224 protein-coding genes, 12 tRNA genes, 1 other RNA gene, 2 pseudogenes and 1 riboswitch (1 of these 240 running past the window's edge) are annotated in these 230,686 nt (G+C 34.1%); of the genes and pseudogenes, 67 read left to right on the forward strand and 172 right to left on the reverse strand.

The features are described 5' to 3' along the window. The 26 genes from U5L76_02610 to rpsB all read right to left on the reverse strand — a co-directional run. Positions 1 to 1,182, reverse strand: the 5' portion of a protein-coding gene (locus U5L76_02610) for an ATP-binding protein (GenBank protein MDZ7798489.1). 1,035 nt of this gene lie to the left of the window's left edge; 1,182 of the gene's 2,217 nt are visible here — the first part of the coding sequence; its start codon is at positions 1,180 to 1,182; the stop codon falls past the left edge of the window. After that, a complete protein-coding gene (locus U5L76_02615; protein ID MDZ7798490.1) occupies positions 1,179 to 2,141 on the reverse strand; it encodes a class I SAM-dependent methyltransferase in 963 nt (320 codons plus the stop codon). The genes U5L76_02610 and U5L76_02615 overlap by 4 nt, the downstream gene beginning before the upstream one ends. A gap of 42 nt (positions 2,142 to 2,183) precedes the next feature. After that, a complete protein-coding gene (locus U5L76_02620) occupies positions 2,184 to 2,876 on the reverse strand; it encodes a GNAT family N-acyltransferase (protein ID MDZ7798491.1) in 693 nt (230 codons plus the stop codon). A 94-nt stretch (positions 2,877 to 2,970) separates the two neighbouring features. Next, the gene (locus U5L76_02625; GenBank protein ID MDZ7798492.1) at positions 2,971 to 3,816 is read right to left on the reverse strand and encodes a GAF domain-containing protein; all 846 of its coding nucleotides are present in this window, start codon (positions 3,814 to 3,816) and stop codon (positions 2,971 to 2,973) included. Between the two features lie 617 nt (positions 3,817 to 4,433). Next, positions 4,434 to 5,165, reverse strand: a complete 732-nt coding sequence (locus tag U5L76_02630; protein MDZ7798493.1) for a methyltransferase domain-containing protein — start codon at positions 5,163 to 5,165, stop codon at positions 4,434 to 4,436. Beyond that, a complete protein-coding gene (locus tag U5L76_02635; protein MDZ7798494.1) occupies positions 5,158 to 6,681 on the reverse strand; it encodes a hypothetical protein in 1,524 nt (507 codons plus the stop codon). The genes U5L76_02630 and U5L76_02635 overlap by 8 nt, the downstream gene beginning before the upstream one ends. A 4-nt stretch (positions 6,682 to 6,685) precedes the next feature. Then, complete coding sequence (locus tag U5L76_02640; GenBank protein ID MDZ7798495.1) at positions 6,686 to 7,384, reverse strand: GNAT family N-acyltransferase; 699 nt, start codon at positions 7,382 to 7,384, stop codon at positions 6,686 to 6,688. Between the two features lie 125 nt (positions 7,385 to 7,509). Then, complete coding sequence (locus U5L76_02645) at positions 7,510 to 8,958, reverse strand: histidine kinase N-terminal 7TM domain-containing protein (protein ID MDZ7798496.1); 1,449 nt, start codon at positions 8,956 to 8,958, stop codon at positions 7,510 to 7,512. A gap of 4 nt (positions 8,959 to 8,962) precedes the next feature. Then, positions 8,963 to 9,661, reverse strand: a complete 699-nt coding sequence (locus U5L76_02650; protein ID MDZ7798497.1) for a class I SAM-dependent methyltransferase — start codon at positions 9,659 to 9,661, stop codon at positions 8,963 to 8,965. Between the two features lie 81 nt (positions 9,662 to 9,742). Next, the gene (locus U5L76_02655; GenBank protein ID MDZ7798498.1) at positions 9,743 to 10,477 is read right to left on the reverse strand and encodes a ThiF family adenylyltransferase; all 735 of its coding nucleotides are present in this window, start codon (positions 10,475 to 10,477) and stop codon (positions 9,743 to 9,745) included. A gap of 44 nt (positions 10,478 to 10,521) precedes the next feature. Beyond that, entirely contained in the window at positions 10,522 to 11,229 is a 708-nt protein-coding gene (locus U5L76_02660) for a GNAT family N-acyltransferase (protein ID MDZ7798499.1), read from the reverse strand. A gap of 391 nt (positions 11,230 to 11,620) precedes the next feature. Continuing rightward, a complete protein-coding gene (locus tag U5L76_02665; protein MDZ7798500.1) occupies positions 11,621 to 11,806 on the reverse strand; it encodes a hypothetical protein in 186 nt (61 codons plus the stop codon). Positions 11,807 to 11,813: 7 nt separating this feature from the next. Beyond that, positions 11,814 to 12,812, reverse strand: coding sequence for a histidine kinase N-terminal 7TM domain-containing protein (locus U5L76_02670; GenBank protein ID MDZ7798501.1), 999 nt, complete (start codon positions 12,810 to 12,812; stop codon positions 11,814 to 11,816). 8 nt (positions 12,813 to 12,820) lie between these two features. Then, positions 12,821 to 13,591: a ThiF family adenylyltransferase gene (locus U5L76_02675; GenBank protein MDZ7798502.1), complete on the reverse strand. Its 771-nt coding sequence runs from the start codon at positions 13,589 to 13,591 to the stop codon at positions 12,821 to 12,823. Positions 13,592 to 13,714: 123 nt separating this feature from the next. Further along, positions 13,715 to 14,407, reverse strand: a complete 693-nt coding sequence (locus U5L76_02680; GenBank protein MDZ7798503.1) for a GNAT family N-acyltransferase — start codon at positions 14,405 to 14,407, stop codon at positions 13,715 to 13,717. Between the two features lie 328 nt (positions 14,408 to 14,735). Further along, positions 14,736 to 14,810, reverse strand: a tRNA-Trp gene (locus U5L76_02685). A 314-nt stretch (positions 14,811 to 15,124) separates the two neighbouring features. Then, positions 15,125 to 15,280: a 50S ribosomal protein L33 gene (gene rpmG, locus U5L76_02690; GenBank protein ID MDZ7798504.1), complete on the reverse strand. Its 156-nt coding sequence runs from the start codon at positions 15,278 to 15,280 to the stop codon at positions 15,125 to 15,127. A gap of 37 nt (positions 15,281 to 15,317) precedes the next feature. Next, positions 15,318 to 15,689: a four helix bundle protein gene (locus U5L76_02695; protein MDZ7798505.1), complete on the reverse strand. Its 372-nt coding sequence runs from the start codon at positions 15,687 to 15,689 to the stop codon at positions 15,318 to 15,320. A gap of 216 nt (positions 15,690 to 15,905) precedes the next feature. Continuing rightward, positions 15,906 to 15,981, reverse strand: a tRNA-Thr gene (locus U5L76_02700). Positions 15,982 to 16,118: 137 nt separating this feature from the next. Beyond that, a tRNA-Tyr gene (locus tag U5L76_02705) sits at positions 16,119 to 16,204 on the reverse strand. A 17-nt stretch (positions 16,205 to 16,221) separates the two neighbouring features. Further along, the gene (locus tag U5L76_02710; protein ID MDZ7798506.1) at positions 16,222 to 16,473 is read right to left on the reverse strand and encodes a GIY-YIG nuclease family protein; all 252 of its coding nucleotides are present in this window, start codon (positions 16,471 to 16,473) and stop codon (positions 16,222 to 16,224) included. A 225-nt stretch (positions 16,474 to 16,698) separates the two neighbouring features. Next, positions 16,699 to 16,774 (reverse strand) — tRNA-Thr (locus U5L76_02715). 291 nt (positions 16,775 to 17,065) lie between these two features. Next, a complete protein-coding gene (locus U5L76_02720; protein ID MDZ7798507.1) occupies positions 17,066 to 17,959 on the reverse strand; it encodes a tetratricopeptide repeat protein in 894 nt (297 codons plus the stop codon). 19 nt (positions 17,960 to 17,978) lie between these two features. Further along, a complete protein-coding gene (ricT, locus tag U5L76_02725; protein MDZ7798508.1) occupies positions 17,979 to 18,767 on the reverse strand; it encodes a regulatory iron-sulfur-containing complex subunit RicT in 789 nt (262 codons plus the stop codon). Between the two features lie 4 nt (positions 18,768 to 18,771). Next, a complete protein-coding gene (locus tag U5L76_02730; GenBank protein MDZ7798509.1) occupies positions 18,772 to 19,359 on the reverse strand; it encodes a translation elongation factor Ts in 588 nt (195 codons plus the stop codon). A 1-nt stretch (position 19,360) separates the two neighbouring features. Further along, positions 19,361 to 20,101, reverse strand: coding sequence for a 30S ribosomal protein S2 (gene rpsB / locus U5L76_02735; protein ID MDZ7798510.1), 741 nt, complete (start codon positions 20,099 to 20,101; stop codon positions 19,361 to 19,363). Between the two features lie 249 nt (positions 20,102 to 20,350). On the opposite strand from rpsB, the gene rpmE reads away from it, so the two are divergent. From rpmE to prmC, 3 genes are all read left to right on the forward strand, one after another. Beyond that, positions 20,351 to 20,632 carry a 50S ribosomal protein L31 gene (rpmE, locus tag U5L76_02740; protein ID MDZ7798511.1) on the forward strand — a complete coding sequence of 94 codons (282 nt, stop codon included), beginning with the start codon at positions 20,351 to 20,353 and terminating at the stop codon, positions 20,630 to 20,632. A 63-nt stretch (positions 20,633 to 20,695) separates the two neighbouring features. After that, entirely contained in the window at positions 20,696 to 21,742 is a 1,047-nt protein-coding gene (gene prfA, locus U5L76_02745) for a peptide chain release factor 1 (protein ID MDZ7798512.1), read from the forward strand. Next, on the forward strand, positions 21,729 to 22,559 hold the full coding sequence (gene prmC, locus U5L76_02750) for a peptide chain release factor N(5)-glutamine methyltransferase (GenBank protein MDZ7798513.1): 831 nt from the start codon (positions 21,729 to 21,731) through the stop codon (positions 22,557 to 22,559). The genes prfA and prmC overlap by 14 nt, the downstream gene beginning before the upstream one ends. Before the next feature lie 112 nt (positions 22,560 to 22,671). On the opposite strand, the gene U5L76_02755 is transcribed toward prmC, so the two are convergent. The 7 genes from U5L76_02755 to U5L76_02785 all read right to left on the reverse strand — a co-directional run bounded on the left by U5L76_02755 (position 22,672) and on the right by U5L76_02785 (position 29,147). Then, positions 22,672 to 23,493: a hypothetical protein gene (locus U5L76_02755; GenBank protein MDZ7798514.1), complete on the reverse strand. Its 822-nt coding sequence runs from the start codon at positions 23,491 to 23,493 to the stop codon at positions 22,672 to 22,674. 313 nt (positions 23,494 to 23,806) lie between these two features. Beyond that, positions 23,807 to 24,910 (reverse strand): DUF3048 domain-containing protein, encoded by a 1,104-nt coding sequence (locus tag U5L76_02760; protein MDZ7798515.1) that lies wholly within the window; start codon positions 24,908 to 24,910, stop codon positions 23,807 to 23,809. Positions 24,911 to 24,937: 27 nt separating this feature from the next. Next, positions 24,938 to 26,020 carry a DUF3048 domain-containing protein gene (locus U5L76_02765; GenBank protein MDZ7798516.1) on the reverse strand — a complete coding sequence of 361 codons (1,083 nt, stop codon included), beginning with the start codon at positions 26,018 to 26,020 and terminating at the stop codon, positions 24,938 to 24,940. After that, positions 26,017 to 26,769 (reverse strand): 50S ribosomal protein L25, encoded by a 753-nt coding sequence (locus U5L76_02770; protein ID MDZ7798517.1) that lies wholly within the window; start codon positions 26,767 to 26,769, stop codon positions 26,017 to 26,019. The genes U5L76_02765 and U5L76_02770 overlap by 4 nt, the downstream gene beginning before the upstream one ends. A gap of 19 nt (positions 26,770 to 26,788) precedes the next feature. Next, positions 26,789 to 27,142, reverse strand: a complete 354-nt coding sequence (locus tag U5L76_02775) for a hypothetical protein (GenBank protein ID MDZ7798518.1) — start codon at positions 27,140 to 27,142, stop codon at positions 26,789 to 26,791. A 56-nt stretch (positions 27,143 to 27,198) separates the two neighbouring features. Continuing rightward, positions 27,199 to 28,299 (reverse strand): rod shape-determining protein RodA, encoded by a 1,101-nt coding sequence (gene rodA, locus U5L76_02780; protein ID MDZ7798519.1) that lies wholly within the window; start codon positions 28,297 to 28,299, stop codon positions 27,199 to 27,201. A gap of 5 nt (positions 28,300 to 28,304) precedes the next feature. Further along, complete coding sequence (locus tag U5L76_02785) at positions 28,305 to 29,147, reverse strand: hypothetical protein (protein ID MDZ7798520.1); 843 nt, start codon at positions 29,145 to 29,147, stop codon at positions 28,305 to 28,307. Positions 29,148 to 29,270: 123 nt separating this feature from the next. On the opposite strand from U5L76_02785, the gene U5L76_02790 reads away from it, so the two are divergent. The 5 genes from U5L76_02790 (at position 29,271) to U5L76_02810 (ending at position 39,321) form a co-directional block, all read left to right on the forward strand. After that, complete coding sequence (locus U5L76_02790; protein MDZ7798521.1) at positions 29,271 to 29,564, forward strand: hypothetical protein; 294 nt, start codon at positions 29,271 to 29,273, stop codon at positions 29,562 to 29,564. Positions 29,565 to 29,674: 110 nt separating this feature from the next. Beyond that, complete coding sequence (locus tag U5L76_02795; protein MDZ7798522.1) at positions 29,675 to 33,142, forward strand: DNA polymerase III subunit alpha; 3,468 nt, start codon at positions 29,675 to 29,677, stop codon at positions 33,140 to 33,142. Then, complete coding sequence (locus tag U5L76_02800; GenBank protein ID MDZ7798523.1) at positions 33,142 to 34,302, forward strand: hypothetical protein; 1,161 nt, start codon at positions 33,142 to 33,144, stop codon at positions 34,300 to 34,302. The genes U5L76_02795 and U5L76_02800 overlap by 1 nt, the downstream gene beginning before the upstream one ends. Before the next feature lie 299 nt (positions 34,303 to 34,601). Continuing rightward, the gene (gene thrS / locus U5L76_02805; GenBank protein MDZ7798524.1) at positions 34,602 to 36,332 is read left to right on the forward strand and encodes a threonine--tRNA ligase; all 1,731 of its coding nucleotides are present in this window, start codon (positions 34,602 to 34,604) and stop codon (positions 36,330 to 36,332) included. 4 nt (positions 36,333 to 36,336) lie between these two features. Beyond that, positions 36,337 to 39,321, forward strand: a complete 2,985-nt coding sequence (locus U5L76_02810) for a C1 family peptidase (protein MDZ7798525.1) — start codon at positions 36,337 to 36,339, stop codon at positions 39,319 to 39,321. A gap of 77 nt (positions 39,322 to 39,398) precedes the next feature. On the opposite strand, the gene U5L76_02815 is transcribed toward U5L76_02810, so the two are convergent. Beyond that, complete coding sequence (locus tag U5L76_02815; protein MDZ7798526.1) at positions 39,399 to 39,917, reverse strand: hypothetical protein; 519 nt, start codon at positions 39,915 to 39,917, stop codon at positions 39,399 to 39,401. Positions 39,918 to 39,989: 72 nt separating this feature from the next. Here U5L76_02815 and miaB point away from each other — a divergent pair, with 72 nt between their 5' ends. Continuing rightward, positions 39,990 to 41,276 carry a tRNA (N6-isopentenyl adenosine(37)-C2)-methylthiotransferase MiaB gene (miaB, locus tag U5L76_02820; GenBank protein ID MDZ7798527.1) on the forward strand — a complete coding sequence of 429 codons (1,287 nt, stop codon included), beginning with the start codon at positions 39,990 to 39,992 and terminating at the stop codon, positions 41,274 to 41,276. Between the two features lie 25 nt (positions 41,277 to 41,301). On the opposite strand, the gene U5L76_02825 is transcribed toward miaB, so the two are convergent. Then, a complete protein-coding gene (locus U5L76_02825; protein ID MDZ7798528.1) occupies positions 41,302 to 41,943 on the reverse strand; it encodes a hypothetical protein in 642 nt (213 codons plus the stop codon). 64 nt (positions 41,944 to 42,007) lie between these two features. Between U5L76_02825 and miaA the strand changes: the two genes are divergently transcribed. After that, entirely contained in the window at positions 42,008 to 42,892 is an 885-nt protein-coding gene (gene miaA, locus U5L76_02830) for a tRNA (adenosine(37)-N6)-dimethylallyltransferase MiaA (GenBank protein MDZ7798529.1), read from the forward strand. A 41-nt stretch (positions 42,893 to 42,933) separates the two neighbouring features. On the opposite strand, the gene U5L76_02835 is transcribed toward miaA, so the two are convergent. From U5L76_02835 to U5L76_02965, 27 genes are all read right to left on the reverse strand, one after another. Continuing rightward, complete coding sequence (locus U5L76_02835) at positions 42,934 to 43,098, reverse strand: hypothetical protein (protein MDZ7798530.1); 165 nt, start codon at positions 43,096 to 43,098, stop codon at positions 42,934 to 42,936. A 520-nt stretch (positions 43,099 to 43,618) separates the two neighbouring features. Beyond that, positions 43,619 to 45,139, reverse strand: coding sequence for an aspartate carbamoyltransferase regulatory subunit (locus U5L76_02840; protein MDZ7798531.1), 1,521 nt, complete (start codon positions 45,137 to 45,139; stop codon positions 43,619 to 43,621). A 257-nt stretch (positions 45,140 to 45,396) separates the two neighbouring features. Beyond that, the gene (gene gatB, locus U5L76_02845) at positions 45,397 to 46,890 is read right to left on the reverse strand and encodes an Asp-tRNA(Asn)/Glu-tRNA(Gln) amidotransferase subunit GatB (protein MDZ7798532.1); all 1,494 of its coding nucleotides are present in this window, start codon (positions 46,888 to 46,890) and stop codon (positions 45,397 to 45,399) included. 5 nt (positions 46,891 to 46,895) lie between these two features. Then, a complete protein-coding gene (tmk, locus tag U5L76_02850; GenBank protein MDZ7798533.1) occupies positions 46,896 to 47,552 on the reverse strand; it encodes a dTMP kinase in 657 nt (218 codons plus the stop codon). A 67-nt stretch (positions 47,553 to 47,619) separates the two neighbouring features. After that, positions 47,620 to 48,459, reverse strand: a complete 840-nt coding sequence (locus tag U5L76_02855; GenBank protein MDZ7798534.1) for an RNA polymerase sigma factor RpoD/SigA — start codon at positions 48,457 to 48,459, stop codon at positions 47,620 to 47,622. A 133-nt stretch (positions 48,460 to 48,592) separates the two neighbouring features. Next, on the reverse strand, positions 48,593 to 49,426 hold the full coding sequence (locus tag U5L76_02860; GenBank protein ID MDZ7798535.1) for an RNA polymerase sigma factor RpoD/SigA: 834 nt from the start codon (positions 49,424 to 49,426) through the stop codon (positions 48,593 to 48,595). A gap of 144 nt (positions 49,427 to 49,570) precedes the next feature. Further along, entirely contained in the window at positions 49,571 to 50,428 is an 858-nt protein-coding gene (locus tag U5L76_02865) for an RNA polymerase sigma factor RpoD/SigA (GenBank protein MDZ7798536.1), read from the reverse strand. A gap of 126 nt (positions 50,429 to 50,554) precedes the next feature. After that, on the reverse strand, positions 50,555 to 51,931 hold the full coding sequence (locus U5L76_02870; GenBank protein MDZ7798537.1) for an FAD-dependent thymidylate synthase: 1,377 nt from the start codon (positions 51,929 to 51,931) through the stop codon (positions 50,555 to 50,557). 6 nt (positions 51,932 to 51,937) lie between these two features. After that, on the reverse strand, positions 51,938 to 52,357 hold the full coding sequence (gene dut / locus U5L76_02875) for a dUTP diphosphatase (GenBank protein ID MDZ7798538.1): 420 nt from the start codon (positions 52,355 to 52,357) through the stop codon (positions 51,938 to 51,940). Next, positions 52,347 to 52,913: an AAA family ATPase gene (locus tag U5L76_02880; protein ID MDZ7798539.1), complete on the reverse strand. Its 567-nt coding sequence runs from the start codon at positions 52,911 to 52,913 to the stop codon at positions 52,347 to 52,349. Before U5L76_02880 ends, dut begins: the two co-directional genes overlap by 11 nt. After that, entirely contained in the window at positions 52,913 to 53,392 is a 480-nt protein-coding gene (locus U5L76_02885) for a dCMP deaminase family protein (protein MDZ7798540.1), read from the reverse strand. Before U5L76_02885 ends, U5L76_02880 begins: the two co-directional genes overlap by 1 nt. Positions 53,393 to 53,404: 12 nt before the next feature. Further along, on the reverse strand, positions 53,405 to 54,085 hold the full coding sequence (gene rplA / locus U5L76_02890) for a 50S ribosomal protein L1 (GenBank protein ID MDZ7798541.1): 681 nt from the start codon (positions 54,083 to 54,085) through the stop codon (positions 53,405 to 53,407). A gap of 89 nt (positions 54,086 to 54,174) precedes the next feature. Next, positions 54,175 to 54,483 carry a hypothetical protein gene (locus tag U5L76_02895; GenBank protein ID MDZ7798542.1) on the reverse strand — a complete coding sequence of 103 codons (309 nt, stop codon included), beginning with the start codon at positions 54,481 to 54,483 and terminating at the stop codon, positions 54,175 to 54,177. 9 nt (positions 54,484 to 54,492) lie between these two features. Next, the gene (locus tag U5L76_02900; GenBank protein MDZ7798543.1) at positions 54,493 to 55,464 is read right to left on the reverse strand and encodes a hypothetical protein; all 972 of its coding nucleotides are present in this window, start codon (positions 55,462 to 55,464) and stop codon (positions 54,493 to 54,495) included. A gap of 10 nt (positions 55,465 to 55,474) precedes the next feature. Continuing rightward, entirely contained in the window at positions 55,475 to 55,897 is a 423-nt protein-coding gene (rplK, locus tag U5L76_02905; protein MDZ7798544.1) for a 50S ribosomal protein L11, read from the reverse strand. Positions 55,898 to 56,223: 326 nt separating this feature from the next. Further along, a complete protein-coding gene (nusG, locus tag U5L76_02910; GenBank protein MDZ7798545.1) occupies positions 56,224 to 56,769 on the reverse strand; it encodes a transcription termination/antitermination protein NusG in 546 nt (181 codons plus the stop codon). Between the two features lie 5 nt (positions 56,770 to 56,774). Beyond that, positions 56,775 to 56,966, reverse strand: coding sequence for a preprotein translocase subunit SecE (gene secE, locus U5L76_02915; protein ID MDZ7798546.1), 192 nt, complete (start codon positions 56,964 to 56,966; stop codon positions 56,775 to 56,777). Between the two features lie 95 nt (positions 56,967 to 57,061). Continuing rightward, entirely contained in the window at positions 57,062 to 58,459 is a 1,398-nt protein-coding gene (locus U5L76_02920) for a hypothetical protein (protein ID MDZ7798547.1), read from the reverse strand. A 115-nt stretch (positions 58,460 to 58,574) separates the two neighbouring features. After that, entirely contained in the window at positions 58,575 to 59,129 is a 555-nt protein-coding gene (locus U5L76_02925) for a CDP-archaeol synthase (protein MDZ7798548.1), read from the reverse strand. Between the two features lie 5 nt (positions 59,130 to 59,134). Next, positions 59,135 to 59,581, reverse strand: coding sequence for a CDP-alcohol phosphatidyltransferase family protein (locus tag U5L76_02930; protein ID MDZ7798549.1), 447 nt, complete (start codon positions 59,579 to 59,581; stop codon positions 59,135 to 59,137). A 14-nt stretch (positions 59,582 to 59,595) separates the two neighbouring features. Continuing rightward, entirely contained in the window at positions 59,596 to 61,626 is a 2,031-nt protein-coding gene (gene gyrB, locus U5L76_02935) for a DNA topoisomerase (ATP-hydrolyzing) subunit B (GenBank protein ID MDZ7798550.1), read from the reverse strand. A 7-nt stretch (positions 61,627 to 61,633) separates the two neighbouring features. Continuing rightward, on the reverse strand, positions 61,634 to 63,979 hold the full coding sequence (pheT, locus tag U5L76_02940) for a phenylalanine--tRNA ligase subunit beta (protein ID MDZ7798551.1): 2,346 nt from the start codon (positions 63,977 to 63,979) through the stop codon (positions 61,634 to 61,636). A gap of 11 nt (positions 63,980 to 63,990) precedes the next feature. Next, positions 63,991 to 65,067: a phenylalanine--tRNA ligase subunit alpha gene (pheS, locus tag U5L76_02945; protein MDZ7798552.1), complete on the reverse strand. Its 1,077-nt coding sequence runs from the start codon at positions 65,065 to 65,067 to the stop codon at positions 63,991 to 63,993. Next, the gene (locus U5L76_02950) at positions 65,057 to 65,440 is read right to left on the reverse strand and encodes a hypothetical protein (GenBank protein ID MDZ7798553.1); all 384 of its coding nucleotides are present in this window, start codon (positions 65,438 to 65,440) and stop codon (positions 65,057 to 65,059) included. The genes pheS and U5L76_02950 overlap by 11 nt, the downstream gene beginning before the upstream one ends. Before the next feature lie 399 nt (positions 65,441 to 65,839). Further along, positions 65,840 to 66,877 carry a CNNM domain-containing protein gene (locus U5L76_02955; GenBank protein MDZ7798554.1) on the reverse strand — a complete coding sequence of 346 codons (1,038 nt, stop codon included), beginning with the start codon at positions 66,875 to 66,877 and terminating at the stop codon, positions 65,840 to 65,842. 6 nt (positions 66,878 to 66,883) lie between these two features. Next, positions 66,884 to 69,787: a UvrD-helicase domain-containing protein gene (locus U5L76_02960; GenBank protein MDZ7798555.1), complete on the reverse strand. Its 2,904-nt coding sequence runs from the start codon at positions 69,785 to 69,787 to the stop codon at positions 66,884 to 66,886. Between the two features lie 149 nt (positions 69,788 to 69,936). Beyond that, positions 69,937 to 70,305: a hypothetical protein gene (locus tag U5L76_02965; GenBank protein ID MDZ7798556.1), complete on the reverse strand. Its 369-nt coding sequence runs from the start codon at positions 70,303 to 70,305 to the stop codon at positions 69,937 to 69,939. A gap of 94 nt (positions 70,306 to 70,399) precedes the next feature. On the opposite strand from U5L76_02965, the gene U5L76_02970 reads away from it, so the two are divergent. Further along, a complete protein-coding gene (locus tag U5L76_02970) occupies positions 70,400 to 70,675 on the forward strand; it encodes a hypothetical protein (GenBank protein MDZ7798557.1) in 276 nt (91 codons plus the stop codon). 107 nt (positions 70,676 to 70,782) lie between these two features. On the opposite strand, the gene U5L76_02975 is transcribed toward U5L76_02970, so the two are convergent. Further along, complete coding sequence (locus tag U5L76_02975; protein MDZ7798558.1) at positions 70,783 to 71,064, reverse strand: hypothetical protein; 282 nt, start codon at positions 71,062 to 71,064, stop codon at positions 70,783 to 70,785. Positions 71,065 to 71,179: 115 nt separating this feature from the next. After that, on the reverse strand, positions 71,180 to 71,851 hold the full coding sequence (locus U5L76_02980; protein MDZ7798559.1) for an endonuclease III domain-containing protein: 672 nt from the start codon (positions 71,849 to 71,851) through the stop codon (positions 71,180 to 71,182). Between the two features lie 188 nt (positions 71,852 to 72,039). Here U5L76_02980 and U5L76_02985 point away from each other — a divergent pair, with 188 nt between their 5' ends. The 9 genes from U5L76_02985 to U5L76_03025 all read left to right on the forward strand — a co-directional run bounded on the left by U5L76_02985 (position 72,040) and on the right by U5L76_03025 (position 80,851). Beyond that, positions 72,040 to 72,351, forward strand: a complete 312-nt coding sequence (locus U5L76_02985; GenBank protein MDZ7798560.1) for a hypothetical protein — start codon at positions 72,040 to 72,042, stop codon at positions 72,349 to 72,351. Positions 72,352 to 72,355: 4 nt separating this feature from the next. Continuing rightward, complete coding sequence (locus tag U5L76_02990) at positions 72,356 to 74,323, forward strand: V-type ATP synthase subunit I (GenBank protein MDZ7798561.1); 1,968 nt, start codon at positions 72,356 to 72,358, stop codon at positions 74,321 to 74,323. Between the two features lie 59 nt (positions 74,324 to 74,382). Further along, positions 74,383 to 74,859, forward strand: a complete 477-nt coding sequence (locus U5L76_02995) for a V-type ATP synthase subunit K (protein MDZ7798562.1) — start codon at positions 74,383 to 74,385, stop codon at positions 74,857 to 74,859. Between the two features lie 20 nt (positions 74,860 to 74,879). Next, entirely contained in the window at positions 74,880 to 75,446 is a 567-nt protein-coding gene (locus U5L76_03000) for a V-type ATP synthase subunit E (GenBank protein MDZ7798563.1), read from the forward strand. A 33-nt stretch (positions 75,447 to 75,479) separates the two neighbouring features. Further along, positions 75,480 to 76,466 (forward strand): V-type ATPase subunit, encoded by a 987-nt coding sequence (locus U5L76_03005; GenBank protein ID MDZ7798564.1) that lies wholly within the window; start codon positions 75,480 to 75,482, stop codon positions 76,464 to 76,466. Beyond that, positions 76,460 to 76,798 (forward strand): V-type ATP synthase subunit F, encoded by a 339-nt coding sequence (locus U5L76_03010; GenBank protein ID MDZ7798565.1) that lies wholly within the window; start codon positions 76,460 to 76,462, stop codon positions 76,796 to 76,798. The genes U5L76_03005 and U5L76_03010 overlap by 7 nt, the downstream gene beginning before the upstream one ends. A 97-nt stretch (positions 76,799 to 76,895) precedes the next feature. After that, positions 76,896 to 78,686, forward strand: a complete 1,791-nt coding sequence (locus tag U5L76_03015) for a V-type ATP synthase subunit A (protein MDZ7798566.1) — start codon at positions 76,896 to 76,898, stop codon at positions 78,684 to 78,686. 34 nt (positions 78,687 to 78,720) lie between these two features. Next, a complete protein-coding gene (locus U5L76_03020) occupies positions 78,721 to 80,133 on the forward strand; it encodes a V-type ATP synthase subunit B (protein MDZ7798567.1) in 1,413 nt (470 codons plus the stop codon). 88 nt (positions 80,134 to 80,221) lie between these two features. Next, positions 80,222 to 80,851, forward strand: coding sequence for a V-type ATP synthase subunit D (locus U5L76_03025; protein MDZ7798568.1), 630 nt, complete (start codon positions 80,222 to 80,224; stop codon positions 80,849 to 80,851). A 165-nt stretch (positions 80,852 to 81,016) separates the two neighbouring features. Here the strand turns inward: U5L76_03025 and U5L76_03030 are convergent, their stop codons facing one another. The 14 genes from U5L76_03030 to U5L76_03095 all read right to left on the reverse strand — a co-directional run bounded on the left by U5L76_03030 (position 81,017) and on the right by U5L76_03095 (position 92,578). Continuing rightward, entirely contained in the window at positions 81,017 to 81,310 is a 294-nt protein-coding gene (locus tag U5L76_03030; GenBank protein MDZ7798569.1) for a hypothetical protein, read from the reverse strand. Positions 81,311 to 81,369: 59 nt separating this feature from the next. Then, positions 81,370 to 81,792 (reverse strand): hypothetical protein, encoded by a 423-nt coding sequence (locus U5L76_03035; protein ID MDZ7798570.1) that lies wholly within the window; start codon positions 81,790 to 81,792, stop codon positions 81,370 to 81,372. Between the two features lie 172 nt (positions 81,793 to 81,964). Then, complete coding sequence (locus U5L76_03040) at positions 81,965 to 82,660, reverse strand: GIDE domain-containing protein (protein MDZ7798571.1); 696 nt, start codon at positions 82,658 to 82,660, stop codon at positions 81,965 to 81,967. A 65-nt stretch (positions 82,661 to 82,725) separates the two neighbouring features. Further along, positions 82,726 to 83,322 carry an HD domain-containing protein gene (locus U5L76_03045; GenBank protein MDZ7798572.1) on the reverse strand — a complete coding sequence of 199 codons (597 nt, stop codon included), beginning with the start codon at positions 83,320 to 83,322 and terminating at the stop codon, positions 82,726 to 82,728. A 95-nt stretch (positions 83,323 to 83,417) separates the two neighbouring features. Continuing rightward, entirely contained in the window at positions 83,418 to 84,923 is a 1,506-nt protein-coding gene (locus U5L76_03050; protein ID MDZ7798573.1) for an adenylosuccinate synthetase, read from the reverse strand. Beyond that, positions 84,920 to 86,446 carry an IMP dehydrogenase gene (gene guaB / locus U5L76_03055; protein MDZ7798574.1) on the reverse strand — a complete coding sequence of 509 codons (1,527 nt, stop codon included), beginning with the start codon at positions 86,444 to 86,446 and terminating at the stop codon, positions 84,920 to 84,922. Before guaB ends, U5L76_03050 begins: the two co-directional genes overlap by 4 nt. Before the next feature lie 194 nt (positions 86,447 to 86,640). Further along, a complete protein-coding gene (locus U5L76_03060; GenBank protein MDZ7798575.1) occupies positions 86,641 to 86,838 on the reverse strand; it encodes a hypothetical protein in 198 nt (65 codons plus the stop codon). A 20-nt stretch (positions 86,839 to 86,858) separates the two neighbouring features. Next, a complete protein-coding gene (locus U5L76_03065) occupies positions 86,859 to 87,134 on the reverse strand; it encodes a hypothetical protein (protein ID MDZ7798576.1) in 276 nt (91 codons plus the stop codon). 71 nt (positions 87,135 to 87,205) lie between these two features. Next, on the reverse strand, positions 87,206 to 87,940 hold the full coding sequence (locus tag U5L76_03070) for a protein kinase (protein ID MDZ7798577.1): 735 nt from the start codon (positions 87,938 to 87,940) through the stop codon (positions 87,206 to 87,208). A 3-nt stretch (positions 87,941 to 87,943) separates the two neighbouring features. Next, complete coding sequence (locus U5L76_03075; GenBank protein MDZ7798578.1) at positions 87,944 to 88,996, reverse strand: DNA recombination protein RmuC; 1,053 nt, start codon at positions 88,994 to 88,996, stop codon at positions 87,944 to 87,946. A gap of 123 nt (positions 88,997 to 89,119) precedes the next feature. Then, positions 89,120 to 89,896: a TatD family hydrolase gene (locus tag U5L76_03080; protein ID MDZ7798579.1), complete on the reverse strand. Its 777-nt coding sequence runs from the start codon at positions 89,894 to 89,896 to the stop codon at positions 89,120 to 89,122. A 4-nt stretch (positions 89,897 to 89,900) separates the two neighbouring features. Further along, on the reverse strand, positions 89,901 to 90,404 hold the full coding sequence (locus U5L76_03085; protein ID MDZ7798580.1) for a CvpA family protein: 504 nt from the start codon (positions 90,402 to 90,404) through the stop codon (positions 89,901 to 89,903). 5 nt (positions 90,405 to 90,409) lie between these two features. After that, positions 90,410 to 91,864 carry a methionine--tRNA ligase gene (metG, locus tag U5L76_03090; protein MDZ7798581.1) on the reverse strand — a complete coding sequence of 485 codons (1,455 nt, stop codon included), beginning with the start codon at positions 91,862 to 91,864 and terminating at the stop codon, positions 90,410 to 90,412. 327 nt (positions 91,865 to 92,191) lie between these two features. Then, entirely contained in the window at positions 92,192 to 92,578 is a 387-nt protein-coding gene (locus U5L76_03095; protein ID MDZ7798582.1) for a hypothetical protein, read from the reverse strand. 107 nt (positions 92,579 to 92,685) lie between these two features. Between U5L76_03095 and U5L76_03100 the strand changes: the two genes are divergently transcribed. After that, positions 92,686 to 93,075, forward strand: coding sequence for a hypothetical protein (locus tag U5L76_03100; GenBank protein ID MDZ7798583.1), 390 nt, complete (start codon positions 92,686 to 92,688; stop codon positions 93,073 to 93,075). A 53-nt stretch (positions 93,076 to 93,128) separates the two neighbouring features. Here the strand turns inward: U5L76_03100 and rsmI are convergent, their stop codons facing one another. The 4 genes from rsmI to U5L76_03120 all read right to left on the reverse strand — a co-directional run bounded on the left by rsmI (position 93,129) and on the right by U5L76_03120 (position 97,563). Continuing rightward, the gene (gene rsmI, locus U5L76_03105) at positions 93,129 to 93,809 is read right to left on the reverse strand and encodes a 16S rRNA (cytidine(1402)-2'-O)-methyltransferase (protein ID MDZ7798584.1); all 681 of its coding nucleotides are present in this window, start codon (positions 93,807 to 93,809) and stop codon (positions 93,129 to 93,131) included. A 65-nt stretch (positions 93,810 to 93,874) separates the two neighbouring features. Beyond that, positions 93,875 to 94,933 carry an AI-2E family transporter gene (locus U5L76_03110; protein ID MDZ7798585.1) on the reverse strand — a complete coding sequence of 353 codons (1,059 nt, stop codon included), beginning with the start codon at positions 94,931 to 94,933 and terminating at the stop codon, positions 93,875 to 93,877. 21 nt (positions 94,934 to 94,954) lie between these two features. Next, positions 94,955 to 96,229: a pitrilysin family protein gene (locus tag U5L76_03115; GenBank protein MDZ7798586.1), complete on the reverse strand. Its 1,275-nt coding sequence runs from the start codon at positions 96,227 to 96,229 to the stop codon at positions 94,955 to 94,957. Positions 96,230 to 96,231: 2 nt separating this feature from the next. Beyond that, positions 96,232 to 97,563: a glycine--tRNA ligase gene (locus U5L76_03120; GenBank protein MDZ7798587.1), complete on the reverse strand. Its 1,332-nt coding sequence runs from the start codon at positions 97,561 to 97,563 to the stop codon at positions 96,232 to 96,234. 87 nt (positions 97,564 to 97,650) lie between these two features. On the opposite strand from U5L76_03120, the gene U5L76_03125 reads away from it, so the two are divergent. Then, positions 97,651 to 97,983: a hypothetical protein gene (locus U5L76_03125; protein ID MDZ7798588.1), complete on the forward strand. Its 333-nt coding sequence runs from the start codon at positions 97,651 to 97,653 to the stop codon at positions 97,981 to 97,983. Between the two features lie 133 nt (positions 97,984 to 98,116). On the opposite strand, the gene U5L76_03130 is transcribed toward U5L76_03125, so the two are convergent. The 6 genes from U5L76_03130 to tgt form a co-directional block, all read right to left on the reverse strand. Further along, a complete protein-coding gene (locus U5L76_03130) occupies positions 98,117 to 98,284 on the reverse strand; it encodes a hypothetical protein (protein ID MDZ7798589.1) in 168 nt (55 codons plus the stop codon). A 114-nt stretch (positions 98,285 to 98,398) separates the two neighbouring features. Further along, on the reverse strand, positions 98,399 to 99,553 hold the full coding sequence (locus tag U5L76_03135) for a hypothetical protein (GenBank protein ID MDZ7798590.1): 1,155 nt from the start codon (positions 99,551 to 99,553) through the stop codon (positions 98,399 to 98,401). A 91-nt stretch (positions 99,554 to 99,644) separates the two neighbouring features. Then, positions 99,645 to 102,428 (reverse strand): ATP-dependent Clp protease ATP-binding subunit, encoded by a 2,784-nt coding sequence (locus tag U5L76_03140; protein ID MDZ7798591.1) that lies wholly within the window; start codon positions 102,426 to 102,428, stop codon positions 99,645 to 99,647. Positions 102,429 to 102,430: 2 nt separating this feature from the next. After that, on the reverse strand, positions 102,431 to 102,823 hold the full coding sequence (locus tag U5L76_03145; protein MDZ7798592.1) for a hypothetical protein: 393 nt from the start codon (positions 102,821 to 102,823) through the stop codon (positions 102,431 to 102,433). Positions 102,824 to 102,959: 136 nt separating this feature from the next. Further along, positions 102,960 to 103,265, reverse strand: a complete 306-nt coding sequence (locus U5L76_03150; protein MDZ7798593.1) for a hypothetical protein — start codon at positions 103,263 to 103,265, stop codon at positions 102,960 to 102,962. A 340-nt stretch (positions 103,266 to 103,605) separates the two neighbouring features. Continuing rightward, positions 103,606 to 104,700: a tRNA guanosine(34) transglycosylase Tgt gene (tgt, locus tag U5L76_03155; GenBank protein MDZ7798594.1), complete on the reverse strand. Its 1,095-nt coding sequence runs from the start codon at positions 104,698 to 104,700 to the stop codon at positions 103,606 to 103,608. Between the two features lie 95 nt (positions 104,701 to 104,795). Between tgt and U5L76_03160 the strand changes: the two genes are divergently transcribed. Continuing rightward, the gene (locus U5L76_03160; protein MDZ7798595.1) at positions 104,796 to 105,464 is read left to right on the forward strand and encodes a CDP-alcohol phosphatidyltransferase family protein; all 669 of its coding nucleotides are present in this window, start codon (positions 104,796 to 104,798) and stop codon (positions 105,462 to 105,464) included. A gap of 69 nt (positions 105,465 to 105,533) precedes the next feature. On the opposite strand, the gene U5L76_03165 is transcribed toward U5L76_03160, so the two are convergent. The 9 genes from U5L76_03165 to U5L76_03205 form a co-directional block, all read right to left on the reverse strand. Further along, positions 105,534 to 107,468 carry a hypothetical protein gene (locus tag U5L76_03165; GenBank protein MDZ7798596.1) on the reverse strand — a complete coding sequence of 645 codons (1,935 nt, stop codon included), beginning with the start codon at positions 107,466 to 107,468 and terminating at the stop codon, positions 105,534 to 105,536. Positions 107,469 to 107,496: 28 nt separating this feature from the next. Then, positions 107,497 to 108,246 carry a DNA repair protein RecO gene (recO, locus tag U5L76_03170; protein MDZ7798597.1) on the reverse strand — a complete coding sequence of 250 codons (750 nt, stop codon included), beginning with the start codon at positions 108,244 to 108,246 and terminating at the stop codon, positions 107,497 to 107,499. Between the two features lie 6 nt (positions 108,247 to 108,252). Next, on the reverse strand, positions 108,253 to 111,120 hold the full coding sequence (gene ileS / locus U5L76_03175; protein MDZ7798598.1) for an isoleucine--tRNA ligase: 2,868 nt from the start codon (positions 111,118 to 111,120) through the stop codon (positions 108,253 to 108,255). 356 nt (positions 111,121 to 111,476) lie between these two features. Further along, the gene (locus tag U5L76_03180) at positions 111,477 to 112,196 is read right to left on the reverse strand and encodes a hypothetical protein (GenBank protein MDZ7798599.1); all 720 of its coding nucleotides are present in this window, start codon (positions 112,194 to 112,196) and stop codon (positions 111,477 to 111,479) included. Between the two features lie 457 nt (positions 112,197 to 112,653). Then, positions 112,654 to 113,439, reverse strand: coding sequence for a hypothetical protein (locus U5L76_03185; GenBank protein MDZ7798600.1), 786 nt, complete (start codon positions 113,437 to 113,439; stop codon positions 112,654 to 112,656). A 114-nt stretch (positions 113,440 to 113,553) separates the two neighbouring features. Beyond that, on the reverse strand, positions 113,554 to 113,775 hold the full coding sequence (locus tag U5L76_03190) for a DUF167 domain-containing protein (protein MDZ7798601.1): 222 nt from the start codon (positions 113,773 to 113,775) through the stop codon (positions 113,554 to 113,556). Further along, positions 113,772 to 115,040, reverse strand: a complete 1,269-nt coding sequence (locus tag U5L76_03195) for a glycosyltransferase family 1 protein (protein MDZ7798602.1) — start codon at positions 115,038 to 115,040, stop codon at positions 113,772 to 113,774. The genes U5L76_03190 and U5L76_03195 overlap by 4 nt, the downstream gene beginning before the upstream one ends. 9 nt (positions 115,041 to 115,049) lie before the next feature. After that, on the reverse strand, positions 115,050 to 116,690 hold the full coding sequence (argS, locus tag U5L76_03200) for an arginine--tRNA ligase (protein MDZ7798603.1): 1,641 nt from the start codon (positions 116,688 to 116,690) through the stop codon (positions 115,050 to 115,052). A 75-nt stretch (positions 116,691 to 116,765) separates the two neighbouring features. After that, a complete protein-coding gene (locus tag U5L76_03205; protein MDZ7798604.1) occupies positions 116,766 to 116,951 on the reverse strand; it encodes a hypothetical protein in 186 nt (61 codons plus the stop codon). Between the two features lie 216 nt (positions 116,952 to 117,167). Between U5L76_03205 and smpB the strand changes: the two genes are divergently transcribed. The 5 genes from smpB to rplT all read left to right on the forward strand — a co-directional run bounded on the left by smpB (position 117,168) and on the right by rplT (position 119,369). Continuing rightward, a complete protein-coding gene (gene smpB / locus U5L76_03210; GenBank protein ID MDZ7798605.1) occupies positions 117,168 to 117,674 on the forward strand; it encodes an SsrA-binding protein SmpB in 507 nt (168 codons plus the stop codon). 40 nt (positions 117,675 to 117,714) lie between these two features. Beyond that, positions 117,715 to 118,114, forward strand: a transfer-messenger RNA (tmRNA) gene (gene ssrA / locus U5L76_03215). A gap of 152 nt (positions 118,115 to 118,266) precedes the next feature. Beyond that, complete coding sequence (infC, locus tag U5L76_03220) at positions 118,267 to 118,761, forward strand: translation initiation factor IF-3 (GenBank protein MDZ7798606.1); 495 nt, start codon at positions 118,267 to 118,269, stop codon at positions 118,759 to 118,761. A 13-nt stretch (positions 118,762 to 118,774) separates the two neighbouring features. Then, positions 118,775 to 118,993: a 50S ribosomal protein L35 gene (locus U5L76_03225; protein ID MDZ7798607.1), complete on the forward strand. Its 219-nt coding sequence runs from the start codon at positions 118,775 to 118,777 to the stop codon at positions 118,991 to 118,993. After that, positions 118,983 to 119,369, forward strand: a complete 387-nt coding sequence (gene rplT, locus U5L76_03230) for a 50S ribosomal protein L20 (GenBank protein MDZ7798608.1) — start codon at positions 118,983 to 118,985, stop codon at positions 119,367 to 119,369. Before U5L76_03225 ends, rplT begins: the two co-directional genes overlap by 11 nt. An 18-nt stretch (positions 119,370 to 119,387) precedes the next feature. On the opposite strand, the gene U5L76_03235 is transcribed toward rplT, so the two are convergent. From U5L76_03235 to U5L76_03245, 3 genes are all read right to left on the reverse strand, one after another. Continuing rightward, positions 119,388 to 119,762 carry an endonuclease domain-containing protein gene (locus tag U5L76_03235; GenBank protein MDZ7798609.1) on the reverse strand — a complete coding sequence of 125 codons (375 nt, stop codon included), beginning with the start codon at positions 119,760 to 119,762 and terminating at the stop codon, positions 119,388 to 119,390. A 142-nt stretch (positions 119,763 to 119,904) separates the two neighbouring features. Continuing rightward, positions 119,905 to 120,279 (reverse strand): VanZ family protein, encoded by a 375-nt coding sequence (locus U5L76_03240; protein MDZ7798610.1) that lies wholly within the window; start codon positions 120,277 to 120,279, stop codon positions 119,905 to 119,907. A 15-nt stretch (positions 120,280 to 120,294) separates the two neighbouring features. Beyond that, complete coding sequence (locus U5L76_03245) at positions 120,295 to 122,472, reverse strand: bifunctional alpha,alpha-trehalose-phosphate synthase (UDP-forming)/trehalose-phosphatase (protein ID MDZ7798611.1); 2,178 nt, start codon at positions 122,470 to 122,472, stop codon at positions 120,295 to 120,297. Positions 122,473 to 122,618: 146 nt separating this feature from the next. Here U5L76_03245 and U5L76_03250 point away from each other — a divergent pair, with 146 nt between their 5' ends. Further along, the gene (locus U5L76_03250; GenBank protein ID MDZ7798612.1) at positions 122,619 to 123,104 is read left to right on the forward strand and encodes a hypothetical protein; all 486 of its coding nucleotides are present in this window, start codon (positions 122,619 to 122,621) and stop codon (positions 123,102 to 123,104) included. Between the two features lie 303 nt (positions 123,105 to 123,407). Here U5L76_03250 and U5L76_03255 read toward each other — a convergent pair. From U5L76_03255 to U5L76_03415, 33 genes are all read right to left on the reverse strand, one after another. Next, positions 123,408 to 123,482, reverse strand: a tRNA-Asp gene (locus tag U5L76_03255). A gap of 147 nt (positions 123,483 to 123,629) precedes the next feature. Continuing rightward, positions 123,630 to 126,869, reverse strand: a complete 3,240-nt coding sequence (locus U5L76_03260; GenBank protein MDZ7798613.1) for a hypothetical protein — start codon at positions 126,867 to 126,869, stop codon at positions 123,630 to 123,632. 108 nt (positions 126,870 to 126,977) lie between these two features. Continuing rightward, complete coding sequence (locus U5L76_03265; GenBank protein ID MDZ7798614.1) at positions 126,978 to 128,381, reverse strand: hypothetical protein; 1,404 nt, start codon at positions 128,379 to 128,381, stop codon at positions 126,978 to 126,980. 170 nt (positions 128,382 to 128,551) lie between these two features. Further along, positions 128,552 to 130,480, reverse strand: coding sequence for a hypothetical protein (locus U5L76_03270; GenBank protein ID MDZ7798615.1), 1,929 nt, complete (start codon positions 130,478 to 130,480; stop codon positions 128,552 to 128,554). A 549-nt stretch (positions 130,481 to 131,029) separates the two neighbouring features. Beyond that, positions 131,030 to 131,902, reverse strand: coding sequence for a ComEC/Rec2 family competence protein (locus tag U5L76_03275; GenBank protein ID MDZ7798616.1), 873 nt, complete (start codon positions 131,900 to 131,902; stop codon positions 131,030 to 131,032). A gap of 2 nt (positions 131,903 to 131,904) precedes the next feature. Further along, positions 131,905 to 133,365 (reverse strand): ComEC/Rec2 family competence protein, encoded by a 1,461-nt coding sequence (locus U5L76_03280; protein ID MDZ7798617.1) that lies wholly within the window; start codon positions 133,363 to 133,365, stop codon positions 131,905 to 131,907. Then, on the reverse strand, positions 133,349 to 133,906 hold the full coding sequence (locus U5L76_03285; protein ID MDZ7798618.1) for a transposase: 558 nt from the start codon (positions 133,904 to 133,906) through the stop codon (positions 133,349 to 133,351). The genes U5L76_03280 and U5L76_03285 overlap by 17 nt, the downstream gene beginning before the upstream one ends. 68 nt (positions 133,907 to 133,974) lie before the next feature. After that, positions 133,975 to 135,807 carry a glutamine--fructose-6-phosphate transaminase (isomerizing) gene (glmS, locus tag U5L76_03290; protein MDZ7798619.1) on the reverse strand — a complete coding sequence of 611 codons (1,833 nt, stop codon included), beginning with the start codon at positions 135,805 to 135,807 and terminating at the stop codon, positions 133,975 to 133,977. Positions 135,808 to 135,820: 13 nt separating this feature from the next. Continuing rightward, a protein-coding gene (gene prfB / locus U5L76_03295; protein ID MDZ7798620.1) for a peptide chain release factor 2 occupies positions 135,821 to 136,910 on the reverse strand; the annotation gives its coding sequence in 2 pieces (ribosomal slippage) (positions 135,821 to 136,861 and positions 136,863 to 136,910; 1,089 coding nt in all). 18 nt (positions 136,911 to 136,928) lie between these two features. Next, entirely contained in the window at positions 136,929 to 138,167 is a 1,239-nt protein-coding gene (locus tag U5L76_03300; GenBank protein ID MDZ7798621.1) for a trypsin-like peptidase domain-containing protein, read from the reverse strand. A gap of 127 nt (positions 138,168 to 138,294) precedes the next feature. Further along, complete coding sequence (locus tag U5L76_03305; GenBank protein ID MDZ7798622.1) at positions 138,295 to 138,552, reverse strand: hypothetical protein; 258 nt, start codon at positions 138,550 to 138,552, stop codon at positions 138,295 to 138,297. A gap of 175 nt (positions 138,553 to 138,727) precedes the next feature. Continuing rightward, positions 138,728 to 138,967, reverse strand: coding sequence for an MGMT family protein (locus U5L76_03310; GenBank protein MDZ7798623.1), 240 nt, complete (start codon positions 138,965 to 138,967; stop codon positions 138,728 to 138,730). 4 nt (positions 138,968 to 138,971) lie between these two features. Then, entirely contained in the window at positions 138,972 to 139,856 is an 885-nt protein-coding gene (locus tag U5L76_03315) for a polysaccharide deacetylase family protein (protein ID MDZ7798624.1), read from the reverse strand. A 4-nt stretch (positions 139,857 to 139,860) separates the two neighbouring features. Further along, positions 139,861 to 140,409 carry a DUF6580 family putative transport protein gene (locus tag U5L76_03320; GenBank protein ID MDZ7798625.1) on the reverse strand — a complete coding sequence of 183 codons (549 nt, stop codon included), beginning with the start codon at positions 140,407 to 140,409 and terminating at the stop codon, positions 139,861 to 139,863. A 22-nt stretch (positions 140,410 to 140,431) separates the two neighbouring features. Then, positions 140,432 to 140,887 (reverse strand): DUF4430 domain-containing protein, encoded by a 456-nt coding sequence (locus U5L76_03325; protein ID MDZ7798626.1) that lies wholly within the window; start codon positions 140,885 to 140,887, stop codon positions 140,432 to 140,434. A gap of 74 nt (positions 140,888 to 140,961) precedes the next feature. Further along, positions 140,962 to 141,162: riboswitch (cobalamin riboswitch) on the reverse strand. Positions 141,163 to 141,168: 6 nt separating this feature from the next. After that, positions 141,169 to 141,675, reverse strand: coding sequence for a cob(I)yrinic acid a,c-diamide adenosyltransferase (locus U5L76_03330; protein ID MDZ7798627.1), 507 nt, complete (start codon positions 141,673 to 141,675; stop codon positions 141,169 to 141,171). Positions 141,676 to 141,677: 2 nt separating this feature from the next. Continuing rightward, complete coding sequence (locus U5L76_03335; GenBank protein MDZ7798628.1) at positions 141,678 to 143,924, reverse strand: vitamin B12-dependent ribonucleotide reductase; 2,247 nt, start codon at positions 143,922 to 143,924, stop codon at positions 141,678 to 141,680. Between the two features lie 126 nt (positions 143,925 to 144,050). After that, on the reverse strand, positions 144,051 to 145,262 hold the full coding sequence (gene ftsZ, locus U5L76_03340) for a cell division protein FtsZ (GenBank protein ID MDZ7798629.1): 1,212 nt from the start codon (positions 145,260 to 145,262) through the stop codon (positions 144,051 to 144,053). Between the two features lie 23 nt (positions 145,263 to 145,285). After that, positions 145,286 to 146,530: a cell division protein FtsA gene (ftsA, locus tag U5L76_03345; GenBank protein ID MDZ7798630.1), complete on the reverse strand. Its 1,245-nt coding sequence runs from the start codon at positions 146,528 to 146,530 to the stop codon at positions 145,286 to 145,288. Between the two features lie 76 nt (positions 146,531 to 146,606). Then, positions 146,607 to 146,972: a diacylglycerol kinase family protein gene (locus U5L76_03350; GenBank protein ID MDZ7798631.1), complete on the reverse strand. Its 366-nt coding sequence runs from the start codon at positions 146,970 to 146,972 to the stop codon at positions 146,607 to 146,609. 8 nt (positions 146,973 to 146,980) lie between these two features. Continuing rightward, positions 146,981 to 147,430 carry an rRNA maturation RNase YbeY gene (gene ybeY, locus U5L76_03355; protein MDZ7798632.1) on the reverse strand — a complete coding sequence of 150 codons (450 nt, stop codon included), beginning with the start codon at positions 147,428 to 147,430 and terminating at the stop codon, positions 146,981 to 146,983. Continuing rightward, positions 147,420 to 148,994, reverse strand: coding sequence for a hypothetical protein (locus U5L76_03360; protein ID MDZ7798633.1), 1,575 nt, complete (start codon positions 148,992 to 148,994; stop codon positions 147,420 to 147,422). The genes ybeY and U5L76_03360 overlap by 11 nt, the downstream gene beginning before the upstream one ends. Before the next feature lie 25 nt (positions 148,995 to 149,019). Further along, on the reverse strand, positions 149,020 to 149,550 hold the full coding sequence (locus U5L76_03365) for a hypothetical protein (protein MDZ7798634.1): 531 nt from the start codon (positions 149,548 to 149,550) through the stop codon (positions 149,020 to 149,022). Between the two features lie 25 nt (positions 149,551 to 149,575). Then, positions 149,576 to 155,923 (reverse strand): Ig-like domain-containing protein, encoded by a 6,348-nt coding sequence (locus tag U5L76_03370; GenBank protein MDZ7798635.1) that lies wholly within the window; start codon positions 155,921 to 155,923, stop codon positions 149,576 to 149,578. 14 nt (positions 155,924 to 155,937) lie between these two features. After that, positions 155,938 to 156,429 (reverse strand): GatB/YqeY domain-containing protein, encoded by a 492-nt coding sequence (locus U5L76_03375; GenBank protein ID MDZ7798636.1) that lies wholly within the window; start codon positions 156,427 to 156,429, stop codon positions 155,938 to 155,940. Further along, positions 156,426 to 156,677: a hypothetical protein gene (locus U5L76_03380; protein ID MDZ7798637.1), complete on the reverse strand. Its 252-nt coding sequence runs from the start codon at positions 156,675 to 156,677 to the stop codon at positions 156,426 to 156,428. The genes U5L76_03375 and U5L76_03380 overlap by 4 nt, the downstream gene beginning before the upstream one ends. A gap of 122 nt (positions 156,678 to 156,799) precedes the next feature. After that, positions 156,800 to 157,135 (reverse strand): histidine triad nucleotide-binding protein, encoded by a 336-nt coding sequence (locus U5L76_03385; protein ID MDZ7798638.1) that lies wholly within the window; start codon positions 157,133 to 157,135, stop codon positions 156,800 to 156,802. Beyond that, positions 157,128 to 158,453 (reverse strand): histidine--tRNA ligase, encoded by a 1,326-nt coding sequence (hisS, locus tag U5L76_03390; protein MDZ7798639.1) that lies wholly within the window; start codon positions 158,451 to 158,453, stop codon positions 157,128 to 157,130. The genes U5L76_03385 and hisS overlap by 8 nt, the downstream gene beginning before the upstream one ends. Before the next feature lie 5 nt (positions 158,454 to 158,458). Next, complete coding sequence (gene lepB, locus U5L76_03395; protein ID MDZ7798640.1) at positions 158,459 to 159,172, reverse strand: signal peptidase I; 714 nt, start codon at positions 159,170 to 159,172, stop codon at positions 158,459 to 158,461. Positions 159,173 to 159,402: 230 nt separating this feature from the next. Continuing rightward, positions 159,403 to 159,540 (reverse strand) — tRNA-Val (locus tag U5L76_03400). Positions 159,541 to 159,593: 53 nt separating this feature from the next. Then, positions 159,594 to 159,836: a GIY-YIG nuclease family protein gene (locus tag U5L76_03405; GenBank protein MDZ7798641.1), complete on the reverse strand. Its 243-nt coding sequence runs from the start codon at positions 159,834 to 159,836 to the stop codon at positions 159,594 to 159,596. A 9-nt stretch (positions 159,837 to 159,845) separates the two neighbouring features. Continuing rightward, a tRNA-Val gene (locus U5L76_03410) sits at positions 159,846 to 159,919 on the reverse strand. Positions 159,920 to 160,720: 801 nt separating this feature from the next. Next, positions 160,721 to 161,419, reverse strand: coding sequence for a polyprenol monophosphomannose synthase (locus U5L76_03415; GenBank protein ID MDZ7798642.1), 699 nt, complete (start codon positions 161,417 to 161,419; stop codon positions 160,721 to 160,723). A 130-nt stretch (positions 161,420 to 161,549) separates the two neighbouring features. Between U5L76_03415 and U5L76_03420 the strand changes: the two genes are divergently transcribed. From U5L76_03420 to mfd, 3 genes are all read left to right on the forward strand, one after another. Then, a complete protein-coding gene (locus U5L76_03420) occupies positions 161,550 to 162,704 on the forward strand; it encodes an LCP family protein (GenBank protein ID MDZ7798643.1) in 1,155 nt (384 codons plus the stop codon). 30 nt (positions 162,705 to 162,734) lie between these two features. Next, positions 162,735 to 163,262, forward strand: a complete 528-nt coding sequence (pth, locus tag U5L76_03425) for an aminoacyl-tRNA hydrolase (GenBank protein ID MDZ7798644.1) — start codon at positions 162,735 to 162,737, stop codon at positions 163,260 to 163,262. A gap of 275 nt (positions 163,263 to 163,537) precedes the next feature. Continuing rightward, a complete protein-coding gene (gene mfd, locus U5L76_03430) occupies positions 163,538 to 166,642 on the forward strand; it encodes a transcription-repair coupling factor (GenBank protein MDZ7798645.1) in 3,105 nt (1,034 codons plus the stop codon). 72 nt (positions 166,643 to 166,714) lie between these two features. Here the strand turns inward: mfd and U5L76_03435 are convergent, their stop codons facing one another. Next, a complete protein-coding gene (locus U5L76_03435) occupies positions 166,715 to 166,978 on the reverse strand; it encodes a hypothetical protein (GenBank protein ID MDZ7798646.1) in 264 nt (87 codons plus the stop codon). Between the two features lie 62 nt (positions 166,979 to 167,040). Between U5L76_03435 and dprA the strand changes: the two genes are divergently transcribed. Together dprA and topA are read left to right on the forward strand one after the other, a co-directional pair. Continuing rightward, positions 167,041 to 168,141: a DNA-processing protein DprA gene (gene dprA / locus U5L76_03440; GenBank protein ID MDZ7798647.1), complete on the forward strand. Its 1,101-nt coding sequence runs from the start codon at positions 167,041 to 167,043 to the stop codon at positions 168,139 to 168,141. A 4-nt stretch (positions 168,142 to 168,145) separates the two neighbouring features. Beyond that, entirely contained in the window at positions 168,146 to 170,386 is a 2,241-nt protein-coding gene (gene topA, locus U5L76_03445; GenBank protein ID MDZ7798648.1) for a type I DNA topoisomerase, read from the forward strand. 66 nt (positions 170,387 to 170,452) lie between these two features. Here topA and U5L76_03450 read toward each other — a convergent pair whose 3' ends face one another. From U5L76_03450 to U5L76_03465, 4 genes are all read right to left on the reverse strand, one after another. Next, the gene (locus U5L76_03450) at positions 170,453 to 170,578 is read right to left on the reverse strand and encodes a hypothetical protein (GenBank protein MDZ7798649.1); all 126 of its coding nucleotides are present in this window, start codon (positions 170,576 to 170,578) and stop codon (positions 170,453 to 170,455) included. A 138-nt stretch (positions 170,579 to 170,716) separates the two neighbouring features. Further along, positions 170,717 to 173,005, reverse strand: a complete 2,289-nt coding sequence (locus tag U5L76_03455; GenBank protein MDZ7798650.1) for a tetratricopeptide repeat protein — start codon at positions 173,003 to 173,005, stop codon at positions 170,717 to 170,719. Between the two features lie 4 nt (positions 173,006 to 173,009). Then, positions 173,010 to 173,867: a ParB/RepB/Spo0J family partition protein gene (locus tag U5L76_03460; protein ID MDZ7798651.1), complete on the reverse strand. Its 858-nt coding sequence runs from the start codon at positions 173,865 to 173,867 to the stop codon at positions 173,010 to 173,012. 4 nt (positions 173,868 to 173,871) lie between these two features. Beyond that, positions 173,872 to 174,627: an AAA family ATPase gene (locus U5L76_03465; GenBank protein MDZ7798652.1), complete on the reverse strand. Its 756-nt coding sequence runs from the start codon at positions 174,625 to 174,627 to the stop codon at positions 173,872 to 173,874. A 96-nt stretch (positions 174,628 to 174,723) separates the two neighbouring features. Between U5L76_03465 and U5L76_03470 the strand changes: the two genes are divergently transcribed. The 4 genes from U5L76_03470 (at position 174,724) to U5L76_03485 (ending at position 176,477) form a co-directional block, all read left to right on the forward strand. Next, positions 174,724 to 174,807: transfer RNA gene (locus U5L76_03470), tRNA-Leu, on the forward strand. A 14-nt stretch (positions 174,808 to 174,821) separates the two neighbouring features. Then, entirely contained in the window at positions 174,822 to 175,577 is a 756-nt protein-coding gene (locus U5L76_03475; GenBank protein ID MDZ7798653.1) for a class I SAM-dependent methyltransferase, read from the forward strand. A 279-nt stretch (positions 175,578 to 175,856) separates the two neighbouring features. Continuing rightward, a tRNA-Met gene (locus U5L76_03480) sits at positions 175,857 to 175,931 on the forward strand. 469 nt (positions 175,932 to 176,400) lie between these two features. After that, a tRNA-Met gene (locus U5L76_03485) sits at positions 176,401 to 176,477 on the forward strand. An 81-nt stretch (positions 176,478 to 176,558) separates the two neighbouring features. Here U5L76_03485 and U5L76_03490 read toward each other — a convergent pair. From U5L76_03490 to U5L76_03555, 14 genes are all read right to left on the reverse strand, one after another. Continuing rightward, a complete protein-coding gene (locus tag U5L76_03490; GenBank protein ID MDZ7798654.1) occupies positions 176,559 to 177,356 on the reverse strand; it encodes a thioredoxin domain-containing protein in 798 nt (265 codons plus the stop codon). A 278-nt stretch (positions 177,357 to 177,634) separates the two neighbouring features. After that, positions 177,635 to 178,846 (reverse strand): CAP domain-containing protein, encoded by a 1,212-nt coding sequence (locus U5L76_03495; GenBank protein ID MDZ7798655.1) that lies wholly within the window; start codon positions 178,844 to 178,846, stop codon positions 177,635 to 177,637. Positions 178,847 to 178,988: 142 nt separating this feature from the next. Further along, complete coding sequence (locus tag U5L76_03500; GenBank protein MDZ7798656.1) at positions 178,989 to 179,174, reverse strand: ferredoxin; 186 nt, start codon at positions 179,172 to 179,174, stop codon at positions 178,989 to 178,991. A gap of 102 nt (positions 179,175 to 179,276) precedes the next feature. Next, positions 179,277 to 180,008: a hypothetical protein gene (locus tag U5L76_03505; GenBank protein MDZ7798657.1), complete on the reverse strand. Its 732-nt coding sequence runs from the start codon at positions 180,006 to 180,008 to the stop codon at positions 179,277 to 179,279. Between the two features lie 110 nt (positions 180,009 to 180,118). Beyond that, the gene (locus tag U5L76_03510; protein MDZ7798658.1) at positions 180,119 to 180,262 is read right to left on the reverse strand and encodes a hypothetical protein; all 144 of its coding nucleotides are present in this window, start codon (positions 180,260 to 180,262) and stop codon (positions 180,119 to 180,121) included. 139 nt (positions 180,263 to 180,401) lie between these two features. Then, positions 180,402 to 181,880, reverse strand: coding sequence for a B12-binding domain-containing radical SAM protein (locus tag U5L76_03515; protein MDZ7798659.1), 1,479 nt, complete (start codon positions 181,878 to 181,880; stop codon positions 180,402 to 180,404). A 267-nt stretch (positions 181,881 to 182,147) separates the two neighbouring features. After that, positions 182,148 to 182,621 carry a hypothetical protein gene (locus U5L76_03520; protein MDZ7798660.1) on the reverse strand — a complete coding sequence of 158 codons (474 nt, stop codon included), beginning with the start codon at positions 182,619 to 182,621 and terminating at the stop codon, positions 182,148 to 182,150. A gap of 6 nt (positions 182,622 to 182,627) precedes the next feature. After that, complete coding sequence (locus U5L76_03525; GenBank protein MDZ7798661.1) at positions 182,628 to 183,176, reverse strand: GNAT family N-acetyltransferase; 549 nt, start codon at positions 183,174 to 183,176, stop codon at positions 182,628 to 182,630. Then, positions 183,173 to 183,721 carry a GNAT family N-acetyltransferase gene (locus U5L76_03530; protein MDZ7798662.1) on the reverse strand — a complete coding sequence of 183 codons (549 nt, stop codon included), beginning with the start codon at positions 183,719 to 183,721 and terminating at the stop codon, positions 183,173 to 183,175. The genes U5L76_03525 and U5L76_03530 overlap by 4 nt, the downstream gene beginning before the upstream one ends. Positions 183,722 to 183,788: 67 nt before the next feature. After that, entirely contained in the window at positions 183,789 to 184,298 is a 510-nt protein-coding gene (locus tag U5L76_03535; GenBank protein MDZ7798663.1) for a hypothetical protein, read from the reverse strand. Positions 184,299 to 184,335: 37 nt separating this feature from the next. After that, on the reverse strand, positions 184,336 to 185,208 hold the full coding sequence (amrB, locus tag U5L76_03540) for an AmmeMemoRadiSam system protein B (protein MDZ7798664.1): 873 nt from the start codon (positions 185,206 to 185,208) through the stop codon (positions 184,336 to 184,338). A gap of 1 nt (position 185,209) precedes the next feature. Next, positions 185,210 to 190,501: an Ig-like domain-containing protein gene (locus tag U5L76_03545; GenBank protein MDZ7798665.1), complete on the reverse strand. Its 5,292-nt coding sequence runs from the start codon at positions 190,499 to 190,501 to the stop codon at positions 185,210 to 185,212. A 111-nt stretch (positions 190,502 to 190,612) separates the two neighbouring features. Beyond that, positions 190,613 to 191,371: a hypothetical protein gene (locus U5L76_03550; protein ID MDZ7798666.1), complete on the reverse strand. Its 759-nt coding sequence runs from the start codon at positions 191,369 to 191,371 to the stop codon at positions 190,613 to 190,615. Positions 191,372 to 191,537: 166 nt separating this feature from the next. Further along, complete coding sequence (locus U5L76_03555) at positions 191,538 to 194,198, reverse strand: cation-transporting P-type ATPase (protein MDZ7798667.1); 2,661 nt, start codon at positions 194,196 to 194,198, stop codon at positions 191,538 to 191,540. A 488-nt stretch (positions 194,199 to 194,686) separates the two neighbouring features. Here U5L76_03555 and U5L76_03560 point away from each other — a divergent pair, with 488 nt between their 5' ends. Further along, positions 194,687 to 195,586 (forward strand): reverse transcriptase domain-containing protein, encoded by a 900-nt coding sequence (locus U5L76_03560; protein ID MDZ7798668.1) that lies wholly within the window; start codon positions 194,687 to 194,689, stop codon positions 195,584 to 195,586. A gap of 273 nt (positions 195,587 to 195,859) precedes the next feature. On the opposite strand, the gene U5L76_03565 is transcribed toward U5L76_03560, so the two are convergent. From U5L76_03565 to U5L76_03605, 9 genes and pseudogenes are all read right to left on the reverse strand, one after another. Further along, positions 195,860 to 196,591 (reverse strand): winged helix-turn-helix domain-containing protein, encoded by a 732-nt coding sequence (locus U5L76_03565; GenBank protein MDZ7798669.1) that lies wholly within the window; start codon positions 196,589 to 196,591, stop codon positions 195,860 to 195,862. A 2-nt stretch (positions 196,592 to 196,593) separates the two neighbouring features. Further along, a complete protein-coding gene (locus tag U5L76_03570) occupies positions 196,594 to 197,640 on the reverse strand; it encodes an ATP-binding protein (GenBank protein ID MDZ7798670.1) in 1,047 nt (348 codons plus the stop codon). An 11-nt stretch (positions 197,641 to 197,651) separates the two neighbouring features. Beyond that, positions 197,652 to 197,768 (reverse strand): annotated as a pseudogene (locus tag U5L76_03575) (DUF3387 domain-containing protein). A gap of 150 nt (positions 197,769 to 197,918) precedes the next feature. Beyond that, the gene (locus U5L76_03580) at positions 197,919 to 200,186 is read right to left on the reverse strand and encodes a hypothetical protein (GenBank protein ID MDZ7798671.1); all 2,268 of its coding nucleotides are present in this window, start codon (positions 200,184 to 200,186) and stop codon (positions 197,919 to 197,921) included. A gap of 4 nt (positions 200,187 to 200,190) precedes the next feature. Further along, a complete protein-coding gene (locus tag U5L76_03585) occupies positions 200,191 to 200,472 on the reverse strand; it encodes a hypothetical protein (GenBank protein ID MDZ7798672.1) in 282 nt (93 codons plus the stop codon). A 37-nt stretch (positions 200,473 to 200,509) separates the two neighbouring features. Next, entirely contained in the window at positions 200,510 to 201,670 is a 1,161-nt protein-coding gene (locus U5L76_03590) for a DUF262 domain-containing protein (protein ID MDZ7798673.1), read from the reverse strand. A 1-nt stretch (position 201,671) separates the two neighbouring features. After that, positions 201,672 to 202,787, reverse strand: a complete 1,116-nt coding sequence (locus U5L76_03595; GenBank protein MDZ7798674.1) for an adenine-specific methyltransferase EcoRI family protein — start codon at positions 202,785 to 202,787, stop codon at positions 201,672 to 201,674. A gap of 62 nt (positions 202,788 to 202,849) precedes the next feature. Beyond that, positions 202,850 to 203,062: a helix-turn-helix transcriptional regulator gene (locus tag U5L76_03600; protein MDZ7798675.1), complete on the reverse strand. Its 213-nt coding sequence runs from the start codon at positions 203,060 to 203,062 to the stop codon at positions 202,850 to 202,852. Between the two features lie 402 nt (positions 203,063 to 203,464). Continuing rightward, complete coding sequence (locus U5L76_03605) at positions 203,465 to 204,121, reverse strand: S24 family peptidase (protein ID MDZ7798676.1); 657 nt, start codon at positions 204,119 to 204,121, stop codon at positions 203,465 to 203,467. Between the two features lie 213 nt (positions 204,122 to 204,334). Between U5L76_03605 and U5L76_03610 the strand changes: the two genes are divergently transcribed. After that, positions 204,335 to 204,637 (forward strand): polyhydroxyalkanoic acid system family protein, encoded by a 303-nt coding sequence (locus tag U5L76_03610; protein ID MDZ7798677.1) that lies wholly within the window; start codon positions 204,335 to 204,337, stop codon positions 204,635 to 204,637. 189 nt (positions 204,638 to 204,826) lie between these two features. On the opposite strand, the gene U5L76_03615 is transcribed toward U5L76_03610, so the two are convergent. From U5L76_03615 to U5L76_03665, 11 genes and pseudogenes are all read right to left on the reverse strand, one after another. After that, positions 204,827 to 204,899 (reverse strand) — tRNA-Asn (locus tag U5L76_03615). A gap of 302 nt (positions 204,900 to 205,201) precedes the next feature. Next, positions 205,202 to 205,273: transfer RNA gene (locus U5L76_03620), tRNA-Asn, on the reverse strand. A gap of 230 nt (positions 205,274 to 205,503) precedes the next feature. Beyond that, complete coding sequence (gene rpoD, locus U5L76_03625) at positions 205,504 to 206,748, reverse strand: RNA polymerase sigma factor RpoD (GenBank protein ID MDZ7798678.1); 1,245 nt, start codon at positions 206,746 to 206,748, stop codon at positions 205,504 to 205,506. A gap of 52 nt (positions 206,749 to 206,800) precedes the next feature. Beyond that, on the reverse strand, positions 206,801 to 208,594 hold the full coding sequence (gene dnaG, locus U5L76_03630; GenBank protein ID MDZ7798679.1) for a DNA primase: 1,794 nt from the start codon (positions 208,592 to 208,594) through the stop codon (positions 206,801 to 206,803). A 73-nt stretch (positions 208,595 to 208,667) separates the two neighbouring features. Continuing rightward, positions 208,668 to 209,048, reverse strand: coding sequence for a desulfoferrodoxin (locus U5L76_03635; GenBank protein MDZ7798680.1), 381 nt, complete (start codon positions 209,046 to 209,048; stop codon positions 208,668 to 208,670). 65 nt (positions 209,049 to 209,113) lie between these two features. Further along, entirely contained in the window at positions 209,114 to 209,284 is a 171-nt protein-coding gene (locus U5L76_03640) for a hypothetical protein (protein MDZ7798681.1), read from the reverse strand. Between the two features lie 10 nt (positions 209,285 to 209,294). Then, entirely contained in the window at positions 209,295 to 209,633 is a 339-nt protein-coding gene (locus tag U5L76_03645; protein ID MDZ7798682.1) for a hypothetical protein, read from the reverse strand. A gap of 422 nt (positions 209,634 to 210,055) precedes the next feature. Then, positions 210,056 to 210,640, reverse strand: a complete 585-nt coding sequence (locus U5L76_03650; GenBank protein ID MDZ7798683.1) for a ferritin family protein — start codon at positions 210,638 to 210,640, stop codon at positions 210,056 to 210,058. Between the two features lie 416 nt (positions 210,641 to 211,056). Continuing rightward, positions 211,057 to 211,125: pseudogene (locus U5L76_03655) on the reverse strand (rubrerythrin family protein). Between the two features lie 215 nt (positions 211,126 to 211,340). After that, complete coding sequence (locus U5L76_03660; protein MDZ7798684.1) at positions 211,341 to 211,673, reverse strand: hypothetical protein; 333 nt, start codon at positions 211,671 to 211,673, stop codon at positions 211,341 to 211,343. Between the two features lie 38 nt (positions 211,674 to 211,711). Beyond that, on the reverse strand, positions 211,712 to 211,885 hold the full coding sequence (locus tag U5L76_03665) for a hypothetical protein (GenBank protein ID MDZ7798685.1): 174 nt from the start codon (positions 211,883 to 211,885) through the stop codon (positions 211,712 to 211,714). A gap of 474 nt (positions 211,886 to 212,359) precedes the next feature. On the opposite strand from U5L76_03665, the gene U5L76_03670 reads away from it, so the two are divergent. The 27 genes from U5L76_03670 to U5L76_03800 all read left to right on the forward strand — a co-directional run bounded on the left by U5L76_03670 (position 212,360) and on the right by U5L76_03800 (position 230,549). Beyond that, on the forward strand, positions 212,360 to 212,668 hold the full coding sequence (locus U5L76_03670; GenBank protein MDZ7798686.1) for a metalloregulator ArsR/SmtB family transcription factor: 309 nt from the start codon (positions 212,360 to 212,362) through the stop codon (positions 212,666 to 212,668). Between the two features lie 8 nt (positions 212,669 to 212,676). Then, positions 212,677 to 212,910, forward strand: a complete 234-nt coding sequence (locus U5L76_03675) for a thioredoxin family protein (GenBank protein ID MDZ7798687.1) — start codon at positions 212,677 to 212,679, stop codon at positions 212,908 to 212,910. Positions 212,911 to 212,993: 83 nt separating this feature from the next. Then, positions 212,994 to 214,106 (forward strand): permease, encoded by a 1,113-nt coding sequence (locus tag U5L76_03680; GenBank protein ID MDZ7798688.1) that lies wholly within the window; start codon positions 212,994 to 212,996, stop codon positions 214,104 to 214,106. A 2-nt stretch (positions 214,107 to 214,108) separates the two neighbouring features. Next, a complete protein-coding gene (locus U5L76_03685; protein MDZ7798689.1) occupies positions 214,109 to 214,576 on the forward strand; it encodes a nitrophenyl compound nitroreductase subunit ArsF family protein in 468 nt (155 codons plus the stop codon). After that, positions 214,573 to 214,797 (forward strand): 4Fe-4S binding protein, encoded by a 225-nt coding sequence (locus U5L76_03690; protein ID MDZ7798690.1) that lies wholly within the window; start codon positions 214,573 to 214,575, stop codon positions 214,795 to 214,797. Before U5L76_03685 ends, U5L76_03690 begins: the two co-directional genes overlap by 4 nt. Before the next feature lie 61 nt (positions 214,798 to 214,858). Next, positions 214,859 to 215,575: an aromatic aminobenezylarsenical efflux permease ArsG family transporter gene (locus U5L76_03695; protein MDZ7798691.1), complete on the forward strand. Its 717-nt coding sequence runs from the start codon at positions 214,859 to 214,861 to the stop codon at positions 215,573 to 215,575. Then, positions 215,572 to 216,063 carry a permease gene (locus U5L76_03700; protein ID MDZ7798692.1) on the forward strand — a complete coding sequence of 164 codons (492 nt, stop codon included), beginning with the start codon at positions 215,572 to 215,574 and terminating at the stop codon, positions 216,061 to 216,063. The genes U5L76_03695 and U5L76_03700 overlap by 4 nt, the downstream gene beginning before the upstream one ends. After that, a complete protein-coding gene (locus U5L76_03705) occupies positions 216,060 to 216,587 on the forward strand; it encodes a permease (protein ID MDZ7798693.1) in 528 nt (175 codons plus the stop codon). The genes U5L76_03700 and U5L76_03705 overlap by 4 nt, the downstream gene beginning before the upstream one ends. A 238-nt stretch (positions 216,588 to 216,825) precedes the next feature. Beyond that, the gene (locus U5L76_03710) at positions 216,826 to 217,203 is read left to right on the forward strand and encodes a hypothetical protein (protein MDZ7798694.1); all 378 of its coding nucleotides are present in this window, start codon (positions 216,826 to 216,828) and stop codon (positions 217,201 to 217,203) included. Between the two features lie 198 nt (positions 217,204 to 217,401). Then, positions 217,402 to 218,079, forward strand: a complete 678-nt coding sequence (locus U5L76_03715) for a response regulator transcription factor (protein MDZ7798695.1) — start codon at positions 217,402 to 217,404, stop codon at positions 218,077 to 218,079. Continuing rightward, on the forward strand, positions 218,076 to 219,176 hold the full coding sequence (locus tag U5L76_03720) for a HAMP domain-containing sensor histidine kinase (protein MDZ7798696.1): 1,101 nt from the start codon (positions 218,076 to 218,078) through the stop codon (positions 219,174 to 219,176). The genes U5L76_03715 and U5L76_03720 overlap by 4 nt, the downstream gene beginning before the upstream one ends. Positions 219,177 to 219,215: 39 nt before the next feature. Beyond that, positions 219,216 to 219,527, forward strand: coding sequence for a hypothetical protein (locus U5L76_03725; GenBank protein MDZ7798697.1), 312 nt, complete (start codon positions 219,216 to 219,218; stop codon positions 219,525 to 219,527). Between the two features lie 52 nt (positions 219,528 to 219,579). Continuing rightward, on the forward strand, positions 219,580 to 219,936 hold the full coding sequence (locus tag U5L76_03730) for a metalloregulator ArsR/SmtB family transcription factor (GenBank protein MDZ7798698.1): 357 nt from the start codon (positions 219,580 to 219,582) through the stop codon (positions 219,934 to 219,936). Between the two features lie 12 nt (positions 219,937 to 219,948). Next, positions 219,949 to 221,034: an ACR3 family arsenite efflux transporter gene (gene arsB / locus U5L76_03735; protein MDZ7798699.1), complete on the forward strand. Its 1,086-nt coding sequence runs from the start codon at positions 219,949 to 219,951 to the stop codon at positions 221,032 to 221,034. A gap of 23 nt (positions 221,035 to 221,057) precedes the next feature. Further along, positions 221,058 to 221,369, forward strand: coding sequence for a cupin domain-containing protein (locus U5L76_03740; protein ID MDZ7798700.1), 312 nt, complete (start codon positions 221,058 to 221,060; stop codon positions 221,367 to 221,369). A gap of 10 nt (positions 221,370 to 221,379) precedes the next feature. Next, positions 221,380 to 221,859 (forward strand): thioredoxin, encoded by a 480-nt coding sequence (gene trxA / locus U5L76_03745; protein ID MDZ7798701.1) that lies wholly within the window; start codon positions 221,380 to 221,382, stop codon positions 221,857 to 221,859. Between the two features lie 32 nt (positions 221,860 to 221,891). Continuing rightward, positions 221,892 to 222,251, forward strand: a complete 360-nt coding sequence (locus tag U5L76_03750) for a 4Fe-4S binding protein (GenBank protein MDZ7798702.1) — start codon at positions 221,892 to 221,894, stop codon at positions 222,249 to 222,251. Positions 222,252 to 222,259: 8 nt separating this feature from the next. After that, positions 222,260 to 223,162 (forward strand): cation diffusion facilitator family transporter, encoded by a 903-nt coding sequence (locus tag U5L76_03755; GenBank protein MDZ7798703.1) that lies wholly within the window; start codon positions 222,260 to 222,262, stop codon positions 223,160 to 223,162. A gap of 318 nt (positions 223,163 to 223,480) precedes the next feature. Next, the gene (locus tag U5L76_03760; protein ID MDZ7798704.1) at positions 223,481 to 223,846 is read left to right on the forward strand and encodes a YlbF family regulator; all 366 of its coding nucleotides are present in this window, start codon (positions 223,481 to 223,483) and stop codon (positions 223,844 to 223,846) included. A 21-nt stretch (positions 223,847 to 223,867) separates the two neighbouring features. After that, positions 223,868 to 224,530 carry a hypothetical protein gene (locus U5L76_03765; protein MDZ7798705.1) on the forward strand — a complete coding sequence of 221 codons (663 nt, stop codon included), beginning with the start codon at positions 223,868 to 223,870 and terminating at the stop codon, positions 224,528 to 224,530. 70 nt (positions 224,531 to 224,600) lie between these two features. Then, the gene (gene traF, locus U5L76_03770; GenBank protein MDZ7798706.1) at positions 224,601 to 226,415 is read left to right on the forward strand and encodes a conjugal transfer protein TraF; all 1,815 of its coding nucleotides are present in this window, start codon (positions 224,601 to 224,603) and stop codon (positions 226,413 to 226,415) included. A 3-nt stretch (positions 226,416 to 226,418) separates the two neighbouring features. After that, complete coding sequence (gene gcvH, locus U5L76_03775; GenBank protein ID MDZ7798707.1) at positions 226,419 to 226,826, forward strand: glycine cleavage system protein GcvH; 408 nt, start codon at positions 226,419 to 226,421, stop codon at positions 226,824 to 226,826. Positions 226,827 to 226,845: 19 nt separating this feature from the next. Further along, positions 226,846 to 227,292, forward strand: coding sequence for a thioredoxin family protein (locus U5L76_03780; protein MDZ7798708.1), 447 nt, complete (start codon positions 226,846 to 226,848; stop codon positions 227,290 to 227,292). A gap of 46 nt (positions 227,293 to 227,338) precedes the next feature. Beyond that, positions 227,339 to 228,676: an FAD-dependent oxidoreductase gene (locus tag U5L76_03785; protein ID MDZ7798709.1), complete on the forward strand. Its 1,338-nt coding sequence runs from the start codon at positions 227,339 to 227,341 to the stop codon at positions 228,674 to 228,676. Further along, a complete protein-coding gene (gene lipA, locus U5L76_03790) occupies positions 228,673 to 229,515 on the forward strand; it encodes a lipoyl synthase (GenBank protein MDZ7798710.1) in 843 nt (280 codons plus the stop codon). Before U5L76_03785 ends, lipA begins: the two co-directional genes overlap by 4 nt. Before the next feature lie 4 nt (positions 229,516 to 229,519). Continuing rightward, on the forward strand, positions 229,520 to 230,275 hold the full coding sequence (locus tag U5L76_03795) for a biotin/lipoate A/B protein ligase family protein (protein MDZ7798711.1): 756 nt from the start codon (positions 229,520 to 229,522) through the stop codon (positions 230,273 to 230,275). 1 nt (position 230,276) lies between these two features. Beyond that, the gene (locus U5L76_03800; GenBank protein MDZ7798712.1) at positions 230,277 to 230,549 is read left to right on the forward strand and encodes a lipoate protein ligase C-terminal domain-containing protein; all 273 of its coding nucleotides are present in this window, start codon (positions 230,277 to 230,279) and stop codon (positions 230,547 to 230,549) included. The last annotated feature ends 137 nt before the right edge of the window (positions 230,550 to 230,686 follow it).

The following is a 230,686-nucleotide window of genomic DNA, read 5'->3' on the forward strand; positions in this document are numbered from 1 at the left end:
TTCTTCTTTTTGATGAGACAGAATTTCTTCAATCACGGCCGGGGACTTGGTCTGCTTTAAATAATGACAAAAATGTCGACCAGCGCAGATATTTTTCAGCTTTTCCTGATTAAACCCAGCCACTTGACGCAAAATAAATTCATCTCGGTGATTATTTCGAGGCAAAGCCACCGCCAGATTATCCAATCGCATGGTATTTTGAATAGTGCCAACAATAACCTTAACTACTTCATCAAGATTGATGGTCTGAGTTATTTTTCTGGCAAAGGTTTCCAGAGTTTCCTGGTAATCATAAAGCCCGGAAAAGAAGTATTTATTAGTGAACCTTTTAAGAAATTTGTTTAAATAATTAAAGCTTAGGAGAAATAAGGGGACAATTAAAAGAGCTGCAAGATAAGCGCCTGGGGTATAGGGGCTTTGAAAAAAGAAACGGTCAATCCAGAGAGTGAGGTAATAGGCAAGGAAGACAAAAAGGGCCAAACCGACATAGATGAAAGATTTTCGGAGGACAAAGCGGATGTCTAAAAGACGATGTTTAATTATGGCATAACTAATAAATGATATCAAGATTAATAATGAAAAAGGTCCTACGGAAGCATAATTTTTAGTGCCAAATAATGGTAATAACAAATTAGTTAGTATACCGAATATCAATGTAATAAATATTCCCCAAAAAACATATCTTATTTGATTTTTTTCTATTCCTAAGGCATTTTTGTAACTAATCATAAGATTTCTAAATCCAGCAGCAAAAAATATTATAAAATAAATTAACAGAAACCAATATAATGGTCCGGCTGTTGTTTCCCATGTATTGTTTATAAAATTCACTCTTGGAACATTATAACTTGTTGGAATAAAAAATAAAAAAATTAAAGGTACTAAAAATAATAACCATTTAATTTTTACTTTATTTTTTTGAGGAAAATAATTAGTAAATAACAAAAATAATGCCGGTATAAATATTGGTCCCAAAATAGTCATTCTGCTCCAAAAAAGAGCGGAATTATTCGAAGTTGACTCATCTACCATTAAATTAGTAAATATCCATATTAAACCTGCTAAGGTTATTAACGAGAGCGTAATATTAGCAGGATTTTTTCTACGACGAAAATATATTATTAAAGCTAAAATTAACAAAAAAACTGAGATAATAATAGAAATTAATGAAATAATCTTCATAATAATTTTTTAGCTTTAATTAAAATATTTTGATTTTCATATGTTTCGCTAATATCTAATATCTTGTATTTATTTAACATTTTAGTAAGCTCATTTTTGGTGTAAAAATGTGTATAATTCTTATCAGATTCCTGTATAACTATTATTATATTACATAACCATAGTAATAATAATGGAAAAAAATATAAAATATAGAAAAATATATTCTTCCTTTTTTTATAGTCACTTAAAAATAATTTAAATAAACTCGAATTTCTTTTTGGCTCAGATATTAAAAAAAATCCATCGTTTTTTAAAAATCGTGATATACTATCCAAAATAAATTGTGGCTTTTCGGTTGTGTATAGTGTATTGTTTATTACTATTAAATCAAATTCTTCGGTAAATATTTTGTCAAAATTTTCAATATCTATATTAATAAGTTTGGTATTGGGAAATTTTATTAATTTTTTTTCTGCTTTTTTTATCATTATCTCCGAAAAATCTATTCCAATTATTTCATAATTGTTATATTGAGCCAATTGTTTTATCAGATTACCTGTACCACATCCAAGATCTAAAATTTTTCCTCGCTTCTTTAATTTTCTAATTTCTTCTACTAGTTGGGTAATAAGAATTTTGTAAGGATAGAATTTGTTCAATACATCATAAATATTAGCATAAATATTCCAAAAATATTTTTTTTTGTTTTCAATAATAATAAATCTTAATAATAACAGTAATGGAATTCCGATAATTACTGACTTTAATTGCCAATTAATTGAATCTAGGATTATAAATAAGTAAATAAACGGTAATAAATATATAAAAATAAAAATTGGTAATAAAAAAAATAATCTTTTATATCTTTTTTTTATTACTGCTAAGATAATAAACAATAACAATATCCAACATGGAATAAATGTTATTATATATAAAAAACTAAAAAATGTTATACCTTTATAAATGTCTAAAGACACAAGATTAGTAAATTAATTTTTATCATGAGGATTTTTTAATATTTAATGTATTGTATAACTATTCCCTTCACCATTATACTTAATGAGTCCTTTTTTTAAGTACTTCCATAAGTTTACATTTTCATTTTTAAGGTTTTCTTCCATTTCTGAAATATCTAAAATAAAAGGCGTGGTAATCCCCTGATATAATGTCGGCGGACCAATTTTTTTAAAAGGAAAACCAAGTTTAATTAATATGGGGTATAAATTATCATCCATAACGGCAAAAACGTGAGTAATATTCTTTTCTTTCACAAAAGTGTACATGCCTTTAATCAGGGCCAGAAGGAGAAAATGCTTCCGGTATTTTTTAGCGACAATCAGACGGGATATTTCAGCCAATTTGCTTCTGTTCTTTTGAAGGATATCAACTTCAATTTTCATGTTTTTCTCTATCGGAAATCCCATTTCTGAGTTTAAAATTAATCTGACCGTGGCGGCTAAATTTCTAGTTTGTTTTTCTCTTAATATAAAATGAACTGATTTATCATCATAATTGTCTTTTTCTTTTTTCCCTGGATGTTTATCCTTGTCAATATAACTAAATTCCTCGCAAAATACTTCGTAGCGAAGCTTAAAAATTTTTTCTAGTTCAGATTTAGAGTCAGTAGTGTAAAAAATAAACTTATCAGAAAAGCTTCTTTGGAACTGCCAAAATTCATAGGTTCTTTTCAATTTTTTTATTATTTTTATCATTTTCTATAACTAGTGCTCACTTCCCTTCTTGTTTTCATTATACCTAAAAAATCAAAAAAGCTCCAATTTCTCTGGAAGCTAAAAAAGCCCTAATCTAAAAGGCTAAAGCCGGTTGATTTAAATTAATTCGTGAAAATAAATTAGTGGTAAAATCCGGCACCCGCTGATACAATCTGGCGTTTTCTAAAGCTACCGCCGCTTGATTAGAAAGTGTAGAAAGTAGCTCAATATCTTCTTTGGTGTAAGCATCTTTAGAAATTTTATGACCTAAGATGAAAAGACCGTTGATTTGATCCTTAACCACAAAAGGTAGAACTATGGATACACCCATTTTTTTTAAAACTTGGACCTGAGCTAAAAGCTCCTGGTTTTCTTTTTGCTTTGATCTGGATAATATTTCGCCTATCACGGCCGGTTTTTTAGTTTCCTCTAAATAGCGACCGAAATGCTGATAAGCGCAGACCTCTTCCAATTTATTCTTATCAAAACCAAGAATTTTATACAAAGAAAAAGGTTTTTGGCTGTTTCGGTTAGCAATGGCCACAGCTAGATTATCTAGGCGCATGGCATTTTGAATGGTTTTAATCACAACCTTAACCACCTCATCCAAATTAATAGTTTTAGAAATATTTTTTCCAAATTTTTCTAGAACTTCTTGATAATCATAAAGACCAGAAAAGAAGTATTTATTGGCAAATCTTTTTAAAAATTTACTTGAATAATTAAAGCTTATTAAAAATAAAGGGGCAAAAATCAGAGCTGAGAGATAGGCGCCAAGAGTATATGGACTTTCAAAGAAAAAATTGTCTGTCCAAAGAATAAAGTAATAAACCAAGAAAACAAAGATAGTCAAGCTGATAAAAATGAAAGATTTACGGAGAACCAGGCGTATATCCATTAGACGGTGTTTTATTATGGCGTAGGTAATAATACCTATCATAAGAAATGAAAAACTAGGTCCTATATTACCAAAATTAACTTTAAAAAAAAGAGGTATAATAAAATTTGTTAATATTGCAAGAAATAAAAAAGTAGATATTCCAATAAATGTATAAATAACTTGGATCTTTTGTATACCTGTTGTTTTAAATATTTTTTTTAAAAATAGGAAAAACGTATAAATAAAATAACAAAGAGAATATATCAAGAATAAAAACACACCAATACCAAAATACTGATTTGGATTTTCAATACTTGTAAAAATGCTAAAACTTACTGAGCTTAAAAGAAAGCCTGGGATAAAAAATAAAAACAATAATAAAATTCCCAAATAAAGAATTATATGATAGCCACTACGAAAATATCTTTTATTTGGATCAGGAAATTTATCTAAAAATATTAAGAAAAATATCATCCCAACCAAACCGGAAAAATAAGATAGGAATATCCAGAAAAAATTTGAATAATTATTTGCTAAAAATACTGAAATATTCCATAAAATGATAAAAAATATTGACGATAAAAACCTCTGGGTTAATTTATTAGCCCTACCTTTTAAAAATAATAAGATAAAAAATGTAAAATTAAATACTGCGGAAATAAATAATATTATTTGAATCATTTATTTTTAATCACTATTAATTTAATAGTAGAATAGAACAAATCAAATTCTTTATTAATATGAAAATTATGTTGTATAAAATTAAATAAATCATTAAATTTAAAAGAAATTAATTTTTTACCTATTAAATTCTTCTGATAGTGTAATAATTTTAAAAAATAAGTAAAATTAATAATTATTTTAAAAAATAAATATAAATCTAATTCTTTTATAAAAATTACTATAGAATTCTTAACTTTACAGGGAATAGTTAAAAAAATAATGCCGTCAGTAACTATATTTTTTTTCATTTTTTCCAATGTAAAAATAGGCCTGTCAAGCGCCCATAATGTATTAAAACACAAAATTAAATCAATATTATTAATATTGGGGAAATTATTATTTAAATTAATATTAAGTGTTTCTATTTTCAAAAAAACACTATTTTTCCGATAATTATCCTTTAAAGATTCGTTACTATTATCAACAGCATAGACATATAATTTTGATAAATCAAAATTATTATTTTTTAAATTTATTATGATTTTATTTAATAGTGAACCATTTCCAGAGCCCAAATCCATAATTTTTATTTTCTTCTTTTTAATTCCACTAATTACATTGGTTGCTTCATTTATAACCTCATTAATATATAATTTATACTTACCGTGATTGTAAAATAACTTCTCTTGATACTTTAGATAAGAATACCAATTATCAATTTTATGGGGTTGTGTTTTTTTAAACATATTGTAACTTAATAGATTTTTTATTTAATCTTTTTCTATCCATATTCTTAACACAAACCGGATAATAGTCTGCTTTTTTTGAGGCATCAGCAAATTCTTTGTTTTTATTTTTTAAAACATCAAAAATTGTATTTGCAATTAATAAATTAAGCTTATCCTCTTTTACAACACTACCTAAATTATCTTTTAAATCTATTTCTATTGTAAGTACAGGAGACATCTTATCATTTTTTGAAATATACATAAAAAATACGTTATTGTGTAAATCAGCAATTCTTTTATCTAACAATGCAGACTTAATATTCTCTGTATAAACATTTGCTCCTCTAAAAAAAACAGTGCCGTCACTTCTACCAGCAATATAAATAAAAGGAAGTCTACATAATAATTGGGTATTTTTCGGCAACTTATTCAAATATTCATTAATATTAAACCCGTAATTATCGAGTAAATTAAACATCTTATCAAAACTTATTACTCCTCCCAAATCATGAATATTATACCTGATAAGAGGAGAAATGGAACTTGTTGTGGCGATAATCTCATTATTAATTTCCTCAACAAAGAAAAAAAGCGGATTATATTGCAATAGCATAGGTCCTGCGTTTTTTAAATTCCCAAAAATATCTTTTGCCAATTTGCCATCTTCCATGCACATTCTTCTTATTTTTATTGATAAAAATGTTTCAGAAGCAGTCCCCGTCCCAAGTTCTGTTACCCCATAGTTAGAAAATATTTTGGGTATGTTAAAATTCTCTAAATTTATTCCTAGTTTTGAAGCAATATAGTCGCGCCAATTTTCCGGGAATCCCTCACCCCCAACAACTAAGGAAATAGGCACGCAATTATGAAATCCATTGCTATTTATTTTATCAGCCAAATCTTTAATATATGGTGGATAACCAGAAATAATTATATGGTCAAATATTTTCTTAAAATTACTTATCACATCTAATGTAATTTCTATATCTGGCCCGGGATTTATTACAGTTAATTTATATTTATCCGAGTAAGCAATTTCACGCATCAATCTTGATAATCTTTCACCACTTGGCCATATTCCATAGGCAAAACAATTAATAAATAATGTTTTGTGTTTTTTTAATTCGGCCAAATTTAATAATGCAAATTCAAATTGTGATCTAGTCCGATAATCTTCTTCTGGTAATCTAAACCAGTAAGTTGGCTTACCGGAAAATCCTGAGGTACCCTCGATAGAATGAGATTCACTTATTCTTGGATTAATTGATCTATCAACTAAAGAATATTTATTAATATAATTATGTTTATCTATAATTGGTAATTTTTTAAATTCTTGGAAACTGTTTATAGAATATTTTAAATAATCATTTTTTTTTAAAAAGGATCTATAAGCTTTTACATTTTTTATTGCATAATTAGCAATCCTAATCGCCCTATTTTCCGATCTTTTATTTATATTTGAAGTTGAAAGAAATTTAATAAATAGATTGCTTACAAGGGGTAAATTATTCAATTTTGCTATTATGCTCATCATAACATTATATTTTTATCTCTGGAGTTTTTTTTGTCAAATATTTCGAAAAAGCAGGATTCATTTTATTCATATTCTCCGCCGCTTTATTAATATTTAAACACATAGTAAAAGAGGGGCATTGATGATTAATCTTGCTATAAAAATAAGGACCACTAACTTTTTTAAAACCGAATATAAGATAACGATCAGTAAAAAGGGTGGATACTGAGATACAAAAATTATTTATTCCGCATTTTTTTGCATAAAGCATAGCCCCCTTAACCAAACCAAAATAAATTCTGATATTTTTTCTATAAGTTTTAGATATAATAAATCTACTTAATTCTGCAATATTTTTATTATATTTTCTATATTCTTTCAATGAATAATAACTTTCCGAAGGAAGTTCTGGATTATATAAATCATTTGGCACAATTCTCATCATACCTATTATTATATTATTTCTATCAATAGCAATAATACTCGCAGTTCCACTTCGTTTATCAAATTCATCAATTTCTTGTTTTTCTGAATAGTTCTCAGGATTTAAATACCCTTTTTCTAGGCAATAAACTTCGTAACGCAATCTATAAGTTTTTTTTAATTCATCATCACTACTTGCAATTCTAAACTCTATTATTTCAGTAGAGTTGGATTGAAAAATATACTTAAATAATAAAATCCATTTTATGAAAATTGCCTTTAGTTTTTTTCTAAAATTCATTTATTTACTATAAATATTTTACTCACTTCCGACACCTTTCAATTATACCACTATACCACCAAAATCAAAAAAACTCCAATTTCTCTGGAAGCTAAAAAAGCCCTAATCTAAAAGACTAAAGCCGGTTAATTTAAATTAATTCGTGAAAATAAATTAGTGGTAAAGTCCTGCACCTGCTGGTACAGCCGGGCGTTTTCTAAAGCTACCGCGGCTTGATTAGAAAGTGTAGAAAGTAGCTCAATATCTTCTTTGGTGTAAGCATCTTTAGAAATTTTATGACCTAAGATGAAAAGACCGTTGATTTGATCCTTAACCACAAAAGGTAGAACTATGGATACACCCATTTTTTTTAAAACTTGGGCCTGAGCTAAAAGCTCCTGGTTTTCTTTTTGCTTTGATCTGGATAATATTTCACCAATCACGACCGGTTTTTTAGTTTCCTCTAAATAGCGACAGAAATGCTGATAAGCACAGACCTCTTCCAATTTATTCTTATCAAAACCAAGAATTTTATACAAAGAAAAAGGTTTTTGGCTGTTTCGGTTAGCAATGGCTACGGCTAGATTATCTAGGCGCATGGCATTTTGAATGGTTTTAATCACAACCTTAACCACCTCATCCAAATTAATAGTTTTAGAAATATTTTTTCCAAATTTTTCTAGAACTTCTTGATAATCATAAAGACCAGAAAAGAAGTATTTATTGGCAAATCTTTTTAAAAATTTACTTAAATAATTAAAGCTTAGGAGAAATAAGGGAACAATAATAAGAGCCGAGAGATAAGAGCCTAAGGCAAAAGGACTTTTGAAGAAAAAATTATCAAACCAAAGAACAAAATAATAAGCGGAAAAAATAAAAAGAGCTAGTCCGACATAAATAAATGATTTACGGAGAACAAAGCGGATGTCCATAAGACGGTGCTTAATAATGGAGTATGAAGTAACCCCAATAAAAATTAACATAAATAATGGCGCATAAACACTAAAATTAATAATTCCAAACAAAGGTAATATCGCATTAGTTATAATACTAAGAAATGCCGAAATTGATATTCCCCAAAATAAATATTTTATTTGTTCCCTGAATATACCGCTACTGTTTCTAAACTTTATTAATAGATTTTTAAGAGACAGTCCTACATATATTAAAAAATACGCAATAAAAAAATAATACATCACGCCTGGAATAGTTTCAGCACCCCAATCATGAATAATGGTTTCTTTAATATTTAATCTTGTCGGAGTTAATATTATAAAAATAAAAACTGGAATTGCTAAAATAATAAAATCTTTTTTTGTATATTTTCTTGTTAAATATGGAAAATAATTAGTAAATATCAATAGCAGATAAACTATAAAAATTGGACCAATAATGGTTAATTTTCCAAAAAATGTTGCAATATCAATATTTTTCGTAGTATCAGCAATAAGCAAAGTAGCTATCCATAAAGAAAGACTAAAAACTAATAATGAGAATAATACATTAATAGGATTATTAGATTTTTTCTTATAAATAATAAAACCCAATATAATTGAAATTATTAAACTCGGTAGATATGTAATATATTTTATCATTAGTTTAATCCTTTATAGCTATTAACATAATATTTTGACCCGCATAAACAATCTGACTATTAATTACCCTAAAATTATTTTTACTAAATAAACTTATATAATCTTTAACGGAAAAAAAATTATAAAATCCCCCTTTTGCTTTTCTATCTATAATTTTATTAAAATACAGCAATATAATATATATTTTTATATTTTTTATAATAAAGAATAACCCCCGAAAAAAACCATAATTTTTAAAAAATAACCGACAATCATTCTTAAATATTTTAATATTTTTGAATGATTTAAGTGGATCAGTCACCACGATAATACCTCCTTTTTTAATTATTCTATAAAATTCTTTTACAATTAAATGTAAATGCTTTTTTTTAAAAACATACAATGTATTTATGCAGATAATTCTATCAAATAAATTATTAGGAAAAAGTAATTTATTGCCTAGGTCTGCATGATATAATTTTGCATTTTTATGTTTTTCATTCAATAACTTCAGGGCTTTTTTTGAATTATCAATACTATGTACTTCATGGCCCATATCAAGAAGTTTTTTTGAGATTTGACCAGGTCCACATCCAGCATCAAGTATTATGTCTGAATTTCTGAGTTTTAAATTTTTAACTACTAAATTTAATAATTCATTATACGAGGGAGATAATTCCACAAACTTATTGTATGCCTTGTGATATTTATTCCAGAATTTCATTATTTTAAAAAATTAAAACTCAAAATTATTAGATTAAGAAGAACGGCGATTATTTGAAAAATTAAATGGCTCATTTCTTTATTATTTAATAAATTCAGTTAAATCAATATGATTATATTTAGGGGGAATGTAATTTCTATCGCTAATTATTTTTATAATATTCGTAACTATAAGAGATGAGGTTAAATTTGAAGCAACCGCAAGTTGAGGATTAAATTTATTTATCTTTTTAATTAGCTCACTACTTTTATTAATAATATATTCTGGCATTTTTATCATTCCATTTTTATATAAACTAACAATAAAATCTAATTCACTTTTGGGTTTATTATTTTTTAAAAAATCATCTAAAGGGCCTGTTTTTTTATTAATAGTAATGAGCAAGGCTCCAAATCCTAAATTCATAGGTATAAAAACAGTTTTATCTTCATCTATAGTTTTATCTATTAATTTATAAAAAATATCATTAAGGTCTAAAGTATTTATAATAAAATCATAATTTTTTACTAAGCGTAAGTGATTTGCTTTAAATTCTTTTGAATATGCAGTTATATCAGACGAAGGATTTATTAATTTTATAATACATTCCAAGGATTTAGCTTTGTTTTTACTTAAAAAATCCAAATTAAATACTTGCCTGTTTAAATTTGAAATTGTAACATTGTCAAAATCAAACAAAGTAAATCTTGCAAATCCCGTCCTTGTTGCTAATAAGGCAATGTTTCCGCCAAGCCCACAACCAGCAAACATTAAACTTATACTTTTTATCTTTTCTTGCATATCAGAATCAATAAACAAACAATTTCTGCTAATCATTTCGTTGTAATTGTATTGATATTTGTTTAACATCTTATATTTTTTTAAAACTCAAAATTATTTGATTTATAATTATAAAAATAGAATAATAATCTATCTTTTTCTTTAACTTCGTCCGCTTTTTTTTTAATGTCAATAAAAAAGGGATAGTTGATGGCATTGAAGCAAAATTTGGGCTCACCAATTAATTCAACTTCACCAACATAGTTATCAAGAGTTTTTAGAAACCATTTTTCCGCACAACCGAACCAGAATAAATAATCATTTTGCCTAGAAAAAAGATAAATCGCTTTAAACATATCTAGCAAAAGCATTGTCTTCCTATAATCGGGGTGTATCATGAATCTTGATAATTCGGTTATTTTTTCTCGGGGAACATTTTTTAATCTTTTTACTAAATCAAATTCTTTTTCTGTGGGAAACCCAAGTGGCGAGTTCTTTATTATTCTTGAGGTACCAACAATGTTATTATAACGATCGAACGCAATAATATGATCGGCGTATTTATCATATAAATCAGTTTCCTTTTTGTCGGGATACTCTTCTTTATTTAATAAGCCATCAACATTGCAATAAATATTATATCTAAATTTATACACGCGCTCCATTAGTTCCTTGTTCTCTTCATCTCTAACAAAAATCAATTTGTATTGTTTATAAGGCCGCCTTAAATGAAACAATAAATAAGCGCGCAGTAAAAATATTACTATGGGATTTTTGCTATTTTTTATTTTCTTTGCTGAAAAATTCATTATATTACCCTTTGTTCAAATTCTTCTTTCTTTACCCTGCTTTAATTATACCTAAAAAATTAAAAAAGCTCCAATTTCCCTGGAAGCCAAAAAAGCCCTAATCTAAAAGGTTAAAGCCGGTTGATTTAAATTAATTCGTGAAAATAAATTAGTGGTAAAGTCCTGCACTTGCTGGTACAGCCGGGCGTTTTCTAAAGCAATAGAGGCTTGGTTGGTCAGAGAATTAAGAAGCTGTAGATCTTCTTTAGTTTAGGCATCTTTGGAAATCTTTTCACCTAAGACAATAATGCCGATCAATTTATTTTTAATAATCAAAGGCAGACACAAGGCCGCTTCAATTCTTTTCATATTAGCCTTTAATTTACCGATTTCCGACTTTTCACCCTGCCCATTACTTTTTAAAGACTCCAGTTTTTTGGTAAATAACTGGTTTTCTTTTTTCTAAAAGATAATTGGTGAGGAAATTATTTCTGACTAGAGAAATGCCGTTAGCTACGGAAAAGCCAATATTGCTCTTAACCTGGTAATTATGGGTTTCTTGGTCAAATAATAAAACACCGGTTCGGTCCAGTTTCATGGTGTCTCTAATAGTTTTGACAATGGAAGTCAATGATTTGATCTAAATCAATAGAATGAGTCAGTTTCTGGGCCAGTTTTTCCAGAGTAGCCTGGTAGTTGTAAATACTGGCAAAGAAGTATTTGTTGGCAATTCTTTCTAGGTAATTCTTTAAGGACTCAAAGAGGATTAAGCCGAGCAAAAGGACAATTGGGCCCCAAACACCCGGAGGAATGATTTCCTTGAAATAAGTCATTTCCAGCCAGTAAAGGCCGAGGGCGAGAAGGATAATTATAATAATGGTGGAAGCATAGATGGCAGTTCTTTTCACGACCAGGCGGATGTCCATGAGGCGGTGGCGGACGATGGCGTAGGAGGTGAAAACCACGAAAAAAATTATTGACTGAATACCTATATAACTAAATTCTTGAATATTAAATATAGGCAAAATAATGTTAGTTAAAATTGCAATAACAGCAGAAATTAATATACCCAAGAAAACATATTTCATTTGCATTCTATGCAACCCTGAACTATTTTTATATTTTATTATTGCTTCGATAAAAGCATAAATTATAAATAGAAGGAAATATATAATAAAAAATAAATAAAATGAACCGTAGATAAAATTTGTTCCCCATTCTTGAATATCTACATCTTTTACAATCAAGTTGGTGTACAGTAAAACTAATAATAATAATGGTACTATATAAATAAATAGTAACTTTTTTTTGGTAATTTCATTTTTATAAAAGGGGAATACGAGACTGAAATGGAGTAATATTGCTGGTATTATTATTGGTCCTATAAAAACAATTTTACTTAAACTTAAAGCAATATTCTCATTTATTGCTCTATCTACTAAATAAGTGGAGAATATCCAAAATCCAATTACAAAAACTAAAAAACCAAAAATAATACTTTCTTTTTTGCCTTTAGATTCATAAAAAACATAAAAACAAAGCAAAAAATTGAGTAGTAAGATTATCAATGTAATTATTGAAGTAATATCAAATGAAAAATCCATAATTAGTTTTATTTATTCGTATAAGCATCAAAAAATATTGGCACTGGCGCAAAATTAATTTTTACACCTTGAATAAGCTTAATTATTGCTGTTAAAGTAATCGAAGCCACAATATATGATCCAATACAAATTTGCGGATAATACCCTCTTTTTTTAATTTCTTGAAAAATACTATTAATATTTTTATTTTTTAAAAACGGAAGAGAATACTCTTCTAACGATTTAAATAATTTAATATAAAATTCATGATCATTTTTAGGTATGTGATTGCCCCAAATTGATTCAGGCGATGCAGAATGTTTATTAAAAAGCAATAATAATCCTCGAAAACCCAAATTAAAGGGACATAATACAGTTTTATCATTTTTAATAAAATTCGAGATTACTGAAAAATAAATTTTATTAAGATCAACCGTGTTAACTACAAAATCATGTTTTTTTATTAAACTTTTCAAAATTTTCTCATTAATATATTTATTTATTACCCTGATATTCGCATTAGAATTAATGTTTATTAAACGTTTTTTTAATCGCTTCGCTTTATTATAATTTAAATCATCTAGAATATATGATTGTCTATTTAGATTTGAGATGTTAACTTCATCTCCGTCAGCAATTGTAATATTAGTGAATCCCATTCGAACCGCCACCTCTGAAATCACACTACCCAAACCACATCCAGCAAAAAGAATGCTAGTTTTTTTTATTTTTTTTTGTAAATTAGAGTCTATATAAATCCAATTTCTACTTATAAACGTGTTATAATCAAAATTTTTCATTTTTTATATTATTGTTGGTTAATTCTTGTTTATCTATTGCATATACTACTCTAAATCCTTGATAAAAGAAAATGTAAACCTTCATGAATACAAAATATATTTATTCAAAAAAATTATTTATAACTAGTGTATACTATAACTATTCCCTTCACCATTATACTTAATTAGCCCTTTTTTTAAGTACTTCCATAAGTTTATATTTTCATTTTTAAGGTTTTCTTCCATTTCTGAAATATCTAAAATAAAAGGCGTGGTAATCCCCTGATATAATGTCGGCGGACCAATTTTTTTAAAAGGAAAACCAAGTTTAATTAATATGGGGTATAAATTATCATCCATAACGGCAAAAACGTGAGTAATATTCTTTTCTTTCACAAAAGTGTACATGCCTTTAATCAGGGCGAGAAGGAGAAAATGCTTCCGGTATTTTTTAGCGACAATCAGACGGGATATTTCAGCCAATTTGCTTCTGTTCTTTTGAAGGATATCAACTTCAATTTTCATGTTTTTCTCTATCGGAAATCCCATTTCTGAGTTTAAAATTAATCTGACCGTGGCGGCTAAATTTCTAGTTTGTTTTTCTCTTAGTATAAAATGAACTGATTTATCATCATAATTGTCTTTTTCTTTTTTCCCCGGATGTTTATCCTTGTCAATATAACTAAATTCCTCGCAAAATACTTCGTAGCGAAGCTTAAAAATTTTTTCTAGTTCAGATTTAGAGTCAGTAGTGTAAAAAATAAACTTATCAGAAAAGCTTCTTTGGAACTGCCAAAATTCATAAAATCTTCTTAACTTTTTTATTATTTTTATCATTTTCTATAACTAGTGCTCACTTCCCTTCTTGTTTTCATTATACCTAAAAAATCAAAAAAGCTCTAATTTCTCTGGAAGCCAAAAAAGCCCTAATCTAAAAGGCTAAAGCCGGTTGATTTAAATTAATTCGTGAAAATAAATTAGTAGAAAAGTCCGGCACCTGCTGGTACAATCGGGTGTTTTCTAAAGCTACCGCCGCTTGATTAGAAAGTGTAGAAAGTAGCTCAATATCTTCTTTGGTGTAGGCGTCTTTTTTAAGGTTTTGGACCTCTCTTTACGTGAAAGGAGGGGTGGAGACCTACCCCTAATACTAAATATACAGGATTTTTGGCAGGGGCACTAGGATTCGAACCTAGAATAAGGGTTTTGGAGACCCTTGTGATAGCCATTTCACTATGCCCCCAATAAAAATCCCGCTTATTGTTTTTATAAACCTATTCTTTTTATTAAACCTTGATATGAAGAAACTAAATCTCTTTAACTTTTTTTTCCTCTCTTTAGATGCTTCTCTATTATCATAGGCTTCGTAATACTTAAGCTCCAATGGTCGTCTGTTTTTTGTTGAATACACATCTCCTCTGTAGTAGTCCATCAATCTATTTTTTAAATTTTCAGTTCTGCCAATATATAATCGTTCATCTTTTTTTGCTTCTTAAAAAATACACATAATACATAATATTTCTTTCGCACCATCAAAATCTGTCGTTTATATTTAAACTACTTCACTTCCTTATGTAAAGTATGTTTACGGCACTTTTTACAATGCTTTTTAATGTTGAGCTTCTCTTTTATTTTCTTTTTATTCTTTTTTGAGTAGTAATTTATATTATTACACTCAGTGCATTTAAGTTTAATCAGATTGTCTTGGGACATAATTTTAAGTTAATTTAAGTTAGTTAGTTTAATTAAGTTAATTAAGGTTGTTCTGGCTTGATAAATAGTTAATATATTTATTCAATCCAATCAATAATCCTTCATAATCCTGATCAACTCTTGTAAATTTCTCTAAGTTCAAATATTTCAAGCCTTTAGCTACTCTTAAATGACTCCTTATTTCAAAAATTTCTCCTCTTGCTTGGTATAAAATTCTAATCTTATCCTTATAAAAATAACGTCCTTGACTTTCAGCAATATTAGCAATAACAGAATTAGAAGCTCTTTTCAATTGATTAATGAGGGCATATTTTTCAGTATCAGGAAAATTATTTGTTATTTGATAAATACAAAGAACTAATTTATATCCTTTCTGCCAAATATTTAATTTAAAGAACGCTTTTACCATAATTCATTTCTTTTCACGCCACCAAAATGTCTTTATTAATATATCGAAATTAACTAAATCAACTTAAGAAACCTTAACTAACTTAACTTATGGAGCCGAGGAGAGGAATTGAACCCCCAACCTACTGTTTATCCCGAAGTTCTCGAAATTTTGCCATGGAGCCAGCGCCTCGGGCCCAGAACCGACGACCTACGGTTTACCCGCCTGCCGAACGCCTGGAGCCGGAGGTGGGAGTCGAACCCACGACTTGCTGTTTACAAAACAGCTACTCTGACCACTGAGTTACTCCGGCGCCCGGCGACTGGCGGGCAGACAAAACAGTTGTGCCGATAGCCAGAGGCTATCGAACCTTCTCGATTCGCCAAGCGAATCGGGACTCTAGCCAACTGAGCTACGCCGGCAAAAGACAGACTGTTTATCAGCTCAAAGTGGTGGGCCGAGTAGGATTCGAACCTACGAAGCCCGAAGGCGCCAGATTTACAGTCTGGTGCATTTGACCACTCTGCCACCGACCCATTACTTTGAGCTGATTTTATTTTAAGATACTATTTAGATATTTTCGGCCTTGGCCAGATTTTAAAAACTTTTCTCTCTTCATTGCCTCTGACCTAGTTTTAAAAATTTCATGATATATTAATTTCCAAGGTTTTCTTCCTTTAGTATACGGGCATTTTCCTTGATTATGTTTTTTAATTCTATTATTCAAATTTACAGTTTGACCCGTTTGACCACTTCGGTATCCACCCACTATTGCTTGCCATCTTTTATTTTTTTTATAATGCATTTGCCTGCCCGCCAAAACGGAAGTGAAGGCGGGACCACTCTGCCACCGACCCATTACTTTGAGCCGATTTTATTTAAGTGCTAGCCCACGCGCAGACTTGTCACCCTACGGGTGATCCTCCAAAGGAGGAAACCGCTAATTCTTTGAAAAAGACACAAAATAAGTTCTACTCCTTACCCCCGACATTCGTCGGGGCAAGCATGAAGTTGCTCTACCCGCTACCTCTGGAGCCCACCGTCGGATTTGAACCGACGACCTACTCCTTACCATGGAGTTGCTCTACCAACTGAGCTAGGTGGGCAAAAGAGGTAGTGGGGCCAACTGCTCGCCCCGAGCATTGACGAGGGGAGCTACGTGGGCCTAAGCTGAGGTTTAGGTGGGTCTACCAACTGCCCGCTCGTCATAATTTGCGCTCAAGCGCTAGCGAACGAGAGTTACGTGGGCCTAGCCAAACAGCTGAGGGTTTACTGGATTTTTAATTACAGTTGCGATATTTATCCTCCGAATCCTGAAGGGCCAAGGAGGACCAACTGAGCTAAGACTGCTCGGGCGATGGCAGGCAAGAACTACCTAGAATTATTTTTTTAAATAACTACATATTATTAACTTCTTTTTCTAATTCGTCAAGTTTTTCATTTTCCGGATTAACCTGTTTTAATTTATCAAAAGTACGTACGGCCAAACTTTTATTCCTTGCTTCAATACTTAATTCCAATAAAGCACTGACATATTTAGGATTATTTGGTTCTAAGTTCAAAGCATCCTGATAAGATTTTATAGCTTTTTGTATATCATCACAGGCTGTATAAATTTTAGCTAGATTAGCGTGATAAGTAGCAATTTTACTGTTAATATTTATTGATTTAATAAGATCCTGTTTTGCTTCATCTAAATTACCCAATGAACTGGCAATAACCCCTAAATTTTCATAAGCCTTGTCATCCTGAGCATTAAGTTTAATCAAAAAGGAAAATATTTCCCTAGCGTGTTCATAATCTTTTTTAGCTAGATAAACTTCTCCTAATAAATGATAAGCGGAAATATTCTTTTGGTCAAGACTAATTATATTTATACAAATCTCTTCAGCTTCATTTAAATCTCCGGATTTTTTAAGCTCTTCGGCCGTTCTTAACTTATCTTCCATTTCTTTATTTATCTTTTTCTTTGCTTCAATAGTCTTTGGTTTTATTTTTTTCTTTTCCCGATATTTTTTTTCAAGCTCCAATAATTGGTAATACCATTTTTTTATTTTATTTTTAACTTCATCATAATAAGGATAAGTTTTTTGCTTAAATATAAACGCCATATTTACAATTTTTCTTTTTAAACGGCCTTCCAATATTTCTTTTTTAACCTGAGCTTCTTTTTCTTCCGGTATTTTTTTAGTATCAATCATGCTCAAAACCTGAATTTTTTTCAGAACTAAAAGTATTATCAGGACTAAAGAAAGAATGGCTATGATTAAGGCAATTATATTAAAAATCATTTTATTATTATATATATTATCAATCTTTATTTAATTTCATTTCTATGATTGTCCCGTCTTCCAGTCTAACTTTGTAAGTCTTCATAATAATATTCCAGGAAATGACTTTGCCTCTCCCCTGCTTAGTTTTTATCTTACTTTCAAGAGAAGGAAACTTTTTAGCCATTTCACGGTAATAATCCTCCTCATAAGCCAGGCAACAAAATAATTTACCACAGACACCAGAAAGCCGATCACTGCCCCGATGGGCTATTTGCTGATCACGAGCTAAATCAGTAGAAATATTACCCAGTTTTTTAAGGTGAGTCATACAGCAAAGTTTTCGACCACAGGGACCAAAGCCGCCTTCCTGTTTGACTTCATCTCTGGTTCCTACTTGTTGTAGACGGATTGATTTTTGAAAATTTCTAGTTAAATCTTTTACTAAATCTCGGAAATCAACTCGGCCATCAGCAATAAAAGTGAAAGTTAAACGACCACCGTCAAAAGAGAAAAAAGAATTAAGCAACTTCATAGGTAGATTGTGTTTGTCAACCATCTTCTTACAATATTCTACAGCTTCTTTTGCTTGGTTTTTATACTTTTTTATCTTTTCTAGATCATCTGGCTGAGCCTTTCTAATAAAACTAACTTCTTTTTCTTTAACAATTTCTTCCGTTTTAAAGCTTTCCAAAACAGATGTATTTTCTATTCCTTGATCAGTTTTAACAATAACAACATCTCCCTTTTTTAATTTAGCACCACCTGATTTTACGACAATTATATCACTCCAGGGATGTACTCTAATTTTTATGGCCGAAAATACCATTTATTTATAGACTATACTTAACAAAACGAGATACTTTGATATTCTCACCAAGTTTAGCTATTTTTTCAGTTATTAAATCTTCGATTTTTTTCTTATCTTCCTTAATATAACTCTGTTTTAACAGACAAACCTCTTCATAAAATTTATTTATTTTACCTTTTACAATTTTATCTATTATTTCCGCAGGTTTATTTTCTTTTTCCAGCTGTTCTTTTATTATTTCTTTTTCCTTATCTAAAACTTCATCCGGTACATTTTCCGGTGATAAATACTGTGGATCCATAGCCACAACCTGCATAGCCAGATTTTTGCCTAATTCTTTAAATTCTTTATTTTTAGCCACAAAGTCTGTTTCACAATTCAACTCTACTAAAGATGCTGATTTGTTATCATTGTGTACATAACAAGCAATCATCCCCTGAGAAATTTCTCTGGTTTGTTTCTTAGCCGCAATTTCCTCTCCCTTTTTACGAAGCGCCTCAATAGCTTTTTTTGCATCACCCTTAGTTTCCTCCAGAGCTTTTTTTACATCAACAATACCAGCCCCTGTTTTTTCTCGGAGTTCTTTAATTAATTTATTATCTATTTTCATATTATTTTTCTCCTTTATTGTTTTTATCTTTATCTTCTTTTTCTTTTTTATTTTTATTAGTAGTACCAGATTGAGAAGCGTAGCTTTCAGTTAGTGCTTTAGTTATTAATTCTAAAGATTTTGTAGCGTCATCATTGGCTGGAATTACATTTTTAATTCCCTTGGGATTAGAGTTAACATCAACCATAGCTACGATAGGAATATTCTTCTTAACCGCTTCATTAATAACTGTTTTTTGATTTTTTACATCCACAATATAAACAGCGTCAGGCAATTTATCCATATCAGCAATACCGCCGATAATTTGGTCTAACCTTTCGATTTCCTCATTTATTTCCAATCTTTCCTTTTTGGTATATTTTTCTAATTCTCCACTCTTTTTTTGATTTTTCAAATTTTTATACTTATTGATCATCTTTTTTATAACCCGGAAATTAGTAAAAGTACCACCCACCCAACGATCAGTGATATAAGGCATATTTATTTGTTGGGCGTATTTTTTTATAATTGGAGAAGCTTGTTTTTTGGTGCCAACAAAAAGGATATTGCCGTTTTTTTCGGCAATTTTCTTAAAAAAATCTTGCGCCTCTTTTAAGGCTTGTTTAGTCTTTTCCAGATCGATAACGCAAACCCCTTGTCTTTCTGAAAAAATAAAAGGCTTCATTTTTGGATAAACACTCGATGATCTGTGCCCAAAATGAACCCCACTTTTAAGCATTTCCTCCAGGGAAATATCATTCATATTAACTTTTCCTTTCCTTTTTTATCCTCTATTTTGGGATTTTTACGAGCTTTTTTTAGGCCCTTTTTAAAGGGCCAAGGTAATAAGCTTACTCCCAAAATATGTGTGATCTTATTAATTAATTATATATATTAGTGTTAAAATAATAACATATTTATATCAGATAATCAAGCCCTATAACTAGTAAATAAATAATCCTTGCCAAAATTCAAATTATCTGTTATCATTGACATAATTAAAATATAATTTATGAAAAAAGATACTCATCCTAAATATTATAAAAAGGCAAAAGTTGTCTGTGCTTGTGGCAATACTTTTACTACCGGTTCTACTAAAAAAGAAATTCAGGTAGAAATTTGCTCAGCCTGTCATCCTTTTTATACTGGCAAATCCAAGTTAATTGATACAGCTGGCCGGGTGGACCGTTTTAAGAAAATGATGGAAAAAACTAAGGTTAAGTCAAAAAGTTCTCAGCCAAAGAAAAAACAACGCCGAAAAAAGAAGAAAAAGAAAGCAAAAAAGGAAAGTTAACAAAATTAAAATTTCAAAAAATTCCCTTATTGAAATAATGGGAATTTTTTTCATTTAATACTTATGGATAAACTAAAAAAATTACAAAAAAAACACCAGGACCTGGAAAAAAAACTGCAAAAAAAAGAGATAATCAATAACCCAACCAAGCTCAAAAAAATATCAAAAGAATATGATGAGTCTGGGCATTTGTTAGAATTATATAATAAATTAGAAGAAGTTAAGCAAGGTTTAAAGGAAACCGAAAAAATCATCAGTGAAACTTCTGAATCAGAATTAAAGAAAATGGCAGAGAAAGAAGAAAAAAATATTAAACAAAAAAAACAAGAATTAAAAAAAGAAATTAAAGAAATTGAAAATCCTAAAAATCTTCTAGATAAAAAAGATATTATTGTAGAAATTAGAGCCGGTACTGGCGGTGATGAAGCCGCTCTCTTTGCCTCTGATCTTTTTCGTATGTATTCGCGCTTTGCTGAAAATAAGAGCTGGCAAACAAATTTAATTTCTTCAAACAAAACCGGCATTGGCGGATTTAAAGAAGTTATTTTTGAAATAAAAGGCACTAATGTTTACTCCAATCTAAAATATGAGTCGGGCGTTCATCGGGTACAAAGAGTACCCGAAACTGAAAAACAGGGTCGAATTCACACTTCAGCCGCCACGGTGGCTGTTATGCCCGAGGCAGAGGAAATAGATATTAAAATTAATCCCAAAGATATAAGAGTTGATACTTTTTGTGCTTCTGGTCATGGCGGTCAATCAGTTAATACTACTTATTCAGCTGTCAGGATAACTCATCTACCCACTGATCTGGTCGTATCCTGCCAGGATGAAAAATCCCAGACCCAAAATAAAATAAAAGCGATGCAAGTTTTGCGTTCCCGTCTTTTGGCCTTAGAAGAAGAAAAAAGACAAAAAGAAGAATCAGCTAAAAGAAAGTCTCAAATTGGCTCCGGCGACCGCTCGGAAAAAATTAGAACTTATAATTTTCCCCAGGACCGAATAACTGATCACCGGATTAAAAAAAGCTGGCATAATCTAATCGAAATACTGGATGGTAATTTGGATAAAATTATTAAAGAATTAAAAGTCATTGATGAGAGTAAATAAAATACTTGAAAATTCTTATAAAAAACTAAGGGATAGAAAAATAAAGTCTGCTTCTCTAGACACAGAAGTCCTTCTTTCTTATGTTTTGAAAAAAACCCGTTCTTATCTTTATATTTGGCCAGATAAAAAAATAACCAAAAACCAAGCGACAAGATACAAACGATTAATTAAAAAAAGATGTGACCATGAACCAGTAGCTTACTTAATCCACCATAAAGAATTTTTTGGTCTTGATTTTTACATTAACAAAAATGTGCTTATCCCCCGCCCAGCCACCGAAACTTTGGTAGATATAATTATAAAGCTCGTAGATGCGGGTCGCGACCCGCATCTACGTATTCTGGATGTAGGCACTGGCTCGGGTTGTATGGCTGTCACTTTAAAAAAATATTTACCAAAGACCAGAATACTAGCCTCTGACCTTTCGGAAAAAATACTTAAAATAGCCAAAAAAAATGCCAAAAAAAATAAAGTCAAAATAAATTTTAGAAAAGGCAATCTTCTAGAACCCTGGAAAAACTTTAAACTGGATATCATAGTAGCTAACTTGCCCTATTTAACCCCTCAGCAAATGAAAGCCAAATCCATTCAAGCCGAACCCCAAAAAGCCCTTTATGGCGGTAAAAAGGGTTTAGAAATTTATGAAGAATTATTTCGGCAAATAAAAGACTTTAAAATAAAAGCAAAAGTATTTATAGAAATTGACCCCCGGCAAATAAAAAATATTACTAAATTAATTAAAGAATATTTCCCCAAAAGAAAAATAGCGGTTATTCAGGATTTATCCGGACAGGACCGGGTGGTAGTGATCAAATAATTTTTTTAGCAAAAAAAAGAAGGGGGCGACCGCAATGGATCACGCCCCTTGATAGTGGGAAAAAAGAAGTTATTTTTTAATCTTTACTGGTAGCCACCGTAAGAATACAGATTTAGTAAGCGAAATTAACGCCTGAACGGACATACTCGTCACGCTGATCATAAGAAATGTAGATCGAGCTGTCAGGAGCGTATTTCCAGCTAAGTGTTACCATCCAGGTATTTTCAGTGTCTCCGAAATCATACAGACCGTACAATCTCAAACCCTTAGGAAAATCAATGTGGTTCTGGACAAAGAAGACACTCTCCTTACCTGGAATATTTTCTTCGTAGCGAGTAAGACCAACAAAGGGATTAAACCAGTAATTGAAACTATGCTGCCAGGCGACTCCGTGAGCCGTATTCTGGACATAGAAACCAGTCAGTCCATAAAGACCCAGTGTCATCGTTGACCCACCGTTGTAGTGAGCAGCTTTTACACTCCAGTTGCCATGAGAGTACCACAGGGCCGTACCAGCACAAGAAACTGGCAAGTCTGCCTTAGCGTCCGGCCAACGAGATAAGCGATTATGGCGCGGTCCCGGCCAGATGAGATTGACTGGACAAAGATACTGTCCAACGAGAAAATTGAACTGACCACCGCTGTAATTGCGATCGAATTGCACATACAAATACTTCAGACTTGACGTTGTGTAGTCAAACTCGGTCCGAACCATAATCTTCTGTCCCAGGATATCGCTATACGGATAGAATTTTATGCCGATCCTTCCCCAAGCAAACCGGTAATCCTCGATTTTTTTGTCAGGCAAGTCGAGCCTGGCAAAGGTAGTAATCTTTAGATCATCAACTTGAAGATCATCGGCCACAGCCGAGACTAAGAAAAACAAGCAGATAAGAAAGAAAAATACTGCTATCGTCCAGATTGTCCTAAACATCGATTTTCTCCTTTAACAAGTTTAACTCGGAAATTAAATTAATTTCAATACTCCTCATTTCATTTACGGTAGAACCTCTTTACTTATTAATTCCCAAACCTTACTTTCTAAAGATATTTCTATATCTCCAAAAAAGTGAGGTTGGAGATTTATTAATGTACAGAGCTGATCATAATAATATAAATTTTAGAAATTGTCAAGAGCTATGATACCAAAAAATCAGACCTTTTGGCCTGTTCATGTCAATTCTTTTAGTGGCTACTTAGATTAACTTAACTAACTAAGAAACCAATTAACTAATTAACTAAATCACCTACCATTCCCTACCCCGATCAGAAGGAATAACTTCAATCCAAGTTTGACCGCGATTGAATTCTATTTCCTGGCCTTCTAAATCATAGAAAAGAGTACGTTGGGTTCTTTCATCCTTTTTCCACGAACCTTCAATTAACAAACCATCTCTTAAAACAAAAGCTTTTCCTTCCCCATGAGTTTCCATTTTCAGTCTCCCTTTGTTGGGGTAGTAACCAACTGGCTCAATTTCCTGAATAATTACATTCTTAGCTTTTATTTCTGCATTGTTATTGGCATCCCGCTGCACTTTATCAGCATTATACCTTAAATACATATTCTCTTCTTTTATATACTTCCATTCTACTTCATAAGCATAGGAAGAAAATTTAAGCTTATAAAATTTTTGGTCAGCCCCTCTTTTTTCCAAAGGTAAGTCATCTTTAAAATGCCACATTCTAGTAGTTGAATATCTATCTAATAATTCCTTGTCGCGCAGGGCATAAGTTAATTTTTCACCAGAGGTAAATAAATTATGCGGAGCATAAAGTGAAGTATCACGCCAAAAATAAACCTGATCAGAAGAAAGTGCTTCCAGATCATTAGTGTGGTAATCCCGAATATTACCTAAAGCTTGGGGCGAACCACCGGCATGAGTATAAAGACAGGCGTATTCATAAACCCAATCCAAATAATAAGGCCTGGCTGAACGGATCGGTCCAATCTTTTCCGCCTTTGAACCGCCGGTAAAAAGGGCCATAAAACGAGTGGCTCCACCTTCAGCTAATGACTCATAAACAATTGAAGCGTCAGAAAGCCCGTTTTGTGGTCGAACGCTCCTCAAATTTTCAATCATAACACAAGTAGGCCAAAGATTAGCTGCTTTTTTATTATCCACCTCTAATCCGTCAAAGCGACGATAATACTGAATTATTTCCTCTTCCTCGTCTTTATCATTATTTAATATAATTGAAATTCCATTACTAGTTCCAACTGCCTTTAAAAGATTATTAGCTTGAAGAGCTAAAAAAAACCAGCAAAAAGCCCCGCCCACTACCAAAATCACAGTTAATATACTTAACCGTGTAGTTAAAGAATTAAGGTTAAATTTAAAAATATTTCTCATTTTTATTTTTGTTTTTAAAAAATACTACTAAAAAGTAACTTCACGGTCAGTCGGTACAATTTGTATCCAAGTTTGACCGGCATTAAACTTAATTTCTTCACCGGCTAAATCATAAAATTTAGTTCTTTGATTACGCCCTTCTTTAATCCATTTAGCTTCAATAGCCAGGCCATCCCTAAATATCATAGCTTCTCCTTGACCAATCGTCTCCATTTTCAAACGTGATTCATCTTCTAGGGAAGTCTTAACATATTGAACTATTACATTTTTAGCCTTAACCTGTCCGGCTTCTTTTGATTCAAAGACTTCACCCCCCTGAAATCTTTCATATTTATTTTCCCCCCGGTTATATTTCCATTCTACCTTATAAGAATAGCTAGAATAATCAATAGTAATAATCTTTTCCTCTTCTGGTCTATCTTCGAGCGGAATCTCTTCTTTATATTCATAGGATTCATAATTAGCTTGGCCAGCTTCCTTATCTCTTAAAGCAAAAACTAAAAACTTGGAAGCCGTGTAAACATTATGAGGGGCTGCTCTTTCGTTATCACGCCAATAATACCGGGCATCGTAAAATTGATCCAAATTAAATATATTGTAAGTAGAAATTAAAGACATAGCCTTTGGACTACCGCCAACATGTCCATAAAGAGCATTATACTCCTTAGCCCAGTCAAGAAAATAAGGTCGAGCTGAACGGATCGGTCCCATAGATTCAACTGGTTCAGTCAGACAATAAAGAGCCATAAACCTGGTAATACCTCCCTCAACTAAAGCTTCATAAACTAGGTTAGCTTTATCTAAACCGGACTGGGGCCTTACGGTTACTAAATTTTCAATCATTAAAGCAACTGGGTAAGGATTTTGATTTTCACTACTATCATAGATACCATCTATATTTCTTCTTACCTCACCGACTTCATTAGCTTGATTAGTATTATTAGTATTTATTTCCGTCTCTTTGCCAAAAAGTAAGAATCCAGATACTACAGCTGCTAAAACTATTACTACTGCTAAAACAATAAGTGGTAATTTTTTTCTTTTTTTAGCTTGCGTCAAATATTTTTCTTTTTGACTTTCTAGCTTTACTTTTTTATCCTTTTTTTTCATTCTTTTTTTCCTTTTTTATCCTTTTTTTCTGAAGACTCTTTTTTAGCTTCTTTATCGGCCGAACCTTTATCAGAGGTGGGTTTCTTTTCCTCACCTTCTTCTCCTTCTTCCTCATCTTCTTCTTCAGCCACGCCTTCAACTTCTTCAACCTTTTCTTCCACTTCTTCTTCCAATGCTTCGAGCTCTTCCTCACTTCTCGGTTTCTGAACTTTGGCCACTACTTCATCTTCTTTTTCTAAAAGAGTAATTTTTTCAGGCAGTTCTAAATCTCTTACATATATAATATCTTCAAAAGTTTTTAAAACCGATAAATTAACATCAATTTCTTGAATCAAATCAGCTGGTAAACACTCAATTTCTAACTTATCCATATTACGAATCAACACCCCACCAAGCTCCTTAACAGCCGGAGCCTCTCCCACAAAATTAAGATTAATTTCTGTAGTTATTTTTTCAGTCATCTTCACTGTGTGAAAATCAACATGAATAATTTTATTGGAAACCGGATCCAGCTGAATATCCTGAACAATAACTTTGATAGGTTTAGCCTTACCCATAATTAAATCAATCAAACTGGACTCCCCGGCTTTTTCAAAAAGATCACAAAAATCATGATAATCAACACTAATATTTTTATTCTTAAAATTATGCCCGTAAATTATTCCCGGTATTTTTTCTTCTCTTCTTAATTTTTTTGTTTGCCTCCCTTTTTCCTCCCTAACATCTACCTTTAATTTTAATTCTTTCATATTATTCCTTTTAAATTTTCTATATTTTCTCCAAAATAGAAAAATCTTTATTATTTAAGGCAAAATTTAAATCGATTACATCATCAACCTTGACTTTTTTTGAATCCTTAAATTTTTTTACTTCTCTACTAGTCAAATCCGTAATCATGCCATGTGAAGATATTTTAGGTGAATTAATCATCACTAAAGCCAAAATCTGGGTGCCACAATTCTGGCAGACAATATGCAATAAATGAGCTTCTTCTGACTCTTCAATCAATTTCATACTAGTTGCATCATACGATTGGCCACAAATAGGACAGTTAAAAACCACTTTTAAATTCTGATTCTGAAAAGATTGACTGCTATCTTGTTTATTTATCTGGTTAAACATAAAATTGCCTAATTTCTCTTATATTTTATCATATTTTACTATTTTGTCAATAAAAATTAGCGGCTTCTGACTATTATACTTTGTATTAATCCAATCATTATCAAACTAGTAACTAATGAACTACCACCATAACTTAAAAAAGGCAAAGGAATACCAGTAATCGGTAAAAGTCCGATATTACCGGCAATATTTATAAAAGCCTGACTAAAAAGAGAAATAGTAATACCGCTGATTAAAAACAAGGAGAAGGTATTTTTTTGCTCTCGCAGGGCTTTAATCATACGTTTAAAAACATAAAATAAAAAGAAAAGTAAAATAATAGCCCCAAAAAGACCCAATTCTTCAGCAATAACCGCAAAAATAAAGTCTTTTTCTGCTACCGGCAAAAAATTAAGCTGTGACTGCGGACCCAAACCTAAACCCCGCCCAAAAAACATACCTGAACCAACAGCGATAATTGACTGAGTAGGATTATAACCAGCTCCCAAAGGATCACTCGAAGGATTAATAAAAGTAGATATTCTTTTCTTTTGGTAATCCTCAAAAACAAAAAACCAGCTAAAAATCATAATAATGATTAAAAGACATATAAAAATTACAACATGAATGCGTTTTGTTCGGTTCAATAAAAGTAGGCCCAGCCAAATTATTACTAAAATTATAGCTGAACCAAAATCCGGCTGTAAGATTACTAATAAAACATAAGGTAAGGTGATTAAAGCGCTAACTATTATTTTTTTAAACTGATACATCTGGCTGTAATTATCAGAAAAATACTTGCTTAAATAGAGAATCAAAGTAATTTTTGCTAATTCTACCGGTTGAAAAGTCCAGCCAAATAAAGAAAACCAGGAAGTACTACCCCTTATTGTTTGACCAAAAAATAAAACTAAAAGTAAGATAACGCCTCCACCAACATAAATAAAAAAACTGTAATTAATAAAAACACGATAATCAAAGATAGTAAATAGGAAAAGAAAAAACAGACCGATAACAAAAAAAATGGCCTGTTTATTAAAATTACTTAAATCAGGGTTTTCCTGATTCATGGTTAAACTATAAATAGCAGCTAAACCAAAAAGGATTAAGACTACAATTGCTATTAGTAATTTCCAGTCTATTTTTTTTATTAAATTTAACTGAAAGCGACCTAACATAAAAATCAACTAGAAATAAAATTGCTCTTATCAAAAATATTTATATGAGGTTCGATCCTAATTTCAGAGCTTAGAGGTAAATTTTTCAGCCAAGAAACTGAAATACCCTGACTCTCAAATGAGCCTAAGTTCCTTAATCTGTAATTATCATAAGCTATTGGCTCATCAGAAAAATAAATTACTACTGGTACATCAACCTGCCAAAAACCATAAAAAGACTGATTAGAAATATCTGCGGTTACTACACTAGCCACTCCTTCTGAGGTTTGTGATTTAGAAATTTTTTCATTAGAAACTTCAAAATTAATTTCTTCTAACAACAATTTATTAGTAATTCTCTTCCAATTAACATCATTTATCTCTAAATCTAATTTTGAAACATCATCACCTTTATAAATCACATTTTTTAATACAATATATTTTTTTTGCCCCGGATTAATAAAAGAACTAGACTCTTCAGTTTCTTTATCTTCATTATCTATAAATTTATAATTAAAACTATATCCTCCCCAATCTGTGTTATTGTTTTCTATTTCAGCTAGATAATCATATTTAGAATCTCCAACTTTAATGGCTTTTTTCTTTAATACTATTAAATTTTCCGGTTTAGCCTGCTGTCGGTAATTGCTATCAACAAAATTATGACTCATTTCTTTTATCATTTTATCATAACCCGGACCTTGTATGGCCATAATTAATCCATTTACTAGTATATAAACAATAAAAATCACATCGATAATTAACAAGGTCATAACCCACCATTTTCTTAAAGATTTTTTATGTGAAACAAACCAATAACTTAGCTTCAGATAAAAATCATTCATGGAATAATTCTTTTTAAAATCCATATATTTTGCTTTATTTACTTTATAATTTTAGCATAAAAAAAATACTTTGGACAATTGCACTATTTAACCCTTTATCTTTTCGTTAAATTATGCTATAATTAAATATAAGAATAATATAAATTTATGATTGATACCTCAAAAGATGTTCTTCTTCTTGTTTCTTCTTTAGCTATTGCCGCTTTTACTTTTTTTCTCTGTTGGGCGCTTTACCTCCTTATTAAAATGCTACGAGTAGGTAATGAAGCTGTGCAAAAAATTAAAGAAAAAGTAGAGTCAATCGGCGAAACTATTGAAACTGTTAAAGAAAAATTAACTAAAACCAGCGGTTCAGTTAAAACTATTGCTAATGCTGTCAGTGGTATTATTAAGTACGTCCAGAAAAAAAAGGATAAAAAAGAAAAAAAAGAAGAAGAATAAAAAAAACAAAAAATAAAAATAAAAAGACGTCTTTTTAAAGATGTCTTTTTATTTGCTTAAAATAATAACTAATTTCTGTTATAATATATAAAACCAATAACATTTATTATATGAATTTTGCCCATCTTCATGTACACTCCCATTATTCTCTTTTGGACGGACTTTCAAAAATTGATGAACTAATAAAAAAAGCCAAAGAGTATAAAATGAAATCCCTGGCCTTAACTGACCATGGGGTTATGTATGGAACAATTGAATTTTACCAAAAAGCCAAAAAAGCTGGCCTCAAACCGATTATCGGACTTGAGGCATACTTGGCCCCACACAGTTTAAAAAATAAAAGACCCGGCCTTGATGAAAGACCTTATCACTTAGTACTTTTAGCTAAAAATAAAGAGGGTTATCAAAATTTAATTAAATTAACCAGTATCGCCCATTTGGAAGGTTTTTATTACAAGCCTAGAATTGATATTGAAACTCTTAAAAAATATTCATCGGGCCTCGTGGGTATGAGCGCTTGCCTCCAGGGAGAAATACCTCGTCTGATTATTTCAAAAAAATATAAAAAAGCAGAAGAAGCTGCCAAAAAATATCATCAGATTTTCCGTCAGAAAGATTTTTATCTTGAAATACAGCATCACCCTAATACCCCCCATCAGAAGGAAGTTAATAAAAAAATTATAGAAATATCAAAAAAACATAATATACCCCTGGTAGCCACCAGTGATATACATTATACCAACCCTGAAGACGCTGCGGTTCAGGATATTTTGCTTTGTATCCAGATGAAGAAAAAACTGGAAGATGAAAACCGAATGAGTATGCTGGATGAAGATTTTTCTATGACTCCCCCAGAAAAAATGAAGGAGTATTTTAAGAAAACTCCTGAAGCTATAGAAAATACCGTTCAGATTGCCGAAAAATGTCAGCTAGAAATAGAGCTTGGCAAAATTAAACTGCCAAACTACAAAGTTCCCAAAAATTCTTCACCGGAAGAATATCTAGAAGAGCTTTGCCAAAAAGGATTAAAAGAAAAGTTTAATAATATTACCGAGGAAATAAAAGAAAGACTTGAATATGAACTTTCTATTATCAAAAAAACTGGGTTTGCCACTTATTTTCTTATTGTCCAAGACTTTGTTAACTGGGCTAAAGATAATGAAATAGTGGTCGGCCCTGGTAGAGGTTCAGCAGCTGGCAGCTTAGTTTCTTATCTGCTTAATATTACCAATATTGACCCTTTAAAATACAATCTTCTTTTTGAACGTTTTCTTAACCCAGAAAGAATTTCTATGCCAGATATTGATATGGATTTTGCTGATACCCGGCGCGATGAAGTTTTAAGATATGTTGAAGAAAAATACGGTAAAGATCATGTTTCTCAAATTATTACTTTTGGTACTATGGCCGCCCGAGCCGCTGTACGGGATGTTGGGCGAGTTATGAACCTCTCCTACTCTTATTGTGATAAAATAGCCAAGCTTATCCCTATGAACATGAAACTAGAGGAAGCTATTGATAAAATCGCTGAATTAAAACAAGTTTACCAATCAGATTCTCAGGGGAAAAAGTTACTAGACAACGCTAAAAAGTTGGAAGGGGTAGCTCGTCATTCTTCCACTCATGCCTGTGGCGTTTTAATTACCCCGGAAAGACTTGAAAAATACGTACCTGTTCAATACGCCGCTCCTCATGACCCAACTATTATTAGCCAGTATTCTCTGCATCCTATTGAAGATCTTGGTCTTTTAAAAATGGATTTTCTGGGTTTAAAAAACCTAACTATCATCGAAACAACTTTGGATATTGTTGAAGGTATTACGGAACAAAAAATAAATATTGAAAAACTGCCTTTGAGTGATAAGGAGACTTTTAAACTTTTACAAAGCGGCCGTACTACCGGTGTCTTTCAGCTTGAAAGTACTGGCATGCGGCGTTATCTTAAACAGCTTAAACCTACCGAATTAGAAGATATTATTGCTATGGTATCACTTTATCGCCCCGGCCCTATGGAATGGATCCCCAAATATATTGCCGGCAAGCACGGCCATATGAATCCCCAATATCTACATCCTAAATTAAAGCCTATTCTCAAAAGAACTTATGGTGTAGCTATTTATCAGGAACAAATTATGCAAATTGCCCGCGATTTGGCTGGCTTTACCCTGGGCGAAGCTGATGTTTTAAGAAAAGCCGTTGGTAAAAAAATACCAAAATTACTTAAAGAACAAAAAGAAAAATTTATACAAGGTTGTATAAAAAATAACATACCCAAAGATACAGCAAAAAAAGTTTTCGCCTTTATTGAACCTTTTGCCGGCTATGGCTTTAATCGAGCTCATGCCGCTTGTTATGCTATGATCGCCTATCAAACTGCTTACTTAAAAGCGCATTATCCTCAAGCCTTTATGGCCGCTCTTTTAACTTCTGATTTAAACAATACTGACCGTATTGCTATTGAAGTCGAAGAATGCAAACAAATCGACCTGGAGGTTTTGCCACCAGATGTTAATGAAAGTTTTTCTACTTTTTCCGTTATTCTGGATCAAAAAACAAAAAAACCGACCAATCGTATACGTTTTGGTTTGCCAGCTATAAAAAATGTCGGCACTAATTTAGTCAAAAATATAATTAAAGAAAGAAAAGAATCAGGAACTTATAAAAATCTTGAAGATTTCTTGTCCCGGGTAGTGACTAAAGATTTAAATAAAAAATCTTTGGAGAGTTTAATTAAATGCGGGGCTTTAGATAAATTTGGTAAAAGAAAGCAAATGCTTGACAATATTAATCATCTTCTTAAATTTGCTAAAAATGCTAAACAGGAAGCCAGACTAAAACAATCAAACATTTTTGGCATGATGCCCACCCAAAACGCGCCCAAATTAAAACTCAAAAAAACTGAAGCAGTAAAAAAAAGTCAGCGCCTTTCCTGGGAAAAAGAACTTCTCGGTCTTTATATTTCAGAACACCCAATGCAGGAGTATGAAAATAAAATAAAAAACCTAGTCACACCCATAAGAAAACTTCAGACTCATTCAAGATCTAGCGAGGTTTGTATTGGCGGTATTATTACAAAAATACAAAAAGTAATCACCCGTAATAACAAGCCTATGCTTTTTGTCCGCTTAGAAGACACCTCAGCTGGTATTGAAGTCTTGGTTTTTCCACGTTTGCTGGAAAAAAATCCTGTCCTTTGGCAAGAAGATAGAATCCTGATTATTAAAGGTAAAATTTCGGATAAGGAGGAAGCTATTAAATTACTAGCTGATAAAGCCTATATCTTTGAAGAAGAAAAAATAGAAGAGATAAAAAAAGAAATGGGAGAGATTAATAACAATAATAACAAGAAAAAAATATTCTTCAGAGTACAAAATAATAATTTTAAAAAAGATACCTTTGACCGCCTAAAAAATATTATTACTTCATCTCCCGGTCAAATAAAAGTCTATCTGGTAGTTAGCAAAAACAACAAGCAAAAACCAAAGATAATTGCCACAAATTATTATATCAATTATAATCAAAATATAGCCCATAAAATAGAAATGCTTTTAGGACCTGATAATATTAAAATTAAATAATGACTAAAAAAAATAAGAAGAATAAAATTAGTAAAAGATACCGCAAAATAATTTATATTTTTATTATTTTGGCCATTTTGCTTTTTGCTTTTATTATCTACTACTCTTTCTCCCGGACAAATATTTATATTACTCCTAAAATAAAAAATGAAGAAGAATATTTTTCGGCAGTTATTTATGAAAATGACAATAAAGAAAACAAATCACTAGAAAATTATATACCCGGAGTAATTTTAGAAAAAGAAATTCAAAACAGTCTAAAAGTAACTGACCTAGGAGAGCCTGAAGAAATACCAGCACAAGCTCAAGGAGAAGTCACTATTTATAATGAATGGAATCAGACCCAGCCCTTAGCAGCTACCACTCGCTTCCTCTCTGAGAAAGGCCTTCTTTTTCGTACTAAACAAAGAGTAGACGTACCACCTGGCAGTTCTGTAAAAGTCGAAATTTATGCTGATAAAAAAGGATCGAGCGGTAATATTGAGCCTTCAAAATTTACTATTCCCGGACTTTCCTCTCAAATGCAAGAATTAGTCTGGGCTGAAAGCCAAGAAGCTATGACTGGTGGCACCAAAAAAGTTAACCAGGTCACTTCTAATCTTGTTTTAGAAAAACAAAAAGAAATGATAGAACAAATCAAGCAGGAAAATTTAAATGATTTAAAAAAGAAAATTAATGATATTAATCCTTTATATAGTCTTTCAGAAAATCAGATAAAATATCAGATTTTAGAAAAAAATATTGAGCCAGAAGTGGGCCGCCAGGCTGAAGAATTTAATATAAACCTAAAAGTAAAATTAATTGCTTTGGCTTTTTCTAAAGATAATCTAAAAAAAACTGCTCGCGAAAAAATATCTGAAAATTTAAAATCTGACCACCAGATTAAAGAAAACTCATTTGATCTTGAATACCAATTTGACACTTTTAATCTGGAAAATCAAACCGCTCAACTCAAAGTAACAGCTAAAGCCAGCTCACATCTTAAACTTTCCAGTGCCATATTTAACCGCGATAATTTAACTAATAAAGACCGTCAACAAATAAGAAGTTATTTTCTTGATCATAAAGACATCAGTGAAGTAACGGTAAAGTTCTCCCCTTTCTGGGTTTTTCAGTCTCCTTCCATGAAGGATCACATTGAAATAAGACTTAATCTTTAAATTTGACCTTTTTTTAAGAATATTCTATGCTTATTAATACCTTTTTAGTGATTGGAATAACTACCAATTATTCATCTCTTAAACTAAAAAAGAGATCGCCAAAAAACGCTAAGCTAAAAAGATAAATTTAATAAAATAAGATGTCTCTAAATAAAGAGGAAATTGGGTGGAACCGCCCGCAGGCCCTGAGTTTATCGAAGGGCCAAGAGCTCGCAAAGAGCCAAAGAAGGGTCCCAAAACTGGCAAAAAAGTCTTGGGATTTTTAATTTAAGTGAATTAAATTAATTAACTTAAAAATTATGGCACAAAAACTACATAAAATCAGACACTCCCTAAGCCACATTATGGCTATGGCTGTTAAAGAACTTTTTCCGGAAGCTAAACTAGCTATTGGCCCGGTGATTGAAGACGGTTTTTATTATGATTTTGAAGTTAGTCAAAATTTCACTCCTGAAGATTTACCAAAAATAGAGAAAAAAATGAAAAAAATTATTAAGCAAAATATATCTTTTGAAAAAATAGAAATACCCTATGAAAAAGCCAAGAAAAAAGTATCAGATCAGCCCTATAAAAAAGAATTACTAGAAGAAATTACCAAAAAGGGAGAAAAAATCACTTTTTATAAAAGCAGTTCCTTTACTGATCTTTGTGCTGGCCCACATGTTAAATTAAGTAAAGAAATAAAAGCTGACGCTTTTAAATTAACTAAAGTAGCCGGGGCTTATTGGCGCGGTGACGAAAAAAATAAGATGCTACAGAGAATTTACGGAGTGGCTTTTACCACTAAAAAAGAGTTGGCTAAATACTTAAAACAAAAAAAAGAAGCTAGGAAAAGAGATCACCGTAAATTAGGCCAGGAATTAGAATTATTTGCTTTTCATGAAGTCTCACCAGGCGCCCCTTTTTGGCTGCCAAAAGGTATGATTATTTTTCGAGAATTAGAAAAACTCTGGCGCCAAATTCATGACCAAGCCGGCTATCAAGAAACCTCTACTCCTATACTCAATCATAAATCTCTTTGGGTAAAATCAGGTCACTGGCAGCATTATAAGGATAATATGTTTAATCTAAAAATTGATGATGAGATTTATTCTCTAAAACCCATGAACTGCCCCGGTTCAACTTACATTTATAACACTAAGAAAAGATCTTACCGTGATTTACCTTTGCGTTATTCAGAAATCGGTCGCCTTCACCGGAACGAAGTCAAAGGGGCTTTGGGTGGTCTTTTTCGAGTACGTCAGATTACAATGGACGACGCCCATATTTACTGCCTAAAGAAACAAATTCAATCAGAAATAGGTCGGCTTTTGAAATTAATAAAAAAATTCTATAAAATATTCGGCTTTAGTCCAAATTTTGTCCTGGCTACCCGCCCAGAAAAATTTATGGGTGAAACTGAAGACTGGGACCAGGCGGAAAAAGACCTTAAAAAAGCTTTGGAAAATAATAAAATTGATTATCAACTTTCAAAAAAAGACGGCGCTTTTTATGGTCCGAAAATTGATATACATATTGATGATACTTTGGGTCGTACCTGGCAAATGGCCACTATCCAGCTAGATTTCCAAATACCTAAAAGATTTAACTTAGTTTATACTGATAAAAAAGGCCTTGAAAAAGTTGTTACCTTGATACACCGAGCCATCTTCGGTTCGTTTGAAAGATTTTTTGGTATATTAGTTGAGCACTACGCCGGTGCTTTTCCTATTTGGCTCTCCCCTGTTCAAATTCAGATAGTACCGGTTGGTTCAAGCCATATATCTTTTTCAAAAAAGTTAGCTCAAAAATTCAAAGACGAAAATATTCGAGTTGATGTTGATACTGCCAATGAAACTGTTGGTAATAAAATCAGAAAAGCGATCAAACAAAAAGTGCCTTATATGCTGGTCATCGGTGATAAAGAAATGAATTCAGATAAACTATCTGTTAGAATACGTAGTGAAAAAGATCTTTGGAATGTTAAAAAAGAAGATTTTATCAAAAAAGTTCAAGATAAAATTACTAATCGTATAGTAAAATTAAAGTAAATATATGTTTTTATCAAAAAAATTTTTAGCGTTAATTATCTTTATTCTTATATCTAGCCCTATTTTAGCTACTAATGATAATAATATTTTTTCTTCTGATTTTACAAATCCAAAAGAAGAACTATTAACAGGAACAGCTAATCCTGCCGCTACATACTGCGAATCATTAGGATATTCTTATGAAATCAGAGGTTCAGAAGGATTCTGCATATTTGAAGATGGAGAATGCCCTGAATGGGATTTTTATTCAGGAGAATGCGGTGTTGAACATAATTACTGCAGCCAGAACGGATATGAAACCTTAACTAAAGATGATGGTGATGTTTTTTCTAAAGACTACTCTGTTTGTATTAAAGATGGAAAAGAGATAGGAACTGTAGTCAAGTTGGCCAATATTGAAGAAAAATCCATCAAGTCAGAAGTTATAATCCCTTTAGACACTTCACATACAACATATACATCTACTACAGCGCCTTCCAGTTTTGACTGGAGGAACTACAATGGATACAATTGGATAACTCCTGTCAAGAACCAGGCAAACTGCGGAAGCTGCTGGGCATTTGCAGCAGTAGGTTTAACTGAGGCCATGCACAACATAGTGAAAAACAATCCTAATCTTGACCTGGACCTTTCAGAAGAAGAGCTTGTATCGGACTGTTTTGGTGGTCCTGACCGCGACTGCTGCGGCGGTCCAATGGGATCAGCAGTGCAATATATCATCGATTCAGGAATCAGTTCAGAATCATGCAAGCCCTATATCTCAAACACATGTAGTTGTGGTGGTGGTTCATGCAGTTCTTGCGCCTATCCTTCAATATGCAGCAACAGCATATGCAGCAGATGTCTTGATGAGCTTACATATCTGGATGAGAGATCATATATTTCAGATAATCCTGCTGTTATAAAAGAAGAAATTTCTACAAGAGGACCCTTAGCAACATCGATTGGCATGGTTGGTGGTTTTGATGCTAACGACATTTACCGTTGTGATGATGATTCAAAACTGGGCCACGCAGTTGTAATTGTAGGATATGATGATGCTGACGGTTATTGGATTGTAAAGAATTCTTGGGGCAGTACTTGGGGACCTGCTAACGATGGTTATTTCAAAGTAGGCTATGGAGAATGCGGCATAGAAAGGTTCCCTATGTATGCAGACACAAATAACATATGCGGCCAAATACTGACTGAGGATATAACCCTTACAAAAGACATCTCCTGCAATGATCAGGTATTCAGAATAGGAGCAGATGACGTTACGATAGACTGTGATGGACATGAGATAAAACACGATGGTACTGGTTACAGCCTATACTCAAATGGTTATTCAGGCCTTACTATTAAAAACTGTGATCTAGATGTCAGCACTGTAGGCATTTCGTTAGGTTCAGGACTTGAAATATCAAATAATAATATTTATAATGGAGTTTTAGAAGTCGACTCGTTAGATAATGCTGTTTTGAAAAACAATCTAGTTAGAGATGAAGTAAGATTTGTAAACAATGCTCATTCTGTTGTAGAAAACAATGAGTTCAGCTTTTTTGAACCTGATGAATTGGCTCTCTTGTTGGAAGATTCTGATCATTCAGTTGTTTCGGGCAATACCTTTTTTGGAACTGGCAATTTGATAAGTTTAAAGGGAAGTGATTATCTAGTAAAAGAAAATGAATTTTACTACGCAAACACAGCAATTGAGATGGAGAATGTTTTATATTCAAACATTATAACCAACACAATAGATGCTGATCACCCAATAAACATCGGTTCAGGAAATAACAACTACATCTATGGAAATACTTTCTCCTCAGGTAATTGTATAGATGATGGAACAAACTACTGGAATTCAAGTCTTCAAGGTAACTGGTGGTACGACTTTGAATCCAATCCAGGCTATCCTTACCAATACACTATTAGTGGAACAGGAGGCTCTGCTGATTATCTTCCAAACGGAGGCGATATTGACGGAGACGGCATTATCAACCTAGAAGATAACTGTCCTATTGATTACAATCCTGCACAAAAAGATGTTGATCAGGATGGAGAGGGAAATGTGTGCGACCCTCTGCAGTGTGGGGATCATATTTATGAAGATTATATAATGGAAGAGGATATATTGAACTGTCCATCTGATGCGGCTTTGACAATAGAAACGTCCAGCATAACATTTGACTGTGCAGGACATACTATTGATGGTGATTCTTCAGAAAAAGGAATCTGGATACGAAATTGTGAAGAAGTTGCTGTAAAGAACTGTGTGTTAGCAGGATTCGAGTATGGGATAGAGTCTTCTGACAGTATAGATATTGAATTATCAGAAAATGATGTTTCAATGAGTACAAAGGGAATAGAACTGAATAACACAGAAGCCGAAGTATGGAACAACTATCTGCATGAAAACTCTTATTATGGAATCCGGTTGTATCTTAGTGATGCATACGTCCATGATAATGAGATAATGCAGAACGTGGTGGGCGTTTTAATTATGATAAACCATGATTCTTTGATTTCGGATAACATCATAAGTAAGAATTCACAGGGAATGCATCTTGAGCGCAGCTCTAACAACGAGATCTATAACAATACCATAAATGAGAACTCACAATATGGTGTTTATATTAAGGATTCCAACGATAATCTGTTTTGGAGTAATATTTTTGATAATGCTGTGAACGTGTTCCATAAGGATGATTCATCTAATAATATTTGGAATTCTTCTATAGGCAATTGGTGGGGTGATTTTGAAAGCAATCCAGGCTATCCGGAATATTATAATGTTTATGGCGATGATGTTGACTACAAACCAATGTATGATGGAGATCTTGACGGTTATTGGACCTGGGAAGACTGCGATGATTCCAACTCAAATGTCAACCCCGGGATGGAAGAGAACTGCTCTACTAGTTATGATGATAATTGCGATGGAATAATAAATGAAGGATGTAGTTATCCAAAAATAATACTAAGACCATTTAAAGAAATTAGTAAATAAATAAATTAAAACAAAAAATAATTAAAAAAACAGGTATCTTATATCTAAAAATGCCTGTTTTTTTTATCCCTTATATATTATCCGATTAGACGCCAAATTATTAAAAAAGCTAATATTAGGCTACTGATCATATATTCAGTATAACTGGTATTGGGTAACCAACCTTTAAATTTTAACTTTTTAGTGAAAGGTGCCAAAGGATATTTATTAAAACGCATAACTGCATCCATTAAAAAATGAATAAATAAGAATAAAACCGGTATGTAATTATTAATTATTAAAGAAAGGCCTAATATTAATAAAATGCCAGTTGGCTCCTGTATCCAGGAACGAGGCTCAGAAATAGCTGATCTTTTTTTATTAAATTTGTCTAAAAAAATAACCAGGCGATGGGGCAAAAATTTTTCTAACCAGTGCCGCTTTTTCCAATGATGATAACTTAATTTAATATCCTCAATAAAATATTTCAACTGAGTGACAATATGATCAATATCAATACCCCAGCCAAAAAGATGAGCTAGTAAATAATCAGATCCGCTTAATTTTAGAATACGGCATAAAATTTCGGTAACCGCTATGTGACTGGTAATTAACATATATAATATTTTAACAGAAAAATTATATTTTGGCTAATTGACTATTAATAGTAAAGCCGTTAAAATTTACTTATGAAGTATTACTTTTTTATTCTTGGCTGTCAGATGAATACAGCCGATGCAGAAAGAATAGCCGCTCTTTTGGATTCTTTTGGTTTTGACCAAACTAAAAAAGAAAAAGAAGCTGATATCATCATTACTCTAGCCTGTTCGGTCCGTCAAAAACCTATTGACCGTATTTACGGAAAAATAAATAAATGGAATAAAGAAAAAAAGAAAAGAAAAATTCTGACTATTTTAACCGGCTGTCTGCTAACCCAAGATAAAAAGAAATTGAAAAATAAATTTGATATTATTTTTCATATTGAAAATTTATCAAAACTACCTCATTTAATAAAGCCTTTTTTATTATCTCGTTTTAATATACCAGCTCCTAAAATTGATTACTTAGATTTTCCCATAAAACCAATCTCTAAAGCCACCGCCTATATTCCTATCATGACTGGTTGTAATAATCACTGCACTTACTGTGTAGTCCCCTTTACCCGCGGTCCAGAAAGATCAAGAAAAAAAGAAAATATTATTAAAGAAATAAAATACCGCTTAAAAAAAGGGGCTAAGGATATTGTTCTAGTCGGACAAAACGTAAATTCCTTTAATCATAAAAAAGGTAAAGTCTACACAGATAATAAGCCTTTTATTAATCTTCTAAAAGAAGTAAATAAAATAAAAGGAGATTTTTGGCTACATTTTATTTCTAACCACCCTAAAGATATGACTCCTGACTTAATAAGAGCCATAACTAAAATAAAAAAAATTCCCCCTTATCTTCATCTTCCTTTTCAGTCAGGTGACAATCAAATATTAAAAAAAATGAACCGTCATTATACAAAAGAAGAATATTTGAAATTAGTTGATTTTATTAAAAAAACTATACCCCAGGTAGCAATTACCACAGATATTATTGTGGGCTTTCCCGGAGAAACTAAACAAGCTTTTCAAAATACGGTCAAGGTAGTAAAAAAATCACAATTTGATATGGCTTATATTTCACAATATTCTGAAAGATCAGGGACAGCCGCCGCTAAACTTAAAGATAATATATCAAAAAAAGAAAAGAAAAAACGCGAGCAAAGACTAACCAAATTAATCGAAAAATCATCATTAAAAAATAATAAAAAACTAAGCGGCCAAAAATTAAAAGTTTTAGTCAGCGGACAAAAAGGAGATTATACTTTTGGACGTACTAATACCTGGAAGGTAGTAAAATTTAAAGGCAAAAAAAATCTCATCGGCAAATTTGTTTATGTAAAAATTACTCAAGCTAAACCCTGGAAACTAGAAGGTAAAATAAAATAAGCCCGTCTTTTATAAAAACGGGCTTTTAATCAAAACGTCCTTTTATAAAATGATTGTCCCGAATAGCATGATTTAGCCAGCCAATCAAAAAATAAAGAGTAAAACCTCCTATAATAAACAAAGAAATTTGAAAAGAAGAAATATCACGGGCAAAAGGAATCATAATCTTTAACCGATAGTAAAGTAAAATTTCAAATAAAAGTTTCAACTCAACCGCGCCAATAACCACATAAATACCGTTTTTTAAGCCGCCCACGCGAACAGCAATAACCGAACCAGTACGGAATAATGGTAAGGGAACCATAGAGGCCAAAGCCAAGCCAGTATAACCAATGGCTTCAAATAATTTAATGGCTATTTTGATTACTCGGTCAATTCTCTGCTGGTTTTTCTTTTTTAAATGCTGGCGATAAGAATTAAAACTTTTGTAAAGAAATTTCTTCTGCAGCCAAATGATTAGAAAACGGGGGAAATGAAATTTTCTTTGCATAAACTTACGTCCAGTCAGCCAATATATACTCAAACTAGTAAAAAGCATGCCCAAAGTCAGAATTAAAAATGTACCCATTAATGAATAACCGGCTGAATGCAAATAAATAATTCCCGCTTCATAACGAAAAACAATTAATACCAATAAATTCAAAAATTCAATTAGACTCTCTAACATTATATTCTCCTTTTTTATAAAGAACTAAATCAAAGATATTTTACCTTAACCAATATCCCATCAGATGTCAAATAAAAAAATAAAATTAATTATTATTTTAGGACCGACTGCTTCTGGCAAGTCTTCTCTAGGTATTTCTCTGGCTAAAAAAAACAATGGCATTATTATCTCAGCTGACTCCCGGCAGGTTTATAAAGGCATGGATATTGGTACGGCTAAAGTGACAAAAAAAGAAAGAAAAATAGTGCCCCATTTTTTACTGGATGTAGTTTCACCCAAAAAATATTATTCAGCAGCTCAGTTTAAAAAAGAAGCCTTAAAAGTAATTGATAAATATTCTTCACAAAAAAATATTTTTGTGGTTGGTGGTTCGCCTTTTTATATTGATAGTTTAATTTCTAAAAAAGAAACCTTTAATATCCCTCCTGATTATGATTTAAGAAAAAAATTAGAAAAGTTAAGTCCGGAAAAACTTTTTAAACGCTTAAAAAAACTTAATCCTAAAAAAGCCAAAAAAATAGATAAAAATAATCCTCGGCGCCTAATCAGAGCTATTGAAGTGGCTAAAGCCAAACCCAAATCTAAAAAAAATAAAACTCCTGAATTTAAGGTTCTAAAAATCGGTCTTTCTAGGCCCCGAGAAAAGCTTTATCAAAAAATTGATGAGCGGGTGGATAAAAGATTTAAGCAAGGCATGGTTAAAGAAGTGGAAGATTTAAGAAAAAAAGGTCTTAGTTGGAAAAGACTGAATTCATTTGGTCTGGAATACCGATTTGTGGCTAAATATTTAAAGGGCCAGCTTAAAAAAGAAGAGATGGTCCAAAAGTTAAAATACGCTATTCATGACTTTGTCCGGCGGCAAATGACCTGGTTTAGAAAAGATAAATCAATTCATTGGATTAAGAACCAAAAACAAGCCGAAAGTTTAATAAATAAATTTCTTAAATAATAAAATAGGGCGAATCCTTGATCCGCCCTTTTATAAGGCTGTTACTTGTATATATACCTTATATTTCTTTTTTCTCCTTCTTTTCTTTCTTCATCTTTCTTTTTTTCAATTTCAGTTCTCTGGTCTGCCCCAGGATAACGACAATGAGGGCAACTATGACGCATCCTCCAGCCGCAACGGGGACAAATAGAGCTAATTCCTGGCATATTAAGGCCTCCTTTCAAAAAAAGAACAAACAAATTACATAAAAAATAGGCCTTCTTTTTGGAAGGTCTAGTTTTATGTGCTTATTAACTAATTTATAGCTTTTTTACAACTTAACTAAAACCTTCCGCCAGATGAGGCCTTTTTTAGATTTTTTAACGGCTAATTTTCTAGAGTTAAATTCCATGAAAAGTATTTAATTAAGTTGTTAACAGTTTATATCATTTTTTTAAATCTGTCAAACTAATATCTTTTTTAAAATAAAAAAGGGGCAAATCCAACAAACGTCAGATTGCCCCCTACAAAAAAACAATCAGAGGTATGGTGCAATGTAAGTACACTCTCGCCATTCCCCTGTCGGACAGGTTATGTTGATCGGGCAGCGAAGACACGCATCAGAACGATGCATGCGTGGACATAGTCCTTTTGGATCTGCGTTTCGCAGATAATAACGAAGTACTTCGTTATTATCCTCCTCACTTTTAATCTCAGTCGCGGCTTCATTCATTACCTTACCCCCATCTATTTCCCAATTAGCGCGGGTAGATTGTGAATAGTCTCACACCAGTAACAAATCGCTTTTTCGTCTCTGACCAAGAAACGGGTTTCGGCTTCCCCGTCATGGTTGGTGATACAATCACCGTTGTGACACTGGCAAAGACCACAAATACCCTTGGCTGGTGCAAACTTCATTTTGGTCAGTATACCATCACCTCGAATATGATTGATGGTTGCATCAGGCGCTAACAAAGTAATCAAAGCACCGGCTTCGTTTGAAATGAAATCACCGTGTACAACGATAATGTCCTTCTTACATCTCCGACCAGGAGAATCTACAAAGTCAGAAACCGGTACAGTCTGTTCCGAATTTACCCAGCCCGCTTTGCGAAGCAACGCCTTAATCATGTCACCAGCTCCGGCCGGTAAGTGGTCAATGACTGTTCCCCTTTCCGGACTACCTATTGTCATTGTTCCGGGTTTTGTTCGGGCCGGCTTGTTCTCTTCGGAAAGAATTTCGACTTCGCCTCTGGAAAAACCTTGCACCGGCTTATGCTGAGTGGCCGCGATCCAGATTTCGTTCATCCTTTCTGGAATCCCGAGCCAGGCCTGCGCACTCATAACTAATCTGGGATCACGCCTGATCTCATCACTGATCTCCCCTCTTCTGGGGCCGGGGTGCATAATAATACAACCCTTTTTTGCCCGTTCAAGAAAAGCAAGATTAGTAATATAGACGCGCTGGATGCGATCGAAATCAGTTGGAACAGCAATTCTTTTCTGCTGAACACGGGTAAGATAGATAACATCGCAATCCAAAAGAAGTTCAAGATTACCTTCTTCTTCCCCCACAATATTTAGACCATCCCGATAAGGCGACTCCAGTTCAAGACCGCCGAAGGGCACGAGGCTTACTTCCGGCTCAAAGGGTTTCAAAACACTCAGAATAGAATGAACCGTTCGGCCATACTTTAAGTCGCCGCCGATGCCGATTTTCATTCCTTTTTTGAGCTTACCGGAAATATCCAGAGTCAGAAGATCTAGGCGCCCCTGAGTCGGATGGCGATGCTTACCGTCACCAGCGTTGATCACTGAGATTTGATAGCCCATAGACTGTAGTTTTTCGGCCAGGAATTTCGGCTCGCCTTCTACCGAGGTTCGAAGGATATAAATCCCGGCTCCCTGAATCATATGCTGTTCTGCGTCATCCAACGGGCTTTCACCTTTACCGCCTCTCGAAGTCGCTGCCATGTGAATAACTACCGGATCTAAACCGAGATTTTTGGCCGCTCTGCGAAAAGAACCGGCGGTTCTGGTTGATTCTTCCAGAATTTGAATGATCACATTGGTCGGCGGTGTATTACGAGTTATATTCCCGCTTACCAAGGCGCTGTCTTCAAACATCTTGATAGCCGGAGGAAAAGCTCCTCGATTAATCTTTCGATAGGCTTCAACAGCCACCGGCACCATGCTTCTGGCCCCCTCAAGAATCTCCTGTACCTCTTCCATGGTATAGTCAGGTTTTCCCAGAATACTTGTTGTCATCTCCGAACCTCCTTCTTTTGCTACAGAAACTAATTAATTTTTAAAGAACGAATTTATAAAAAAATAGCCCCGATAACGGAGCTAAAAACTTAAAAAAATAGGAGGCTTACCTCCCAATTTGTTTTCTTTAATTTAGTTTTTTTATTAAAAAACTTTTTCATTCTAGTCGGTAGCCTACCCTTATCGGCTTTTTCTGTCAAGTTTGAAGTTTTCCACAACAAAAAAGTTCAGCTAAAAACTGCTTAGTGTAAATACTATTATTTTAACTTATGGATTAAAAGCTGCCTGACTACTTTATGATCAGCCTGCCCTTTAGTTTTTTTCATTACCTGCCCCAAAAGAAACTTTAAAGCCGCTTCTTTACCGTTTAAATATTCCTGGACAGCTGATTGATTTTCTTCAATAACTTCATCAATAACCGAAGATAATTTATCTTCGTCTTCTATAGTACCAAGATTTTTCTCTTCAATAATATTAGAAGGATCACCGCCGGTTTTAAACATCTCTTCCAATACTTTATTTGCTCCGTGTTTATTAACTCTCTGGTTATAAACAATTTTAATAAATTCAGCAAAGTTTTCCGGAGTTATTTTTAAATCTTTAACTTTTACATTACTCTCATGCATTAAAGCTAATAGACGATTAATCAGCCAGTTAGCTACTAAGTGACTGAATTTTTCTTTATTCTGCTCCCACTGATAAAGCCCTTCATCAGTGGAAGACTCAGCTTGCAGCCAGTTTTTTAGCTCTGTGATAATGCATTCGGTATAGCCAGCTAAATCCAAATCACTAACAATTATTTTGATATCTTTATCTTTAAAAAAGAATTTTTCTGAAAATCTCTTTCTTTTGTCTGTTGGCATCTCCGGCATTTTACTTTTTATTTTATTTAAATACTTATCAGTAAATTCCAAGGGTGGTAAATCCGGTTCCGGGAAATAGCGGTAATCATGGACTGCTTCTTTTATTCTCTGTAAGATAGTGACTTGTTTTTTATCATCCCAGCCGCGCGTTGATTGATTTTTAGGGGCTTTTTTTTCATCCCAAAGACTGGTTTGTCTTTTAATTTCATAACTCAAAGCTTTTTCTACTGATTTAAAAGAATTAAGATTTTTTATTTCTGTTTTTGGGTAAAGTTTTTTATCGCCCTCAAAACGTAAAGATATATTAGCATCACAGCGCATATGCCCTTTTTCCATATCGGCGTCTGAAACCCCTAGGTATCGCATAATTAGCCTTAACTCTTGTAAAAATATTCTGGCCTCTTCAGGTGATTTTATATCCGGTTCAGTCACAATTTCCATTAAAGGACTGCCAGCCCGGTTAAAATCAACTAAAGTTTTTTCTTTTTGGTGAATTAACTTGCCAGTGTCCTCCTCTAAATGCAGTCTTTCCAGTCTGATTTTTCTTTTCTCACCCCTTAATTTAATCTGTAAAAAACCCCCTTTGCCAATCGGCTCGGAGTACTGTGAAATTTGGTAGCCTTTAGGCAGGTCCGGATAAAAATAACTTTTCCGGTCAAAATGGCTTTTTTCTGATATTTGGCCCTGTAAAGCCAGAGCTGACATAACCGCCCAATCAACCGCTTTTTGATTGATAACCGGTAAAGTGCCGGGCTGACCGGTGCAAATAGGACAAATGGTGGTGTTTGGTTTTTTATCTTCCCCGGCGTTATCACACGAACAAAACATCTTAGACTGGGTGCTAAGCTGAACATGTATTTCTAAACCGATAATGGCCTGGTATTTCATATTTATTAAATAATTTTTTTAATCTCCTGCCAAACATTCTGATGAATTACTTCCGGCGGCATTAATTTACCTTTTTCAACACACTTAATTTTTTTCCAATTCCTAAATTTATTCGTTAAATTTATACATTGCTTATAAGCCTGCTTCTGATGTTCGTCATCGGTCTCATGCATATCTCTTTTACCCCTTGAAATCATTAGCCTCTTAGTAATTTTGGGCGGCGTATCAAGAAAAATTATAAGGTCAGGTTTTGGAATATCTAATATTTGAAATTCCATTTTATTAAGCCATTTATAAAATTTCTCTTTATCAGCCTTATTTTTAATTTTTATCGCCTGGTGAATCTTATTGGCCGGAGAATAACGGTCAGAAATAACAATCTTTCCTTCCTCTAAATGCTTTTTTATTTCTTTTTTAGCTTCAAACCGATCTAAGGCATAAAGTAGAGAAATCAGATGTGGATCAGTATTATTCGTCTGACCAAAATCACCTTTTAAGTATCGTCTGATCATTTTGCCAAAAAAAGATTTTTCATACTGAGGAAAATCAGTCAAATAGATCCTTTTTTTTATTTTCTGCAAATGTTCAAGTAACTTCTTTATTTGCGTTGATTTGCCTGAACCGTCAATGCCGTCAACTATAATTAATTTTCCCTTTTTCATAAATTTATTTTACCACAAAAATTAGCAAAAAAAAAGCCCCGTTATTAAAACGTGGCTTTTAAGAACATTACTTATAACCCTCAAAATATTTGGCTCTACTGGGATGTCTAAGGCGAGAAATTGCTTTTACTTTTATCTGCCTTATTCTTTCTTCTGTTAATCCAATTTTTATTCCAATTTCTTTAAGAGTTAAAGGTTTATTACCATTAAAGCCAAAATAAAATTTTAGTACAAATTTTTCATTATCTGTTAAAGAATCAATCGCTTTATCAATATATTCTGATAAAACCCTACGATAAGTCATTTCGTCAGGTGGTAAATTTTTTTTATCTACAATATAATTAATGAGAGGCTCATCTTCATCATCTAATAAAAAATTTAAAGAAAAGGATTTTTTATTCCTTATTAATTTAGCAACTTTTTCTGTGGAAAGTTCAAGCCTTTCAGCAATTTCATCAATTTCAGGTATTCGATCAAGTTCTTGACTAAGTTCTCGAGAAAGTTTCTTGATTTTAAAAATATCATTAACTATATTGGCTGGTAAACGGATCATACGAGATTTATCACGAAGACTCATGATTATATTTCCTTTAATATAAAAATAAGAAAAGGAAGTAAATTTATAACCAAGCCTTTCATCAAATTTTCTAGCTGCTTCAATTAAACCTAAATTACCTTCACTAATAAGATCGGCTAAATCAACCCCATAATTTGTGTAACTTTTGGCAATTTTAACAACCCAACGTAAATTACTCTTTATCAACTTATCAAAGGCATAAGTAGATCCCTCTCTCTTTTTTTTGGTAACTATTTTTTCTTCTTTAGGTGTAAGAAGCGAAAATTTCCTTATTTCAATTAAATAGCGATCCAAGGAAGGGCTATTACAATTAATTTCTTTAATGGGCATTTTTCCTCCTAATTTTATTTTAAATGAGCAATTTAAATTATTTTACAAAAATAAGCGAAATTGTCAAGGACTTTAAAAAAATAAGTAGCTCTACTTAATTAGTAGAACTACTTCTTGATAATTTTATAAAATACTACTTATAATCATTTAGAGATTCTTTTTTAGAATTACATCTTATTTTCCTAATTGCTGTTTCTTTTATCTGCCTTATTCTCTCACGAGTAAGGCCAAATTTTCTTCCAATTTCTTTAAGAGTTAGAGGTTCGTTACCATTAAAGCCAAAATAAAGAATAAAAATTTCTTTCTCTCTTTTGCTTAACGTATCTAGAATTTTTTCAAGATCGTTAAATAAGGAATTCCTATATAACTCTTTATCAGAAGGATCTCCATTTTCATCAACCATTAAACTAATCCAATCAGATTTTTCACCCACGCCATTTTTATTAGCTGAGGCATTTAGAGAAAGATGGGAGTTAGCAATTTTCATAGTTTTTCTAATTTCTTCAATGGGAAGATCAAGTTTTTCCGCAATTTCATCAGCATCTGGTTCTCGCCCTAATTCCTGATTTAGCTGTCGTGATACCTTACTAATTTGATAAAGCGTGTTTGCTCGATTAAGAGGTAAGCGAACTATACGAGATTGTTCAGCTAATGCTTGTAATATAACTTGACGTATCCACCAAACAGCATAAGAAATAAATTTGTAGCCACGTGTTTCATCAAAATGTTCAGCTGCTTTAATCAAGCCTATATTACCTTCACCAATAAGATCACCTAGTAAAAGCCCTTGATTTACATATCTTTTAGCAATTGAAACTACAAAACGTAAATTAGCCTTTACAAGTTTATCTAAGGCCTCCTTATCTCCTTCATGAATTTTTTTTGCTAATTCAGCTTCCTCACTTTTATCTAAAATTCTATACTTATCAATTTCTTCCAAATAAGTCTTAAGACTTCCTTTAAACATTTTTTCTCCTTTTTTTGTATTTTTAGAAATATTCCAAAAATTAATCAAGATATAAGGAACTTAACAGTATAAACTTACATTATAACAAAAATATGTCAAGTCTTATAAAAAACCCCCGTTTTTAATAAACAGGGGCTATAAATATCAATTTATATCCTCTAAATAAGGTCTAAGAAATTCCTTACGAGTAGCCTGTCTTAGACGCAAAATAGCTTTTTCTTTAATCTGCCGGATACGTTCGCGGGTTAGATCCATCTTTCGTCCAATTTCTTCCAGAGTCAAAGGTTCTTGCCCACCTAGACCAAAATACATGATAATGATGGCTTTTTCTCTTTCTTTTAGAGTTTTTAAAACTTTTTCCATATCTTTGGAAAGAGAATTTCTGTAAGTTTTTTTGTCTGGTAAAGGCGTATTTTCATCTTCCAGTAACTCACTCAAATTGTTCTCTTCTGAATCGTTGTTGTAAGAAGCATCAAAAGAAAGATGACTATTGGCAATTTTCTGAGTCTCTCTAACTTCATCAACTGAAATACCCAGTTTTTCCGCTATTTCATCGGCCTCTGGCTTTCTTTGCAATTCCTGATCCAGCTGGCGGGAAATTTTCCCAATCTGATAAACTTTACCCGCCCGATTTAAAGGCAAGCGTACAATACGAGACTGTTCCGCTAAGGCTTGCAGTATGGCCTGTCTGATCCACCAAACAGCATAGGAAATAAACTTAAAACCGCGTTTTTCATCAAAGCGTCCGGCCGCTTTAATTAATCCAATATTTCCTTCATTAATCAGATCTGCCAGAGAAAGTCCCTGGTTAACATAATTCTTAGCCACACTAATGACAAAACGAAGGTTAGCTTTAATGAACTTATGAAAAGCTTCTTCATCTCCTTTCCTTATCTTTTTGGCTAATTCTTTTTCCTCTTCCCGCTTAATAAGAGGAATGTCATTAATCTCCTTCAGATAGATATCCAAGCTTCTAGAGCCCGACCATTTTTTAGAAGACATGTCTCCTCCTTTCACGGTGGGGTTTAAAGAGCTAGGTCCTTATTTAAGACCTTATATTTTAAAACTACAATATAATCATAAAAAAAGTCAAGCCAAAAATTAATGACCTGAATTTTTAGAAAAAATCTATTTTTTAAACTGTATATATTTTACTAAAAGCGGATGTTTATTTTTAATTAAATCATACATCTGGTTAGCTATTTGCTGAATAGTAAAATGGGCGTTAGGAGCGCTTCTGAGCTTTATAAAATGATAAAGAGTGCGCAAATTTAAAGTAATAAAAACCCGGCGCTTGTGAGCATTCAAAGCAAAATAACTAGCCTCAGCTATAAAATCTTCTTTTAAGTTATTATAAGCTTCTTCAGATTTTTCTATAGAGTCAAGAAATCTTTTATTCAATTTCTTATTTTCCTTAATTATCGGAGGAGTAACATAGCCATTATTTATAGTTAAATCCTGGACAGTCTGAGTGCATATGCGGTGCCGCTTAAATTCATAATAAGCCCCTTCATCCATCAGACAATCAAAATTATAATAAACATGCTCTAACTCACGCAGGGGTATATCATGATTGCCTAGACGTTTTAAACTTTCTTCAATAACTTTATTCTTTTCTTTTTCAGACATAGCTTTAACTTTTTCCTGGGTTTCTAAAAAAGACTGCTCACAATATCTATACAAAAGAGCACTAACTAAAAACTCTTCCGCATTTTCCTGATAATCTACTAAAACAACTTCTGAGGCATCATCACTTTTGTTGGAACAGTGTTTTTGACTTAATTTTCTTAAAGTCTTTTCAGTTTCCATCATATAAATATTGGGCTGGGCGTATTTAACCAAAGTGGGTAAAGCTCCTTCACTGACCCTTTTTATATCTTTACCCAAATTTTGTACCTCTTCTAAGGGATGAGAAAGCATCTTGGAAATAGCGTGTTCCAGACAACGGGCATTCATAGTCATACCCACATTAGCCAGCATAGCTACCGGCATAATAAAACGGGCACTGTCTAAAGCCACCGGGCGCAATCTTCTTTCAAATTTCTCATCTGTTTCATCAATGGTTTTTTTATTTTGTTTTTTTAAATGCTCTAAAACCTCTTTATAAAGAGAAAGGTAATTTTTTATAAGAAATTTCATTGATTCTTTATAGTAGTCCCCCAGCTTAGAATTAGCCATATTATCAGGAAAATAAAAATCATCAGAATTAAAAATCTGATAACGTGAAGATTTTTCCGTATAAGAAGCCAGGCGGTTATTTTCTAAAACCTCGCCGGCTAAACGAGAAATATTTTCGACCGCAATATTTAAAACCGCGTGCTCAGCTACTGAAGAATGACCGTAACCGACCACCCATTTTTCATGAAACTCAGCTGATTTTTCTTCAGTCATATCATCAGCAATTTCATCAAACTTTTTCGGTGATCTTGAGCAACGGGCAAAAGTAACCGCTTTTACCTCCGGCGGCAAATCCCTTAAAGTATAAACTCTTCTTTGATTAGACATAATATTTTATTTTCCTGAGCTGCCGAATCCGCCCTTTCCTCTTTGGCTGTCAGACAGCTTATTGGTTTCTTCTATTTTAACCTTTTCTACTTTTTGAATCAAGGCCTGGGCAATTTTTTGACCCTTATTAATTTTAAAATCTTTGTCTGATAAATTCTGTAAAACTATTTTCCATTCCCCACGATAACCAGCGTCAATAACCCCGCCTAAAGTTTTAATTCCTTGAGATCCAAATGAGCTTTTGTCCCAGATTAGAGCCACATATCCTTGAGGAATTTCTGTGGCAAAACCCAACTTAAATTGATGACACTGTCCTGACTTTAATATAATTTCTTGGGAAGAATATAGATCCAAAGCCGCATCGTGCTCATAAGCATAACTGGGTGGTATTATATTTTCTTTTAATTTTTTAATTTTAAGTTTCAAAATTTTCTTTTTTTAATACTTTATCTATTCCCTGATAAAGATTGTCCAAAGAACCCGAATTATCAATATCATAATCAGACATCTGGATAACTTTATTTAGTTGTTGTTTGGCTGGATCATTGCCCAAGCTTTCTCTTTCTTCCTGTTCTTTAAATTTTTCTAAACTTACCCCACTATCATCTTCTCTTTTTCTTTTTTTTATTCTCTGAAAACGTATCTGAACAGGAACTTCAACGTTTATTAAAATAAATTTCGGTAGTTTTTTTAAACTTTTAACTTCACCTGAATTTCTTATACTGCTAATAATAACTTTATCTAGGTTTTTATTTCTTATTTTCCGAATAGTTTTATCGGCTAAAACCGAAGGACCGTTTTTTTTTCTTAATTCATTGCCAATTTTTATCAGATTATCACGTTTTTTTTCCAAGCCTCTCTTTTCACACTCTTCTCTGATAATATCAGACAAAGAATAATAAAAAAATCCTTTTTCTTTTAAATAATCAGCGGCTGTATCCTTACCTGAACCTGATTTACCAGTTAAACCAATAGCTATCATTATTTTTTATATAATTTTGATTTATATTGACGATATTTGACCCCAGCTGAATCAAAAATACGCCGAGCTGCTATCCAGATATCATCATCATGATATTTATCACTCTCATAGATTATTTCTTTAATACCTGTTTGAACTATAGTCTTAGCACACTCATTACAAGGGAAAAGAGTACAATAAATCTTGGCTCCTTTAACAGCAGCGTTAGCATTATAAATAGCATTTTCCTCTGCGTGGCAAACATAAGCGTATTTTGTTTGAGAAAGCTTGCCTTTCCTTCCCCAAGGAAAAGTATCATTATCAACACCCCGTGGAAATCCATTATAGCCCAACCCAACAATAACATTATCTTTATTAACTATAACTGCCCCTGCTTGAGTCGAAGGATCTTTTGATCGCTGGGATATAACATGGGCGATTTGCATTAAACACTCATCCCAAGAAAGAAAATTTTTTCGATATTCTACTTTTTCAGTCATATTATTTTATTATTAAACCTTAATTCTAACCGAAGGACCCATGGAACTGGTTAAATATATATTCTGAAAATAATTTTCCTTAACTTCTTTGGGTTTGGCCTTTTTGATCTCTTCCAAAAAGGTTTCAAAATTTTCTTTTAATTTTTTATCATCAAAAGAAATTCGTCCAATAATCTGATGAACGTTGCCGCTGTCATCGGACTTAAAAGTAATTTTTCCTTGATTGAGCTCTTTAACTACTTTAGCCGGCTCCGGATTAATGGTTTCGTTTTTAGGGTTGGGCATAAGACCTTTTTGGCCTAATACTTTAGCAATGGGAGCAATTTTTTTCATCATCTCTGGTGAAGCAATAGCTACGTCAAAATTGGCTTTTTTAGTTTGCCCTATTTCTTTTATTAATTCTTCTCCCCCGACTAGACTAGCCCCGGCTTTTTTGGCTTCTTTTTGTTTTTCTGGAGTAGTCAATACAGCAATTTTCAATTTTTTGCCGGTACCATGAGGTAATTTAGCCGTACCACGCACACTCTGATTCTTTTTAGGATCAATATTAAGATTAAAATGTGTTTCCACGGCCGCGTCAAAATTAGCCTGAGCCGTTTTTTTGACTAATTCAAGACCCTCTTCAAGCGTATATTCTTTACCTTTTTCCACTAAACTTGAAGATTCTTGATATTTTTTGCTTCTTTTTTTCATGTTAAATTCCTTTTTGTGGTTCAAGCCCCCTGGTCTTATGAATCGGGGTCCCACTTTAGTTAATAAAATATTCCTATACTTATCTTTTATTACACTTTCTCAATTATTTTTGAAAAATTTTTATCTAGTTCCTTCTCTTCCTTTTTCATCATTTCAAGCCAAGATTTTTTATCATTCTTTTTTAAAATATTATTCTTTTCAAGAGCTATTTTTGCAATAAAATTAATATTTTCTTTACTTTTTAAAGTAATCCCTAATAATTTAGTTAAATTATTATATGATAAATTTTTTATTTTTTTTACCATAAACAATCTTTCCGGTTTATTAACTATTAATACTTCAAATAAATTTTCGAGTCTTTTAATTAATCTTATTTCTTTATATTTATCTTGGTTCATAAATTTTTTTTATTCAATAATTTTTCCGGGCTGGATTTTCAATTCGACTTGATAAGAATTGAAATCTCCTTTTTCTATTTCTTCAACACCAATTACTTCGTAACTTTCAATTACTTGATCAAAAGAACATTCTACGTATCCAAAATATTCTTGTGTAAATATTTTTCTCTCTTCAGAAGTAGACTTTTCTCTAACAACTCTTACTAAAGTTTCAATTGTTTCACCAGCATTTTTTAAAGCATCCTGAGTTGCTTCTTGAGCAGTGGGGCCAACTCCTTTTGCTTGAAAGGATTTTCCAGTCGGTTCAACTTCAGATTCTAAATTTCCTAATTCAAAATAAGTATGAAAATTATCAATAAATTTTTCTTCTTTTTTGCTACCGATTATTTCTTCAACTTGGATTATAGAAATGCCGCGTAAGGCAATATTATCACCTTTTGTCGATACTTCCCCATTACTATTTTCGGATGATTGATTATTAAATTCTGACGATTCTTTACTAAAAAAGCTTTCCCTTCCAAAATCTGAATTCTTAAAAATTTCTATGCGCTTTTTAATCCAGTCATCGTCTATACTGACCTCAATATCTTCACCCAATAAATCTCTCTGAATACCTTTTATTGCTAATTCTTCAGAGTCCTCCTTTTTCTCTTTTTGGCTTTTTTCTCTTTCTTGGGCAAAAGCTTTTTTAGGAGCAATCCCATCAGACAAAGCAGTGGTTAAGCTTAAAGTTAACAAAAAAGTGGCTAATTCGCGCTTTATTCCTTTCGGCAATTTTTTTAATAGGCCTTTGTGTGAAGCCTCAAATTTTTCTACCTTTTCATTAATTTTTTCACTTTCAATTTTCCTTGCTTCAACAAAATTAAAATCTTTCTGATCAGTTTCTGATTCAAAATCACCTTCTTTTAAGCCAATACTGCCTTCCCCTTCCTCCTCAAATTGGGAGTCTTCTGCCTTTTTTGGATTATATTTCTCTCTCATTCTAATTATACTAATTGATTTTAATACCCATATTACGAGCCGTACCCTTGATAATCTTCTTAGCTCCCTCCAAATCTTTGGCGTTTAAATCAGGCATTTTTATTTTAGCAATTTCTTCAATATCCTTTTCAGAAACTTTTCCGGCTTTTTCTTTTAACTGATCCCCTGAGCCTTTGTCCACTCCGGCTGCTTTTTTTAAGAGAGCGGCCGCTGGTGGGGTTTTTAAAATAAAATCAAAACTCCTGTCTTCATAAACAGTCAGTTCCACCGGAATAATATCACCGGCTTTATCTTTGGTTTTATTGTTAAACTGGGTGCAAAATTCTTGAATATTTACTCCGTGCTGTCCCAAGGCCGGACCGATAGGAGGGGCCGGATTAGCCTTACCAGCTGGTATTTGTAGTTTAATTATTGTTTTAATTTTCTTAGCCATTTTATTAGTTATATAGTAAGTTAGTTGATTAGTGACTTAGTTTTTGTTTATTTCTTAAATATCTTATATATCCGTTAATACCTTTTATTAATTCTGTATATTTATTAATAAATTTTTCTCCAATTTCTTGTGTTATATATTTATTTTCTATAAAACCTTTAAATTGACTTTTTACCTCTTCCGCTTCCCCTCTTGAAATATATAAAGAATAAATTTTGTTTCCATAATTATATTTTCTATACTGGTAGTATTAAGAATATTCCTTTCTCAAGCCACCAAATATTATATTTACAATTAACTAATTGACTATCTAACTAATTAACTAACTAAATTTTTTTAACTTGTAAAAAGTCTAGCTCTACCGGCGTTTCCCGGCCAAACATAGAAACTAAAACTTTAATTTTACCTCGTGCTTCATCAATTTCGGAAACCTTGCCTTCAAATTCCTTAAAGGGGCCGTCAATAATTTTAACCGGCGTACCGACACTGACGTCAATTTTATATTTAGGTTCTTCCACACCCATGCGTTTCTGTAAGTTTTTAACTTCTTTTTCAGAAATAGGGGTCGGCGTGGTACCCGAACCAACAAAACCGGTAACATTAGGAGTATTTCGGACCACATACCAGGAATCATCCGTGACAATCATTTCTACTAAAACATAACCGGGAAATATTTTTTCGGTTACAGTTTTTCTTTTACCGTTTTTTATTTTAATCTTTTTTTCTGTTGGTATGAGAACATTAAAAATTTTATCCTCCATATCCATAGACTCAATTCTTTGTTTAAGATTTCGAGATACATTTTCTTCATAGCCAGAATAAGTATGTAAAACATACCATCTTCTTCCCTGTTGTAGTGTTTGTTTAGGCATAAATTTTAAGTAATACTAATAATTTGCTGTACTCCTATATTGAGTAGATAATCAACCAAACCCAAAAAAGCACCCACAACCAAGCAAACTCCTAAAACTATCAGAGTTTGGTGAATTGTCTCTTTTCTGGTTGGCCAAGAGACTTTTTTTAGCTCTTCTTTTGCTTCTTTAAAGTAATTTATGAGTTTATTAGCCATTTTCTTGGTTTTTAAAACCCCGATTGGCGGGGCTGTTGATATCTAAAATTATCATAGCAAATCTAGAAAAATAAAGCAAATATGTTAGATAAATATTATCTCTCTTCTAATTGATCTATTTTTCGATTAATTTCTTCCAAAACACCCCGATAACCTATCTTTTTTTCACTCTCATCAGATTTTTCTGATAAGATATTTTCTATCTTATTTTTCAAATCATTAAGATGCTCAACATCCTCAGATTGCAATATATCATTGTCAGATGATATTAGGCCTTCACTAATTAATTCTTTTATAGCTAGGTTGAACTCTACTAAACTGGCTGCTCTATAAGTTACATCAACATTTTCTAATAGATCTGAGTAATCATTAATTCCTTCTTTTACTAAACCTGGAAAATTCTCTTTTAAACCTTCTAATTTTTTATTTATGGAATTTTTTAAATAATTCGCTTCTGGTGTATCTCCTTGTCCTTGTTTTTCTAACATTTTTAGGGTTTTTACATGAGATTCTACGTACCAGGCTGTAACTTTCATAGTTCTCTTGAATGCATATTCTTTTTCAGCATTAGATAATTCAGGATATCTTCTATCTAAATATTTCTTCTTTACTGAATCCATTAAGTTCTCTTTTAAAAAATAATAGGAGGGTAACATTCTTCCACTAAATTTTATTCCCATAAATTCATTCTTATTATAAGCAAAGCTTGCGTTAATTGTTTTAGGATCATCTGAATCTGTCATATCTCTAAATTCAAGATTTTTTCTTGAAATTGCTTCTTCTTCAAAAAGGTTTAAAACATCTTTAATATCTTTCTCGCCTTCTACAAAATATACTAATGTTTCAGCAGCTTTTTTATAATTACTAGATTGACCCTTTTCAATTTGTTTTTCATTAAACCATTTAATAAAACATTCCGCGTATCTGCCACTTAAGTCAAATTTATTTTTTATACTACCGAAGATACTATTTAAATAGTCATTTGCGCCTTCTTCTTCTAAATTTTTAGCCTCCTTAATCTGATCAATTATCTCACCTCTGAATGATGAAATTCTTTTTTCATTTTCATTAAAAGTCTGCTCAGTTTTTTGACCTTCCGGCGTGGCTGTTTTGGCTTTGTTAAGAAAACCTTCAAAACTAGTGCCAGCCGCCAATATTCCCACTCCAAGAACTAAAGTTCTTAAAGCTTTGCCGACTTTTCCTTTTCTTAATTCTTTTAAAATATTAGGGTTACCTTCAGCTAATTTATCAGTCACTTTATTGGCTACTTCTTCTTCACTCATACCCTCTTCTTCCTTAATTCCCAGTTCTTCAATTAAAGTTTGGCGGGAAGCTGCTATCTCATCAATAGTCAACTCTTGATTCTCTTCTGTTGATTCGATATCTTCTTTTTTTAAATCATTTTCTTCCTCTGTATTTTCATTTTTTTTCTTTTCTTTTTCTTTTTTTACAATTTTCTCCAAATCTGGACCATTTTCTATTGAATTTCCCATAAATTTATTTTTTTAATAACTATTATATATTCTATTTAAATTTTAACATAAAAATGGAAATATGTCAATTCTATAAAAATTTATCTGTCTAGTTTTTGATTTCATCAAATAATAGTTAAAAAGCCTTTCTTCTTAAACCAATAAACTTACCAATAATATTAATACCTATATGAAAAATAAAACCTAAAGCCACCAAACTGACAAAAACATCAGCCGGCGGTATAAAAAAAGGAAAACTAAAAATCATACCTCCTAAAGTATAGTCAATCTGATCAAAAGGTATCCAAGAATGACCAGACTTAATATTTAAGCGCCGCTTAAAAAAACTCTTGACTAAATCACCTATTATAGCACCTAAAGCCATAATTGTTCCCATCCAAATACTTTTTTCCGAATAATTAATTATAGAAATACTGCGAAAAAAATCCGAATTTACAAAGGCATGTTTTTGAATAATAAATATTAAAGCTCCTCCTATTAAAGCTGCTAAAATACCGCGCCAGGTTTTATGGGCGCCAAAAAGTCTCTGATTTTTGATTTTAGCGCTAAAATCAACGGGCTTGGCTAAAAAACCAAACCAGCGGTTAAAAATAACCGGCATCATATTAGCCAGGCCCAAAGGCAGTGAATACCAAGTTATCTTTAATATATATATTATTATTGCCTCCATTTATTTTAAGAAAAATATGAATAAGTGTAGACAAAAATTAAATATAAATAAAAAATTAATCGCAAGGGTAAAATAAGATTTTTTTTAAAAAAACCACTGACAATATTTAAAATTACATTAACCAAAAAGAGATAAAACCAAGCTCCACCAAAAAAAATAAAAATTATACCCTCAGAAAAACGATCAGTTATAGTATCTATTAACCAACCTTTATAGCTAGCACGATTATATTTTCGAGCCACTACTCCATCTAGCCAATCAAATATGATGACAAAAAATAGAATTACTATAGCTAGAATTTTATGATCAGCCCATGAAAAAATAAAGGCTATACTCAAAGGTATAGCCAATATTGTTATATAACTGGGATTTATATTTGGCCAAGGTAATTTTAAAATCCAGAAATCAATTATTTCACGTAATTTTCTGACCATTTTTAATTTTTCAGCCATTTTTTAAACCTTTATTAAATATCAAGATTTCTGACTGATTTAGCATGCGTATGTATAAAACGTTTACGGAAAGAAACTTCACTGCCCATTAAAGTAGAAAATATTTCATCAGCCTGCGCTGCGTCATCAATGGTAACTTTTTTCATAATTCTATTTTTAGGATCCATCGTGGTCTCCCAAAGCTGTCCCGGGTTCATTTCACCTAAACCTTTATAATGCTGTATCGATAAGCCTTTGATTTTTCCCGGCTCGCCTTCTTCATCTTTATTTTTAGATTTAGTATTTTTAGAAAATTTTTCTTTTGCTTTTTCCAGTTCTTTCTCATTATAGGCATACTCAACTTTTTGACCTTGCTGAACCTGATAAAGCGGCGGTTGAGCTATATAAAGATAGCCTTTTTCTATAAGTTCAGGAAAATAGCGGTAAAATAAAGTTAGTAAAAGAGTGCGAATATGGGACCCATCAACATCAGCATCAGTCATAATAATAATACGATAATAGCGCAAGGAAGAAATATCAAATTGCTCGCCAATATTAGTGCCCAAAGCAATAATTAATGATTTGATTTCATTATTCTGCAACATTCTATCCAGTCTTGCTTTTTCTACATTTAAAATTTTACCACGAAGAGGAAGAATGGCCTGAAATTCACGGTTCCGCCCCTGTTTGGCACTGCCACCAGCTGAATCACCCTCAACAATATATAGCTCTGACTGCTCTGGATCTCGGCTGGAACAATCAGCTAATTTACCCGGCAAAGTTAACCCCTCTAAAGCTCCTTTTCTTAACACAGTTTCGCGAGCTGTTCTGGCCGCTTGACGAGCCCGGGAAGTTAAAATGCATTTACCAATAATAGTTTCCGCTTCTTTTGGGTGTTCCTCCAAAAATATTTGCAGAGCTTGTGAAACAGTGCTGTAAACAATAGGCTTGACCTCGGCGTTGCCCAGTTTAGCTTTTGTCTGGCCTTCAAACTGGGGCTCCCTGACTTTAACACTGACTACAGCTGTTAAACCTTCGCGAGTGTCATCACCAATCAGGTTGTTATCTTTTTCTTTTAAATATTCGTTATTACGGGCGTATTTGTTTAAACTACGGGTAAGAGCTCGACGAAAACCAGCTAAATGAGTGCCGCCTTCTAAGGTATAAATATTATTAGCAAAAGTAAAAATATTCTCTTTAATATCATTAGTGTACTGGAAAGCAACCTCTACTTGTACTCCCTCTTTTTCTTTATTAACATAAAATGGCAAATATTGACGTTTGTCTTTTTTATAATTTAAGAAACGCACATAGGAAGCCAACCCACCCTCAAAATGAAAAGTATAGCTTTTATATTTTTTTTCTCTTTTATCATTAATTTCAATAATTATCCCTTTAGTTAAATAGGCTTGCTGACGTAAATGATTAAGAATAGTCTCCCATTTAAACTCAAGAACACTGAATATTTTAGGATCCGCTTTAAAAGTAATACTAGTACCGGTTTCCTTGGTTTTACCTACTGATTTTACCTTGCTCAAGGGTTTGCCTCTTTTGTATTCTTGTACCCAAATTTTACCGTCTCGCTTGACTTCTGCTTTTGTATATTCAGATAAAGCATTGACTACTGAAACCCCGACTCCATGCAAACCACCAGAAACTTTATAGCCTGAGCTACCAAACTTACCGCCGGCATGTAACATAGTCATCACTGTTTCTAAGGCTGACTTCTTGGTACTTTTATGTTTTTCTACAGGAATACCTCGCCCGTTATCTTCTACCGTTACCTTACCGTCTGAGCGCAAAGTAATTTCAATCTTTGTGCAATAGCCAGCCATAGCTTCATCAATAGAATTATCCACCACTTCCCAAATAAGATGATGAAGTCCGGTTTCTGAAGTAGAGCCAATATACATAGCCGGTCTTTTGCGCACTGGAGTTAAACCTTCTAAAACTGTAATTTCTTTAGCTGTGTAGCCAAAATCCTTAGGGGATATTTTAATCGATTTTTTGCCTCCTTTTTTAGCTGTCTGCTTGGTTTTTTTCTTCTTTGATTTTTTCTTGGGCATATTTTTTTTACTTTCTTATTTTAATATTATATTTTTTTTCTAATGATTTAACTATTTTTTTTATTATACTATCAATCTCTTTTGACTTTAAGGTTCTTTTTTCTGATTGAAAGGTTATTCTCACCGCCAAAGAAAGTTTACCTTCTTTCTTAAAAGTATCAAAGAGTTCAATATCCTTTATTATTGGACTGGCCTTTTTAATCTCCTTTTCCACTTGAGCGTATTTTACTTTCTCAGGCATAAAGAAAGCTAAATCACGAGTAACAGCCGGATATTCACTTGGTTTTTCAAAATCCCTCACTTCACTGGCAAATTTTATCAATTTAGTCAGATCAATTTCAAAATAAGCTACTGGTTTTTTTATTTTATAAAACTTAGCTATTTTACCAGGCAAAATACGCAGAGTGCCTATTTTTTTCTCTCCTGATTTTAAAATAGTTTCTTCTTCTTCAATATCAAAAATAAATTGCTCAATATTCAAGCCCTTAACCATTAAAAGGTCTAAAGCGGCTTTAGCCGAAAAATAAGCTTCTTCCCCATAAAATACTCCACTTAGCCTTTTCTTTTCGTGTGGAAAGTTTTTTTCGCTCGGCAGAAATACATAACCAGTTTCAAATATTGAAATCTCATGGGAGAAATCAATATTTAGACTGATGTTTTTTAACATTAGGGGAATTAAAGTTTGTCTTAAGTACTCTTGATCTGGATTAATGGGATTGGTTATTCGATAATGTTTTTCCTCCTTTAAATCAAAAGCTTCTATATCTTCCTGACTGTAAAAAGAGTAATTATAAACCTCAGACATATTAGCTGAAACCAGATAATTTTTAATCTTATCTTCCCAATAAAGATTTTTAGGCAGTTGAACCGGCTTTAGCTGCCCCTTAAGATAAGTCGGTTTAAGACGATTATAATCGTAAAGTCGGCCTACCTCCTCAATTAAATCTTCAGGGATTTTAATATCGGGACGAAAAGAAGGCGGGCGGACTTTGATCCGGCCATCTACAGCCTCTACAAAATCAAAGCCAAGCAAAGTAAAGATCTGCTTTATGCGGCTGACAGCAATTTTTTTATTTAAAATATTTCTTAATTTTTCCAGAGAAAGACTAATTTTTTGGCCCCATGCTTTTACTTTTTCTCCTTTTTCTAAACTCCCTTTTATCACTTCACCACCGCTTAAATCCGCTATCAAATTCGCGGCCCGGTCAAGAGCTATTCGGGTCATAACCGAATCCAAACCTTTTTCAAATAAATTAGAGCTTTCTGAGCGTAAGCCCAGTTTACGAGCAGTAATTCGAATATTAGAAGGCTTAAAAACTGCTGACTCTAAAACTACAGTATTTGTTTTGCTCTTAATTTCAGAATTTTCACCGCCCATAATACCAGCCAAAGCCAAAGGTTTTTCCTGATCAGCAATAACCAGCATTCTTTTTTCCAAATCTCTTTTTAAGCCGTCCAGGGTTTTTAATTTTTCGTCTTTTCTGGCTTTGCGAACTATAATATTTTTCTTTTTTGAGCCAGAGATTTTATTATAATCAAAAGCATGCAAAGGCTGACCCAATTCAAGCATAACATAGTTTGAGGCATCGACCACGTTATTGACCGGTCTAATACCAGCCCTGCGCAGACGGTTTTTTATTTTCTCGGGTGAAGGCCCTACTTTTATATTTTTAATAATCCTGGCGGAATAATAATGACATAAATTTTTAGCCCTAATACTGACTCCCAGTTTATCCTTAATTTCCTCTTCTTTATCATCCTTTATCAAATAGGAAGCAGCTTCTTTTTTTAATTTTCTTCTTAAAACAGCTGACAACTCTCTGGCTATACCATAAACTGAAAAACAATCAGAGCGGTTAGGCGTTAAAGCAAGATCTAAAATAATATCATTTAAATCTAACACTTGGCGCATGGTTTTACCCACTTTTTCCTTTTCATCTAGAATATAAATTCCGCTGTGATCTTCTCCTATAGCCATTTCATCTTCAGCCAAGAGCATACCTTGAGATTTAATACCTCTGATCTTGGTTTCCTTAATTTCTGTACCATCGGGTAACTGACTGCCCGATAAAGCCACCGGCACTTTTTGCCCTACTTTAATATTAGAAGCTCCGCAAACAATTTTTAGTATCCTTCCTTTTTTTACCCTAACTCGGCAAACCTTAAGTTTATCAGCATTTGAATGTTTGGTAATGGTAATTATTTCTCCCACTACCATATTCTTAAGGTTTTCTTTGTTCTCAATAACCTTTTCTACCTCAGTACCAGAAAAAGTCAATTTATCAGCCAGTTTTTCAGCTCTTTTCTTATCAATTTTTATAAATTCTTTTAACCAGTTAATTGATATTTTCATAATTTAAAAAATTAAAATTGCTTTAAAAATCTTAAATCCCCCTGATAAGATAACCTAATATCATCTATGCCGTAATAAAGCATCATAAAGCGGTCGATACCCATACCAAAAGCAAAGCCGGTGTATTTTTCAGGGTCAACATTCATATTTTTTAGCACTTTGGGGTGAACCAGGCCCGAGCCCATCATTTCCAACCAACCGGTCTGGCCACAAACCCGGCAACCTTCTCCTTCACACAAAAGACAGGACATATCAAAATCCATAGAAGGCTCAGTAAAAGGATAGTAATGGGGACGTACTCTAGTTTTTACTTTTTTGCCGAATAAGGTTTTTAAAAAAAGTTGCACCGTGCCAATTAAATCAGTTACTTTTACTTCCTGGTCAATAACTAAGCCTTCACACTGGTAAAAAGTAGTTTCATGGCTGGCATCAGTAGCTTCATGGCGAAAAACTCGTCCCGGCACAATCAAACGGACCGGCGGCTTCCTCTTTTGCATAGATCTAATCTGCATCGGCGAAGTATGGGTTCTCAAAAGTAAATCACTTATTGCCTCTTGTTTATTACTTTTTTTACTTCTGGCCAATTGACGCTTAGCTAAAATTGATTGGCCCGGCTCAACATAATAAGTATCCCACATATCTCTAGCTGGGTGGTTTTTGGGAATATTTAATAAATCAAAATTATATTTGGCTGATTCCACTTCTGATCCTTCAACTACTTCAAAGCCCATACGCTGAAAAATATCAATTACTTTCCTCATAAATTGAGTTAAAGGATGTAGATGACCGTGTTCAATTTTTTCTCCGGGAATAGTCAGGTCAATATCAACTTCTGGCGATTCTTCTTCATTCAGCTCTTTTTCTTTTTCTCTAATTGACCTTTCAATTTTTTGCCGCACCTCATTGCCTAATTTACCTATTTTTGGCTTTTCTTTTTTAGGTAAGTCTTTGATACCTCTTAAAATTTGTGAAAGCTCTTTTTGCCGTCCCAGAAATTTATTTCTTATTTTTTCCAGATCTTCAAAACTAGAGATATTTTTTATCTCCTTTTTAGCCTTAGATAATATTTTTTTGAGTTTATCTTCCATAAGGTATGCGTTTTATTGAAAAGAAAAATTCCAAAATAATTAAAAATAAAAGAAAAAATAATAAATTCCACCAGCGCAGTAAATTTGAGGCCTGCAAAGCTAAAGAGCCAATTATTAAAACAGTAAACAAAATACTCTGACGAAAAGATATATTTAGATGCCGAAAAAGCGGCACTTTTTTGTTTATTAAAGCGCGAATTAAAAAACCAATAATAAAAAAAGTGCCAAGCAGTGACAAAAATAAACTGATATAAAACAATAAAAAAGCCAAAAATCCGCTCTCCGGTGAAATATTAAAGATCACTGATAAAAAAGAAAGCCAGCAAATAACTGTGGAAATTCCCATGAAAAGTAGGTACTTTTTAAGCGACATAGCATTTACTTTGTATTATCAAAAATTAGGCCTTTAACCTTAGCCTAATTTTAGCATTTTTTTGGGCTTTTAGCAAGAGAAAAATCAATGATTTTCTAAGCTAATATTAGCCTAGATTTAAACTCAAAATAAGTTATATCTTAAGAACTTTTCTATCTTTCATAAATACTATAAATTTTTGCTTTTCCACACATTTTTTTTAAAGAATAATCACTTTTTATATTCTAAATTTTCTTGATCTTCCCTGATTTTTCAATTTTTATTTTATTACCGGTTTTAATTATTCTTGTCCATAGCTAAAGAACCAAACAAAAGAGAAAATTCCCTTTTATCAACAAATACCCATTTTTTTTAAGCTCTTTTATTTTTGTCTTCACTAATATTAAAAAATCAAAAAAACTATTTTTTGTTTTTTTTACTATACTTTTTCTTAATATCTTTAATCGCTTTTTCTTTAATCTCAGAATATTCATCTTTAATTTTTCCCAATAAAACCTCCAGAATATCTTCCATGGTTAAGATACCCAAATCTTTTTCTTTGTTCTTATCACGCACTAAAGCAAAGTGTTTTTGTCCGCGCCGCATTTGACGAAAAATATTAACTACTTCCTCATCTTCGACAATAATAAAGGAACGTTTTAACAAAGAATCTACTTTTTTTGAACGGGTCGAGATAATATCTTTTAAATAAATTAGGCCGACAATTTTTTCTTTATCCGGATTCATCACCGGCACCCGAGTAAAGCCTTTTTCTAAAATCTGCTGGCGAGCGTATTCAATACTACATCCTTTATTAATATAAAAAACTTTTTTCATCGGTATCATCACGTCTTTGGCCTTTTTCTGGCCAAAGTCAAAAGTGCGATAAATAATTTTCTTTTCTACATTTTTTATTAAACCCTCTTCCTTTCCCAAGCTAACCAAACTTTTAATATCTCTTTTGGATAAAGAAAGTTCACCTTGAGGTTTAAAGCGTAGTTTTAAAAACTTTTTTGATATAAAAAGGAATACGCGACTAATCGGAGTTAAAGTTTGAACTAAATAGTAAAGTGATTTGGCCCGCTTTAAACAAATCTCCCGACTGGCCGCCAGACCACGAGCTTTCGGATTTATTTCCCCAAAAATAGTAATAATAAAAGTAATTAGTCCAATAGCCAGACTCAGGCCAAAGGTATGAAAAACACGATTAGCAAAAAGTGCTACTAAAGAAGCCAAAATAATTTTGATTAAATTATTTAAAACTAAAATAGTAGCAATGGCCTTGTTCATGTTACGTTTAACCCAAAAAACAAATTCTTTTTTATTAACATTATCAATCTTCATCTGAGCCAAATCAGACTGGCTTAAGTTTGAAAAGGCTGTTTCGGTCCCAGAAAGCCAGGCTGACATCAGTATCAGCAGAATAACCGCTAGAATAATTATTGTATAAATAAGCATATTTTTTTAAACCTTTCTATACTGGCAAATATTTTTAAAGTCACAGTACCGGCATTTATACTTTGAAGGAGTAGCCTTAAAATCACTTTTCATTATCTGCTCAATCGTCTCTGTTACTTCCTTTTTTATTTTTTGGGCTTCTTTTTTTTGCGGCTGGACCGAAAACTTTTTATTATCTTCAATATAGTAATAAGTTAACTTAAGTGGCTTAAGTTTAAATACTTCCCAGCTAGCTAAAGCATAGATGAAAAGCTGTTTAAAATCAATTTTATTTTTTGACGAGGGCAAATTACCGGTTTTATAATCGATAATTTCTACTGCCCCCCCTGAGCTAGCCGAAGAGTCTTTTCTAATTTCATCCATCCGATCTATAAAACCTTTAACTGTATAATCACCAAATTTTATATTAAAACCTTTTTCTAAAAACATAGGTACTTTTAAGGAATCTTTATTTATTTTATAAAACTTTTTTAAAGCTTTTTCTCCCTGTTTTTTTCTTGTTAATTCATGATCTTTGGAATCATACCACTCGTCAAGCCAATTTTTGCGGTACAAAGACAATAAATCTTTTTGGCTGGGCTTTTTATCCTGCTGGACCATTCGGTAAAAATCATACAAAGTGCGGTGAATACTTTTACCAAAAGAGAAAGTGCCCTTGCCTTTAACCGGTACTTTTAAAATATGGGCCAAGCGATATTGGTAAGGACAGGTTTCAAAGGCCCGTATTTGAGTATAGGAAAATTTCTGAGGCAAATAAGCTAAATCATCTTTGACTCTTTTAAATTTATGCTTTTTAGAGAAACTGTTAATAATTAATTTTTCTTTTTTTTGCTTCGGGCCGGACTCATCTTTTTTAACCAGCCCGGTTTCATATAAAAATTTGGATAACTTTTTTTTGCGGCTGCCGCCGTAATTATCGGCACTGGTCAGATAAATTCCTTTTTTGGCGCGAGTTATAGCTACATAAAACAAACGGCGCTCTTCCTGAAGATGAATATCACCACTAGGCAAAGTCTCTTTTATCAAATTATCTGGTAATTCAATAGGATCGCGGCGGTTAATCGAAGGAAATCTTTTATTAACCAAATTAACCACAAAGACATGCTCAAATTCCAGTCCCTTGGCTTGGTGAATGGTCATTACCTTGACTGAATCTGGTCCTTCTTCCAGATTATTTTTTAAGGGACCGGTCTCTCCAGCTTCTTGGGCTAGCTCTAATTCCTGCATAAAATTTTTCACGGTTTTGTCCTGATTAAGTCTTTCAAAATTACTGGCTACTTTAAAAAACTGATTAATATTTAATATTTTCTCATGGGCTTTTTTGCTTTGCTTTTGGCTTAAATATTTAAAAAGATTAGAATCAGAAACAAATTGGTAAAGCGCTTTTAAGGTTCCTTTCTTTTGGCCGGTCTGGGTCTGTTTTTTAATCATTTCTATAATTTCTTTGACCGTTTTCTTGGTACTGGGTGAAATACCTTCAATCTCATTAATATGATCAAGAATTTCAAACAAAGATTTATTCTTTTTATTGGCCCGGTATAAGAGTTTCATAATATCATTTACTGTCACTTTAAAAATAGGCATGGCTAAAACCCGATACATAGCCGTACTTTCATGATAATTATCCAGCAGTTTTAAATAAGAAATTAAATCGATTATTTCCGGTTTCTGAAAAAGTCCGCTTTTAGCCACATACTGATAAGGAATCTCCTGATGCTCTAAAACATTAATAAATAAATCCGCCTGGTTATTAGCCCTGACCAAAATAGCAAAATCATTCCAAGTTAAGCTTTTTTGTTTTTTTCTCAAATCAATTATTTTTTTAACCACACCTAAAGCTTCTTCATCCTGAGTTTTAAAGTGTAAATGCTTAATTTCACCTCGGCCCTTTTTATTAGCTTTTAGTTTTTTGGTAATGCGTGATTTTAAATTCTTTTTTTTCTGGTTTATTTTGGCTTCCAAGCGGTTAGGATTATTAAGCTGAATAAAGTTGTAAGACAAATCAAGAATGTTCTGCCGGTTGCGGTAATTTTGTTTTAGAACAATTTCTTTTGAGCCCGGAAAATCTTTTTTAAACTCAATGATATTAGAGACAGCCGCTCCCCGGAATTTATAAATAGCTTGATCATCATCACCGGTGACGGTTAAATTATTACGCGGCGCTGACAATAACTTAATTAATTCATACTGAGCGTAATTTGTGTCTTGAAATTCATCAACTAATATATATTTAAACTGCTTTTGGTATTTTTCTAGAATATTTTTTCTCTTTTGAAAAAGTTCTAAGGTTTTAATAATTAAATCGCCAAAATCCAGATAACCTTTTTCTTTTAATAAATTTTCATAAATCTTAAAAGACCGGGCTACTTCTAAAATTCTTGCCCTTTCCTCCTTGGCTGGTTTTGTTTTTTTTGTTAATTTTTTACCATATTCAATAAAATCTTTCGGAGATATATTTTCATCCTTAGCCCGGGAAAAAACTTTGATTAAAGCGTAAATAAAGCGCGTTGGGTTACCTCGGGGCTTATAATAATTAAGATCAAATTTTTCAAAATTCTGACGGATTAAACGCCACTGCTCGGTCTGGTTTAAAAGTTTAAAAACAGGATCCAGACCGATATCTAAGGCATGATCTTTTAAAACTCTTTGGCCAAATGAATGAAAAGTGGAAATCCATAAATCGGTATAACCGTAAGGTAATAGCTTATCTACTCTTTCTTCCATTTCCCCAGCCGCTTTGTCAGTAAAAGTAAGCGCTAAAATTTCCTCAGGTTTAGTCTTTTTTGATTTAATTAAATAAGCCAGCCTCTGAGTAATGACTGCCGTTTTGCCAGTCCCCGCCCCGGCAATAATTAAAAGAGGGCCTTTTTTATGAGTGATGGCCTTTTTTTGCTGGGCATTGGTTTTCATAATCTAATTATAGCAAAAATAGTTTATAACTACTAAATGTTTATAGTTATAAGGTTTGGCCGCCGGTATAGTTTTAAGGCTTAGGTTTAGTTTTTACTCTCCTATTCTCAGATTTATCTTTGGTAAAATCTTTAACTTTTTTATCTCTATTATTTTTTCTTTTCTTCCTTCTCAGCCATTCTAATAATGCCTTCTATAGTTTTAGTATAAAACAACTTTTTCTTTTCCAGCTCTTCTTCTGGCAAAGATTGAGCCTCGTTTTCAAATTGGTTTCTAGCTTTTCTAATTTTTTCAATAGCCGCTTTTTTAATATCCGGATCGGATAAATCAGCGGCCAGTTCTTCAGGGGTCATAGTCAGTATTGAACGGTCCATCTCGGCCATTCTTTTTTGTAGTTTTTCAACTGCTGCTTTTTCATCCTTATCTGATCTAGCTTCAGTAAAAGCAGAGCCAGATTTTCTCTCCTCTCTTTTGGCTAAACGCTCATCAATTTTTGACCATTTATTCTCTTTATTCATGACTTTATCTTATCATTTTTAAAGTTATTTGACTAATTTATGCATTTTTAATAGTATTAACCCGGGTTTTCCGCACCTTAAAAAGGAGACCCAAATGAAAGACAAAAAAGTATCTGTCGGCCATATCTGCCCTGACTGTCAGGTTGATTTAAAATACCTGACACAGACTAAATCAATTGATTCTGGAGTCTGCGGTGAATGTGATGTTTATTTCATCAAAATTTGCCCTCAATGCGGCCTTATGTTCAGCTTCTGGAGTGACGGTGGAGTTTGGGATCCACCTTATGAAGAACAAAAAGGTTATGAAACTTCAGAAAAAGATCCGGAACTAGTTAAGGTAATGGCTAAAGCCGGTCACCGGCACTTTTAAATGAACTCAGCGCCCACCAACCCCCCTGGGCGCTTTTTTTATTTTATAAAAAAAGCGGCTTTTTAAAGTAAAGCCGCTTAAAAGAAATTAAAAAAAATATCTTAAAATTAAGCCGGAATTTTTTCATCTCTGTGATTAAGTCTTATAACTTCATGTCTAGTCAAGCCATTAAGACAAGGCTCACTAATAAGAAAAATATTTTCTTCTTCTTCAACCTTATCTTCCCAGTCTGCTAGATTGTATCTCCCGGCTCTAAAACAAAGTAAGGTCTGTTTTTTTGAATCAAAGGGCAAATGAGCCCGCTGGAAAAGCTCTAAATAATTTGTTTCTCCCGGTTCGATCTCCACAGGGTTAACTGAATGACAAATTATGGCATAAGCTAATTTCATTTTTTTACCTCCATTTTATTTTAAAAAGAACACATTATTTGTCTTAGAATTTATCAGAAAAATATTTTTTGGTCAAGAATTAACCTAATAATAATATAAACCGAAGATAGACTGATCAGTCTATCTTCTTATGAGTAGATGTTTTGTTCTGCCCCCACCGAACAATCAAAGCATGAAACTGATTATAAATTTTGTTTGACCAAGGCAGACGTTTTTCAAAAAATTCTTTGTATTGATCATAAGACTTAAACTCAATTCCGTGTTTTTTACACAAACGCACAGTGTAAGCATCAATCATAAAATTTTTCTTCCGACCAGCATACAAAAGGATTGAGTCAGCGGTTTCCGGACCAATTCCATATACCTTCAATAATTCTTTTCGGCATTCTTTAAGAGGTTGTTTAAAAAATTTCTTTAACCGACCCTGATAATTTCCTAAAAGCCATTTTGAAAACATTTTCAGTTTTTTTGCTTTGACATTAAAATAACCTGAAGGCCGTACTAATTTTTTTAGATGTTTATGGTGACAATTCAAAATTTTTTGGGGACTTAAAAGATTTTCTTTTTTTAAATTTATAATCGCCTTCTCTACATTCTGCCAATTAGTATTCTGAGTCAAAATAGCGCCCATACAAATCTCAAACATATTTTTCTCACTAAAAACTTTTACTTTCTTCCTTAATATCTTAATATCTTGATCACTTGATATCTTGAACCCTAAAATCGGCCACCAATCCTGTGGTCCGTATTTTTTTAATAATTTTTTATATATTTTTTCAGGATTCATAACTTTAATTATACATTTTTTAGCTAAAATAAGCTATTTATTAGCTAAAAATAAACTAATTTTACTTAATTTTACATATTTTTTACTTATCCACACCAAAAACCTTGATTTTTAGGCTAAAAGACAGTATAATAAGAACTTGAATTTTTATATCTCATTAACATTTTATAAAATATTACTAAAAATATATGAAAAACTCTAATTCTATTGAAAAAATAAAAAAAGAAGAAAAAGAAGCTGAAGAAAAAATCAATCAAGCTAAAGATCTGCAAGCTAAAAAGGTAGAAGTCATTAGGGCCAAATATGAGGAAAAATTAGCTAATATCAGCCAAGAAATATCTGAAGAAATTAAAGATATTTACAAAGAGGCCGAAGATAAAATAGAAGAGATGAAAAACATTTCTAAAAAAGAAATAGCCAAGCAATCAGAAAAAATAAAATCCTTGTCCCCAGCTAAAAAAGATAAAGGGGCCGACTTAATTATTGATAAAATAAGCTAAATTTATGGCTATTAGCCCCGTTGCTAAATACAATTTAGTCTCTCTTAAATCAAAAAAGGAAGAGATTATTGAACTTCTCCATGATTTTGGTGTAGTTCAGATTGAACAATGGCCGGAAAGAGAGGAGACAGCCGAAACTAGTGAAAAATCACCAGAGTATCTTTATGCTCAGGTTAATTTTGCTATTAATTTTCTTAATCAATACCAAGAAGAAAAACCCTCCCTTAAAGAAAAGCTGCTTGCCGGTAAAAAAGAATTTTCTTCGGAAAAACTGGAAAAAATGATCAAAGAATTTGATTATCAAGAAATAGTTAAAAAGTGTGAAGATTATGAATCAGAATTAAATAAACAAAATAGTATTATTGATAAAAATAAAGCTGACAAAGAAATGCTTGGAAATTGGTCCTCGCTTGGTTTTATACCCAATGATGAAATCCAAACCGAAAAAACTATAACCCTTTTGGGCTCGGTTAATTTTGAAGCCTGGGAACGAATCATGATCAAGGCTAAAAAATTAAATAATATCAGCCTGCAAAAATCACATGAAGAAAACCGCGAAGTTTTTTTCTCTATCACTTTTTATAAAGATTTAGAAAAAGAAGTGCGCCAAATGCTCACTCATTATGATTTTAAACCGACTCAACTGCCTGAGATTGACTGTTTACCCGATAAAAAAATAAATCTCTGCGATAAAAATATTAAAAAAGCTAAAAAGGAAATTAAACAAATAAACAAAAAAATCAAACAACTGGTTCATTTTTCGGAAAAATTACAAATAACTTTAGACTATCTTTCCTGGAAAAAAGAGCAAAAACAAGCTTTAGATAAATCTATTAATACTAAAAAAACTTTTGCCCTTCTTTTCTGGATAGAAAAAAGATTTGTCAAAACTTTAAAAAATAAACTGGAAAAAATCACGGAAGATTTTGCTTTAGAAAAAATGCCTCTAAAAAAAGATGAATCTACGCCGATCACTTTACATAACCGTAATATGATTGAGCCATTTGAATCAGTGACCGGAGTTTATGGCATGCCTTTAAAATCAGAGCCAGACCCCACTCCTTTTCTAGCGCCTTTTTTCTTTATCTTTTTCGGCTTTTGTGTTTCTGACGCCGGCTATGGTCTGGTTATGACCGCTGTCATGCTTCTTATCTTAAAAATTTCCAAAAAGCCCAAAAAAGAGATGAAGCTGATTCGTCTGCTGGTCTTAGGCGGTATCTCCACTTTCCTGGCCGGAGTTTTATTTGGCAGTTGGTTTGGTATTGATATCTCTAGTATGGCTCCAGGTAGCTGGTTTAGAGAATTTGTTCTCACTTTCAAAATTATGGACCCGGTTAACGACCCGATTACTGTACTTTTAATTTCATTGGTTTTTGGCTTAATCCAAATAATGACTGGCTTGATTATTAATACCTGGTGGAAGATAAAAAAAGAAAAGATCAAAGAAGCCCTGCTTGGTTCAGGTATGTGGTTTATAGCTCTTTTAACCCTAGGTCTTTGGGTTATGACAAAAGTTGGTTTTTTAATTCCTGCTTCGGCTTCAGATATTATGACTTATGTCCTGCTGAGTGTAGCCGGACTTTTAATTTTAGCCAATACTACCAAAACAAAAAATATATTTTTAAAGCTGCCTATTGGTATTTATAGCCTTTATGATCTAATCGGTTATCTCTCAGACACTCTTTCCTACTCCCGTCTTTTAGCCTTAGGTCTGGCTACTGGTATTATTGCTATGGTAGTTAATCTTATTGCTGGTCTGGCTATTGAAATGATACCTATTGCCGGTTATCTTTTGGCTTTATTGATACTTATCGGCGGACACGCCTTCAATATCGGTATCAACGCCCTCGGTGCTTTTATTCACTCCGGTCGTCTGCAATTTGTTGAATTTTTTCCTAAGTTTATGGAAGGTGGCGGCACTAGATTTAAACCCTTTAAAAAACAAGCTAAATATATAAGAATAATTAAGTAATAAATATATAGCTCTATGGCTTTAACGCTTTAGGGCTAATAAAACGAAAGGAAAATTATATGACTATTGGACTCGCATTAGCTATTCTCGGCGCCGCTTTAGCTGTTGGCTTAGCTGGCATTGGGTCATCTCTTGGCGTCGGCATTTCCGGTGAAGCTGCTTCCGGAGTAGTTTCCGAAGATCCGGAAAAATTCGGCAAAGCTCTACTTTTACAAGCTCTGCCTTCTACCCAGGGTATTTACGGCTTTTTAGGAGCTATTATGGCTATCCAAAAAGTGGGACTTCTGGGCGGCGGTGAATTTACTATCACTCCTGAAATCGGCTGGCAAGTTCTCTTTGCCTGTTTGCCTATTGCCATTGCCGGACTAACTTCTGGTTGGCTTCAAGGTAAAGTTTCGGCGGCTGGTATGGGCGTTATTGCCAAAAAACCCTCTGAATCCGGCAAACCGATTATTTTCTCAGCTATGGTAGAAACCTACGCTGTAATCGGTCTTTTGGCCACTATCCTCTTGCTCAACGGCATCACTGTCAGTTAATCAATTAATTAAATTAATTCATGGCTCTAGAGAACATTCTCGAAAAAATTAAAAAAGAGGCCAGAGAAGAAATTAAAAAGATTGAACAGGAATCTGAGCAAAAAATCGAAGAGATAAAAGCAGACTTCAAAGAAAAAGAAGAAAAAGAAAAAGAAAGAATTATCTCTGAAAGTAAAAAACAGGCCGAAAAGAAAATCCAACAAGCAAAATTCATTCTGGCTAACCAGAAAAAATCCAAGCTCTTACGAGAAAAACAAATGCTTTTGGATGAAGTTTTTACTTTGGCCGCTAAAAAAATGGACGAACTTGATCAGGAAAAACAAATTTCTCTTCTACAAAAGCTAATAAAAAATCTTCCCTCACAAAACAAGGCTGAAATTCAAGCTACAGAAAATTCTAAAGATTTGGTAAAAAAAGCCTTAGAAAAATCAGATAAATCTATCACACTTTCTTCAGAAAAAGTCAAAGGACAGGGAGGTTTTATATTTTCATCTGAAAAATTAGAGATTGACAACCGCTACTCTACTCTAGTTCAAGGCCTCAGAGATGAAGTAGAAACCCAAGTAGCTAAAATTCTCTTTTCCTAAAAACTAGGCAACTAATTAACTACTTAACTAACAATGTCTGACTATCCATACATTATGGGATTATTTCGCTCACTTGAAGGTAAGCTTCTAAATGCCGGCGATATTGAACGTATGATTGACGCTCCGGACATAGAAGCCGCTTTCCGCGTTTTTAACGATACTGAATACGCGGACAATCTTTTGGAAGTGGAGCCGAAAAATTTTAAGAAAGCCCTAAATGATGATCTCAAACAAACCCGGGATTTGTACGAAAAATTTGTTGATGACCAAAAAATTCGGCAGTTTCTTTTTCTGCGCTATGATTTTCACAATCTCAAGTTAATCTTTAAAGAAAAGTATTCTAAAAAGGATTTAAAAGAAGAGGAAAGTCAAGTCGGCACTATCACCTACTCTTCTCTACGCAACTATATTATGGAAGACGCCCGGGTTGATTTATCTCCAAAACTAAAAAAAATTATTGACCAGGCTGCTCAGGAATTTGAAAATAATCATCAACCTCATTATATTGATATTTATCTGGATAAAAAGATGTATAAATTACTGGCTGAAATTACTGACAAAATAAAAAATAAATTTATCTCTGATTTTTTGAAAATGAAAATTGATATGATAAATATTAAAGTTTTCCTGCGAAGTAAAAATCTGAAAAAAGAAATTAAGTGGCTCTCTAATCAGATAATTCCGGGCGGACGTATAGCTAAAAAAGAATTTGAAAATGTTTACGATAAAAATATTAAAGAAGCCTTGGACACTTTCTTAATCTATTTTAATAACAAATTTATTAGCATTATCTCTGACTTTGAGGAGGATCATAATCTCTGGAAACTAGAACAAGAGTTTGAAAACTACGAAATGGATTATCTCAAGAAAACAAAAAGAATGAGTTTTGGTCCGGAAATGACTATCGCCTATTATTTTGCCAAGAAAAATGCTCTTCGTAATGTTCGGCTAATTATGACTGGCAAACTTAATAAGGTAAAAAATAGTGAGATAAGAGAAAGGACAAGAAACTTATGGTAGAAGAACAAAGCAAGAAATATAAATTAGCCATTATTGGTTCACCTGATTCAATTTTAGGATTTTCGGCCTTGGGTGTTAAAACTTTTGGTGTAACCTCGCCTAAAGAGGTTAAAGAAGCTATTGAAAAAATATTGAATGACAATTACGCCATTTGTTTTATTACCGAAGACTGGTTTGAAAAGGTACCAGATGAGATTGAAAAACTCCAGCAAAGAACCATGCCGGCTGTTCTCTCTATCCCCTCTCAGCATGGTTCTACTGGGGCTGGACTGAAAAACTTAAGAAAAATTGTCGAGCAGGCTGTTGGCAGTGATATTCTTTTTAATAAATAGAGAATTGGACACAAAGACATAAAAAAAATATTATTTTTGTCCTTATGTTAAAATGTCGAGTTTCTTATAAAAATTAATAATCTAAATAAAAAATACTATGGCAGAAAAACAATCACCGCGGAGTGGGACGCCGACCGCGGCAGGAAAAATTATAAAAGTCTCTGGCCCTTTAGTGGTGGCTTCAAACATGCAAGGCGCCCAAATGTATGAGGTGGTCAAAGTCTCAAAAGAAAAATTAATCGGAGAAATTATTGAACTAAACGGTGATAAAGCCTATATCCAGGTCTATGAAGAAACTTCCGGCCTAGGGCCAGGCGCACCGGTCTATCGCACTGAAAAACCCATGTCAGTTGATCTAGGACCAGGTCTGGTTACTTCTATTTACGACGGTATCCAGCGGCCCCTTTCTTCAATTTCTGATAAAGCCGGTGATTATATCACCCGAGGAATCTCGGTGCCGGCTTTAGATATGGATAAAAAATGGGAATTTAAAGCGATCGTAAAAACTGGTGATAAAGTGGTAGCCGGTGATATTCTTGGCCGAGTTAAAGAAACTTCCTTGATTGAACATAAAATTTTAGTGCCGCCTACTTTAAAAGAGGGCGAGGTCAAAAAAATATCAAATGGATCTTTTACTAATAAAGATATCGTGGCTGAAATACAGGATAATAAAGGTAAAACCCATAAATTAACCATGAAGCAAACCTGGCCGATTCGTGAGCCTAGACCAGTTAAGGAAAAACTGGTGCCAACCGAGCCTTTAATTACCGGCCAGAGAGTAATTGACGCCTTCTTTCCGGTCACTAAAGGCGGCACTGCCTGTGTACCCGGACCTTTTGGCTCTGGTAAAACAGTGGTTCAGCACCAATTAGCCAAGTGGGCTGACGCTGATATTATTATCTTTATTGGCTGCGGCGAACGCGGTAATGAAATGACTGATGTTCTCCAGGAATTTCCTGAACTTAAAGATCCTAAATCAGGCCAACCACTTATGGAAAGAACTGTTTTAATAGCTAATACTTCTAATATGCCAGTAGCTGCTCGCGAGGCCAGTGTTTACACTGGCATTACTATTGCTGAATATTTCCGTGATATGGGTTACAAAGTAGCTCTTATGGCTGATTCTACCTCTCGCTGGGCAGAAGCTTTGAGAGAAATGTCGGGTCGCCTAGAAGAAATGCCGGGCGAGGAAGGCTATCCCGCTTATCTTGGTTCTAGAACCGCCTCTTTTTATGAAAGAGCTGGTCAGGTTAAATGTCTTGGTACCAATAATAACGAAGGTTCTTTAACTGTAGTCGGAGCTGTTTCTCCTCCGGGCGGCGACCTCTCTGAACCAGTTACTCAAAACACTTTGCGTGTAGTTAAAGTTTTTTGGGGATTGGATGATAAATTAGCCTTTAAACGCCATTTTCCGGCTATCAACTGGCTTAATTCCTATTCATTATATTTAGAAGATATTGAAGATTACGCCCGCAAAAGGGCTGGTCAGGATTGGCCCGAGATAAGAACTCAAGCTATGGGACTACTTCAGGAAGAATCATCTTTGGAAGAAATTGTTCGCTTGGTTGGTGTTGACGCTTTGTCAGCCCGTGAACAGCTTATTTTAGACACTTCAAAGTCTATTCGTGAGGATTTTCTACACCAAAATGCCTTTGATGAAGTTGATACCTATACTTCTTTAAAAAAGCAATACTGGATGCTTAAAATAATACTGACTTTCCATGAAAAAGCTTTAGAAGCTTTGAACCGTGAAGTCCAACTCGATAAAATTATTTCCCTGCCAATTAAAGAAAGAATTTCCAAAGCTTCTCAAGTTCCAGAAGATGAGCTGGAAAAACTAGAAAAACTCAACGAGGAAATTAAAAAAGAATTAAACTCGTTATCTTAATATCTTAATCACTTAATATCTAATATCTAAATTTATGCTAAAAGAATACAAAACCATCAAAGAAATTGCCGGACCATTAATGGTGGTCGAAGGCATTAAAGAGGTCAAATATGAAGAAATGGTTGAAGTTGAGCTGCCTTCTGGTGAAAAAAGAAGGGGGCGTGTTTTGGAAATTTCCGAGGATAAAGCTGTGGTACAGATGTTTGAAGAGACCCGAGGCCTGGAAATTGAAAAAACCAAAGCTAAATTCTTGGGCAAGACTATGGAGATCGGCGTTTCCCCTGATATGTTGGGTCGTGTTTTTACCGGGGCTGGCCAGCCCCGTGATAAAGGGCCTAAAATAATCCCGGAAAAAAAGCTTGATATAAACGGCTCGCCTATTAATCCTTACGCCCGTGATTATCCCAATGACTTTATCCAAACCGGTATTTCTACTATTGACGGACTTAATACACTGGTGCGTGGCCAAAAACTACCGATTTTTTCTGCTTCTGGTCTGCCCCACTCTGAACTAGCTGCTCAAATTGCCAGACAAGCTAAAGTAATTGGCGCAACAGACCATCCTGAGCAAAAAGAAAAGGATCAAAGTGAAAAATCAGAATTTGCTGTAGTTTTCTGTGCTATGGGTATTACCTTTGAAGAATCTGAATACTTTATAAAAGAGTTTAAACAAACCGGCGCCATTGAAAGAGCTACTCTTTTTGTTAACTTGGCTGATGATCCAGTAGTCGAAAGAATTACCCTACCTCGGATTGCCTTAACTACAGCTGAATATCTGGCTTTTGAAAAAGGCTTGCATGTTCTAGTTATTATGACTGATATGACTAATTATTGTGAAGCCCTGCGAGAAATATCGGCCGCCAGAAAAGAAATTCCAGGCCGCCGAGGCTATCCCGGTTATCTTTATACTGATCTCTCTACTATCTACGAAAGAGCTGGTCGTATTCAAGGTAAAAAAGGCTCTATTACCCAGATTCCTATCTTAACTATGCCTGAAGACGATAAAACCCACCCGATTCCTGACCTGACTGGTTATATTACTGAAGGCCAGATTCTGCTCTCAAGAGAACTTCATAAAAAAGGCATTTATCCGCCGGTTGATGTTCTGCCTTCTCTTTCTCGTTTAAAAGACAAAGGTATTGGCGAAGGTAAAACCAGAGAAGATCATTCCGGAGTTTTGAATCAGTTATTTGCCGCTTACGCCCGCGGTAAAGAAGCTAAAGAACTAGCAGTAATTTTAGGCGAAGCGGCTTTATCAGAAGCTGATAAAAAATTCTCAAAATTTGCCAATAGCTTTGAAGATAAATTTGTCCGTCAAGCCCCGGACGAAGACCGTACTATTGAACAAACTCTTGATCTAGGCTGGAAACTGATGAGTATTCTACCCAAAAACGAACTTAAACGGGTTAAAGAAGAGCATATTGAAAAATATCTGCCTAAAAAATAGATTGTTGGGTAGTAATAATTTATTAATCTAAAACCAAAAACCATAACCTTACTAGCAGCCATAACTAAACCATAAAACTAAAAAAAACATGCGTCTCAACGTCAACCCAACCAGAATGGAGCTGATCAAGCTCAAAAAGAAAGTGGTTACCGCTCGTCGTGGACACAAATTGCTTAAAGAAAAACGTGATGGTCTGATGAAACAATTTCTGACCACTATTAAAAAAGCGAGGAAGCTCCGTGAAAATATTGAAAAAAAGCTGGGATCAGCTTTTAAGGCTTTTATTTTTGCCTCCGCTGATATGCGGCCTGAGGTCATGGCTGAAGCTTTGGCTTATCCGGCTAAAGAAACCTCACTCAAGGTAAAAACCGAAAACGTGATGAGCGTTAATGTACCTCGTTTTGATTATAAAGCGGAAGGTGATTTTCTAAGCTACTCACTAGCCACTACTTCAGCTGAATTAGACGCTTCTTTAGAAACTTTTTCCGAGGTCTTGGAAGATATGGTTAAATTAGCTGAAATTGAACACTCAGCTAAACTGATGGCCGCTGAAATTGAAAAAACCAGAAGACGGGTCAACGCTTTAGAATATGTCTTTATTCCTAATATGGACGAAACTATAAAATATATTACCGCTAAGCTTAACGAACAGGAACGCTCAACTATTACTGCTTTGATGAAAGTTAAAGATATTATTACTGAACAAGAAAATAATTAAAACCAAATAAAAATATAAAAAGCAGTCAATTGCTTATTGGACTGTTTTTTAATGCCAAAGCTCAAAATCCAAAATTCAAAGTAAACACAAATAATAATAAATTTAAAAAGCAGCCGCAATAATTTAAACAGGCTGTTTTTTAATAAAATATTTAAATATTTAAACTTAAATTCTTAACCAAACAGTGCAAATTAAAAATATTATTAAACCAAAAATAGATAAAAATAAACCCTTATGCTTACCTTTTAAACCTAATATCAAACCAATAATAAGTAGAATAAATGCACTAATATATTCTAGCCACAAAATAATATCTAATATAGTCATATTAATCGGTGAAGCAGAATTTTGAAAAACAAATAAAAAAACAGTAGCTATAAAAAATATAATAATAATGAAACCAGAAATAGAAAACCAATTTCTTTTTTTAATTTGTATCTTTTGGTTATTTTCTTTCATATTTTTATTATACGTTTTTTTTATTAAAAAGTAAAAAAATTATTTTTTTATAAATAAATCTATTTCTTCTCAATAGCTAGTAGATAGCCGCTTGATTTGAGCACATTACTATACCAGGCAAATAATAAATATTTTTCTTTAATTTTATGGTTTTTTAAATCCCGAGAATCAATATAAGTATAAACTTTATTTTTATAGCCGTTAATAACAATAAAATGACCAAAATCTCTTGGTCGACTATCATCAAGTAAATAAGTCTTAACTGCTAAAATAACTGGTACTTCCTTTTTTAAAAAACGAATAATATTTCTTTTATCAGGTTTTTTGATTTTCGCTTTTCTTTTAGCCTTTTTCTTATTATAAGAATAACAAGTCACCTTAAAGCCCAGCTTTCTGGCTAATTCAGCTAATTTTATCATTTTAACACCATAACTTTTTAATCCACCAACTTGTTTAGTAATTTCTTTTAAAGGCAGGCCCAATCTTTAATAAAGAAAAACCAGGAAAAAAGATAAATTTAAAATTAACAACCCCAGAGTTTTCATAGCCTGGGGTTTTTTATTATAAGATAATAGATATTGAAAAACAAAAAAATAAAAATTAGAAATAGAAAAATCAATAACTTAATAACTTAACCCCTTAACAATTTGTTTCCTATATAAAAAACGAATAAACGGCTAATACCACCCCGCCAATTATACCAATAAAGCCCAAAACTTTAAATATCATAGCTTTTTTAGCCATTGATTTTTCCACTTCTTCCTCTGAACGATAGCTAATAATAAAATCATTATTGCCTTTTTTAATAACTACTTCATCTTTATCTTTCATAGCCTGTCCGTAAATATAAGTTCGTGTTCCGTTCAAAAGTGCTTTTTCTTCGGTTCGGTATTTGTCATTAGCGATAAAATCAAATATTTTGCCTAGAGTTGAATCACCCAAAGGCTCACCCCGACCAATAAATTTTTCGCCTAAATCACGGGCTTCAATTTTAGCTTTTTCCGAAATAATTTTTATACTGCCAGTACCATCCCGTAAATTAAAATTAATTCTTTCATGGCCTGATTTGACTCTTTCCCAATCATGCACTACTCTTCCCTCCTTATCCTCTTTCTCCACTTCTTTTTCCAATTCATATTCATAATAAACACAATCTTGCTTGGAAAAAGGTGTTTGCAGAGGATGACTAGCTTCAATTTTTCCTTCTAGCTCAACTGTTTCCCCTGGCTTTATTTCCTTAACTGGCCGGACTTCAGTTTTAGCCAGTTTACTCTGGCTTTGTTTTTTTCTCTGGCTAATATAAATAAATAACCCGCCAAAGAGCAAAATAATAATACCGATCCAAATCATAAATTTATAATTAATAATTATATCTAAATAATAGCACTTTCTTTTTGATTAAAAAAGTGAATCAATTAAGTTTTACTAAATATTCTTTTCCCCTTTTCAAGCAGCTTTTCATATTCTAGAACAATATCATTATCCAGTCTTGATTTTAAAACCTTTAAAACCTCTTTATAATACCAAATTTTTTCCTCTTTTTTTGGTTCCGGAGCGTTAAAAACCGACCATATTTGATCTCCTTTTTCCTGATAATGTTTTACCAATGATTTTAGGTTATCAATCTTATCAGCGCAAGCCAACATTAAAGCCGCTTGGCTGGCTTTTTTCAAATTTTCAATATACTTTAATTTTCTCTTTTTCCAGGTCTTTCTTTTTTGGGCTAAACTTTCGTCCGCATCCTTATCTTCGCTTACTTGTTGGACAATATCAGCTATTTTCTGGTTAAAATCTTTTTTTAATTTTTTATAATTATAATCTTTTACATCTTCTAAAGTATCGTGTAGCCAACCAGCGCATAAACAGTCTTCATTAGTGGTATACTTTTTTAATATAGAAAAAACACCAATTGGGTGGACAATATAAGGCTGATCGCCTCTTTTTCTCATCTGGCCCTGATGTAGCTTATGGGCCAAATTTTTAGCTTTTTTAATTTTTGGAGATAATAACATAAAAATAAATGATATAATTAAATTATATCATGAAGTTTTTATTAATAAAAAACCCCTGTTCAGAAAAACAGGGGTGGTTAAAGTTAAAAGTATTTTTAATACCGAAAAATCTTGCCTTTAGGTCCAGGCGAAAAAGAAAGACTTAAAGGACTGCCGATAAATTTCTCCATGAAATTTATCAATTGACAGAGATCAGGCGGCAGCTCTTCTTCTTTTTCAAGCCCAGCCAGTGAAACACCACTAAAATCCATTTCAAAAGAAGTATTAATAGTTTCCGCCCTATAGAGCAATTCAGCCGGGGTTGGAAAAACTAGATCAGGCACCTGACGATCACGGATTTTGTAGCCGAGACAAAGCGGTAGTTTTATTTTCAACCCGGAAAGCAAATCAAGCCGAGTAAGAACAATACTGTCAGCTCCGTTAGTCTTAGCAGCACATCTAGTCAGATGAAGATCCGGATAGCCAACTTCTCTTCCCCGATGTGTTGTCGCTCCCAATTCATTACCTAAAGCCATAAAGTATTGCGCTATTTCTTGGTCACTGGCCTGATCAGAATTTATCTTTTCTTTCAACCGCGAAAGAAAAATTTCTCTTTCATTCTGGTCACACTCGTCCAGTCCAGAAAAAAGCTCTGGATGCTCAAGGGAAAAATTCTCAGCTTCCTGGCGATCCCATAAGCCCGTAGGAAAAGGTCCAGCCCCAACTCTGGTTGGTAAAAGTTTAGTAACCATTATTGAAGGGCCAAAATACTTCATCGGTACTCCGGGGCAGTAAGCAGCGGCCGCAGAAATAGTTTCCGTGGAAGAAGACCAAGGGTAAGTGCCAGAAAAATGAATGCCAAAGCCCTGAGTCAGACCAAAAAGGGTTGGCTTTTTCTTTTCAGCCAGGTCATGAATAATCGGAGCCGTATCAACTACATACTCTTTAATTCTTTTTCCCTGATCTATTAGCCGTTCAATCTCTTCTTGAGCCTTATAATCTTCCTTTCTGATCAATCCCTGATTATCCATAGCTTTTATTATTGGCTCCATAAACCTATAAGCCTCTTTAACATAGCGGGAAACAAGATCCGACTCAAAAAGATGTCCTATCAACAAATTAAGCTTTAGACAGCTAAACGCCGACATGGGACCGATTCCTCGTCCGGTTGGTTTAACTCCGTGTTTGCCCTTAATATGCTCAATCCACATTTCACAGAGACGGTGAATAGCCAGATGAACCGGGGCTTTACGGCTAATGTAAAGCGGCTGCTTTGGTGTTTGACAAACACTCAAAATTCCGCTTATTTCACTAATCAGTCTTTCTAAATCTGTCAGAACACGATCTCCAATTATGGCAATTTTTCCGTCAGCCCAGCCAGTGGGAACTTGATGAAAAACCAGTTTATGAAGTTTATTATCTTTTCCTCTGACATACCTTGTTCGACCGGTATTAGCTCCGCCGGAAACTCTGACCACAGCTTCGAAAAAATCAATGATAGCTGATTCAACCGCTCCTTTACCATTATCTCCAAATTGATCACCAGCCAAAACTGTAAAAGGACGGCTGTCATGCTTAAACCAGAGCCAATTAAGATATTCTTCAGCACTACGCTGCTTCATCTTACACCTCCCCGGTAATTTTCTTCTTCTCGGATAATATTAATATCATGCGGATGACTTTCACGCAGGCCTGAACCAGTAACTATTCTGAAACGAGCCTTTTCTTTTAGCTCTTTAATTATTTCGCATCCGCAATAACCCATACCGGATCTAAGACCGCCAATTAGCTGATAAACTACACTAGCCATAGTTCCTGCATAAGAAATATTACCCTCAATCCCCTCGGCTACAAATTTATGTTCCGGTTGTCCTTCCTGACGATATCTTTCAGCTGAACCTTCTTTCATAGCTCCAGAGGAACCCATGCCACGATAGATCTTATAACTCTTACCCTGATGATAAATTATCTCACCAGGAGCTTCATCAGTGCCAGAAAATAAGCTGCCAATCATAACACTACTAGCACCGCCAGCAATAGCTTTGACAATATCACCTGAATACTTAATACCGCCATCAGCAATAACTGGAACTTCTCCAGCTACTGCTACTGCTTCCATAATAGCCGTCATCTGCGGTATGCCAATACCAGCTACCACTCTTGTGGTACAAATAGCACTGGGACCCTGACCTACTTTTATAGCGTCAGCTCCCCATTTAACTAAATCCTTAACTGCTTCGGGAGTGCTAATATTACCGGCAATCACTGGTATTTTTGGGTAAAATTCAGCCATCTTTGTTAACATATTTTTCATGTTAACTGTATGGCCATGAGCTGTGTCTATGACAATAACATCAACACCAGCTTCAACCAAAGCCTCAACTCTTGCTTTGTGTTTATGCCAAATATCGCCTACTGCCGCTCCGACTAAAAGCCGTTTGTTTTCATCTAAAACGGCCTCTGGATGCTGCTGCCTTTTTTTAATGTCTACCGCGGTAAACATGCCAGCTAGTTTTCCATCTTTAGTCTTAATAGGCAGTTTTTCCACTCGGTTTTCCAGCATAATCTTCTGGGCTTCTTCTTCTTTCATTTCTTCACCAGCACAAATAACTTGACTGGTCATAACCTCTTTAACCTTAAGATTATCATTTTTACAGCTGGAAACATCCCGGTTGGTAATAATGCCGCAGAGATTATCATTTTTATCAAGAACCGGCAGTCCGGAAATTTTCTTACTTTTCATAACCTCTTTAACTTCTCCCACAGAAACTTCTTTATTAGTATAAATGGGGTCAGAAATTACCGAATTCATCCAGCGCTTTACTGATTTAACCTGGCTGGCCTGTTCCTCCAGTCTAAGATTTTTATGAATTATGCCGATACCACCAGCTAGAGCCAAAGCAATAGCTAATTCTTTTTCTGTTACTGTATCCATGGCTGCTGAAACCAACGGAATCTTAAGCTTAATTTCTTTTTTATTCTCACCACCTTTAGTTAATAATGTTTCAGTATTAATTTCCTTCGGTCCTACCCTAGAAAAATCCGGATAAAGAGTAAGATCATCAAAGGTTAAAGACGTCCTTACTGGATCAATAACTTTACCTTTAATATATTCTTTTGTCACTCTTCTCACATCTCTACTCATAGCAGTCTACCTCCTTATTGTGTAAAACACTTTTTTTCAAAGAACTAACTTAAAAAATATTGTTCCTTACTTTACCAATATTTAAATTATTTGTCAACTCGTCAAAATTTCTTTGAAATTTATTCGGATCAACAAAAAAAAGCCTTTTTCAAGGCTAAATTACTTAATATCTCGATCACTTAGTATCTTAATATCTACCCCCTCCCCCATAACTCAATACCCAAATCATCCCCAAAAAAATAAAGCAATACAATAACAATAATTAATAAAATAATAGCCCAAAATAATTTAAAAAATTTAAATCCCTTTTTTAGATTCTCTTTAATTGGATTATGCACTTCCCCTTGATAAAGCACTTTATCCTTAACTTTTTGGTATTGTTTTTGATCCATAAAAAAAGAAACCCCAAGAATCAAATCTTGGGGTTGAAATCATTGGCCGATTGGCTATCAGTAATAAAACACTGATGGTCATTTATAATAACCGGTATAAATAATGTATTACCGGGAATATCTGATTTTGATATTTTAATCTTTTTCTTTAGAAGAATAAGAGACATCTTTTCAAATATCCTTTCGAATTTGGACAAAGAAAAAACTTTTAAAATATCAGTTTCCCGAACCGGGTCCTCTAATACGGCTTTTTTTGCCGCATCTACTATTTTTTTACCTACATTTAATTTAGCCATTTTCAATTTCCTCCATAACTATAAATGATAAAGGGCACAATATTTCAATCTAGCTTAGCATAATATAATAATTATGTCAAGTTTCTTTCAATTAAGCCCTCTTGATTAAATTTTATCTTTAATTTTCTAATAAAATCGTCATCTTTGGGTAATTTTTCAGTTATTCTTTGGCCATTTCTTATAACTTCTTGAGTATAAATTTCATCCTCATCACCAGATAAACGGGTTTTTTTTGATTCTCCAAAATCAATTAAATAAACTTTATTCTCTGAATCAATCATTACATTTTTAAAATCCAAGTCCCTGTGATAAACTCCGGCTTGATGAGCAATTTTAATTTGTTTTTTCAGGTCTTCAATAATATTATCAAAATCTTCTTTTTTTATTTTTTCATCTTTATCCTTTAATCTATCTATATATTCTTCAAAATTAGACCCGTCAACAGTTTCCATAACCATTAATTTTTCTAGATTATCATCACCATCCCCTTCAATATACATAAATGGCAAAGGAGTGCGACCGCCAGCTTCATAAAAATCTGTTTGTATATAGTATTCCTTCTCCAAAGAATTCATTGAGACTTCAGGACGATAATTATTTTTTACACAAACATTACACCCAAATCTCTTCGCTGATGCATACCAAACTTCCCCAATATTACCCCTGCCTAGTTTTTCTTCTTTTTCATATTTTTCTTTCAAAAACTTAATAGCCTCACGAGCAAATATTTCTTTTAGCTCTTCAGTTTCAATATTCAATGCTTTTTTTATTTCATCAGGTATATGTTCGGAGACTTCTACTCTCATATTTTATTCTTCCTTGGGTTTATCAATTTCCAGTGGCTCAATTTCCCCTCCCTCGCCGGTTATTTTTAAAATATCTTTATCAATTTTTTTAAATTCTTTACTAGTTTGATTATAACTATTAACCGCTGTGCCTAATTGATTACCTAATTTTTGCATATAACTATCAAAATTAAGAATATGCTTGCCTAATTTTTCCACGTTTTTACGAATTTCCTTGGTAGATTCTTCAATTTGTAAAGCCCTCAACCCTTGAAGTACCATTTGTAAATAGGCCATAAAAGTAGTCGGTGAAACTACAATAACATGCTTATCTTTAAAGGCATATTCAATTAGGTCACGGGTGGAAATTTTGACCGCCCCTATTTTATTAACCAATAAATCATAATAAATGGCTTCGGAAGGAATAAACATAAAAGCAAAATCATAAGTCTTTTCATCCGGACGGACATACTTAGAGGTTTCATCAATACGGTTTTTTAAATCTTGTTTAAATAATTTTTCTAGCTCTTTTCTTCGCGTCTCATCATGCTCCTCAACGATTTTATTATAATTTTCCAGAGAAAACTTGGAATCAACCGGGATAATTTTATCTTTAACAAAAATAACAGCGTCTACGATTTCCCCATTTTTAAATTTGTATTGCATCTGGAAGCTAGCTGGTGGCAGAACATTCTTTAAAACTGTTTCCAGATAATATTCGCCTAAAACTCCTCTTTGTTTGGGATTTTTCAAAATATCCTGCAAAGACTTAAGCTGGTCAGAAAAATTTAAAACCTGTTTATTGGTCTCATCCAATTTAGTTAATTTTTCGGTCACTTCACGGATAATCTGCGCGTCTTGACTTCTTTGCGAGGCAAACATTTTAGTTGATTCCGTTAGTTTGGTGTCAAGAGTTTTGTTGATTTCATTGATTTGATTCTGCAGCATAACTAAAGACTGGCTGTCTTTGTCCAGTTGACTAACCTTATTGAGGCGTTTATTTAACAAATAATAAACAAAACCTGCCAAACTAACTCCCACTATAAAGATACTGATTATTATATATATTGTTTCCATATTAATTTAATTTATCACATTATTATATTACAAAATAAATAAAGAATCAACTCCCCTAAGTCACCAATTAACTAATTTCAGCCAAAGGCTGATTCGCCTCTGGCGAAAACTATTTAACTAATTTTATATTCTAAAAAATTCTTCAGCATTTTTGGTAGTTTGGCTGGCTACTTTTTGGTAACTAATACCTCTAATTTCAGCTATTTTTTTGGCTACTTCTTCCACATAAACCGGCCGACAACGTTGCCCCCGATAAGGCTCTGGCGATAAATAAGGCGCGTCAGTTTCGATAAACATTCTTTCCAAGGGCATTTTTTCAATCACTTTTATTAACTCTTTATCATCACTAAAAGTAATAATACCGGTAAATCCTAAATATAAACCCAAATCTAAAAAATTCTGGGCAAATTTCATATTACCCAAATAACAATGAACCACTGCCTTTAAATCTTTTTCTTTTTTTAAAACGTTAAGTAAATCATTATAGGCATCACGGCAGTGTAAAATTAGAGGTTTTCTTAGCTCTTGAGAAATAATAATTTGTTTTTTCAGTAGTTCTTTTTGGTTTTCTTTAATCTCATTTTCTTCTTCCGGAGTATCCGCCCAAAGCTGATAATAATCAAGGCCGGTTTCTCCAATAGCCACTGCCTTGCTGTCTTTGGCCAGCTCTAAATATTCTTCCCTAATAAATTCTTCGTCGGTTAAATGAGTCGGGTGTAGCCCGACCGAAGCAAAAACATTTTCATATTGATGGGCAATGCTTAGAGCCTGACGGCTAGTTTCAATTTGTGAACCGACGGTTATCAATTTCATATTTTTAGCCATAGCTTCATCAACTACTTTTTGGTAGTCTTTGTTAAAGGCTTCAAAATTTATATGGCAATGGGTATCAATAAGCATATTTTTACATTAAGTCATTAACTTTTCTTAAAGCTTTGGGAAAAAGAGGCACTATCCAGCTAGCAAAAGCAACAAAAAATCCCACTAAAGACGAAGTGGCAAAAGTATCTTCAAAAATAGTGCCGGTAGAAGCATTTTTAATAAAATTTAATACTATTCCTAAAAATAAAGCACCTTCAATAGCTCCTAAAATTAGACCGGTTATCCGGTTTAAAGATTTTAGTCCCGGTAAAAAAGCGGCAATATTAAAAGCTTTGTGAATTATTTGAAATAAAAGCCCGGTCAGTTTAACAATCAAAATAAAAAGTAAAATAAATACAATAATCCGGGTAGCTGGAGTTTCATTCATACCCAGCATTGGTATTACCTGGTCATACCAGCGGGAAGCCAATATAGCTCCTAAAAAAATGCCAACAATCGAGCCTAAGGTCTGAACTAAGCCCCGCCAAAAACCAAACCAGCAAAAGCCAAAGAAAATTATTAAAATAGCTAGATCAAAAAATTTCATAATATTTATTCTTTAATTCTCGGGAACAAAGCTTCCGACTTAGTTATTTTATCACAAACTATTAAATTAGTAATCTTGGCCGAAGTATTGGGCATAAAGGGTTTTAAAGCTTTAGCTATATGACAAAGAAGACTAGCTAGAGAGCTTAAAAGCTTATTCAAATTTTCTTCATCTTTTTTCTCATCACTTTTGGCTAGTTGCCAAGGTTCATTTTTATCTATCTGCTGGTTAGCCCAGGTTACTGTTTTCATTATTTCCAAAAGCGCCTGGTCAAAAGAGTAATCTTCTATTAATTTTGTCACTTTTTCTAAAGAGCGAGGCGATTTAACAAACTCGGGTATTTTTCCTTTACAATACTTTTCTATCATGTTAGTTACACGGTTAACCAGATTACCCAGGTTATTGGCCAGATCAGCGTTGTATTTATCATGAAATCTTTTCTCATCCATATCTCCGTCAGAGCCAAAAGGAAACTGGGAAATCAGTAAATAGCGGGTAGCATCTACTCCGTATTTTTTTACCATTTCATTCGGATCAATAACATTACCCAGAGTCTTACTCATTTTCTGGCCATTAATGGTAAAAAAGCCATGGACAAACTGTTCATGTGGCACTTCTTCACCAGTAGCTATTAAAAGCGCCGGCCAAAAAAGGGCGTGAAATTTAAGAATATCCTTGGCCATCAAATGAACATCAGCCGGCCACCATTTCTTGAACTTTTTTTCATCATGGCCATAGCCAATAAAAGAAATATAATTTTGCAAGGCCTCTACCCAGACATAAACGGTTTGCTTTTTATCAAAAGGCAAGGCAAGACCCCACTTAACTTTTTCCCGAGAGATAGAAAAATCCTCCAGACCCTGATCAATTAAAGATATAATTTCATTTTTGCGCCCTTCGGGCTTAATTTTCATCTCGCCTTTTTCTATTTTTTCTTTAACCTGATCCGCGTATTTTGAAAGTTTGAAAAAATAATTTTTTTCTTTAACCTTATCCGGTTTTCGGTTATGATCGGGACATTTACCGTTAACCAGTTCTTTTTTGGTAATAAACTTTTCACAACCCGGACAATAAAGTCCTTCGTATTCTTTTTCATAAACCGCCCCAGCCTCTTTTAATTTTTTCATAAATATATCCACTGATTCTTCGTGCTTTTTATCAGTAGTACGGGCAAAATCATTATAATCAATATTTAAATTTTTCCAAGTTTTTTTAAAAAGACTGGCTACTTCATCAGCAAATTCCTGAGGTGTTTTATCTTCTTTCAGAGCACTTTCAGCAACTTTAGTGCCATGTTCATCTGTCCCGGTTAAAAAAAAGACATTTTCTTCGCCTAATTTATCTCTATAATAACGAGCCAGTATATCAGCCGCCAAAGTAGTATAAGCATGACCAATGTGAGGTTTATCGTTCACATAATAAATGGGCGTAGTAATATAAAACTTATTTCTCTTTTTCATAAATTTATCCTATTTAATTTAACCTCGACCTGAGCTCCGCCTGCAGTGAGCAAAGTCAAATCGCCGAAGGGTGAGGCTTGTCATTCACATAATAAATGGGCGTGGTAATATAGAATCTATTTTTTATTTAATCAGTCATAATATTTGACTTATCGATAATTCCATCATCATAAGCTAAACATCTACAACTAGGTCTAATCCCGTTCTGCCTATAATTATTTTACCATGATCATTTAATATATTCTAAACTTCTCCTACATGTATTTAAGAATTTTTAATTCAACAAGAATGGTAATTGAAGCTAAGTGTTTCTTGGTAGTCATATATTTATTTATTTTTATTAAATTCGTTAATTATATCTTCATCATATTTTATTTGACATTTTCTATCTTGACAAAAAGCTGTGGCATATTCTAACTTTTCCCAAGGTGCTAAACCCTGACATAATCGACGTTCTTGTTTTTTTTCAACATAACTTTGCTGATCTCGTTCTTTCCATTCTCCATACCAATTTTTATTAATAGCATAAATATATCGACACCAACTTGTACTAACTGGCAAACAATCTTCATCTTTAACACAATCATGTATATTTTCTCCTCTGTATACTGCTTCTTCTGAAGAACTTCGCTGTGATAAATACCAAAAAATAGTCCAAAATAGACCAAATAAAAATATTATTAAAATTAAAAATATTAAATAACCCTTTTTCATAAATTTAATTTATTTTTGACACCCCTTGACAAAGTTATATATCATGATAGTATACTTGGTTAAAATCAGCTATTAGTTCTTTTTATTATTATCTCAGCAGAAAGGGAATGATCGTGGATAAAGATAGATCAACACTCGATATTATGAACTTCTTTACACAAGTACATGATAAGTTATCACTGCACAAATTTTTTATTAATTGCCCTGAGGGCTCAATCTTTACTGAGGGTTTAAACTTATATGAAGCTAAAAAAGCTATTTGGTTTCATATCGGCTCACTTCATCATAGACTCTCAATCTCAAATCTTCAATTTATTATAAGAATCTGTGAAAGGGACATAGTACCACCGGGCGTAAAAATCTCTTTTAATAAATTAGGTTTCTGGCCTGATCACAAAAGAAATAATGATTTTTTGCACAAGTTGGCTCGAGAAAAAAGAATTGTGGCCAAGGAAATGGCTAAAAGAACTAAAAGCCAAAAGCACAAAACTCAGTAAATTCATAGAACCTTGAGAAAAGCCTTCTGTCTTATGGCAGAGGCTTTTTTTTATTAAGCCGCAATCAAAACCACAAACTCTCCTTTAACCTTATCTTTATTATTTTCAAAGTAATTATAAACATAATCTATATCACCCCGAATAACTTCCTCGTGAATTTTTGTCATTTCCCGGGCTACCACCACTTTTCTTTTTTTATCTAAATATTTTGATAAACTTTTTAAGGTTTTTAAAATACGATAAGGTGATTCAAAGAAAATTATGGTATGATCAGATTGTGCTATTTCTTTAAAAAGTTTTTGCCGGCCTTTTTTATGGGGTAAAAACCCTAAAAACTCAAAATGATCACTAGGTAGGCCGGAAATTGAAACAGCCGCTGTTAGCGCTGAAGAACCCGGCACCGTTAAGACTTTAACTTTATCTTCTAACTTATTATATATTTCTTCCAGTAATTTTCCTCCCGGATCAGCTATACCCGGCGTACCGGCGTCAGAAACCAAAGCGGCTGACTGGCCAGAAGATAATTTCTCAATTATTTTATCAATCTTTCCTATTTTTGAATGCTGATGATAGCTAACCAGCGGTTTTTTAATATCATAATAGTTAAGCAGCTTTAAAGTATGACGCGTATCCTCACAAATTATAAAATCAACTTTTTTAAAAACTAACAAAGCCCGTCTGGAAATATCTTTTAAATTACCAATGGGTGTCGAAACTATATAAAGTTTAGTCATTTTAAAAATTAATAAATAATAACCCAAATTAATTAAAAGCTGGGATTTTTTTATTTAAATAATATTTAGCCAATTTCATCTGGTTCCAGAGATTCATCTTTTTTCTTTTTTTCTTTGTAAAAATCCTTAATAAATTCATCGCCGATAATAGTAATCGGAATAGCCAGTATTACTCCTAAAATACCCATCAGTCTGGCGCCAAGGAGCATCACAATAATGATCACAATTGGGTTTAAACCGGTGGTTCTTTGCATTATTTTAGGTACCAGCAAATTATTTTCAAGCTGCTGAATAATTATATACAAAATAATAACAAAAAGGGCTTTCCAGGGTGAAATAGTCAAGGCAATTAAAACAGCCGGCACCGCTCCAATGATTGGCCCGGCATAAGGAATAAACTCAGTCAAACCAGCGATTAGGCCTAAAACCAAAGCATAAGGAATACCTAGAATTACTAAACCAATAAAAGAAGCCACCCCAATAATCAAACTTAATATCAGCTGCCCTTTTACCCACTTAGAAAGACGAACTTGAATACGGCTGAGCAACTGCATTAAATAAGGCTGATAATGAGACGGCGAAACAGCTTGAATAAATTTATTTAATCCATCTTCAATTAAAGTAATATAAAAGGTTAAAACTAAAATTCCAATCAAAGAAAAAAGTCCGCCAAAAATACCCGAAAGACCAGCAAATATACTATTAGTAATATTCCCCAAGGCGGAAATAGTTGATTGCAAGCCCTGCTGAATAGTTTCAGCCAATTGCTGGCTTTGCTCTCCCCCACTAGTTAAGCTGTTGGAAATTTTATCATAAATGGCGGGAAAATTCTGGGAAAACTGAGCAATTTGATTAGTCATAGCCGGAATAATCAAGGCAATAGCCAAACTGACTAAGCCAAAAATAATAGTATATATAATAATAATACTTAAAATTCGGGGCACTCCCTTTTTCTGAAATTTATCCACCCAGGGGTTAATAGCCGTGGCAATAACAGCCGAAACAAAAACAATAATAATAACATCACGCACATAAAAAATGAAAAGCAAGGCTAAAATAACCAGGATAATCTTTATCAGGCTTTTCATGGAAATATCTACTTTTTTGTTTGTTATTTCCGGCATAAACTTATCTATATTATAAAATTATTTAAGCTTTTGGTCAATAAATTTTTCAAATTTTGCCTTATCTCTAAAAGGTCCAATAATAGCCAAATTTAAGCGTTTCTTCTTTATTATTTTTCCAACCACTCTTTTTATATCACTAGTTTTAACTTTTTCTATCTTTTTAATTTTTTCCTCCGGACTTTCAACCTTACCAGTTAGAACAAACTGCTTGGTAAAATAAGAGGCTATCTGGCTAGAGTCTTCCATAGAGAGTATCATTTTTCCTTTTAAAAATTCTTTGGCCTTTTTCAATTCTTTGGATTTAACTCCTTTGTACTTCAGGTTTTTTAGTTCCTGCCAAATAAGTTTCAGCGCCTGGAAAATTCTTCGCTTATCCAAGCCAGCCTGGATAAAAAGATTGCCGGTATCCTCATAAATATTAGGCGTGGATCTGATAAAATAACAAAGGCCTTTTCTTTCCCGAATATTTATAAATAAACGAGAGCTCATTGAACCACCTAAAATAATACCTAAAAGATAAAGCACATAAATATCTTTGTGAAAATAAGAAAAAGCAGGAAAACCTAAAGCCATTTGAACTTGGTCTGTTTCTTTGTAATTTATTTTAACCCGGCGTTTTTTTTGTTGGTGCCTATACTTTTTAAATTTACTTAAAGGCTTTTTATTTTTGCTGGAAAAGTATTTTTCAGCCAGACTTTTTATCTTTTTTTCAGAAAATCTTCCAGCCACCCCAATAGACATATTTTTCGGATGATAAAACTTATTTTTAAAACTAACTAAATCTTTTCTTTTAAAAGACTTGATATTTTCCTTGGGACCGGCAATAAAACGGCCTAAAGCACTTGAGCCATAAATTACCTGTTCAAAATATTCTTCCATATGCATCAAAGGATTGTCTTTATACATATTTATTTCTTCAATTATTACTCCTTTTTCTTTTTCAAATTCATTTTTTTCAAATTTAGAATTAAATAAAATATCAGAAAGAATATCCAAGGCTAATTCTATTTTCTTATGCTGAATCTTTATGTAATATCCCGTATAATCCTTACTAGTAAAAGCATTAAACTCGGCGCCCACACTATCAAGCTCTCGGGAAATATCTATAGTATTTGGTCTTTTTTTTGTTCCCTTAAACATCATGTGCTCAATAAAATGAGAAAGGCCGTTTTCCTTTTTTGATTCATACCGCGAGCCAATTTTAAAAATAACCAAAACAGTCACCGCCTTAGTTTCATTTTTGGGGGCTAAAATTAAAGTGGCTTTGTTTTTTAATTTAATTTTTTTGTGCATTTTTATGCTAATTTCTCTTTAATATAATCTGGCAATTCTTTTATAAAAATCCGATCTTGTTTCATGGTATCACGATCCCGCACTGTTACTTTTTTATCATCTAAAGAATCAAAATCCACCGTCACACAATAAGGCGTGCCAATTTCATCCTGACGGCGGTATCTACGGCCAATGGAAGCTGACTCATCATAAGTAATCATAAATTCTTTTCTTAAACTATGATGAATTTCTTTGGCTAATTTTTTCAAAGGCTCTTTTCTAGATAAAGGCAACACGGCCACTTTATAAGGGGCCAAATGCTTGTTTAGCCGTAAAACTACTTCTTTATTCTTAGTGCTTTTGGTAGTCTTGGTCCGGCCACCTTCCACTTCCTCATAAGCGTCCAAAAGAAAAGCTAAGGCCGGCCGCTCTACCCCAAAAGAAGGCTCAATAACATAGGGTATAAATTCTTCTTTGTCTTCTTTATATTTAAAATTATGGGCTTTTAAATCATAATCAGTACGATTAGCAATACCAATTAATTCGCTAAAACCTTCGAAAGGCCAGTTATAAAGCAAGTCAATGGTTTCCTTAGCGTAATGGGCCAGTTCTTCTTTAGATTGCTTATGTTCTTTAAGGTTTTCCTTTTTTAATCCTAAGTCCAAAAACCATTTTTTAGACTCTTTAACCCAATAGTCAAACCATTTTTTATCTTCTTTGGGATGAATAAAATATTCCAGCTCCATTTGTTCAAACTCGCGCGTGCGGAAAATGAAATTACCTGGGGTAATTTCATTACGAAAAGCTTTACCTATTTGGGCGATACCAAAAGGCAGTTTTAAGCGCTGTGAATTCATCACGTTTTCAAAATTAACAAAAATATTCTGGGCCGTTTCTGGCCGCAAGTACGCAGTCGAAGCCGAATTTTCAGCTGGCCCAACAAAAGTCTTAAACATAGTATTAAAATCCTTAGCTTTTTCTAAATCTTCGCTACCGCAATAAGGGCATGTAAAGGGTGGGGCTGAATGATCTAAAATATTATGTTCCGGCTCCTTGAAACGCCGGTGGCATTTTTTACATTCAACCAATTTATCTCTAAAATTTTTCAAATGCCCTGACTTTTCCCAAACTTCTGGATTAGTAATAATAGCACTGTCTAAACCAACCACATTATCTTTTTGCTGAACAAATTTTTGCCACCACATTTTTTTAATATTGTTTTTCAGCTCCACTCCCAAAGGTCCCCAATCCCAAAAACCTTGAAGTCCGCCGTATTTTTCGGCCGTCGGAAAAATAAAGCCTCTTGTTTTACAAAGAGAAACTAATTTTTCCATAATATTTTTTGGTCTTGACATAATATAATTCTTTTGTTAATCTTATCAGTTATAAAATTGTTTAATTGTTCTTTATTCATTTAAATACCTTAAGGAGGTATAGTAGATATGACTTGTTTTACTATTTTTTCTAAAGTTAGTTTAGCTGGAGATCCTTGCCATCAGTCCGGAGATAAAATCGGTGGTAAAAAAACCGGAATAGCTAAAGAAGATGGCTGGGGTATTATTGGCCAAACTAATATAACCAATAACATTGAATTTACACCGGGTTCAATAATAGAAATTACCGGCCAGGGTATTGAAAAAAAGATAAAAAAAGTAGAAAATCCCAAAAAAGAGGAAAATAATACCTACCGTTTTGTCGGATTAGATGTAAGGAAATTTAATAACGGAGAAAAAACTCCGGTCATTACGGTTATTCCTCTTTCTCTAGAAAGATAAACTCTTACTTAAAATCTTACCCCCCTTCGCCCAAAAAGCGAAGGGATTTTTTTATAAATAACTATATCAATTATACCTTTTTTTAGCTCTAAAATCAAGAAAAAACCATCAAATATTTAATATAATTTGATGGTTATTTATTCTGTTTTCTTTTTTTCAAATACACTTTTACTCCCATAATTGCTGCTATATAAAAAATATCATATTTTCCTTTTTCCTGAAAAGGTAATTTTGTCTTGCGAGGCCGTCTAAAAGGGGTAGTATGACTGCGCCAAACTTCTAACTTTGTTGGTATTCTCATTACATAATCCTCCTTTTTAAAAATAGCAATTAATTTAAAATTACCTTAAAAAAATAAAATAGTCAATAAAAAAAACCCCACTTAATAGCAGGGCTATAAATTTAATAATTAATTTTAAAACCAGGTGATTATTTCTGAAACTTGCTTAAGAGTATGTTTAACTTCTAGCCATTTCCCTTTGTTAATTACCTGATAAATCTGAGGAAATTTATCCATTGCTTTCAAAACACTTTTCTTTTTAAAACCTCCTTCATCAATTAAATCAAGCGCTTCTTCAATAGCTCGAAGACGTACTTTTATAAAAAAGCTGCTTTGGTTGAGAAAACTTTGGCTATTAATTAAGTAGGTAATTTCCATAATCAAATCTTCAAGCTCACCCTGAATTTTTTTTAATTTAAGAGAATTATAAGAAAAAGTAATTTGCCTGATACCTTCTAAAATATCTCCAAATCTAATAAGATCTTTGGCTTTTTGAAGCTCTTTAATACTCAGCTGGCAATTAATCAAAAAAGGTTGGAATTTAATAGTTTCCAAATCACTGATAATAGCTGAGAGCCGACCGGCCATTCTTTTTCTTACTTGGTTTTCGACCTGATAATCTCTATTGAGAGCATAATCATAAATAGCATCAAGAAAATGACAAGATGAAGCCAGCACGTACTCAGTAAAATCAAAAAGAGCTTTGGAAGTGGTTAAGCGACTGACAATTTTAGTTTCAATTTTAAGAATTTCTTCTTTTCTTTCCTGAAAGCGATTAACACCGGCTATGGTCCGGGCTCGAAAAGCACCAGGGTTTACCTGGCCTCGACTATCGGTAATCTCAGCTACTGGTTCAATTACTTTAAGCCCGGCTCTTTTTCTTTGATTACGCACCAAGCCGACAATATTAAAAATTTCGTCCACTTTACTGGCTAGTTTTTTTTCGTACTCTTCTAGATTGCCTTTTTTCAAGCCAATAATCATTAAGTTCAAATCTCGGGCTATTTTAATAGCCTCTCTCATTTTTGATTTCTCGCCATAAAAAGGCAGATTATATTGAGCCAGAATATTAACCGCCTGACGATGCACCAGATAAATAGAAGGTACTAACTGATAAAGCTTTTTCTTTTTTTTCTTTACCTGATGCCACTTTGGTACAGCCAATTGACCATTATAGGCTCCTTTTGTTATTAAAATTACATCAGTATTAAGAAGACAATAACCGTTTATACGACCACGACTGCCATAAAGTGGCCCGCTAGCCTTTTCTCCCAAAAAACTATAAGTCATTTTATATCACCTTTCTTTTTAAAGAACAAAAAACTATCTTTTTTTCAAAGATAGTTTATCTTATTAAAAAATTATTTTTTAGTCAAATTTATTAAAGCTGTTTGGCTTTCTTCACTTTAATTCGGCCTCCTGGCTCTAAAATAGCTACATCGCGTCTTGATAACTCTCCCTTAAGTAAATAATTAGCCAGAGCGTTATCCACTATTTCCTGAATTTTTCTCTTCAAGGGTCTGGCTCCGTAAATTGGATCATAGCCTTCTTTAGCCAATTCTTTAATAGCTTCTTTCGAGGCTTGCAAGGTAATACCTTTGTCTGTTAGTCTTTTTTGTACATTTTTCAAAAAAAGTCCAACAATTTTTTCAATATGTTCCATTGATAATGGTTTAAATAAAATAACATTATCAAAACGGTTAATAAACTCCGGACGGAAAAAACGAAAAAGTACTTCCTCCATTAATTCTTTTTTAATCTCATCCATACTGGTTTTTTGAGCCAATCTTCTCTGAATATGTTCAGTGCCAGCATTAGAAGTAGCTATTAAAATAATATTGGTAAAATCAACTGTTCGGCCAAGACTATCCGTTAAACGGCCGTCATCCATCAGCTGTAAAAATAGATTTAAAACATCCGGATGAGATTTTTCTAACTCATCTAATAAAACTAAGGAAAAAGGGTTTTTTCTCACGGCTTCAGTCAAATAACCCCCCGAGCCAGAGCCAGTATATCCCGGAGACGCTCCTAAAATACGGCTAATAGAAGACTGATCTTGGTATTCAGACATATCCAGTCTAATCATATTTTCTTCTGAACCAAAATAAACCTCGGCTACAGTTTTAGCCAATTCAGTTTTACCGACACCAGTCGGGCCTAAAAATAATAAATTAGCAATCGGCCTCTGGATATCACGCAATTCAACCCGGGCTCTTCTTAAGGCTCCGGAAACTGAATTAACGGCTTCTTCTTGATTAATAATCCTCTCATGAATTCTTTTTTCTAAATTAAGCAACTTTTCACTTTCTTTTTCTGTAATTTTTGTCACCTGAACATTAGCTCTTTCGGAAACAATTTTGGCTACATCTTCTGATTTAACTGGATTTTTAGGACCTTTTGTTTTTCTGACATGCACCGCCACTTCTTGAATTAAATTAATAGCTTTCTCGGGTAAATATCTGTCATGGATATAACGCTGAGAAAGTTTAACTGCTTTTTCCAAGGCCTCATAGGAAAAGAAAACTTTATTTTTTACTTCAATCATTCCGGCTTTTGACTCTAAAATTTTGATAGCTTCATTAGTTTCCGGCTCTTCTATTTTTACGCTTTGGAAAATACTGGAAATACCGCCATGTCTTTCAATATAGCGCGAATAATCTATTGGATTAGTCGAAGCTAAGGCAGCAAAATATCCCTTTTGCAAAGCTTCGGTCAAAATTTCTGAAATATCCATAGTTTTACCGCCACCCGAAGAAACTCCGACCATATTTTGCAGATTATCAATAAATAAGACAATATTGCCCGAACGCACCACTTCACTGATAATAGCACTTAACCTCTCTTCCAGCTCTCCCATAGCTCCAGCTCCGGAAACAAGTGAAGAAACAGAAAGGCTGACTAATCTTTTATCCCGCAAAATTTCCGGCACTTCTTCAGAAGCCATCATCGAAGCAATATTATGAATAATACTGGTTTTACCAACTCCGGGAAAACCAACTAAAAGCGGATAATTTTTACCTGATTCAAGAATTCTGAAAATTTCTTTGACTTCTTTTTCACGTCCGACACTTAAAGGTAAAGCGCCCTGGCTGGCTAAAGTAGTTAAGTCCCGTGAAAACTGATCCAAGACTGGTGTGGCAATAGCCGTCATAGCCCGGTTCATACCTCTTTTTGGTTTACGCGAAGCCTTGGCTTTAAATAAAGTCCACTTATGTCTTAATTTCTCCTCAATATTTATCCATTCAACTACATTTCTTAACTTATCAAAACTAATTTCCAAATCATAAAGTATTTCTTGAGTTAGAGTACCGGTCCTGGCCAAAGCAATAATTAAATCAGGCACTCCAATAGTTGAGCGACGGCCTTGATAAGCCTCTTGATAAGCCAGGTAAACCATCTTGTTAAAATCCTGGGAAATAATAGTATCTGAACCTTTTATCTTTGGTAATTTACCTAGTGCATTTTTTATTCTTTTTATTAATTGATCCGGCATCATAGCTAAGCGAGCCATAATTATCTTTACTTCCGAGCTAGAAATAACTGCCGCTAAAACATGGATAGGCTCTAAAGTAGTGTGTCCCAGCCGATCAGCTAGTTCCCAGGCTTTTTCAATAGTTTCCATAGCTGAAGAATTTAAATAATTTGATACTTCTTGTCTTATTTTCTTATTATCTAATACTTCTTTAAAATTTATAAGATTTTCTGGAAGAGGCACCTTTTCTACAAAATCTCTTTCAATATGGGGCACTCTGGTTCTTTCCCTTTCCAAACGATAATAAATATACATATCAACCAGTAAAGAAATCCAAAAAATTAAAAGTGAAGTGTTACGTATTTCAAAAAGGTGAGTTAAACCGTAACCAGCACTGGCATGCTGATAGAGCTGCCAAAAACCTAAAAATAATCCTAAAATACCAAAAGCAATTAAAAGTCCATTAATACCAGCTCTAACCATTTTTTCTGTCTTCTCTTCTAAAATTCTCAAATGAGTTATTCTTTTTTGCCAGATAAGATAACGCCCCTTAAAATAAGCCGCCACGCCCAAAGAGTCACAAGCAGCACAAGGAACCGCTTTACCTTTTTTATCAATATAATAACTCTGTCCCTGACATTTAGGACATTTAATAAATTGCATTTCCTGATTTTTGTTTTTTTCTGAATTCATATTTAATTAATAAAAAAACCTTTACTACCAGTAATATTTAAATAAATCATATAAATAATGAAAATAGGTAAAACAATCCAAAGTAAAAAGAGAAACAACAAAATAACCAGCCAGATAACCATAAACACTAATTTAAAACCAAAAACAATTAATCGCATAAAAAGACTGATGATCCGACCGCTACGCGAATAATCCCCATACATTGGTTTAAGTAAATTTTTAAACAAAATACGTAAAGAAAGTCGATTACTCCAGCCAATTACTTCATTAATAAAAAAAACAGCCGCTTTTTTTACGCCCGTGGTATACCACCAAAATGGGAAATAAAGAATATCAAATAATATTTCCTTGAATATATATTTAGCTGTTTTCCAAAAAATATTCTGAGACATCATTCTATATTATATCATAAAATTTGACTTTTGTCTAATAAAAAAGCCACCCCATTAAATATTATTTACTGAGTGGCTTTGGGCAGATTTGGATTAAGCATTAAGCTTTTCAATTTAAAGGCCTCCTTTTATAAACAAATTATAATAAACCTTCCTGACAAAGATCAATACGGGCACATAAAACATTAATCTCTTTATCAGATACTTCTATAAACTTATCATCTCCCTTATTTAATAGCTTAATTTTAAAAAAGAAATTTTTACCTTTTTTATCAAAACTGATAATAAGACACTTTTGGACTTCAGTTTGATACTTTATATCTAAAGATCCATTTTTTAAGCTTACTGGAATTTTCTTTTTAATTAAAGTCTTAATTTCTTCTTCAGAGAATTGGTTTATAGTCTCTAAAGGAGTTTTCTTCCGGTGATAAGTTCTAAGAGACATGGCTAATCCTCCTCCTTAATTATCAAAGGTACTCTACTTAATCCACTTTTAATTAACCTTTTTATTAAACTTTTGTCAAGTCAAAAAATAAATAAAAAAAGAGGCATTTTAAAAAATACCTCTCAAATATCAATGGAACTGCCACAACAATCATCAGCCTCTTTTTTAGTATTAAATCTCATACCACAAACCGGACAGGCAAAAGCCCCACCAACTCGGCCCTTTTTTTTGGCCTTATTCAATAACTTTTCAAAGGTTGAATATTTTTTTCATCAGCCTTCTTTTTTGATATCTTTCCATCATTCATCTTTGTCCTCCTGCTTGGTAAAAAAGAGCTAGCTTAAATATTATTTCTTATCTTTTCCATTAATTTTAAATAAAATCTTAAATTATGTAAAGTAGCTAAGGTTTGGCCTAAAAACTCACCAGACATAAATAAATGACGAAGATAAGCCTTTGAATAATTTTTACAACCATAGCACTGACAAGAAGAGTCAACTGGTTTTAAATCATTTTTAAATTTAGATTGTTTTATTTTTAGCTCTTGATAAAAATTTTTACTAGCAGCATATTTTTCTTTTTTCCAAGTGTATAAAACCCCGTGCCGGGCGTTACGCGTGGGTAAAACACAGTCAAACATATCAATACCCTGCTCAACTGCTTTTGCTATTTGTTCTGGATAGCCCACACCCATTAGATAGCGGGGTTTATTTTTTGGTAAATGAGGTTCAATCCATTCTATTACTTTATACATAATTTTAGCTTTTTCGCCGACAGCTAAGCCGCCAAGAGCCAAACCATCAAAATCCATTTTAGACAATTCTTTAGCGTGTTCTTCTCTTAAATCTTTAAAAACTGACCCCTGAATAATACCAAATAATTGCTGGCCTGGTTTTTTATGTTTTTTAAAATACTTTAAACCCCTTTTAGCCCAGTCAGTAGTAATTTTCATAGAATCATGGGCGTACTTTTTTGGACAAGGATAAGGCGGGCATTCGTCCAGAGACATGATTATATCCACTCCCAAATCTATTTGAATCTGTATAGCTTTTTCGGGAGTCAACAAATGCTTTTGGCCACTGACATTATCTTTAAAAATTACTCCTTTGGGCGTAATTTTTCTGAATTTAGCTAGAGAAAAAACCTGGTAACCGCCCGAGTCAGTCAATATTGGTCCAGGCCAATTCATAAAATGATGCAAACCACCAGCTTTTTTTATAATCTTTGCTCCTGGCCTTAAATTTAAATGATAAGTATTACCAAGTACTATCTGAGCCTTAATATCTTTTAATTGCTTCGGCGTAAGGGTTTTTACGGCCCCCTTAGTAGCAATAGGCATAAAAAAAGGGGTTTTTATTGATCCGTGCTTAGTTTTTAAAATTCCCCGCCGGGATTTATTCTTTTTTGAATATTTTATTACTCTAAAATTTGACATATTTATAATAATAAATTAAGCTGTAATACTTAAATACTATCGTACTTTTTACAATTTAACAAACTGATTTGTGATTAAAAAAGAAAGGATTTTTGATGAATTTCTTAGAAATAAGATTAGTGCTTATAGAATTAAAAAAGATACTCAAAGAAATTAAACGAGCTCTTTTCAAAGAAGAGGGATTTCGTTTCAACACTCCGGCCAATTATGTCACTCTTCTAAGAGTAGTTATACTGCCTTTTATCCTCTGGTCCTTTACTAAAAGATGGGAAACAACCGCTATAACTCTTTTGAGTATAGCTATTCTAAGCGATTTTGCTGATGGTAAATTAGCCGCTAAGTATGGCCGCACAGAAGTAGGTAAAATATTTGACCCAGTAGCTGATAAACTACTTTTTGGCTTTATCGTTGCCTGGCTATGGCCTAGTTTTTTATCTAAAGGAGAAATTGGTATTCAGATTGTCCTAGAAGTTGTTCTTCTTTTTTCATCTTTTGTTAAGATTTTTGTAAAATCTAGCTATAAGAATGAAATTTCTTTAGGCTCGAACATTTTTGGCAAACTCAAATTTACTTTTCAGAGTGCTGAAATGACTTGCTTATTTTTAGTAAAATTTAACTGGCTGGAAAAGTACCCTCATCTAGTAAAGGCATGGATGGTTGATCCCGTAATTATTAGAAATATAGTTTGGATCGCCATTATATTGGCTTTAGCTAGTATTATTTTCCACGCCATAAAAGTTTACTGGGAATATACTCACAATTAAGCTTTTTTGCACAATTATACAACGGGAACTAATTTGTTCCCGTTTTTTTATTTAAATTTATAATATTTTTTATTCTCCACTGACCACTATACCTTTTCCCTGGGCCTTAATATCGTTTTTCAGCTCTGAAGTTAATGAATCACAACTAGCCGTTAAAGTGGCTTCAGTAAAATTATCAACCGCCTCACTTTCGGTTTTGTCGCATAAAACCTTAACCAAGCCTAGATCATCTTCACTCGGCGTAGTCGAGACTTCAAAAGAGGCGCTTAGACCTGAATTTACCTCCCCGGCTCCAATAGGCACCCGGTTTATTTGCCAGGTTATCTGACGAGAAATGGGGTCAAAGCTTAAACTTCCGGCCGAGGTAACTTTATTTTTGCCGTTCCAAAAAATATCTTCCGGCAGAGTTGAAGTTACTACCACCTGTCTAAGCTCATTACTAGTATTAGTTAAATACCATAATAAACGGTAAGTGGTGGTTTCATCCACCTCGGGCGGCAGAGGTCCGGACCCTAGTTTTTCATTTTCTTCAGAATAATACCGAGCCTCGCAGTCTAATTTCATCTGACTGTTTATTTTAACCATTACTGGCTCTTTTTCCACACTAATACTCTCACCGCCAAGCTCGCTCAAAGAAGAAGAAGTGGCTGAAAATATATTTTCAATCTGAAAATTTTTGTCATCTGAATTTTCTAAATCAATATCTTCTTTAATAGCCAATTTAAAAATTATTTCCCCTTCATTATCAGGCTTGATTGACTCTAAGCTCTCAATCTGATCTTTATTCCAGGTTATTCCTGCCTCTTTAACCTCACCCTCTTGATCATCGTCTAGTGAGTTCCAGTTAATTTGATCTGAATTTATAGTCAAAGATAAAGACATATCTTTGAGTTCAATATCAGAGTTATTTTGATAACTTAAATAATAAGTTAATGTTTCGCCCGGGCTGGCGGTTATATTTTCATTTTTTCCGTTTATTTTAAGGTCTAAATTCAACTCCGGCTTAATCAAAAGAATAAGAGCTGACTCTTCTACTTGAGAACTGACCGAGCCATCTTCATCTACTAAGCCTAGCTTTATTTTCATCTCCCGCATATCACCGGCTGTTCCCTGGTATTGACCTTTAACTTCTATTTCACCTTGATTAGAAGCTTCCAGTCTTTCAATCTGCCAAATATTATCATCTTCATAGGTTTTTGGGTCTGATGAAATAAATTCATAATCTTTGGGATAAATCGCTTCAATTCTGAATTTTTCTATAGGCTCTTTGGATTTATTTTTATATTTTATTTTAAAATTAGCTTCACGCCCTAAAATTACTCTTTTTGAGCCAGAAATTTCCAAATCAATAATTGAATCATCAATTTTACTCGAATAATTAGCCTTGGTTTCAAAGAGAGAATTAAAATTAGAGGGTTTATAGCTCATTTTAAAATTCAAAGTCTTAACACTACCCACTTCACCGACTAATTTCCCAGTAATTTTCAACTGGCCCTGTTTGCCCGAACCAAGATCCCCCATTTCCCAGTACTGATTATAAGTATTATCAACCTGTGGCACCGAGCTTTTAAAAGTGAACCCTTCCGGATAAGTAGCTGTTAATTTAACATTGCCTAAAAAAGCTTGACCCTGATTAGCGTAATTAATAGTATAAACTACTTCATCCCCTGAAGAAATATTCTCTGGACCGGAAATATCTAAAACCACATCACCTTCTTGGTACTGTTGATTTCTATAAAAAATAAAAAATCCGGCCACAGCTGCTGCAAAAAGCAATAGTAAAACAATAATTATTTTAATATAAAGTTTTATATTTTTAGTATTTTTAACCTTTTTAAGCTTGCTCAAATTCAGTGGTTTACCTTTATCATCCTGATACATCCTAGAAATAGCCGGTTTGTAATCTTTTGGCTTTTTTACTTGATTTTTCCTTTTTTCTTCAACCTTAACCACCTTTATTTTTTTGGTTTTGCTTTTACTTTTTTTCTTTTTTCTTTTAGTCATAGCTATTTAATTATAGCAAAAAATCGAATTATTTATAAGTTTTTAAACTTTTTATAAATTTAAAGCTGGAAAATTCTGTTTCAAAAATATAAGTAACATAGTGGTAAGTGATTTTAATTATTTCTATTATATCTTCTTTTTTTGTCTTTAATTTGGCTACCTTTTTAAGTCTGTGACTTAAAAATAATCTTAGAATTTTTATTATATTAGCTGAAACTAAATTTTTTTTATTTTTAGCGCATGCCAAACAAAGAAGACCCTTATCTTTATAACTAAAGCCAGTTTTTTCGGGTTTTAAACTTTGGCCACATTTACGGCAGGAATAAAGCTCTGGCTTATAACCAAGCAAGGCTACTATTTGCCAAATTGAAGCTAAAATTATTATTTTTTGTTTGTTTTTATTGACCGTTCCTTCTAAAAGTTTAAAAAGTTCTGTTAAAAGATAAAATATTCTTTCATCCTTTTCTTTTTCTTTAATTTGTTTATTCAATATTTCTATCAAAGGTCCCAGCCAGATATTTATTGCCGGATCAAAACTCGACTTTTTAAAATATTTAATAACATTAACACTGGTAATAGTATTAAAAAAACGCCCCGGAATATAATTTATCTCGGCTAAGGATATCGGTTCAAGTAGTCCGGCCAGCTTACTCTTTTTCTTACGCGTACCCCGTCCTAATAACTCAAGCTTACCCTGATCCTTGGTAAAAACCAAATAAAAACGGTCATTTTCCCGAAAATTTTTTTTATTAAATATGATGGCTTTTTGTAAAACCAAAAATTTTTATTTAATGCTAATTATTACTTCTTGATGGTCCAACTTAAAACTTTTAGTCTTTGATAAATTTTCCGCTTCCTCCTTAATAACTAATCTTAAATCTTTGCTAGCGGTTTCTTTTTTTATCTCTTCTTTATAATTTTCAAATATCTTTTTAATCTTTTCTTCTTCAGTATAATAACTCAACTCAACTTTATCCCCAATAGTTAATTTAGCTTTTTTGCGCAGGGAATTTATATGGCGGATAACCTCACGCACCAGGCCCTCTTCTTTTAGCTGATCCGTAATTGTTATATCTAAAGCCACTTTTATTTCCCCGGCTTCTTTTATTTTGAAATCAATATTTTCTTTAATCTCTTTTTTGTCTAGATGTACTTCATGTAGATTTAATTCCTTTTTAATAATTTCTTTATAATCTTCTGGCAAATCATTAATGTTAGATAAAATCTGAGCTAAAGGCTGTCTTACTTTAATTGCGTTCTCAGCTCTTAAGGCGTGTCCCAGCTCAACTAATTGCTGGACTTTTTCCATATTATATAAAACCTGATCATATTTTTCTGGTTCGGCTTTTGGCCAATCTTCCAAATGTACTGATTCTTTTTCTCCTTTTAATTTTTTATATAATTCTTCGGCTAAAAATGGAGTAAATGGAGCCATTAGTTTGGATAATTTAAATAAAACCAAATATAAGGTAGCCAAAGCCCTTTCTTTATCTTTTTTTTCGCCGGTCTTAAAACGGTCCCGGCTTCTTCTTAAATACCAGGTAGATAAATCATTTATAAAATCCGCTATCCGGCGAGCTGCTTTGGTCGGATCAAAACTTTCCAAATCTTGAGTCACTTTTTCTATTAAAAGATTTATTTTTGAATTTATCCATTGGTCCAAAACATGATCTGACTTAATTTTCTCCGGAATTTTGCTTTCAGCATACATCTGATAAAAACTGTGTACATTCATTAAAATCAAAAAAACTTTTTTTACTACTTCTTCCACTCCTTTCATATCAAAAAGCTTGGTCTCCCCAGGCTGGTTTAAGGTATAAAAATACCACCTGGCCGCGTCAGCCCCGTATTTTTCAAAAATATCATCCGGCTTCACAATATTACCCTTAGACTTGGACATTTTCTGGCCGTTTTTGTCTAAAACCAAACCCAGGCAAATAACATTTTTATAAGAAGTTCCTTTACCTAATAAAGTAGAAATGGCCAAAAGCGTGTAAAACCAACCCCGGGTCTGGTCCATGGCTTCGGAAATAAAATCAGCCGGATAGCTCAAGCCCTGGTCAATTTTTTCTTTGTTTTCAAAAGGATAATGCCACTGACTAAAAGGCATCGAGCCCGAGTCAAACCAGCAGTCTATAACATCCTGAACTCTTTTCATTTTCCCGCCGCACTCACAATCCAATTCAATTTCGTCAACATAAGGCCGGTGTAAATCGCCTTGATAACTATTTAACTCTTCTCTAGAGCCAAGACACTGATATTTTTTACATTTTTCACATTGCCAGATAGGCAAAGGCGTACCCCAGTATCTTTCACGGCTGATAGCCCAGTCTTTAACTTCATTAATCCATTCGCCAAAACGGCCTTCTTTAATATAATCAGGAATCCAATTTATTTGCTGGTTATTTTGCTTTAATTGATCCCGCAGGGCTGACATCTTAATAAACCAAGAGTTCTTGGCATAGTATAAAAGTGGTGAATCACAGCGCCAGCAAAAAGGATAATCATGCTTATATTTTTCGGTTTTAAAAAGTAAATTCTTATCTTTTAAATAATCTAAAATTTCTTTTTCCAGCTTTTCTTCTTTAACAAACCGGCCGGCCCAGGGTTTAACCAGTTTATTAAACTCTCCGTTTTCATCAACTGTATGCACTTTAGGCAAACCAATTTTTTCGCTTAAAATATAATCATCTTCACCATACATACCGGCTGTATGAACAATACCGGTGCCGTCTTCAGTGGTCACAAAATTAGCTAAAGCCAAAATATAAGCTTTTTTACCGGTTTCTTTTTCCAGGTTTAAAAAATCAAACAAGGGTTTATATTTTTTACCGGCTAAATCCTTGCCTTTATAATTTTCTACTATTTGATAGTTGCCCTCCAAAATATCCAGTCGAGCCTTAGCTAATATTAAAAATTCATCATTCATCTTCACTTTGACATATTCAACATCCTCACCTAAAGCCAAAGCTACATTACCCGGTAAGGTCCAGGGAGTAGTCGTCCAAGCTAAAACATAAGTATTTTTCTCTTCTTCTAATTCAAACTTGATATAAACCGATTCTTCCTCAATATTTTTATAACCCTGAGCTACTTCGTGGGAAGACAAAGCCGTGCCGCATCTGGGGCAGTGAGGCACCACTTTATGGCCCTGATATAATAATTTTTTGTCCCAGACCTGCTTTAATATCCACCAGACTGACTCTATATAATTATTATCATAAGTAACATAAGGATCCTCCAGATCAATCCAAAAGCCCAAGCGTCTGGTCATTTCTTCCCAGTCTTTTTTGTATTTCCAGACGTTTGACTGGCATTTTTTATTAAATTTCTCCAGGCCGTATTTCTCTATATCACCCTTGCCGGAAATTTCCAACTCTTTTTCCACTTCCAGCTCAACCGGCAGGCCATGGGTATCCCAGCCAGCCTTGCGCTCGACTAAATAGCCTTGCATGGTTTTAAAACGCGGAATAACGTCTTTAAAAGCGCGGGCCAGAACATGATGAACACCGGGACGGCCGTTAGCCGTGGGCGGGCCTTCAAAAAATACAAAACGCGTCCCCCTTTCATTTTTTTTCAGAGACTTTTTAAATATATTATTATCCTGCCAAAATTTGAGGACTTTTTTTTCTAATTCAGGAAAGTTTATCATAATAATAAAAAAATGCTGATCAATCACTTTATATTTTAAAATAAATTAGCCTCTTTGGCAAGTTTGTTAATAAATTAACAACACCAAGCCACAACGGTCACGTGGGGGTCTGGGGGTAAAACTTCGAGCGCCAAGAACTGCAATAATGATCAGCCATACACACGCGCGAGTTTTTACCCTCAGCCCTCTTTGGTTCTTTCTGGGGACAGAAAGAACAAATAAAATTAATAAACTTATAAAAAATATAAATTTTTTCTCTTTTTTGGCAAGTCTTAAATAAAAAGAAAAAACCCGCACCATTATAGATAATTGATGCGGGTCGTTATTAAAAAACTAAGTGCTTAAGTCCCAAGGACTTAGTTACTTGCGAGAACGGCGGCAGGACGGCCAGAGCTCCAGACGTCACGGTCGACCCAGTCGTAGAGCCAGCGCCAGGAACCATCAACATAGCGGCAGAGATAGAGAACAAGGCGGCGGCCGACCGGGCCGCCGAGAATAGTTCCCCAGAACGATAGCCAGGTGATACCTTTTGTCTCGTAGAGCCAGTTCAAGGTAGTGTGGCCCTCCTCCTGCCATAGAGCGAGGAAATCCTCGGCGTCGAGCTGCAGATCTTGTTCACCCGCGACTTTAATGCGCCTGAGGCGCTCTTCGCCGTTGATATATGATTCCCCTTCTTTGAGATAATCATTTCGGGTGATCTGACCGGCTTCCAGATTGTCGCTGGAACGCTTTGATACCTGTTCGTTGACTGACCAGCCTTTTCCGATGAAATTCTCGACGTCGAAAGGCAGACGCTTGAGGATGTGGGGTTCGGCGACAAGCAGGCACGCTTCGACCCGATTACGGACGTCGGCCACGAAATTTGCGGCGATTTCCGCACCTTCTTTCTCGATTACAGACTGGATAACTGCGTGGGGTAACTCACTCTTTCTCAACCTCGCGATGACGAGATCGGCGATCTTTGCTGCCTGACCAGCAGAAATGATTTCTTCGGACGGGGACATGGATTTTTCCACGGCGACATCCTCCTTTTTCAAGATTATTACCATCGGACCACTACTCTTTGCAGCAGCCATAGCCAGAAAACCTCAATTTTTAAGGCCTTTTGGCTATGGCTACTGATTAATAATATTAATGAGCAATAAACACTTGATAATAGCGCAAATTCATCTCTTTGTCAATGTTTGGGATATGGATGGAATTTAAATAACTATAACCCAGGCCACAACGGTCACGTGGGGGTCTGGGGGTAAAACTTCGAGCGCCAAGAACTGCAATAATGATCAGCCATACACACGCGCGAGTTTTTACCCTCAGCCCTCTTTGGTTCTTTCTGGGGACAGAAAGAACAAATAAAATTAATAAACTTATAAAAAATATAAATTTTTTCTCTTTTTTGGCAAGTCTTAAATAAAAAGAAAAAACCCGCACCATCTCGAACTTGTCGAGAGACGATACGGGTCGTTGAGTTCAAGTCCCAAGAACTAAGGACAAAAGCCTAAGAGGTCAAAGTGCTTAAGTCTCAAGGACTAATTACTTGCTGCGAACGAAGACGAAACGATGGTCAGGACTCCAGACGAAGTCAGGAAGGCCACAGTTGGTGCTGAGCCAACGACCGTAGGCACCGTGCCCGACGTAAAACAACTCGAGATCACCGTCAGAATCAGTAATAGATTCCATGGCTATGTACAGACATTCGTTGCTGGGCTGATCAGGGTACTGCAGACGCAGTTGTGGACCAACCTCGGCAGGACAAAGTTCATAACCGAGCTCACGGATGCGAGTACAGATATTATTGAAGCAAGTGTGGCCGCTGAAGCCAAGTTCTGCCACCGTGGCGGTAAACAGCTCGACGGTAGTCTCACTATTCGCCAGTGTAAATGTAGGCTTGGACATGATATCACGAGACCAATCGCTGATTTTCATACCAGCATTTTTGATGGCCCGCTGGAGTGATTCGGTGTCCTTATTGCCAAGCTTGATGGTCTTGAAAACGGAGAATCTTGGGGCTTCCCAGGGATTCTCCTTGCGGAGAAACTTTTTGAGAGCCCTGACCCACTGCGGATCAGACAGTTTCTCGAGAAGGTCGCAAACGCTTCCAAGCGTTTCGTTTGGAAGCGTCACGAGCTTTCTCACAGCGATACCGAGCATGTCTCTAGACATGGTCAGTCCTCCTTCTTCGGGGTTATTGCCGTTATTGCCATCGGGGGATGTCACAATTTGCGACAGCCATAGCCAGAAAACTCTAATTTTTAGGGTCTTTTGGCTATGGCTATCTAACAGCAAGTAAATAAATATACTTAAAAGAGCAATAAACATTAAATACTAGCACAAATCAACCTATTTGTCAATGTTTGGGATGTGGATAAAATTTTAATAGCCATAACTAAGTCCCAACAGTCTCGTGAAGAGCCTGAAGGTAGAAAGAACAAATTAATATATTAAAACTTCCACTCTCTTTATCCGACTCTTTTCTCCTTTTTTAATATGAACCTGACTTTTAGCCACCTTAAAATATTGACTTAATAAATTTATCAAAGCTTTATTGGCCTGGCCCTTCTCCGCTTTTTGAGTTAATTTTACTTTTAAAAAATCCCCTTGTCTGGAGATTTTTTCTTCTCTAGCATTAGTGATTACTTTAACTTGAAGAATCATTTCTTCTTTTTTCTTTTTTTAGAAGATTTCTTTTTATCTTTCTTTTTTGATTTTTTTGAAGACTTATTTTTAGAGCTTTTCTTTTTCTTCTTTTCTTTGTCAGTTTTGTTATAAACCTTTTCATACACTGCCAAAGTCTCTTCAGCCATTTTTCTCCAGGAGAATTTTTTAGCTTGTTTTAAGCCTTTCTTTTTCATGGAATTTCTCAACTTTTTACTGCCTAAAACTTTTTTTAAAGCGCGGGTAATGTTTTCCGAGCGAGAAGGATCAATATATTCAGCCGCCTCGCCACAAACTTCCGGCAAAGAAGAATTTTTCGAAGTAATCACCGGACAGCCTAAGGTCATAGCTTCCAAAACCGGCAAACCAAAACCTTCATAAAAGGAAGGAAAAACAAAGCAAGTGGCTTTTTTCATTAAATCTATTTTATAGTTATGCGGTATGTATTCTAAAAACTTAACCTTATTTTTTAATTTCAATTTATTAATCAAACGAAATATATTCTTGCTTTTCCAGCCCCGCATACCAGCCATGACTAAGTCATACTGAGCAAACTTTTTATTATTTTTAATCAGGTCATTATAGGCTTCAATTAGCCGCAGTAGATTCTTCCTGGGTTCTAGGGTACCGACAAAGAGAATATAGTCATTTTTTATTTTAAAGCGTTTTAAAGCTGACTTTTTGCGGCTGCTGGTAGAAACTTTTTTAGTCATGGCATTTTCATGAATAACTGAAATCTTTGAATTTTTTATTTTAAACAACTTTTTTATGTCCTTTTTAGTAGCTTTAGAAACGGCAATAATATGATCCGCTTTTTTAATACTCTTGGGTACTAAAAAGCGAGTAGAAAATTTCTGACCGGAAGGAAACCACTTTGACTCTTTATAAATAGCTAGATCATGAACAGTGACAATAGTCGGTCGGCGGTAGCTTAAAGGAATAACATTAGCCGGATTATGGAGAATATCCAGGCCCTCTTTGTATAACTGAGCTGCTATTAAAATATGAGAATAAGTAAAAGGCAGGAATTTTTTATACTGGGAAAAAGGAAAATATTTTATCTTAACATTTTTCTGTTTAAATTCACGAGTATCCTGTACCCGCCAATCAAAGAAAAGAACATACTCATTCTTTTTATCAATCTTCATCAAATTCTTAACTAGATAATAATTATAATGACCAATACCAGCCTTCTCTCCCCTGGAGGGCGAAAGCATAGTCCGACAGTCAATGCCTATTCTCATTTTTTCTTTTTTCTTTGCCATTTTAAATTTTTACATAGTTTTGGGCGCTGATAGACCCATTATTTTTAAAGACTTTCTTAAAACAAATTTAGTTGATTTAATTAATTTATACCTTTTAAGGTTGAGTTGATCATCTTCAATAACTTGGCACTTGTTGTAAAAATTATGAAATTTGGTAGCTAAGCCAGTGACGTAAAGAGGTAGTTTATTCACTTCATAGCTTAAAGCAATTTCCTCAAGAATTTCCGGAAATTTTAAAATTTCTTTAAATAGATCAAAAGCTGCTTTTTCTTCTATGGCTTTTTTATTATGGGCAGACTTTTTTCTAACCAATTTCTGGGCCTTTTTCATTATACTACATATCCGAGCGTGCGCATACTGGACATAATAGACCGGATTTTTCTGGGATCTTTCTTTGGCTAGATTTAAATCAAAATCCATATGCCGGTCAGCTGAATACATGAGAAAAAAGAAACGAACCACATCATTACCCACCTCATCAACCAATTCTTCCAAGGTTACAAAAGTACCACTACGCTTTGACATTTTAACTTCTTTTCCGTTTTTTATCAAACGCACTAATTGATAAATAATAATATCTAAACAACCTTCAAAGCCTAAAGCTCGCATCATAGCCTGCATACGGCCCTTATGACCGTAATGATCGGCCCCCCAAATATCAATAACTTTATCAAAATTCCTCTGTTCGATTTTGTTATAGTGATAAGCAATATCTGAAAGAAAATAAGTCGGCTGATTATTTTTTTTTACCAAAACCCTGTCTTTATCGTCGCCGTAAAGAGTAGTTTTAACATAAATAGCTTCTTTAGATTTATAAAGTAAATTTTTCTCTTTTAAAATCTTAAAAACTTTTTCTACTATTCCTCGTTTATATAAATCTTTTTCTGAATACCATTTATTAAATTTTATTTTTAACTTTTTGCTAATTAAATTTTTGATTGATTTTATCATCAGCTTTAAAGCCCGGTCCCGTATTCTTTCTTTAACCTTTTCTACATTTTTTAATTTATATTTGTCCACTCTTTTCATTTTACTAGCCAGATCATCAATGTATTTTCCTTTATAGCCATATTCTGGGAAATCTAAATTAATACCCTGTTTTTGAAAATATCGGATGCGCACTGATTCGCCTAAAATATCCACCTGCCGGCCCATGTCATTAAGATAGTACTCTTTTTGCACCCGAAAGCCAACTCTTTGCAAAACATTACCTAAAACATCGCCAGTAAAAGCCCCCCGGCCATTGCCGACATGAAGCGGGCCAGTCGGATTAGCTGAAATAAACTCTATCTGAACTTTCTTATTTTCGCCTATATTTGAATTGCCAAATTTTCTGTTTTTAACTGTGCGAGCTAGTTGTCTTTTGAGCCACTTTTCTGACAAATAAAAATTAATAAAACCAGGCGGGGCGGCAATTGTCTTACCTACTGCGGCCGGCCATTTTATTTTATTCTTTAACTTTTTAGCTATCTTTATTGGATTTTCTTTAATTTCGCCAGCCAACTGCATGGCAATGTTAGAAGAATAATCACCAAATCTTTTTTCTTTGGGCCTCTCAACTTGAAAATTAATTTTTTCATAAATATCAGGCCATTTATTTTTAACTTCTTTTTCAATCTTTTCCCGAATTTGTTGCTTTAAAGTTTTCATAACTTTATTATAACTGAAATCCTCTTTTTTATAAAGGAAAAAGGGAGCTTATAAATTTAAAGCTCCCTTCGGGTTTTATGGTCCATAATCATAAGGATTAGGATCACCACCGATATGAAATCTGTGAATTGAGGTATTAAACCGGCGGCGAGTGCCCGGGTCAAGTTGGCCAAGAATTTTCTCAACTTCTACCCGGGTTATTTTACCCTGCTGGCATCTTTCAATAGCTTCCTGAATTACTTTATCATCATCGTGACACATGATTATTTACCTCCTGAAAAAAGAGCTCAAAACAAAAAAACCTAGCCTTTTAAGCTAGATTTACTTTTTATTAATATATGAATAACTTAACCTAGCCGCTGGCTGTCATAAAGAAAACAAGCTGGAGGAACTGGCAGGTTGTAGACTATTGATAAGTTATTCATAATACAATCTATATTATAATTAATTCTAGATAATTGTCAAATTAACGCAAAAATGATAAAATTATTCTCCACTAAATTATATTTATATGCTAATCTAAGAATAGATATTATGAAACTTATCCAAAAAAACAAGTTTGCCTATTTTAACTATAAAATACTGGAAAAATTTGAAGCTGGTATTGTTTTAACTGGAGCCGAAGTTAAGTCAGTGAAAAAAGGACAGGTAGATTTAAAGGGTTCTTACGTTACTATTCGTAATAATGAGGCCTGGTTAATTAATGCTCACATATCACCTTACAAAATGGCTAGTCATCAAAAAGATTATGATCCTAACAGGCCTAGAAAATTATTACTTAAACAAAAAGAAATAAAATCATTAATTGGTAAAGAAAAAGCTCAGGGCTTGACAATTGTACCCTTATCTGTTTATATTATAAGGAGGCTCGTTAAAATCAAGCTTGGACTAGCACGTGGTAAAAAGAAGGCGGATAAAAGAGAAACTATTAAAAAACGTGAGGTTAACCGAAAAATTCGCCGTGCTATGCGACAAAAGCTATAAAATAGCTGAACGGGTCCAATAGTTACAACATTAAATGCATGGGGATGTTATAAATTCGATAGAATACCCAAGCCTATAAAATGTGTCAGATCGAGGCTCGGTAACACCTCGTTAATCATATTACCAAAGGATAAGTGCAAAAAACTTATTCGCAAAGTTGAAAAACGCTTTTCGCGTGCCAAACTTTGCTTTTGCTACCGCTTAATTTAACCGGTTAGCCATCCGTCTACTGACTTCTGTTAGGTAGATCCGGGTGTCATTTTAGCAGAATCGGTTAGATACTGGCCTTGGTATCTGACTTAAAAATTATCAAGGTTCAGGGATAAAAAGTTTTTGCTTCTTTATTACTTTCTATTACCTTTAAATTAAAAGGAGCTATATCTGTAGATCACTTTATGGCTTTATTCTAGACGCGGGTGTGATGCCCGCCATCTCCACCATCCTTCGTTTCTTCGTGACTACGGATGGCAAGCCATTATTAACGACGGAGGATGTCCTTCGAAACTTTATGTGCAGGAGAACATAAATAACAGACTATTTAAAATCCTATCATCTAATAATTAAATAAAAAACTATTACTAAAAAATTAAGAATTAACCATCAAATTCGTATTCCTGAAGTTATTGTTATTGATGAAAATGGAGAAAATCTAGGAAAGATAAATACTCATGAAGCTAAAGATATGGCCAAAGAACGCGGGTTTGACTTAGTTGAGGTTAATCCCAAAGCCAGACCTTCGGTTTGTAAACTGATGGACTATGGCTCTTACATGTATAAACAGGAAAAACAGGAAAGAAAAGCCAAGGCCAAGCAGAAAAAAACTGATGTTAAGGGAATTAGACTCAGTTTTAAAATCGGCGATCATGATCTGGAAATCAGAAAGAAAAACGCTCTTAAATTTCTCGATCAAGGTCACAAAGTAAAAATAGAAATGCTCTTAAGAGGCCGTGAAAATGCCCATAAAGATATAGCTAAAGAAAGAATAGTAAATTTTGTAAAAAGTCTTGGTGAGGAAGCAAAAATTGAACAACCTATTACTAAACAAGGTCGCAAATTTTTTACCATCGTTTATAAAAAAAGTAATTAAAACAAGCAAATACATGCCTAAGATGAAAACTCATAAAGCTACTGCTAAACGCTTTAAGGAAACTAAAAAAAACAAATTTCTTCACCGAAAAGGCGGACAAGATCATTTTAATGCCCGCGAGTCTTCTAATAAGACCATGGAAAAAAGAAGTGATAAAAAAATTTCTAAACACAATAAAAAAGCTATTAAAAAATTAATTCCTTATTATAGAAAGAAAAAACATGCGCGTTAAAAGAGGTAAAATCCGAACCAAAAAAAGAAAAAAAGTACTCAAAAAGACTAAAGGCTATAAATGGGGCCGTAAAAATATTTATCGTCTGGCTAAAACTGCCGTTACTAAAGCCGGGGCTAATGCTTATAAAGATCGTAAAAGAAAAAAAAGAGATAAGCGAAAACTCTGGCAGATTAAGATTAATGCGGCTGTTCGTCATTATGGTCTTTCTTATTCAAAATTTATTAATCTTCTCAAGAAAAATAAGATAGAGCTTGACCGAAAAATATTAGCAGATTTAGCGGAAAATGAGCCAAAAGTCTTTGAGGCTATTGTTAAAGAAGTAAAACCAGAAAATAAGAAAAAAACTTCTTCAGATAAAAAGAGTAAAAAATAACTCAAATAAAAAAACTATTTAATTATTTTTAGATAGTTTTTTTATGGTCAAAATTAATTTTTCTATCACCCCATCAATATTATGATAAACATCATCATTGGTTATTCTGTAAAATATAACTCCAAATGACTCAATATATCTCCGTCTTCTTTTATCATATTTTTTAGTTTTAGCTTCGAAATGTGAAGGTCCATCAACCTCAATAGCTAATTTTAACTCTGGACAGTAAAAATCAACAACATAATAGCCTATACTATGTTGCCTTCTAAACTTATAACCAAGTACTTGTTTTTTCTTTAATCTCATCCAAAGAGATATCTCTGCCTTTGTCATAGAATTACGCAACTGGCGCCTTCTTAACTTCATTTCTTTTTTTGTAAAAATAAATCCCATATAACTTTATCCACCCCTTAAATATACTACCCTAAACCAAAAAACCAATATCTAAATCGTCCCCTCCTTATAAGGAGGGGAAATTAAAGGAGTGACCTTAAAAGCCACCATACCTAAAAATTATCAAAAACCGCCATAAAAGTCAATCCTTCTTGACTGATAAATAAAGTCCGCTGCCCAGCACTATACCGATAGAATCAATTAAAGTATCATATAAACTGCTGCTGCGGCCGACAATAAAGCTTTGATGATATTCATCTAAAAAAGCGTAAAATACTCCAAATATTAAAGTCATAATAAAAACTATTTTTTTATTTGGAGCATCTTTTTCTTTTCTTAAACCAATTCTTAAAATTAAAATAGCCAAAATAGCGTATTCAAAAATATGGGCTGCTTTCCTTAAAATTAAATCATAAACATCAACCAGACCACTTTTTAAATTAGGAATACCTGATAAAATAAATATTAAAAAAACCCATAAAATCAGGGGTAAGTAATATTTAAGAAAAATTTTCATGAAATTTTAATAAATTTATTTATACAAATCTCTTAAAAAATCCTTTAATTTTTGGATAGAGCTGACATTATATTTAGCCTTAGAAAAACCATAACCCATTTTAAAAGAATAGGTTTTATCATCTAAAACCTCAAACACATCTTCATCAGTTATATCATCACCAGCCGCAAATATAAAATCTTTTTTGTAACCGTTTAAAAACTGCTGAACGGCTCGACCTTTATTTATACCGGCATTTTTTACTTCTATTACTTTATTACCGTCCATAATATCAAGATTTTCATGTGTTATTCTCGGAAAAAGGCGATTTTTTAATTCCCGACTTCTAACTTTAGCCAACTTAGGATCCACTTTTCTAAAATGCCAAACTAATGAATACTCTTTTTCTTCAATCAAAGAGCTCGGGGTACGGTCAACCACAATTTCCATAACCTCTTTGACACTCTCTTTCCAGTCATCCTGCAAATTTTCAATTAAATGCCACTTTTTATCTTTTTCTTTAATCCAGAGACCGTGCTCAGCTATTAAATTAATTTTTAAATCACCAAACCAGTCATCTAAAGTTTTTCTGTCTCGTCCGCTGATTAAAACCAAATTATTTTTTTTATCCTTGGCCAGATTCTTTAAAATAGAAATAATATTTTTGTCTGGAGAAACTTGTTTAATATTTTTATTAAAAGAAGTTAAGGTGCCGTCATAATCCAGTAAAAACAAACGTTTCTTGCTTTTTTTATAATGAGAAATTATTTTCTTTTTTTCTTTTTTAGAAAGCTGCCTTTCTCTCAGTTCTTTTTCTGTTTTCTTAACTTGATCAAAACTAGCAATAAAATCATTAGCCCATGACTTTATATCATATCTTTTCAGTCTGGCTCTCATTATCTGATTCCTTTTTTTCTTTTCTTTTTTTGGTAAAGTCAGAGCTTCTTTAATAACATCAACCATAGCCTGATGATCATTAGGATTAACTACTAAAGTTTCTCCCAGTTCCATAGCTGTGCCGGCCATTTCTGAAAGAACTAAAACTCCGTCTTTTTTCTTCTTGGTAGCTACGTATTCCTTGGCTACCAAATTCATACCATCTCTTAAAGGTGTGACTAAAGCCACATCAGCCAGTTTATACATGGCTGCTAGACCATAAAAAGGGAAGGAACGGAAAAAATAACGTACCGGCACCCAGTCTATAGAGCCAAAATCAGCGTTGATACTACCGACTAATTCATCCACTTTTCTTTTTAAGTATTTATAATCGTCTACACCAGTGCGCGAAGGCACGGAAACCATTAAATAAGTCACTTTTTCCTGATACTCGGGATATTTTTTTAAAAAGTCACGAAAAGCCTCCAGTCGCTTAATAATACCTTTAGTATACTCCATACGGTCAACGGAAAGAATAACTTTTTGTCCGCCTATTTCTTTTTTTAATTTTTTTATCTCATTTTTTACTCTTTTTCTTTTATCAGACTGGTTAAACTTATCAAAATCAATGCCCATGGGAAAACTGTCAACTTTGGTTAAATGATCCTTAACTATAATTTCACCCAGATTTGACTCATACCCCAAAAGACGAAAAACACTTTCCAGAAAATGCTGGACATAATCATAGGTATGAAAACCGACTACATCTGAACTGATTAAAGATTGTAAAATTTCCCTTGACCAGGGTATTTGACGAAAAACTTCATATGAAGGAAAAGGAATATGCAAAAAGAATCCAATATCCAGATCAGGCATTTTCTTTCTTAGCATTTCCGGTAAAAGCATTAAATGATAATCATGAATCCAGACTAAGTCGCCGGGTTTGGCTTTTTCTAAAACTGCTTCACAAAATTTATGATTTACCCTTTTATAAGCTTTCCACAATTCCTCACTATAATCAGGCAGCTGCAAAAAATAATGAAAAAGAGGCCAAACTACTTTATTGGAAAAGCCATAATAAAATTCCTTAAAATCTCTCTCACTTAAATAAACTGGAGAGTAATTTTTACTTTCTAATTCTTTAGTTAGTTTTTCTCTATTATCCCCCAACTGGTTAGAAGTTAGTCCCGGCCAGCCAACCCATAAAGCTTTTCTGGACTGAAAAAAAGACTTCATAGCTGTAGCTAAACCTCCGGGTGAGGATATAAAGTTTATATCATCATCTTCTATTTTAGTTTTAATCGGCAGACGGTTGGAAACTATGATCTTTTTGGACATATTTTGGGCTATTAAACAACTTTATTACGTAAAACTTATACTACACCAATAAAAAAAATATGTAAAATAAATAATATTTAATATTGACATTTCTAACAATATTGTTTAATATATTTTATGGTTCTTTAAACTTAAGGAGGTGCCAATTGAAATCAGGAATTGTGGCTTTTGCTTTCGGAAAACCAGATTATCTAAGGGCTAATCGTATTCTTGCTCAAATAACTTCTAAAAAGGCGTTAGAAGAAAAAGACTGTCCTATTTTTACGCAAGAAGATATACCTTTACAAGGAGAAAATTTTGAAATTATAAAGAATAAAAAGGGCGAACCACCATCAACACTAGAAATAGCTAAGGCGGCTGTTTCTTGGGCTAAAAGAAACAAAATTAATAAACTTATTATTGTTTCAGCTTGTCCGCATCTTTGGCGATGCAAAAGAGATTTGTCCCGAATAATTAAAGAAAGACAAATGGAAATTGAAATACAAATCGCTGAAGAAATTACAAAAATACCACAAAATTTTTGGTTCTGCCCCAAATCGCATCAGAAACGAACACAAAAACGATTTAATTGGTTAATACGCGAGGCAATAATAAAAATAATGCCTTTTTTAATTTACCGGCGTATAACTTAAATTTAAATAATCCCTGGAAAAATAATCTAGGGATTTTTTATTAGACGTAAAAATTTTTATTTAGATTTATAAATTAATAATATAAAAAATTCTAAGCGGACCCGATCTCCCTTTGGGAGACGATCTTCTCCGTGACCCCACACTATATTTGCTTCTTTCACAAGTGCAAAGCCGACAAAAGAGATACTAAAATTCTAAGCGGGCCCGATCTCCCTTCGGGAGACGATCTTCTCCGTGACCCCACACTATATTTGCTTCGCTCATATGTTTGGGGCAAGCAGGGAGATATACTAAAATTCTAAGCGGACCCGACGAGATTTGAACTCGCGATCTTCTCCGTGACAGGGAGATGTGTTAGACCAGCTACACCACGGGTCCGCTTAGAATTCTTAGAGTATAAATATAAATTATTTTAAAATCCATTGCTTTAAATTGTAATAAATATATTAGCAGATAAATTATTATTTGTCTAGGTCAATTTATCATTAATATTTTTGCGAATTTATAATCTTTATCACTTTTCACTTATTCAATAAGATAGCCCATATAATCAAATTGAACTACTTCTGGCGCTCCCGACATTTCTGAAGTAATAATTTCGTCTAAACCATCATTATTAACATCACCACTGGATACATAAACTCCATTTCTATTACTAGAAGAAAAAGCAAAGAATTGGCCGACCACGCCACCATTAATATCTAGCATTCGCACATGCGGGGCTTTATTAAAGCTAGTACCGGTAATAATTTCCTGGGTGCCATTACCATCAACATCACCAGAAGCTAAATTAACCCCACCCCGATAAGCTTGGGCATAAGCAAAAAACTGAGAAATCAAATTTCCATTGCTTTCAAATACACGAATATGAGGACCACCACTTTGATAAGGAGCGGTAATTACTTCGCCTTGGCCATTATTATTAACATCCGAAATTAAAACATTAATACCAATTCTAAAATGTTCTGGATAAGCAAAAAACTGGTCAATTAAAGATCCCTGACCATTAAAAATTCTAACATGAGGCGCTGAAGCTCCCATAGTGCCAGTAGCAATTTCCGCCACACCGTCACCGTTTACATCCCCTACTGCCAAATTTACTCCTCTTCTAAAAGCTAAAGCATAAGCAAAAAATTGATTTTCCAGATTGCCATTCATATCAAATATTCTCACGTGAGGTCCACCACCTGGTCCAGCGGCTGTTACTATTTCTTTTTGACCATCCCCGTCAACATCACCAATATCTAAATTAAAACCCCCGCGAAAACTGTTTTGATAGGCAAAAAACTGACTCTTTATATTCCCTAAAGAGTCAAAAACTCTGACATGAGGACCGCCACCCTGGCTGGTGCCAGTGACTATTTCCGCCGTGCCGTCGCCGTCTAAATCAGCCGTGGCTGTTTTTACACCGCCTGTGTAAAGCGAAGAGTAGGCTTTAAAACCATCACCAGATTCTAAAGAATAAAAAATATGAGGCACTTGTCCACTTGAATTAGTTACTGTAAAACCAACCGACAAGAGATCACTTTGTCCATCAGTGTTTTCTACCTTAACATCATAATAGCCCCCGGACATTTGGCCCAAAGGAATAACCACAGTCATTTGCTCTGAACTTTTTACATAACTAATAGCTTCATGATCACCAAAATAAGTAGTAGCGCCGTGACGGAAATTTTGACCGTATAAGTCTAAGTAGGCTTGATAATCTGAGTTATCAGTTACTGATAAACGATTAGGGCTGACTGAACTGACCACTGGCGCTTCACTAGTATAAGGAGCCACGCCTCTAATATTTATTTTTCTAATCATATCATTCCAGGAATCACAAACATATAAATATTTGGTATCATTATCAATAACCATACCCATTAAATTATTAAACTTTGTATCCGTACGGCTGCTATTATGAAATCCTCTGGTGCCTGAACCGGCTACTAGCTTAACAATATCTGAATTGAGTTCAACTAATCTAACCCGATGACTACCAGACTCAGAAACAAAAACTTTATTAGCATAGTATTTTACATAAACTGGATAGGAAAAAACCGCTCTGGAAGCAAGTCCATCTAAATAGCCGTTTCGACCATCACCAGCTACTGTAGTAACTTTCCCCGTAGAAATTTTTACCCGACGTATTCGATGATTATCTCGATCAGCCACATATAAGTACTGACCTGAGGAATCAATATCTATGCCATAAGGATGATTAAATTTAGCGGCTGCGCCCATACCGTCAGCAAAACCAGCTTCACCCGAGCCAGCAATAAGCCAAGTTTGACCGTCTGAAATTCGTACCTTTCTAATACGGTTATTACCGGTATCAGAAACATACAAATACTGATCATCGGGAGAAATAACTAGATTAGCCGGAATATCAAAAAGAGTCGTATTTTTAGTACCTTCCTGATAGCCATTACCAGAGCCGGTAACATTAGTATCACCGCTGCCAGAGACTAAAAACGAGCTCTGATTGGCAATATTTACTCCTCTGATACGATTATTCCAGCGATCGGCTACATAGAGAGTATCACCGCTTGAATTAATGGTAATGCCGGAAATATTGGAAAATCGAGCGGCTGAGCCTGTCCCCTCTTCATTATTATAACTGTCAACACTGTTACCAATAACAAAGCTGGTATAACCAGTTGATAAATTTATTTTTCTGATTTTATTATTTTCAGCCAGGTAAATATAATTGCCATCCGGTGACTTGACCATATCATAAGGACGGCCGATTAAAGCACTGGTGGAATAGCCATTACGATAACCAAAACGGTCTGACCCGACATAAACTTCATTGTCAGAGGCATCATTTTTGTTATAGCGATGAATAGTGCCGTTGCCGGCCAAATAAATATAATCGCCATGAATACGCACACCCGAAGTCGGATAAATACTGGTCATCGAAGAGTCATAAGCAAACTGGGTAGTCTCCCCTGTTTCTGGATTAATTTTTCTAATAACCCCAATACGATTTTCATCCTCATCAGTCACATATAAATAACCTGAGGAAGCATCATAAGCAATGCCATAAACCATTCTAAAACTAGCATTACTGCCAGTACCTTCTTCATAAGCACTAGTGCTTGAGCCAGCAATTAAACTAACACTGCCAGTTGAAGTATTGACTTTAATTACACGATTATTACCTTCATCAGCCACATAAAGAGTGCTTCCGTCTGAAGAAATAGCCATTTTTCTGGGGCTGCTAATTGAAGTAGTTAAGTTATAAACAGCTCCGTTAGAGCGATTTACTTTTTTAATAGCATTATTACCGGTATCAGCAATATATAAATAATCGCCTTGAGCTAAAATGCCTTCTGGTGAAGATAACCCAGAAGAAATGTAAGTACTAACACTACCATAAACATCAACTTTACGAATCATGTTATTACCGGTATCAGCTACAAAGACATTGCCGGAAGAATCAACAGTCACTCCTTTAGGTAAAGCAAATTCGGAAAGTTCAGCCGAAGCATTATAATAACCATACTTACCACAACCAGCATGAGTATAAATTAGACCTTCTGGGGTTATTTTACGAATAACATTATTATAAGTATCCGCTATATAAAGATTACCTGAAGCGTCAAAAGCCACGTCATGAGGAAAATCTAAAAAAGAATCAGTAGCCGGCCCGCCATCTCCGGCATAAAGCTTACCCACAAAAGTAGTAGTATCACCATAGGCGGCTAGAGCTTGACTGGAAAAAACAAAAAAAAGACCTAAAATTAGTAAAGGTAAAAATAAATAAATTTTTCTCATAATTTTAAAATTTAATTTCTAATAACTAATTTAATTATATAATAATTAGCTCATAAAAAAAAGAGGGCGAATGTTGGTACATCCGCCCTTAAAGTTCAATAAGTTCAATTAATCCGGCAGATCCTCAGGATCTACCCGATATATGAATAATTTAGATTTTCCCTTCAATAGATTGAAGGTAAAATCTTTTGCCCCAAATAACTTTTTGGGGCGATTATAGCCAACTTCTAGAAAGCCATTGGCTCGCATTTGGACCAAGAGCCATTTCTGGCCTTTATAAAGGGCTGGCTTCCATTCAAAGTAAGGCCCGTATTCATGTCTGAGCCTAAAAAGTGGGGCAAAGACCGGTGCTCCCTCAAGGATATAATCACCTTGGTGATCATTTTTGGGATATAATAAATTCTTACTATCCCAATTTACTACTGAAGAGAATTTACCAACTTTAGACACTTGGTAAAACCCTCCAATATTTATACCCTCTTGGACATTAATTAAGATCAACTCGCCTTTAAAGACGGGAAGAAAATTATTTTCCCCGTCAAGGTCGAGATGTCTAACCAAACAATCGGTACTTTCAGGGGGTTTATAATCATTAGGAATCTCTATTCCCCGAGGATCAAAATTCTTTTCCTCTTCACTAACTCTTGTTTGTAAGTTAGTGCGAAAAGCCGAATTTTTCCAATTTTTTAAATCTATCTCAGGAAACAAATGAAACCATTTATAGCTTATAATAATTATTAGGATAATTAAAATTAAGCTAGCAAACTGACCCAGAGGATCTCTTTCTTTTTTAAATAAACCTAAAAACCATCTAAACACTAACCACAAGAAAACTCCGATTAACATATAGTACCGAAATACTATATAAAAGATATGACTCAAGCTCATACCCTTAACAACCTCTGGTACAGGTAAATAATAGCCGAAAGCATTATTCATTATCAGAGCCGTAAGAACTAGAGGCACGATCGCTTCTTTTAATCCGGTTAAGAATAAAGCTATTACCAGAAGAGCTAGAAAAACTAGCTGTAAATTTTCCTTTGAAAATTGTATTACCACTCCACCGTATATTAAAAACAATCCGTAAATTAGCCACAGTAAGGCGCCGATAAATCCTATAGTACTTATTATTTTTCTCCACCGCCAATTCTTTACTTTTATAAACTCTAGAAATTTCTTTCTAGTAATACCATAAACTAATAAAGAAATAAGCAGATAAAAAATAATAAATTGTTTTGAAAAAACAGAAGTTTCTTCTTTAACCACACTAGTTTTTTCAACTACCGGCTTTTCAACTACTTCTTGGGTTACCTGCTGAATGACTTCTTCTTCACTTCCGGAAAAAAATAAGACCTTCGGTGAAAAAATAGCAACAATCAAAAGGCTACCTAGGACAGTAATATAGATAATAGTACCAGTATGTTTACGTAAGAACGAAATAGTTTCCCAATACTTCTTTTTTAGAAATTTCTGACAATGCTTACACAGCTTCCACTTGAATTTCATTTTCATCAACTCCTTATCTTTTGATTTTTATTGTTATTTACAAGTTATTTAAAATTTAAAGGACAATCTATTATCATAAAGATAACAGATCATACTAGCATAAAAATATATTTTTGTCAAGTATGAAAAAAGGAGCTATTTATTATGGAAATAGCTCCCCTGTGAAAATTAATTGTTTACTCCCTGGAAGAGGTAGACTCTTCATCCACCTCATTCACCTCTTCAGGTAATATATCACGACCAACTTCAAAAGAAAGACCAGCTTTAGCTAGCATGTCGCTAACATTACCGACTCCCTGGGTAAAAACTACACGACCCTTGCCTTCTTCGCCAGCTAATCTTTCCTGGGCTTCCCAACCCCGCGTGATCAAGTAAGCAGAGCGCGCCTGCTCACTGAGCTTATTACCAGACTTAGGTTTAGTCTCAAAAGCTAAGATCTGTTGGCGCACTGATTCTCGAATACCAGCACCTCTAAGAGCTTCCGCTCTAGCCTTACCAGAAGACTCGATAATAGCTTTGCGTCTTTGAATAAGGGCTTTGAGCATTTCCTCGAGGTTGTCACGCAAACCGCTGATTTCTTCAAGATCAGTAATAGGCAGATCAATAATCTGAGTACCATAACGCTTCCAAATCATAGCTGCTTTACTATTGGGAGTAAAGAGATAAGGATTTTCTAATAGTGCTACTTCATCGAGCCCAAAGATTTTACCCTTATCTTTACGCCAACCGTCTTTTTCCTGCCACTTACTTTCTTCCCTTTTCTCAGATTCACCTCTATTTTCCTCCGAATTTTCCTGATTATCATCTCCTTTTATTTCTTTCCAAACACCATCAGCTTCGTTCCTAGCCTTTTCAGCCCATTTTTTCAATTTACAGAATTCTAGCTGATCTTTATCTTTGTCTAAACCTCGATCTTTTTTCTGCGACTCTTCGTATTCCTCGGCAGTCCCAAGTTCATCATCAGATAATTTTTGAGATCCCGCTTCTTTAGGAACAAAACCATGGTTTTTCTCGAAGGTTTTTCTGGCTAAATCGACCTCTCTTTCCCACTTCTGGGCTTTTTTTTCAAATAATTCAATGTTTTTGTTATTCATTAATTTAATATTAGTCAATGTCTGACCAATACCAAATTCCAAGCGCAAAAGTGATTGAGCTTCCTTAATAATCTCTGGCTGGTAGCTTTCGATATAAGCCTCTAAATCTTCCTCCATAGCTTTTAAACGCTTAATTTCCTCTTCATCAACCTTGACTTCGCCTTTTTTCATTTTAGCAAGTTTAGTTTCTACATCTTCAGCTGACTCTTTAAGAGTGCTGATACTTCCTTCTCGAAAAAACTTCAGCTGAGGTAGAATTCGGCGTAAGACTTCAAGGATTAGATCCTTGAAAGTGTCTTTTGGTTTTTTTAAGGTAAAGGCAGCTTTTTCATAATCCCAGAAACGAAGGATTATATCTAAAGCTACTGCTACCCCAGCTGGATCGCCGGATTCATAAAGAGGCACCCCATGGGGATCATAACCTGAAGACAATTCCTTTTTTATCGGATTATTAGTCCCATCTTTTATAATATTACCCTCTTTATCCTTTTCAAACTCTCTGTATTGAGAGAGAAGTCTTATAACCTCATCCCCCATAAAAAGAGAATGTCGTACTTCATCTTCACTTTCGTATTCAGACCAAGAAAAAGCCTGAACTGTGAAACGGGGATGAAAACCAATCCAAATCAAGCCATCGTCATGTTCATCCAGTAATATTATTTTATACTGAACTCCCATTTGTTCCATTTCCTTTTTCCAGCGAAGGACATGTTCTCTCAACTCAGTCGGCGAGTTGATAATCACTTTATTTATTTTGTTATAATCCATAATAAAAAGCATTTTATTATGGGGACAGATAGCAAAATAATGGCCTATCTTTGCCAAAGACTTTACCTTAGAAATAGCTTTCTGGTATAAATAAGGCGCCACCGAAATATAGGCTATAGTCAGAACAACAACCACCCAAAACATCTTGGGATGAATGAGTTTAGCTACCAGTAATAGTAGTATAAAAACTACCAATATACTCAATAGGTATACTCGGCCCCAATTTATTTTTTTTAATCTCATTTTCTCCACTCCCTTTCCTTTCAAGTAAAACAAAAAAAACATCAAATTCCGTGATTTATTTATTGGAGTAAACTCCTTTTTAAAGAACAAGTAAAGTTACAGACAATTATTTATTGTTAGTAACTATAGAGATTAGCATTTATTGTTAGATTTGTCAAGTGCCAGTATAAATCTCACAAAAAATATAGCGATTTTTTTAGGAAAGAAATTAAAGACTTAATTATAATAAGAATTGTCTTTCTTTTACGCGTAGGCGGAGATTCATCTCCGCTATAATTATTTTTTTTAAGAGCGTAGATGTCAGTCGCGACTGACATCTACTAAATTATTTTAAGCATATTTCTACTCAACTTGTCCCGAGCTGCGCGAGGCGATCTAAATAGTGATAAACACTATAGTGTTAAAGTGCTAAATAAAAGATTTATCTTTAATTAGCTCTATTTAATTATTAAAAACCGCCAGAAATATGTACCTAAAATTTAATAAAGTTTCCAGGGTTTACAAAATAAAAGTATCAGTAGTAACTTTTATTTTTTAAAGATTTCTCTGCTACTTCCCGTTACTTCTATTACATTTAATACCTTCTTCAAAGCCCTGACAAAAAATCTCTCCGTCTTTATCATTCCTCAATATCTCAATATCTTGATCATTCAATCTTTCAATAGCCGCCTCATGCGGATGGTCAAAACGGTTATCCTGACCGCACTGAATAATGGCATAGGCCGGGTTAACTTTCTTAATAAAATCACGATCTGAAGAATACTTTGAGCCATGATGCCCTACTTTTAAAACATCGGCTTTTACGGTTAAATTATTGGCTATTAGTTTTTTTTCTATCTCTTTAGAATTATCACCAGTGAATAAAAAACAATGCTCAAAATAACAAAGCCGATTGACAATAGAAGCGTCATTAAGATCCTCAAACTCTTGGCCTGTAATATCTTCAAAGGGATATAAAGTTTCTAAATATAAATTTTTTGATAAAATAAATTTGTCACCAGCTAAGGTTTCACTATAGTCAATTTCTTTTTCCTTAATTAATTTTTGCCACTGCTTATAAGTAGACGAATTATAATCAATATCAAAGCCCAAAACCTGATCGACTTCATATATTTTTAAAACTTCCACTAGTCCATTGACATGATCAGCGTGTGGATGAGTCAAAATCATTAGCTCAATATCTCGGTTCCAAAAACTCATGTGTTTATCCAATTCATTGATTACTGCTTTGCCCGGTCCCCCGTCAATAAGAATATCCTGACCAGCTGGAGTTTGAATTAATATAGAATCTCCCTGGCCAACATCTAAAAAATAAACCTTTAATAAATCATTTTTTGAAGAATTTAGACTAAATATTAAAAAACATACAATACTAATTAAGCCTAAAAAAACATAGAATAATTTTTTATTAGGAATAAACATAATTAATTTTTTAATTCTTTTCTAAAAAGTGGTTTTTTTATTAATATTATAATAAGGAAAATAATTAGATATATAATTAATATTAAATTAAAATCAAAGTTTTCTATGGCAAAAGAAGAGAATTTTATCTCACTTAAAAAACTAGCTGCTCCACTAATATATTTTAAAAGTAAATAACAAGGCCAAAATATTAATTGCCCCAAAGGTAAAAATATTAAGGAAAAAATTACACCCAGAAAACCGCTGATTAAGACAAAGGGTAAAACCGGCAGAACTAATACGTTAGCCAGAGGAGCAATTAAAGAAAATCTTTGAAAATAAAAAATTATTAAAGGCAGAGTAAAAAACTGGGCTGAGAGAGTCATTAAAACCGTACTTTTTATATTGAAAATTTCCGGAACTTTTTCTACTAATTTTTCTAAATAAGGACCAATATAAATCAAACCCAAAACGGCTAAAAAAGAGAGCTGAAAACCAATATCATATCTTAACAATTTAGGATTAACCAAAAGCATTAAACTGCCAGCTAGGACAAAAGCATTAGTCGAATTATTTAACCGGCCTAGATACATAGCCAATAAAACCAGAAAACCCATAATGCCGGCTCGCACGGCTGAAGACGGCATACCCACCAAAATAATAAATAGAAATAATCCGGCACTTGCCAGCCAAAAAGCTCGTCGGCGGTTTAAACCCAGACCCAAGGCTAAATTCATCAAAATACCGGCAATAATAGTGATGTGGAGCCCGGAAATGGCAATAATATGACTGATACCGGCTTTAGAAAAATTATCCCTAACCTCATCGGGAATTTCCTTTTTAAGGCCTAGCATCATAGCTTGCAAAATTGAAGACTGCGGTTGTTTAAGACTGATCTTAATAGTTTCAGACATGTGATTTCGTATTTTATATATATTGGCTAAAAACCAAGTCCCCTTATTTCTTTCTATAATCTCTATTTTCGGTTTATAGCTAACTAAATAAATATTATAACGACTTAGATAGGACCGATAATCAAAATCCTCAAAATTTTCTGGCTCTTTTATCTCTCCGGTTATTAATAAGATATCTCCGTAATGATATTCCGGATATAAACCAGAGGTGATTAATAAATTCTCATTTTTTAAATGGCTTTCTTTTATTTTTACTTTAACTTTTTGATTATCTCCTTTTGTCGGTTCCTTATAAACTAAACCTTTTAATTTTTGATTATTACTCTCTATTTGGGGCGGCTCTTTAATGCTTAACTGAAATCTAACCAGACCAGCCAGACAAAAAATTAAACAAAATAAAATAATTCTAAAAATTTTATACTGCCAAAATAAAATTATTAAAAAAATAATAATTATCAATAAAATGAATAAATAAAAATAATTAAAATAAAAAAAGGAAGCCAAAGCTAGGCCCAAAATAAAAGAAATTAATAAATATAAAAATATTTTTGATTTAGAAAAATAATTCATTTATTTTATCTTCATTTATATATTGATAAGGTTGTTTTGAATACTTTTTTGATAAATTATGCTTTTTATAATTATATTTAATGTAATTAATTGTATTACGGAGTCTTTTTGGGGTATTAATAATGCGAAAATTAAAACGAGTATGCCAAGGTGAATAAAAAATATTATATTGATTTCGCAATTGATAGCAATAATATGATTTAACAGCATGCATTAGATCAGATATATTATATTTACTACGGCTCGTTGTGGCTGCATTTTTAATTTTTCTTTTATTTTTTTCACTGCGGCCCGCTGTGGCCGCAGTTTCAAAAAGAGCAGGCGCAGCGGCCAGCGCTGGAATAAATTTTACTAACATATGAATATGATTATTTAAAATACTAAAAATATAAGGAAGAAAAAACTTTTTCTTACTGGAAATAAGAACAATTTTATATAATAATTTTGCCTTTTTTGTATCGGCAAAAAAAGGGTAATTATTTTTTGTATTAAAAGTAACAAAATAGGGAAATATATTTTGATATATCCTTCTTTGAGTCATTAAAAAAAGCGGCTCCTTTCATAAGCCACCTTATTTTTATCTTAAATTATTACTTATAAAAAGTCAAATTATTCCACGGTGACACTCTTAGCCAGATTTCTTGGCTGGTCCACATGACAGCCCCTTAAAACAGCCAAATGATAAGCCAGAAGCTGCAAAGGAATAACCGTTAATAAGGGTGTAATAATTTCTTCAGTCTCAGGTACATAAATAACGTGGTCAGCCATTTTTCTAATTCTTTCGTCTCCCTCAGTAGCTATACAAATAACCTTACCCTGACGAGCCTTAACTTCTTCAATATTGCTGATTATTTTTTCATAAATCGTGGAATTACCAGTAGCAATAAAAACCACCGGCATATTTTCATCTATCAAGGCGATGGGCCCGTGTTTCATTTCAGCCGCTGGATAGCCTTCAGCATGAATATATGATATCTCTTTAAGCTTTAAAGCTCCTTCCAAAGCTACTGGGAAATTATAACCACGTCCAAGGTACAAAAAATTATTTGCCTTTTTAAATCTACCCGCTAAATCTTTAACGACTTGGCTTTTATCTAAAGCTTTTTTTACCTGTTTTGGTATTACTTCCAAAGCTTTTAAATATTTTTTAATTTGCTCAGGCTTTTTTCTTTTCAATTCCTGAGCTAAATAAAGCGAGAAAAGATAAAGCGCTGTTACTTGAGAAGTAAAAGCTTTAGTCGAAGCCACACCAATTTCCGGTCCGGCATGAATATAAACACCAGCATCTGTTTCTCGGGCAATACTAGAGCCAACCACATTAACAATACCCATAACCTTGGCTCCTCTTTTCTTGGCTTCTTTTAAGGCGGCTAAGGTATCAGCTGTCTCACCCGATTGACTAATAACGATAATCAGAGTTTTTTTACCGATTATTGGATGACGATAACGAAATTCTGAAGCATAATCTACTTCCACTGGCACCCCAGCCATTTCTTCAATTAAATATTCGCCCAAAAGCCCAGCGTGCCAGGAAGTACCGCAAGCTGTGATAATTATTCTTTCAAAATCTTTAAATTTATCTTTTAAGGAGAAAAGTCCGCCTAATACTAATTTACCCTTGCTTGAATCAATTCGACCACGGAAAGCATTTTTAATAGTTTCTGGCTGTTCAAAAATTTCCTTTAACATATAGTGAGAATAATTTGCTTTTTCTAATTGCTGCAGATCCCAATCAACTTCTTTAATACATTTAATTACCTTACTATTGGTTATGGTAGATATTTTAAAGTCATTTCGACTCAAAACAGCCATTTCTTTATCGTCTAAATAAATCACTTTTTTAGTCTGAGAAATAAGCGGCGTAACATCTGAAGCTACAAAAAACTCATTTTCTTTTATACCAATTACCAAAGGACTACCGTTTTTAGCTACAATAATTTTATCCGGCTCATCACTGCAAACTATAGCTAATCCATAGGCACCCTCAAGTTGTACTAGGGCTTTTTGTACAGCTTTTTCAAAATTACCCTTATAATACTTTTCTATTAAATGAGCAATAACTTCGGTGTCAGTATCGGAAATAAATTTATGGCCTTCTTTTATTAAAAGTTCTTTTAAAAGAGAATAGTTTTCAATAATACCGTTGTGAACTACGGCAATTTTCTTATGACAATCAAAATGAGGATGAGCGTTCTTCTTATTAGGCCTACCATGGGTAGCCCAGCGAGTATGGCCAATACCAAAACTACCTTCAATGCCTTCTTTTTTAATAGATTTTTCCAGTTCTTTAATCTTGCCTTGGCATTTACGGTATACCAGTTTATTTTTATTAACTAAAACCACGCCAGCTGAATCATAGCCACGATATTCTAAACGTTTTAAACCTTTTATCAAAAGAGGTAAGGTTTTTTTAGGGCCAATATAGCCTACTATGCCACACATGTTATAAAAATTATTATTTTTTTCTCAGATAATATTCAATAAATTTATCAATTTCACCGTCTAAAATTTCTTCTATATTTGACTGTTCATAATCAGTACGGTGATCTTTAACCATTTGATAAGGATGAAGAACATAAGAGCGAATTTGGTTGCCCCAGGCCGCTTCATGATACTCACCCCGTAATTCTTCTTTTTTCTGCTGTCTTTGTTTTTCGGAAATTTGATGGAGCCGACTTTTTAATATTTTTAAGGCATTTTCTTTATTTTGTCTCTGAGACCTTTCATTCTGGCAACTCACAGTAATTTTTGTCGGTAAATGAGTTATTCGAACCGCTGAATCTGTTTTATTAACTGACTGCCCCCCGTGACCTGAAGCCATAAAAGTATCTATTCTTATATTTTTGTCCTTTATTTCCACTTCGGCATCTTTTTCCAATTCAGGGATTACCTCTACCAAGGCAAAAGAGGTGTGTCTCATTTTCTCGGCGTCAAAAGGAGATATACGTACCAGGCGGTGAACACCATTTTCTGATTTTAAAAATCCGAAAGCATAAGAGCCAGAAATTGCAAAAGTAACGCTTTTTATACCAGCTTCCGAGCCAACAGATTTATCGTGAATTTTTACAGACCAGCCTTTTTTTTGACAATAACGCAGGTACATTCTAAGTAGCATACCAGCCCAGTCTTGAGCATCAACACCACCAGCTCCGGCGTGAATAGAAATAATAGCATTATTTTTATCGTATTTTTCGCTTAATAAAATAAAAAATTCAAGTTCATTAAATTTTTCCTTTAATTTTAACAGCTTATCTTCAATCTCATTTTTTATAGAAAAATCTTCCTCTTTTAATGATTCATTGGCTAGCTCCAGAAGAGTTTTATTTTCTTTTTTTATATTATTCCAAGTTTCAATTTCTTCCTTAAGCTCTTCAAAACGACGACTTTTGTTTTCGGCCCTTTGGCGATCCCGCCAAAAATCCGGCTCTCTCATTTCATACTCCAGTTTTTTCTTTTCTATTTCCTTTTTTTCTAAGTCAAAGAAACCCCCTTGCTCGTTCTATTTTTGAGCTAAGATTCTTTATTTCTTTAATTAAGTCTTCCATTTAAAAATTTTTAGTTTATTATTCTTCCGACCACTGGCCTAATGTGGCCATTAAGTTTTTTTCTTGGCCATCATGCAAAATTTTCATTTCTATTTGATCTTCCGGATTTTTTTCTAAAATTAACTCAGCTAAAGTATTATCTTCATTAACTTTGGTGCCGGCAAACTCTAAAATAATATCATTCTCTTCCAGACCAGCTTTATCAGCTGGACTGCCAGGCACCACAGCTAATTCATCAGAAGTAGAGCCCTTAACCAAGAGAGCGCCATAATCAACACTTAAATTATTAGCCTTTTTAAGGCTTTCATTAATAATAACATATCTCACCCCGAGATAAGGGCGAACAATTTTGCCTTTTTCTTTTATACTTTCAATATCTTTCTTAGCTTCATTTATCGGTATAGCAAAGCCAAGCAGCTGTCCTTCTTGAGAAATAGCGGTGTTTACACCAATGACCTGTCCAGCTAAGTTTATCAAAGGCCCGCCTGAATTGCCGGGATTAATGGCCGCATCAGTTTGAATAGTATTATTTAAAGTTTCTGTAGCACCAGTATAACTCGAGGCCGTAATTTCTCTAGATAAACCAGAAATAATGCCCTTGGTCACCGTATTACGGTATTCACCCAAGGCATTACCAATAGCAATAGCTGTCTGACCGATTTCTAAAGAGCTAGAGTCACCTAATTCAGCCACTGATAAATCATTGGCTTCAATTTTCAAAAAAGCCAAATCATTAGTTGGATCTTTAGCTAAAACTTCAGCATCATATTTATGGCCATTATTCAAAACTACCGAATATTCGGTTTCTGAATCAGAAACAACATGTTTGTTAGTTAAAATAATTCCCTCACTGGAAATAATAAAACCAGTACCCCCGGAAACCTGCTGCTTGCCCTCAGGTATAGAAAAAGGGTAACTGTAAAAAAAGTAATCAAAAGGAGAAAGATTATCATCCTGAAAATATTTAGAATAATCCTTAGTACCAACAATACTTACTACCGCTGAGTTTATTTTTTCTACCGCTTTAATAGTAGCGGAATTTTCCTCAACTTCTATGGTCGAAGTGTCTATATTTTGAAAGCTTTCTTGAGAGGTTTCCTGACCTAATAAATTCTTTTTTAACCATGAACCAAGTTTTCCCTCAGAAGCCATATAGCCAAAAAAGGCCCCCGAAGTGCCGCCAATTAAAAAACTAATAAGCACACTAATTAAGATAATACTGGCAATTGATTTTTTATTATTTTTTTCTAATCCCATATATTTTAATTTATTTTACATTTATTAAGATATTATTATTTTAATAATCTGTCAATACAAACTCCATCTAACTTAAAGAAAAGAGTCCGCATTAAAGGACTCCTTTCTTATTTAATAATTTCAAATACTAAGTCTGAGGAGTTTCTGGAGGAGTTTCAGAAGGAGTTTCTGGAGGAGTTTCAGGAGTTTTTTCTTCAGGAGAAGTAGTGCTCATAGCGCCTTTTTCTTTGTCAGAAAAAGCCACAATAAGACCAATGGCACCAACAATAATTTTAGCAATAGCATGCCAGGTTGGTTCAGTCGCTAATTCCCAACCAGGAATTACGCCAGCTACTCCCATCAGAAGAACCAATAAACTGATAATAATTAGAGTTGTTTTACACATAATTTCGAGTCTCCTTTTGGTTAATTAACCTGTTTTTAATTATAGCTTAAATAGCCAATTTTGTTAATGTTAGTAATATTTTTGTCTAATATTAGGTAAAAATTAATTAAAATCTCTTAAATAATTTACTCTGAAAATAAAGTATTTTTTTATTTTTAAAATAAATTCCTTCTTTTCAAAGAAGTCTTTTTTTGGCTTCTTTACCTTTAACATAATTTCCAACCGAGCCGTTAGATTTTACTACACGATGACAGGGAATTTTTACTAGAAAATTGTTTTTATTTAAAGTATTATCAACACTCCGGCTAGCCCTTGAATGACCAGCAGCCTTGGCTAATAATTTATAAGTGGTTACTTTACCTTGAGGAATTTTCTGACATAAATTCCAAATATTTTCTTCAAAGACTGTACCCACTTTTTTAAGGAGTTAATACTGTCGGCAAATCAACAAATTGATAACCCTTATTTTTTACTTCATTAATTAAATCCGGTAAAAACTGCGGTACCAAATCTGTGCCCACCTGCATGACCACAATAGTCCCTTCTTTTAAACTATCCAACACTCGTGACTGAGCCTCTTGGGCTGTCTGATCAGTATCCCAGTCAAAGGCATCCACTGTCCAGGTAACCGTACAATAACCTTCCTCCAGAGCTGTGTCAAAAACTTCTCCCCCGGTTTCTCCATAGGGTGGCCGGAAAAAGGGTTTAGTGCTGGCTCCAGTTGCTTCCTGAAGAGCTTCTTCTGTTTTTTCTAATTCCTCGGCAATTTCCTCAGAAGAAAGATCAGCCAAATGTGAATAATCATAACTTAAATTATAAACGCCAAATCCTTGATTGACTAGATTATTAATATCATTGCTATTTTCTTCAATGACCTCACCAGTTATAAAAAAGCTACCTGGTACTGAATTAGACTTTAATATATCAATTATTTCAGAGAGGTTGTCAATACTGGAAGCACTATTAAAAGTTAGGACTACTTCCTGACGATCTTGACCTCGGGAAAAAACCGCCGTACAATTTTCTAAATCAAAATTTGTGCTAACCGGTTCCAAATTAGTATTAGTATTAAGATTTAAGTTAGTCTTATTATTACTGTTAATATTGTCGTTTAAATTACTGGCCGCATTTACATTTTCATTAGCTGTATTAGTATTAACTGATTTTTTCTCACCGCCAAAACATCCTTTTAATATCCAAATAAAAACAACAATAATTATCAACCAAAGAACAAATTTAAAAACTTTTGAACCAGAAGATTCTTTTTTCATACGGTATTTCTGATATTTTTGTAAATCACCCATTTTTTTAAGCTAATTTTCTTTTATAAGCTTTGTTTCTAACTAAATACAAAACTAATTCATAGCTGCCAAAAAGAACAAAAACAAAAAATAAGTCTCCTAAAAGAGTATTTCTAAAGAAAGGTAAGGCCATAAAATAACTTTGTCCCAAACCAGACCAGGTTTTAGCATACCACCCACTGGCCGCCCAGACCGCAAAATTAGTAGTTAAAAAAAACAAAATTGAAGAAGCTAAAGTACCAGTAATTATTGTGGCAATATTCTTTCTTTTCCGCAAATATAAGCCAAATAATCCAATCAAAGCAAAGCTACCCCAAACCGTCAGTAAAACTCCTATATTATAAAAACCAATAAAATAATCACTAATCGCTAAAACAGCTAATGGAATTAATATAGCGTATTTTCGGCTTAAATAAACCCCGCTAAATAAGGCTACAGCCCCTATCGGCGCAAAATTCGGGGGTAAGTTAATAATTTTGTAAAAAGCCAAAATTCTTAAGCCTACCGCTAAAATCACTAAAAAATAAGGTAATATTTCTATAGTCTTTTTTTTCATAAATCTTTATTTAATTATAAACCTAGAAAGAACTTTTTTCAAATTTAAATTCTACTTCATCGCCAGCCGACAGCTCAAAAGAGTCTACTCCGACCATAGGCATTTCACCATTTACATAATACATCCAGTATTTATTTTTTTCACCATTTTTATAACCATCTATTTCTTTAATTAAAACTCCAAAATCAGACTCTTCAATAGTTATATCCAACAATTCATCTTTATCAGCTTTTTCTAAGACATCAAATACTGTTTCTCCTTTACTAAAAGTCGAGATTAATTCCTTTTCTTTATCCTCATAATTAATAGCTAAAAAAGCCCGGCGCCTGGCCATGATACTTTCAGCGCCAGCTATATCCCCTTCTAGTCCTAATTTATCTAAAGCCTGGTAAGTACTGACCGTCTGGGCCCCAAAAATAATACCTGACAAAACGGCCACCAGAATAAATAAACTTAAATAAAGTTTTCTTTCTTTCATTTTTTGCTCTCCTTAATAAAAAAACCCTGACTTCGGCAATTAAACAAGGGTTTTTAAAATTATTAAATCTTTCTACCGAAGATTTGTTATCTAAAAGGTGTCCTGGCTTACAGAGGATTGGCTCGTCAGCCCCTTCCCCTAAAAAAGAGTGGTTATGGCCGCCTGGCTTCTCTGCTTACAGTGACGGGATCGCGCCGGATTTGTTTTTGACTTAAAAGCAAAACGCACCGGTCTTCCCTTTTTTTCTTAAAAATTTTATTTTTAAGAAAAATATTTAATTATTAATATTCAATACCTTTTCTTGCTTTTAATCCCTGGTCAAAATAATGCTTGTTTTTATTCATGATAGTTACCAAATCTGCTAGCTTAATAATTTTATCATGAGCGTTTCTTCCCGTCAAAACAATCTCTGTGGATAAAGAATTATTTTTTAAAAACTTAATGAGTCTATCTTTTTTTATTAAACCAAAATCAAGGGCCACATTAATTTCATCTAATATTACTAAATTATATTTTTTATTTTTAATTTTTTTAATGGCATAGGCCAAGCCTTTTTCGGCTCTTTCAAAATCTTCTTTTTTTATTTTGCTCTTATCAATAAATTTATGGCTACCAAATTGTTTAATTTCTAAATTATTAAATTTTTTTAAGGCCTTAATTTCACTATAATCTCCTTTTTTCATAAACTGTATAATCAGGACTCGAAAACCAGCTCCTAAGGCCCTTAAAGCTAAGCCTAAAGCAGCTGTAGTTTTTCCCTTACCTTCTCCCGTATAAACTTGAATCATATTTAGCCTAATGAACAGGCTGACCAACCACAGTGCGGGCAGGTTTTACAGCCTTCTTTAATTTCCATAGTGGCTCCACACTCGGGGCATTTTGTTTTATCCACTATTTTTGATATTTTAACTTCCTGCTTGGTAGTCTCCTGACCAATTTCTTCTTCATTTTTATCTTTATTCTTTTCACCGGCTTCTATATTTAGAACCTGGGCTTCTCTTGAACGATCTCTATAAATCGTTACTCCTTTACAATCTGCTTTAAAAGCCTTGAGATAAACCTCTTCTACATCTTCAGTGGTAGCTGAGTGAGGAAAATTAACCGTCTTAGAAACAGCGTTATCAGTGTATTTTTGAAAAGCGGCTTGCATTTTTATATGCTCTTCCGGAGTAATATCATGAGCCGTAACAAAAACTTTTTTTACCTTATCCGGTATCTCAGAAAAATCCTGAATAGTGCCCTTTTCAGCAATTCTTTTCATTAAATTATCTGAATAAAAGCCTTCTTCCTTAGCTATTTTTTCAAAACTAGGATTAACTTCAACCAATTCATCACCTTCATCCAGTAAATTTCTCCTGACATAAGAAATAGCAAAAAGTGGTTCAATACCAGAAGAACAGCCAGCGATAATAGAAATAGTGCCGGTTGGAGCAATGGTAGTTAAAGTAGCATTACGCACTTTTTCTCCTTTTTTATCATTATAAATACTCTTGGCAAAGGCTGGAAAAGCTCCTCTAATTTTTGCCAGTTCCTTTGAAGCTTCTCGAGCTTTTTTAGTGATAAATTTCATAACCTTTTCTCCTGTTTTTAAAGCTTCTGAAGAATTATAAGGTATTTCCAGCTGAATTAACATATCAGCAAAACCCATTACTCCTAAGCCTACTTTTCGATTTTTCTCCACTATTTCTTCAATTTTATCCAAAGGATACCGACTCATATCAATAACGTTATCCAGAAAATGAACCGCTTTTTCAACAGTTTTAGCTAATTTATCAAAATCAATTTTTTTATCTTTAACCATTTTAGATAAATTAATTGAGCCAAGATTACAGGATTCATAAGGCAAAAGGGGTTGTTCACCACAAGGATTAGTTGATTCAATCTCTCCCTGTTCAGGCGTTGGATTTTTTTCATTGATACGATCAATAAAAATAATGCCCGGTTCACCGTTCTTCCAAGCCATAGTCACAATTAAATCGAAAATTTTTCTGGCGGAAAGTTTTGAAACTACTAATTTGCTACGCGGATTAATTAATTCATAATCTTTATTTTTTTCTACCGCTTTCATAAATTTATCAGTAACAGCTACAGAAATATTAAAATTAGCCAACTCGCCTTCATTCTCCTTAGCGGTAATAAATTCCAAAATATCCGGATGGTCTACTTTTAATATAGCCATATTTGCTCCTCTTCGAGTGCCCCCTTGTTTTATAGCCTCGGTAGAAGCATTAAAAACTTTCATAAAAGAAATCGGTCCTGAGGCAATACCACCCGTGCTTTTTACCAGATCACCGTCCGGGCGAAGACGAGAAAAAGAAAATCCCGTGCCGCCGCCTGACTGATGAATAATAGCCGTATTTTTAATGGTTTCAAAAATACCGCTGATCGAATCATCAACTGGCAAAACAAAGCAGGCTGAAAGCTGTTGCAGATCTTTGCCCGCATTCATTAAAGTCGGCGAATTAGGTAAAAATTCAAAATTACTCATCATGTCATAGAATTTCTTGGCTGTCTGCTCAACATCAACTTCCTGATGATAAAGAGTTTTATAAAGTTTATCAGCATAAGCAATATTATTACCCACCCTTTTAAACATACCCGAAGGTGTTTCTGTGACATGACCCTCAGCGTCTTTGCGTAAATACCTCTTTTGCAAAACTGTCATAGCATTAGGCGTTGACTTAACCTTTACCTTATACCCTTTTAACATTAGCTTGGCTTCTCTTATATTTTTATGCTTTTGACGATAAATAATATAAGCTTTAGCAATTTCTGCTTGACGATCTCTTATTAATACCTCTTCCACTATATCCTGAACACCTTCCACAGTCGGAATTTCACTTTCTGATAACCTTTCCTGTAAAATAGTAGTTACTGTAGTAGCCAAGCGCTTGGAAAGACTTTTATTACTTTTACCAATCGCTTTAGAACATTTAAAAATAGCCTCGGCAATATTTTTTCGATCAAAATCAACGATGCGGCCGTCGCGTTTTTTTATTTTTTTTAATTTATTTTTCTTAAAAATTGAAGCTTCCATTTATTTAAATAGGTTAAAAAGGTTAAAAAAATTGACCCATAATAAAGGGCAAATTAAAATATTTTAAGAGTCAGGAAAAATAATTACAAAAATAACAAAATAAATATTTCCTGACTTTTAAAATTTTTACATCATTTTTTTTCTGATAAAGGCTGGTATTTCTAATTCTTCCTCTTCTTTTGTTTTTTTAGGAACTTTTTCTTGAGGCTTTTTATTCTTTTCTTCTTCTTTATAAAAGTTTTTTTGTTGGTTTTGTTGAATTTGTTGAGTTTGTGGTTTTGGCGGTTCGTTTCCCGGTTTTTCTTCAAAAGGACTAATGGTATTTCTTTCCACTTTCTTTACTGAGGAAGAGGAACCTTTACCAAAACCAGTAGCAATAACTGTTATCTTAATTTCGTCTCCTAAAGAATCATCTAATACTGAACCAAAAATAATTTTTGCCTCCGGATCAGCGGAACCAGTAATTACCCGGGCTGCTTCATTAACTTCATACATACTTAAATTAGGCCCTCCAGTGACTGTAAAGAGTATACCCCTAGCTCCATCAATAGAAAGTTCTAAAAGCGGGCTGTCAATAGCCGCCTTAGCCGCGTCAACTGCTCTATTTTCACCAGAAGCCTCACCAATACCCATAAGAGCTGAACCGGTATTTTCCATAATAGATTTAACGTCAGCAAAGTCAACATTAATTAAGCCAGGCACGGTAATCAAATCCGCAATACCTTGAACACCCTGTTTTAAAACATTATCTACCACTTTAAAAGAATCAAGCAGGCTGGTTTTTTTATCAATAATTTGTAATAAACGGTCATTAGGTATAGTAATCAAAGTATCTACTTTATCAGTCAAATTATCCAGTCCCCCTTCAGCAATCTGCATTCTTTGAGCACCTTCAAAAGAAAAAGGTTTGGTCACCACGGCCACTGTTAAAGCCCCGGCGTCTCGCGCTATTTCAGCAATAATCGGAGCCGCTCCAGTGCCAGTGCCGCCGCCTAAACCACAGGTAATAAAAACCATATCCGAGCCTTTTAAAGAGTCGTGAATTTCATCCTGGCTTTCCTCAGCGCTAGCCTGGCCTAATTCCGGATCCATACCGGCTCCTAGACCTCGGGTAGTGGTTTTACCAATATGTATCTTGTGAGGAGCGTTGGAATGATGAAGAGCTTGAGCATCAGTATTAATGGCTGTAAATTCAATGCCCCTAATTCTGGAATCAATCATTCTTTTTATAGCCGCTCCACCAGATCCACCAACACCTAAAACTTTAATTTTAGCAAAAGTCTCCACTTCCGGCTTTACTTCCATAGAATTATTTTTTCTCTTTTTTTTATTGCTCATATAATTATTTTAATCTTAAAATATTAAGGCCTTAAAGATTTAAACCATTCTTTCATTTTTTTAGTCACATTCGAAACAGAAGAAAAATTAGGTATGGAAAAATTAAAACCGCCCTTTTCCCGCAAAGCCAGACCCCAGACCACTAGACCAATAGCTGTGCTAAAAGCCGGATCATTGGCCTTATCTATAGCTGAAACAAATTCTTGAGGTGAACCCACTGAACTAGGCAATCTAAATTCTTTTTTTGCCACTTTAATTAAACCGGGTAATTTAGCGCCGCCACCAGTTATAACCACTCCGGCCGGCAAAAGACCTGAACGGTCAATTTTCTGCAATTCTTTGTCAATCATTTTAAATATTTCCTCTAGTCTGGCCTCTATAATTTCAGCTACTTGTTTTTTAGAAACCTTATTATTATCTCCTCCTTCTAATTCTCCCAAATTTATTTCTTCTCTCTTGCTGATATCATCGGGTAAAGCACTACCATATTCTAGTTTTATTTTTTCAGCTAAATCAATAGAAGTTCTAAGACCAATAGCAATATCATTAGTAATATGAGAAGAACCAATGGGTAAGATTTTTGTATGTAAAACATCACCTTCTTCAAAAACTACCAATGAAGTAGTGCTACTGCCAATATTGACTAAAGCTACCCCAAGATTTTTTTGGCGTTTAGTTAAACAGCTTTCTGAGGAAGCTAAGACCCCTAAAACTAAATCTTCAATATCGACCCCGGTACGATAAACTGACTTGGTTAAATTTTTAATTTGGGAAGAAAGACCCTGGATAATCTGAGCCTCTACTTCCAGTCTGATGCCAGTCATACCGACCGGATCTTTAATACCTTTTTGATTATCAACCGTAAAACTTCGGGGAATAACATGTAATATTTCAAAATTAGGCGGCGTGGCTACGGCTTGAGCTGCTTCCACCACTCTTTCTACGTCTTCTTCTTTTATTTCACCATCTGCCTTAGCTACCGCGATTACTCCATGACTATCTTGAGAATTAATATGAGAACCTGAAATACCAACAAAAGCATTTTCTGCCGGTATACCGGTCATTCTTTCTACTTTTTCTAAACACTGGGAAATTGAGCTCACTGTTTCTTCAATACTAGTAACCACTCCTTTAGAAACTCCTTCTGAGGGCTGGCTAGCTAGGCCCATTATATGTAATTTTTCATCATTGGGATTTTTCTGGCCAACAACAGCTCTTATATAGGAAGAACCAATGTCTAGTCCAGTTATTATTTCTTCTTTTGCCATATTTATCTTTTAATACTTGAATTATTTAACTTTATTATAATATATTTTTTTGTTTTTGAAAAGTGATTTTAAATTACTAACTAAAAACATAAGGCCAGAAAATTAAAACTCCAATAATTAAAGAGCCTAAGGAAGCTAAAAATACCATAGCGGCCATAAGATCCTTAATTACGGCCACATAATGGTGAATGCGCGGTTTTAAAATATCTACTACTTTTTCTAAAGTAGTATTAATCAACTCCAAAACTAAAACCAACAGAATTAACAAGAAAAGAATTATAGCTTCAGCCCGGCTTATTTCAAAAACAAACATCAATATCACAACCACTAAAGCAATAAAGCTTTGAATACGAAAATTTTGTTCATGGCGAAAAGTATAACGTATTCCTTTTAACGCGTATTTAAAGCTTTTAATTAATGTTTTTAGGTTTATAATGGGCATAACTCTAACTAGCCTACGGTTTTTATTAATTCATCTTCAATTCCCTCCATAAGCTTTCTTTCTTTTTTATTTTTGTGTTTATAGCCTAATAAATGTAATAATCCGTGAATGGTTAACTTTTTCAATCTGTCTTCCAGTTTTTCATCAATTTTATCAGCTTCTTCTTTAGCTTTCCTAGGACAGATAAATATTTCTCCTAATACATTATTTTTCAAAGGAATTTCAAAAAAAGTATTTTTATTTTTTTTCTCAGAAAAATGAAAGGTTAGAACACTGGTAGCTTTATCCTTTTTACGATAAGTTTTATTAAGTTCTTTAATTTTTTTCTTATCAACTAAAACTAGGGAGATCTGTTTTTTTATTTTTTTATCAAGTTTTTTAAGAGATTTCTCTATAACTTTTTCAAAAAAATCTTTTTTATAAGAAGTTTCAATTAAAGCCGTAAAATTAACTGGCATTAGTATTTTGATTCTGATTGCTGTTTGTAGTTGAAGAAAGTAATTTGAAGCTCTGATACATCATTTCAAAAGTAGTTTGATAATTTACTGCCGATAAATTACCGACATTATAATTTATTAGATATATTTTATCTTCTTTTCCCAAATAAACAGTGGTTTTATCTGGTGTTAATATTCCACTAAGTCCATTGACCACTATTTCTTCAAGTTGAGAAGTCTCTATATTGGGATTAAGAGAAAGATACCACTGCTCTGCTGAAAGCCGGGATGTATTTTCTTCAACTGTTACCTGCACGTATTCAACCGTGGAAATATCCGGCGAAAACATAATATTTTTTTCACCAGTGCTGGCACTCATCTGGGTAGCTGTCCATTTGCTGGGGTAAAGCAAGCTCCATTTGTAAGTATCATTAGTGTATTGCTCCGTAGAATCTGAAGTTGACAATTTTTTATCTTTAACCGTAGGATCATAACCTAAGTAGAGCTCACCCACAATATCTCCGGAAGATAATGTATTTTTACCGTCAATATAACCATCACCATCAGTGTCAGGGGTATTTTTACCAGTATTCCAAAGATTCTCCTCTACGTCTGTTAGTCCATCTCCGTCATCGTCATTAGTAGAAGATAAAGGGATGGTGCTGGTATTAGTATTAGTACTAGTATTAGTATTAACATTATTATTGCCGTTGAGATTGGCATTAGAATTAATATTAGTATTATTATTTATATTAGCATTTGAATTACCGTTTAAATTTAAGCTACCTTCATCTTTAAGCAATTTAAAGGATTTAATAGATTCTTCAAAAATATCTTCATATTTTGAAATTTCATCTTCTGTTGAATACATAATACTTACTTGAGTATTTTGATAGACTATAAAAGCCATAAGTCCTTTAATTTCTGTTTGATTTAGGGTACCGCCACCTAATACAATTAAAGATTCTCTTCCGTCTATTGTGGTCTCTTCGGAAGTTTCAACACTAAAGGTACTACCCTTTTCACTGCTTAAAAATTCATCTTTCATACTTTCAGCATCCAAAACAGATTCACTCTTATCTTCAATGGTAACCGTGCCCAAAGTAATTTCATCAAGAGCGGAAGGAGTAAAAGAAATAGTATTATTATTCATAGTATTCGCCTCCCAATTTGATGGATATTTTATTGAAAAAACCGAATTAGGGTCACCATATTCTTTTAAAGTAATACTTACATTCGCATTTAAATTACTGTTTGAATTAGAATTAAGATTATCACTACTATTAGAATTATTAACCACTACATTTTTATTATCCTCCGGTGAAGAAAGTTTCTGAAAAAGATAAGCAGCCCCGACAGCTATACCGGCAAAGAGAAAAACAGAGACAACAATAATTATTATTTTTTTCTTTTTACTGCTTCCACCCTTTTTTGAAGTATCACGAAATTTTTTGGGCATAGTATAAACATCTTTAGAGTTTTCTGGTGAACTTGCTTCTTTTTCCTGGTTCGCTTCAGAAGACTCCTCTATTGAAGGAGGGGTGGGTCTGCTTTGATTATCATTTTGATTTTTATTATCAAACATATTATTTTTATATTAATTTCTTAATTTATGATTGGTTATTATTAATATTTTCAATAGCTGAATTTGTATTAAATAATTGGCCTTCACCATTAGGGTTGTAGTTTTTATCCACCTCTTCCCCGTCAGAAAAACCGTCACCATCAGTATCTTTATTTTTTGGATCAGTTTTATATATATATACTTCTTCATAATCACTGAGGCCGTCCGAGTCTGTATCCGCTTTTTTTATATCAGTGCCCAGTTCTTTTTCTTTATCATTAGAAAGTCCGTCCCGATCATCATCATCAGTTTCTTCTTTAATTATAATTGTCTGGTTGGTTAAAGACGGTCTAAAAGACGGTCTATTAGTGTTTAAATTTACTTCCTTATCATTAACAGCCGTTGTATTCTCATTCAAGTTTTCTGCTTCTGATCCACTGAAATATAAATACAAGCCAGCTGATAAACCCAAAACTATTATTAATGTCACTATTATTATAAGTAATTTTTTTCGGCCTGTAAAAGAAGACTGGGCTATATCCTCTTCAGAGGGTTCATTAGAATTAATTTGATCCATATTATTATAAAATTAATTTTTTATTTTAAGGGCTGGAAACCCAATAATCAAAACTATCACAAGAAGCTGAGGAAATACTGTCACATATATCAAATTCACTGGTACTAGCATCCCAATAAGTGTTATCTGTCTCAAGATTAACATATAAATTATAATTTACCCCGTGATCAGTTTGATAGGCATAAATAGAAGAACCGGAGCTGCAAAGAAATTCTTTATTCTCTTCATCCCAGCAGGTATTAGGCGGAAAACTAGGACAAATAGCTTCATTTAAAGGATCAACTGGTAAACTCTTGCCTAAAGCATTACCTAAACTAGCCTGCCAGGAAGGCCATATAGAAGTGCTCATATTAGAAATATAACTGCCGGATTCTAACATAGGATAGGGTGCTTCAATTTCTTCTATTTTAAAATCATCAACCCAAGCCACATCATTACTCTCCACAACACCTCTATGTCGGGCTATAAATCTGATTGAACGATCAGCTTTATTGGCATAAACAATATTAGTTATTTTTGTCCAATCATTATCACCATAAATATAATCCGTATGACTGTTTAGATCACAACCTGTCCAGTCAAAGCTATGAATACTGGTTATTAAACATTCCGAATGAATTTCAAATCCTAAATCACCCGTATCATCGTTATCATCTGTATCATCGTGATCATCTGTTTTTACCCAAGCTGTAAGTTTATAGGTTTTACCATAAGTAACCGGAACATCCTGAAGAACATAACGGCGACTAGCCGCAAGATCCGACGAATCGTAGGTACCACCCTTTAATTCCACAGAATTATTTCCTGTATGGGCTTGGCTGGAATCAACATTAACCTCTGACGAAAAAGAACCAGGTGTTTCCCAAACTTGTTCATCAGTGGAACTCACAATAGTATAAACATCTTCAAATCCAGGGCTATTAACAAGATTTGTTTCAGAAGAACTTGGCTGATTAGCCCGATAATCTTCAAGATAACCAGTGATAGTCCTTAAATCAGCAATTCTTTTTAAATCCCTGATAATCTTTTCTTTTTCCCCAGCCGTAGTAATATTTGTATTAAAAGTCCAATAGTCAATTAACTGATCATATATATTTTTTATTTTTGAATCAGCCCCTTTATTATAGGAAATTAGATATATATTTGAATAAAGTGTACCACTGTCATAATTTGTAGCTCCAACATACACCGTTCTTCCGTCACGCACGGCCCGGTAACCGTCTACTGTAGTAGACTGGGGAGAGCCTTGATCTTTTATATTTTGTTTATACCATTCTTGCGGAGTCAGCGCCTCCGGGTTAGCATAAATACGAATACCAATGCCATCATCAGTTACTTCACAAGTGCCGCTTGTACAATTTAAAGGACTGCTAGGGTCCTTCGAACATCTTTGATGGCCTTCAGAACAACGGCCTGATTCTTTGAATAAATATTGTTTTAAAACGTCGCCGGATTCTCCTCTGACTACGCTCATATCTAAATCCGGTAAAATATTACTGGAAAATTGACATTTTTGTCCGACATAATCACTGCAACATTCTTCATCAGTCGGACAAGAAGTTTGATAATCCAAAGTGCAAACTGTATTAGTGGTTCCCTCACAAACGCCATAATCACCCCGGCAATAAAATAATTTAAAATTATAATCATTACTACAACCGTCCGCGTTAATATCACAGTTACTAGCTGCTTCTTCAAATTCCCAGGGCATATCACAAAAAATTACTTCAATTTCAGCACTGGCTTTTTTACTGCCAGTCCAGCCCGTACCAGCTTGGGCTTCACTTCTAAGCCAGGTCTGGCCATTTTTTACTGGACTAGCTGTTTGAATAGGGTTAGCCGTACAAATACCGTCCGGACAATCATCATTATTAACACAACTATCACCGTCATAAGTACCACCATTACATTTAAGATCATTGTTTACAGTAGCAATATCTTTATTATCCATAGACCAATGCCAAGCCCAATCATAAACCCCTAATATTGATTGAATAGAATTGTCATTATCATCATAAGCTGAAGCAGTAAAATCTCGGGTTTCAGTTTTACTGGTAAACATATGATGAGAAGGATTTAAATCAATATAATCAATTTCACAAGGATCATTAGTATCAGCCGTGGTAAAACTAAAACTATCAGCTACCATAGAAACGCCCTTAGTATTTTCAATATCATTAGTAAGATTAACAGTATAAGTAGTACTGCCCTTTAATAAGTCATTAAGATTTATTCTCACCCTGTCATCATAAGAGCTAATAGTATATGAAGCCACTCCGCCCGTTAATGTAATATTTGAATCATTCAAAGTGCTTTGATCCATATTCTGATCAAAATTTACTTCAATTAAATTATTTAAACAAACATTTGGCTCTCCGTCAGTTGGAATGGTACTACTAACTGATGGCCGGTCATAACAACAGCCGTCATCACCACAGCCCTGGCCAACCGGACAATCACCGTCATTATTACAAATATCACAAGAAGGGGGTCTAACTGTAAAAGGCCAGGTGTTACTGGCAACTCCGTCATTAAAAAGCTGTATATTTCCGGTTTCCGCGCCTAAAGGCACGGTTGTTTCCACCATTGTATCATTAGCCCAGGAAACATAATTTGTAACATCTACCCCATCATGAAAAGTAACTCGGTCTTCGTCAATTGGTAGGGCGTCTCTAGAACTGCCAAAATTTTTACCCTTTATTTCTACATCGGTAATATTTTCCTTGCCTAGGTTGGGATTAAGAGCGCAAATACCCGGCCTAACCGTGGAATTCACCTCAAAATAACCATCCGTAAGTACATAAGGAGCCGTGGTAAAATCACTGCTTTCAATACTATAGCTATACCCGCTGGCTAGATCTCCGCCTCTTACGCGAAAAGGATGATCTCCAGAGTCAGCATCATCGCTAAGATCAGCCGTTTTGCTGTTAGGCACTTCCCTTAATATAAGATAATTTTTCCAAGTATCTCCGCAAATACTTTCATTAGGTTTAAGAGCCTCCTTGTCAGTCTGAAAAATTACTTTGCTTAAACTAGAGTCATAATTGCCAAACCAACAGCCGGCTATACTGACCCAGGTGCCAATAGCCCCGTCCTTGGGCGAAAAATCATTAATCACTGGAGAGCAGTGGTTATTAATACAAGTGCTGCCTGGACAGGATATTTCTGTTCCGTCTTCAGTTATTAGATTTTCACAGTCTTCATCAGTCACACAAATAGTGGGATCATTAATAATGGTAAATTTTTCTTTTCTACTAACTGCAGAAGCTGTAACAGTTACTTCTGGCTCATCGCTTGGGTAATAAGGTGGAGGTGGGGTAATATAATGGGCTGTAAATGTTTGTTTTGGGTCAGTACGACCATCACTATTCTTATCATAATTAGTAAAAGTTCCATAGGGATCGTCAATCGGCGGACTAACCATAGGATTCTTTCTATGACTAACTTTCCAGGCCCAATCATAAGAATTGGCAATAAGCATTTGACCAGTAGCCGGGTTACATTCATCCGGAGAACCGTAAGCAAAAGCCTCATAATCTTCTGTATTGCCCACGGTAATCGTAGGATCTTTAGGAGTTAGATCAGCAGAAGCAATAGAACAGGCTGTTGGGTCATCTTTAGTCTTAAAGGTCCAGGAAAAACTGTCATCTGTACCGTCTTCGTCAGCGTCATAATTAATATTGGCTAAAGGCTCACTATCACTATCACTTACTATATTATTATTTAATATTACCCGGTAATAGGTGTCCGGATTTAAATAACTATCCGGGGTTAGAATGGCTTTTTTTTCCGAGGTATTATAGGTAGGGGTAATACTTACTGGACCATCCAAAGTAGTGCTGTCACAAGCCGCCGCATCATGCTCTTCTAAAGTTATATTCGTATTATTAATAGTAGAACTATCCATAGCAATATTAAAGTTTGTTTCCGGCACTGTGTTAATACAAGCAGTGCCACAATCAGGCCAGTAATTAGTGACAATAGGCACCCCTGGCGGCAGCTCACAAATATTAAAATCAATACTATTAGAGCTGCCAGTATCATTAGTCACATATACATTACCGTCAGTAGTTTCATCAGCTGGCGGCTTGGGAGGAACCTGGCTTTGAATCTTTGTGTCAGTCCAATCACCAGCGTTTATTGAATCAACATAAGGATATGAGGGGACAGCCTGAAATTCCACGTCTTTGGTGCTGGTACTAGCTCCGTCTTCAAAACGTATTCCTTCTAGAGTTAGATTTGAACTCGGATAACATGAACCACTAATAGAAAATAAACAAGGGCCATTGGCTAGATCATTAGTATTATAATAAAATTCAACTCCTTTAGAAGTTAGAGTGCCATAAGTGGCATCATCATAAGTAAGATCAACAGTTACTTCAGGCCGGTCTCCACTAGAAAATGTAGCCGGTGAAGTAGTCACTATATGATTTTCTCCGGAAGCTTCCAAGGATGCTGAAGTAGTGTCAAAATTAACCGCTGTGGGATTAGCAATCAAGCCAGTAGTTTTCTTTAAACACTGGCCATGGATGGTGATACATTCACCCGGTCCACCTTTATTTGGGTCTAAACCAGTGATAAAAGGACCGCAGGTGCAATCTTCAGGAGCCGTAACATCAAAATCCCATAATGGTATACCTTCTAAGAATCCGCCACTAGAATCAATAACTCGGTCTGTTCTAACTGTTATTGAATAATTTGTACCTGGAGTAAGCGGTGTGGCCGGAGTTAACTCAAAAACCTTGAAATGATTACTGCTTGGAGCTCCCGGATCCGTAATCTCTAAAGTGCCAAAACCAGAAGGAGCGGTCCTAGTATAAGGCGGACTAATAGTATCAGCCGCCGGCATAATAACTTGATTACCATTTACAGTAAAGCTAACTTCATTAAAATACATGCTGGTATTAAAAGTAACTATTATCTTTGTATCCGGACAAACATTTGAACCAGTCGGATACCAACTATTAAAACCAGCTACTTTATCATTAGTTTGAAATTCCAAAACTGGCATGGAAACCATAACATTACCACACAAATCCTCAACATCTTGCACTGTTACTCGATACCAGGTAAAAGGCTCAAGATTATTTGGGGCTATTAGGGAAAGATGAAAACCGTTGCTTTTTTCTGAAATTTCTAAGAAATTAGCGTCAATATAAGTATCCGCATCAGTGTCTAATTTATCATCAAATTGGGGAGTACCGCCTTGACTATCTATTTTCTGTAATTGTATATTATTGGAATTAGGTTGAGGTGGATTAACTGAATCAATAACTGTGCTGGCATCTATATTCTCAGAAAAATTAATATCAATAATCGGCTCACGATTAACATTTGTATCAGGATACCCAGTATCTCCAGTATGTATCGGATAGGTAGTAGTTACTTCCGGTGGAGTGGTATCCATTATATTATTAGTTCTAAAACTGCAAACAACTCGATTATTAGGAGCATCTGCATTGCAGTTAACTGTCGGTCCGATAAAAGCACTGCCAGCAATATCTAAAGATAAGGTATCTTTATCATTAATTGTTTCCGGTAAATAAAGATTATAATCTGTATCAGCCTTAAAAACCATCAAATCACAAGTGTCACTAGCACCACCGCATTCACCGTCATCCATACAGCTTTGAGTGTTGTCGTTTGAGCAAACTTTTGGGTGCTTAAAAGTAATACTTTTACCAGAAGTGATCCAGGTACCTTCTTTTACTACACCTAAATCGTCTTCAATATATAAAGTACCGCTTGATACAGCGCCATCAACTGTTGTTTTTTCCACGTTATTATTAAATATTGGCTGAATACGGCTGCACATATAGACTTCACTGCCATCATTAGAAGTTTGCACTTCATTAAGATGAAAAGATTGGCCAGCAAAAGTACACCCGGGTATGGTAAGATCAAAATCATAACCATCCCCACTAGCATTACATATAAGACAACCATCAGAAGGATGAGGAGTCCCTGTAGTACAACTGATACCACCACCACCTGAAGAATTAGTAACAAAGCCCTCAACAAACAGAACAATAGCCCAGGATAAGAGTATAATCACGATGCCAATAACTGTGTTGACAATTACTTTCTTAGCTTTGGCGATCTTTTCTTCGTTGCCTTTTGAAGTCATCCAAAGAATACCGCCATAGATTAAAAAAGAAACCGCTACTAAGCTGACAATGCCTAATACCCACTTAATAATATTAATAACAATCTCCTTCAAATTCATTGAACTCAAACCAATGGTGCCACCTATCTCCCCAATACTATATGAAGTCTGAGCTAAGGTTTGGTTATGTAAAATAAAAAACCCTCCCATCGCCAGAATGGTGATTATTAAAAATAATATTTTTTGTTTTCTGTTAAAAAAGCCCATGGGGCAAGGCTAAATTATTTATTTTCTTTATTTTTTGAGTCTTCAGTTTCTTGTTGACTCTTTTTTTCTAATTCTTCTTTTAATATTTTACTGACTAAATTGCCGTCAGCTTGGTTTTTTACTTTTTTCATGATTATACCCATAACTTTTCCGAAATCTTTAGGCGTCTTAGCATCGGCTTCTTCAATCATTTCACAAATTATATCACGCAGTTCTTCTTCGGAAAGCTTATCCGGTAAGTACTCTTCTAAAACTGCTAATTGTTCTTTTTCTTTAGCAGCCAAATCTTCTCTTTTACCTTTTTTAAAGGCCTCTGAAGAGTCTTTATGTTTTTTTGATACTTTCATGACTACATCCAAAACTTTATTATCATCAAAATCCTCTCTTTTGGCAATTTCCTCATTTTTTACTTCAGCTTTAAGCAAACGAAGGGTTTCTACAGCCACTTCGTTTTTTCCTTTAAAAGCCTTCTTATAATCAGCTTCCAATCTTTCTTTTAGGGTCATTTATTCTTATTCTTTTGATTAATCTCTTTTTTTAGCATTCGTACCACTTTTTTGGGGTCTTTAACATTATCGAGCTTTCCTGTTTTACTTAATTGTTCCTTAGTTTCCCGCATTTCTTTTTTTCGCAAAGCATTTTCTTTAACTTGTCTTTTATTCTCATTGCCTTGGTAAAAACGGTTCTTTTTAGCCTTCAAAAGCCGTCCGCTTTGCTGTAATTTCTTAGAAAAACGCCTAATTAAGCCTTCCACAGACTCGCTATCCTTTTTCTTGACTTCAACCAAGTTATTAACACCTCCTTCTAAAATAAGGTAATTTTTTTAATTAAATAATATGTTTATAATATAACACTTTATCGGGTAATAGGTCAAATTTAAAATTCCTGTCTTTTTCCGCCTAAAAGATGTATATGTAAATGATTTATTTCCTGGCCAGCATCCAGGCCGTTATTTATAACCAAGCGGTATCCACTTTTATCAACATTCATTTTTTTAGCCATTTTCTTAGCTGTTAAAAAAAGCTTATCTCCTAAACTGCCTTCTTTTTCTGAAAAATCATTAATATTTTTTAAATGCTCTTTTGGTAGAATCAAAAGATGGACTGGAGCTTTTGGGTTAATGTCATGAAAAACAATAACCTCTTCATCTTGATATTCTATTTTTGAAGGCATTTCTCCGGCAATAATTTTACAAAATAAACAATCATTCATTTTTTTCTTTTTTAATAGTATTAGCTTTATTTTTTTCTAATCTTTTTACCACTTCCTCATAAATTTTATCATAATCAACCATTTCCTGAATGCCGTTTTCCATATCACGAATAAGAACTGTATCATCCATAATTTCTTTTTGACCGATAATAAGAGTAAATTTAACCTTCTTTTTATCAGCTACTTCCAGCTGAGCTTTAAGTCCGGTTTTGGAAAGACTCTCCGCTACTTTTAAGCCTTTTTTTCGTAAAAATTCAAAAAGCTTAAGGCATTTTCTTCTGGCCTTTTTGCCTAATTGAGCCACAAAAACATCAATTTCTTTTTTTTGTGGCGGTTTAATTTTATTTTCCTTTAATTCAATAATCAGTCTTTCAATGCCGCAAGCAAAGCCAATAGCCGGAGTCTGCCGGCCACCTAAAGACTCAACTAAATTATTATAACGTCCCCCTCCGCCCAAAGCGGCCCTATTTCCTTTTTCTTCATCCTGGCTCCAAATTTCAAAAGTAGTGCCAGTATAATAATCCAAACCTCTCACTAAGTGCGGGTTTAGGGCGTAAGAAATTTCTAAATCATCCAGATATTCCAAAACCTGCATAAAATGATTTTTACAATCCTCACAAAGATGGTCAACAATTTGAGGAGCTTCTTTGGCAATTTCCTGACATTCCTTTTCCTTACAATCTAAAAGACGCAAAGGATTTCTGTTTAAACGTTTGCGGCAACTTTCACACATAGCACTCCGCCGCGGCCGAAAATAATCCTTTAATTTTCTTACATATTCATCCCGACATTCTGGGCAGCCAATACTATTAACCTGAATAGTAATATCAAGCCCTAACTCCTTATAAATTGAGTGGGCTAATAATATTAATTGTGAATCTACTACCGGATGGATTTCTCCCAAGATTTCAAAGCCAAATTGCCAAAACTGGCGGTAACGCCCGGCTTGAGGCCTATCATGTCGAAAAAAAGGACCTAAATAATAAAGTTTAATCGGCTGGGGTCTGTTAATCATGCCGTGTTCAATATAAGCCCGGGCAATCGGAGCCGTGCCGTCTGGTCTTAGAGTAATTTTTTCCCTGTGGCTAGTAAAGGAATACATTTCTTTTTCGACAATATCAGTTTCTTCTCCGATTGAACGAATGAAAAGATCGGTTGCTTCCATAACTGGAGTATCGATACGTTTGAAACCATAAGTTTCTCCTATCTCTCTAATCGTATCTCTGACCCAGTGCCAATAAGGTTGATTTTCAGGCAAAATATCTTTCATGCCTCTTAATAATTTTAATTTTTTGTTGGAGTCATTTTTTTTGCTCATATTTTTTATAAATTATATTCGGGTGAAATAAAATACTTCATTTTATAAAATGGCCAAGCTCTTAGCCAAGCATAACCAACTATTTGATCTTTAATTATCGGGCCAATACTTCTTGAGTCAAGGCTGGAAGAACGATTATCTCCCAAGACATAATACTCGTTATTTTTTAGCCGGATAGTAATATTGCCTGAAGTTTTAGTATTTTTATCAAGATAATTTTCTTCTAAAATTTTTCCTTTGGAATCTGAATGGCTATAAACTTCCACTTTTCCTTCCTGAATGACAATTTTTTCACCGGGCAAACCAATAATTCTTTTAATAATATAACCGCCGGCTTTTTCTTTTTCATTTACCACCACCACATCCCCTCTTTCGGGCTGGGAAAAACGATAAGTTAATTCATTTATAATTAAATATTCATTATCATGAAAATTCGGTTCCATAGAGGCCCCGCGCACATAAAAAGGCTGGATTAAAAAATAACGAACCGGAATAATTATAGCTAAGGAAATAACCACTACCTTTAAAACTTCAAAAATAAAAGAAACAAAAGACTTGGTAAAAGAAGGCAGGAATTCTTCCTTTTTTTGCAACTTAGTCAAACGACGAAAACCCGGCTTAATTTTTACCTTATTTTCTTGGGCTTCTTTTTCCGCTAAATTTTCTTTGGGTTGTTCTTTTTTTGTTGAATTTTTTTTGGTATTTTTTTTATTCGGCATAAAAATTTATATTTCTTTAAAAAACCTGGTGGGCCTAATAGGAGTTAAATCCCTCGATGCTACGCGGGAAAGGTTCTATGACCCTTTTAACTCTTTTAGTTTACTCTACCCTAGTAAAATGACAAGTGAATATAAATGATATGGTGGACGATGAAGGACTTGTCACCCTACGGGTGATCCTCCGAAGGAGGAAACCAGAGACTTCTATCGCCCGCCTGCCAAAGCAGTCATGGTCGCACCTGGACTTGAACCAGGGACTTCTATCGTGTGAGGATAGCGCTCTTACTCCCGTCCCGCAAAGCGGGACGTGGATCCTCGAAGTTCTAGCGAAATCGAAGATTTCGATAACTTCGGGACAGCTGAGCCCCGTCTCCCGCAGGGAGACGGGATCCCGATTTCCGACAAAGTCGGAACATCGGGACTAATCGTTACATATTTTCTTAATTATTTTTGCGCTTTTCTTTTTTTTCAAAAATCTCTCTCTTTGATAAGCTGATTCTATATTAGGATATTTTTCTAATCTTACAAGAATGAAAGGCTGACGATGTTTTGTGGACTTGGATAATCCTTTATTATGTTCTGAAAAACGCTTATTAAAATTATTTGTTACCCCAATATAATACTTAAAATCTTTTTGGCTTTTTAATATATAAACATAATACATATTTTACTATGGGCGCGATAGGACTTGAACCTATGACCTTACGGATGTGAACCGTACACTCTGACCAGCTGAGCTACGCGCCCCTAGTTCATCCTGACGAACAGACATAAAAAGTTTATTCTAAAACAGCTGAGCCCCGTCTCCCGCAGGGAGACGGGATCCCGATTTCCGATAAAGTCGGAACATCGGGACTAATCATCCACGAAAACGGAAACTAAATACATTTTTAAATCAATCTTTTGGCTAAAATAAACCAAAGATAGGCAAATTATAGCATAAAAAAAGAGCTAAATCAAATAAAAATTTTGCTTATTATATTTACTTTATTATTTTTTGTCATTTTTTTTAATATACATCATCTTTTTATTATAACTGATAAGAATGGCATTAAAAATAGTAAGATACAAATTATTTTATAGCATTAAAACATAAGCGAAAGTTTATAAAGTTTTATTATTATTAACCTATAATATTACTTACAATTTATTCAGGCCGTTATATAACCACATGAAATCAAAAAAACAACATAATTCAATATAAAATACTTGATCATCAAGATTAACACTATTTGAGCTAGAAGTATAATAAATTATCGTTAAGATTTTCAGAAAATAATATAAAATTTTACTCCCAATTTTTATGAGTTATTATTTTATAAAAATTTAAATTACTATCCTTTTATAATTACTCTGTAATAAAAATTAATTTTATTTATTATATCATCAGAATTGTCAACACTACTATTTTTACCTACTGGTAAGAATTCAAAGTTAGCCACATATTTTCATAATTATGAGGGTCACTGTTTTAACTATTGCCTGGATTATATTTTTCTGGTGGTTTATTTTTTCTTTTGTCTTACGGCCGCCAAAAAGAAAATGTGTCTAACGGGAAAACCGAAGCTTAAGCACCAGCCAAAGGCTTTCCAGAATCATTTTAAAATAAAACTTGGACTTTCCTTTTTCTCTGTCTTTAAAAATTATCGGGATTTCTTTAATGCGAAAGCCTTTTTTAAAAACACGGTAATTCATTTCTATCTGGAAAGCATAATTTGAAGCGTGTATTTCATGAAAATTAATATTTTCTAAAACTTCTCGCCGGAAACATTTAAAACCACCGGTACAGTCAGAAATAGGCATACCTAGTATTAAGCGAGCGTAAATACTACCCAGCCGGCTGGTTAATCGGCGCAGCAAACCAATATCATTTTTGCCCCATTTTATAAAACGTGAGCCAATGACTAAATCGGCCTTTTTTATTTCTTTTAAAAAGTCAGGGATACGTTTAGGATTATGAGAAAAATCAGCGTCTATTTCAAAAACCGCGCTGGCTCCTTCATCCAAAGCAAACTTAAAGCCTTCCAAATAAGCGGTGCCTAAACCTAACTTGCCCAAACGATGAATAACATGGATTTTATTATTTTCTTTTTTCAATTTTTCAGCCAGCTTGCCGGTGCCATCCGGTGAATTGTCATCAACGACTATTATCTCTAAATCTTCTATTTCTAAAGTAAAAATTTCCTGAATTAATTTTTCTAAATTATCCCTTTCATTAAATGTGGGAATGATAACAGCTATATTCATAACTAATATTAATTATAAGTAATATTTATTATAGCATATAATTATAAAGAAAAATAAGAAAATATGGTTGACTTAATTTCTATTTATAATTATAATTTAGCTAAAGAAAGGAGATTTTCATTTCGTGTCTATGATTGATGATTTGGAAAAAAGAGAACAAAACTCAAAAAAACCCCCAAATCTTGTAAATAAAAAAATAAAGAAGAAGAAAAATCATCCCGCACTAAGATACTGGGGAAAGATTGTTTTAGTTTTAACTATTGCTTTATTAATAGTTGGTCTTTCTTTATCTTTTAAAATAATTTCTTCAGTTAGCTCACATTCAGGCGGCGTTGACGGAGAAAAAATATCAGTTTTTCAGCAAATCGGTAACTTACTTTCCAATCAGGGAGAAAAATTAAAAGGTGAAGAAAATGATCGAATAAATATATTACTGATGGGTATGGGCGGCTATGGTCACCAAGGCTCGCTTTTAACTGACACTATTATCTTAGCCAGCTTTAAACCCTCTACTAAACAAATAGCTCTGCTTTCTATTCCCCGCGATCTAGCTGTAGAATATCCCGGAGATTATTACTGGCGCAAAATAAATAATTCCTTAGCCTTTGGCCGCGATATGGCCTACCCGGGCGGAGGAGAAGCTCTGGCTAATGATTTAGTAGAACAAGTCACCGGCCAAAAAATACACTACTATGGTTTGATTGACTTTACCGGTTTTGAACAAATTATTAATGGATTAGGTGGTATTAAAATTAATGTAGAAACGAGCTTTACTGATTATTCCTACCCCACTTCTGATTATGGCTATCAAACACTTTCTTTTTCGGCTGGTGAACAAATGATGGACGGAGCCACTGCTTTAAAGTTTGTTCGTTCAAGACACGGTACTAATGGTGAAGGTTCCGATTTTGCTCGGGCTAAAAGACAGCAAAAAATAATAATTGCCCTTAAAAATAAAATAACTTCCTTTTCTACACTAATCAGCCCGAAAAAAATTGCCGAGATATTAAATACCTTAGGCGGCCATACAAAAACTGACCTGGAAATTTGGGAAATGCTAAGGCTTTATAAACTAACTCAAAGTACAGGGCAAGAAAATTTTAAATCAATAGTCCTTGATAACGCTGCTGATGGTTTACTGGAAACCGAAACCGGTATTAACGGAGCTTATATCTTAGTACCCCAGGCTGATAATTTTTCTCAGATACATGAATTCTGTGAAAATATTTTTCAAAAAAAACAAAAAATAGAAGAAGATAGTGCACAAATTAGCCTGCAAAAATAACATTAATTACCATAATCTATTGCTGATATTATGAAATTGATTGTCGGACTGGGTAATCCCGGTAAAAAATACAAAAACAACCGCCATAATCTTGGATTTATGGTCATTGATGCTTTGGCCGAAGATTTCAAGGAAAAATTAAAGCACTGTAAACGTACAAACTCAAAACGCACCAAAGTAAAAATACGAAACAAAGAAATAATGCTAGCCAAACCTCAAACTTTTATAAATAATTCCGGCTTAGCGGTAAAAAAAATAATTAATTATTATAAAATAAAACCTCAAGATGTCTGGATAATTTTTGATGATATTGACCTGCCTTTGGGAAAAATAAGAATTCGCTACCAAGGGTCAAGTGGCGGTCATAAGGGTCTAGCCTCAATTATTGAAAATTTAAAGACAGATCATTTTAACCGCTTGCGTGTCGGTATTGGTTCTAACCGAGAAAAAAATATACCGGCCGAAAAATACGTTCTCCAAAATTTTAAAAAAAATGAAATAAAAACTATCAATCAAACTATCAAAGAAGTGGTAGAAATATTAAAAAAAGAAATATAAAAAAACTTGCTTCAAAATTACTACCTACAAGCTTAAAGTCCGGCTCCAAAGGGAACAAAACCTTAACTTGAGGCTACAAGCGATTAGGAGGGGGCACCGCCTGGTTACCACTTGTAGGTAGTAGCCTTAAAACAAGTCTTATAAAAATATAATTATTATTTATAGGTTCGATAGGACACCTTATCATATATTTTGTTATATGTCAAGTATTTTTTAAAAATAAAATGATAAATTAAGCTAATATTAGCTGATTATAGCTAAATTAATAAAAACTTTTGAAAAAAGAAAAGCTAGAAAAATCCCTGCAAAAGGTTAAAAAAACAAAATCATCCAAAAAAATAAAGATCTCTGGCCTCTCCAATCAAAGTGCCAAAGCTTTATTTGTTTTGGCTCTTTTTTCATATTTTAATAAAAACAATCTCTTTTGGCTGGTTAAAAATGAAAAAGAAAAAGAAGAAATAATGGAGAATTTACAATATTTTCAGGAAGAAGATAAATTCGATAAGAAAATAAAGGCCTTTAATCTCTATTCCATTAGCGGTAAACTGCTCTTCTTTCTGGAAAAAAATAACCCAAGCATATTTTTAGGCACTATAGAAGACTTTAATAAAGAAGTGCCAACAAAAGAAAAATATCAGGAAAATATTATTTCTTTAGAAAAAGGACAAAAATTAAGTCCGGCTAAAATCTCACAACAATTAATAAAAATGGGTTACCAATTTGACCGTTTTGCTGCCGCCCCTGGATTTTTCAGCCGGCAAGGCAGTGTGGTCAGTATTTATACTGAAAATTACTCTTACCCTCAAAGAATTGAATTAAGTGATCAGAAAATAGAAAAAATTCAATCCTTTAATGCCAAAAATAAAAAAATAATAAAGAAAAAATCTAAAATAAAGATAATCCCGGCTAATCTAGAATTTATAAAAAAAGAAATCAAACTTCACCAGTATTTGAGAAATTTGGATAATAAAAAAAATATTTTAATCAGCAGTGATCCTGATGAAGAAAGTAATATATTTGAAAAATTAAAATTTTTAGAAAAAATATTATTCTATACTCTAGAAAAAGAAAAATATATTAAGCTTGATTTTTCAGCACCACCCTATTTCCACAAAAACTTCAAGAAAGCCGCTGAGGAATTAAGATTACGAAAAAAAGAGAAATATCACATAGTCATAGCCACAAAAAATAAAAAAGCTATAAAAGAATTTTTCAAAAGATACAATTTAAAGAATATAAATATAAAAAGTCTTCCTTCGAACAAAATAGAAGGTTTTATAAGCCCACAAAACAAAGTGCTTTTTTTAACTGACAAGGAAATTTTCGGAGAGCAGCAGGATAAAAATGAATTTAAAAGAAGAAAAACCAGTTTTGATTTGATTTACGAATTAAAACCTAATGACTATGTGGTTCATATGGACCATGGCATTGGGCGTTTTTTAGGTATAGTTAAAAGAAAAATTAATAATCATTATAAAGAATATTTTTCCCTAGCTTATGCTGAAAATGATAAACTTTTTGTACCAGTAGAAAACGCCGATAAAATAACCAAATATATCGGCGAGGCTCGGCCAAAATTACACCGCTTATCAAGTACTTCTTGGCTACAAACTACTAATAAAATTAAAAAATCAGCCGAAAAAACCGCCCGTCAGCTCATTAAGCTCTATGCGGCCAGAGAAACGGCCAAAGCTATTCCACTTAAAGAATATCCGCCAGAAGAAAAAGAGTTGGAAATTAGTTTTGAGCATAAAGAAACTCCGGATCAAGCCAAAGTCATCTCAGAAGTCCTGGAAGATTTAAGTAAAAATAAACCAACCGACCGTCTAATTTGCGGTGATGTTGGTTTTGGCAAAACTGAAGTGGCCGTCCGAGCCGCTTATCGGGCTTTTTTAAACCATAAACAAACAGCCCTTCTCTGCCCGACCACTCTTTTAACTCAACAACACTATGACACTTTTAAAGAGCGCTTGGATAAACTTGGTTTAAAAATTGCTCTTTTAAGCCGTGTTCAGACACCAAGTCAGCAAAAGGAAATACTAACAAAATTAAAAACCGGTTTAATTGATATTATTATTGGCACTCACCGACTTCTTTCTCAAGACATAAAATTTAAAGATTTAGCTTTAATCATTATTGACGAAGAACAAAGATTCGGGGTTAAAGACAAAGAAAGATTAAAATCCTTCCGTGAAGAAGCCCACGTCCTCACGCTTTCTGCTACTCCCATCCCCAGGACTCTAAATTTTTCCCTTACTGGTCTTAGAGATATCTCTATTATTAAAACTCCTCCCCAGGGTCGAAAAACCGTGGAAACCCATATCATACCTTTTTCTGAAAAAACTATAAGTCAAGCCATAAAAAAAGAAATGGCCAGAAAAGGGCAAGTCTATTACCTGCATAATCGCGTAGAAACTATTGCTCTAAAGGCTAAACATATAAAAAAACTTATTCCCAAAGCCCGCATCGGTATTGCTCATGGACAACTGATAGAAAAAGAACTTATGGAAGCTATGAAAAATTTTGATAACCGAAAAACTGATGTTTTGATTTGTTCCACTATTATTGAAAATGGTCTGGATTTACCTAATGCCAATACTTTAATTGTGGAAAACTCTACTCGTTTTGGCCTGGGTGATTTATATCAGTTGCGAGGACGTATCGGGCGCTCCGAAAAAAAGGCTTATGCCTACTTTCTTTATAACTCTAGAAAATTAAATAGCCGGGCCAGAAAAAGACTGGGAGCCCTTTTACAGGCTAAGCAGCTCGGTTCTGGTTTTCAATTAGCCCTGCGAGATCTTCAAATCAGGGGCTCAGGCAATATATTAGGTCATAAACAATCCGGTCATATTAAAGCTATTGGTCTTAACCTTTATGTTCGACTTTTAAATCAGGCTATTGAAGAAGCTAAAACCGGCAAAAAACAAAATGTATACCGGGACGTTATAATTGACCTGCCTTTGGATATCAGTATTCCTGATTATGTTATTTCTCAGCAGGCTAAAAGACTTAAGGTTTATCAGGAAATGGCTAATTTTTTGAGTGTCAAAGAATTAGAAGACTATCGGCGTAAATTTAAAAAGAAATACGAGCAAGAACCTCAGGAAGTAAAAAATCTTTTTGCTATGCTTAAGCTTAAAATAACGGCCCAAAAAGTTGGCATTACTCATATTTCTCATTCAAAAATAAATATTAGCGGTGAGTCAAAAGAAAAAATTACTCTCACTTTTTCTCATAAAATAAATCCAGATAAACTCAAAAATTTACTGGAAAAAAATAAAAACTGGGATTTTACTGAAGAACAAATAAAGATTGAAAAAAATGATCTGGGGGAAAAATGGTTGTCAAATTTAACCAAGTGTGTTAGAGTATTTACATAGACAAAAAATGTAAAGAAGGTGGCTAATCTCTGAGCCATTTTTTTGTTTTAATAAAAAAAGGGTAGATAATTTCTACCCCTTAAGGTTTAAAGAAAGCTGCTTTTCTTGAGCTTCTTTCTTCTTTTTTCTTCCCCGTAAATAACCTTTGGCCACCCGGAAGGCTTCTCTAATATGAAACTTTCTTGGTCCATGTAATTTTCCCTCGCATTCAAAGCCAATATTCTTTAATTCTTGTTCATCTCTTACTAAAAACTTAATAATAAATTCATCAACTCTCACTTCTAATTTAATAATTCTCCCCGCTTTTTCTTCAATCTCAAAAACCTGTCCAGTCATTTTTCAGCTCCTTTTTTAAAAAGATCTATACTAACAACCCAGACTAACATTAAATTAATTACATGTCAAATAATAAATTAAAAAAAGAAAAAATTTACTGGCTTTTTTTTAGTTTAGTAAAAGACTTAGGGCCCAGAAAAATTATTTATCTGGATAAATTTTTTGGCTCTTTAAAAAATGCTTTTGCCAGCAGCTTTTCAAAATTAAAAAAATCAAAAATAGAAGAAAAAACTATAAATAATATTATAGAAGCCAAAAATAAAATAAATCTCAAACAAAAATTGGAATATTTAAAAAAAAGTAAAATAAAATATGTTTATTTAAAAGAAAAAAGCTACCCTCGTCTTTTAAAAGAAATTTATACTCCCCCGCCGGTGTTGTTTTATAAAGGAAACTTAAAACAGGATGAATATAATTTAGCTATTGTCGGCACCAGAAAGACCTCTTCCTATGGCCGTCAAGTAACTGCTGAAATAGCCGGTCATTTAGCCAGTCAGGGGTTAACCATTGTTTCCGGTCTGGCTTTAGGTATTGATACCTTAGCTCATAAGGCCGCTTTAGATCATAACGGGCGCACAATCGCTGTTTTAGGTTCGGGTTTGAACAAAGTACATCCCCGATCTAATATAAGACTAGCTGAAAAAATAATAGAATCAAGAGGCTTGATTATCTCTGAATTCTCTCCCTTAACGCCTCCTTTAAAACAGAATTTTCCCCGAAGAAACCGCATTATTTCCGGGCTTTCTCTGGGTACCTTAGTAATTGAAGCTCCGAAAAAATCCGGGGCTTTAATCACCGCCCGCTACGCCCTGGAACAAAATCGGGAAGTTTTTGCTGTACCCGGCTCAATTTACAGCCAAAATTCAGTCGGCACTAATAATATTATAAAACAAGGAGCTAAAGTAGTAACTCAAAGTGATGACTTATTAGAGGCTTTGAACCTAAAAGAAGTAAAAAAATACAGAGAAAATAAGAAAAGCCTGCCAAAAAGCCCCGAGGAGGAAAAAATAATGGGGATACTTAAAACTGAATCACTTCATGTTGACAAAATAATTCAACATAGTAAACTAGAACCTAGCGTCGTTAATTCTACTCTGTCCCTAATGGAAATGAAGGGACTGGTTAAAAATATCGGCGGTATGATTTATACCAAAGCAAGATAAAATAATGAGTAAAACAAAAAATAAAAATCTGGTTATTGTTGAATCACCAACTAAAGCCAAAACAATCTCCCGTTTTTTAGGGAGTGATTTTAATATTAAATCTTCCTATGGCCATTTGCGTGATTTACCTAAAAAAAAGTTAGGTATTGATACTAAAAATAACTTTGAGCCCGAATATGTAGTCAGCCAGGATAATCAAAAAACTGTTGCCTCTTTAAAAAAAGCAGCTAAAAAAGCTAAGACTGTTTATTTTGCTACTGATGAAGACCGTGAAGGTGAAGCTATTGCCTGGCATTTGGCTCAGTTATTCAAAACTCCAGATGAGAAACTAAAAAGAATTACTTTTGATGAAATAACTAAAGAAGCTATAAAAGAAGCCATTAAAAATCCGCGTAAGATAGATCAGAACTTAGTTGACGCCCAGCAAGCCCGCCGGGTGCTTGATCGCTTGGTTGGTTATAAACTCTCTCCTCTTCTCTGGAAAAAAGTAGCCAGAGGTTTATCAGCCGGACGAGTACAATCAGTGGCTGTACGTTTGATAGCCCAAAGAGAAGAAGAAATAGAAGAATTTAAACCAAAAGAGTATTGGGTAATTGAAGCGGTTTTTAAGAAAAAAAATGGTCAGGAAATTACCACTAAACTAGCTAAAATCAAGGGTAAATCTTTGCGTAAATTTGATCTATCAAGCCAGAAAGACGTCAATGAGGTTAAGAAAAAAATAGAAAGCGGAGAATATAAAGTAACTTTCCTAAGTCAAAAAAAGACGACCCGAAAACCAAAGCCACCCTTTACCACTTCTTCCCTTCAGCAAGAAGCTAACCGTCGTTTTGGCTATTCAGCTAAGCAAACTATGTACCTGGCTCAAAGGCTTTACGAAGGTATTGAACTAGGAGATAAAGAAGCTACTGGTTTAATCACTTACATGAGAACTGACTCACTGAATTTATCTGATAAATTCTTAAATGAATCCAGAAAATATATTGAAAGTAAAATAGGAAAGGAATACTTACCCTCAGACCCTCAACGCTATAAAACAAAATCAAAAGGAGCTCAAGAAGCACATGAAGCTATTCGACCGACTTCTGCTTTCCGTTTTCCTCAAAGTATAAAAAAGCATATTGATAAAAAACAATATAATATATACCAATTAATATGGCAAAGAGCTGTAGCTTGTCAAATGAATCCGGCTCAAGCCGAATCTACCACTGCTCTTATTGGTAACGGAGAGGTAAGTTTTAAAGCTCGCGGGGTGACTCTAAAATTTGATGGCTATTTAAAAATATATCCCGATAAAATAAAAGAAAATATACTGCCTCCTTTAAAAAAAGAGGAAAAACTTGATATAAATAAATTAAAACCTGAACAGAATTTTACTAAACCACCAGCCAGATATTCAGAAGCCGGACTAGTGAAAGCCTTAGAAAATAAAGGTATCGGCCGACCTTCTACCTATGCTCCGACTATTGATACTATTCAAAAAAGAAAATATGTGGTTAAAGAAGAAAGAAGACTAAAACCAACCGATATTGGCCGGCTAGTCAATAAGGTTTTGGTCAAACATTTCCCGAATATAGTTAGTTATGAATTTACCGCTCAAATGGAAGATAAGCTGGATAAAATTGCCCAAAATAAAATAGAATGGAAACCGGTGATAAAAAAATTCTATAAACCTTTTAAAAATAATTTAAAGAAAAAAGAAATGGAACTATCAAAAAAAGAACTGACTGAAGAAAAGTCAAAATATAAATGTGACAAGTGCGGCCAGCCCATGGTTATAAAAATGGGCCGTTTCGGCAAATTTTTAGCCTGTAGCGGCTATCCTGATTGTCGAAATACTAAACCTTTGGATGATAAGGGCCGTATTCAAAAAAAGAAAAAAGAAGAAAAAACCGATTTAAAGTGTGATAAATGTGGTGCTCCCATGGTTAAAAAAACCGGCCGCTACGGTCCTTTCCTGGCTTGCTCAGCCTATCCTAAATGTAAAAATATAAAAAATATTGAGAAAGGCACCGGCGTCACTTGTCCTAAATGTGGTAAAGGTGAGATTGTACAAAAAAGAAGCCGCCGTGGCAAATATTTTTATGCCTGTAACCAATATCCAGATTGTAAGTTCGCTTTGTGGGCTAAACCGACCGGCCATAAATGTCCTAAATGCGGCTCGCTTATGCTTTTTGCTAAAGATGATATGGAACAATGTTCAAATAAAGAATGCAAGCACAAGCAAGAATATAAAGAAAAAAAATAAGTTATATAAAAAGTAAAAAGCCCCTTTAAATGGCCTAGGGGCTTTTATTATAACAATAAAATAAAACTAACAGCTATGATCTCTTTTCGATAATCTTTCAGCGTGATGTTTTTTATCACGTCTGACAACAATAAAAGTAATTATACCAATTAATAATAGTAAAGCGCCAAGAGGGGCTAACCAGGCTAGCATAGCCGTCACCTCCTTATTTTGGTAAAGTTCGAATTAGAGTCTATATTTATTTATCCTTTGAATATAGCTTACTAATATATTATATTCTTCCAAAAATGTCAAAAAAATTCTTTAATTAGATTTTATCTATATTAACTATTATTCACTCTTTAATTCATTTAATCTTTGCTTAACATTTTCATTTTCCGGATTTAACTTTTCAACAGCTTCCATAGCTGAAATAGCCTTGTCAATTTCTTTTTGTTTTTCATAAATAACTGATAACTGCCAATAGGCGTTTGAATGGCCCGGAAATAAATTAACTACTTTCTGAAAATTTGTTTCCGCTTTCTCTAAATTATCTTGATTTAAATGAATCCGACCTAACTCATAAAATAAACTATAATCAAGTGGGTATTTATCAACTAAGAGAGTTAATTCATTAATAGCTATTTCAATATCTCCTTTAAATTCATAAGTTAAGGCTCTGGCAGTTTGAGCTAAAACATAATTATTTTTCAAGTCTATAGCTCTTTCATAGTTTTTTATGGCTAAATTAAATAAATTATCTACGGTTTCTTGGGCTTCTGACTGGTTTTCTTCCGATAATTGTTTTAGGGAATTTTTAAGAGTTTGTCCGCTGGTGGCATAATAATTAGCCAAATTATAATAACGCTTGGGATTATTCTCGTCTAAATTAATAGCTTTATTAAAATTATCCACTATTTTATCAGAAATATCATCGCGTGTTAAAAGATTTATATCCTGATAAAGATAAGCTAAATTAGAATATATCTCGGGATCTTTACTGTTCAAATCAAGAGCTCTATTAGCATAAGTTAATGAATTTGAGATATATTGCTGTAATTCAGTGGCATCGGGATTCATTTTTTGTGAAAGAAGTTGCGCTCTAACTAAATAATTTTGGGCTAAGGAAATATTATAGCCAACATGCCAACTGTAATTATTAATGGCTTTTACTAAATAATTTTCTACATTCTCAAGACTCTCCTGTTTTTCCAGAGAGTTATTAGCTTCTTTAAAATAATAATTAGCTAACCAAAACCGTCCGCTAAAATATATTACTACTATTGCTAATATAATCACTAAGGAAAGACCTAAGGAAGAAAAAGCGTTTCGGTACTTTTCCAGCAAACGAGAATATTTTTCTTTATTTTTAAAGCTGAGATAACTCAACCCTAAAGCAAAAAAAGTAAAAAGTAAAAATAGATGAGAAAAAGAATAAGCAAAAAACAACCCCGAAAGAAAAAGCACTCCGGATCCGCTTATAAAAATTATTAGATAATTTCTTTCTTTTTGAGATCTTGATTGATAAAATCTTTTAATCAAAGAAAGAGTAAAGAAAACAAAAAGCGATAAAAAACTAAGAAACCCTAAAATACCAAGAGTGCTGGTTATCTGCCACCATTCATTGCCCGCTTTAATAAAATTCAAATCCCAGTAAGCAGAGTTATTAAAAGAAACCGGACGAAAACGGAAAAAATTATAATAGAAAGTACTGGGACCAGAGCCAAAGAGCGCATTTTTACTTAAACTGCCTTTAGTTATTTCTAGGGAAGTTTGTTGATTTAAGGATATATCATCAGACAAACCAATATTATAAACAGAGGTAACATTAAAGAAAATCATTAATATAGCAAAAGCAATAATTAAAGCCGATAAACTGATCCATTTAGCTTTTATATCTTTTTGTTTAACAGAAAAGAAAAAAAGTAAAATCACAAAACCAATAATCAAAGCGTACCAGCCCGCATTAATATCAATTAAAAAAAGTATAATTAAATTTAATAAAAAATATAAAGAGAGTAAGACTTTCTGCCATTTTAGGCGACTGAGCCTAACTAAAATAAAACTCAATAGAGACATAAAACTCAGATAAACAGCCAAACCTCTGATAGTAGAACTAAAAAAATTAAAGCCGATTTGATTGGAGAAATCCCAAGGTAGTATATTCAAGCCGAAAATTTTTATCAGATAATAAACTGAAGAAAAAATAGAAGCAAATATCAGAAGATAAAAAAAGTGCTTTATTTCTTTCTTGTCCTTGATGGTATTTACCAAGATAAATAAAAAAATAATGAAAAAAATTATAGATAAAAGACTATGATGATAATAATTGGTTTGTCCTAAAAGGCTATACTTGAGCTGATAGGAAAAAATTGTGGCTACTAGAAATATTAGACCAAAAATAATTAAAGGGGTGGAAAGAGAGGTTTTTTTTATTTTTTTGTCTTTACTGGTTGAAAAATCAGCAAACCAAAAAACAGCGGCTAAAGAAACCAGTAAATAAAAAAGAATTGTCTTGTTAAATTCTAAAACTTCAGAAGTTAAGGGTAAAAAGAAAATAGGTACCAAAAAAACTGTCAGATATAATATTGCTTTGGCAGTAGCCTTAAAGCTAATTTTGTCTTTTATTTTTTTCAACATAAAATTATTTAGTTATTTTATTTACTATTGAACTTAACTCTTCCTCAGAATAAAATTGAATGGTGATCTTCCCTTTTTTACCACGCTTGTTAATCTCTACTTTAGTACCGAGATGACTGCGTAACATATCTTCTTTTTCAATAATATTGGGTTCAATCGGACCACGCTGGCCCTTTTTCCCTTTTTTGCTCCGTCGGGTAAAATCTTCAGTTTTACGCACTGAGAGGTTGTTTTTTATGATTTTTTTAAAAAGCTTAAGTTGTTCTTTCTCACTTGGCAAAGCTAAGATAGCTTTAGCATGACCTCCAGTTATTTTCTCTTCAGCCAGGCCTCTCTGTATTTTCAAGGGCAAGCTTAAAATTCTCAAGGTATTACTAACAGATTCACGGCTCTTACCCACTCGTTTGGCAATTTTATCCTGAGTAAGCTCAAACTCATCCACTAATTTCTGAAAAGCTACTGCTTCTTCTAAGGGATTTAAATTTTTTCTTTGTAAGTTTTCGACCAAAGCTAACTCCAACTTTTCCTGGCTAGTAGCGTCGCGTATAATAGCTGGGACAGTTTTTAAGCCTATAATTTTAGAGGCTTTAAGACGCCTCTCGCCAGCAATTAAAGAATAACCTTCGGTGCTTTTAGTCAATATTAAAGGCTGCAAAATACCGTGTTCTTTAATAGAATTAATTAATTCCTCTAATTCTTCATGGCCTATTTTTTCTCGGGGCTGAAAAGGATTAGCTTCAATTTGGCCGGTTTTTATTTTCAATATCTTTTCTTCATCAATCAAATCAACGATTTCGCTCTTTCTTTTTTTAGCCGGGATAAGTGAACTTAATCCGCGGCCTAAAGCTTTATTGTTTGCCATAATTTTATTCTAAAATTTCTCTTGATAATTTATGATAAGCCTTGGCTCCTCTTGATTTCTTATCATATTTTAATATAGATTTTCCGTGTGAAGGAGATTCCGCCAATTTAATGCAACGCGGAATAGTGGTACGAAAAATTTTGTTAGGAAAATATTTATAAAGCTCATGAAAAACATCTCGCGAAAGCTTATATTTAGAATCAAACATGGTTATCAAAGCGCCTAAAATCTCTAAATCTGGATTTAAATTTTCCTTAATCAAATCGATAGTTTCCATAAGCTGTCCCAACCCCTCCAAAGCATAATATTCCGCCTGAACTGGTACAATTACTTCTTGGCAGGCTACAATACCATTTATTGTTAAAAGTCCTAGTGAAGGCGGGCAATCAATAATTATAAAATCATAGTTGCTTTCTAGTTGACTTACCTTTCGGCCCAATATATACTCTCTGTCCGAAAAGTTAACTAGTTCTACATTAGCTCCGGCTAAATCAACATGCGAGGGCACTAAACAATAATCACGGTGTTTAGTTTTTAAAATTACGTCTTCAATCGGATGATCATCAATAATTACATCATAAATACCCCTTTTTATTTTCCTTATATTTTTCCCTAAACCTGAGCTAGCGTTAGCCTGGGGATCAATATCCACCAAAAGAACTTTGTAGCCTAAATAAGAAAGATAAGCCCCTATATTAATAGCGCTGGTGGTTTTCCCAACCCCTCCTTTCTGATTGACAATTGAAATAATTCTGGCCATTGTTTAATTTAAAAAACTTCTCTCTTTATAAATTATACAAAAAATTGGCCAAATTGACAACCAGCCGTTTTTTTTCTAAAATATACCTACCCTTAAGCCGCGGTGGTGGAATTGGTAGACACGCTGGATTCAAAATCCAGTGAGGGCAACCTCATGAGAGTTCAAGTCTCTCCCGCGGCATATTTCCCAAACCTATGAATACCTATTTCATTTCCGGAGAGCAATATGATATTCAATATCAGGGTTATCAAGAAGACCTGAAGTTTTATTTATCAGAAATTAAAAAAGCTAATAGTACCTTAGAAATCGGCTGTGGCACCGGACGCATACTTTTATTAGCTTTGAAAAAAGGATATAAAATCGAAGGATTGGACGGCTCAAAAAGTATGCTAAAAAAATTAAAAGAAAAAGCTAAAAAAGAAAACTTGGAGCCAAAAACTTATTTTGCTGATATGAAAAATTTTAAGCTTGATAAAAAATATAACTTAATTATAGTGCCTTTCCGCACCTTTTTACATTTAGATTCAGTCCAAGAACAAAAAGAGAGTCTAAAAAATTTTTACCGGCATTTGAAAAAAAACGGACGATTAATTCTAAACTTTTTCAATCCTGATTATAAAAGAATGTCTTTTCAAAAAAACAAAAAAGAATTTCATTCAATAGTTAAAGATCCAGTGACTAAAAATAAAATAAAGATATACGCTATTAATCACTATTATCCAGCTAATCAGACTATAAAAACTAAATTTATTCATGAAGAAGTAGATAAAAATAATCTCTTATTAAATAAAAAAGAATATAATCTTAAATTAAAATATATTTTCCGCTTTGAATTTGAACATCTTTTAACTTTAATGAAATTTAAACCCCTAAAACTTTATGGAAGCTTTAAACGGAGAAAATTTACCGACGAATCCAGAGAAATGATCTGGATTGCTAAAAAGACGTAAAATACTTGACCTTTGGTATTATTTTTGTTAAGATAGATTGTAAATACTCTAACAAAAAAATAGCGTGGAGTGGGATCCTGTCCCTTTTCAAAGAAAGAGTAGTATATTGAAAAACTTGAAAATATAAAGACATCATCAATCTTAACAACATCGCGGGGTGGAGTCCCGTCCCGTTGAGCGGGACGAGGATCCGCGTTATCATCATATAACGATGATAACGGGACAGTGGTATATTGAAAAACTTGAAATAAAAAAAGATATCATCAATCTTAACAACATCGCGGGGTGGAGCAGTGGCAGCTCGCCGGGCTCATAATCCGGAGGTCGAGGGTTCGAATCCCTCCCCCGCAACCAAAATGATTTTTTTTATTTACAACACGCCAGGGTAGCTCTCGCCCGCTAGCGCCTGAGCGCAAGCGATGGCGAGCGGGTAGTTGATTAGAGCGTATATTAAATTTTAAAAGCTAAATTATACTACTATAAATTATAAGCCAGGGTAGCTCTCGCCCGCTAGCGCCTGAGCGCAAGCGATGGCGAGCGGGTAGTTGATTAGAGCGTATATTAAATTTTAAAAGCTAAATTATACTACTATAAATTATAAGCCAGGGTAGCTCTCGCCCGCTAGCGCCTGAGCGCAAGCGATGGCGAGCGGGTAGTTGATTAGAGCGTATATTAAATTTTAAAAGCTAAATTATACTACTATAAATTATAAGCCAGGGTAGCTCTCGCCCGCTAGCGCCTGAGCGCAAGCGATGGCGAGCGGGTAGTTGATTAGAGCGTATATTAAATTTTAAAAGCTAAATTATACTACTATAAATTATAAGCCAGGGTAGCTCAGTTGGTTAGAGCACGGGACTCATAAGCCCGGGGTCGTGGGTTCGAATCCCACCCCTGGTACCAAGCCTTCACTCCTGCGGAGTTTCAGCTTGTAAACAAAAAAACAGACTCTAAAATAGCCTGTTTTTTTGTTTATCTAATATTTTAATTTATGGCAAACATTTTATTATGCATTTCCCAAAACTTACCCTGATCAGCGGCACATTCAGCTGCTTCAGCAGCAATTTGAGCATTTTGATGAATACTGGTTAGCGGAAAATGACGAAAAACAAATTTAGCCTGATCCTTATATTCCTGGTATAGCTCTTCCATAGTAGGAGCATGTCTGGTACAATATGGACATTCAAAATCAGAATACTCGACAAAAATTAATTTATTGCCACTACCTCTGATATTATCATCATCAGCAATTTTAATGTCTACTGGTTCGCCTTCAGCTACATATTGAGAGGTGGGAGCACTGCCAGCCAATATTTCATCAATAATAGTATCAAATTCACTTTTTGGCAAAGCCCCGGAAACCAAATAACCGTTGATAAAAGTGGCCGGAGTGCCATTTACACCCAATTCTGTGGCCTCGCTTTGGCTTTGTGTAACCGTATCAGTTTTATCACCATTACTCATACATTCATTGAATTTTTCTGTGTCCAATCCGATCTCAGAAGCGTATGTCATAATATTAGTGGGACTAACATTTGATTCTTCTACTGCTGTATCCGTATCAGCATCAGTATCAGCTGTATCTTCAACTCCGGCTACACTTTCACTATCATTATCACTAACAGATCTAAACACAGTTAAAGAAAGAGTAATTCCAACTACAGCTGAAAATACTAAACCAACTAAAAGACCCATAATAAAGGTATTTTTAGGAGGGGCGTCTAAAATTCCTTTTCCTTTTTTTTCTTTTTTTGATGATTTATTATTTTTTTCTTTTTCCATTTAATTGTTCTCCTTTTTATCTATTAATTTTTACTTATTTATTATATTACCAAAGAATATAATTTATGTCAAGAAAAAAGAAATACTCCGATGCCCTCCCGGTCCGCCGCACAAGACTTTGGCAGGCGGGGCCTCGGAGCTTGACCATTAATAAAGATTTGGCTGCGCTGAGTCCTGCACGCCGAAGCCTATCATATTATTAGTTTACTTATAATTTAGGCTCCGCTATCCTTCCCCAAGGCCAAGTATTGGGGCTGGCCGCGAAGGCGTGTCAACCATTAAATAATAATTATAATCCCAATTAAATATATGACTAATAAAGTATAAACTATATTAGGGCGGTGTTGCACTCTAACTTTAATTAGTAAATTAAGGACTAAGACTAAGCTTAACAAAATAAACAAGGCCATAAAGAAATTTCTTGAGTAAAGTATCATTTTAACCAGTCTTTCTGAGGTAAAAAAGTTAGCCGGTTTCAAAACAGAATTTTTAAAATAATTGGTGGAAACTACTGGCGTAGAGACTACATTTTTATTCTCATCTTCAGTTATTACGATTACATTTTGATTGGGCTTATTATCTCCTTCTTTTACTGAGCCAATATAATCATCTCCTTTTTTGGATAATTCATTAGTTTCATCATTTATTTGAACAACTACTTTTGTTTCTTCTGGTTTCTCTTCCTCTTTTTTTTCTTCTTCATTTTTTGCCTCAGTCTTATCTTCTTGGGCTGGCTCTTCTTTTTCTAATTTGGTAACTATATCATAAGTATTTTCTTCTACCGAAGGTATAACTACTGTTTCTTCTTTATTTACTTCGGGCAAAGATTTTTCTTCTGTTACCTCTTCAGTTACTGTTTGACTAGGCGGACTTTTTTCAACTACTTCTTTGGTAGTAGTAGTTTCGGTCAGTTTAGTTTTTGGAGCCGGTGTACCAAACATCTGAACAACTAAAGTAGTCTTAGCTCCTTTAAAATCACCCTCCAAAACAGCCAGACCAATCTGAGTATAATTACCATTTAAAATATTTCTTTTATGGCTGGCACTGACCATCCAAGCAGATATAATATCTTCTCCTCTGACAAAATCCATAGCCAGGTTTTCCCCAGCATAAGCGTATTCATAACCAGCCTGTTTAAACCAATACCAGGGAGAAGTATTAGAGGGACTATAGTGGGAAAAATACTGCTTGGACAGCATATCTTGGGCTTTGGCATTGGCTGCCTGGCTTAGCAAAGGATTAAGTTCAAGCTGATTCAGTCCATTATTCAGTCTCTGCTGATTGGTCATATTTATAATATTCTGATTGGTAATATCTATTGGTTGTACTGATAGCGGAGAAAAGATCAGCAGAAAAGAAACACCAATTTTTAATAAAACGGCTAAAACTGCAATTATCTTAAGAGAATTATGCCTCATTAAAAAAGGCAGGTATTTATTACCCTGATGCGGTATGAAGCTACTATGAAGATGTCTGGAATATTTATTCATATATTTTATTTAACAAAATATCCTAACATATATCTAATAAAATGTCAAGTTCATCAACTTTCAACTTTATTATAATCTTATTTTCATAAAGAGTAAAAAAAACTCCTTTTTTTATTTAAAAAGAAGTTTTTTTATATAAAACTTATTCTAAAGTTATAGCCTCTTCTGGACAGGATTCTACTGTTGATTGACAATCACATTCTTCACAACCCTTAGAATTTTTCACTTTTGATTTTCCGTCTTCTCCGATTTCAAAAACTTCCGGGCATAAAGCCACGCAAGTACCACAGCCAGTACATTTTTCTTTATCAATTTTTGGTGTTGGCATAATTTTTTATTAATTAATAACTAACAAAATTAATTATATAATATTATGTAATTTTTGTAAATATAAAAGAGGGCAAAGCATAAGCTTTGCCCCTTATAAAAGTCATATTATCTCCCAAGGTTTAAATCCCCGTTCCTTATCAAATACTTTATAAGCTTCCCATAACTGAGGAGAAAAATACCTGACTCTAGGCTTTATGGGATTAGGCCAATAACGCAGTTTCCTAATAAGCTCTGGCTGACTAAGCTCTTGGGGAGAGAAAAATGAATGGTGATAACTGTCGTTAATTAAAATAACTTTCTCTCCGGCTTCTTGCCAAGATTGATTAGTATAATTAACGTTAATACGCTCCTGACCCAGTTTATCCCATTGCCAGCGAGTCATTTGGTTAAGCACACCCCAAAAATGAGCCGCCTGGCGGTAATTAATTTTCATTGGCCTGAATTCTTTTGGTTCCAGACTTTTTAAGTCAGTAGCTTCTTGAGAAGGACTCCTTATTAAATCCAAAACTACCATTTCTACATCACCCGGTCCCCAAAGATCAACATGGCTTCTAAAATCTCTAAGGCGCTGATCAACTATCCACTCACTCCATTGAGGATGCCTTTTTCTAATTTGTTCTCTGCTTGGCCTGTCCCAAATATAGTGATAGGCAATCTGTATTCTGTTTATATATTTTCTATTGGCTAAAATAGCCAAACGAAAAAGTACTTCTTTAAACTGCCAGAGATCACCGGGTTTGGTCACCAGTTCCGGACAAAATCTTTTAATTAAAGGTAAATAAGGGGAAATTCTTATTCCTGGAACTTTCTGCCAAATACTTTCCATTTTCATCACCTACTTTTTGGTTTTGTAAAAAGATCAAACACTAGAGATTAGCATAATAGATATTAAATGTCAATAATAAAAAAGAGGCGGAAATTTCTTCCGCCTCAAATAAAATATTAATAAATATCCTCATCAGGCTTTTTCTTGCCGCAGGGAAGATCCATGCCGGCATTGGCGTATTTACAGCCGCCATCTTTGGAAGCAGCACTACATTTCAAGCATTTACCTTTCTTACCAATAATAACTGGGGAATCCTTCATTTTTTTCCTCCCTATTTAAACATAAAAAAGAACTTCCTGCTATAATATATTATTCTTTATCTTTAGTCAAGTCCTTTATTTTTTTATAAAAAAATACCCCCGGAATAACTCCAGGGGTTTAAATTAAAAGGTACAATATTTACTTATTCAAAACTCTTTTGGTCACTCTTTCAAAGTGCTGGCCATAAATAGCCATTTCTAAAGCTACTGGTAAACATTTAATTTTAGTAAAAAGGGTTTTAAAAAAGAGCTTCCAGTAAAGAAATCTTGACTTTGACAAAATGCCAATTCGCCAGATACTTCGAAAAAAAGCCATAAGACCGGCAAAATTAAACCTACCTCTATGGGTTGGCTGATAATTTTTAAGAAAGGCATGAATTCTCTGATAATACAAATCCGGTTGGCCATAAATAGTAGAAAGAATCTCTTTGTACCCATTTATAAGATCCTCTCTTTTCATGCGCGGTATAAAATTTAAACTGCCGTCTGTATTGTCTCCGGATGTATTTTCCAAAATACGCCCTTCTTTTTTAAGTCGGTGCCAAAGCTTAGTTCTTGGTAAGGCTACCAAAAGGCCCACCATAGCCGTGACAATACCCACTTCCTGGATAAACTGAATCTGGGCTTCAAAAATACTGGGCGGGTCTTCGTCAAAACCAACAATAAAGCCTCCCATCACCTGCATGCCGTGTTGATGAATAACTTTAACCGCTTCTTTTAAATCCATCCGGGTGTTTTGATACTTTTGACAACCTTTTAGGCTCTCCAAATGGGGCGTTTCTATACCCAGAAAAACTTTATGAAAATTAGCCTGGCTCATCAAGCGCATTAATTCCTGATCACTAGCTAAATCAACACTAGCTTCGGTTAATAATTTAAACGGGTATTTACGAGCTTTTTGCCATTTAATTAACTCTCGCAGCATTATTTTTACCTGTTTTTTATTACCGATAAAATTATCATCAACCAAAAAAACTGGGCCTCGCCAGTTTGCTTGATAAAGAGAATTAAATTCCTTAATCATTTGAGTCGGCGTCTTAACCCTAACTTTGTGGCCATACATAACTGTAATATCACAAAAATCACAGTTATGAGGACAGCCTCTTGAATACTGCAAGGGGATGGAAGTATAATCACTAAAATTAATTAATGACCAAAGGGGTACTGGTACTTCAGTGACTAAAGGTTTTTCTTTACTTTTGTATAATGATCTAGTTTCTTCCCTTTCCAAGTCATTAAGAAATAAAGACAGGCAATCTTCTGCTTCATTAATAAAGACATGATCAACCACAAAGAGATCTGGCTGGGTGCTAAAAAGCGGTCCGCCGGCCACAATTTTCTTGTCGACTTTTTTTACTCTTTCAATAACCTCACCAGCACTTTTTTGCTGAACCAGCATAGCACTAATAAAAACCATATCAGCCCAGCTGATATCCTCGTCCAGTAATGGATTAACATTGAGGTCAATTAGTTTTAAATTCCATTCTTTAGGCAGCATAGCCGCAATAGTCAAAAGACCCAAAGGCGGTGAAGCGGCCTTTTTTCCGATAAATTCTAAAGCTTTTTTAAAGCTCCAAAAAGTTTCGGGAAACTCCGGATAAACTAGTAATACATTCATTTTCAAACACTCCTTTATCAGTTAAGTAATTTTTTCAAGGTTCAAAAGTACACTATTTTTAACATATTTTGAAATAATAGACAACTCTAAAAAATATTCAAATTTTAAGAAAAAACTTGCCAAATATTATATATCAATATATTAATACATATGCCTAGAAAACCAAAAAATAAGCCAGCCTGCCTTTTTAAGGCTTTGGGCGATAACAATCGACTTAAAATATTAAAGTTTCTTATCGGTTACTTTCTTAACCTAATGCCAGTTTAATTAAAAAACACTGCTAATCCACTGGCCAATGTAATGAGTGGCTACAATAACTAAAACAGCAATAATTAAATGTTCAGCTATGACTGAGCTAGCTTTGGTTTTTTTATCCCGGCTTATATAATAACTAAAAGCCATTATCAAGCCCAAGCCCCAGAAAATACTAACTACAATAGCCGTATCCAAACTAAAAAGTAAAACCGGAATAGTAAAAGTTAAAGCAATAACCAGCTTGGAAACAAAAGCGGAAAAAGTTGATTCCCAGATTTGTTTACTGGTGTTCTGACTTTCTGATTCTTCGGATACGTGAACGCCTAAAGCATCTGACAAAGCGTCAGCAATAGCAATAATTAGAATACCACCTAAAACTACTGCCCGTGAATGAGTACCGGCATTAAGTCCTACCACTAAACCCAGAGTAGTAATAATACCGGAAGTTAATCCAAAAGCAAAACCTTTTTTAATTGAAATTTTCATAATTTTTTATAAATATTTAACCATTAAAATTTCGTCTCGATACCGGCCATAATGTTTTAATGATTTTTTTATCCGGCCAATTTCTCTAAAGTTCAGTTTTTTATAGAGATTTAAAGCTTTTTTGTTCGGAGCAAAAAGATTAAGTTTAACCATTTTAATTTTAAGCTTATTTTTTGCTTCACGAATTACTTCTTTTGCTAATTTTTCGGCCCATCCCCTGCCTCTTATTTCTTTGGTCAGTAGAATACCAAATTTTCCCACGTGAGCCACAGCCTCTCTTTCACTAATCTCAATATTTGTATTACCTTTTATTTTTCCGTCTATCTCAATTAAAATTAATACTATATTTTTTCTTTTTATTTTTTTTATTATATTATTAAGCCACTTTTTCTCCTGTTTTAAGGTAAATTTTTTCTGAGTAGTAAGATAAGCCTTTTCTTTTACTAGAGAATTGATCATACTTAAAAATTCTTTGGCATCACTTTTTTTGGGATAGCGAAAAATTATTTCTTTACCCTCATGCGTAAATTTCTTGACTATTTTCCCTGGCTTCATAAATATTTAACCATAATAATTAAATCAATATAGCGGCCAAAATGATAGCGGCCTTTTTTAATCTGACCGACTCTTTCAAATCCTAAAGATTTATAAAGTTTAATCGCTTTTTTATTCTCAGCATAAACATTGAGCTTGATAATTTTGGTTTTTAAATGTTTTTTAGCCTCACTGATAGCTTTTTTAATTAATTTCTTGGCCAAACCTCGGCCTCTATATTCTGACCGTAGGGAAACAGCCGCCTGACCGATATGTTTTTTATTAGTAAATTTTCCTTTAAAAACACTAGCCCAGCCAATAACTTGCCCGTTTAATTCACCGACTAAATAAACCGCTTTTTTATTGAGTATTTTATGGAGCACATTTTTAACCCACTTTTCTTCCTTAGCCCGGCTGAACTTTTTTTGCGGTCCCAGCATTGATTTTTCAGCCACTAATGAATTAACCACCTCAAGCAAATTATTAACATCCTCATATTTTAGATAACGGATGATAAATTTATTCTTGTTTAATTTAATTTTTTTCAAGATTTGACCGGCTTTCATATAATATTATTTTATCAAAAAACCGCCTAAAAAGAAAACTGGGGCGGTTTTTTGTTTGAATATTTTTTTATTCGTGAATAGAAGTACCAATAGTAACTAGGGTTTTGCCTTCATCTTCGTCCTCACCAATACTCACAGTGACGGTACGGTTATCTTTTTCGGCCGTCATTGAGGAAATTCCCTCAATATCCAAAGACATATTGATATCCCAACCGTCATTAGCTAATTCTTCCTGATATTCATCAGCCACGTCAGAGACCGAAGTATCAGTTTGAACCGAAACTGAATAAACTTCTCCTTCGGTAATAGTAGTAGCCGCTTTAACAGTACCGTCAATCACATGCACGTCAGAAGGAAAACCAGAAGGCAAACTTACTGACTCACCAGCCGAGAAAGAACTGCCGTTAGTGTTAACAGTCACTGAATCATTTTCCACATCAACTCCAGCTGATCCATTGGTCGAATCTTCAATCGCTTTTTCGGTCAGCTCTTCAGCCACCTTTTCCTCACCGCAGCCGGTTAAAACCAAACTGCCAGCTAAAATAAGAACTAGACTTAGAACAATTGTTTTTTTCATAGGTTTTTTTCTTAATTATTATCATAGTTATTATACCTTAATAATAAACTATTTCAAAATAGCTGGTTGAAGGTTCTTTTAAGCTATTACTTAAATAGCCTGAATTCGCGTGGCCAAGAATACTGGCCTTTTCAGTCTTTTCCTTCATAAGCATTAAAAATAAAGCCATAGCCGCTGGAGAATCAAGGTACTGGTTAAACTCCTGACCAAAAGAAAGAATAGTCCGATAGTCATAGTTTAGCAAAGCTTTTCTGGTTATTTCATCGCGTTTATTGGCTTTAGTTACATTTAAATAGTGGGAGAAATCAACGGCTGCCATAATAATGGTTTTTTCATCCCATAATGATATTATTTTTCTTTTCAGTCGCTCTAATTCTTTTTCTGGCGTGGAAAATTTAAAGATCAGCGGCACAATTCTTTTTTTGGGAAAATTCATTTTAATAAAAGGAACCAAATCAGAAATAGCGTGTTCCCCGGCCATTACTTCATAATTATTCTTTATACCAATTTTATTAAGCTCATTTATAAACTGTCTATCAGATTTTAACAAACCATAATCAGTTGGCCAGGAATAATCAGAGGTAAATATTTTACCAAAACCCTTTTCTTTATGATTAGGAGCCAAAAGAATAATTCTTTGGAAATCTTGTTTTTTAATTCCCTGGAAAAAATGAAAAATATATTTTTTCATTCTAATATCATGAGGGATAATTCCGCCGACAATTTTACTTTCAGGAAACTCTTTATTTGATTTATTGGTAATAACCGCTGATATTTCATCAGATTTTAGATCTTTGGAGCCAAGAATTTTTTCTTCTTTATTTTTTTCAAAACTAATTTCATTAATAAAAGCAGGAGATGCTAATAGCAAAACAATGATAAAAATAAAGATTATCTTTTTTAATTTCATTTTACTCAATAGAAATATTCTGAGTACTACCAAAAGCCTTACTTGCCTCAACATTAAAGCCTTGTATAACTGGTGCTTCTGCCTTATATTCACCTTTACCAGTAACCAGAGCGTAATAATGAAAACTTTCAGAAGACCGGTCAATTTTAAATTTTATGGCTTGACCGTTAATTTCATAAGGGTATTTCATATTTTTATCATACGAAATATTTCTCTGCCAAGTTTTGGTCAGGATTTTTAAACCCGAAGGCAGATAATCAGTGACGCGGTAATTTTTATCTATAGCCTGAGAACTGACAGTGGGGTTTAAGGTTATTTTTATAATCTCATCCTCTGAAAAACTGTCCTTTAACTGATAACCAACGTAATAATCTCTATCAATAGCAATATTAGCATCCTGATTTTCCTCATCAATATCGGCTGGTTTCTCATAATTAGCCACTAAACCAACAGTACCCGTAATATCTGAAAAAGAAATATTTTTTCGATCATTCGAATTTAAAACCAGCTCTAATATTTCATTATTTTCAAGACTAACCTCTTTATTCTCCCCGGAAATTGAATAAGAAAAGCTAACCGCTTGACCGTTTAAATTAGGTAAAGCCTTGATTAAATAAGCAATTTGGTCAAGATTGTGGAGATTATTTTCAGCCGGGTGATTAATAGCATAATTAAACAATTCAAAGGCTTTATCAGAGCCTACTATAGCCCCGACAACAGCCGCTTGATAGGAATATTCCGTGTAATCATCGCCTTGAGTGCCAAGATTTATTCTAATATAAGGTTCTTCCTCAACCCCATGGACTTTTATCAAATCATTGAGAAGTGAATGAGCATATTCTTTGGCTCCGATATTGGCAACAGCCCGAATTAAATAGAGTTTAAGCTCAGGAGTTAAATTTTCATTTTGTAAAAACAGATTGATATCAGTTAAAACCGGCTCACCTAAATTGGCCAAACCTAAATAAGCATAAACTGCTTCATCAGTGTTAGTTTGGCTATCCTCTAAAATATCATAAAAATATTCTTTAGCTGCTGTTTTTGAAAATGACTCCGTGTCAGTAGCCAGGGCTTTGGCGGTCAGTAATATCTCTTCTGATGAATAAGGTAAAAGAGAAATACCTCCCTTTTCAGTCTGATAATGGGAAAAATCAAATGTTTCTGGAGTAGTTTTTTTATCAAAATAGTTATTAAGTAAAACCTGGCTATAATATTGCATCATTTTTTGATCAACTCTATCACCGCCAGAGAAAAGACCCCTTTTCAAAAGATTATAATATTGGCCTCTTTCCTTATTAGTGAAGGTAAGATTGGTCAAACCATCTTCATTTCCGGAAATATTCAGTCCTTCAGTTAAAGTATAATAATCAACAACGTATTTTTTATGATTTGTTTTAATTAAATTAAATTCTTTAGTAACTATATCTTCAAGATTGCCCGCAGTGGCTTTGACTCTTATTTTATGTTTGCCAGCCGGTAAATCCGGCAGAGAAAATTCTACTAATTCAAAGCTTTTGGCTGTGTATTTTTGGGAAGAGATGTCTTGATCCGGATAATTAACCTCAAAATTTACTTCCTCTCCAGAAGATAGTTCTTGGCCAAAAGAGCGCAATTTAATTTTGGGCTTGTCATCTGTAAGATAGTTCTTGGCCATTGAGATATTAACAAAAAAGGGCTGAGTTACTATTATGGCTGTTTGGCTATCACCTACTTTTAAATCATCGGTTACCGCCTGCACACTGGTCTGCCAAGAGGTAATATTATCCGGAAGTTTAAAATTTACTTTGGCCTTTCCCTGACCGTCAGTTTGAGCAGTGCCAAAAAAAGCTATATCCTGAAAATTATCCCGACCTGCTTTATTATTATGAACATAAACATTATCAGCAAAAAAAGTGTGATAATTTTCAATGTGTAAATTATAAACTGTTACCGGTTCATTATGTTTTATAATTGAATTAATGAATATTTTTTTACCGGAAGAAAGCTCTAACTGATCTCCAAGCTTGGCTCGGCCAATAGGCTGCCAAACCCCATTAAGATAAACAATATGAACGGGGGTGGCTTTTAGAAAACCATTAATTTCAAGATATTCATTAAGAAAATGTCTTGATTTACCCACTACTTTAGCTTTAACTAATTTATTTTTATCCGATTTTTCTCTGGTCAAGACATATTCGCCAACTTCTACCTGACCAATATTCTTCTGCTCTTTATCTGACATTAATATCTGAGTATCTCCAGTAAAACAGCCACCGCCTTCAGCTCCGATTGAGTCTATTTTTTTATGGGAAGTATAAGAAGCAGTAAGAGAAGAAGGAATTTTAGAATATATTTTACTCTGTATGTTTCCCCAACGCTCCCAGGATATCATGGCTAGAGCTTCATCAATTAAAGAAACATTTACCTCAGCTTTTTTCACTGCATCATTATTTTGATCGGTTACCTCAATAGCTAATTCTGCCTTTTCTCCTGGCTTATAAGCGGCTTTATCCGGGAACGTTTTAATATTTAATTTTTTAGAATCAGAATCAAATTCAACTATTTTTTGATGAGTAGTATGGTAGGATCGACCGTCAAATACAATACCACTAACATAAATATTAGGGGCAAATTTTTCTTCAAACTGAAAACTTAAATTCGCTTGATTGGAGACACCAACATCAAAAATTCCATTCTGGTCTTTAAAATAAAGTATTTTATCACTTTCAGACGGTGTAAAAGGAGATTCATTTTTATTTAAAGTTAGTTTAACTTCTTCCTCAATATTATACTTACTATTTTCCGGGTCAAGTTCTTTTTCTGTAACCAGATAATAACTGTCATAAATAGAGTTCTGGCTGTGATAATAACTAGAATAATTATTTTTAGAATAGTAATAAGTTTCTTTTTCAGTTACTCTTCCCTGGTTATCATTAGTAGTCACCACTATTTTATAATTTTTTTCGGATTCAGGATTAAAGGAATAAGAAAAAATGCCTTTCTCGTTTGTAATTAAACTTTCTTCTTCAATTAAATCTTCATGTTTTTCATACCGATAATTTTTTACTGTTTTTTTATTAATAAAATCATAACTGGTGTCTTTTTCTATCTTTTCATACCAGAGATGATAAATTTTTAAATCAGCAGAAATATCAGCTACTGGATCACCCTCATAATCCCAAATATATTTATCCGGCTCAGCGTTAATTTTATCCAGAGAAACATTATAAATAAGACCTGATATTTCCCCTCCCTTTTTAGCTGTCAGATCAATATCATAATGCGGGCCAAAAACACGAAAATAAGCTGTGGCCGTAATATCCGCCACTTCAGAATTTTTAGGATGAACTCTTAAATAGGCGGTATAAGGATAATAATTATTTTGAGTGTAGCTTGTTTCATAACTGACTTCTATTTCTCCTTTATCATCAGTCACTCCCTGGCCGTCGCCAAACTTGCCGTTATATTTTAGTTCCAAACCAGAAACCGGGGTGCCGTCAAAAAAGGAGGCCTTTAACTTATAAACGGCTTTTTCTCCCTCAAAAATTGCTTTTTTAGGAGTAGTTATCTCAATTTTATAGGGAGGTTTGGTATAAGTTTTTATATTAATAGATTCGCGTGAGATTACTTCTCCATTATCAATAGCTAACAAACTGTAATATCCGGGATTAATATTGGAGAAAGATAATTCACCCTGATAAGTGCCTTTTTCAGAAATATTGACTGAAGTTTTGGCCAAAGTAGTTATTTTTTCCTCTCCATTAACCCTCTTAGTTTTAGCCAGTTTTATGGTTAAATTCTCTAAATTAGAACCATTCCTTTTTTTAGCAATACCCCAAAAGTATATTTTATCTGTTGGCTGGTAAAGATTTCTATTGGGATAGAGATAAGACCAATAATATTTATTCTGAGCTATGTTTCGTCCCCAATAAGAATAAGAACTGTCTTCTGTAGGCACTAACAAATTTTCACTTCCTTTTGAAAGAGTGAAGAAATAAAGACTGTCTCTATAATAAATCCCCTCTTCGTCTTGCAACTCTAACGGTGTTTCAAACTCAGCTAACCCCTGACTATCGGTACTGGCCGAAAAATCTTCATTTTCTGAAAAAGAAATTTTAATATCTGATACTACTTCATCTGAATTAAGGCTGTTTACCCACATAAAAGATTTGTTAGGGCTGCCATAAAAAGCGGTTGATAAAGAGGATATTTGTAAAAAAGACTGGTCTTTTTCCTCTCCGGCTTCTGCCTCCACTAAATAATATCCGTTTTTTAAATTATCCGGAAAGAGAATAACTTCATACCAAAAATTTGTTTGTTGTAAATCAGCTGTAAATGATGAAACTGATTCCAGAGAATCCGTAGGATAAGGCTTGTTTTTCCGGTAGAGACTAGCCCAATAAGGTATGTCTTTATACTGCTCTATCACCGCATTTTTATAGGCTTCAAAATTATGAAATTTCCAAACCTTAACCTCTACAGAATTAGCCTCGGTACCTCTTTCATAAAGACTTAAGACAGGAGCGTCATTATTTGGAAATTCATAAAAGTTATCTATAAATCTAAAGCTTGAATAGGAGGTTGATTCTTCACTGGCTTCAGTTTCAAATCTAAAAACAATTTCTTTAGACAGTTTTTTATCCGTACCAGCCAAAGGCAGACCTTTTTTTATTTTTACTGTGTAGAGAGTGGCTGGCTTCAAGCTCTTAGGAACAAAAACTAATGTTTTCCTGTATTTTTTAAAATTACCCTCAGGCTTCGGTTGAATTTCAATGTAATCCTCATAATTTTCATAATTTTCATGTGAAAAAGTTATTTCAATTCCTGAATCAAGCGGCACGCTAGTAGCTTTATCCCTAGGCAAAGTACTGGTAATTTTAAAAATATCTTTTGTTTGAAAAGCCCAGGCAAATTCTTTTTCTTGACCTGGGTTTGGTTTTACAGTATTAATTTTGAAGTTATAAATGGTATTTGTGGCCAGTTCTTTTTCCGGAACAATTTTAAAGGTTTTATTATTAGAAGATTCCAGTTTATAATTTAATGAAGGGCTAATAGCTAAAGCCGTTTTAACCTTATCTTTTTCAACAGCGTGCTGGCTGTCCAAAGTAAAAGAAGAATTTTTATCCACCCCCAAAGAATCTATATTATCGGCTCTTAAAGTAAAGTCATAATCTATTTCTGAAACAAGGGGAGGTTTTTCTGTATTTGTATTTTTTATGAGCTCACTTTTAAAAAAGAACTGCCAAGTAGTAAAAGCCGCTATGATCAGGGTTAAAGCCAAAGCTAAGGTTAGAAAAGATTTTTTATAAAGCATAAAATTTATTTATTATTTAATATATTAGTACTATAAAATTTACCCGCCAATAATAATCACTAAAATAATAATAATGGCGTTTTTCATAATTTTTATTATTAATTATAAAAATTATATTTCAGTAAAGATTAAATCATAACTAACTACTGGATCACTGTTAGCTATTACTTCGGAATCATCAGCTCCCCAGCCACCGGTTTCGCTATCTTCTTTATAAAAGGCAGCCGAGTCATAGACTTCTAAAAGATCTCTTTTTAAAACATTATTGATATCAAAAGTTTGGTCGTTATAATGAAGACCATAGGCCTGATAAAAAGTGCTGGTCGTTTTAAAAGGCTCCCGTATTTCCGGGCAGTCTAAATAAACATCAGTGGCTTCAGATAAACCACTGGTCATAGCCAAAATATCAACCATGGTTTCTTTATTACAGTAAATATCCAAAAAAGTACCAGCCATACCTTCAGAACCGGCTTTTTCTTTTTCAACATTATTAGCCATATAATAATAACCACTGGATAAATCAACCTGAGTCGGTTCAGATTTTGGTAAATTATCATTAACCTTATAAAAATAAGCCACATGAATCGGGTAATCCCATTCTTTGTTAATCTTAATCCCGACCCGGCCGTCTACTTTACCGTCAGAAGAAGTGACTGACCAGGTGCTACCATCATATTTCATTAAACTAGCGTACGGGTCAGAAGTATTATTAGTATTGGCAATTGAATTATTGGTAATACTAGTGTTAGTATTAGTATTACTTTCCTCACTCTTGTTTAATACAAAATAAACCCCCATAGCTCCCAGGATCACCAAAATTACTACTATAATTATTACTATTAATTTGCTTGATTTTTTATTGTTTTCCATAATTTTTAATTAGTATTAAGCATTTTTATTATACTACAAAATTTTAAATAATTAAATTAGCCCATTAAATCTTTTTGGATTCATTGAGCTTATTTTGCGTAATATTAATTTCTCTTTTTTTAACCATAAAATGGCCAAAGTATTTATAACCCCAAAAAGTTTCCCTCTAACTTTCAAAATCAAGCCAATGGTACCGGTTATTAAATAATTTCCATAGATCAAAAACTAACCAAAGGACAATAAACGAAAGCACGGGCATGAGCCATCCGCTTATTCCAATCGGCGCTGTTTCGAATATATGTCTGGCCGGCGTATAAATAATAATAATGGTAGCCACTAATGAAATAAGAGAGGCATAAACCAAATAAGGATTGACAAAAAGAGAGCGGCCAAATACCCCTTTTCTAAATGAACGGAAATTAAAAGCCGAAGCAATTTCCAAACTAATTAGCGTAGCCAAAGCCACGGTCCGGGAATAGACAATATCATAACCCAAAATATTAAAAGAAATATAAAAAGAAATTAAAGTTAAGAGAGCCATAAAAAGCCCGTTACCTAATAACAATAAAGCAAAATCTTTAGTGAGAATACGTGCTTTTTTTCGCGGTTTTTCTGACATCAAATCACCCGAAGAAGGGTTAAGGCCGAGAGTGATGGCCGGGAAATTATCCGTGACCAAATTCATAAACAAAATCTGCAGCGCCAGCAAAAGAGGCACAAGCCAGCCCAAAAACGGAGCTAACAACACACCAACAAAAATAATAAGCAACTCGGCTACATTAACCGATAACTGATAAGCCACAAATTTACGGATATTCTTAAAAATAGTCCGTCCTTCCCGAATAGCATAAACAATAGTGGCAAAATTATCATCTTTTAAGGTAAGATCCGCCACTGAGCGGGAAACATCGGTTCCGTTTTTGCCCATGGCTACTCCAATATGCGCTTCCTTAAGAGCCGGGGCGTCATTAACCCCATCCCCGGTCATAGTGACAATCTCGCCATTAGTTTTTAGAGCTTGCACCAACCGCAGCTTATGCTCGGGTTTAACCCGGGCAAAAATAACCTTTTCACTAATAATATTTTCTAATTCCTCATCAGTGGCTTGCTCAATCTGGCGGCCCAACATAGTCTTTCCAGAAAGCCCAATCTGTCTGGCGACTGCTATGGCCGTTTCCTGATAATCGCCGGTAATTAACTTAACCCCAATACCAGCCTGCCGGCAATTGTCAATGGCTTCCTTGACTTCTTCGCGCGGCGGATCATCCATACCCAAAAGACCCAAAAAAATTAAGTCCTCTTCAAAATCATCTTTATTAAATTTCTTAATTGGTTTATAAGCCACGGCTAAAGTACGCATTGATTTTTTGGCTAACGATTCCTGAATTTTTTCTATACGCTCACGGCTTTTTTGATTCAGATGTTTTCGGCCCTGGCTAGTCTCTATAAAAGAGCATTTATCAATCATCATTTCCAGAGCTCCCTTAGTATAAACAAAATTTCCTTCAGGCGTTCGACAGAGTACAGACATTTTTTTGCGTTCAGAATTAAAGGGTATTTCTTCCGCTCGTTCGGCCATTAAATCATCTTTAAAAATCCCGGCTTTAGCAGCCATGACCAAGAGAGCCGCCTCAGTCACACTGCCAATAGGATGATAAACACTTTTTTCGCCGGTCCGCTTGATAGCAGCATCATTACATAAAACACTAGCCGTTAAAAGACGGCTGATAACCGGATTTTCAAGCGGTTTAATTATTTTGTCTTTAATAGAAAATTCGCCTTCGGCTTCAAAACCCGCCCCGGAAACACTGATCAGGCCCTCCTCACTCCAGATTTTGCTGACGGTCATTTCCCCTCGGGTTAGAGTGCCGGTTTTATCACAGCAAATAACAGTTGTTTCTCCCAAAGTTTCAATAATAGACATCCGGTTGACAATAGCATTTTTTTTAGCCATACGATGAGCGCCAACTGACAGAGTAGAGATTAAAACAACTGGAAATCCCTCGGGAAAAGCTGAAATAGAAAGAGCAATTACTAAAATTATAATATTATAGATGTGTTCCTGAGAGAAAACAGAAGTTCGGAAGAGCATCAAAGCACCAGTAGCCACAGAAATAACTACGGCCACAATAACCATATAGAGGGCAATGCGATTGATTTTTTTTTGCAGAGGAAGCTCTTTCACCGACTCGCTAATACTGCGGGAAATTTCTCCGAATTTTGTGTTCATACCAGTATGAACAACCATTGCCAAACAATGCCCGTAAAAAACATAAGTACCCATAAAAACCTGATTTTCCGCTTTGGCTTTATTTATATTCTTGACCGCAAATTTCCGGACCTCTTTTGATTCACCGGTTAAAGTAGATTCATTTACCTGTAATTCTTTTTCTTCAATGACCACGGCATCAGCCGGTATTTTTTCTCCGGTTCGCAAAACTAAAACATCACCAGAGACAATTTCAGAAGAGGGAATTTCAACTTCCACTCCGTCTCTTTTTACCACAGAAATTGGCAAAAGCATGCCTTTGAGGGCTTTAATGGCTTTTTCTGACCGGTATTCCTGTATAAAGCCGGTAACAATTATAACTAAAATCACCGCTATAACTGTATAAGCAGTAATTGATTTATCAACCATAAAGGAAAGAATCACCGCCCCTAAAAGTAAGTAAACAACAAAATTCCCCCTAATTTGGCGGAGAAAAATAAAAAAAGGCGAAACGTTACCAACCGAATGGATTTCATTAGGACCATACCGGGCTAGTAATTTTTTTGCCTTATGGGTAGAGAGGCCGTTTGTAGATGGTTTTTGTTTTTGTTTTTTCATTATTTTAATTTTACAGCCTAACTACATTATAACATAAATAAGCGTTTTTTTCAAATGCTTGTATTAGTCCAACCGATTCATTTGACAATAACAAAACACTTTTATAATATTAAAATAGAGCCGAACTGGTAGTCTAATCGCTAAAGACTACCAGGAGATCTGAGAGTCACAAAGAGAGTTCATTCGAAAAGCAGCAAGGAGGAGCACAAAAACCGCTTTACACAAGTAAAGCGCCGGAAATTCCTGAAAAGGAATATTCCTCTTATTTTTTCCTTTCTATTTTTCTTTTCTCTTGGTACGCGTAAGAACCTCAGTGGTCAAGCCCAGTAAAAATGAATTGTTTGACTCTCAGATCTTACTGAGGTTAAATTAAATGTTCTTTAAACCCGCCTTGCGGGTTTTTTTCTTATTTGCTAAAATACTCTAACTATAAACAGCTTACAAGCTCTTTGAAAAAATATAAGATAAAAATTTTAGGAGGTCAAAAAATGTTCTTTAAAACCTGTCTGCAAGACTTGCCTGGTAAACCTGAATATAAATTTGTAAATTTTAGAGACGTAAATCCCTTATCCGGTACTGATAAATTTCGTAATCTCGGTCTGTCCAACAAAGCTATGACAATTCTCCAAAAAAGACTTTTGCAGTATGTACGTAATCTACCGGTTAAACTGCCACAGGCCACGGCTTTCAGAAAAAAATGTTCGATTGATAAAAATGTCAAAAAACACAGAAACAGAAGATATTTGTATATCTTTGATATAGCTAAAGCCTTTCCGAGCGTCAATATTGAGAAATTAGCTCAAATAATTTGCCAAATTGACCCCGGTCTTTTCGGTCAGGAGAAACTTGTTAGCCATTTTCTATCTTCTTACTGTCAGCATCCAAACGGCGGTTTGGTAATAGGGGCCAATGCCTCACCGGCTCTTTTTAATCTTTATGCCGGTATCCTAATTGATTCACCCTTGTCTTCTCTCTGTCAAAAATACAGCCTTCTTTATAGCCGCTATTCAGATGATTTAATTTTTTCTGCTAAAAGCCATCCTATTGGACGTGGCAAAAGAAGAGCTATTCGTCAAGTAGTTATCAAGGCTGGCTTTTCCATTCAGCATAGTAAGGCAAAAGTTATTGATCTTAATAAGGGGCCGGTGGTTATAAATGGTATTGGTATCAAAAGAAACGGAGATTTATATATTCCCCGCTCTTACTTGCGAAAAATTCGCGGTCTTATTCATTTAGCCAGGGAAAATCCTGATCTAAGACCAATGGTACATGGCCTGATGGGAAACTTTTGGACTTTCACCAGCACCACTTCGTTTAACCAAACAGAAAAAAAGCTTATCCAAGCTTATCGACAGCTACAAAAACTTGAAAAAGACCAGAGACTCTAATGCAAATTAGAGTCTTTTTTTATATTAAAATATTTTATAAATCAACTCCGTATTCTGAACTAAACCCAGCCTGTTAGCCTTTGGCTGACTTTTGGCAAGGACTTTTTTTCAAAGATAACCCAGAATAATGGGGTGCTTTTCCGCTTGCCTAACGGCGAGCAGACTTTTTGCCCTTTTGCTTTTCGGCGGAGTTTATCCCGCTGAATAGCGGGGCCCGATTTTTTTGGCAGGGTTTGAGGCTGTGCCAGTTAAAAACTGGCGTGCCACTTATATTTATTTAATCAAACTCCAGTTATTGAGGAAATATCCCATTTCATATCCACTTCCAAGGAAAATTTTATTTTCTCTAATCTTTATCAAAAGCGCAAAGCCAGTTTTTTTGTTTACTTCATAAATTGCGCCTTCTTTTATTTTTCTTTCTATTTCGCTTGAAGGTATGATTAAAAATTTGTTTTCTTCTCCTTTTAATACAAAAACATAAAAAATATTTCCTTGATTGTAGCGTTCAAACGATACTCGGCGGATATGAAAATTATAGGCATTAAATTTATTGATATTTGAAGTTTTAACTTGAATGCCAAAAAATTTATCATTCTTAATTGCGGAAATATCCACTCCAACATCTACGCTCATTATACTAGCGTTGAATCCGCGAAAAAGCAGTTCCGAGCAAACTAAATGCTCTCCGCCTTTGCCGGTAAATCCGCCTTTAATCACAATTTTTTCTTCTTCGGCTTTTTCCGCCTCAATAATCTTTGGCGTTTCTTTGATTTCTTTTTTGTTTGAATTGAGCGCAAAAGTTCCAGGCGCAGTCCTAATAAAGTCTGAGCCCTCGCCTTTGTTTTTTATATCCACCACAATTTGCGCGTTCATCGTTGCTTCTGGTGTTGCGCCCTCGGTTTCCAAAATACCGGATTCCAAAGCCAGCCGAGTAATTTCAGCATAGTGCAAAGGCGTTTTTGCCTTCTCTAATATTTCAATCGCTGATTGTTTGAATGTGTTCATAGTTATTTCTTTTTGTAATTCTTGTCTAAAATCTTGTAGCATTCTGTGGAATAAAAGTATTGGTCACTAGGCTTTGGGTTCTTATAATTTGCTGGCCATTGATCAGCATATTTTTTATCTACTTTCAAAATATTTCTTTTAAGATCATTGAATTTTTTTCCTTGTCTGAAATCAGAATATCTTGCTTTACAACTTTTTAATAAGTCTGAGTGATCTAATGTGTACTTACTTTTAAAAGCAGATTCCTGCTCAATTTTAAAAGCTGGTGCGTTTAGATCATCGGTTATTTGAACACCTATGCCATTTTTAATTTTTCCTGCAATTATTGAAACTGGTTTAACATCTCCAATAAGTCTTAATACAGGCTTTCCTTTTTCTTGGAAATTACCTTGATTTATAAATTTCAATTTTGGAATCAGTTTTTTATCTATAACAAGCGTTCCGCCTTTTCCTGTTATTTCTCCACCGATAGTATCCATAATCGCCGCATTTGTCGGGCCAATTTTTGAGATTTTTTCAAAATGCTCTAACCAGCTTTTTCTCTCTTCTTCTTTAACAAAATCGAACATCGCTTTTAGTTCAGGATATTTTATTCCTTCACTTCTCGCATTGTAGCGATAATAAATATCAGCCTCTTTTAATTTGCCGTCATTTTTAAGACATACAATCGGTTTTGATTTTGTTTGTTGCGTATATAATAAACCAATCTTTTTCGTCTTTACTCTTATTACAAATTTTTCGAAGATAATTTCAGGAGCAAAAACATTATTTAGATACGCAGTAATTTTAGCTTCGTCCACATCCTCAAAATTATTACTTTGAAGTCCGACAAGATTACGCGGTCTATCTTTTACGCCAAAAACGATATAGCCACCTTTATTATTAGCAAAGGCGACCATACTTTTGGCGTATTTATCCTTTGAGTTCCAGTTAAACGATTCTTTAAATTCAAGCCAACCACTCTCGCGCGAGATTATTCTATCCCCGATAGTTTCGTGAAATGAAAAAATTTTGTTATATTCATCACTATTTTTAAAATCATTATTCATGGCATTTTAAATTAAGAACTCCACTCATCAGCAAAAAGCTCGGCTTGTTTTAAGATATTTTCCGTTGCCATTTTTTGCTTGTCAGGCGGATAGCCGTATTGGCGCAAAATTCTTTTTACAATTACACGAAGTTTCGCCTGCCCGCCTCCTCACAGCCCTTGGACGCAGAACCTAAATGTGGAATTGGCTTTGAACTGTTGAACAAAATCCACTGGTTTGCCTTTGGCGGATGTTTGGCTCTGAAATTTTTTTGGGGGGCTACAAGTTAAAGGGTGAGGTTAGAATGAATGTATCGTTTTGTACTCAACATTCTTACAATAATTTATTTTCTTTTTGAAATCGTACCATGTGTCCCTTGTTATTTCTTCCTTAAGAATACTTTTTATATCCATCAGACGACCACTACTATACGAAAATAAATCATTCTCCAAATCATGAAGTTCTTTACAAAATTGATACTCGTCAGAACCCATCAAATTTTTCTTCTTTTTCTTTAATTCAAAAAATTCTTTGTTGATCTCCAAATATCTCTTATTTAATTCATCTATTTTGGCAATAATATTTTTCTCCTGCTCGGTCCTTTTGTGTTTATTCAAAAGCAGTCCCAAGTAAACTAATTTTTCTAATACCCTTGGATGATTATATCCGTATCCAAGAGTTACCTTTTCAAAATGCTGATTTATTAATCTTGCATATAGCTCTATCAAGTATTCTATATCAAATTTCTTATTTTTAAGATTATGGCTAATTTCTCTCAATAAAATTTCCGAAACTTGCTCAAGATTGAATAAAAAACTTTCTTCTACTTTATCCGTTTTTTGAAAATACCAATTCAATGCATAAAACTGAGTTTTGTATATTTTATTTAAATCCAAATCACTAAAATTACTCTTAATTCCATAAATAATGTTTATGTTATTTTCTATGGACTGAATAATTGGTAAGCCAACCTGCTTATTTTCTAATCCCACATCCCTTGCCAAATCAAGAAGGAAATCGCTCCATCTCTCCAATAATCGTACAAACTTATCTAAACTTTCCTTCTTCTGCTTTTCCTCTTTTATTCCAATAATCCAATTTATTACACCCCCTTGCCATGCATGAAAGCTAATAAATAATTCACTCGCAGACAAACTTAGCCGATTGCTTGCAACTGATAATAATAAAATATTTTTCTTTAATTTTTTGAATAAATCGTTCCAAAAAATCTCATTGTGCTCATATCTATTCCAAGCAATCTTAATTTGGTTAAAGTAAATGTTTACGAGTTCTTTTAGAAATGTCTCTTGGTTGTTAGAAAGACATGCTATAGAAATTTTATTTATGACTTGATTTATTTGACTCGTAGTAAAATATTCATCGGTTTTTTGCAGTACAAAGTTTGATACATTGGACACAGATTTAATAGATTCCCAAATCCAATCGTTTTCTTTCGAGACCAATAATTTTTCGATAAACCCGATATAGTATGCCGATATCAAATTTGGTAGTGGATTTCCCTTGTGATTACCAAGATTTTTATCAGCGTATTTTATATTTAGAGAATTAGCTAAAATATTTTCGTAAATATTCAGTAAATAATAAACATTTTCTTTCCTTTTCTCCTGAATAATCCTGTCGCTCATTGATTGTAAGTACTCCAGTATTTTAGCTGTGAACCCCTCATCATCAAAAGAATAGGTACCCCAAAAAGAGGCAGGTATTCTGATAAAATTTTTGTTTCTCAAACTCAAATGTTTTAGGTAGATGTCGCGAATATATTTTACTGTTAGGTTAAAAGAGTTGATCTCATTTTTTGCCAACAATCTCAGACCAATCTCGTATAAATATTTAACATTTTCTGAAACAATCAAATGCCAATTAGGATTAGATTTATACTGCACATCTAAAGAAAAATCCTTATTCTCCTTTTCATATTCAAAAATCTTATTTTGAATGTATGCATGTTTTTTAAATTCTTTATTTACTTTTTCCAGATGATTTATGGCATTGTTTCTAATTTTTGTTAAAGTCGTTTCTGGATTTATTCGTTTTCTTAATTCTTTGTAGAGATTGTAGATTAAGTAAAATGCGACAAATAAAATACCTAATAATACTTCTAACACATAATTTTTGAGAAAAATGGGCGTAAAAAATGCCGTTATTGTAAGAAACACTAATAACCAAAAGAATACTTTTTCCTTAACATCTTGGATAAATTTATTTAGATATTGAGTGGAGAATAAATCAGCTGTACTTTGTAAAATAAAGGTGGAAAAAGAAAATACGATAGCAATTGACGCTCCAATAATTCCGGCAACAGCAAAAGCCAAGCTATGAACATTGTCACTGCTTACAGTGATATTTAGCCAAAGTAAAACTCTGTGCAAAAAAAATAGAGAAGCACCAAAAGGTATCAGATAAAAATAAAAAGAATCCACAAATCTTTTAACTTTCCCCTTAATAATATGCCACTTATAATTGAGGTATTGTTTTGACTTGTAGAAGTATAATAATATTTTTTGCTTCAAGGTGGGCTCTTTTTTATTTTTATTGTCTGTTGCCATAAAGTCATTTTTTCACCTTACCTAAAACAATCATCAGAGTATTTGCTGACTGTTCATAAATATGGAGAATTTGCCACTTGCCAGTTTTTAATTTATCTTGCAAGGCCTTTTCATGTCGTATATCGTCTGCAGTCTTACTATCCCCGACATTTTTGGGAAACTTATATTTTACAATATCATAAATTGCTCGTGACTTGTGCCATGCTTGAATTGAAACAATAAGAGCAGACAATGAAATGGCCACTGCAATTATTTCTGGCCAATGTTTCAAAATAAAATTAATCATATTAATTTACTTTCCAAATTTGTTTTAATTATTTTATTTACCGATTACCCTTTGCCCGATTATGTGTCTTGCACAACATCTGGCAATTTTTAGCTGAAGTTGCGCCGTCCTTGCTCCATGCCGCCACGTGGTCGGCATCCATATCGCTTAAGCTCCAAATCTTCTCCTTGTTAGCACCATGTCCGATGGCGCAATGCGGGCAATTTGATTTTCCTTTGGCTTCTGCGGCTTTTGTCTGCGACGCATAAACCGATCTTTTGGTTGCTTCGTCAAATATGCGAACATCAAGCAGTTTCGTATCAACAGAATCGCCAAGAATAAACTCAAAGACCCCTTTGCGGTTTTTGACATATGGATCAGCGTAGAGTTTATGTACTTCTTTGGATACTTTGGCGGGATCGTAAGAGTTTTTATGATACTCCTCATACAATCGCCCCCATTCAAGACCGCGCATTTCTTTTTCAACATCTGTAAACACACTAGAAATCCAATCAATCACGCTATTAAAATATGTTTTTAATTCTTTAATATTTGTATCCTTTCGATGACGGCTCATGTAGTCGTCAATATTGCCTTTACTTACCCAATCTAATGCTCGCTCCAAAAAATCTTGGCGATTAACAACACCAGATATGTAGGCACCCCATTTTTGAGTATTGGCATTTTGACTATTACTAAATTCTTCTTTTGCAAGCGTTACAAATGGTCCGGAATAAATAGCGTTGAGTAATTCTTGAGGTTTAAGCGGAACGCCTGCAATATTGATTGTCTTAAACCACTCTTTTATCTGGCTTTCCGTGCCTTCACATTCATAAATAAGTAATTTAGTTTCTAATATCTTGTCTTTTTTGTCCTTTGCTAGGCCACCAAAATATTGCATTCCGTTCTCATCTTTTATAGCAAACTTATCGGTAATAAAGCGCCCAAGGCTAGTGATGCGCTGTTGTCCGTCCAACACCTCAAATTTATTATTGCTAACTTTGTTAAAATAGATTAACCCTATCGGATAGCCCTTGAGAACTGATTCTATTACTGCGACTTCTCTCCCTTCTTCTGCATAAATGTAATTACGTTGATACTCTGGCTGAATGGTTAGCTTGCCAGCCAAACCGAACAAGCCCTTGCCTTCAAGTTCGTTATAAACGAACCCTTCGCAAATATTTTTGACAGTTATATTAGTTTTTAAAATCGTTTTCATATTATTTTTTCTTATGTTTTATTAAAACTCTGGCATAGACCTTTTTTCCATTAATATAGGGTACACCATATGAATAATTTTCGGCATTATTTGTAATTAATGAACCTAAAATTTCAAATTGGTCAGGATTGTATTTATCAAGAAATGTAACTGGCACACCCATTGCACCTTTATAATCACTTGGTATCGCATCGGTGAAAGGCACTTCTATGGCGTCATAATTATCGTATTTATCATACGATTTTTTTCCTTTAACTTCTCTATGTTTACTATATTTTAAATTTTCAGCCATTGTCATGAGTGGCAACGGTTGGTGACGGCGACCATGATCAAGATTAGTAAGCCACAAACAATTATTGGTGGCGACAATCCTGTTTCCATTTTCATCTATCCTGGCTTCTGAGCCATATAAATCGTAGGATTCAGGAACAATAAATCCAGAAATCCATCTCCCCATTCCATTTCCAAGCCAAGCTTTATTTTCTTTAATTTTTGGAAAAATCTCTTTATAAGTTAAACAATTAATATTGCCAATAATTAAAAATTTTTTCTTATAATCAAAAAGTTTCTTAACATATTCGCGAAATAAGCTGAAAGGTGGGTTTGTTACAACGATATCGGATTGTTTAAGAAGACTTATACATTCATCGCTACGAAAATCACCATCGCCTTCGAGTGGTGCCCATTCGTTGTGTTTATTGACTTTTAATTGCTTGGCAACATCTTTTAAGTTAAATTCGCCGTCGCCGTCTATATCATGTACTTCGTTGATAATAAATTTATTGGCGGTAATTTTAGGGCGACCTTTTGATTTTAGAAGAGTTTTGTCATCACCAAATAACCTTAGTTGTGTGTTAGCGACAGGCGATGGCTTGTAGCTCGTCGTGATGAGTTGTTTTAATCCAAGCCTGTTGAAATTAAGCACGAAATAGCGAAAGAAGTTGCTTTCAAAAGGATCGTCGCAGTTGCAATATACTACCTTATTGCGAAAAGTATTAGGATTATAATCCAGATACTTTTCAATCTCTTTTTGAATATCGCTGTATTGAGTATAAAACTCATCGTTCTTTGCTTTCTTTGCTTTTGTAAGATTTTTGATTGAGGATTTTCTGCCCATAATTTTATTTCATTAAATCATCCCGCCTTTGCTTACAGCTTCGCACGGGCAAGCAATCGAAATCATTTTAATAATAATTTATCAACTGATCTATCAAGAGCATCAGCAATTTTTTTAACAGTATCAATGGTCGGGTTTGGCGTCGCTCCCGCCTCTATTTTAGCAATTGTATGAAAAGCCAAGTTTGCTTTTTTTGATAAGACATCTTGAGAAATACCCGCAAGTTTGCGGTACTTCTTTATATTATCACCAATTATGGATTTTTGCTTTAACATATTCGTATAGTTTTACTATTATAATGATATAGTAATATTATATTTAATTATTTATAGTTAGTATATGAATTATTTACGATTTAGTCAAACAAATTATAGAGATTTCCTAGGCCTTGCCCGCGCCCCCCAAAAAAAAGAAACTGCGTTTTCCTTAGGGGACAGACAGAAGTGATTGGGTAAGGGCAATTATAAAAATGATAGCCCCGCAAAAAAAATCGGGCCCCGCTATCCTCGTCATTCGACGGGATCTCCACTTCGTTTTGAGATTCGAATAATTTTCTCTGCTCTCCCAGGAGAACTCCCCGCCAGAGACTTACTCGCCTTGGGCGCAGAACCAGCGAACTAACATTATTAAAAAACTAAAAAACCCAAACTTATGTGAACAATCTAGAATTTTTAAGGCTAATTTTTTAAAACAGTTATTACTTTACCACCAATTTTAATATTATCATCCGGGTGCAAATAAATAGGTTCGCGATCACTTTTTGCCCCACTGGTAAGCAATATTTCATTATTAGCAAAATTTAATAAATATTTTTTTAATCCTATATAATCTTCGAGAAGTACTAAAATAATATCATTATTTTTAGCTTTTTGCTCTTTCGTATCAATAATAACATAATCCCCTTCCTCTATTCTTTTACCATTGATCTTATTATTGTGTAATGAATTATCGTTTACTTTTACAGCAAATAATCCTTGGGGAATAGCCTTCTTTATAAATTTATTTGAGATTCGTAAAAATCCCTCAATATTATCTTCTGAAAATATATTATTCGGATCGTACGACAATAAGTTAATAATAGGTATTGAAAATAATTTCTTTGCTTTCTTTACAACACCACGAGCTAATGATGAGTCCATTACTGTACGTTTTATAATTCCTCGAGTCCGATCAATAGTAAAGAATCCTTTCTTTTGCAGTTGCTGTAAATGATGTTTAATCTTTTGCGGCGATTCCTTTGGCCTATTAATAAGTTTCGCAATTGCTCTGAGGCTTATTTGCGCTAAATTTTTGGATTGAGAAAGCTTTAAGAGACGTTTCTGAATAGGATGCATAAAATATTAGTTAATATACTCCTTATACTATCAAAATGAGCAAAAATTGTCAATACTTCCATAAAACTTGACACTCTTGACACTATATGATAAGTTTTTGTTATAATTGTTCATTCCCAAACAATCCTTAAAAAGGAGGAAAAATGCCGTAAATTTAGGGTAAGCTCTTGGTGTAGTTATTCATTCTCAAATAATCCTTAAAAAGGAGGAAAAATGCCGCGAATTAACGAAACATTAAGTCATTCATTGAGTTTAAATGAAGCAAAAAAAAGAATCACACAACTTATCCCCCGCCTTAAAGAGGCCCATGGTGACCAGATTAGTGAGGTTTCTGAATACTGGCAAGAAAACACCAACTCGTTCAGCTTTCAAATCATGGGATTTAATATTTCTGGTTCAATCCGTGTTATGGATTCAACTGTTGAAATAACTGGTAAGCTACCTTTTACGGCCGGGTTATTTAAGGGTAAAATCATCAATGCTATTCACACCGAGGGAACAAAGCTTCTTTCGTAAGTTTGTTCTCTAAATTTTCCTAGGAAAAAACCACCAGATATCTGGTGGTTTTTTCTTATATACCTAAACTTTTAAAAACCTCAGGCGCAAAACTAATAATAAAAAAACTTTTCCGGTAGATTTCTACCTCCCTCTTCTCAATCTCGCTCGGGGTACGGCGGACAGGCGAACCAAAAATTACTGACTAAGCTCCGGGGGTAGGACTCGAACCTACGGTATCCGCGTTAACAGCGCGGCGTTGTACCAACTCAACTACCCCGGAACTTAATAAACAAAAAATCCCGGTTTAGCCGGGAGAAAATAGATTTAAATTAATATAAAACTCACCCGGCCATATAGCGGTTATTATTATTGTTATTATTATTTTGGCGGGTAAATTTCATAGTACTAATATATTAAACGATAAATAAATTTCTGTCAAATTAAAAAGTTCACCGCTCCGGAGGCGGGGCCAGCCGACAATTTTTGAGATAAAAAAACAGTAAGCTCCGCGAGTCAGATTCCCCGCCAGAGGCTCACTCGCCTTGGGCACAGAACCAAATAAACTAATATAAAAGCGATGGCCTCCGGGGACTGGATTCGAACCAGCGACCTAACGGTTAACAGCCGTTTGCTCTACCGCTGAGCTACCCCGGAGGCCATCGCTCTAATTTTAATTTAACAATTAATAAATCAAGGTGCTTGCTTGTCCACCAAAGCCTCGAGCTTGTCGAGGGGCAAAGGTATTTACTCCGTCGACTAACGGGGCCATTGAGTCCCGACCCTGAGTGGGGTCGAGGATCCTCGATTCCGCCTTGACGGAATCGGGACTATCGCGGAACTCACTGTTTTTATTATTAATGAACCATTTTGTATAACAACAATATTTAGTAATCTTTCAATTTCTTCATATCTCCATGTTCCTGAATCTTTTCCAAAGCCTTGGCTTCAATCTGGCGAATACGTTCACGAGTGACTCCAAACTCTCTACCCACTTCTTCCAAAGTATGGGCCACTCCATCGACTAAACCAAAACGCATTTCCAAAATTTTCTGTTCCCTGGGCGTTAATTCCTTTATTATATCTTTTACATGATCTTTTAAAAGTTGTAAAGAGGCCACCCGATCCGGGGTTACTGTTTTTAAGTCTTCAATAAAGTCTCCCAAGGTCGAGTCTTCTTCATCATCACCAACCGAGGTTTCTAAAGAAACAGTATCCTGGGAAATTTTCATAATATGACGTACCTTATCAATCGGTTCATCCATTTCCGCCGAAATTTCTTCCGGTAAAGGCTCACGTCCCAGATCCTGAATAAGCTGTCTTTGAATCTGCTGAAAGCGATTTATAGTTTCCACCATATGCACCGGAATTCTAATAGTCCTTGACTGGTCAGCTAAAGCGCGAGTGATAGCTTGACGAATCCACCAAGTAGCGTAAGTAGAAAATTTATAGCCTTTACGATAATCAAATTTTTCCACGGCTCTAAACAAACCAATATTGCCCTCTTGAATTAAGTCAAGTAAAGATAAAGAACGACCGGTAAATTTTTTAGCAATAGAAACAACTAAACGAAGATTGGCTTCAACTAATTTCTTTTCAGCTTCCAGATCGCCTCTTTCTTTTCTTTTAGCCAAGGCCACTTCCTCTTCAGCTTTTAAAAGTGACACTTTACCAATTTCCCGCAAATACATTTGTATAGAATCATTGGAAATATCCCCTAAATCAAAACGTCTGGCGTCTTTACCTTTTATAATTTTATCTAAAACACCGTCTTCCTTGTCAGCGTCCAAAATACTAACCGGGTTTTCGACAATAGTAATACCCTGCCTTTCAAATCTATCTAAAGTGGCTTCATATTCTTGAATATAATCCTCTAAATCACTGAGTAAATAAAGTATTTCTGTTTCGGTGACAAAACCTCTTGAAAGACCCTTTTTAATCAATTTCTCTACCTCTTTTTTGGGAAAATCTTGTCTTTTATATCTTTTTCTTTTCTTGGTAGTTTTTTTCTTTTTTCTTGATTTTCTTTTCTGAGTCTTTTTTTTCTTATTGCTCGTTCTTTTTTTCTTTGTGGTTTTCTTTTTAGAAGATTTGGATTTTCTTTTTTTATTTTTTTTCTTTTTTTTAGGCATAATAAAGTATAATCAAAAAGACTAACAAAAATAAGTTAGTTTAAAATAATATTTAATTAATTTTTTTCAATTTTTCGGTCAAAAGATTAAATTCTTGAATCAATTTATCGGGACAATTTTTTCCTTCTTTTTCTAAGGTCTTAATTTTATGTCCCACTTCTTTTAAATTTCGGCAAATATGATTTTTTTTCAAGGCCTCCAATATATTTCTGATTTCATTTTTTATAACATCATTATCATTAACTTGGGCAAAATCCTTCTCAACTGAAAGAATAATCACGTCAATTTTAGACAAGAAATCAGGATTTGAGGCTTTAATACGCTTTATAAAATCCTCATAATCAAACTTCTGCTTTTCATCATAGTAAATTTTGAGCTTTTTGTAAAGGGTGCGTAGATCATGAAAAATAGCTTCTTCTTCTAATTCCTGGGTTATTAAGGGAATATACTCCGAAAATTTCAAACTCAAGCCTATTATTCTTTCAGAAAGCATCTGGTATCTTTCTTTTTTTTGGTTTTCTGGGTTTTTGGGAGAATTTTCCCCTTTTTCTCTGGTTTTATAAGGTTTTTCTTTAACTTTATTAATTGCTTCCCTTAAAATCTCTTCATCTACATGCACTAAATCAGCCAGTTTTTGTAGATAATGACTTTGTTCAATCGGATCAAATAATTTGCTTATCAAGGGCAATAAAAGTTGACTGGCCTTTTTTTTATCTTCTACTTGCGATAAATCATAATTTTTTTCAGCCAGATTAAAAAAGTATTCCATCACGGAAACTGGGTTTTTAGCCGCTTTTTGCCAGAGATTAGGGTCTTTTTGAATACACTCATCCGGGTCTTTGCCAAAGGGCAGTTCAATAATTTTAACGTTAACATCCTGTCCCAAGGCCTGATCCAGGCCCCGGCGAGTAGCTTCTTGGCCAGCGGCGTCTTGGTCAAAGCAAAAAGCAATATCTTTAGTATATCTTTTTAAAAGTTTAATTTGTTCAGCCGTTAAAGCCGTACCCGAAGAAGCGACTACATTTTTCACTCCGGCCTGATAACTGGCTAAAACATCCATATTGCCCTCAACAATTACAGCTAATTTATTTTCTTTAATGGCCATCTTAGCTCTGTCAATACCATAAAGAGTGTAACTTTTATTATAAACTAAGGTCTGGGGGGTATTCATGTATTTGGGCTCATTTTCCTTTTCTTCCAAGAGTCGGCCCGTAAAACCAATAATATTACCGTGAACATCACTAATCGGAAACATCAATCTGGCTCGAAAGCGATCAAAATGTCCGGTCCCTTTTTGTTTTTTAATGCTTAGTCCGGCCTGAAAAATATCTTCTTCAGCGTACCCCCTGCCTCGCAGAAAGTCATGCAAATCATCCCATTTATCCAAAGCAAAGCCCAGTTTAAAATCTTCTGCGGTCTCTTTTTCTAGTCCCCTTTTTTTTAAATAATCTCGGGCTGCTTCAGCCTGTTTAGAATCTTCCAAGACTTTTACAAAATAAGCGCCAGCCCATTTATTTATCTCTAGCTGTTGTGTTTTTTTATTTTGTCTGGCTGGATCAAGAGGCCTTAGCTGAACCCCGGCTTTTTTGGCTAAAATTTTCAAAGCTTCCGGGAATTCAACCCCTTCCATTTCCTGAACAAAAGTAAAAATATCCCCGCCCTGACCACAGCCAAAGCAATGAAAAATTTGTTTATCATCAGAAACCATAAAAGACGGTGTCTTATCGTCGTGAAAGGGACACTTAGCTTTATAATTGACTCCAGCTGGAGTGAGCTTAATATATTCTGAAACTACTTCAGAGATATTAAGCCGTTGCTTGATTTCTTCGACTTGATTATCAGGCATAATTTTTTGCTTTTCGAAAATTAGCTAATCGCTAGTCGTGATATTTAATGCACGAATAGCTATAAGCGACAAGCTAGCTCTTCCACAAACCGTGTATATTACAGTACTGGCGGGCAAATATTTCTTTTTCTGGTTCTTTTAAACAAAACTCTGCCTCGGGCTTATCTCCCGGTTCAAGTACTTTTCTACGGATATTATCACCGCAAACCAGCTCAATCCATTCAATATAGTGCTTCTCTTCCATGGGATGAGGGTCTGAGCCAATTCTTACTTTAACGCCGTTATCAGTTTTTTCAATTACCGGCACATGTTTTTCTTGGCCCTCGTCTTCGGTTTTAGCTTGTGGCCCATCCATGGGCTGGCCGCAGCAAACTAATTCACCGACGCCAGTGTGCAGGACTTCCACTATATTACCACAAACAGCGCATTTGTAAACCTGTTTTAGTTCAGTCATATTATTATTTCCTTTTTAATTCTCTGTCATACTAAGGCTCTCGAAGTATGACAGAAAACGCTTAATTATTTTATTCTTTCTTCGGACAAGTGCAAATGATCGGTTTCCACCTCAATAAAAGCCTCAAAAATTTCTTTGACTCTTTCGTTTTCGGCCTCCGCCGCCGCTTGACGGTAAAACTCAATAGCCCGGGTTTCCCGCTCATGAGATTCTTTCAGATTATCCTGGTTAGGCACATGGCAACTGTCATCCCCGGCGCTGATTGCTGTCTAGCTTCAAAATCTTTTTCCAAACCGAAGCGTGCTCAGCTTCTACCTTTTTTAAGGCTTTAAAAAGTATCTTGCCTTCTTCATCATCGGTTTTTTCTTCAGCACATTTATAAAAAGCCACGTTGGAAATTTCTACCTCTAAAGCACGCTCCACGTTTGCTCGGTCTTTCTCATTCAGTTCAACATCAAAATTTACTTTCGCCTCTTTGGCTTCTTTAATAAATTTTTGTTTGGCCCCGCAAAAAGGGCAGTTGGTCGGCGCTTCATCCCCGATATAGGCATCGCCGCATATTTCACATCGATATAATTTAATCATATGTTTAGTTATTTAGTTATTAAGTCTATCCATCTCGAGCGACGAAGGAGTCGAGAGATCTCCGTTTTTTTAGAGATTTCTCCATTCGTCCTATCGTCCTCAGTCGAAATGGTTTTGAATTTTGAATTTTTCTAAGCCTAACCACCAAAACCTGACCCGCCGCTACGACTAAAACCTATTAGCCTTAAAACAAAGGGTTTTGGGCCGAGCCGCTAGTTTGGTTATTAGGCCGAGTCAATGGTTTTATTCTAAACCTAACCACCAAAAACTTTACCAGCCGCTAAGCCTAAAACCTATTAGCATTAAAGCAAAAGGTTATGGGCCGAGCCGCTAGTTTGGTTATTAGGCCGAGTCAATGGTTTTATTCTAAACCTAAACCCTATAACCTTACCCGCCGCCATAACCCAAACTAAACCTAATAATTAGTATTCTTCACACTTAAGTTGAAAGTACGCCTGTGGGTGCGAACAAGAAGGGCACTCCTTGGGCGGTTCTTCGCCAAAGTGCCTATAACCGCATTCGCGGCAAAACCACCAGACTTTTTCATTTTTCTTAAAAACGGATCCAGCCTTAACTTCTTTTAACAATTTCTGGTATCTCTCCTCGTGATGTTCCTCAGCCTTAGCAATACTTCTTAAACGCACCGCTACATCTGGATAACCGTCTTTTTCGGCCTGCTCGGCAAATTCCGGGTACATAGTCACATGCTCGTAATTTTCCCCATTGATAGCCGCTTGTAGGTTTTCTTCGGTGGTGCCTAAAACAGCCGGCGCTTCGGCTTCGACATTCAAAGCCTCTTCTTTTACCCCCTCTTTATCCATCACTTCTTTCATCATGGTAAAATCCCATTTAGCATGCTGTTTTTCCTGCTCGGCTGTTTCATTAAAAATTCCGGCAATTTGTTCAAAGCCTTCTTTTTTAGCCTGCTTAGCGTACAGATTATAACGATTCCTGGCCTGCGACTCACCAATAAAGGCCTTGGCGAGATTTTCAATGGTTTTGTTCATGTTATTTTCTGCTTAGTTTATTATTTATAATAGATGGTATTGACATTTTATCAATATTACGCTAACATGCCAAGTTCTAATAGAACGTTAATTGTTGCTCTTTTAACCCAAATCAAGGAGGATGGACATGTCCTGTGAACCCAATGAGCACAAATTTGTATTTCAAGGTTATCATATAAAAGGGGAAAAAAGGCATGGTACCTCTGTACCCTACCTTTTAATCTATGAGGAATACTTCTGCGAAAAATGCGGTAAGAAAAAAAGCGAGTTGATCAATCAAGGTATCCATGCCAATCAGCCAACAGGAGCGCCCATATCGTATTCCGGCTATGGTTTCCATTAATCCACCTATCCACCTATATTAGCGGAGGCTACTTTCTACAAGAAAGTAGCCTTTTTTTATTATATAAGGATCAAGTATAGCGATTCCTGGCCTGCGACTCGCCAATAAAGGCTTTAGCTAGGTTTTCTATAGTTTTTTTCATGTTATTTTCTCCTTTGCCCGCTGTCATGCTGAGGCTAAGCCGGCTCTGAGCCGTGCCGAAGGAAAGTATGACAGCAAGAATTTTTACCGGGATTACCCTTCGAGGCTTCGCACCTCAAAGTGACAGTTTGCTTTAACCACTCAATACCTCAATCACTTAATATCTTAATTAACTCAATCAACTCACCTCCCCCCGCCAAAAAGGGACACAGATTATCACACTAACTTTGACAAAGTATCTAATCGGATTAAAATCTCCGGCCGGACTTTTTCCTTCATTTTTTCCAAATTACTTCTAATTTCTTCTGCCCCTTCTTTTGCCACTTCTAAAAAATGTCCTCTCTGGCCAACCTGAAAATCAGTCAGCCGGACATATTCGGCAAGATAATCAATTTCATCGCCTGTTAAGTCCTTGAATTTTTCTATTATTTCTTTCAAAGCATCTGATTTTTTAAAATCAAGCATTAAATCAACTGTTTTTAAAAGCTCTTCTTTTTTATGAGCTAAATTTTCTTGGGATGATTTTGGTTCTTCAAAATTTTCTCGCATATATTTGTATATTTATTATCTGTCAAAAGATAGCGGGTTTATTTTTTCTGCTTGGACGCTTTTTTTCTTTGACTTTTTTTGAGTGCTTTTTTTGCTAATTTTTTTAAACAGATTTCTTCCATTATTTCTACTTTTTTTGTACCCCAATTCGGGTCAATTTTAACCGAATTTTTTTCTGCCGTTTTCTTCCCTTCAAGGGTATTGGCGGCCATCAGGTAGTGCACAGTTTACTTAAGTACGTTACTCAACCACTCACTAGTACTAGAAAAATATCGCGATAAATCAATCAACTCACCTCCCCCCGCCAAAAAGGGATTATTTTAATATTCTCAGCGAATTTATTCGCGTACGCCACTGAAGTGGCTAGGAAATTATACTCAACATCTCAATATCTTAATCACTTAATATCTTAATTAACTTAATCACTCAATAGATTCTCCAATTAAATAGCGAGTTACTCGGCATAAATGCCCCAGTTATATGGTAATGATAGGGTTTTTTTAGGAATTTTTCAAGCTGGTGATTTAAAAATTTAAATAGGTTTATGCCTTTGCTATTCAACTAAAGCAAAAATAAGACCAATAAAAAACTGCTAAAAGACTTTAATTTTAATTACAAAAAAAACTTGACAATCAAAATTAGGTCTAATATAATATCAATACTTATTGATACTTATTTATACTCTTATGAATTACAACTGTTGTGAAACTAAAAAATCAAAAAATAATCTTGACCAAACAGCTGAGTTTTTAAAAATCATCGCCGAGCCAAACCGTTTGAAGATTTTATGTATCCTGCAAAAGCAGGAAATGTGCGTCTGCGATATTTGGCAACATCTAAATTTACCCCAAAATTTGGCTTCACACCACTTGAAAGTATTAAAAGACTTTAAGCTGGTTAAATCAAGAAAAGAAAGTACCAAAGTAATTTACAGTGTTAACTCCCAAACAATAAGAAAATATTATTCACTTTTATCTCATTATATTAATAACTAAAGAAACATATGACTATCAAAATTTTGGGTACTGGCTGCCCTAATTGCCAGACATTAGAAAAAAACGCCAAAAAAGCCGTGGCAGAACTTGGCCTGGAAGACATTCAGATTGAACACGAATATGACATCGCTAAAATTACTGAATACGGGGTTATGTCCACGCCAGCTATTGTGGTTGACGATCAGGTTAAGACGGCCGGCCGGATTCCCGATGTGGAAGAAATAAAAGGCTGGCTTAAGTAAAAAGATTAATAAACTTTATCTCTGTATTACTACAGGGATAAAATTTCATCCATAATATCAATATAGATTGATGATTAAACTTTATGAACAAAGAAATTAAAATTTTTATCCTGCTCTTAGGGCTGTTTTTATTATTCTACTTCATGCCTATGGAGTCAGCTTTTTTCACCGGAGCCATTCTCTCTGGTTTTAAATTATTAAACGAATACGCCCGCGAGCATGTTCTAACTTGTTTGCTGCCGGCTTTTTTTATCGCCGGGGCCATTTCCGTATTTGTAAAAAAAGACTTTATTTTGAAATATTTGGGCGGGCAAGCTAAAAAGGTTGTTTCTTATTCACTAGCTTCGGTATCAGGGGCGATTTTAGCGGTTTGCTCTTGCACCATATTGCCGTTGTTTGCCGGCATCAGAAAAAGAGGAGCCGGACTGGGACCGGCTATTACTTTTCTTTTTTCCGGTCCGGCCATTAACATTGCCGCTATGTTTTTAACCTTATCCGTATTAGGGCTTAATATCGGCTTAGCCCGAATCATTTCCGCCATTTTCTTATCAATTTTAGTCGGGCTTTCCATGCATTTGATATTTAGAGAAAAAACAGAAGCTGGCGGATTATATACCGAAGAATATAAAGAAATAAAAATCGGTAAAAAAGTTCTAATTGTATTTTTTGTGGCCATGATTGGGGTTTTAATTGTTAATGGATTGCAAATAGACAAATTTCTAAAATTTGGCTTGATGATTTTATTGGCATTGATCACCGCCGGAATCGCTATTTTCAAATTCCATCAAGAAACTAGCAGGGAATGGCTCAAAGAAACCTGGTCTTTCACTAAAATGCTGTTGCCGATTTTGTTTATCGGCGTATTTGTGGCCGGTTTTATCATGCCGTTTTTACCACAAGAGCTGATTGAGAAAATAGTCGGCTCCAATTCAATCACTGGTAATTTCGTCGCTTCTATATTCGGAGCCTTTATGTATTTTTCCACTTTGACCGAAATTCCTATTTTACAAGCTTTAATTGCTAAAGGAATGCATCAAGGACCAGTTTTGGCTTTACTTTTAGCCGGACCGTCTTTGAGCTTGCCAAATATGCTGGTGGTGAGAGGGGTTTTAGGCAATAAAAAAACCGCGGTTTATGTTTTATTAGTGGTATTTTATTCAACCCTGGCCGGCTTAATCTTTGGAGGGATAATGTAATTATGAAGAAAATGATAAAAAGACTTTTATTTATCGGCCTATTTGCGGCTTTATTTGTTACCGCCGGCTGTGCTAGTGATCCTTCTAATCAAAATAATTCAGAAGATAATTTATCTTGGATGAACAGAAACGCCGGTCCAGCCGAACAAATTGAAGTGGTCCATTTCCACGCCACCCAGCAGTGCTGGTCGTGTATCACCGTCGGTGAATACGCTTTAAAAACCATTAAGGAAAAGTTTCCCGAGGAATACAAAAACGAAACAATAGTTTTTAAGGACGTTAACGGCGAATTACCGGAAAACAGCGCCCTGGTCAAAAAATATCAGGCTAGTGGCTCCTCTCTTTTTATCAATGCCATAAAAGACGGGAAAGATAATATTCAGGAAGACATCAATGTCTGGCGGTACGTCAGCAATGAAAGTCAGTTTATTAGTTATTTTGAAAAGAAATTAAAAGGTTTATTAGAATGAGAAAAAAATCAGCCAAAAAAGCAAAATGGTTTCCCAGGATAGATAAAGACAAATGCACTCAGTGTCTGGCCTGCGTCAATTTCTGCGCCAATGGCGTTTATGCGGAAAAAAACGGAAAACCCGCCGTGATAAAACCTGAAAATTGCGTTATCGGCTGTCGGGGTTGTGAAAAAATTTGTCCAGTTGGCGCCATTTCACATCCTTGCCGAAAAGGCGCTTAAAAAAATATTAAAAGAAAATGACCTTTGTAGCTGCGGCTCCTCTTGTCAGATTAAATAAATTATGGATTTTATAAACGCTTTAATTGATAATTACAATATTCCCCTACTATCAGCCTTTCTACTGGGTATTTTGACTTCCATCAGCCCTTGCCCCTTAGCTACTAACATCACCGCTATTGCCTTTATTTCCCGAAAAATAAAAACAGTTAAAAAAACCCTGCTCAATGGCCTCTTTTACACTTTAGGCCGAGGCCTCAGCTACACCCTCTTAGCCACTTTAATTTATTTTGGGCTGTCGTCTTTTCAGATATCCCGGATTTTTCAGGGCTGGGGCGATAAGGTTTTGGGGCCGGTTTTAATTATTATCGGTCTTATTATGTTCGGCATTATAAAAATAAAAATTGGCGGCCAAAGCGAAAAAGTTGAAAAGATCAAAGAATGGCTCTCCCACAAAGGCTATCTCGGCTCGCTTTTGCTGGGTATGTTATTTGCGCTGGCTTTTTGTCCTTATAGCGGGGTGCTTTTTTTCGGAGCCCTTATTCCCTTGGCTATCGGTTCCGCCGAGGGGCTTTTGCTGCCGCCGGTTTTTGCCCTGGGCACAGGCCTGCCAGTCATTGTGTTCGCCTTCCTAATCGCTTTTTCCATGAAAAAAGTCAGCCAAGCTTTTCAAGTGATGCAAAAGGTTGAAAAAGTGATGCGTTATATCGTGGCCAGCGTGTTTTTAGTGGCTGGTCTTTATTATTTGCAGTATTTGGTTAAATATTTGATTCATCTATGATTAGCAATGCTTTTGTTTTCATCGCTGTTTCAATCTTCCTAACGCTTATTTCCTTTTTTCTTGATAAAGAAAAAACAATTTCAGGCTTGAAAAGAGGCTTAAAGATGTTCAGAAGTATTGCCATTCCGTTTTTAAACATTTTGATTTTAGTCAGCTTGGCTTTGTACTTAATTCCGCAGTCGGTTATTGTTAAATACTTGGGGGCTAACTCGGGGATTATGGGCCTGCTTTTGGCGGCTGTTGTCGGGTCAATTACTTTAATTCCCGGTCCTATTTCCTATCCCATTGCCGCCGCTTTAATCAAACAAGGCGCTTCTTATATGACGGTGGCTACTCTTATGACAACAATGATGATGGTGGGAGTGGTAACTTTTCCGCTAGAGGCAAAATATTTTGGCAATAAAATTGCGTTTATCAGAAATACGCTAAATTTTGTAATTGCTATTTTGATTGGCGTATTGGTTGGAATAATTTTTTTAATAAAATGAAAAATTCAATTAAAAAACATAAACGATATATTTGGCTGACTGGCTATTTAATAGCCACTCTCATCTCATTCTTTTTGGGATTTAATCCCGGCAAAGAAGTTTTTGGCAATTTCACCAAATTTTTTATAGAAATGGTAACTTTTATCCCGTTTTTGTTTATTATCATCGGTTTGTTTGATGTTTGGTTTCCCAAAGAAAAAATTGAAAAGCATATTGGCCAAGAATCGGGCATAAAAGGAATGTTTTTAGTGATTATTTTGGCTATGCTTCAAGCCGGCCCACTTTACGGCGCTTTTCCAGTGGCTTATATCCTTTACAAAAAAGGCGCCAGTATTAAAAATATCTTTATTTATTTGGGTGCGTTTTCTTCCCTGAAAATTCCCATGCTCGGAATAGAAATTGGTTATTTGGGAATAAATTTTACTTTGGCCCGAACCTTAGTCTCCTTGCCACTTTTTATCGCTGTCGGTTATCTTATGGAATGGTATTTGAAAAATAAAAAATTTAAGATAAATAAAGTTTAAATATACTTTATTGATACTTAACAATTTCTTAACATTTACATTATAATAAGAAAATATCCACTTGATACACTGTATATGGGTGTAGATAACTTATATACAGTTATCAAGGTCGGTGCATCTATTGGTAATTTATGGTAATTTAAAAATAAATCCAATTACAATTATGAAGAAAAAAATATCTTTAGGACTCGGGGCTTTAGCACTTACTTTAATGCTGATAGTTAGTGCTCCCGCTGTTATGGCAACAGACGATTCATCCAGTACTGATTCTTTTGTCAGTCGTTGCGGACAATCAATCCAAAAAGGTTATGGAATGATGTCTGATACCATCACTAATCTTTTGGGTATGAGTCAGGAAGAAATTCAAACCGAAAAGGAAAGCGGTAAAAGTATCGCCGAAATCGCTCAAGAAAAAGATATCGCTGAACAAGCGTTGATTGATGGCATGTTGGAAGCGAAAACACAGAATTTTCAAGAAGCCGTAGAAAGCGGCTATTTGACGCCAGAGCAGGCAGACGAAAGAATGGAATGGATGAAAGAAAAAATTGAAAGAAAGCTGGAAAAAGCCGGCGGGTATTTTGGCCACGAAGGCTGTAGCGGTGGATGCCATCGCTAGCAAGGCACAATCAAGGGAGGTGAAATAAATTTTTCCTCCCTTGAGGTAAACATATAAATTTATGAAAAAAATAATTACTTTTATCCGGGGACATAAAATTATTTCCTTACACTGCAGGCGAAAGCCGACATCGAGATACTGATTTAAAGGATACTAATTATCCTATTTGAACATAGGATGAGGTGATAAAATAAATTTATGCGTGAAAAAATTTTAATAATTGAAGACGACGAAAAAATATCCGATCTTCTCAAGCTTTACTTAGAAAAAGAGGGTTTTAAAGTGGAAGTAGCCAAAGATGGCAAGTTTGGGATTTTGAAATTTTCCAAAGAAAATCCAGACTTATTAATTCTTGACTTAATGTTGCCAGAAGTTGACGGATTAACAGTAGCCCGATCAATCCGCGCTAAAAGTAGTGTGCCGATTATTATGCTCACCGCCAAGGACGAAGAAACGGATAAAATTGTCGGACTTGAAATTGGGGCCGACGATTACGTGACTAAGCCCTTCAGCCCTAAAGAACTAATTGCCAGAGTCAAAGCGGTGTTAAGGCGAACTTATGAAACCAAAAATGGCAAGCCAATAATCAAAGTCAAAGATTTAGAAATTAACCAAGATAAATTTGAAGTAAAAAAGAATGGTAAAAATATTAGATTAACACGCCGAGAATTTAAGCTGCTACTTGCCTTGGCGCAAAGTCCGGGCAAAGTTTTTTCCCGTTCGGAGCTGATGCACTCAATCTATTTGCATGATGATGAGGCGATTTTTGACAGGACTATTGATGTTCATGTTGCTAATTTGCGACGAAAGTTAAATGAGAAAAATCAAAATTTAATAATGACAATCAAAGGAGTGGGTTATAAGCTAAAAGAATGAAAAAAATTAAATTAAATTTACAATGGAAATTAACTTTAGCTTTTTTAGGAATAGTTGTCTTAGTGATAATGATTTTCGGTATTTTAGCTAATTATTATATTCATGAACATTTTCAAAAATTTTGCGAATTATCTGGCATTGCTATGTTGCGTTGTGCAAGGGGAAAGGCAGGGCAAGCTTTTTTGGCAAGTATCAATCGGTCGTTATTTTTAGTTGGTGCATTCGGCGCTTTTTTTTCAATAATTCTTGGCTATGTTTTAGGCAAGTTTATTTTAAGCCCCCTACAAAAAGCCATAAAAGCGGTTAAAGAATTTTCTGAAGGAAATTATGCAATTAGGATAAATGCGGCTACTAGCGACGAGATAAATGACTTGATAAAAACATTAAATAGAATGTTTTTCAGCTTAGAAAAACTGGAAAAATTAAGAAAGGATCTGGTAGCTAATTTTTCTCATGAGCTGGCCACGCCTTTAACCAATATCTACGGCTACCTTGAGGCTATAAACGATAATGTAATCAGCGATGAATCAGAGAAGAAAAAAGCGATATCACTTGTAAAAACAGAGGCTGAAAGATTAATTCATTTAACCAAAGAGATGAAAAAGTTAGCTTTACTGGAATCTGAAAACTTTGTTTTATCGCTTAAAAAAACCGATATTAACAGCTTAATTGAAAATATATGTGAAAAGTTTATATTAAGAATCAAAGATAAAAATATAACAATTGATAAGGATTTTGACTTAAAATTGCCAAAAGTTGAAATTGATCCGGCTAAATTCGAACTAGTCATTTTTAATCTTATTGACAATGCTATCAAATACTCGCCAAATAATGGGGTTATAAAATTAAAAACACTAAAACAATCAGAACAAATTATTATTTCAATCAAAGATAACGGACAGGGCATTGACAAGGAGGATATTCCTTTTATTTTTGAAAGATTTTATCGCGGCGATAAATCCAGAACGAAAAAAGATGACAGCTCAGGGATCGGCCTGACAATTGTTAAAAAAATTGTTGAGGCGCATAAAGGAAGCATTGAAATAAAAAGTGCAAAAGGCAAAGGCAGTGAATTTATTATTTATTTAACCTGTTAGATAGAAACTTATCTAACCGGGTTTACCTCTATAAAAACTATGAAAAACTACAATCTAAACGAAAAAATTATTTTCTCCGATGAAAAACCGATCAAGAGGCATTTTCTTAACGCCCAAGGATTTCACGCCGCCTTGATCTGTTTAAAATCGGGCGTGGAAATACCGCCTCACCCGGAAGATTATGCTGTACTTTTAACCGTTCTTGAGGGCCAGGGAATTTTTACCGATATTAACGGAAAAAAGACCTTAACCAAAAATCAGAGCATTTATATAAAAAAAGACGAAATCAGAGGCATAAAAGCAGTGGAAAATTTGGTTGTTCTAGGCATTCAAGACAGACCAAAAAATTAAAATGATATATTTATTTCTGCTCTTTGACAAAAAATAATAAAAGAGTTAATATGTGAATACATATTCACATATTAATATTATGCAAAAAAAAGAATTAGAATTACAAAAATATTTAAAGATAATCTCCGACAAGAGTAAATATAAAATAATCAAGCATCTGGCGGGTGGAGAAGATTGCGTTTGTAATATAGTGCGAAAATTAAAACTGGAAAGAACTTTGATTTCCCACCATCTGAATATTCTTCAAAAAGCCAACTTGATAAAAGGCAGAAAATCGGGAACTTGGATTTATTATTCCTTGGAAAAGAAAACCTTTGAAAGTATAGAAGAATTATTTAAAGAATTATTGGGCTCGGCGAATATCAGAGGCAAACCAAACAGATTGGATAAGAATAATAAATGTAACTAATAAATTTTATATATGCTATTAAAAAGAAATAATAATTTAAATAAAATAAAAAAAGAGGTAGCTGAAATTGAAGAAAAAGTGTTGGGAATATTTGAAAAATATCTTACAGTCTGGGTGGCGATCTGTATAGCTTTAGGAATAGCCATAGGAAAATATCTACCCGTCCTGCCTGAAACATTGCAAAAATTCACCTACGCCAATGTTTCAATACCCATCGCTATTTTGATCTGGCTGATGATCTATCCGATGATGCTAAAAATCGATTTTTCCTGCATCGGTGATTGCTTCAAGCACCCGAAGGGACTGACCATAACCTTGGTCGTAAATTGGCTGATAAAGCCTTTTACTATGTTCTTTTTTGCCTCGCTGTTCTTTACTTTTTTGTTCAAAGCTTTTATCAGTCCCGAATTGGCCAAGGAATACGTAGCGGGAGCGGTTCTCTTGGGTGCCGCCCCATGCACGGCTATGGTATTTGTCTGGAGCTACCTTACCAAGGGGAATCCCCTTTACACACTTTTACAGGTGGCGGTCAATGATCTAGTGATTTTATTGGCTTTCGTTCCGATAGTTTCCGTTTTGCTTGGGGTAAGCGGCTTGGCAATCCCTTATAATACTCTGTTTTTGTCAGTCGGCCTTTTTGTGCTCGTGCCTTTGGTAGCCGCATTTTTAACCAGACAGAGGCACATTAAAAGAAAAGGGCACGCATGTTTTGAAAAAGAATTTTTGCCAAAATTCAAACATATTACCGAAATCGGCTTATTATTTACCTTGATTATTATTTTTTCTTTCCAGGGCAACATCATCCTAGCCAATCCATTTCATATCGCCTTAATCGCCGTTCCTTTAGTGATTCAGACCTTTTTCATATTTTTCATCGCTTATCTATGGGCGAAAAAATGGAAAGTTTCTCATGATGTGGCGGCTCCGGCCGGAATGATCGGCGCCAGTAATTTTTTTGAATTAGCCGTGGCGGTGGCCATCACTCTTTTCGGACTGAATTCCGGAGCTACTCTGGTGACTGTGGTCGGTGTTTTAGTAGAAGTTCCAGTGATGCTTATGCTGGTCAGGATTGCCAATAGGACTAAACATTGGTTTTAATAAATAAATAACTAATAAAAAATATGAATAACAAATGGAGAAATATACAAGAAATGATAAATTATTCTGAAGAGGGAATAATAAGTAAAGTTATTGAGAAAGATGACCTGGGAGATGTGACTCTTTTTAGCATGTCTAAATCAACTGAAATTTCACAACATACGTCTACTAAAGCAGGATATGTATATGTTGTTGAAGGAGAAGGAGTATTTAATCTTGAAGGTGAAGATATTCTTATGAAATCAGGTGTATTAATATTCATGGATGCAAATGCAAAACATTCATTAAAAGCAAATGAGAATACTACCTTTATATTAATTTTAAGAAATAATTAATTCAAAAAATATGATAAAAAAATTTACAGATCAAAATTTTGATCAAGAAGTAATACAAAGTGAGAAGATTATTTTAGTTGATTTTTGGGCACCTTGGTGTGCGCCTTGTTTGGCGATGAATCCAATTATAAATGACTTGGCTGAAAAATTTGCAGGGCCAATTGTTGTTGGGAAAATAAATGTTGATGAAAATAAAATCACAACGAAAAAATACGGAATTATGTCAGTGCCGCATATAAAAATATTTAAAAATGGAAAAGTGGTTAAAGAATTTGTCGGAAAACAGGATTTTGAAATATTAAGCAATGAATTAAATAATTTCTGTGAAGAAGAAAATAATAATCAAGAAATGAAAAAAGCTGATGAAGATAATATTAACAATATCAGCGGTTGTTGTCCTGAAAAAGATTATTGCGACATAGATTGTCGGCCGGATGACGATAAAAAAGACGATATTGAAATTGGTTGCAGTTGCGGAGGGAATTGTTAGCGTAAAATTTATTAATAATTAAATTTAAAACTATGAACGAAGAAAAAAAACAAGACCCGAAATTCGCCAAGTTCCACGGCGTGGATCGGGAAAAAATTCAATGGCATCCAGTCATTGACGAATCAAAATGCATTGGTTGCGGCATGTGTGCCACTTCTTGCGGACGAGGTGTGTATAAATTTGATTATGAAAACAAAAAATCCAAAGTAGCCAATCCGACGCATTGTATGGTAGCTTGCCAGACTTGTGCCAATCTCTGTCCAGTTGGAGCTATTTCTTTTGCCAAGAATGACGCTACCCGAGAAAAAGCCCAAAAAATCGTCAAAGACTTTCAACTACTTCCGAAAGTTAAGGAAGAATTGGAAAAAAGGAAAGATGAATTAAAATACTAATTTAAATTATGAGTGGACACAGTAATCACTTAATAAATGCAAAAAATCTTGTTTTAGCTATTATTATAAACTCGTTTATAGTGATATTTGAGATTATTTTTGGTGTTATTTCCCGCAGTTTCGCGCTCATCAGTGATGCCTTGCACAACATCACTGATATCGGCTCAATGATTTTGAGCCTTTGGGGAGAAAAATTGGCGGATAAGCCACAAACTGAGAAAAAAACTTACGGTTATAACCGCGCCGAACTGATTATTGCTTTTGTCAACGCGGGAGTTTTGCTCGGGATTGTCGGTTTTATTTTGGTTGAAGCGATTATCCGTTTTTTTCATCCTGAACAGGTTGCCAGCTTTACAATGTTAATCGTCGCCGGCGTGGCTCTTGTCGGTAATGGTATAGCTACTTATCTTTTACAAAAAGGGGCTGATAAAAATTTAAATTTGAAAAGTGCTTGGCTACACTCTATGCAAGACGCGCTTTTTTCTTTGGCTGTTGTTATCGGCGCCGTCATTATTTATTATACTGGCTGGAATTGGATTGATCCACTCGCCTCTATAATCATTTCGGTTTTTCTACTTAAAGAAATTTATTCAATTATAAAGCAATCCGTAAATATGTTGATGGATTCAGTACCAGAAGGTATTGATTTTGCCGAAGTAAAAAAAGAGCTAATGAAATTAGAGGGCATAAGTGATATAAATGATTTACATATTTGGCAGACAAACAGTGAAAATAAAATTTTAAGCGTCCATATAAAAATTAGTGAACTTTCAGAAAAAAAGCGAACGGAACTATTGATTAAGGTTCAAAAACTTTTGAAAGAGAAATATGGTATCGATCATTCCACCCTACAAATGGTTTCGGAAAAAGAAGCCAAACTAATTAATTTAAATTGCAATCATTGTAATTAAAAATATTTATGAAAAATAAATCCGATTTTGATTAATTTTTATGCCTTAATTTTAGAAATATTCTTAACAGTTTCTTAACATTCACATCATAATAAGAAAATATGAAATTGTTAAACTTTATGGTAAATTGTAGATAAATTTTATGTAATCAAAAAAATAATCGGATTATAACTTATGCGTGAAAAAACTTTAATAATTGAAGATAATAAAAATAATAGAGACCTATAAAGGTAGTATTGAGATAAAAAGTGAAAAAATCAGGACAGTAAATTTATTATTTATTAGCCATATTATAAAAATTAACAATAGTATAATAATATGAACGATCTAGACTTAAAATTAAAGGAATTTTCTCAGGCGATTCGGGAAACAAAAAAGTATCAAACTTACAAAAAGGCAGCTGAAATATACGAAAAGGATCAAGAGGCTCAACAGCTGTTAAAAGATTTTCAAACAGCTCAACAAAATGTGAATATTTACCAACAAGGCCATTTTTCCGGATTAGAAGAACAGAAAAAAGAATATGAAAATCTATTAAAAGAAGTTAGAAAGAATAAAGTAATTAATGATTGGATAAAAACGCAAAAAGATATGCAAAAATTAATAGGTCTTTTAGCAGCAGAATTAAGCCAAGACATTAATTTTAAATTTACCCCTCCTGAAAAAAGAAGCTGTTGCGGGTAATATAAATATTAAATTGTAAATATGAAAAACAGAGTAATTATTTTAACATTATCTTTAGTCGTAATTTTAGTTGTTTTCAGCATAACGGCTCTCAATAAAAACTTAAGCCAAGAAAATAATGTTAATCCTAATTCGGCCTCGGATGAACTATCCCGTTCTAAACAAGAAAAAATCAGAATCGCGGCCTGCCCAACCTGTTATGAATTGAGTAAAAAGCTGGATTTGGAAAAATATCAAGTTATTGAAACAAACTCTACCGCTCAAAGCATTGCTCTTTTGCAGAACAAAAAAGCAGATATGATCTTAGCCGGCCGCACGCTCAAGCCGCACGAACCGCAGCTGGAATATATGGTGATAGACGAAGGCTATTCTTTTTTAAGCAACCAGGGAAAGACAATCTTTATCAACCAATTAAATGATTATAATGTTTATACTGACCTAAACGCGGAAGAACTAAAGGAAAAGTTATCTATTGAAAAAATTCAAACAGTGGATAATGTTTATGAATACTTAGATAAGGGAATAGTTATCACCTCCTGGGAAAACACTGATTATAATCAAGCGGAAATTGTTCATCTGCTGGAAAAGAACAGAGAAAGAGTAAAACTATCCCGCCGGCCGACAGTTTATTGTCCAAATGTCTGTGGCGCTGAAGCACAGGAATTGGTTTTGAAATTAAAATAAATATTTTTGACTAGTTAAATTTGATTTAGTATAATATCAATAGATATTGATGAACAAATAACACAATTTTATGAAAACAAAAAAAAATATTCTATCTATCTTAATTTTTACTTTATTTCTATTGGGAGCAAGTTTTTTAATCGGAATGGAGCAAACTTCAGCCGCAGAAAAAACCGTTATATACTTTTTCTGGGGTGAGGGCTGTCCTCACTGCGCCGTGGAAAAACCATTTTTAGAAGAAATGGAACAAAAGTATCCCGAGCTGGAGGTTAAAATGTTTGAGACCTGGAAGAACTTGGACAACGCCGAATTATTTCAAAAAGTAGCCGCCGCTTATGGAATTCAAGCCCGAGGAGTACCGACAACTTTCATTGGCGACTTTGAGCCAATAGTCGGTTATGCCGACTATATGGCCGATGATATTGAAGATAAAATTAAAGATTGTATTGAAAACAGCTGTGTTAACCCTGGAGTAAAGGCTGGGATTGAAGAAGAGACAAATACAGAGCCAACAACTTCTTCCGTTATTCCAACCAAAGAATCCAACCAAGAAGAAGAGATTGATTTCCAGCCAGAGCAAAACCAAGATAAGATTTGCCTGCACTTATTTTACAAAGAAGATTGTCCTCAATGCTCGAATATAACTAATTTTCTCCAGAATCTGGAGAAAGAATACAATCTGACTATAAATAAGCACGATATTGGGACTGAAGAAGAGAATCTTTTATATCAAACCTTTAAAGATAAATATGGATTAGTAACAGGCGCTTATCCAATTATATTTTTAGGTAACAACTATTACATAGGCGATAAAGCCATTAAAGATCATCTAGAAAAAGAAATAATTCGGTGTGAAACAGAGGCTTGTATTTGCCCCTTAGAAAACATTAAAGGCCTTACTCCTTTCTTACCCCAATCAACAGATATTACTCCTGAGAAACAGGAAAAACTAAAATTACCATTTGTCGGCGAGATTGATATTTCTTCCATGCCACTTTTTTTGACAACCGGTATCATCGCTTTTGTGGATGGTTTTAATCCCTGCTCTTTGTGGCTAATTGCCTTTCTTTTGGGAATTGTGATTAATTCTGGTTCAAGAAAGAAAATATTTTTGGTCGGTACAACCTTTCTTTTGGTAACCACCACTGTTTACGGACTGTTTATGGTAGGGCTTTTAAATGTGTTTTTATATATTGGCTACTTAAGATGGATTCAAGTTGCGGTTGCCTTATTAGCTTTGATTTTTGCTCTTGTAAATATTAAAGACTATTTTTGGTATAAAAAAGGTTTATCTTTTACTATTTCTGATAAGTATAAGCCAAAAATATTTAAAGATGTACGAGGCATCATGAAAAAAGATAAATCAACCTGGGGCATGATGCTAGCTACAGCTGCTATGGCTCTGGGCGTAGTGCTGGTTGAGCTTCCCTGTACAGCTGGTTTTCCAGTAATTTGGACTAATATAATTGCCCAACATCATATACAAGGAATAGCGTTTGCTTTGCTTTTAGCCCTCTATCTATTGATTTATCTTTTAGACGAGGTAGTGGTTGTAGGAGCCGCCACTTTGACATTAAAAGCCAGTCGTTTTGAAGAAAAACACGGGCGTATCCTTAAGCTTATCGGTGGTATGATTATGTTGGCCTTGGCCCTGGTAATGTTTATTAAGCCGGACTTAATGAATAATATAAGCACTGCTTTATTAATTTTTGCCATGGCCATAGCTGTTTCTTTCTTACTTATTTTTATTCATCGTAAAATTTTACCAAAATTTGGTATAAAAATTGGCACGGAAGAAAATTTATTAACACCTGAAGCATCAAAAGAAGGTGAAGAAAATAATACTGACGAAAAAAATAATATTATTAACAAAAATAAGGAATAACTTATGACAAATAATAATTTACCGAACAATTTACTTTATAACCAAGATTATTCATGGGCGCGCATCGAGAATAACACGGCGGTGTTGGGTGTGATTAAACCGGCGGCAGATAAGGTAAAAGAATTTGTATTTATTAAACTTCCCCAGAAAGGACAGAGACTTAAAAAAGGGGAAACTTATGTTTCCTTGGAAGCACTTAAATGGAGCGGACACTTAGGAAGTCCCCTTTCCGGAGAAATAACTGAAGTTAATGACCCGTTGTTTGATGAACCGTCTATTATTAACAAAGACCCTTATGGTGAGGGCTGGATTGCCAAGATTAAAATTTCCAATCAAGAAGAGGTTAAAAAATTAATAAAAGCCGATAAAACCCAAAAATGGGTAGAGTCGGACCTGGCTAAAAATAAATAATAATTAATAATAAAATTTTATGATAAAAAAAATCGGATTATTATTCTTAGTAGTAGCAGCTTTGCTTGTCTTTACGGGCTGCTCTTCAACCGAACAGAATAACGATCAAACAAACAATATTATGCCGTCAGACGGTGCCACAGCTAACGGCAAAGTAGTTATATATTTCTTCTGGGGTGAAGGCTGTCCTCACTGCGCCGTGGAAAAGCCATTTTTAGAAGAAATGGAGCAAAAGTATCCGGAGCTGGAGGTTAAAATGTTTGAGACCTGGAAGAACCCGGACAACGCCGAATTATTTCAAAAAGTAGCAGCCGCTTATGGAATTCAGGCCCGAGGAGTGCCGACAACTTTTATCGGTGATTTTGAACCGATTGTCGGTTTTGCCGATTATATGAAAGAGGATCTTGAAAGCAAAATAAAAAATTGTTTGGAACGCGACTGTGTTGATCCCGGTTCTAAACTATAAACAACTACTTTTAATCAGGATTTTGATTCGTTTTAAATTCTAAAATATGGATAAACAAAAAATAGTTATCATCGGCGGTGGAGCCGCCGGCACCACTTGCGCCTTTGAACTGAGGAAGCTCGACAAAGAGGCGGAGATAACCATAGTAGAGAAGACAGGAAACCTAGAATATTCTCCCTGCGCCCTGCCTTATGTTTTGGCCGGGGAGATAAATTCCTTTGATGATATTTTTATTTTCCAAGCATCTGATTATAAAAATAATAACATCAATATCCTCTTAGACACTGAGGTTACAGCCATAAACAAAAAGGCAAAAAAGATAAGTTATGTTAGTGATAGTAAAAAGGGAGAGCTTACCTATGATAAATTGGTTTTAGCCACCGGAAGCGTTTCTAAATTTCCTTCTATCTCAGGTCTTGATAAAGCCAAGCCTTTTGCTCTAAAAAATTTATCTGATGCTAAAAATATTTCAAAAAATATCAAGTCTAAAAGTAAGTCTGTTATTGTCGGAGCTGGGTTAGTGGGCCTGGAATTGGCCGTGGCTTTAAAAAATCAGGGGGAAAAAGTTTCGGTAGTAGAAAGGCAAAATCGTCCTTTACCGGCAATTTTAGACAAGGATATGAGCGGTCAGCTTGAGCAGTATTTAACTGATTTGGGAGTGGAATTGTTTTTTAATACAAATATCACAAAAGTAGAAGAGGGGAAGCTTTATTTTCAAGAAGATTATCTCAGCTTTGACAAGCTTTTTGTTTGTATCGGAATAGAAGCAAATACTGCCTTGGCCCATCAGGCCGAGTTGAAATGCGAAGAGGCTATTGAAGTAAATGATAGCTTACGGACTTCGGATGATAATATTTACGCATGCGGTGATTGCGTTTTTTCTATTGAGTTAAATACCAATAAAAAAGTGCTTAGCCAGCTTGGGACTATAGCGGTTCGTCAAGGCAAAGTAGTAGCTCATAATATCTTAGGCCAAAAAGAAAAAGCCCCTTTAGTAGTGAATAATACTATTACCAAGATAGGTGAACTATTCGTAGGTTCAGTGGGTTTGAGCTTAGAAAAAGCGCGACAAGAAAACATAGAAGTCGTAACAGCTAAATACTCTGGTGAGGTCAGATCTGAATATTACCCACCCTCCAGCCTGATTACAGTTAAGTTGATTTCAGATAAGAAAGGGAAATTACTCGGAGGTCAGATATTGGGCCGAGAAGAAGTGGTTGGAAGGATAAATTTACTTTCTCTGGCAATTGGAAAAGGAATGACCTTGGACGATTTAATTAGCAATGAGACTTGTTATAATCCGGCCTCAGCCCCCATCAACGAACCGATAAGCATAGTGGCTGAAATTGTTAAGAAAAAAATAAAGTTTTCTCTTAAAAAATGAATTTGCCTGATTGGATTAAAATAGGAAAATACGATAAAAAAGAATATTTAAAAACTTTAAATATTATAAATGAAAATAAACTAACCACGGTTTGTTTGGAGGCAAATTGCCCCAACCGTTATGAATGTTTTGCTAATGGCACAGCCACTTTTATGATTTTGGGTGATGTTTGTACCAGAAATTGTCGTTATTGTAATATAAAAAAAGGTCAACCTAAGGCACTTGATCCGACCGAGCCGGAAAAAATTTCGGTTGCCATTAAAAAGATGGGTTTAAAATATGCGGTGGTAACTTGCGTAACCAGAGATGATTTGCCAGATGGCGGCGCTGATCAATTTGCTAAAACGATCAAGACAATTAAAAAAAATAATCCGGGTTGTAGGATGGAAGTTTTAATCTCTGACCTACAAGGTAATTGGCAAGCGCTTAAAAAAATAATCAAAGCCAAGCCGGATGTAATAAATCATAATTTAGAAGCAGTTAAAGATATTTTTGCTTTAGTCAGACCCAAAGGTAATTATAAGTTATCTTTAAAACTTTTGAAAAAAATAAAAGAATTCGCACCGGAAATAAAAACAAAATCCGGTTTTATGCTTGGTCTTGGTGAGAATGACAAACAAATTGCCGAAACACTTAATGATTTAAAAAAAGGTGGCTGTGATATCGTAACCATTGGACAATATTTACAGCCGAGTCCGCAACATTTTGCAGTAAAAAAATATTATAATCCCGAAGAGTTTAAAAGGATAGAGTCTATTGCTAAAAAAATCGGTATTAAACATGTTTCTGCCGGTCCTTTGGTTAGGAGTTCTTATCAAGCTAACATTATGTATAAATAAAAATATGAAAACCTGGAGACTTATAAAATCTATCACTGATAATGGCGCCAGACAGATGGCCATTGATGAAGCCATACTTACAGCACGAATAAAAAATAAAGTCCCCAATACTTTACGCTTTTTTACTTGGAAACCGACCTGCGTAACAATCGGCTTTTTTCAAAATTTAGAAGAAGAGATCGATTTTATCAAAACTCGGTCTAGGGGCATAGACGTAGTTAGAAGATATACGGGCGGAGGCGCGGTTTTACATGAGCATGAACTAACTTATTCTCTAACCATCTCAGAAAAAGATGTTTCTTCTGATATAGTTGAATCTTATAAAGAGATCTGCGCCGGAATAATTGAAGCCTTGTTTTCTCTTGGTATAAAAGCAGAATTCAAACCCATAAATGATATTATTGTTGGTAATAAAAAAATATCAGGCAATGCTCAGACTAGAAAGTCAGGCGTGGTGTTACAGCATGGTACAATACTTTTGGATCTGGATCTTAAAAAAATGTTTTCCCTGTTAAAGATCCCTGACGAAAAAATTAAGGATAAAATGATAAAAGCGGCCAAAGAGCGAGTAACCTCGTTAAAAAACGAACTAGGAAAAAGCGTTGCCAATAAGGAAATAGAAAAGGCGCTTATTTATGGATTTGAAAAAATGTTTAATATAAAAACTGAAGTTGGAGAACTTACTCCCCAGGAATTAAAGCATGCCGAAAAATTATATAAAGAAAAGTATACTAATAATAAATGGACTAATTGGCGATAATATGAAAAAAATAATTTATAAAGCGCCTAACGGTAAGTTATTGCGCCTGCAACTTGATGCGGAAGATAATATTATAAGGAATATAAAAATAGCCGGTGATTTTTTTATTTACCCGGAAGAAGCGATTTGTGAGATTGAAAAATTTTTAGTCGGAAAAAAAATTAATAATAATATAGAAAGTACGTTGAAGAAATTTTTATTAAACAACAATATAATTATAATAGGATTCAAACCGACAGATATTTTTAATGCACTATCAAATAATAATAAATAAAATAGCCACAGTTTTTTTAAATAATATTACCAGCAAATAGGCCCGATTCTCGCATTTAATCGGCGGTCTCTTGATGCTAATAATCGGCTTGATGCTTATTTTCAAGCCCGGTTAGCTGATGTTTGGCTAAAAATTTC

Source organism: Patescibacteria group bacterium, from assembly GCA_034520665.1.
Taxonomy (GTDB): Bacteria; Patescibacteriota; Patescibacteriia; order JAXHNJ01; family JAXHNJ01; genus JAXHNJ01.

Bases quoted from the DNA above. Each gene is read 5' to 3' on its own strand.
- U5L76_02620 (MDZ7798491.1), bottom strand. From the start codon at position 2,876: ATGATAAAAATAATAAAAAAATTGAAAAGAACCTATGAATTTTGGCAG.
- U5L76_02625 (MDZ7798492.1), bottom strand. From the start codon at position 3,816: ATGATAGGTATTATTACCTACGCCATAATAAAACACCGTCTAATGGAT.
- U5L76_02630 (MDZ7798493.1), bottom strand. From the start codon at position 5,165: ATGTTTAAAAAAACACAACCCCATAAAATTGATAATTGGTATTCTTAT.
- U5L76_02635 (MDZ7798494.1), bottom strand. From the start codon at position 6,681: ATGATGAGCATAATAGCAAAATTGAATAATTTACCCCTTGTAAGCAAT.
- U5L76_02640 (MDZ7798495.1), bottom strand. From the start codon at position 7,384: ATGAATTTTAGAAAAAAACTAAAGGCAATTTTCATAAAATGGATTTTA.
- U5L76_02645 (MDZ7798496.1), bottom strand. From the start codon at position 8,958: ATGATAAAATATATTACATATCTACCGAGTTTAATAATTTCAATTATA.
- U5L76_02650 (MDZ7798497.1), bottom strand. From the start codon at position 9,661: ATGAAATTCTGGAATAAATATCACAAGGCATACAATAAGTTTGTGGAA.
- U5L76_02655 (MDZ7798498.1), bottom strand. From the start codon at position 10,477: ATGATTAGCAGAAATTGTTTGTTTATTGATTCTGATATGCAAGAAAAG.
- U5L76_02660 (MDZ7798499.1), bottom strand. From the start codon at position 11,229: ATGAATTTTTCAGCAAAGAAAATAAAAAATAGCAAAAATCCCATAGTA.
- U5L76_02665 (MDZ7798500.1), bottom strand. From the start codon at position 11,806: ATGAAACTGGACCGAACCGGTGTTTTATTATTTGACCAAGAAACCCAT.
- U5L76_02670 (MDZ7798501.1), bottom strand. From the start codon at position 12,812: ATGGATTTTTCATTTGATATTACTTCAATAATTACATTGATAATCTTA.
- U5L76_02675 (MDZ7798502.1), bottom strand. From the start codon at position 13,591: ATGAAAAATTTTGATTATAACACGTTTATAAGTAGAAATTGGATTTAT.
- U5L76_02680 (MDZ7798503.1), bottom strand. From the start codon at position 14,407: ATGATAAAAATAATAAAAAAGTTAAGAAGATTTTATGAATTTTGGCAG.
- rpmG (MDZ7798504.1), bottom strand. From the start codon at position 15,280: ATGTCCCAAGACAATCTGATTAAACTTAAATGCACTGAGTGTAATAAT.
- U5L76_02695 (MDZ7798505.1), bottom strand. From the start codon at position 15,689: ATGGTAAAAGCGTTCTTTAAATTAAATATTTGGCAGAAAGGATATAAA.
- U5L76_02710 (MDZ7798506.1), bottom strand. From the start codon at position 16,473: ATGCATTATAAAAAAAATAAAAGATGGCAAGCAATAGTGGGTGGATAC.
- U5L76_02720 (MDZ7798507.1), bottom strand. From the start codon at position 17,959: ATGATTTTTAATATAATTGCCTTAATCATAGCCATTCTTTCTTTAGTC.
- ricT (MDZ7798508.1), bottom strand. From the start codon at position 18,767: ATGGTATTTTCGGCCATAAAAATTAGAGTACATCCCTGGAGTGATATA.
- U5L76_02730 (MDZ7798509.1), bottom strand. From the start codon at position 19,359: ATGAAAATAGATAATAAATTAATTAAAGAACTCCGAGAAAAAACAGGG.
- rpsB (MDZ7798510.1), bottom strand. From the start codon at position 20,101: ATGAATGATATTTCCCTGGAGGAAATGCTTAAAAGTGGGGTTCATTTT.
- rpmE (MDZ7798511.1), top strand. From the start codon at position 20,351: ATGAAAAAAGATACTCATCCTAAATATTATAAAAAGGCAAAAGTTGTC.
- prfA (MDZ7798512.1), top strand. From the start codon at position 20,696: ATGGATAAACTAAAAAAATTACAAAAAAAACACCAGGACCTGGAAAAA.
- prmC (MDZ7798513.1), top strand. From the start codon at position 21,729: ATGAGAGTAAATAAAATACTTGAAAATTCTTATAAAAAACTAAGGGAT.
- U5L76_02755 (MDZ7798514.1), bottom strand. From the start codon at position 23,493: ATGTTTAGGACAATCTGGACGATAGCAGTATTTTTCTTTCTTATCTGC.
- U5L76_02760 (MDZ7798515.1), bottom strand. From the start codon at position 24,910: ATGAGAAATATTTTTAAATTTAACCTTAATTCTTTAACTACACGGTTA.
- U5L76_02765 (MDZ7798516.1), bottom strand. From the start codon at position 26,020: ATGAAAAAAAAGGATAAAAAAGTAAAGCTAGAAAGTCAAAAAGAAAAA.
- U5L76_02770 (MDZ7798517.1), bottom strand. From the start codon at position 26,769: ATGAAAGAATTAAAATTAAAGGTAGATGTTAGGGAGGAAAAAGGGAGG.
- U5L76_02775 (MDZ7798518.1), bottom strand. From the start codon at position 27,142: ATGTTTAACCAGATAAATAAACAAGATAGCAGTCAATCTTTTCAGAAT.
- rodA (MDZ7798519.1), bottom strand. From the start codon at position 28,299: ATGTTAGGTCGCTTTCAGTTAAATTTAATAAAAAAAATAGACTGGAAA.
- U5L76_02785 (MDZ7798520.1), bottom strand. From the start codon at position 29,147: ATGGATTTTAAAAAGAATTATTCCATGAATGATTTTTATCTGAAGCTA.
- U5L76_02790 (MDZ7798521.1), top strand. From the start codon at position 29,271: ATGATTGATACCTCAAAAGATGTTCTTCTTCTTGTTTCTTCTTTAGCT.
- U5L76_02795 (MDZ7798522.1), top strand. From the start codon at position 29,675: ATGAATTTTGCCCATCTTCATGTACACTCCCATTATTCTCTTTTGGAC.
- U5L76_02800 (MDZ7798523.1), top strand. From the start codon at position 33,142: ATGACTAAAAAAAATAAGAAGAATAAAATTAGTAAAAGATACCGCAAA.
- thrS (MDZ7798524.1), top strand. From the start codon at position 34,602: ATGGCACAAAAACTACATAAAATCAGACACTCCCTAAGCCACATTATG.
- U5L76_02810 (MDZ7798525.1), top strand. From the start codon at position 36,337: ATGTTTTTATCAAAAAAATTTTTAGCGTTAATTATCTTTATTCTTATA.
- U5L76_02815 (MDZ7798526.1), bottom strand. From the start codon at position 39,917: ATGTTAATTACCAGTCACATAGCGGTTACCGAAATTTTATGCCGTATT.
- miaB (MDZ7798527.1), top strand. From the start codon at position 39,990: ATGAAGTATTACTTTTTTATTCTTGGCTGTCAGATGAATACAGCCGAT.
- U5L76_02825 (MDZ7798528.1), bottom strand. From the start codon at position 41,943: ATGTTAGAGAGTCTAATTGAATTTTTGAATTTATTGGTATTAATTGTT.
- miaA (MDZ7798529.1), top strand. From the start codon at position 42,008: ATGTCAAATAAAAAAATAAAATTAATTATTATTTTAGGACCGACTGCT.
- U5L76_02835 (MDZ7798530.1), bottom strand. From the start codon at position 43,098: ATGCCAGGAATTAGCTCTATTTGTCCCCGTTGCGGCTGGAGGATGCGT.
- U5L76_02840 (MDZ7798531.1), bottom strand. From the start codon at position 45,139: ATGACAACAAGTATTCTGGGAAAACCTGACTATACCATGGAAGAGGTA.
- gatB (MDZ7798532.1), bottom strand. From the start codon at position 46,890: ATGAAATACCAGGCCATTATCGGTTTAGAAATACATGTTCAGCTTAGC.
- tmk (MDZ7798533.1), bottom strand. From the start codon at position 47,552: ATGAAAAAGGGAAAATTAATTATAGTTGACGGCATTGACGGTTCAGGC.
- U5L76_02855 (MDZ7798534.1), bottom strand. From the start codon at position 48,459: ATGCCCATTAAAGAAATTAATTGTAATAGCCCTTCCTTGGATCGCTAT.
- U5L76_02860 (MDZ7798535.1), bottom strand. From the start codon at position 49,426: ATGTTTAAAGGAAGTCTTAAGACTTATTTGGAAGAAATTGATAAGTAT.
- U5L76_02865 (MDZ7798536.1), bottom strand. From the start codon at position 50,428: ATGTCTTCTAAAAAATGGTCGGGCTCTAGAAGCTTGGATATCTATCTG.
- U5L76_02870 (MDZ7798537.1), bottom strand. From the start codon at position 51,931: ATGTCTAATCAAAGAAGAGTTTATACTTTAAGGGATTTGCCGCCGGAG.
- U5L76_02880 (MDZ7798539.1), bottom strand. From the start codon at position 52,913: ATGATAGCTATTGGTTTAACTGGTAAATCAGGTTCAGGTAAGGATACA.
- U5L76_02885 (MDZ7798540.1), bottom strand. From the start codon at position 53,392: ATGACTGAAAAAGTAGAATATCGAAAAAATTTTCTTTCTTGGGATGAG.
- rplA (MDZ7798541.1), bottom strand. From the start codon at position 54,085: ATGAAAAAAAGAAGCAAAAAATATCAAGAATCTTCAAGTTTAGTGGAA.
- U5L76_02895 (MDZ7798542.1), bottom strand. From the start codon at position 54,483: ATGAACCAAGATAAATATAAAGAAATAAGATTAATTAAAAGACTCGAA.
- U5L76_02900 (MDZ7798543.1), bottom strand. From the start codon at position 55,464: ATGAGAGAGAAATATAATCCAAAAAAGGCAGAAGACTCCCAATTTGAG.
- rplK (MDZ7798544.1), bottom strand. From the start codon at position 55,897: ATGGCTAAGAAAATTAAAACAATAATTAAACTACAAATACCAGCTGGT.
- nusG (MDZ7798545.1), bottom strand. From the start codon at position 56,769: ATGCCTAAACAAACACTACAACAGGGAAGAAGATGGTATGTTTTACAT.
- secE (MDZ7798546.1), bottom strand. From the start codon at position 56,966: ATGGCTAATAAACTCATAAATTACTTTAAAGAAGCAAAAGAAGAGCTA.
- U5L76_02920 (MDZ7798547.1), bottom strand. From the start codon at position 58,459: ATGGGAAATTCAATAGAAAATGGTCCAGATTTGGAGAAAATTGTAAAA.
- U5L76_02925 (MDZ7798548.1), bottom strand. From the start codon at position 59,129: ATGGAGGCAATAATAATATATATATTAAAGATAACTTGGTATTCACTG.
- U5L76_02930 (MDZ7798549.1), bottom strand. From the start codon at position 59,581: ATGGCTGAAAAATTAAAAATGGTCAGAAAATTACGTGAAATAATTGAT.
- gyrB (MDZ7798550.1), bottom strand. From the start codon at position 61,626: ATGCCCAAGAAAAAATCAAAGAAGAAAAAAACCAAGCAGACAGCTAAA.
- pheT (MDZ7798551.1), bottom strand. From the start codon at position 63,979: ATGAAAATATCAATTAACTGGTTAAAAGAATTTATAAAAATTGATAAG.
- pheS (MDZ7798552.1), bottom strand. From the start codon at position 65,067: ATGGAAGATAAACTCAAAAAAATATTATCTAAGGCTAAAAAGGAGATA.
- U5L76_02950 (MDZ7798553.1), bottom strand. From the start codon at position 65,440: ATGTCGCTTAAAAAGTACCTACTTTTCATGGGAATTTCCACAGTTATT.
- U5L76_02955 (MDZ7798554.1), bottom strand. From the start codon at position 66,877: ATGCTTATTTATACAATAATTATTCTAGCGGTTATTCTGCTGATACTG.
- U5L76_02960 (MDZ7798555.1), bottom strand. From the start codon at position 69,787: ATGAAAACCAATGCCCAGCAAAAAAAGGCCATCACTCATAAAAAAGGC.
- U5L76_02965 (MDZ7798556.1), bottom strand. From the start codon at position 70,305: ATGAATAAAGAGAATAAATGGTCAAAAATTGATGAGCGTTTAGCCAAA.
- U5L76_02970 (MDZ7798557.1), top strand. From the start codon at position 70,400: ATGAAAGACAAAAAAGTATCTGTCGGCCATATCTGCCCTGACTGTCAG.
- U5L76_02975 (MDZ7798558.1), bottom strand. From the start codon at position 71,064: ATGAAATTAGCTTATGCCATAATTTGTCATTCAGTTAACCCTGTGGAG.
- U5L76_02980 (MDZ7798559.1), bottom strand. From the start codon at position 71,851: ATGAATCCTGAAAAAATATATAAAAAATTATTAAAAAAATACGGACCA.
- U5L76_02985 (MDZ7798560.1), top strand. From the start codon at position 72,040: ATGAAAAACTCTAATTCTATTGAAAAAATAAAAAAAGAAGAAAAAGAA.
- U5L76_02990 (MDZ7798561.1), top strand. From the start codon at position 72,356: ATGGCTATTAGCCCCGTTGCTAAATACAATTTAGTCTCTCTTAAATCA.
- U5L76_02995 (MDZ7798562.1), top strand. From the start codon at position 74,383: ATGACTATTGGACTCGCATTAGCTATTCTCGGCGCCGCTTTAGCTGTT.
- U5L76_03000 (MDZ7798563.1), top strand. From the start codon at position 74,880: ATGGCTCTAGAGAACATTCTCGAAAAAATTAAAAAAGAGGCCAGAGAA.
- U5L76_03005 (MDZ7798564.1), top strand. From the start codon at position 75,480: ATGTCTGACTATCCATACATTATGGGATTATTTCGCTCACTTGAAGGT.
- U5L76_03010 (MDZ7798565.1), top strand. From the start codon at position 76,460: ATGGTAGAAGAACAAAGCAAGAAATATAAATTAGCCATTATTGGTTCA.
- U5L76_03015 (MDZ7798566.1), top strand. From the start codon at position 76,896: ATGGCAGAAAAACAATCACCGCGGAGTGGGACGCCGACCGCGGCAGGA.
- U5L76_03020 (MDZ7798567.1), top strand. From the start codon at position 78,721: ATGCTAAAAGAATACAAAACCATCAAAGAAATTGCCGGACCATTAATG.
- U5L76_03025 (MDZ7798568.1), top strand. From the start codon at position 80,222: ATGCGTCTCAACGTCAACCCAACCAGAATGGAGCTGATCAAGCTCAAA.
- U5L76_03030 (MDZ7798569.1), bottom strand. From the start codon at position 81,310: ATGAAAGAAAATAACCAAAAGATACAAATTAAAAAAAGAAATTGGTTT.
- U5L76_03040 (MDZ7798571.1), bottom strand. From the start codon at position 82,660: ATGATTTGGATCGGTATTATTATTTTGCTCTTTGGCGGGTTATTTATT.
- U5L76_03045 (MDZ7798572.1), bottom strand. From the start codon at position 83,322: ATGTTATTATCTCCAAAAATTAAAAAAGCTAAAAATTTGGCCCATAAG.
- U5L76_03050 (MDZ7798573.1), bottom strand. From the start codon at position 84,923: ATGAAGCAGCGTAGTGCTGAAGAATATCTTAATTGGCTCTGGTTTAAG.
- guaB (MDZ7798574.1), bottom strand. From the start codon at position 86,446: ATGAGTAGAGATGTGAGAAGAGTGACAAAAGAATATATTAAAGGTAAA.
- U5L76_03060 (MDZ7798575.1), bottom strand. From the start codon at position 86,838: ATGGATCAAAAACAATACCAAAAAGTTAAGGATAAAGTGCTTTATCAA.
- U5L76_03065 (MDZ7798576.1), bottom strand. From the start codon at position 87,134: ATGGCTAAATTAAATGTAGGTAAAAAAATAGTAGATGCGGCAAAAAAA.
- U5L76_03070 (MDZ7798577.1), bottom strand. From the start codon at position 87,940: ATGAGAGTAGAAGTCTCCGAACATATACCTGATGAAATAAAAAAAGCA.
- U5L76_03075 (MDZ7798578.1), bottom strand. From the start codon at position 88,996: ATGGAAACAATATATATAATAATCAGTATCTTTATAGTGGGAGTTAGT.
- U5L76_03080 (MDZ7798579.1), bottom strand. From the start codon at position 89,896: ATGCTTATTGATACCCATTGCCATATAAATTTTGAAGCCTTTAACAAA.
- U5L76_03085 (MDZ7798580.1), bottom strand. From the start codon at position 90,404: ATGAAATTTTTTGATCTAGCTATTTTAATAATTTTCTTTGGCTTTTGC.
- metG (MDZ7798581.1), bottom strand. From the start codon at position 91,864: ATGAAAAAGAGAAATAAGTTTTATATTACTACGCCCATTTATTATGTG.
- U5L76_03095 (MDZ7798582.1), bottom strand. From the start codon at position 92,578: ATGAAAAAGGGTTATTTAATATTTTTAATTTTAATAATATTTTTATTT.
- U5L76_03100 (MDZ7798583.1), top strand. From the start codon at position 92,686: ATGATCGTGGATAAAGATAGATCAACACTCGATATTATGAACTTCTTT.
- rsmI (MDZ7798584.1), bottom strand. From the start codon at position 93,809: ATGACTAAACTTTATATAGTTTCGACACCCATTGGTAATTTAAAAGAT.
- U5L76_03110 (MDZ7798585.1), bottom strand. From the start codon at position 94,933: ATGCCGGAAATAACAAACAAAAAAGTAGATATTTCCATGAAAAGCCTG.
- U5L76_03115 (MDZ7798586.1), bottom strand. From the start codon at position 96,229: ATGCACAAAAAAATTAAATTAAAAAACAAAGCCACTTTAATTTTAGCC.
- U5L76_03120 (MDZ7798587.1), bottom strand. From the start codon at position 97,563: ATGTCAAGACCAAAAAATATTATGGAAAAATTAGTTTCTCTTTGTAAA.
- U5L76_03125 (MDZ7798588.1), top strand. From the start codon at position 97,651: ATGACTTGTTTTACTATTTTTTCTAAAGTTAGTTTAGCTGGAGATCCT.
- U5L76_03130 (MDZ7798589.1), bottom strand. From the start codon at position 98,284: ATGAGAATACCAACAAAGTTAGAAGTTTGGCGCAGTCATACTACCCCT.
- U5L76_03135 (MDZ7798590.1), bottom strand. From the start codon at position 99,553: ATGACTTATAGTTTTTTGGGAGAAAAGGCTAGCGGGCCACTTTATGGC.
- U5L76_03140 (MDZ7798591.1), bottom strand. From the start codon at position 102,428: ATGAATTCAGAAAAAAACAAAAATCAGGAAATGCAATTTATTAAATGT.
- U5L76_03145 (MDZ7798592.1), bottom strand. From the start codon at position 102,823: ATGATGTCTCAGAATATTTTTTGGAAAACAGCTAAATATATATTCAAG.
- U5L76_03150 (MDZ7798593.1), bottom strand. From the start codon at position 103,265: ATGTCTCTTAGAACTTATCACCGGAAGAAAACTCCTTTAGAGACTATA.
- tgt (MDZ7798594.1), bottom strand. From the start codon at position 104,700: ATGTCAAATTTTAGAGTAATAAAATATTCAAAAAAGAATAAATCCCGG.
- U5L76_03160 (MDZ7798595.1), top strand. From the start codon at position 104,796: ATGAATTTCTTAGAAATAAGATTAGTGCTTATAGAATTAAAAAAGATA.
- U5L76_03165 (MDZ7798596.1), bottom strand. From the start codon at position 107,468: ATGACTAAAAGAAAAAAGAAAAAAAGTAAAAGCAAAACCAAAAAAATA.
- ileS (MDZ7798598.1), bottom strand. From the start codon at position 111,120: ATGATAAACTTTCCTGAATTAGAAAAAAAAGTCCTCAAATTTTGGCAG.
- U5L76_03180 (MDZ7798599.1), bottom strand. From the start codon at position 112,196: ATGGCTGCTGCAAAGAGTAGTGGTCCGATGGTAATAATCTTGAAAAAG.
- U5L76_03185 (MDZ7798600.1), bottom strand. From the start codon at position 113,439: ATGTTTATTGCTCTTTTAAGTATATTTATTTACTTGCTGTTAGATAGC.
- U5L76_03190 (MDZ7798601.1), bottom strand. From the start codon at position 113,775: ATGATTCTTCAAGTTAAAGTAATCACTAATGCTAGAGAAGAAAAAATC.
- U5L76_03195 (MDZ7798602.1), bottom strand. From the start codon at position 115,040: ATGGCAAAGAAAAAAGAAAAAATGAGAATAGGCATTGACTGTCGGACT.
- argS (MDZ7798603.1), bottom strand. From the start codon at position 116,690: ATGAAAACTTTAAAGCAACAAATTCGGGAAAAGATTGAAAAAGAAGTT.
- U5L76_03205 (MDZ7798604.1), bottom strand. From the start codon at position 116,951: ATGTGTCACGATGATGATAAAGTAATTCAGGAAGCTATTGAAAGATGC.
- smpB (MDZ7798605.1), top strand. From the start codon at position 117,168: ATGATAAAATTATTCTCCACTAAATTATATTTATATGCTAATCTAAGA.
- U5L76_03225 (MDZ7798607.1), top strand. From the start codon at position 118,775: ATGCCTAAGATGAAAACTCATAAAGCTACTGCTAAACGCTTTAAGGAA.
- rplT (MDZ7798608.1), top strand. From the start codon at position 118,983: ATGCGCGTTAAAAGAGGTAAAATCCGAACCAAAAAAAGAAAAAAAGTA.
- U5L76_03235 (MDZ7798609.1), bottom strand. From the start codon at position 119,762: ATGGGATTTATTTTTACAAAAAAAGAAATGAAGTTAAGAAGGCGCCAG.
- U5L76_03240 (MDZ7798610.1), bottom strand. From the start codon at position 120,279: ATGAAAATTTTTCTTAAATATTACTTACCCCTGATTTTATGGGTTTTT.
- U5L76_03245 (MDZ7798611.1), bottom strand. From the start codon at position 122,472: ATGTCCAAAAAGATCATAGTTTCCAACCGTCTGCCGATTAAAACTAAA.
- U5L76_03260 (MDZ7798613.1), bottom strand. From the start codon at position 126,869: ATGAGAAAAATTTATTTATTTTTACCTTTACTAATTTTAGGTCTTTTT.
- U5L76_03265 (MDZ7798614.1), bottom strand. From the start codon at position 128,381: ATGAAAATGAAATTCAAGTGGAAGCTGTGTAAGCATTGTCAGAAATTT.
- U5L76_03270 (MDZ7798615.1), bottom strand. From the start codon at position 130,480: ATGAGATTAAAAAAAATAAATTGGGGCCGAGTATACCTATTGAGTATA.
- U5L76_03275 (MDZ7798616.1), bottom strand. From the start codon at position 131,902: ATGTTTATTCCTAATAAAAAATTATTCTATGTTTTTTTAGGCTTAATT.
- U5L76_03280 (MDZ7798617.1), bottom strand. From the start codon at position 133,365: ATGAATTATTTTTCTAAATCAAAAATATTTTTATATTTATTAATTTCT.
- U5L76_03285 (MDZ7798618.1), bottom strand. From the start codon at position 133,906: ATGACTCAAAGAAGGATATATCAAAATATATTTCCCTATTTTGTTACT.
- glmS (MDZ7798619.1), bottom strand. From the start codon at position 135,807: ATGTGTGGCATAGTAGGCTATATTGGCCCTAAAAAAACCTTACCTCTT.
- U5L76_03300 (MDZ7798621.1), bottom strand. From the start codon at position 138,167: ATGGGATTAGAAAAAAATAATAAAAAATCAATTGCCAGTATTATCTTA.
- U5L76_03305 (MDZ7798622.1), bottom strand. From the start codon at position 138,552: ATGTGTAAAACAACTCTAATTATTATCAGTTTATTGGTTCTTCTGATG.
- U5L76_03315 (MDZ7798624.1), bottom strand. From the start codon at position 139,856: ATGGGTGATTTACAAAAATATCAGAAATACCGTATGAAAAAAGAATCT.
- U5L76_03320 (MDZ7798625.1), bottom strand. From the start codon at position 140,409: ATGAAAAAAAAGACTATAGAAATATTACCTTATTTTTTAGTGATTTTA.
- U5L76_03325 (MDZ7798626.1), bottom strand. From the start codon at position 140,887: ATGAAAGAAAGAAAACTTTATTTAAGTTTATTTATTCTGGTGGCCGTT.
- U5L76_03330 (MDZ7798627.1), bottom strand. From the start codon at position 141,675: ATGATTCAAGTTTATACGGGAGAAGGTAAGGGAAAAACTACAGCTGCT.
- U5L76_03335 (MDZ7798628.1), bottom strand. From the start codon at position 143,924: ATGGAAGCTTCAATTTTTAAGAAAAATAAATTAAAAAAAATAAAAAAA.
- ftsZ (MDZ7798629.1), bottom strand. From the start codon at position 145,262: ATGAGCAATAAAAAAAAGAGAAAAAATAATTCTATGGAAGTAAAGCCG.
- ftsA (MDZ7798630.1), bottom strand. From the start codon at position 146,530: ATGGCAAAAGAAGAAATAATAACTGGACTAGACATTGGTTCTTCCTAT.
- U5L76_03350 (MDZ7798631.1), bottom strand. From the start codon at position 146,972: ATGCCCATTATAAACCTAAAAACATTAATTAAAAGCTTTAAATACGCG.
- ybeY (MDZ7798632.1), bottom strand. From the start codon at position 147,430: ATGCCAGTTAATTTTACGGCTTTAATTGAAACTTCTTATAAAAAAGAT.
- U5L76_03360 (MDZ7798633.1), bottom strand. From the start codon at position 148,994: ATGTTTGATAATAAAAATCAAAATGATAATCAAAGCAGACCCACCCCT.
- U5L76_03365 (MDZ7798634.1), bottom strand. From the start codon at position 149,550: ATGGATCAAATTAATTCTAATGAACCCTCTGAAGAGGATATAGCCCAG.
- U5L76_03370 (MDZ7798635.1), bottom strand. From the start codon at position 155,923: ATGGGCTTTTTTAACAGAAAACAAAAAATATTATTTTTAATAATCACC.
- U5L76_03375 (MDZ7798636.1), bottom strand. From the start codon at position 156,429: ATGACCCTAAAAGAAAGATTGGAAGCTGATTATAAGAAGGCTTTTAAA.
- U5L76_03385 (MDZ7798638.1), bottom strand. From the start codon at position 157,135: ATGAATGATTGTTTATTTTGTAAAATTATTGCCGGAGAAATGCCTTCA.
- hisS (MDZ7798639.1), bottom strand. From the start codon at position 158,453: ATGAGCAAAAAAAATGACTCCAACAAAAAATTAAAATTATTAAGAGGC.
- lepB (MDZ7798640.1), bottom strand. From the start codon at position 159,172: ATGCCGAATAAAAAAAATACCAAAAAAAATTCAACAAAAAAAGAACAA.
- U5L76_03405 (MDZ7798641.1), bottom strand. From the start codon at position 159,836: ATGTATTATGTTTATATATTAAAAAGCCAAAAAGATTTTAAGTATTAT.
- U5L76_03415 (MDZ7798642.1), bottom strand. From the start codon at position 161,419: ATGAATATAGCTGTTATCATTCCCACATTTAATGAAAGGGATAATTTA.
- U5L76_03420 (MDZ7798643.1), top strand. From the start codon at position 161,550: ATGATTGATGATTTGGAAAAAAGAGAACAAAACTCAAAAAAACCCCCA.
- pth (MDZ7798644.1), top strand. From the start codon at position 162,735: ATGAAATTGATTGTCGGACTGGGTAATCCCGGTAAAAAATACAAAAAC.
- U5L76_03435 (MDZ7798646.1), bottom strand. From the start codon at position 166,978: ATGACTGGACAGGTTTTTGAGATTGAAGAAAAAGCGGGGAGAATTATT.
- dprA (MDZ7798647.1), top strand. From the start codon at position 167,041: ATGTCAAATAATAAATTAAAAAAAGAAAAAATTTACTGGCTTTTTTTT.
- topA (MDZ7798648.1), top strand. From the start codon at position 168,146: ATGAGTAAAACAAAAAATAAAAATCTGGTTATTGTTGAATCACCAACT.
- U5L76_03450 (MDZ7798649.1), bottom strand. From the start codon at position 170,578: ATGCTAGCCTGGTTAGCCCCTCTTGGCGCTTTACTATTATTAATTGGT.
- U5L76_03455 (MDZ7798650.1), bottom strand. From the start codon at position 173,005: ATGTTGAAAAAAATAAAAGACAAAATTAGCTTTAAGGCTACTGCCAAA.
- U5L76_03460 (MDZ7798651.1), bottom strand. From the start codon at position 173,867: ATGGCAAACAATAAAGCTTTAGGCCGCGGATTAAGTTCACTTATCCCG.
- U5L76_03465 (MDZ7798652.1), bottom strand. From the start codon at position 174,627: ATGGCCAGAATTATTTCAATTGTCAATCAGAAAGGAGGGGTTGGGAAA.
- U5L76_03475 (MDZ7798653.1), top strand. From the start codon at position 174,822: ATGAATACCTATTTCATTTCCGGAGAGCAATATGATATTCAATATCAG.
- U5L76_03490 (MDZ7798654.1), bottom strand. From the start codon at position 177,356: ATGGAAAAAGAAAAAAATAATAAATCATCAAAAAAAGAAAAAAAAGGA.
- U5L76_03495 (MDZ7798655.1), bottom strand. From the start codon at position 178,846: ATGAATAAATATTCCAGACATCTTCATAGTAGCTTCATACCGCATCAG.
- U5L76_03500 (MDZ7798656.1), bottom strand. From the start codon at position 179,174: ATGCCAACACCAAAAATTGATAAAGAAAAATGTACTGGCTGTGGTACT.
- U5L76_03505 (MDZ7798657.1), bottom strand. From the start codon at position 180,008: ATGAAAATGGAAAGTATTTGGCAGAAAGTTCCAGGAATAAGAATTTCC.
- U5L76_03510 (MDZ7798658.1), bottom strand. From the start codon at position 180,262: ATGAAGGATTCCCCAGTTATTATTGGTAAGAAAGGTAAATGCTTGAAA.
- U5L76_03515 (MDZ7798659.1), bottom strand. From the start codon at position 181,880: ATGAATGTATTACTAGTTTATCCGGAGTTTCCCGAAACTTTTTGGAGC.
- U5L76_03520 (MDZ7798660.1), bottom strand. From the start codon at position 182,621: ATGAAAATTTCAATTAAAAAAGGTTTTGCTTTTGGATTAACTTCCGGT.
- U5L76_03525 (MDZ7798661.1), bottom strand. From the start codon at position 183,176: ATGAAGCCAGGGAAAATAGTCAAGAAATTTACGCATGAGGGTAAAGAA.
- U5L76_03530 (MDZ7798662.1), bottom strand. From the start codon at position 183,721: ATGAAAGCCGGTCAAATCTTGAAAAAAATTAAATTAAACAAGAATAAA.
- U5L76_03535 (MDZ7798663.1), bottom strand. From the start codon at position 184,298: ATGAAAAAAACAATTGTTCTAAGTCTAGTTCTTATTTTAGCTGGCAGT.
- amrB (MDZ7798664.1), bottom strand. From the start codon at position 185,208: ATGAAATTAAAAAAGATAATCTTTATTTTTATCATTGTTTTGCTATTA.
- U5L76_03545 (MDZ7798665.1), bottom strand. From the start codon at position 190,501: ATGCTTTATAAAAAATCTTTTCTAACCTTAGCTTTGGCTTTAACCCTG.
- U5L76_03550 (MDZ7798666.1), bottom strand. From the start codon at position 191,371: ATGGAAAACAATAAAAAATCAAGCAAATTAATAGTAATAATTATAGTA.
- U5L76_03555 (MDZ7798667.1), bottom strand. From the start codon at position 194,198: ATGAAAAAACAAAAACAAAAACCATCTACAAACGGCCTCTCTACCCAT.
- U5L76_03560 (MDZ7798668.1), top strand. From the start codon at position 194,687: ATGTTCTTTAAAACCTGTCTGCAAGACTTGCCTGGTAAACCTGAATAT.
- U5L76_03565 (MDZ7798669.1), bottom strand. From the start codon at position 196,591: ATGAACACATTCAAACAATCAGCGATTGAAATATTAGAGAAGGCAAAA.
- U5L76_03570 (MDZ7798670.1), bottom strand. From the start codon at position 197,640: ATGAATAATGATTTTAAAAATAGTGATGAATATAACAAAATTTTTTCA.
- U5L76_03580 (MDZ7798671.1), bottom strand. From the start codon at position 200,186: ATGGCAACAGACAATAAAAATAAAAAAGAGCCCACCTTGAAGCAAAAA.
- U5L76_03585 (MDZ7798672.1), bottom strand. From the start codon at position 200,472: ATGATTAATTTTATTTTGAAACATTGGCCAGAAATAATTGCAGTGGCC.
- U5L76_03590 (MDZ7798673.1), bottom strand. From the start codon at position 201,670: ATGAAAACGATTTTAAAAACTAATATAACTGTCAAAAATATTTGCGAA.
- U5L76_03595 (MDZ7798674.1), bottom strand. From the start codon at position 202,787: ATGGGCAGAAAATCCTCAATCAAAAATCTTACAAAAGCAAAGAAAGCA.
- U5L76_03600 (MDZ7798675.1), bottom strand. From the start codon at position 203,062: ATGTTAAAGCAAAAATCCATAATTGGTGATAATATAAAGAAGTACCGC.
- U5L76_03605 (MDZ7798676.1), bottom strand. From the start codon at position 204,121: ATGCATCCTATTCAGAAACGTCTCTTAAAGCTTTCTCAATCCAAAAAT.
- U5L76_03610 (MDZ7798677.1), top strand. From the start codon at position 204,335: ATGCCGCGAATTAACGAAACATTAAGTCATTCATTGAGTTTAAATGAA.
- rpoD (MDZ7798678.1), bottom strand. From the start codon at position 206,748: ATGCCTAAAAAAAAGAAAAAAAATAAAAAAAGAAAATCCAAATCTTCT.
- dnaG (MDZ7798679.1), bottom strand. From the start codon at position 208,594: ATGCCTGATAATCAAGTCGAAGAAATCAAGCAACGGCTTAATATCTCT.
- U5L76_03635 (MDZ7798680.1), bottom strand. From the start codon at position 209,048: ATGACTGAACTAAAACAGGTTTACAAATGCGCTGTTTGTGGTAATATA.
- U5L76_03645 (MDZ7798682.1), bottom strand. From the start codon at position 209,633: ATGATTAAATTATATCGATGTGAAATATGCGGCGATGCCTATATCGGG.
- U5L76_03650 (MDZ7798683.1), bottom strand. From the start codon at position 210,640: ATGAACAAAACCATTGAAAATCTCGCCAAGGCCTTTATTGGTGAGTCG.
- U5L76_03660 (MDZ7798684.1), bottom strand. From the start codon at position 211,673: ATGCGAGAAAATTTTGAAGAACCAAAATCATCCCAAGAAAATTTAGCT.
- U5L76_03665 (MDZ7798685.1), bottom strand. From the start codon at position 211,885: ATGGCCGCCAATACCCTTGAAGGGAAGAAAACGGCAGAAAAAAATTCG.
- U5L76_03670 (MDZ7798686.1), top strand. From the start codon at position 212,360: ATGAATTACAACTGTTGTGAAACTAAAAAATCAAAAAATAATCTTGAC.
- U5L76_03675 (MDZ7798687.1), top strand. From the start codon at position 212,677: ATGACTATCAAAATTTTGGGTACTGGCTGCCCTAATTGCCAGACATTA.
- U5L76_03680 (MDZ7798688.1), top strand. From the start codon at position 212,994: ATGAACAAAGAAATTAAAATTTTTATCCTGCTCTTAGGGCTGTTTTTA.
- U5L76_03685 (MDZ7798689.1), top strand. From the start codon at position 214,109: ATGAAGAAAATGATAAAAAGACTTTTATTTATCGGCCTATTTGCGGCT.
- U5L76_03690 (MDZ7798690.1), top strand. From the start codon at position 214,573: ATGAGAAAAAAATCAGCCAAAAAAGCAAAATGGTTTCCCAGGATAGAT.
- U5L76_03695 (MDZ7798691.1), top strand. From the start codon at position 214,859: ATGGATTTTATAAACGCTTTAATTGATAATTACAATATTCCCCTACTA.
- U5L76_03700 (MDZ7798692.1), top strand. From the start codon at position 215,572: ATGATTAGCAATGCTTTTGTTTTCATCGCTGTTTCAATCTTCCTAACG.
- U5L76_03705 (MDZ7798693.1), top strand. From the start codon at position 216,060: ATGAAAAATTCAATTAAAAAACATAAACGATATATTTGGCTGACTGGC.
- U5L76_03710 (MDZ7798694.1), top strand. From the start codon at position 216,826: ATGGCAACAGACGATTCATCCAGTACTGATTCTTTTGTCAGTCGTTGC.
- U5L76_03715 (MDZ7798695.1), top strand. From the start codon at position 217,402: ATGCGTGAAAAAATTTTAATAATTGAAGACGACGAAAAAATATCCGAT.
- U5L76_03720 (MDZ7798696.1), top strand. From the start codon at position 218,076: ATGAAAAAAATTAAATTAAATTTACAATGGAAATTAACTTTAGCTTTT.
- U5L76_03725 (MDZ7798697.1), top strand. From the start codon at position 219,216: ATGAAAAACTACAATCTAAACGAAAAAATTATTTTCTCCGATGAAAAA.
- arsB (MDZ7798699.1), top strand. From the start codon at position 219,949: ATGCTATTAAAAAGAAATAATAATTTAAATAAAATAAAAAAAGAGGTA.
- U5L76_03740 (MDZ7798700.1), top strand. From the start codon at position 221,058: ATGAATAACAAATGGAGAAATATACAAGAAATGATAAATTATTCTGAA.
- trxA (MDZ7798701.1), top strand. From the start codon at position 221,380: ATGATAAAAAAATTTACAGATCAAAATTTTGATCAAGAAGTAATACAA.
- U5L76_03750 (MDZ7798702.1), top strand. From the start codon at position 221,892: ATGAACGAAGAAAAAAAACAAGACCCGAAATTCGCCAAGTTCCACGGC.
- U5L76_03755 (MDZ7798703.1), top strand. From the start codon at position 222,260: ATGAGTGGACACAGTAATCACTTAATAAATGCAAAAAATCTTGTTTTA.
- U5L76_03760 (MDZ7798704.1), top strand. From the start codon at position 223,481: ATGAACGATCTAGACTTAAAATTAAAGGAATTTTCTCAGGCGATTCGG.
- U5L76_03765 (MDZ7798705.1), top strand. From the start codon at position 223,868: ATGAAAAACAGAGTAATTATTTTAACATTATCTTTAGTCGTAATTTTA.
- traF (MDZ7798706.1), top strand. From the start codon at position 224,601: ATGAAAACAAAAAAAAATATTCTATCTATCTTAATTTTTACTTTATTT.
- gcvH (MDZ7798707.1), top strand. From the start codon at position 226,419: ATGACAAATAATAATTTACCGAACAATTTACTTTATAACCAAGATTAT.
- U5L76_03780 (MDZ7798708.1), top strand. From the start codon at position 226,846: ATGATAAAAAAAATCGGATTATTATTCTTAGTAGTAGCAGCTTTGCTT.
- U5L76_03785 (MDZ7798709.1), top strand. From the start codon at position 227,339: ATGGATAAACAAAAAATAGTTATCATCGGCGGTGGAGCCGCCGGCACC.
- lipA (MDZ7798710.1), top strand. From the start codon at position 228,673: ATGAATTTGCCTGATTGGATTAAAATAGGAAAATACGATAAAAAAGAA.
- U5L76_03795 (MDZ7798711.1), top strand. From the start codon at position 229,520: ATGAAAACCTGGAGACTTATAAAATCTATCACTGATAATGGCGCCAGA.
- U5L76_03800 (MDZ7798712.1), top strand. From the start codon at position 230,277: ATGAAAAAAATAATTTATAAAGCGCCTAACGGTAAGTTATTGCGCCTG.